The sequence below is a fragment of the Lactobacillus sp. ESL0680 genome, assembly GCF_029392855.1.
In the GTDB taxonomy this organism is placed as follows: domain Bacteria; phylum Bacillota; class Bacilli; order Lactobacillales; family Lactobacillaceae; genus Lactobacillus.
Map to the genome: position 1 here is coordinate 922,438 of NZ_CP113945.1, position 230,686 is coordinate 1,153,123.

General features: G+C 39.5%; 194 protein-coding genes, 2 tRNA genes, 1 pseudogene and 3 other annotated features (2 of these 200 running past the window's edge). Of the genes and pseudogenes, 34 read left to right on the forward strand and 163 right to left on the reverse strand.

The features are described from left to right. The 3 genes in view from OZX58_RS04460 to prmA are tightly spaced (at most 43 nt apart) and all read right to left on the reverse strand, a layout consistent with a single transcriptional unit that may run on beyond the window. Positions 1–33, reverse strand: partial view of a bifunctional (p)ppGpp synthetase/guanosine-3',5'-bis(diphosphate) 3'-pyrophosphohydrolase gene (locus OZX58_RS04460; protein WP_277140442.1) — the 5' portion only. It extends 2,217 nt beyond the left edge of the window; 33 of the gene's 2,250 nt are visible here — the first part of the coding sequence; it begins with the start codon at positions 31–33; its stop codon lies beyond the left edge, outside the window. A gap of 14 nt (positions 34–47) precedes the next feature. Then, positions 48–416 (reverse strand): hypothetical protein, encoded by a 369-nt coding sequence (locus OZX58_RS04465; protein ID WP_277141745.1) that lies wholly within the window; start codon positions 414–416, stop codon positions 48–50. A 43-nt stretch (positions 417–459) separates the two neighbouring features. Then, the gene (gene prmA / locus OZX58_RS04470) at positions 460–1,404 is read right to left on the reverse strand and encodes a 50S ribosomal protein L11 methyltransferase (protein WP_277140443.1); all 945 of its coding nucleotides are present in this window, start codon (positions 1,402–1,404) and stop codon (positions 460–462) included. A 62-nt stretch (positions 1,405–1,466) separates the two neighbouring features. Between prmA and ybaK the strand changes: the two genes are divergently transcribed. Next, on the forward strand, positions 1,467–1,967 hold the full coding sequence (gene ybaK / locus OZX58_RS04475) for a Cys-tRNA(Pro) deacylase (RefSeq protein WP_277129582.1): 501 nt from the start codon (positions 1,467–1,469) through the stop codon (positions 1,965–1,967). A gap of 109 nt (positions 1,968–2,076) precedes the next feature. Beyond that, positions 2,077–3,024 carry a sugar-binding domain-containing protein gene (locus tag OZX58_RS04480; RefSeq protein WP_277140444.1) on the forward strand — a complete coding sequence of 316 codons (948 nt, stop codon included), beginning with the start codon at positions 2,077–2,079 and terminating at the stop codon, positions 3,022–3,024. On the opposite strand, the gene citX is transcribed toward OZX58_RS04480, so the two are convergent. The 17 genes from citX to OZX58_RS04565 all read right to left on the reverse strand — a co-directional run bounded on the left by citX (position 3,017) and on the right by OZX58_RS04565 (position 24,393). After that, positions 3,017–3,556, reverse strand: a complete 540-nt coding sequence (citX, locus tag OZX58_RS04485) for a citrate lyase holo-[acyl-carrier protein] synthase (protein WP_277140445.1) — start codon at positions 3,554–3,556, stop codon at positions 3,017–3,019. The genes OZX58_RS04480 and citX overlap by 8 nt on opposite strands. 87 nt (positions 3,557–3,643) lie before the next feature. Continuing rightward, on the reverse strand, positions 3,644–5,182 hold the full coding sequence (gene citF / locus OZX58_RS04490) for a citrate lyase subunit alpha (protein ID WP_280923776.1): 1,539 nt from the start codon (positions 5,180–5,182) through the stop codon (positions 3,644–3,646). Next, positions 5,172–6,086, reverse strand: coding sequence for an aldolase/citrate lyase family protein (locus tag OZX58_RS04495; RefSeq protein WP_277140447.1), 915 nt, complete (start codon positions 6,084–6,086; stop codon positions 5,172–5,174). Before OZX58_RS04495 ends, citF begins: the two co-directional genes overlap by 11 nt. After that, positions 6,087–6,383, reverse strand: coding sequence for a citrate lyase acyl carrier protein (gene citD / locus OZX58_RS04500; protein WP_277129577.1), 297 nt, complete (start codon positions 6,381–6,383; stop codon positions 6,087–6,089). Then, positions 6,373–7,428 carry a [citrate (pro-3S)-lyase] ligase gene (gene citC / locus OZX58_RS04505; protein WP_277140448.1) on the reverse strand — a complete coding sequence of 352 codons (1,056 nt, stop codon included), beginning with the start codon at positions 7,426–7,428 and terminating at the stop codon, positions 6,373–6,375. The genes citD and citC overlap by 11 nt, the downstream gene beginning before the upstream one ends. Next, entirely contained in the window at positions 7,416–8,213 is a 798-nt protein-coding gene (locus OZX58_RS04510) for an alpha/beta hydrolase (RefSeq protein ID WP_277140449.1), read from the reverse strand. The genes citC and OZX58_RS04510 overlap by 13 nt, the downstream gene beginning before the upstream one ends. Before the next feature lie 12 nt (positions 8,214–8,225). After that, complete coding sequence (locus OZX58_RS04515; protein WP_277129574.1) at positions 8,226–9,692, reverse strand: DASS family sodium-coupled anion symporter; 1,467 nt, start codon at positions 9,690–9,692, stop codon at positions 8,226–8,228. A 19-nt stretch (positions 9,693–9,711) separates the two neighbouring features. Further along, positions 9,712–10,410 (reverse strand): RraA family protein, encoded by a 699-nt coding sequence (locus OZX58_RS04520; RefSeq protein WP_277129573.1) that lies wholly within the window; start codon positions 10,408–10,410, stop codon positions 9,712–9,714. 14 nt (positions 10,411–10,424) lie between these two features. Continuing rightward, complete coding sequence (locus tag OZX58_RS04525; RefSeq protein WP_277129572.1) at positions 10,425–11,354, reverse strand: L-lactate dehydrogenase; 930 nt, start codon at positions 11,352–11,354, stop codon at positions 10,425–10,427. A gap of 200 nt (positions 11,355–11,554) precedes the next feature. Further along, positions 11,555–12,955, reverse strand: a complete 1,401-nt coding sequence (locus OZX58_RS04530; protein ID WP_277140450.1) for a flavocytochrome c — start codon at positions 12,953–12,955, stop codon at positions 11,555–11,557. Positions 12,956–12,971: 16 nt separating this feature from the next. Then, positions 12,972–14,375, reverse strand: a complete 1,404-nt coding sequence (locus tag OZX58_RS04535; RefSeq protein WP_277140451.1) for a class II fumarate hydratase — start codon at positions 14,373–14,375, stop codon at positions 12,972–12,974. Between the two features lie 249 nt (positions 14,376–14,624). After that, a complete protein-coding gene (locus tag OZX58_RS04540; protein ID WP_277140452.1) occupies positions 14,625–15,176 on the reverse strand; it encodes an isochorismatase family cysteine hydrolase in 552 nt (183 codons plus the stop codon). A 111-nt stretch (positions 15,177–15,287) separates the two neighbouring features. Continuing rightward, positions 15,288–17,333, reverse strand: a complete 2,046-nt coding sequence (locus OZX58_RS04545; protein ID WP_277141747.1) for a copper-translocating P-type ATPase — start codon at positions 17,331–17,333, stop codon at positions 15,288–15,290. 136 nt (positions 17,334–17,469) lie between these two features. Beyond that, complete coding sequence (gene brnQ, locus OZX58_RS04550) at positions 17,470–18,846, reverse strand: branched-chain amino acid transport system II carrier protein (protein ID WP_277140453.1); 1,377 nt, start codon at positions 18,844–18,846, stop codon at positions 17,470–17,472. 454 nt (positions 18,847–19,300) lie between these two features. Then, a complete protein-coding gene (gene brnQ / locus OZX58_RS04555) occupies positions 19,301–20,683 on the reverse strand; it encodes a branched-chain amino acid transport system II carrier protein (protein WP_277140454.1) in 1,383 nt (460 codons plus the stop codon). A 113-nt stretch (positions 20,684–20,796) separates the two neighbouring features. Then, positions 20,797–21,045: a binding site (T-box leader), on the reverse strand. Between the two features lie 139 nt (positions 21,046–21,184). Further along, complete coding sequence (locus OZX58_RS04560) at positions 21,185–22,600, reverse strand: DASS family sodium-coupled anion symporter (protein WP_277140455.1); 1,416 nt, start codon at positions 22,598–22,600, stop codon at positions 21,185–21,187. Further along, on the reverse strand, positions 22,600–24,393 hold the full coding sequence (locus OZX58_RS04565; protein WP_277141749.1) for an FAD-binding protein: 1,794 nt from the start codon (positions 24,391–24,393) through the stop codon (positions 22,600–22,602). Before OZX58_RS04565 ends, OZX58_RS04560 begins: the two co-directional genes overlap by 1 nt. 212 nt (positions 24,394–24,605) lie before the next feature. Here OZX58_RS04565 and OZX58_RS04570 point away from each other — a divergent pair, with 212 nt between their 5' ends. After that, complete coding sequence (locus tag OZX58_RS04570) at positions 24,606–25,493, forward strand: LysR family transcriptional regulator (protein WP_277140456.1); 888 nt, start codon at positions 24,606–24,608, stop codon at positions 25,491–25,493. A 33-nt stretch (positions 25,494–25,526) separates the two neighbouring features. Here OZX58_RS04570 and OZX58_RS04575 read toward each other — a convergent pair whose 3' ends face one another. From OZX58_RS04575 to OZX58_RS04610, 8 genes are all read right to left on the reverse strand, one after another. Further along, positions 25,527–26,249: an MIP/aquaporin family protein gene (locus OZX58_RS04575; RefSeq protein WP_277129563.1), complete on the reverse strand. Its 723-nt coding sequence runs from the start codon at positions 26,247–26,249 to the stop codon at positions 25,527–25,529. A 429-nt stretch (positions 26,250–26,678) separates the two neighbouring features. Beyond that, positions 26,679–27,239, reverse strand: coding sequence for a signal peptidase I (gene lepB, locus OZX58_RS04580; RefSeq protein ID WP_277140457.1), 561 nt, complete (start codon positions 27,237–27,239; stop codon positions 26,679–26,681). Between the two features lie 122 nt (positions 27,240–27,361). Then, a complete protein-coding gene (locus tag OZX58_RS04585; protein WP_277140458.1) occupies positions 27,362–28,081 on the reverse strand; it encodes an MIP/aquaporin family protein in 720 nt (239 codons plus the stop codon). Between the two features lie 120 nt (positions 28,082–28,201). Further along, positions 28,202–28,573, reverse strand: a complete 372-nt coding sequence (gene dhaM, locus OZX58_RS04590; RefSeq protein ID WP_277140459.1) for a dihydroxyacetone kinase phosphoryl donor subunit DhaM — start codon at positions 28,571–28,573, stop codon at positions 28,202–28,204. Then, positions 28,570–29,154, reverse strand: coding sequence for a dihydroxyacetone kinase subunit DhaL (dhaL, locus tag OZX58_RS04595; RefSeq protein ID WP_277140460.1), 585 nt, complete (start codon positions 29,152–29,154; stop codon positions 28,570–28,572). The genes dhaM and dhaL overlap by 4 nt, the downstream gene beginning before the upstream one ends. A gap of 12 nt (positions 29,155–29,166) precedes the next feature. Then, entirely contained in the window at positions 29,167–30,165 is a 999-nt protein-coding gene (gene dhaK / locus OZX58_RS04600; protein ID WP_277140461.1) for a dihydroxyacetone kinase subunit DhaK, read from the reverse strand. Between the two features lie 121 nt (positions 30,166–30,286). Then, positions 30,287–30,769, reverse strand: a complete 483-nt coding sequence (locus OZX58_RS04605) for a nitroreductase family protein (protein ID WP_277140462.1) — start codon at positions 30,767–30,769, stop codon at positions 30,287–30,289. A gap of 19 nt (positions 30,770–30,788) precedes the next feature. After that, positions 30,789–31,433, reverse strand: coding sequence for an SLAP domain-containing protein (locus tag OZX58_RS04610; RefSeq protein WP_277140463.1), 645 nt, complete (start codon positions 31,431–31,433; stop codon positions 30,789–30,791). 200 nt (positions 31,434–31,633) lie between these two features. Between OZX58_RS04610 and OZX58_RS04615 the strand changes: the two genes are divergently transcribed. Continuing rightward, positions 31,634–32,488, forward strand: coding sequence for a glycosyltransferase family 8 protein (locus OZX58_RS04615; protein WP_277140464.1), 855 nt, complete (start codon positions 31,634–31,636; stop codon positions 32,486–32,488). 168 nt (positions 32,489–32,656) lie between these two features. Next, positions 32,657–32,938, forward strand: coding sequence for an HU family DNA-binding protein (locus OZX58_RS04620; RefSeq protein ID WP_277129553.1), 282 nt, complete (start codon positions 32,657–32,659; stop codon positions 32,936–32,938). A gap of 54 nt (positions 32,939–32,992) precedes the next feature. Here OZX58_RS04620 and OZX58_RS04625 read toward each other — a convergent pair whose 3' ends face one another. From OZX58_RS04625 to OZX58_RS04650, 6 genes and pseudogenes are all read right to left on the reverse strand, one after another. Beyond that, on the reverse strand, positions 32,993–33,694 hold the full coding sequence (locus tag OZX58_RS04625; RefSeq protein WP_277140465.1) for a methionine ABC transporter permease: 702 nt from the start codon (positions 33,692–33,694) through the stop codon (positions 32,993–32,995). Beyond that, positions 33,687–34,748, reverse strand: coding sequence for a methionine ABC transporter ATP-binding protein (locus OZX58_RS04630; RefSeq protein ID WP_277140466.1), 1,062 nt, complete (start codon positions 34,746–34,748; stop codon positions 33,687–33,689). The genes OZX58_RS04625 and OZX58_RS04630 overlap by 8 nt, the downstream gene beginning before the upstream one ends. Before the next feature lie 16 nt (positions 34,749–34,764). Further along, a complete protein-coding gene (locus OZX58_RS04635) occupies positions 34,765–35,619 on the reverse strand; it encodes a MetQ/NlpA family ABC transporter substrate-binding protein (RefSeq protein ID WP_277140467.1) in 855 nt (284 codons plus the stop codon). 15 nt (positions 35,620–35,634) lie between these two features. Continuing rightward, positions 35,635–36,488 (reverse strand): annotated as a pseudogene (locus OZX58_RS04640) (MetQ/NlpA family ABC transporter substrate-binding protein). 44 nt (positions 36,489–36,532) lie between these two features. Next, positions 36,533–36,772 (reverse strand) — a binding site (T-box leader). Between the two features lie 61 nt (positions 36,773–36,833). Next, positions 36,834–37,025: a hypothetical protein gene (locus OZX58_RS04645; RefSeq protein WP_277140468.1), complete on the reverse strand. Its 192-nt coding sequence runs from the start codon at positions 37,023–37,025 to the stop codon at positions 36,834–36,836. Further along, positions 37,022–37,537 (reverse strand): dihydrofolate reductase, encoded by a 516-nt coding sequence (locus OZX58_RS04650; RefSeq protein ID WP_277140469.1) that lies wholly within the window; start codon positions 37,535–37,537, stop codon positions 37,022–37,024. The genes OZX58_RS04645 and OZX58_RS04650 overlap by 4 nt, the downstream gene beginning before the upstream one ends. 200 nt (positions 37,538–37,737) lie before the next feature. On the opposite strand from OZX58_RS04650, the gene OZX58_RS04655 reads away from it, so the two are divergent. Continuing rightward, positions 37,738–38,049 carry a TipAS antibiotic-recognition domain-containing protein gene (locus tag OZX58_RS04655; protein ID WP_277129546.1) on the forward strand — a complete coding sequence of 104 codons (312 nt, stop codon included), beginning with the start codon at positions 37,738–37,740 and terminating at the stop codon, positions 38,047–38,049. A gap of 55 nt (positions 38,050–38,104) precedes the next feature. Here OZX58_RS04655 and OZX58_RS04660 read toward each other — a convergent pair whose 3' ends face one another. The 3 genes from OZX58_RS04660 to pnuC all read right to left on the reverse strand — a co-directional run bounded on the left by OZX58_RS04660 (position 38,105) and on the right by pnuC (position 41,804). Beyond that, the gene (locus OZX58_RS04660; RefSeq protein ID WP_277140470.1) at positions 38,105–39,019 is read right to left on the reverse strand and encodes a proline-specific peptidase family protein; all 915 of its coding nucleotides are present in this window, start codon (positions 39,017–39,019) and stop codon (positions 38,105–38,107) included. Between the two features lie 24 nt (positions 39,020–39,043). Then, positions 39,044–40,810, reverse strand: a complete 1,767-nt coding sequence (locus OZX58_RS04665; protein ID WP_277140471.1) for an oligopeptide ABC transporter substrate-binding protein — start codon at positions 40,808–40,810, stop codon at positions 39,044–39,046. 280 nt (positions 40,811–41,090) lie between these two features. Beyond that, entirely contained in the window at positions 41,091–41,804 is a 714-nt protein-coding gene (pnuC, locus tag OZX58_RS04670) for a nicotinamide riboside transporter PnuC (RefSeq protein ID WP_277140472.1), read from the reverse strand. A gap of 230 nt (positions 41,805–42,034) precedes the next feature. Here pnuC and OZX58_RS04675 point away from each other — a divergent pair. Continuing rightward, positions 42,035–42,123 (forward strand) — tRNA-Ser (locus OZX58_RS04675). 611 nt (positions 42,124–42,734) lie between these two features. Next, positions 42,735–43,211 carry an SHOCT domain-containing protein gene (locus OZX58_RS04680; protein WP_277140473.1) on the forward strand — a complete coding sequence of 159 codons (477 nt, stop codon included), beginning with the start codon at positions 42,735–42,737 and terminating at the stop codon, positions 43,209–43,211. Positions 43,212–43,342: 131 nt separating this feature from the next. On the opposite strand, the gene OZX58_RS04685 is transcribed toward OZX58_RS04680, so the two are convergent. Both OZX58_RS04685 and OZX58_RS04690 read right to left on the reverse strand, forming a co-directional pair. Further along, complete coding sequence (locus OZX58_RS04685) at positions 43,343–43,675, reverse strand: type II toxin-antitoxin system PemK/MazF family toxin (RefSeq protein WP_277140474.1); 333 nt, start codon at positions 43,673–43,675, stop codon at positions 43,343–43,345. Beyond that, the gene (locus OZX58_RS04690) at positions 43,675–43,935 is read right to left on the reverse strand and encodes an AbrB/MazE/SpoVT family DNA-binding domain-containing protein (RefSeq protein WP_277129540.1); all 261 of its coding nucleotides are present in this window, start codon (positions 43,933–43,935) and stop codon (positions 43,675–43,677) included. The genes OZX58_RS04685 and OZX58_RS04690 overlap by 1 nt, the downstream gene beginning before the upstream one ends. Before the next feature lie 248 nt (positions 43,936–44,183). Here OZX58_RS04690 and OZX58_RS04695 point away from each other — a divergent pair, with 248 nt between their 5' ends. Beyond that, entirely contained in the window at positions 44,184–44,765 is a 582-nt protein-coding gene (locus OZX58_RS04695; protein ID WP_277140475.1) for a phosphatase PAP2 family protein, read from the forward strand. A gap of 38 nt (positions 44,766–44,803) precedes the next feature. On the opposite strand, the gene OZX58_RS04700 is transcribed toward OZX58_RS04695, so the two are convergent. After that, positions 44,804–45,634 (reverse strand): DegV family protein, encoded by an 831-nt coding sequence (locus OZX58_RS04700; protein ID WP_277140476.1) that lies wholly within the window; start codon positions 45,632–45,634, stop codon positions 44,804–44,806. 236 nt (positions 45,635–45,870) lie between these two features. Here OZX58_RS04700 and eno point away from each other — a divergent pair, with 236 nt between their 5' ends. Next, on the forward strand, positions 45,871–47,157 hold the full coding sequence (eno, locus tag OZX58_RS04705; protein WP_277129537.1) for a phosphopyruvate hydratase: 1,287 nt from the start codon (positions 45,871–45,873) through the stop codon (positions 47,155–47,157). Positions 47,158–47,352: 195 nt separating this feature from the next. Continuing rightward, positions 47,353–49,626, forward strand: a complete 2,274-nt coding sequence (locus tag OZX58_RS04710) for an HAD-IC family P-type ATPase (RefSeq protein WP_277140477.1) — start codon at positions 47,353–47,355, stop codon at positions 49,624–49,626. Positions 49,627–49,704: 78 nt separating this feature from the next. On the opposite strand, the gene OZX58_RS04715 is transcribed toward OZX58_RS04710, so the two are convergent. From OZX58_RS04715 to OZX58_RS04845, 27 genes are all read right to left on the reverse strand, one after another. Next, positions 49,705–50,223: a GNAT family N-acetyltransferase gene (locus OZX58_RS04715; RefSeq protein WP_277129955.1), complete on the reverse strand. Its 519-nt coding sequence runs from the start codon at positions 50,221–50,223 to the stop codon at positions 49,705–49,707. Between the two features lie 128 nt (positions 50,224–50,351). Further along, positions 50,352–50,879 (reverse strand): adenine phosphoribosyltransferase, encoded by a 528-nt coding sequence (locus tag OZX58_RS04720; RefSeq protein ID WP_277129535.1) that lies wholly within the window; start codon positions 50,877–50,879, stop codon positions 50,352–50,354. Between the two features lie 101 nt (positions 50,880–50,980). Next, complete coding sequence (gene recJ / locus OZX58_RS04725; RefSeq protein ID WP_277141751.1) at positions 50,981–53,257, reverse strand: single-stranded-DNA-specific exonuclease RecJ; 2,277 nt, start codon at positions 53,255–53,257, stop codon at positions 50,981–50,983. A 23-nt stretch (positions 53,258–53,280) separates the two neighbouring features. Beyond that, positions 53,281–55,119 carry a translation elongation factor 4 gene (lepA, locus tag OZX58_RS04730; protein ID WP_277129534.1) on the reverse strand — a complete coding sequence of 613 codons (1,839 nt, stop codon included), beginning with the start codon at positions 55,117–55,119 and terminating at the stop codon, positions 53,281–53,283. Between the two features lie 127 nt (positions 55,120–55,246). Then, a complete protein-coding gene (gene dnaJ / locus OZX58_RS04735) occupies positions 55,247–56,392 on the reverse strand; it encodes a molecular chaperone DnaJ (protein WP_277129533.1) in 1,146 nt (381 codons plus the stop codon). A gap of 81 nt (positions 56,393–56,473) precedes the next feature. Beyond that, positions 56,474–58,327, reverse strand: a complete 1,854-nt coding sequence (gene dnaK / locus OZX58_RS04740) for a molecular chaperone DnaK (RefSeq protein ID WP_277129532.1) — start codon at positions 58,325–58,327, stop codon at positions 56,474–56,476. A gap of 17 nt (positions 58,328–58,344) precedes the next feature. Continuing rightward, positions 58,345–58,935, reverse strand: a complete 591-nt coding sequence (gene grpE / locus OZX58_RS04745; RefSeq protein ID WP_277140478.1) for a nucleotide exchange factor GrpE — start codon at positions 58,933–58,935, stop codon at positions 58,345–58,347. A 12-nt stretch (positions 58,936–58,947) separates the two neighbouring features. Next, positions 58,948–59,997 (reverse strand): heat-inducible transcriptional repressor HrcA, encoded by a 1,050-nt coding sequence (gene hrcA / locus OZX58_RS04750; protein ID WP_277141753.1) that lies wholly within the window; start codon positions 59,995–59,997, stop codon positions 58,948–58,950. Positions 59,998–60,151: 154 nt separating this feature from the next. Then, on the reverse strand, positions 60,152–61,081 hold the full coding sequence (ribF, locus tag OZX58_RS04755) for a riboflavin biosynthesis protein RibF (protein WP_277140479.1): 930 nt from the start codon (positions 61,079–61,081) through the stop codon (positions 60,152–60,154). A gap of 19 nt (positions 61,082–61,100) precedes the next feature. Beyond that, the gene (truB, locus tag OZX58_RS04760) at positions 61,101–61,994 is read right to left on the reverse strand and encodes a tRNA pseudouridine(55) synthase TruB (RefSeq protein ID WP_277140480.1); all 894 of its coding nucleotides are present in this window, start codon (positions 61,992–61,994) and stop codon (positions 61,101–61,103) included. Between the two features lie 46 nt (positions 61,995–62,040). Further along, the gene (locus OZX58_RS04765; protein ID WP_277129528.1) at positions 62,041–62,403 is read right to left on the reverse strand and encodes a ribosome-binding factor A; all 363 of its coding nucleotides are present in this window, start codon (positions 62,401–62,403) and stop codon (positions 62,041–62,043) included. A 21-nt stretch (positions 62,404–62,424) separates the two neighbouring features. Beyond that, positions 62,425–65,079 carry a translation initiation factor IF-2 gene (gene infB, locus OZX58_RS04770; RefSeq protein ID WP_277140481.1) on the reverse strand — a complete coding sequence of 885 codons (2,655 nt, stop codon included), beginning with the start codon at positions 65,077–65,079 and terminating at the stop codon, positions 62,425–62,427. Between the two features lie 4 nt (positions 65,080–65,083). Then, positions 65,084–65,395: a ribosomal L7Ae/L30e/S12e/Gadd45 family protein gene (locus OZX58_RS04775; protein WP_277129526.1), complete on the reverse strand. Its 312-nt coding sequence runs from the start codon at positions 65,393–65,395 to the stop codon at positions 65,084–65,086. Positions 65,396–65,397: 2 nt separating this feature from the next. Further along, the gene (locus OZX58_RS04780) at positions 65,398–65,694 is read right to left on the reverse strand and encodes a YlxR family protein (protein ID WP_277129525.1); all 297 of its coding nucleotides are present in this window, start codon (positions 65,692–65,694) and stop codon (positions 65,398–65,400) included. An 18-nt stretch (positions 65,695–65,712) separates the two neighbouring features. Beyond that, positions 65,713–66,951: a transcription termination factor NusA gene (gene nusA, locus OZX58_RS04785; protein ID WP_277140482.1), complete on the reverse strand. Its 1,239-nt coding sequence runs from the start codon at positions 66,949–66,951 to the stop codon at positions 65,713–65,715. Between the two features lie 17 nt (positions 66,952–66,968). Further along, entirely contained in the window at positions 66,969–67,442 is a 474-nt protein-coding gene (gene rimP, locus OZX58_RS04790) for a ribosome maturation factor RimP (protein ID WP_277140483.1), read from the reverse strand. 151 nt (positions 67,443–67,593) lie between these two features. Next, positions 67,594–67,989, reverse strand: coding sequence for a hypothetical protein (locus tag OZX58_RS04795; RefSeq protein WP_277140484.1), 396 nt, complete (start codon positions 67,987–67,989; stop codon positions 67,594–67,596). A gap of 68 nt (positions 67,990–68,057) precedes the next feature. Continuing rightward, the gene (locus OZX58_RS04800; RefSeq protein ID WP_277140485.1) at positions 68,058–72,365 is read right to left on the reverse strand and encodes a PolC-type DNA polymerase III; all 4,308 of its coding nucleotides are present in this window, start codon (positions 72,363–72,365) and stop codon (positions 68,058–68,060) included. A 6-nt stretch (positions 72,366–72,371) separates the two neighbouring features. Further along, positions 72,372–74,072, reverse strand: coding sequence for a proline--tRNA ligase (locus OZX58_RS04805; protein ID WP_277140486.1), 1,701 nt, complete (start codon positions 74,070–74,072; stop codon positions 72,372–72,374). A 30-nt stretch (positions 74,073–74,102) separates the two neighbouring features. Beyond that, positions 74,103–75,359, reverse strand: a complete 1,257-nt coding sequence (gene rseP, locus OZX58_RS04810) for an RIP metalloprotease RseP (protein ID WP_277140487.1) — start codon at positions 75,357–75,359, stop codon at positions 74,103–74,105. 10 nt (positions 75,360–75,369) lie between these two features. Further along, complete coding sequence (locus tag OZX58_RS04815; RefSeq protein WP_277140488.1) at positions 75,370–76,167, reverse strand: phosphatidate cytidylyltransferase; 798 nt, start codon at positions 76,165–76,167, stop codon at positions 75,370–75,372. A gap of 9 nt (positions 76,168–76,176) precedes the next feature. Next, entirely contained in the window at positions 76,177–76,908 is a 732-nt protein-coding gene (locus OZX58_RS04820) for an isoprenyl transferase (RefSeq protein ID WP_277140489.1), read from the reverse strand. Positions 76,909–76,916: 8 nt separating this feature from the next. Continuing rightward, on the reverse strand, positions 76,917–77,474 hold the full coding sequence (gene frr / locus OZX58_RS04825) for a ribosome recycling factor (RefSeq protein WP_277129515.1): 558 nt from the start codon (positions 77,472–77,474) through the stop codon (positions 76,917–76,919). Continuing rightward, a complete protein-coding gene (gene pyrH, locus OZX58_RS04830) occupies positions 77,474–78,199 on the reverse strand; it encodes a UMP kinase (RefSeq protein ID WP_277140490.1) in 726 nt (241 codons plus the stop codon). Before pyrH ends, frr begins: the two co-directional genes overlap by 1 nt. Before the next feature lie 131 nt (positions 78,200–78,330). Continuing rightward, on the reverse strand, positions 78,331–79,206 hold the full coding sequence (tsf, locus tag OZX58_RS04835) for a translation elongation factor Ts (RefSeq protein WP_277129513.1): 876 nt from the start codon (positions 79,204–79,206) through the stop codon (positions 78,331–78,333). A 31-nt stretch (positions 79,207–79,237) separates the two neighbouring features. Continuing rightward, complete coding sequence (gene rpsB / locus OZX58_RS04840; RefSeq protein WP_277129512.1) at positions 79,238–80,026, reverse strand: 30S ribosomal protein S2; 789 nt, start codon at positions 80,024–80,026, stop codon at positions 79,238–79,240. A 158-nt stretch (positions 80,027–80,184) separates the two neighbouring features. Then, positions 80,185–81,216: a GIY-YIG nuclease family protein gene (locus tag OZX58_RS04845; protein ID WP_277140491.1), complete on the reverse strand. Its 1,032-nt coding sequence runs from the start codon at positions 81,214–81,216 to the stop codon at positions 80,185–80,187. 62 nt (positions 81,217–81,278) lie between these two features. Between OZX58_RS04845 and OZX58_RS04850 the strand changes: the two genes are divergently transcribed. After that, positions 81,279–81,893, forward strand: coding sequence for a 1-acyl-sn-glycerol-3-phosphate acyltransferase (locus OZX58_RS04850; protein ID WP_277140492.1), 615 nt, complete (start codon positions 81,279–81,281; stop codon positions 81,891–81,893). 83 nt (positions 81,894–81,976) lie between these two features. Further along, positions 81,977–83,155 carry a cyclopropane-fatty-acyl-phospholipid synthase family protein gene (locus OZX58_RS04855; RefSeq protein WP_277140493.1) on the forward strand — a complete coding sequence of 393 codons (1,179 nt, stop codon included), beginning with the start codon at positions 81,977–81,979 and terminating at the stop codon, positions 83,153–83,155. Between the two features lie 50 nt (positions 83,156–83,205). Here OZX58_RS04855 and OZX58_RS04860 read toward each other — a convergent pair whose 3' ends face one another. From OZX58_RS04860 to OZX58_RS04880, 5 genes are all read right to left on the reverse strand, one after another. Next, on the reverse strand, positions 83,206–84,606 hold the full coding sequence (locus OZX58_RS04860; RefSeq protein ID WP_277140494.1) for an FAD-binding oxidoreductase: 1,401 nt from the start codon (positions 84,604–84,606) through the stop codon (positions 83,206–83,208). A 133-nt stretch (positions 84,607–84,739) separates the two neighbouring features. After that, entirely contained in the window at positions 84,740–86,521 is a 1,782-nt protein-coding gene (locus OZX58_RS04865; protein ID WP_277141755.1) for an ABC transporter ATP-binding protein, read from the reverse strand. Position 86,522: 1 nt separating this feature from the next. Then, positions 86,523–88,277, reverse strand: a complete 1,755-nt coding sequence (locus OZX58_RS04870) for an ABC transporter transmembrane domain-containing protein (protein WP_277140495.1) — start codon at positions 88,275–88,277, stop codon at positions 86,523–86,525. Between the two features lie 76 nt (positions 88,278–88,353). After that, positions 88,354–88,572, reverse strand: a complete 219-nt coding sequence (locus OZX58_RS04875) for a YneF family protein (protein WP_277129506.1) — start codon at positions 88,570–88,572, stop codon at positions 88,354–88,356. 70 nt (positions 88,573–88,642) lie between these two features. Next, positions 88,643–88,891 (reverse strand): DUF896 domain-containing protein, encoded by a 249-nt coding sequence (locus tag OZX58_RS04880; RefSeq protein WP_277140496.1) that lies wholly within the window; start codon positions 88,889–88,891, stop codon positions 88,643–88,645. Between the two features lie 144 nt (positions 88,892–89,035). Here OZX58_RS04880 and lexA point away from each other — a divergent pair, with 144 nt between their 5' ends. Next, on the forward strand, positions 89,036–89,659 hold the full coding sequence (lexA, locus tag OZX58_RS04885) for a transcriptional repressor LexA (protein WP_277140497.1): 624 nt from the start codon (positions 89,036–89,038) through the stop codon (positions 89,657–89,659). Between the two features lie 23 nt (positions 89,660–89,682). Here the strand turns inward: lexA and OZX58_RS04890 are convergent, their stop codons facing one another. From OZX58_RS04890 to ylxM, 8 genes are all read right to left on the reverse strand, one after another. Next, entirely contained in the window at positions 89,683–90,333 is a 651-nt protein-coding gene (locus tag OZX58_RS04890; protein ID WP_277140498.1) for a uracil-DNA glycosylase, read from the reverse strand. Positions 90,334–90,517: 184 nt separating this feature from the next. Then, positions 90,518–91,282, reverse strand: a complete 765-nt coding sequence (locus OZX58_RS04895) for a nucleoside phosphorylase (RefSeq protein WP_277140499.1) — start codon at positions 91,280–91,282, stop codon at positions 90,518–90,520. A 104-nt stretch (positions 91,283–91,386) separates the two neighbouring features. Further along, positions 91,387–91,734 carry a 50S ribosomal protein L19 gene (gene rplS / locus OZX58_RS04900; protein ID WP_277133631.1) on the reverse strand — a complete coding sequence of 116 codons (348 nt, stop codon included), beginning with the start codon at positions 91,732–91,734 and terminating at the stop codon, positions 91,387–91,389. Positions 91,735–91,857: 123 nt separating this feature from the next. Further along, complete coding sequence (gene trmD / locus OZX58_RS04905) at positions 91,858–92,574, reverse strand: tRNA (guanosine(37)-N1)-methyltransferase TrmD (protein WP_277129500.1); 717 nt, start codon at positions 92,572–92,574, stop codon at positions 91,858–91,860. Then, complete coding sequence (gene rimM, locus OZX58_RS04910; protein ID WP_277140500.1) at positions 92,564–93,079, reverse strand: ribosome maturation factor RimM; 516 nt, start codon at positions 93,077–93,079, stop codon at positions 92,564–92,566. Before rimM ends, trmD begins: the two co-directional genes overlap by 11 nt. Positions 93,080–93,151: 72 nt before the next feature. After that, positions 93,152–93,424 carry a 30S ribosomal protein S16 gene (gene rpsP, locus OZX58_RS04915; protein WP_277129498.1) on the reverse strand — a complete coding sequence of 91 codons (273 nt, stop codon included), beginning with the start codon at positions 93,422–93,424 and terminating at the stop codon, positions 93,152–93,154. Between the two features lie 83 nt (positions 93,425–93,507). Beyond that, positions 93,508–94,935 carry a signal recognition particle protein gene (ffh, locus tag OZX58_RS04920; protein ID WP_277140501.1) on the reverse strand — a complete coding sequence of 476 codons (1,428 nt, stop codon included), beginning with the start codon at positions 94,933–94,935 and terminating at the stop codon, positions 93,508–93,510. A 4-nt stretch (positions 94,936–94,939) separates the two neighbouring features. Continuing rightward, positions 94,940–95,281: a YlxM family DNA-binding protein gene (gene ylxM, locus OZX58_RS04925; protein WP_277140502.1), complete on the reverse strand. Its 342-nt coding sequence runs from the start codon at positions 95,279–95,281 to the stop codon at positions 94,940–94,942. 201 nt (positions 95,282–95,482) lie between these two features. On the opposite strand from ylxM, the gene OZX58_RS04930 reads away from it, so the two are divergent. Both OZX58_RS04930 and OZX58_RS04935 read left to right on the forward strand, forming a co-directional pair. Beyond that, positions 95,483–96,910 carry an amino acid permease gene (locus tag OZX58_RS04930; protein WP_277140503.1) on the forward strand — a complete coding sequence of 476 codons (1,428 nt, stop codon included), beginning with the start codon at positions 95,483–95,485 and terminating at the stop codon, positions 96,908–96,910. Between the two features lie 135 nt (positions 96,911–97,045). After that, on the forward strand, positions 97,046–98,470 hold the full coding sequence (locus tag OZX58_RS04935; RefSeq protein WP_277140504.1) for an amino acid permease: 1,425 nt from the start codon (positions 97,046–97,048) through the stop codon (positions 98,468–98,470). A 48-nt stretch (positions 98,471–98,518) separates the two neighbouring features. On the opposite strand, the gene OZX58_RS04940 is transcribed toward OZX58_RS04935, so the two are convergent. The 17 genes from OZX58_RS04940 to OZX58_RS05020 form a co-directional block, all read right to left on the reverse strand. Further along, complete coding sequence (locus OZX58_RS04940) at positions 98,519–99,943, reverse strand: C69 family dipeptidase (RefSeq protein ID WP_277140505.1); 1,425 nt, start codon at positions 99,941–99,943, stop codon at positions 98,519–98,521. A 24-nt stretch (positions 99,944–99,967) separates the two neighbouring features. Further along, on the reverse strand, positions 99,968–101,422 hold the full coding sequence (gene ftsY, locus OZX58_RS04945; protein ID WP_277140506.1) for a signal recognition particle-docking protein FtsY: 1,455 nt from the start codon (positions 101,420–101,422) through the stop codon (positions 99,968–99,970). Positions 101,423–101,424: 2 nt separating this feature from the next. Next, entirely contained in the window at positions 101,425–104,988 is a 3,564-nt protein-coding gene (gene smc, locus OZX58_RS04950; RefSeq protein WP_277140507.1) for a chromosome segregation protein SMC, read from the reverse strand. Positions 104,989–104,998: 10 nt separating this feature from the next. Further along, complete coding sequence (rnc, locus tag OZX58_RS04955; protein WP_277129490.1) at positions 104,999–105,685, reverse strand: ribonuclease III; 687 nt, start codon at positions 105,683–105,685, stop codon at positions 104,999–105,001. Positions 105,686–105,848: 163 nt separating this feature from the next. Then, positions 105,849–107,618, reverse strand: a complete 1,770-nt coding sequence (locus tag OZX58_RS04960) for an oligopeptide ABC transporter substrate-binding protein (protein ID WP_277140508.1) — start codon at positions 107,616–107,618, stop codon at positions 105,849–105,851. 176 nt (positions 107,619–107,794) lie between these two features. Next, positions 107,795–109,564, reverse strand: coding sequence for an oligopeptide ABC transporter substrate-binding protein (locus OZX58_RS04965; RefSeq protein WP_277140509.1), 1,770 nt, complete (start codon positions 109,562–109,564; stop codon positions 107,795–107,797). A 179-nt stretch (positions 109,565–109,743) separates the two neighbouring features. After that, a complete protein-coding gene (locus OZX58_RS04970) occupies positions 109,744–111,510 on the reverse strand; it encodes an ABC transporter substrate-binding protein (protein ID WP_277140510.1) in 1,767 nt (588 codons plus the stop codon). 184 nt (positions 111,511–111,694) lie between these two features. Next, entirely contained in the window at positions 111,695–113,467 is a 1,773-nt protein-coding gene (locus OZX58_RS04975; RefSeq protein WP_277140511.1) for an oligopeptide ABC transporter substrate-binding protein, read from the reverse strand. A 197-nt stretch (positions 113,468–113,664) separates the two neighbouring features. Beyond that, a complete protein-coding gene (locus tag OZX58_RS04980; RefSeq protein ID WP_277129486.1) occupies positions 113,665–114,573 on the reverse strand; it encodes an ABC transporter permease in 909 nt (302 codons plus the stop codon). Positions 114,574–114,588: 15 nt separating this feature from the next. Next, entirely contained in the window at positions 114,589–115,548 is a 960-nt protein-coding gene (gene opp4B / locus OZX58_RS04985) for an oligopeptide ABC transporter permease (RefSeq protein WP_277129485.1), read from the reverse strand. A 2-nt stretch (positions 115,549–115,550) separates the two neighbouring features. After that, a complete protein-coding gene (locus OZX58_RS04990; protein WP_277129484.1) occupies positions 115,551–116,516 on the reverse strand; it encodes an ATP-binding cassette domain-containing protein in 966 nt (321 codons plus the stop codon). 3 nt (positions 116,517–116,519) lie between these two features. Further along, entirely contained in the window at positions 116,520–117,539 is a 1,020-nt protein-coding gene (locus tag OZX58_RS04995; RefSeq protein WP_277129483.1) for an ABC transporter ATP-binding protein, read from the reverse strand. Positions 117,540–117,658: 119 nt separating this feature from the next. Then, on the reverse strand, positions 117,659–117,901 hold the full coding sequence (gene acpP / locus OZX58_RS05000) for an acyl carrier protein (protein WP_277129482.1): 243 nt from the start codon (positions 117,899–117,901) through the stop codon (positions 117,659–117,661). Positions 117,902–117,941: 40 nt separating this feature from the next. Further along, positions 117,942–118,940 carry a phosphate acyltransferase PlsX gene (gene plsX, locus OZX58_RS05005; RefSeq protein WP_277140512.1) on the reverse strand — a complete coding sequence of 333 codons (999 nt, stop codon included), beginning with the start codon at positions 118,938–118,940 and terminating at the stop codon, positions 117,942–117,944. Positions 118,941–118,959: 19 nt separating this feature from the next. Continuing rightward, a complete protein-coding gene (recG, locus tag OZX58_RS05010) occupies positions 118,960–120,996 on the reverse strand; it encodes an ATP-dependent DNA helicase RecG (RefSeq protein ID WP_277140513.1) in 2,037 nt (678 codons plus the stop codon). A 3-nt stretch (positions 120,997–120,999) separates the two neighbouring features. Then, the gene (locus OZX58_RS05015) at positions 121,000–122,658 is read right to left on the reverse strand and encodes a DAK2 domain-containing protein (RefSeq protein WP_277140514.1); all 1,659 of its coding nucleotides are present in this window, start codon (positions 122,656–122,658) and stop codon (positions 121,000–121,002) included. A 21-nt stretch (positions 122,659–122,679) separates the two neighbouring features. After that, the gene (locus OZX58_RS05020) at positions 122,680–123,042 is read right to left on the reverse strand and encodes an Asp23/Gls24 family envelope stress response protein (protein WP_277129478.1); all 363 of its coding nucleotides are present in this window, start codon (positions 123,040–123,042) and stop codon (positions 122,680–122,682) included. Between the two features lie 164 nt (positions 123,043–123,206). Here OZX58_RS05020 and rpmB point away from each other — a divergent pair, with 164 nt between their 5' ends. Continuing rightward, the gene (rpmB, locus tag OZX58_RS05025) at positions 123,207–123,392 is read left to right on the forward strand and encodes a 50S ribosomal protein L28 (protein WP_277129477.1); all 186 of its coding nucleotides are present in this window, start codon (positions 123,207–123,209) and stop codon (positions 123,390–123,392) included. 96 nt (positions 123,393–123,488) lie between these two features. On the opposite strand, the gene OZX58_RS05030 is transcribed toward rpmB, so the two are convergent. From OZX58_RS05030 to gmk, 10 genes are all read right to left on the reverse strand, one after another. Beyond that, on the reverse strand, positions 123,489–124,175 hold the full coding sequence (locus OZX58_RS05030) for a thiamine diphosphokinase (RefSeq protein WP_277140515.1): 687 nt from the start codon (positions 124,173–124,175) through the stop codon (positions 123,489–123,491). Further along, complete coding sequence (gene rpe / locus OZX58_RS05035) at positions 124,172–124,822, reverse strand: ribulose-phosphate 3-epimerase (protein WP_277140516.1); 651 nt, start codon at positions 124,820–124,822, stop codon at positions 124,172–124,174. Before rpe ends, OZX58_RS05030 begins: the two co-directional genes overlap by 4 nt. Positions 124,823–124,831: 9 nt before the next feature. Beyond that, positions 124,832–125,725: a ribosome small subunit-dependent GTPase A gene (gene rsgA / locus OZX58_RS05040; RefSeq protein ID WP_277140517.1), complete on the reverse strand. Its 894-nt coding sequence runs from the start codon at positions 125,723–125,725 to the stop codon at positions 124,832–124,834. Beyond that, on the reverse strand, positions 125,726–127,681 hold the full coding sequence (gene pknB, locus OZX58_RS05045; RefSeq protein ID WP_277140518.1) for a Stk1 family PASTA domain-containing Ser/Thr kinase: 1,956 nt from the start codon (positions 127,679–127,681) through the stop codon (positions 125,726–125,728). Next, positions 127,678–128,427, reverse strand: coding sequence for a Stp1/IreP family PP2C-type Ser/Thr phosphatase (locus OZX58_RS05050; protein ID WP_277140519.1), 750 nt, complete (start codon positions 128,425–128,427; stop codon positions 127,678–127,680). The genes pknB and OZX58_RS05050 overlap by 4 nt, the downstream gene beginning before the upstream one ends. A 4-nt stretch (positions 128,428–128,431) precedes the next feature. Further along, a complete protein-coding gene (gene rsmB / locus OZX58_RS05055; RefSeq protein WP_277140520.1) occupies positions 128,432–129,757 on the reverse strand; it encodes a 16S rRNA (cytosine(967)-C(5))-methyltransferase RsmB in 1,326 nt (441 codons plus the stop codon). Then, positions 129,744–130,688 carry a methionyl-tRNA formyltransferase gene (gene fmt, locus OZX58_RS05060; RefSeq protein ID WP_277140521.1) on the reverse strand — a complete coding sequence of 315 codons (945 nt, stop codon included), beginning with the start codon at positions 130,686–130,688 and terminating at the stop codon, positions 129,744–129,746. The genes rsmB and fmt overlap by 14 nt, the downstream gene beginning before the upstream one ends. 12 nt (positions 130,689–130,700) lie before the next feature. Next, complete coding sequence (priA, locus tag OZX58_RS05065; RefSeq protein WP_277140522.1) at positions 130,701–133,097, reverse strand: primosomal protein N'; 2,397 nt, start codon at positions 133,095–133,097, stop codon at positions 130,701–130,703. Positions 133,098–133,160: 63 nt separating this feature from the next. Further along, positions 133,161–133,379, reverse strand: a complete 219-nt coding sequence (gene rpoZ, locus OZX58_RS05070) for a DNA-directed RNA polymerase subunit omega (protein WP_277129468.1) — start codon at positions 133,377–133,379, stop codon at positions 133,161–133,163. Between the two features lie 3 nt (positions 133,380–133,382). Then, complete coding sequence (gmk, locus tag OZX58_RS05075) at positions 133,383–133,997, reverse strand: guanylate kinase (RefSeq protein ID WP_277129467.1); 615 nt, start codon at positions 133,995–133,997, stop codon at positions 133,383–133,385. A 168-nt stretch (positions 133,998–134,165) separates the two neighbouring features. Between gmk and OZX58_RS05080 the strand changes: the two genes are divergently transcribed. Then, the gene (locus tag OZX58_RS05080; RefSeq protein WP_277129466.1) at positions 134,166–134,441 is read left to right on the forward strand and encodes a hypothetical protein; all 276 of its coding nucleotides are present in this window, start codon (positions 134,166–134,168) and stop codon (positions 134,439–134,441) included. A 50-nt stretch (positions 134,442–134,491) separates the two neighbouring features. On the opposite strand, the gene OZX58_RS05085 is transcribed toward OZX58_RS05080, so the two are convergent. From OZX58_RS05085 to OZX58_RS05155, 15 genes are all read right to left on the reverse strand, one after another. Next, a complete protein-coding gene (locus OZX58_RS05085; protein ID WP_277140523.1) occupies positions 134,492–134,929 on the reverse strand; it encodes an ASCH domain-containing protein in 438 nt (145 codons plus the stop codon). Continuing rightward, positions 134,926–135,780 carry a GNAT family N-acetyltransferase gene (locus OZX58_RS05090; RefSeq protein ID WP_277140524.1) on the reverse strand — a complete coding sequence of 285 codons (855 nt, stop codon included), beginning with the start codon at positions 135,778–135,780 and terminating at the stop codon, positions 134,926–134,928. The genes OZX58_RS05085 and OZX58_RS05090 overlap by 4 nt, the downstream gene beginning before the upstream one ends. Next, positions 135,777–137,462 carry a DNA repair protein RecN gene (gene recN, locus OZX58_RS05095; protein WP_277140525.1) on the reverse strand — a complete coding sequence of 562 codons (1,686 nt, stop codon included), beginning with the start codon at positions 137,460–137,462 and terminating at the stop codon, positions 135,777–135,779. Before recN ends, OZX58_RS05090 begins: the two co-directional genes overlap by 4 nt. A 9-nt stretch (positions 137,463–137,471) precedes the next feature. Further along, a complete protein-coding gene (locus OZX58_RS05100; RefSeq protein ID WP_277140526.1) occupies positions 137,472–138,284 on the reverse strand; it encodes a TlyA family RNA methyltransferase in 813 nt (270 codons plus the stop codon). Further along, a complete protein-coding gene (locus tag OZX58_RS05105; protein ID WP_277140527.1) occupies positions 138,285–139,151 on the reverse strand; it encodes a polyprenyl synthetase family protein in 867 nt (288 codons plus the stop codon). Between the two features lies 1 nt (position 139,152). After that, positions 139,153–139,395 (reverse strand): exodeoxyribonuclease VII small subunit, encoded by a 243-nt coding sequence (locus OZX58_RS05110; RefSeq protein ID WP_277129460.1) that lies wholly within the window; start codon positions 139,393–139,395, stop codon positions 139,153–139,155. Continuing rightward, complete coding sequence (gene xseA / locus OZX58_RS05115; RefSeq protein WP_277140528.1) at positions 139,376–140,743, reverse strand: exodeoxyribonuclease VII large subunit; 1,368 nt, start codon at positions 140,741–140,743, stop codon at positions 139,376–139,378. Before xseA ends, OZX58_RS05110 begins: the two co-directional genes overlap by 20 nt. Next, a complete protein-coding gene (locus tag OZX58_RS05120) occupies positions 140,733–141,581 on the reverse strand; it encodes a tetrahydrofolate dehydrogenase/cyclohydrolase catalytic domain-containing protein (protein ID WP_277140529.1) in 849 nt (282 codons plus the stop codon). Before OZX58_RS05120 ends, xseA begins: the two co-directional genes overlap by 11 nt. Before the next feature lie 50 nt (positions 141,582–141,631). Further along, a complete protein-coding gene (gene nusB / locus OZX58_RS05125; RefSeq protein WP_277129457.1) occupies positions 141,632–142,030 on the reverse strand; it encodes a transcription antitermination factor NusB in 399 nt (132 codons plus the stop codon). Continuing rightward, positions 142,008–142,466: an Asp23/Gls24 family envelope stress response protein gene (locus OZX58_RS05130; RefSeq protein WP_277129456.1), complete on the reverse strand. Its 459-nt coding sequence runs from the start codon at positions 142,464–142,466 to the stop codon at positions 142,008–142,010. The genes nusB and OZX58_RS05130 overlap by 23 nt, the downstream gene beginning before the upstream one ends. A gap of 19 nt (positions 142,467–142,485) precedes the next feature. Next, positions 142,486–143,055, reverse strand: a complete 570-nt coding sequence (gene efp, locus OZX58_RS05135) for an elongation factor P (protein WP_277129455.1) — start codon at positions 143,053–143,055, stop codon at positions 142,486–142,488. A gap of 70 nt (positions 143,056–143,125) precedes the next feature. After that, positions 143,126–144,235: a Xaa-Pro peptidase family protein gene (locus OZX58_RS05140; RefSeq protein ID WP_277140530.1), complete on the reverse strand. Its 1,110-nt coding sequence runs from the start codon at positions 144,233–144,235 to the stop codon at positions 143,126–143,128. Positions 144,236–144,385: 150 nt separating this feature from the next. After that, on the reverse strand, positions 144,386–144,679 hold the full coding sequence (gene rpmA, locus OZX58_RS05145; RefSeq protein WP_277129453.1) for a 50S ribosomal protein L27: 294 nt from the start codon (positions 144,677–144,679) through the stop codon (positions 144,386–144,388). A 17-nt stretch (positions 144,680–144,696) separates the two neighbouring features. Further along, positions 144,697–145,008 (reverse strand): 50S ribosomal protein L21, encoded by a 312-nt coding sequence (rplU, locus tag OZX58_RS05150; RefSeq protein WP_277129452.1) that lies wholly within the window; start codon positions 145,006–145,008, stop codon positions 144,697–144,699. Positions 145,009–145,021: 13 nt separating this feature from the next. Further along, positions 145,022–145,099 (reverse strand) — a sequence feature (ribosomal protein L21 leader region). Between the two features lie 98 nt (positions 145,100–145,197). After that, a complete protein-coding gene (locus OZX58_RS05155; protein ID WP_277140531.1) occupies positions 145,198–146,037 on the reverse strand; it encodes a YitT family protein in 840 nt (279 codons plus the stop codon). A gap of 147 nt (positions 146,038–146,184) precedes the next feature. Here OZX58_RS05155 and OZX58_RS05160 point away from each other — a divergent pair, with 147 nt between their 5' ends. Next, complete coding sequence (locus OZX58_RS05160) at positions 146,185–147,006, forward strand: DUF2785 domain-containing protein (RefSeq protein WP_277140532.1); 822 nt, start codon at positions 146,185–146,187, stop codon at positions 147,004–147,006. Between the two features lie 70 nt (positions 147,007–147,076). On the opposite strand, the gene OZX58_RS05165 is transcribed toward OZX58_RS05160, so the two are convergent. From OZX58_RS05165 to OZX58_RS05175, 3 genes are all read right to left on the reverse strand, one after another. Beyond that, the gene (locus OZX58_RS05165) at positions 147,077–148,396 is read right to left on the reverse strand and encodes a DUF2325 domain-containing protein (RefSeq protein WP_277140533.1); all 1,320 of its coding nucleotides are present in this window, start codon (positions 148,394–148,396) and stop codon (positions 147,077–147,079) included. Positions 148,397–148,486: 90 nt separating this feature from the next. Continuing rightward, positions 148,487–150,268, reverse strand: a complete 1,782-nt coding sequence (locus tag OZX58_RS05170) for a DUF2207 domain-containing protein (RefSeq protein ID WP_277140534.1) — start codon at positions 150,266–150,268, stop codon at positions 148,487–148,489. Between the two features lie 101 nt (positions 150,269–150,369). Continuing rightward, positions 150,370–164,292 (reverse strand): SLAP domain-containing protein, encoded by a 13,923-nt coding sequence (locus tag OZX58_RS05175; protein WP_277140535.1) that lies wholly within the window; start codon positions 164,290–164,292, stop codon positions 150,370–150,372. Between the two features lie 498 nt (positions 164,293–164,790). On the opposite strand from OZX58_RS05175, the gene OZX58_RS05180 reads away from it, so the two are divergent. Both OZX58_RS05180 and OZX58_RS05185 read left to right on the forward strand, forming a co-directional pair. After that, positions 164,791–164,864, forward strand: a tRNA-Arg gene (locus OZX58_RS05180). Positions 164,865–165,387: 523 nt separating this feature from the next. Beyond that, the gene (locus OZX58_RS05185) at positions 165,388–166,023 is read left to right on the forward strand and encodes an SAP domain-containing protein (protein ID WP_277140536.1); all 636 of its coding nucleotides are present in this window, start codon (positions 165,388–165,390) and stop codon (positions 166,021–166,023) included. 38 nt (positions 166,024–166,061) lie between these two features. Here the strand turns inward: OZX58_RS05185 and OZX58_RS05190 are convergent, their stop codons facing one another. Then, positions 166,062–167,420: a serine hydrolase domain-containing protein gene (locus OZX58_RS05190; RefSeq protein WP_277140537.1), complete on the reverse strand. Its 1,359-nt coding sequence runs from the start codon at positions 167,418–167,420 to the stop codon at positions 166,062–166,064. A gap of 420 nt (positions 167,421–167,840) precedes the next feature. On the opposite strand from OZX58_RS05190, the gene OZX58_RS05195 reads away from it, so the two are divergent. Next, positions 167,841–168,878 carry a PTS sugar transporter subunit IIC gene (locus OZX58_RS05195; protein ID WP_277140538.1) on the forward strand — a complete coding sequence of 346 codons (1,038 nt, stop codon included), beginning with the start codon at positions 167,841–167,843 and terminating at the stop codon, positions 168,876–168,878. A gap of 44 nt (positions 168,879–168,922) precedes the next feature. Here the strand turns inward: OZX58_RS05195 and OZX58_RS05200 are convergent, their stop codons facing one another. The 5 genes from OZX58_RS05200 to OZX58_RS05220 are packed head-to-tail and all read right to left on the reverse strand — an operon-like array spanning position 168,923 to position 174,078. Further along, a complete protein-coding gene (locus tag OZX58_RS05200) occupies positions 168,923–169,543 on the reverse strand; it encodes a malonate decarboxylase holo-ACP synthase (RefSeq protein WP_277140539.1) in 621 nt (206 codons plus the stop codon). Further along, positions 169,534–171,207, reverse strand: coding sequence for a biotin-independent malonate decarboxylase subunit beta (gene mdcD / locus OZX58_RS05205; RefSeq protein ID WP_277140540.1), 1,674 nt, complete (start codon positions 171,205–171,207; stop codon positions 169,534–169,536). Before mdcD ends, OZX58_RS05200 begins: the two co-directional genes overlap by 10 nt. Further along, positions 171,197–171,496: a malonate decarboxylase subunit delta gene (locus tag OZX58_RS05210; protein ID WP_277140541.1), complete on the reverse strand. Its 300-nt coding sequence runs from the start codon at positions 171,494–171,496 to the stop codon at positions 171,197–171,199. The genes mdcD and OZX58_RS05210 overlap by 11 nt, the downstream gene beginning before the upstream one ends. Positions 171,497–171,520: 24 nt before the next feature. Then, complete coding sequence (mdcA, locus tag OZX58_RS05215) at positions 171,521–173,164, reverse strand: malonate decarboxylase subunit alpha (protein ID WP_277140542.1); 1,644 nt, start codon at positions 173,162–173,164, stop codon at positions 171,521–171,523. Between the two features lie 5 nt (positions 173,165–173,169). Continuing rightward, a complete protein-coding gene (locus OZX58_RS05220; protein ID WP_277140543.1) occupies positions 173,170–174,078 on the reverse strand; it encodes an acyltransferase domain-containing protein in 909 nt (302 codons plus the stop codon). A gap of 261 nt (positions 174,079–174,339) precedes the next feature. On the opposite strand from OZX58_RS05220, the gene OZX58_RS05225 reads away from it, so the two are divergent. Continuing rightward, a complete protein-coding gene (locus OZX58_RS05225; protein WP_277140544.1) occupies positions 174,340–176,106 on the forward strand; it encodes an oligopeptide ABC transporter substrate-binding protein in 1,767 nt (588 codons plus the stop codon). Positions 176,107–176,176: 70 nt separating this feature from the next. On the opposite strand, the gene OZX58_RS05230 is transcribed toward OZX58_RS05225, so the two are convergent. Next, positions 176,177–177,139: a D-2-hydroxyacid dehydrogenase gene (locus OZX58_RS05230; RefSeq protein WP_277140545.1), complete on the reverse strand. Its 963-nt coding sequence runs from the start codon at positions 177,137–177,139 to the stop codon at positions 176,177–176,179. Between the two features lie 907 nt (positions 177,140–178,046). On the opposite strand from OZX58_RS05230, the gene OZX58_RS05235 reads away from it, so the two are divergent. Beyond that, positions 178,047–179,117: a restriction endonuclease subunit S gene (locus tag OZX58_RS05235; RefSeq protein ID WP_277140546.1), complete on the forward strand. Its 1,071-nt coding sequence runs from the start codon at positions 178,047–178,049 to the stop codon at positions 179,115–179,117. Between the two features lie 366 nt (positions 179,118–179,483). Here the strand turns inward: OZX58_RS05235 and OZX58_RS05240 are convergent, their stop codons facing one another. Further along, the gene (locus OZX58_RS05240; RefSeq protein ID WP_277140547.1) at positions 179,484–180,404 is read right to left on the reverse strand and encodes a site-specific integrase; all 921 of its coding nucleotides are present in this window, start codon (positions 180,402–180,404) and stop codon (positions 179,484–179,486) included. Between the two features lie 144 nt (positions 180,405–180,548). Here OZX58_RS05240 and OZX58_RS05245 point away from each other — a divergent pair, with 144 nt between their 5' ends. Both OZX58_RS05245 and OZX58_RS05250 read left to right on the forward strand, forming a co-directional pair. Further along, positions 180,549–180,806, forward strand: coding sequence for a type II toxin-antitoxin system RelB/DinJ family antitoxin (locus OZX58_RS05245; protein ID WP_277140548.1), 258 nt, complete (start codon positions 180,549–180,551; stop codon positions 180,804–180,806). A gap of 3 nt (positions 180,807–180,809) precedes the next feature. Beyond that, the gene (locus OZX58_RS05250) at positions 180,810–181,082 is read left to right on the forward strand and encodes a type II toxin-antitoxin system YafQ family toxin (protein WP_277140549.1); all 273 of its coding nucleotides are present in this window, start codon (positions 180,810–180,812) and stop codon (positions 181,080–181,082) included. Positions 181,083–181,144: 62 nt separating this feature from the next. On the opposite strand, the gene OZX58_RS05255 is transcribed toward OZX58_RS05250, so the two are convergent. Genes OZX58_RS05255 through OZX58_RS05270 form a run of 4 tightly spaced genes read right to left on the reverse strand, consistent with a single transcriptional unit; the run spans position 181,145 to position 187,679 of the window. After that, positions 181,145–182,353: a restriction endonuclease subunit S gene (locus OZX58_RS05255; protein ID WP_277140550.1), complete on the reverse strand. Its 1,209-nt coding sequence runs from the start codon at positions 182,351–182,353 to the stop codon at positions 181,145–181,147. Continuing rightward, entirely contained in the window at positions 182,346–184,001 is a 1,656-nt protein-coding gene (locus OZX58_RS05260; protein ID WP_277140551.1) for a type I restriction-modification system subunit M, read from the reverse strand. The genes OZX58_RS05255 and OZX58_RS05260 overlap by 8 nt, the downstream gene beginning before the upstream one ends. A gap of 11 nt (positions 184,002–184,012) precedes the next feature. Then, complete coding sequence (locus OZX58_RS05265) at positions 184,013–187,096, reverse strand: HsdR family type I site-specific deoxyribonuclease (protein WP_277140552.1); 3,084 nt, start codon at positions 187,094–187,096, stop codon at positions 184,013–184,015. After that, a complete protein-coding gene (locus tag OZX58_RS05270; protein WP_277140553.1) occupies positions 187,086–187,679 on the reverse strand; it encodes a hypothetical protein in 594 nt (197 codons plus the stop codon). Before OZX58_RS05270 ends, OZX58_RS05265 begins: the two co-directional genes overlap by 11 nt. A gap of 154 nt (positions 187,680–187,833) precedes the next feature. Between OZX58_RS05270 and OZX58_RS05275 the strand changes: the two genes are divergently transcribed. Together OZX58_RS05275 and OZX58_RS05280 are read left to right on the forward strand one after the other, a co-directional pair. After that, positions 187,834–188,190, forward strand: a complete 357-nt coding sequence (locus OZX58_RS05275; protein ID WP_277140554.1) for an arsenate reductase family protein — start codon at positions 187,834–187,836, stop codon at positions 188,188–188,190. 85 nt (positions 188,191–188,275) lie between these two features. After that, positions 188,276–190,675, forward strand: a complete 2,400-nt coding sequence (locus tag OZX58_RS05280; protein ID WP_277140555.1) for a Xaa-Pro dipeptidyl-peptidase — start codon at positions 188,276–188,278, stop codon at positions 190,673–190,675. Positions 190,676–190,720: 45 nt separating this feature from the next. Here the strand turns inward: OZX58_RS05280 and treC are convergent, their stop codons facing one another. Next, the gene (treC, locus tag OZX58_RS05285; RefSeq protein ID WP_277140556.1) at positions 190,721–192,388 is read right to left on the reverse strand and encodes an alpha,alpha-phosphotrehalase; all 1,668 of its coding nucleotides are present in this window, start codon (positions 192,386–192,388) and stop codon (positions 190,721–190,723) included. An 11-nt stretch (positions 192,389–192,399) separates the two neighbouring features. Then, positions 192,400–193,125, reverse strand: coding sequence for a trehalose operon repressor (gene treR / locus OZX58_RS05290; RefSeq protein ID WP_277141757.1), 726 nt, complete (start codon positions 193,123–193,125; stop codon positions 192,400–192,402). A gap of 192 nt (positions 193,126–193,317) precedes the next feature. On the opposite strand from treR, the gene OZX58_RS05295 reads away from it, so the two are divergent. After that, a complete protein-coding gene (locus OZX58_RS05295; protein WP_277140557.1) occupies positions 193,318–195,249 on the forward strand; it encodes a PTS glucose transporter subunit IIABC in 1,932 nt (643 codons plus the stop codon). A 79-nt stretch (positions 195,250–195,328) separates the two neighbouring features. Here OZX58_RS05295 and carB read toward each other — a convergent pair whose 3' ends face one another. The 7 genes from carB to OZX58_RS05330 all read right to left on the reverse strand — a co-directional run bounded on the left by carB (position 195,329) and on the right by OZX58_RS05330 (position 204,552). Beyond that, on the reverse strand, positions 195,329–198,511 hold the full coding sequence (gene carB, locus OZX58_RS05300) for a carbamoyl-phosphate synthase large subunit (protein ID WP_277140558.1): 3,183 nt from the start codon (positions 198,509–198,511) through the stop codon (positions 195,329–195,331). Next, complete coding sequence (locus tag OZX58_RS05305) at positions 198,504–199,589, reverse strand: carbamoyl phosphate synthase small subunit (RefSeq protein WP_277140559.1); 1,086 nt, start codon at positions 199,587–199,589, stop codon at positions 198,504–198,506. The genes carB and OZX58_RS05305 overlap by 8 nt, the downstream gene beginning before the upstream one ends. Positions 199,590–199,591: 2 nt before the next feature. Beyond that, on the reverse strand, positions 199,592–200,863 hold the full coding sequence (locus OZX58_RS05310) for a dihydroorotase (RefSeq protein ID WP_277140560.1): 1,272 nt from the start codon (positions 200,861–200,863) through the stop codon (positions 199,592–199,594). Continuing rightward, entirely contained in the window at positions 200,863–201,819 is a 957-nt protein-coding gene (locus tag OZX58_RS05315; RefSeq protein ID WP_277140561.1) for an aspartate carbamoyltransferase catalytic subunit, read from the reverse strand. Before OZX58_RS05315 ends, OZX58_RS05310 begins: the two co-directional genes overlap by 1 nt. A 168-nt stretch (positions 201,820–201,987) precedes the next feature. Next, positions 201,988–202,533, reverse strand: a complete 546-nt coding sequence (gene pyrR, locus OZX58_RS05320; RefSeq protein ID WP_277129419.1) for a bifunctional pyr operon transcriptional regulator/uracil phosphoribosyltransferase PyrR — start codon at positions 202,531–202,533, stop codon at positions 201,988–201,990. A 147-nt stretch (positions 202,534–202,680) separates the two neighbouring features. Beyond that, positions 202,681–203,604: a dihydroorotate dehydrogenase gene (locus tag OZX58_RS05325; protein WP_277140562.1), complete on the reverse strand. Its 924-nt coding sequence runs from the start codon at positions 203,602–203,604 to the stop codon at positions 202,681–202,683. A gap of 90 nt (positions 203,605–203,694) precedes the next feature. Further along, positions 203,695–204,552 (reverse strand): MetQ/NlpA family ABC transporter substrate-binding protein, encoded by an 858-nt coding sequence (locus OZX58_RS05330; RefSeq protein WP_277140563.1) that lies wholly within the window; start codon positions 204,550–204,552, stop codon positions 203,695–203,697. 248 nt (positions 204,553–204,800) lie between these two features. Here OZX58_RS05330 and pyrF point away from each other — a divergent pair, with 248 nt between their 5' ends. Beyond that, complete coding sequence (gene pyrF / locus OZX58_RS05335; protein ID WP_277140564.1) at positions 204,801–205,508, forward strand: orotidine-5'-phosphate decarboxylase; 708 nt, start codon at positions 204,801–204,803, stop codon at positions 205,506–205,508. A 1-nt stretch (position 205,509) separates the two neighbouring features. After that, positions 205,510–206,151 carry an orotate phosphoribosyltransferase gene (gene pyrE, locus OZX58_RS05340; RefSeq protein ID WP_277140565.1) on the forward strand — a complete coding sequence of 214 codons (642 nt, stop codon included), beginning with the start codon at positions 205,510–205,512 and terminating at the stop codon, positions 206,149–206,151. A gap of 58 nt (positions 206,152–206,209) precedes the next feature. On the opposite strand, the gene yjeM is transcribed toward pyrE, so the two are convergent. The 11 genes from yjeM to OZX58_RS05395 all read right to left on the reverse strand — a co-directional run bounded on the left by yjeM (position 206,210) and on the right by OZX58_RS05395 (position 217,214). Next, positions 206,210–207,706: a glutamate/gamma-aminobutyrate family transporter YjeM gene (gene yjeM, locus OZX58_RS05345; RefSeq protein WP_277140566.1), complete on the reverse strand. Its 1,497-nt coding sequence runs from the start codon at positions 207,704–207,706 to the stop codon at positions 206,210–206,212. A 131-nt stretch (positions 207,707–207,837) separates the two neighbouring features. After that, positions 207,838–209,016 (reverse strand): MFS transporter, encoded by a 1,179-nt coding sequence (locus OZX58_RS05350; protein ID WP_277140567.1) that lies wholly within the window; start codon positions 209,014–209,016, stop codon positions 207,838–207,840. Positions 209,017–209,161: 145 nt separating this feature from the next. Then, positions 209,162–210,499, reverse strand: coding sequence for a type I glutamate--ammonia ligase (gene glnA, locus OZX58_RS05355; protein WP_277140568.1), 1,338 nt, complete (start codon positions 210,497–210,499; stop codon positions 209,162–209,164). Between the two features lie 155 nt (positions 210,500–210,654). Next, on the reverse strand, positions 210,655–211,908 hold the full coding sequence (locus OZX58_RS05360; protein ID WP_277140569.1) for a methionine gamma-lyase family protein: 1,254 nt from the start codon (positions 211,906–211,908) through the stop codon (positions 210,655–210,657). Further along, the gene (gene miaA, locus OZX58_RS05365) at positions 211,901–212,821 is read right to left on the reverse strand and encodes a tRNA (adenosine(37)-N6)-dimethylallyltransferase MiaA (protein WP_277140570.1); all 921 of its coding nucleotides are present in this window, start codon (positions 212,819–212,821) and stop codon (positions 211,901–211,903) included. The genes OZX58_RS05360 and miaA overlap by 8 nt, the downstream gene beginning before the upstream one ends. A 70-nt stretch (positions 212,822–212,891) precedes the next feature. Next, positions 212,892–213,296, reverse strand: coding sequence for a rhodanese-like domain-containing protein (locus tag OZX58_RS05370; protein WP_277129409.1), 405 nt, complete (start codon positions 213,294–213,296; stop codon positions 212,892–212,894). A 55-nt stretch (positions 213,297–213,351) separates the two neighbouring features. Beyond that, positions 213,352–213,570 (reverse strand): YqgQ family protein, encoded by a 219-nt coding sequence (locus OZX58_RS05375; RefSeq protein ID WP_277129408.1) that lies wholly within the window; start codon positions 213,568–213,570, stop codon positions 213,352–213,354. Further along, positions 213,570–214,247, reverse strand: coding sequence for a rhomboid family intramembrane serine protease (locus tag OZX58_RS05380; protein ID WP_277140571.1), 678 nt, complete (start codon positions 214,245–214,247; stop codon positions 213,570–213,572). The genes OZX58_RS05375 and OZX58_RS05380 overlap by 1 nt, the downstream gene beginning before the upstream one ends. Positions 214,248–214,262: 15 nt before the next feature. Further along, the gene (locus OZX58_RS05385; protein ID WP_277129406.1) at positions 214,263–214,829 is read right to left on the reverse strand and encodes a 5-formyltetrahydrofolate cyclo-ligase; all 567 of its coding nucleotides are present in this window, start codon (positions 214,827–214,829) and stop codon (positions 214,263–214,265) included. 57 nt (positions 214,830–214,886) lie between these two features. Then, a complete protein-coding gene (gene rpmG / locus OZX58_RS05390) occupies positions 214,887–215,036 on the reverse strand; it encodes a 50S ribosomal protein L33 (RefSeq protein WP_172999151.1) in 150 nt (49 codons plus the stop codon). An 84-nt stretch (positions 215,037–215,120) separates the two neighbouring features. Then, the gene (locus OZX58_RS05395) at positions 215,121–217,214 is read right to left on the reverse strand and encodes a penicillin-binding protein 2 (protein ID WP_277140572.1); all 2,094 of its coding nucleotides are present in this window, start codon (positions 217,212–217,214) and stop codon (positions 215,121–215,123) included. 204 nt (positions 217,215–217,418) lie between these two features. Here OZX58_RS05395 and OZX58_RS05400 point away from each other — a divergent pair, with 204 nt between their 5' ends. Beyond that, the gene (locus OZX58_RS05400) at positions 217,419–218,330 is read left to right on the forward strand and encodes a BadF/BadG/BcrA/BcrD ATPase family protein (protein ID WP_277140573.1); all 912 of its coding nucleotides are present in this window, start codon (positions 217,419–217,421) and stop codon (positions 218,328–218,330) included. 51 nt (positions 218,331–218,381) lie between these two features. Here OZX58_RS05400 and greA read toward each other — a convergent pair whose 3' ends face one another. The 5 genes from greA to OZX58_RS05425 form a co-directional block, all read right to left on the reverse strand. Then, positions 218,382–218,858: a transcription elongation factor GreA gene (gene greA / locus OZX58_RS05405; RefSeq protein WP_277129403.1), complete on the reverse strand. Its 477-nt coding sequence runs from the start codon at positions 218,856–218,858 to the stop codon at positions 218,382–218,384. Between the two features lie 73 nt (positions 218,859–218,931). Beyond that, positions 218,932–221,349: a phenylalanine--tRNA ligase subunit beta gene (gene pheT / locus OZX58_RS05410; protein ID WP_277140574.1), complete on the reverse strand. Its 2,418-nt coding sequence runs from the start codon at positions 221,347–221,349 to the stop codon at positions 218,932–218,934. Then, on the reverse strand, positions 221,349–222,398 hold the full coding sequence (pheS, locus tag OZX58_RS05415) for a phenylalanine--tRNA ligase subunit alpha (protein ID WP_277129401.1): 1,050 nt from the start codon (positions 222,396–222,398) through the stop codon (positions 221,349–221,351). Before pheS ends, pheT begins: the two co-directional genes overlap by 1 nt. 290 nt (positions 222,399–222,688) lie before the next feature. Beyond that, positions 222,689–223,039, reverse strand: coding sequence for a helix-turn-helix domain-containing protein (locus OZX58_RS05420; RefSeq protein ID WP_277129400.1), 351 nt, complete (start codon positions 223,037–223,039; stop codon positions 222,689–222,691). Positions 223,040–223,124: 85 nt separating this feature from the next. Further along, positions 223,125–223,892: an RNA methyltransferase gene (locus OZX58_RS05425; protein WP_277140575.1), complete on the reverse strand. Its 768-nt coding sequence runs from the start codon at positions 223,890–223,892 to the stop codon at positions 223,125–223,127. 93 nt (positions 223,893–223,985) lie between these two features. On the opposite strand from OZX58_RS05425, the gene OZX58_RS05430 reads away from it, so the two are divergent. Next, positions 223,986–224,318, forward strand: coding sequence for an acylphosphatase (locus OZX58_RS05430; RefSeq protein WP_277140576.1), 333 nt, complete (start codon positions 223,986–223,988; stop codon positions 224,316–224,318). A 32-nt stretch (positions 224,319–224,350) separates the two neighbouring features. Next, the gene (gene yidC, locus OZX58_RS05435; protein WP_277140577.1) at positions 224,351–225,316 is read left to right on the forward strand and encodes a membrane protein insertase YidC; all 966 of its coding nucleotides are present in this window, start codon (positions 224,351–224,353) and stop codon (positions 225,314–225,316) included. Positions 225,317–225,604: 288 nt separating this feature from the next. Here the strand turns inward: yidC and OZX58_RS05440 are convergent, their stop codons facing one another. Continuing rightward, a protein-coding gene (locus OZX58_RS05440) for an SLAP domain-containing protein (protein WP_277140578.1) crosses the window boundary here: on the reverse strand, positions 225,605–230,686 show its 3' portion. 1,224 nt of this gene lie beyond the right edge of the window; only the last 5,082 of its 6,306 coding nucleotides appear in the window; its start codon lies beyond the right edge, outside the window — the gene reads right to left on this strand; the stop codon is at positions 225,605–225,607.

Below are 230,686 nucleotides of genomic sequence, written 5' to 3' on the forward strand. Positions count from 1 at the left end.
CTGATCGTGCGTCATTTCAATGTATTTCGACATTTGCATCACCCTTTCTAGTTATAGATCTGTTTATCCATTAAACCAAAAATTTCAAAAATGAAATAAATTATGCCAAACAGCAAATTGTATTTAGCAAATTTAATTATCATTGCCAAACAAAAGAGCACTGGTAATATCAGTAGCCAGTATTTCGGCAATTTAAGGGTAATTATCAATCGGCCAACATGGTAGCTGATAATACTGTTAACAATGATAAATAATAATCCTACCCGCAAAACAATCGGTACACCAAATAGACTACAGCCAAACGGTAAAATCGCCACTAATAGACTCCACCAAATGATTGGCATTGCTTGCAATTGATTTAATTTATGAATTGGGGGGATTGCCAGAATTTTTTGTTTAAATTGTTTGAGTTTAATAATCAATCTATTTTCCTTACTTAATTTATCATTATAGTCTTTTTTATTGTTCTTTGCGTTCAATTATTAGTCCCACCCAACGATCTTGACGCATTGTCAATGTAATCTTAAAGTTATATTGATCTAAAGCTGCCTTGATTTTATCCAATTGCAGATAATCAATTCCTGAAAAAATAACTTGGCCGCCTTCATTTAAGTGGTCATTCAATTGTGGAATTAAATCCAGGAGAATTTCTGCTAAAATATTGGCTACAATAATATCAAATTTACCAGTAATCCCTTGTAACAGGCTAGCTTTTTCTACATTAATATTAGTTAAATTATTTAAGGCAATATTTTCACCAGCAGCTGTAACAGCTTCATCCGAAATATCGGTTGCCAGAACATTTTGAGCACCAAGAAGCGCTGTGGCAATAGCTAAAATACCGGAGCCTGTTCCAACATCAGCCACGCTTTTAGGTGTCGTCATTGCCCGTTCTAAGCCCATCATTGCCAGCTGGGTCGTTTTGTGATTGCCTGTCCCAAAGGCTAAACCTGGATCAAGCTTAATCAACTGTTGATCCTTAAAGGCAGGTTCATAGTCTTCCCACTCAGGTACAATCGCCAAATGCCGTGAAAAATCAATCACATGGTAGAATTTTTGCCAAGCAGTATTCCAATCTTGATCTTCAATATAAGATGTTGTAATTTGCCCCGAGCCAATAGCTAGCCCATAACCTTTTAGTTCAGCAAGCTTGTCATGATATTTTTGGACTAATTCTTTTGCATCTGCTTCTTCATCAAAATAGGCAAAAAATTGCATGTCTTCAGGTAAATCTTTAATTTCATCCAAATTGACAATCGTTGAATCATGTTCCCAACCGGCATGTTCAAAGTCGGTTCGTTTTCTAGTTTCAGTTCCTAGCGCACCCAATATATCCTGACTATAAACGCTAAGTGCGTCTTCTACTTCATGACTGGTTTCAATTTTAATAATTAATAATTTCATTTTAACTTAAACTCCCTTTTTATTTTTATCCGCGCAATGCTATCATAAAAAAGGTGATAATTATGGCAAAGAAAAAAAATAAACTTGAAAAAACATTAGTTGAAAAAATTTTAGAACGGAATAAAATTCCGTACGAACAAACCCAATTTGCAACCCACGAAGATTCTGGTGGTGTTGCACAAATGGATACTTCTATTTTAAACGAGAATGAACATTTGGTCTACAAAACCTTAGTTTGCACGGGTAATAAAACTGGCCCACTTGTTGGCGTTATTCCGGTAACCGAACATTTAAGCATGAAAAAGCTCGCTAAAAATTCTGGTAATAAAAAATGCGAAATGTTGCCGCTTAAAGACCTAGAAAAGACAACCGGCTATGTTCATGGTGCCAATACGCCGATTGGTATCTATTTTAAGCATCATTTTCCGATTTATCTAGATAGCGGCATGAATAATGAAGAAAAAGTTGGTGTTTCCAGCGGTAAAGTTGGCCGCAGTGTTTTCCTAAGTCCCGATGATCTGCAACAAGTCACTAACGGCGTGTTCTGCGATTTATTAGAGTAGTAAATTTAACAAACAAATAAAATATTTTCCGTATAGAGTAAAACAATCAGGCAAAATTCTTCATTTGTAATATAATATAAATTAACAAAAACAGATAAGGAATAAAAACATGACATTATTAACAGATGAACAGCTTGCAAATATTGCACACGATTATTTTTTAAGTAAATTAAATATCGCTGACATTTCCAAAAAGTATGACCTTTCGCGTTACTTGATTACCAAGGCGTTAGAAGAAGCCGAAGAAAAAGGAATTGTCAAAATTAGCATTTATCAAAGTCCCAAACGAGCTGAAAAACTAGAGCGTAAATTGCAGCGACTCTTTAATCTAAAAGAAGTATACATTTTAGAAGACTTAGAAACTAAGAATCAAGATAACGAGATGATTGTTAATTACGCTGCTAAGCAAATTCAAAATTATACTAAATCAGCTCACGTAGTTGGCCTAACTTGGGGAACTTTAATTCGCGATATTATTAATAACTTTCCTGAGACTGAACGTGAGGATTTAACTTTTGTACAACTAGTTGGTCAAGCAGTTAATGCAAGCAAACGCAAAAACCAGCTAGTACAACAGGCAGCTGATAAATTTGGCGCCAACTGTCTAACTTTTCCAGCTCCACTTTACACGATTAATCCTGACTTTGTAAAAGACATTATGAAAGAGCCGTTCTTTGAATATATTAAAACTTTTTATCCAAGAATAGATCTAGTTTTTGCAAGTATTGGGACCGCACAATCGTTAGAATCCGGACAATTTTTCATGGATTATTACGCAGATAAGATATTTAGCCACATTGACCGCAGTAAAGTTGCCGGCATGATTTTTGGGCGACCGTATGACATTGATGGTAACTTCTTTAAGCCGATTGAAACACACATTTGTGGCATTAGTTTTGCAGAAATTATGCAGATTCCTAATCGCTTTGTGATTGTCAAGAATCGTTTTAAAGAAGATGCCCTCCTAGGTGCATTAAGAAGCGGGATAGTTACCCACTTAATTACAACCAGTGGTATTGCAGAACGAGTAATCCGCAAGAATATTGAGTTTAGTTAAACTCTTCCTCATATATTTTACTAATATAATCCTGTAATTCTGCAACCTGATGCCGACGTGAACGGGCACATTCTTTAGCTGGTCGCTCACATAAAAAGCAGTGTCGTCTGGGGCATCCTAACTTTGATCGTGACAAGGCTGCTGGTTGCTCTTTAACTAGCACATCAGCATCAAACAGACGTCCTAATTTGTTTTTATCTTCAAATTCAATTGCGACTTCTTTTACAGACTTAGCAGCATCATTTAATAGGTAAAAATTTTCACAACCGCTTGACCTGTCCCAGCCATTTACCAAGAAATACTTGAGTCCTTGAGCGGTCAAATCTTGCTCTAAAGCTGCACATCCTTTGGCAAATAATTTTTGTAAATAATGATTATTTTTAATTGGCCCCGGGATATTTAGCTTTACATCTAGCAGTGTACCTTGCGGATTTTGACTAAAAATCTCTGCTTGCAATGCTGCACGCTGATCTTTAGCAGCCAATACATCGGGAATACTTTGCGGTTCACCCGTTAAAAAAATTGATTGCATTATTATAAACTCCCTTTTATCATTATTATAACTAAAAAGCGTGGAAACGAGCTATTACTTATTTCCACGCTTTTAATTTATAATTTTTTAGTCTTTAACTTGCTTGATAGTATCAATAATTGAACCATCACGATATTCAACTAAAGCAACTGTTCGATCAGTATATTCAAGTGGCTTTGGTACACCAACTTGCTTTTCAGCCATCTTTTGCAAATCTTTAATATCAAGAATTTGCAAACCAGGAACCTTACTAAACGCAGCGATTAAATCTTGCCGCTTAGGATTAATGGCAATCCCGCGTTCAGTTACTAGTACGTCGATAGAGTCACCTGGTGTAACCACTGTTTCAACAGATGGCACAACTGTTGCGTTACGTCCACGAACAAGTGGCGCGGTAATAATTGTCATTTTGGCATTGGCTGCATCTTGGTGACCACCAATCGCACCTCTAATAACACCATCTGAACCAGTCATTACGTTAACGTTGAAGTCAGTATCAATTTGAAGAGCCGATAAAATTGCAACGTCCAAATTATTAACAACTGCACCCTTATTATGTGGGTCAGCGTACCAAGAAGCATCAATTTCTTGTTGGTCCTTATTTTGAGCCATTGAAGCTGCGGCACCTTTATCAAAGTCCTGAACATCCATGATCTTCTTGACTAATCCTTCTTCAAGAAGATCAGTTGTTGGCTTAGTAATACCACCCAAAGCAAATGAAGCTGTAATACCATCATCAAGCATTGATTGCCGTAAATAACGTGTTACAGCTAATGCGGCACCACCTGAACCAGTTTGGAATGAAAAGCCTTGCTTATAATATGGTGAGTTAGTGATTACTTGGTTAACCATTTGCGCAATCTTTAATTCTTTTGGATCTTTAGTAAAGCGGGTTGCCCCTGAACCAATCTTATCTGGATCACCAATCTTGTCAACTTTAACGACATAATCAACTTGATCCTGTTTAATTGAAGCTGGTGTATTTGGATAATCAACAATGTTGTCAGTCAACAACACAACTTTATCAGCGTATTGCGCATCAATTAAGGCATAGCCAAGTGAACCAAAGACAGCATCACCATCTTGACCATTGGCGTTACCGGCTGGATCTGAAACTGGAACACCTAGGAAAGCAACATCAATTTTAATGTCGCCCTCTTCAATTGCCCGAGCACGATTACCATGTGAACGGAAAATAACTGGATTTTTGAGGCCACCATGAGAAATAAAGTCACCTAGTGATCCACGCATTCCTGAAGAAACAATATTGGTGATAACGCCCTTTTTAATTGCTTCAATTACTTTATCATTCATCACGCCAGTAAGAGAAGATGGTGCCAAAGTTAAATCTTTATAACCCATTTCGATAATCTTATCCATTACTTTATTAAAAGCAAAGTCACCATTTCTGAAGTGGTGGTGGAAAGAAATTGTCATGCCATCTTTAAGATTATTCTTAATAACATCTTCAAGTGAGTCGACAACTTTATCTTCGCCTGCAGTAACCCGAACTTTAGGTGCAACTCTTTGAACTTCTGGATTACCGATAGTAGCTGATTCAAATGGCTTTAAATTCATCTTTGACATTAACTCATCTGGTAATTTACGGTTAACTTTATTCTCCAATGTAATTACCCTCCTCATCAATTAAGTTCGAAGCTTTGGCAGTTTCAATAACGCGGTTTGCCTTGGCAACAACTGGCTTATCAACCATCTTACCGTTCATTGAAATAACACCTGAACCCTTGGCTTTAGCTTCTTTAATCGCATTTTGAACGTTTTTGGCGTTTTCGATTTCTTCTTTAGATGGGTTGAACACTTCGTTAACCATTGGAATTTGCCGTGGGTTAACTAGCGACTTACCATCGTAACCAAGTTCATAGATATATCTTGTCTCGCGATAAAAGCCCTCAGTATCCTTCATATTTGAAAAGACCGTGTCAAAAGCATAAACGTCAGCTGCCCGAGCTGATTGTAAAACCATATTCCGAGCAAATTCAAGTTCGCGGCCATCTGGATAACGGTGAGTATGCATATCAGCAGTATAGTCTTCACCAGAAACAGCAAGTCCCATCATTAATGGTGTTGATGTTGCAATAGTTGGCGTATTTAAAACACCCTTGGCACTTTCAATTGCTGCCATAACACCAATTGAACCTTTTTCAACACCGTATTCCTCTTCAGCCTTTTCCATATCCTTAACTAATTTTTGGATCATTTCAGCTGATTCTGTCTTTGGCAAACGGATAACATCAACGCCGGCTTTAACCATTGCTTTAACGTCTTCGTCGTAAAATGGTGTATCTTGACCATTAATACGCACAACAATTTCAGCACCGCCAAAATCAACGTGCTTAATTGCATTATAAACAAGCATTCTAGCAGCATCTTTTTCAGTTAAAGAAACCGCATCTTCCAAATCAAGCATAATTGAGTCGGCACCGTAAATCCCAGCATCTTTAACCATTGCTGGGTTATTGCCAGGTACAAACATCATCGTCCGACGTAAACGATTTTTTACGTAAGTCATTTATTGCAATACCTCCAATTCTGGTTTATCAGTAGTTTCAGTAGCTCTTTGTGCTGCTGCTAAAGTACGTGCAGCAATAACACAATCAAGCGCACCCTTATCAGTTGCTTTGACCTTGGCATTATTAATGCCAAATTTGTTCAAGGTATCTGTGATTACCTTTTTAATTTGATCGCCGTATGCCTTGATTACTTCTGAATCTAAGTCAATTTGGATACCATCATTGCCTTTAGAAATCATAATTTGGATATCTGAGGATTCTAAAGTTCCTGCGACACCAATTGTTTTAATTTCCATTAATATTCATTCCTTTCTGAATTCTAGTTTGTAAAATTTTTTGATTACTTTTAATAAAGTTCATTGTCGAAAGTGGGACAAGTGACTTAATTGCTTCTAAGTCTCCTGCTTTAATCAGCCGTCTTACTTGAGTCGCCGTGATTACTTGATTATTATTGCTAAACCGTGGCACAACTTTGACGTCAATCTGGGGACTGAGTTCGTTAATTAAACTCTCATTGTAGAAATTAGTTGTATGTGAGAAAGGTTCCGTCCCCAAATACCGCCTGTCGATTGCCAACTTAGGTGAAATAATATTTTTGAAAACACGTGCATCAATTGTAGTCTGAGTCTTAATTAAATCATCCGGTGTTTTTAAGAAGTATGCCGGAAAAGTCGCTTTGGAAACCAAATAGTCACCGCCACTGACAACAAGGACATTTTTTAAATCAGCTGTGCCATCCTTGACTAATTGCATTCGCTCACTAGTTTTAAATAAAGAAGCATCTGTTGCGACAACAAAAACATAGACTAAATCGTTTTCTTGACTAGCCAATTGGACAAGCTGTCGGTGACCCAAAGTGAACGGATTGGAATTCATGACAATCGCTGCTACTTTTTTAGAACTTTGATTTGGAATTTGCGGAATTGCTGCTAAGAAATCATCTACATCTGGCGTACCGTTCTCTAAAAAAGCAGCTTGTCCAGTATGCGCCAATTCCGTAAAGCCAAGATGCTGAAAACTAGTTGAGTATTGGGTCTTAGTAAAGACAAAATTATGAAAAATCTTACGGTTAAACTGGTATTGTTGTAAAGCCGTCACTATCTGATTAAAACGGCTGCCGGGAGTTGCGTCTTGATTACAAACGCCAATGTATTTTAAGACATTGCCAGCAACACTACCCGTTCCCACTAACTGACCTTCGTCATCAACAATACCTAAAGTATGGTCAATGGTATTAACTTCGCGAGCACTAAAATTGCTTAGACCTAGTTTTAGTAATAATTGCTCCCATTTGGTCCGTACTGCTTGATCGCTTAAATAAAGATCTACTATTTGGTCCATTGGGCAGCTTCCTTTAAAAAATCACTAATTTCATGATACATGGCACGTGGCTGTTCAGCTTGAATTAGATGGCCGCAATTGTCGATAATCTTAACCTGAATCTTAGGATTCAAATTTTGCATGGCAAATGCAAAATGATAATCGAAAAACGGTGAATTTTTCCCAGCTAGAACAAGCATTGGTACCGGCATCTCCATTATCACGTCGCGCCAGTCTTGCTCTGCGTGATCGATTAGGCAAAGATAATTATCTTCAGCAAGATAAGGATGCTCTTCAGCTTCTTTTTTAGCATTTGCAAACATTTCATCGTTAATGTGAGCATAAAAAGCATTGCCAAAGTCTACTTTTAAATATTCGGGGTAATTATCCCACGTTAATTCCTTAAAGCCATACTGCCAAGTTTGGTCACGAATCATTTTGGGTGGTTGGTCCAAATCAATGATTGCTCGTAACCTTTCACTACCATATAAAGAAATATATGACCATAGAGTAGCTGCTCCCATTGAATTGCCAATGCCAATTACATCATGTAAATCAAGCTTTTGCAGTAATTCTGCCAAGTCTTGAGCGTGTCGGCTAATTCTCTGTCCCTGATAGGTCCTTTGCGACAGACCTTGATTGCGAGGATCTAAAATAATGAAACGAAAATCATTTTTAAATAACTGCATGACATCAAGCCACATCTGACTCGACCCGCCAATGCCGGGGATAGCAACAATTGCAGGTTTAGCTTCACCTGTATCGTAATAATGCAATTGGATACCATCGTTAGTGGTAAAATCCATTGTTGTTACTCCTTACCACATACCAATGACTTTCATCCATAATGTTCCAATAACACCGAAGATTAGCAGATAAATAATTCCTAACAGGAAGTTCATCTTCCACCATTCACCTTGCTTGACGTAACCTGTCGTAGCTAAAATCGATGCGGGTCCGTTAGCATAGTGAGTTGTTGAAGCATTGATTGCACCAGTGAATGCAAGAAGCATTGCAGCTAACTTAAGTGGCGCACCAGTTGCAACGGCAACTGATAGGAATGGTAAGTAAAGTGCTGTTATATGAGCTGTACCACTGGCAAAGAAGTAGTGAGTATAGAACATCAAGATAACTAAGATTAACAGTACGATTTGCCAACTAACACCGTGCAAACTTGTTTGAATTGTCTTGGAGAACCAATCAATGAAGCCAAAGGAAATCAGTTTACCAGCCATAAAGACTAAGATTGACAGCCAAATCAGGATATTCCAAGCACCAGTTTGCTTTAAGGCGTCGTTCATTGTTAGAACACCAGTTAATAGAAGCAGACCAACAGCTAAGAACGCAACAAAAGTAGAATCTAATTGTGGAATTTTAATAATTCCAGATAAAACCCAAAGAATGATTGCAATCAAGAAGACACCAGCCATGATTTTTTCAGGTTTTGAGACTGGTCCCATTTCTGTTAACCGGTCATCAGCCCATTTTTTAGCATTCGGTGTTTCTTTAATCTCTGGTGGGAAGATTTTATAAATAACAATTGGCACAACGATCGTGGCAACAATTACTGGAACTAATGCAGCGATAAACCAACTAATCCAGCTCATGTTATAACCCTTTTGGGCAGCCATTTGCGAAGCAACCAAGTTTGGTGCCGCACCAGTAATAAACAATGCCGTTGAGATTGTGTTAGCATGAAAGGCCATAAAGTCTAAATATGCACCAATCTTCTTTCGTGAAGGATCGTTTGGTTTTGAGCCGTAACTTTCTGAAATTGATTGGGTAACTGGCCAAACTACACCACCAGTACGGGCACTGTTAGAAGGAATTAAAGCTCCTAAAATCAGTTCCAAACCGGTAATTGCGTAACCAATTCCGATTGACTTTTTACCAAAACGCCGGATCATCCAGTAAGCAATCCGATTACCTAAACCAGTCTTACTAATGCCGTAGGCCATAATGAAAGCCATCGCAATTAGCCATGCAGCTGAATTACTGAATGCACTCAAGATACCCTTGGTAACAACGCCTGTTTTGGGATCAACAACATCGCCAATTGGGGCAAGTCCAACCAAAACAGTTACAATCAGACCAATTAAAGTTGTTCCCCCAATTGGCAGCGGCTTAGTGATACAACCAACAATTGTCGCAACAAAGACGGCAAACATTTCCCAAGCTTGCGGTGTTAACCCGGCTGGTCGCCAAGGCGTAATACACCACAGGACAATTCCAATTATTAAAGGCCAAATAAAGCCTTTATAATTCACTTTCTCTAAAGTTTTCATAATTATCCTTCTTTATTATTCAAAGGCGATATATATCGTCAATAATCTTATAACCCTTTTCAGCAAGCTTAGTATCAACCCAGTCTAAATTGCCAGTACCATCATGATAACTTGCAGCTTTAGCATCGTCTTCTTTGTGAAAAGCCTGAACTTTTGGCAATAGTTCTGCAGCATCTTCTCGGCCTACTCTAACAACCCCATCAGCGTCACCTAAGATAATATCTCCGGGATAAACACTGGTATTACCACATGAAATTGGGACGTTAATTTCCCCAGGACCTTCTCGATAAGGTCCATTAGGTGTTGTACTAACCGCATAAATTGGCAAATCCCAATCTCTTAATGTATCAATGTCGCGCATTGGTCCATCAATGACAACTCCGGCAACATGTCGTTGGTCTCTCAGCCACGTCATCATTACTTCACCAATAATGGCGCGAGTATTGTCGCCTTCATTATCAATCACAACCACATCGCCTGGGTGACAATATTTTAATGCGGCAAATATTGTCAGGTTGTCACCTGGCCGATTATGAACAGTAAAGGCTGGACCGCACATTTCCTTTTTCGGTTTAGACATTAATCTAATCCGCGGTGACATTGCCCCGGTCCTGTTCATACAGTCAGCCACGTTAGATGAAGGTAATTCCGTATATGCTTTAATTACATCTGCATCTGGCAATTCTCTTTTTAAAAAAATTCGCTTGCCATCTTCCATTAAAAACGCCTCTTCTAATCTAAATTGACACCTGACAGAACTTCTTGCATCTTATCAGCTGAATTAAGCATTTTAGCTTGTTCTTCATCTGATAATTTTGTTTCAATAACATGACTAATTCCTGTACCATCAATAGCAGTTGGTGTTCCTAAGTACAGATCATGCTTAATACCATATTCACCATTAATTGGTGCGGACAATGGTAAAACAATTGCGTGATTATCCAAAATTGCGCCAACAATTTGTGCTAACATTACAGCGATACCATAGAAAGTGGCACCCTTATTTTCAATAATGTTGCCACCCTTTTGCCGAACATCACTTTCAATAGCGGCTAAAACGTCATCATTAATTTCATCATAATCACGCAAGGCTTTACCAGCAACTACGGATTCATCGAAGTTCTCAAATGATGTGTCACCATGTTCACCCAGAACCATTGAATTAATACTTGCAACAGGAACATTTAACTTTTTAGCCAATTCAACTTGTAAACGAGCTGAGTCGAGAGAAGTACCTGTTCCAATAACTTTATTCTTAGGAAAACCTGACAACTTTTGAGTTAAAGTAGTCAAAATGTCAACTGGATTTGCAGAAACTACAAAGACACCATTAAAGCCTGAATCAACAACTGGTTGAACGATACTCTTTAAAATATTGACGTTCTTGTTAACTAAATCCAATCTGCTTTCACCAGGTTTACGTGGCACACCAGCAGTAATAACTACAACGTCAGCATCTTTTGCGTCAGAATATTCACCTGGATGAATGTTGCATTCACCAGCAAATGGAATAATGTCTTCAAGATCCATTGAGTCCCCGATTGGGCGTTTCTTCACAACATCAGCAATAATTAATTCATTTACTTTTGTGTGTTGAAGTAAATCGTTAGCAAAAGTTGAGCCAACTGCGCCATCACCAACAAGTAATACTTTTCTGTTCATAGTCAAGTTTCCTTTCAAAAATTTAAAAACATTGTACTTAATTACACAAATTATTATAAATCCGATTAGTATGTTTTTCAATATTTAAAATAAATAATTTTATTTTTAAATATTTTAATTAAGCTAATCTGCTGCATTTTGGACAAAAAAAGAAACCATTTCATTTGAAATAGTTTCTTTGTGATTAATTTTATTAATAATTACTTGTTACTTTTTTGAACAAACTCTGTCATCTGGATACCAGCTTGACGACCAAAAATAACAGTTTCAGCGATTGAGTTACCACCAATTCGGTTGTTCCCGTGTAATCCACCAGAGACCTCACCAGCAGCATACAAGCCCTTAATGATGTTACCATTTGTATCCAAAACTTCAGTTTTTGGCGTAATGTGGATTCCACCCATCGTGTAGTGAATTGCAGGATGAATATGAATTGCATAGTACGGACCGTGGTCAATTGAACGATCCATTCCAGTTGTTCTGCCAAACTCTGCATCATTTTTAGCGGCAACGGAATTATTCCAATTTTTAACGGTTACTTCCAAATTAGCAGCATCAACGCCCATTTCTTGAGCCAAGTCACTAAGTGTATCGCCATGTTTAACTAAACCAACATGATCGTAAAATTCAACTGCAGTAAAGTTATCACGGATACCTTGGTCAAATACTAAGTAAGCGCCGTCCTCATGTAAATTAGTAATTGCATCAGAGACAATCTTTCTAGTATTCAATTCGTTAACAAACCGTTGTCCAGCTTGATTAATTAAGATCGCACCTTCACCGCGAAGACCTTCACCAATTAAGTAAACGTGATCAGTATCAGTTTGAGCTGTTGGGTGAACTTGAATAAAGTCCATTTGCTCTAACTGGGCATCAATTGTACTTGCCAACTTCAACCCGTCACCAGTCGCACCAGGTTGGTTAGTTGTCTTATATTCAGCTAAGTCTGGACGATACTTCTTAATCATTTCTTTAGAAGCACCAAAACCGCCGGAAGCAAGCATAACTGCCTTAGCATTAACAGTTTTAACGCCAGCATCAGTCTCAACTTCAATTCCAGTAACTTGCTTTGCATCGTTTTCAATCAACTTAATTACTTTAGAATTATTGAAAACGGGAATGTTATCCTTTTGAACTTGCTTCAAAGAACCTGTAACAAGGTACCCGCCAACTGGAGCCATTGATGCTGGACGGTGAGCCCGCTTCTTGCTCATTCCACCAGTAATCGTTAAATTGGTTAATTCAATTCCGTGTTCCATTAACCAACTAATAGCAATTGCCGAATGATCGACAAAGTAGCGCAAGAGGTCGCGATCGTTCATTAAACCGCCGCCCTTTAAGGTTTCTTGGTAAAAATCTTCTTTATTATCAATAATGCCGTCATTTAATTGCACTAAACTTTCGGAAGCGTTCATCCCAGATGATGCTCGGTTAGTGTTACCACCTAACGCATCGTTTTTTTCAAAAATTGCGACATTTAAGCCTAATTCATGTGCTTGAATAGCAGCAGTCAGACCAGCACCACCAGCACCAACAATTACTGCATCATAATCGCTTTTGATTTCAGAACTTTGATTTGGGGTAAAAATAAATTTTGCCATATTTCTCCTCTATTAATTATTCTTCAGGTTTTGTCCGGTCAATATTGGTCATTTGCATGTAATCCATCCACTCATCATATTGGGCTTCCGTAACTTTACCGCTCTTTAAAGCTGCTTCTTTTAAGGTAGTGCCTTCTTTATCAGCAGCCTGGGCAATCTTAGCAGCGTCATGGTAACCAATATGTGGTGATAATGCAGTTACAGTCATCAATGAATCTTCCAATAATTCGTCCATTCTTGCAGAATTGACAGTTAGACCAGCAACCATTTTATCAGCAAACCCAGTGATTGTACCAGTTAAAATATCACAAGAATCTAAAAATGCAGCAATCATCACTGTCTTAAAGACATTCATTTCAAAATTACCTTGTGAAGCAGCAAAAGTAATTGTTGTATCATTACCAAAAACTTTAGCAGCAGCCATTGTGACAGCTTCAGCTTGTGTTGGGTTAACTTTACCCGGCATAATTGATGAACCTGGTTCATTAGCAGGGATATTTAATTCATGGTAACCAGCACGAGGACCTGAAGCCAAGAAGCGAATATCTTGAGCAATCTTAAACATATCAGCAGCTAAAGTCTTCAATGCACCGTGAACGACATCAAGACCGGAATGGTGAGCTAAGCCCCAGAATTTATTAGTTTTAACTTCAAAAGTATGACCGTAAACTTCCGACAATTTACCGGCAATCTTTTCAGTCATTCCTGGTGCAGCGTTTAATCCCGTACCAACAGCCGTACCACCGATTGCTAATTCGTACAAAGTTGGCTTTAATTCCTTGATGTAAGCTAAATCGTGCTTCAAAGCTGAAATATAACCGGATACTTCTTGACCAAAAGTAACAGGTGTTGCATCCTGCAAGTGTGTTCGACCAACTTTAACTGTCTTCCAATATTTGTCTTGCTTAATCTTTAATTCATCAATTAAATGTTGAATAGCTGGTTCTAACTTGTCCAAAGCTTCAACTGCCACGATATTCATTGCAGTTGGGTAAGTATCATTGGATGATTGTCCCCGATTGACATCATCATTTGGCAAAATGTCTAAACCTGGATGAAGCTTATTAGCTAAATTAGCAACAACTTCATTAACATTCATATTACTTTGGGTACCTGAACCAGTTTGCAAAACGTGCAATGGAAAATCTTTCCGCAAATCAACATCATCTAGCTTTAAGAGCTGGTCAATGGCATCTACTATTGCGGCACCCTTTTCCTTTGGTTCATCCCCTACTTCAACGTTTGATTGAGCAGCGGCCTTCTTCAATTGCAAAAATGCCCGAATAATAGCTAATGGCATTAACTCACCACTTGGGAAGTTATTGCGGCTGCGTTCGGTTTGTGGACCCCATAATGCATCTTTAGGAATTTTTACTGGACCAATCGTATCACTTTCAATACGGTATTCTTCTTTGCTCATAATAAGTCTCCTTTTGGGACTGACGTCCTAATATTTTTAAAATTATACTTTAGTTTTTTAAATTCCACATTAATAATACATTTTTTGCTTTTATTTTTCAATAATCTCAAAATAAAAGGGTATTTTTTAATTTTTGTAACAAAACTATTCAGAAATTTCCTTTTAATTCATTAATACAAATTGATTCAAAAAAGACCACGTAAAATTTACGTGGTCTTTACTTAATTTAGATCTAATAAGTGCAACTCGCTAAATAATCTCTGCACCCAAGTTGTTTTCCATATTTTCTAGAGCAAAGCGATGATTTTCCGGTGTTGTTCCGGCTACGCCAGCTTGATGAACAACAACTTTATACCCCAAATTGTAAGCATAAATTGCTGTCTGCAGGACACAAATATCTGTGCAGACACCAACTAAATGAAGTGTTTTGACATTGCGCATGCGCAAGTCAAGGTCAAGATTAGTCCCAACAAAAGAGCTATAACGTGTCTTATCCATTTGCCAAACTTTATCAGATTTGTTTTCTTCATACCAAGTCTTTAATTCGCCATAGAAATCGCGGCCGCTTGTACCTTCAATATTATGTGGTGGAAACAGCTTGCTTTCTGGATGAAACGGGTCGTTAAGATGATGGCAGTCTGTTGGTAAAACAACATAATTACCGTCCGTAACAAATTGCTTAGCCAGCTTCATAATTGTTGGCTCGCAATCTTGTCCAGCCTTCCCGCAAGTTAGGGACCCATGATCGTCAACGAAGTCATAAGTATAATCAATAATTAAAAGTGCTTCTTTATTTTCCATATGCTTTCTCCAAGTAACAAAATCTAAACATTAATCACAATTATACTATATTTTTTAATATAAACCGAATTATTTTGATAAAATTAAGCAATTTTTGCCCAAAATTATTAATTATACTTTCAGCGTTTCAGCATTAATTGCAACAATCACAGTTGATAAGGACATTAGAATTGCCCCAAAAGCAGGATCTAACATAATTCCCAGTGGCGCCAAAATACCGGCAGCTAATGGAAGGGCAATAATATTGTAACCCGCACCCCACCATAAATTTTGAACAGTCTTGCGATGAGTATTTTGTGCCAATTCTAAAAAGTCAATGATATCTGATGGCCTACTATTAACCAAAACCACATCTGCAGAATCAACCGCAACATCCGTACCGGCACCAATAGCGACGCCAATATCTGCCCGCGCTAAGCTTGGTGCATCATTAATTCCATCACCCACCATCATTACTTTGTTGCCTTGCTCTTGCAATTTGGCAACAATTTTTTCTTTATCAGCAGGCATTAATTCAGAATGAACCTCACTAATCCCTAATTGCTGGGCAATGCTTTGCGCTGCCTGCTGATTATCACCGGTTAACATCACAGGAGTAATGTTGTGCTGCTTAATTTTGCTAATTAGCGAAGCTGCATCATGCTTAATCTGGTCACCAACAGCCACGTACCCTAATACCTGCTGACCTTGGACCAAGTAGCTAACGGTATAATCGCTAACTGCAACTTGCGGAAAGTCACGAACTTGCTCACGGGCGGCTTTTTCATTAATTAAAAAATATTCCTGGCCAGCAACTGTCGCCATAACTCCCTTACCAGTAAGATTTTTACTATTAGCAATCGGCAAAAGCGGAATTTCGTGAGCATGTGCAAACTGTAAAATGCTTTGGGCAATTGGGTGCGTTGAATCTTGCTCAAGTGAAGCAATCAGCGTCATTACCCGTTTTGATGACAGTTGTTCATCTAAACTATCATACTTGCGAACCTGAAACTTGCCTTCAGTCAACGTACCAGTTTTATCAAGCAGTAAATAATTAATTTTGGGGCTAATATCAATCACATTCCGGTTCCTAATTAGTAAACCGTGCTTAGCTCCAAGAGACATACTTTTAGCACTAACCAACGGAATTGCCAATCCCAGTGCGTGCGGACAAGCAATTACCAAAACCGTCACCATTCGTTCAAGACCGGCAGCAATCCCCTGATTGGCAGTCCAAACTATTAGAGCAATTATGCCAATAATTAATGCAGCGTAAAATAACCAACCTGATACTTGAGCGGCAAGAGTTTGCAATTTTGACTTGTTCATCTGCGCAGATTGAACTAACTGATTAACATTAGCCAAGAAGCCGCTGTTTGCCGAATTAGTTACTTTAATTGTCAATTTTCCTGAGCCATTAATTGCGCCACCGATTACGTGGTCACCTTTTTGGCGTGTGATTAAACGCGCCTCTCCAGTAACCAAGGATTCATTAACGTCGCTTGATCCCGCAACGATAATGCCATCAAGTGGGATACTTTCACCGGACTTTACTACTACCACAGCGCTGCTTTTGACTTGCGCCAAGGGAACATCAATTATTCCCTTGGCATTTTGGACATGAACTCGATCAGGCAGTAATTTAGCCAAGTCATTAACTGAACTGCCAGCCCGCATAACCGAATTCATCTCAATCCAGTGGCCTAATAACATAATTAAAATCAAAGTCGCTAGTTCCCAGAAAAAGTCCATCACGTGATGAGAACTTGAATTGAGATTATTCTGAATAAAGGCATACAGACTATAAATGTAGGCTGTAATAATCCCCAGTGAAATTAGCGTCATCATTTCTGGTTTTTTATCTTTTAATTCATAAAAAGCACCCTTAAGAAACGGCTCGCCACCATAAATAAATAAGGCAGTCGCAAATAACATCACAACCCATTCTGAACCAGGAAAAGAAAACTGAAAGAACAAATGAACGCCCATTGCGGGACTCAAAAATAAAATTGGTAACGCTAAAATTAATGAGAACCAAAATTTTTGTTTCAGATTACCCATGTGCATCATGTGCCCGCCATGCATCATCATATCGCTATTGTGCATTGGCATCTTGTTATCATGCATCATTGGCTGTTTATGCCCCATCTGCATTTTATGATTATCTGTCATGTTCATTTTTGCCAAAATAAATCAGTCCCATCTTTTACAATTAACTTTGTCTAGTCTGCACTTTTAATCTACTGTGGTAAACGATGGATGTCAAAAATTCGATACTAAAAAATCTAGGATTATAATCCTAGATTTTCATTAACTATTTTGCTAATTTTGCTTTACGATAAAAGTGACATGCTAAACCGATAATTAAACCAATTAAGGCGGGAATAATCCAATCCATTCCAATTGCCGCAAATGGCAGAATTTTTAATTGGAATGCGCGAACTTGCAGTGCCCAATGCATTTGACTAATAACCGGCGGGAACGAAGCAATCATATCGAAGATTGCAGGAATAACTGTAAATACAACTACCCAGAAATAAACTATCGGGTCATGGTCAAACCAACTAGCTGTGATTGACAAAATGATTAGAACCATCGCAATTGGATAAATGAACATCAGCATTGGCGTTGACCAAGAAATGATTGTATCCAAGCCGCAGTTAGCAGTTAAAAATGAGGCAAAGGTCATGATGCCAAGCCAGGCATGATAACTAACCTTGCTAAAACTGCGGTGAAAGTCTTGGGCAAATGCGGCAATTAGGCCAACCGCAGTTGTTAAACAAGTTAAGGTAACCAAAGTTGCTAATAAAGCATGCCCAATATTACCTAAGTAATAGGTAACAATTTGGTTAAAGACAGTCCCACCATCCGGTGAAATTTTGTAATGATTGAGCGTGGTTGAGCCAAGCCAAATCAAGATAATATAGATGATACCAATTGCACCAGTAGCTAATACTCCAGCACGAGCAGTAACTTTAGCGTTGCTCTTGGCACTTGTCTTACCTAGTTGGCGAACAGCCGAAACAATCGTATAACCGAAGGCTAGACCTGCTAAGGCATCCATTGTGTTATAGCCTTCCAAAAAGCCATTAAAAAATGGGGCACTTTGATAAGCTGCAGTTACTGGCTGGTGTTTTGCTGCTCCCATTGGCGAGCAAAAGGCCATTAAGAAAATTACAAAAAGCAATATCAAGAAAATTGGATTTAAAATTCGACCAATACTGTCTAAAATTGTTGATTGCTCATACGAAATAATAAATGCCAAAATAAAGAAAATCGCGGAAAATATCAGCAGTCCAGGCTTAGCTAATTTTTGCGGTAAAACTGGCTGTAATCCAACCGAAAAAGAAATACTCGCTGTTCTTGGCGTAGCAAATAATGGCCCTAGCGTTAAGTGAATTAAAACCATAAAGACCAAGGCAAACTTAGGCCCCAGTGGCCGACCAATATCAAAAACTCCTTTGGCATGACTGGCACTAATCGCCAAAACTGCACATAGTGGCAGCAGCACGGCAGTAATTAAAAAGCCAATCGTGGCAATTCCCCAATTAGCACCGGACATTTGCCCCAGATGAATTGGAAAGATTAAGTTTCCTGCTCCAAAAAATAATCCAAATAATAATGAAGCAACGACTAAATATTGTTTCCATGTTAGTGGTTTGGTATTTAAGTCTTGTTCAATTTCTTCCATTTAATTAACCTCCAGTTTTATTTAATGCAATAAGTTCGTTATTATTGCTAGCACACGTATTTTTTCAAAGTTGTCACTTCCTAAAAAACGAATTACAAGGTAACTAAAAAAGCACCCTTGATTATAAAAAATCAAGGGTGCTTTGGCACGGTACCACCTATCTTACTGTTAAATCTAGCTTTACCTAAATTTAGCAGTCACTTCACGTACGGCAATTACTTGCGATACGCTAACACGTTAATGGGTGTTACCAATACTAGCTACTATTACTTCACTAGATAGCTCAAAGTTACTTTCCAGTTGCTATCGTGGTTCATTTTCACCGTCTGAACTCTCTGTGGCACTACTTGCAACTGTACTCTTCTTTTCTTCGCTTGTTAAATATTAATAATATTCTAATCATCGACCCATTTTTTGTCAACTAAAAAACAAAAAAGTTTGATGCAATGAACACTTATGCCTTTGCCCGAGCTGTTCTTTCTTTAATAAAATGACAAGCAAGCCCGATAACTAAACCAATAAGAGCAGGAATTAGCCAATCCATCCCAATTGCCGCAAACGGTAAGTACTTAAGCTGCACGGCATGTAAATTCAAAGCCCACGAACTTTGACTAATTACTGGCGGCAAGGCTGCAACCATGTCTAAAAAGGCTGGAATTAAAGTAAACAATACAACCCAAAAGTAAACAACAGAATCACGGTGAAATAGTGGTGACGTAATTGACAACAGAATTAGTACCATGGCAAACGGATAAAGGAACATCAACATTGGTGTTGACCAAGAAATAATCGTATCAAGGCCAAAATTAGCGGTCAAAAATGATGCTAAAGTCATCAAAAATAGCCAAGTATGATAGCTCACTTTAGAAAAACTACGGTGAAAATCTTGGGCAAATGCGGCAATTAAGCCGACAGCAGTTGTTAAACAAGTAACGGTAATCAATGTTGCTAGTAGTGCATGCCCGAAACCACCAAGGTAATAGGTAACAATTTGATTAAAGGCAACCCCACCATCTGGCGACAACTTGTAATGATTTAATGTTGTGGCCCCAAGCCAAATTAACGCAATGTATATTAAGCCAATCGTACCTGTTGCCAAAACGCCGGCCTTAGCGGTTACTTTGGCATTACTCTTAGCAGTCGTCTTGCCCATTTGCCGAACAGCAGTTACAACGGTTACCCCAAAGGCCAGCCCAGCCAAGGCGTCCATCGTATTATATCCTTGCAAAAAGCCGTTAAAAAATGGTGCCTGCTGGTAGGCAGTAGTAACTTTTTGCGCATTAGCACGACCCATTGGTGAGAAAAAGCCTAGCAAAAAAATTACGAACAATAATAGCAAAAAGAGTGGATTTAAGATTTTACCGATACTAGTTAAAATATTTGATTCCCTGTAAGCAACCAAAAAGGCACAAATAAAAAATAATGCCGAAAAAATAAACAGACCGACCTGTGCCCATGACTTAGGCAGCATTGGCAAAACGCCAACTGTAAACGAAATACTGGCAGTCCGCGGTGTCCCAAAAAGTGGGCCGATAGTCAAGTGAATTAAGACCATAAAGACCAAGGCAAATGCGGAACCAAGCGGCAGACCAATGTCATAGACCCCTTTTGCATGTGTCATACTAATTGCTAAAACTGATAGTAACGGCAGTAAAACCGCAGTTACCAAAAAGCCGAGGGTCGCCTGTCCCCAATTCGCTCCTGCCATTTGGCCCAAGTGAATTGGGAAAATCAAATTACCAGCACCAAAAAATAGCCCAAACAGTAACGAGGCAACAACTAAATACTGCTTCCAAGTTAATGGTTTTTGATTAACATCTTGTTCTAACTCATCCATACTTAACCTCCATTTTAATAAATTGTCTAACTTTTACTCGGATGCTAATTTTAACTTTCATGAGTCCATCACCTGCCCTATTTTTAGCAATAAAAAAGCACCCTTGATCTTACTTCAAGGGTGCTTATTCGGCATGGTACCACCTATCTTACTGTTAAATCCAGCTTTGCCTAAATTCAGCAGTCACTTCACGTACGGCTTTACTGCGATACGCTAACACGTTAATGGGTGTTACCAACTCTAGTTACTTTGTTCACCAGATAGCTCCAAGGGATATTCTGTTTGCATTCGTGGTTCCATTTCAGTAGCCGGAACTCTCTGTGCATTACCTGCAAACATACTTTTCTTTTCATTGCTTTTTAAATATTAAAAATATTTTAATAATTAACTCATTATTTGTCAAGTGGGCGGTAAATTATTTTAATTTAATTCCTTGCCCATAATGCCTGATAATAAAAAGCCTTGTAGCATTTTCAAAGTGCAACAAGGCTTTTTTGTTTTTTACCACATACCAATTACCTTAGTCCAAAGCAATCCGCCGCCAAGCCAGATAACATTAAGGACAACCCCGATAATTGCACTTAATTTCCACCAATCTTTATTAGATACATATCCTGTAGATGAAAGTAAAGCAGCAGGACCAGCAGAATAAGTTGAAGTTGACAAGTATAGTGAGCCATCAAGAGCAAGCATTAAGGCTGCCATCAATGGCGGCACGCCAGCACCGATTGCAACTGACAAGAATCCAGCATACAAAGCAGAAATCTGCGTTGTAATACTTGGGAACAAGTAGTGCAAGTAAAAGTAAACCAAGTAAAGAATTACTAAAACCCAAATCCAGTTCATGCCGTGTAGTGCGTTACCTAAGGTCTTTGAGAACCATGGGAAGAAGCCCAACGTCATTAACTTCTGGGACATTAACATGATAATTGACAGCCAAGTTAAAATGTTCCAAGCAAAACTTTGACCAAGTAAGTCCTTAACATTAATTACTCCCGTAATCAATAATAAGGCTACGGCAATAAAACTAACTTCAGTTGCGTCGATTCCGATTTTGGAACCTACAAGCCATAAGATAACTGCCAAGATAAAGACTGCAGCCATGATTTTTTCTGCAACAGTCGTTTTACCCAATTCTTTTAATTTGGCATTTGCCCAAGCATGAGCATTTGGTGTTTCTTTAACTTCAGGCGGATAAATCTTATATAAAATAAATGGAACAACAAGTAACGAAATAATTCCTGGAACAATTGCGGCAATAAACCATTGCATCCATGAAATCGAAACGTTCTGCGTCTTAGCGATTCCCAATGCCACCATGTTACCAGCTAGGCCAGTAAGAAACATGGTTGAAGTAACAATGTTGACTTCGTATTCATTAAAGACCAAGAATGAACCCATTTTTCTTTGAGTTCCCTTTTTAGGATCTGAACCCATTTCTTTTGATAAATTATCAATGATTGGGTACATGATGCCGTTAACCCGGGCATTATTACTTGGAATACCGATTGCCAACACAGTTTCAACCATTGATAAGGCATATGCTAAACCTAAAGTTCTCTTGCCGAATGTTTTAACAAAGAAATAAGCAATTCTTTTGCCCAAGCCTGACTTAATAAAGCCAGCAGCCATGAACATGCACATTGCAACCATCCAGGCAGTTGAATTACCAAAGCCGGCCGCAACTTCGTCCATTTTAAAGATACCAGTTAAGGTAGCAACAACAATGGCAATAATCGTGACTGCCATCATCGGCAGTGGCTTAGTTACACAGGCAATAATCGTTGCAATAAAGATTGCAAACAAATGCCAAGCAGGAACGCTGATTGCTCCTGGTTTTAATGGCGTTAATAGCCACAAAATGATGCCGACTGCTAAGGGCAGCACCCATTTTTTCCACTGAAATTTGTCTAACATTAGTTCTCTCCTTCACTTTTGGCGTTACTAATTGCTTGCTTAACTGCAGCTTTAAAGGCAGCACTAGTTACACTCGCGCCACTAACTGCATCGACATCAGTAGTCTGCTTAGCCAGCATTTCTTTAGTTAACGCCGGAATTGCACGTCCACCAAGAGATGGCGTTTCTTTTTGCTGTAAAGTTTCAATATTGGTAATTTGATTGTCACTTACAGTTGCACGGACAACAATCGGAACGTCGTTAATTCCGTTTTCACTAATTCCAATCCCTTGATTTGGACCAGCTTCATAGTCACTTGAGGAAGCATGAGCATCAGATTTCAATTCTGGTGCCTTACTTGCATGACTAATAAGGTCAAAGTCGACAATCTTCCGTTTTGGCCATGCGGCATTTTCTCCCGCAATTTTGCCAGAAATTAGTAAATCTGCAATACTGTTAGCACCAATATACTTAGTAGCAAAAATGTCGCCTAATTCCCCCGCTTCATACAGATGTGGAATTACATTATTAGCCATATCAAGTACTTCACAATTTTCATTGCGGCGGGCGCCACCATGAGTATGTAAAATATTATGACGAATCGGAATTGCATAGTATGGACCAGCACCAAAGGCACGCATTGTTTCAATGTTCCGGTTCAAAAGCAGATCGCGTTTAGTTACTTCAGTTACAAAGCCAAAATCTTCAACGGCTTGCAGCAATTTAGGAGCATTAATCTTCTCACCTAATTTTGGAATTGTATCAGCTTTAATTGCATAGGAGATTAGTTCCTTAATTTGGTCGGCCTTATCAGAAGTGTCATTAGCCAATTGCTCATATTGTCTTTGATCCATCACAATGTGCGGGTGATTTTGGTTCGGCAACATAATCCAGTTACCATGATTATATTTATAACCATGACGATCTTCTTCATCTTCACGATAATAACGGGTACCATCATCACCTGCGACAAAAATACTGCCGTTAAACAAACTCTTCCAGTTAATCATGTAGGCAAATTTTTCTCTTGGTTTGCCTTCGTTCAGTGAAAAGCCGTGAGAATCATAGTTGGACATGTGCCATAAACGCGCACCAGCTTCAACAGCCAAATCGATCCCTTTACCTTGGTTATATAAAGTTCCAATTGGTGCCAAAGATCCTTGTCCCAAAAAGTTCTGCACCATATCTTGGTTATTTTCAAAGCCACCACATGATAAAACCACACCATTTTTGGCAGCTACATAACGAACTTGCCCTTGGTGCTTAATTTGAACACCAAGAATTGTTTTCGTTTCTGGATCTTGAATTAGATGTTGTGCCGGACTTGAAAACCAAATATCAATTTTGTCTAGTCGTTCATAAACTTTTTTACGTAATAACTTCCAAAAGCCGCCATTATACATTCCTTGGGTCATTGATTGTGAACGCATCGTATCTGCATGGCGATATTCTGGGTATTCACCTTGAGGTCTTCTGCCTGTGTATTGGGCATCAATTCCAAAATATTCTTTTGAATATTCTTTCATTTGTAAAACGTTGTTAACAAACGCATCTAGATCTTTAGGATCATACTTGAATGGATAATAAGTTTGCTTATAATAATCACGCAAATCATCGAAATTATCACTCCAAGCAAACGCCCCGCCAGCATAACGGGTATTGCCCCCTTCTTGACCTTCTGGAGCAGAATCAATTAATAAGACTTTAGCATTATTGTCAGCCGCAAATCTGGCAGCGCCAGCGCCAGCACCACCAAAGCCAACAACAATAACATCATAAACTGCATCCCATTTAAGTGTTGAATTGTAAATCAAAATAATTACCTGCACTTTCATAAATCTTTACCAAAAATAAATATATCGGTTTCATAAATATAAATCTACTTTATTTTTAGCTAAAATCATTTTTAAAAATAGCCAATAAACGTTGAATTATCAAGTATTTATTGCTATTATTTGGGCGATTTAATATAATATAAAAAGATTCACTTATAAATAATATTTATTAATTTTCAAAAGGAATACAAATGAATGAAAAAGATTTGGTTTATTTTTGCAAATTAGTCGAAATCGGTAATTACACTACTACTGCAGCTTATTTTGAAGTTACACAGCCAACAATCTCAATGGCCATTAAAAGGCTTGCCAAAAAGTTCGACGACCCACTAATTATTCAAAAAAATCGTAAAAGCAAGTTGCTTTTAACTAATGCTGGCGAATTACTTTATCAAAAAGCCAAAATTCTTATCCAAGATATTGCAAGTATTGATTACGATGTTAAACACGCAAGCGACAAAAAAATCCGGCTTGCCTTTTCTGGTGAAGCCGGAAGTTCTTATATCCCCGATGTTATTCAAAAGTTTTTTCAGGCTGGACTTACCCACCTACTTGATACCCATATTGAACGATCAGCCGATGCTTTTTCCGATCTGACCAATGGCAAAGTAGATGTTGCGATTTATTCATGGATGGTTAAAATCAACGATCCAGATTACTTTATTCATAATTTACACAAAACAGAATTAGTAATCATTACCAGCTTAGATGATTCTTTAAAAGACGTTCATGAGATCAGTGCCGCACAATTACGTAATAAGCGTTTCATTGCCCGTGAACGTGGTTTCTTAACCAGAGAATGTCTTGAACAGGAAGCAAAATTGGGAAATTTCACGCCTAATATAATTTATACAGCAACAACGATGAAGTTAATGATTGACCTTGTCAAACGTAATGTTGGGATTGCCTTGGCAATGGAAAGCAGCATTAAAGATGTTCCTGGAATCCATATTGTTCGCCTGCAGCCGGGACAAAAATTATGGGCCTATATGCAGATTGCAATGCGCAAAAGTTTTGTTCCAAACAAGTATCAACGTGAAGGAATTGAGATTTTGCGACATTTTAAACCAGAAAAATAAGCTATTCAGATTTGAATAGCTTATTTTTTTATTTTATCTAAGACCAACGAATAATAAGGCAGCTAAAATTCCACCAACAAATGGTCCAACAATTGGAACCCAGCTGTATGCCCAATCTGACTTACCTTTATTGGCAATTGGCAGTACTTGGTGAGCAAGCCGCGGGCCAAAATCACGAGCCGGATTAAGTGCGATTCCTGTAGGACCACCAAGTGAAAAGGCAATTGCGGTAATTAGAGTACCTGCAAGAACAGGATTAAGTGCTGGATTCACGCCGCTCTTGCTAAATGCGAGCAGGCCATATACTAAAACAAATGTTGCTAGCATTTCAGCAAAAAAGTTCCAAAAGTAATTTCTAATGGCAGGTGCTGTAGCAAAACTAGTTAAAATAGCTTCTTGATCTGTAGTTTCCTTCCAATGTGGATAAAACATTAGCCAAACCAAAATGGCACCAACAAACGCACCGGCAACTTCTGCAAGTATATATGGCAAAACATATGACCACGAGAAACTACCCGAAACTGCCATAGCAACTGCGACTGCTGGATTGAAGTAGCCGGGAGTTAGCCATTTGACAAAATATACGGAGAAGGTAATTGCCATTCCCCAACCAAAGGCGATACCAACCCAATTAGCACCCTTAGCCTTTGACTTCGACAGTCCCATATCAGCACAGACACCGTCTCCTAATAAAATCATCATTGCCGTTCCAACAAACTCGCCAAGCAATTGCATACCCAAACTATTATGTAACATCTTAACTCCCAATCTTTCTAAAATTAGTAATTGAATTATTAACCTCATATTTATAAATATTGAACATTGTGGAAGCGCTTGAGTAAAATATATAATATTTTTTCACAATTGTAAATAGGTTTTTAACAAATATTTTTGTGAGCAAAAATGTTGTTATCACAACAAAATTATGATTTTTATTTTTTGACTTTGTGAAATAGTTTGTGAAAATTGTTTTATTAATCAGCAGACAATAAAATATGTAAGTATCGTTAATTTATTGACCAGCATAATGACATAATTATCGGGCTTATTAAGGTTTTAATGACTAACTTTATAAGTGAAAAATTATTTTGAAAGATACATATTTGCTTAAATATGTGATTTTTTTGCTTTAACAAAAAAATTCCCCAATAACCAAATATTGGGGAATTATTAAATTATTTACTTTTAAAATGTTTGGATTTTATTAAGCGGCCAATAACGTAAGACTACCTTACCAATTATTGCTTTTCTTGTTATCGGACCAAAAAAGCGCGAATCTTTCGAAATATCACGGTGGTCACCCATTACCCAATAATGACCTTTAGGAACCTGATACGTAAAATTCGTTGTATATGTTTGGCCAATTGCATTATCAGCTTTTTTATAGTCATTTTCTAGATAGGGTTCTGGCAATAATTTGCCGTTGACGTACAATTTGTCATTTTCAGACACGATTTTATCACCCGGCATACCGATTACCCGCTTAACATAAACTGAACCTGGGGTGTCCTGTGCAGCTTTAGGCGCATACAGAACAACTATATCGTTTCGCTTAAAAGAGCTATGACGTGATGAAATCAACCGCTCATTATTTTCAAAGTTGGGTTGCATTGATGCTCCAGATACCCGATCATTCGAAATTACAAAAGTCAGCAGCAGATAACATATTCCTAGGACAACTACCATCATGACAATCAGTTCACGAAAGAAACTGCCCCAACCTTCATCATTATTTTCTTTTTTCATTAAAATCTCTCCTTATATTTTGTTATTATATACCAAAAATTGTAAGCAAAAAATCCTTTAGACAATTTTGCCTAAAGGATTTTTAAAAGTATCAGTACTTGTGGTTAGTTAACAAGTATTAATTATTTAATTACTAAAAATAATAATGCGGCCAAGATACCACCAACAAATGGTGCAACAACTGGAACCCAAGCATATGCCCAGTCAGACTTGCCCTTATTAGCAATTGGGAACAATTGGTGAACCAATCTTGGTCCCAAATCACGAGCTGGATTAAGAGCGGCACCAGTTGAACCACCTAATGAAAGGCCAATAGCGCCTAATAATAAGCCGGCAACTAGTGGATTTAGACCTGGAGCAAATTGGCTCTTACTGAAGGCTAATAAGCCAAAGACAAGCATAAATGTGCCAATCATTTCCGCAAAGAAATTCCAGAGATACTTTCTAATGGCTGGTTCAGTTGCAAAAGTGCCCAAAATAACATCTTGGTCTTCAGTTGCCGCAAAATGAGGGTAGTATGTCAACCAAACAAGAATACCACCAACAAAGCCTCCGGCAACTTGAGCAACAAAGTATGGCAAAACAGAACTCCAAGGTAAGTTACCAACAATTGCCATTCCCAAGGTAACAGCAGGATTCAAATGTCCCGGACTAAGCCAGCTTACACAGTAAATCCCAAAAGCTAAGGCAAAGCCCCAGCCAAGAGTAATTGCCAGCCAGCCGGCACCACTACCTTTTGACTTTTTCAAATTAACAACGGCACAGATGCCATCACCAAACAAAACAAGGATAGCGGTTCCTAAGAACTCGCCAAGCATTTGCATTGTTAAACTATCATGCATTCTTTTTCTCCCTCACTTAAAAAGCATCAATACATTAATTTTACCTTAATCAATGATAACTTAACTTGTGAAGATGAAAAACTTTTTTGCTTAAAATCAGGTAATTAGAAATTAAATTCCCTAGTCTTTTACAACCAGTGGTTTAAGTTGAGCTTCAACTTCTGTGCGTGTGACACCAGCCTGGACAAGTGATGCAGCAGTGTATGCTCCCTCAATGAAGGCAGTATTGTATAAATGAACTGGCTTATCGGTCATTTCAAGCGCCATTTCCAAATTCATCTTGGCACTGCCAAGGTCATAAAACGCCAAAATTTCGTCAGCTGAATTATCCGCAAAGGCTTGCATAATCTTATCCATACTGGTACCAATATCGCCATCATTGGTGCCGGCAGCGACAGTAATTGAGACATCAGCTGCCACTTGGTCCAATAATTTTTTTAAGCCGCTTGCAATTTCTGGGACATGCGACACTAAAGTAATTCCTAAACTCATAATAACCCCTTTGTTTCTAGCATTGCTTCAAACAAGTAGCCGCTGGATTGGGAGCCGGGATCAACGTGTCCTTTTGAACGTTCGCCTAAATATGAAGCCCGACCTCTTTTAGCAACCATCTCTTTAGTAGCCTCAACAGCTGCCGCTATCTTATCTTGCGTCAAATTACCGGCCTTGACATCGGGAATTAATGCCTGCCAAACATCAACCATGGTTTTATCACCTGGCTTTGCGCCGCCACGCTTTTCAATTCCAGCAAGAGCTGCATCTAGTAATTCACCCAAGTCCATTGTGGTATTACTTTTCTTAGCCATTTCCAAAAAGGCAGTACCATAAAGCGGCCCTGAAGCACCGCCAACAGTTGAAATCAGCGTCATTGCAATTGTTTTAAAGGCTGCAGTCACATTAGCCGGCTTTTCAGTCAACTTTTGACTGACCGCTGTCATCCCCCGATTCATATTAAAGCCGTGGTCGCCATCGCCGATCGGCGTGTCCAAATCACTTAAAAGTTGCTGATTTACGGCAATTTTAGCCGCAAAATTATTCATCCATTCTGTTAAAGTATCAACTGTTAATGTCATGTTTAACCCTTTCTATTTCCAAGCAATTGTTGCAACTGGCATCTTTAATGCATCAAGCCACTTGTCATCCTGTAATTCAAACATGGTAAGTGATATTCCCGCCATGTCAAGTGATGTCATGTAATTGCCGATTTTGATAAATGCCGGCTTAATCTTAAATTGCTCAAGTTTATTTAATAAATCATTACTAAAAATATACTGTTCCATCAGCGGCGTTGCTCCCATCCCATTAACAAGTACAGCATATTTTTTACTACCATCAAGATGCATCTCGCTATCAAGCTTATTAACTAATTCTTCAACCAAATCCTTGGCAGGCTTAATCTTTTCACGACGATAACCGGGCTCTGAGTGGACACCAACGCCAAACTCAATCTCGTCATCTTTAAGGACAAAGCCAGGCTTGCCAGTTTCTGGATTAGTAGCTGCGGACAGGGCAACGGCAATTGTTTTAATATTTGGCAGAACCTGCTTGGCTAATTCGGCAATCTCATCAAGACTGGCACCATTTTGTGCAGCTGCTCCAAGTACCTTATGCATAAACAATGTCCCAGCTACTCCACGCCGACCTTGTGTAAAAGTGCTATTTTCTACAGCGATATCATCATCAACAACGATTGACTTAACCTTAATATCATCCATTTCTGCCAAATCTTTCGCCATATCAAAGTTCATGATGTCACCCGAATAATTTTTAATTATTAAGAAAACTCCTTGCCCTTGATCGACGGCCTTAATAGCCGCATAAATTTGATCTGGTGTCGGTGAAGTAAAGACCTGTCCGCATACAGATGCACTCAACATCCCTTTACCGACAAAGCCAGCATGAGTTGGCTCATGTCCAGAACCACCACCGGAAACAAGCCCGACTTTGCCCTTCATTGATTCCTTGTCTGAGCGCATAACAGCTTCAGCATCAGGAACTTGTTCAATAAATTGGGGATAAGACCGGACCATACCGGCAACCATTTCTGGTACTACATTAGCAGGATCATTGATAATTTTTTTCATTTTGGATCTTCTTTCGGTTTGCAATCTAAAATCTTATTACAATCTGATTATATCAGCAAGCGCTTCCATAAGCTAATATATTATTAACAAAAAAAGCGAAGATTACTCTTCGCTTTTAAAACTATTTTCGAATTACCTGATAGCGGTTTGACCGATCTTCATGTGGCGCTTCTGAAGCATGACCGACAGCAACAATTACTGAAGTCACATATTCAGGAGTTATGCCTAATTCTGCTTGCAAATCTGGTGCAGTATTTAGCTTGCCGGCAGCCATCATTAAGTAAACGGAACCTAAATTAAGATTGGTAGCCTCGACCATGATGTTTTCAGCAGCAGCTGAAGCATCCCGTTCACCGTAACGACTATCTTTTTGAACATTAATTACAAATAACAATGGCGCACCATAGCAGGCATTATCAGTTATCTGTTCAATCTTTTTCAGTAAATCCTCATCTTCTACTACCGTCATTTGCATAACTGCTGTTTCATGCATTCCACACGGTGCTGCTTGGAACGCCTTAATTAGTTGCTCAATCGCTGTTTGCGACACTTTTTCATCGGTGTATTTGCGAACAGCAACGCGCTTTAAAATTGGATCTGACATTTTGGGACTTCTTTCTCAACTATTGATTCACGGCTTGACCACTCTTATGATTCAAGTCTGACCACTTAATGTAGTAAGTCTTTAAGCTTTCTACAAATGTAATGCCAACAAACTTGGTCTTATGAATTTTCTTGGTTTTAACAACTAACACAACTTTGCCTTTGGCAATTGTTCCACCCAAGTTCTTGCCCTTACTGTTATAGGCATAAGCTTTACGCTTTAATTTATAAGATGCAGCTGGTGAAGTTTTTACATTCTTGGCATCAATGTATTGCTTCTTATTATCAAATTGCAATAAGCTCTTGCCTTTAGTTGAGATAAAACCTGTAACGTAAATAAACATATTCTTCTTTAGCTTGGTTTTACCTTTTTTAACTTTGTTGCCCTTAGCATCATAAATAGTCGAATTTTTCTTCAGCTTAACATACTTATTAATGTAACCTAAGGCAGCTGTATTACTAGTTGAATTACTAGATGCCGGTTGGTCCTTTGCTGGTTGATTATCAGCAGTCGTTGTTCCTGTCGTATTTTGTTGCTGATTAGTATTAGCAGGTTGACTAGTAGCCGGCGTTTCTTCAGTTGCCGCATTTACTGGTGCTGCGATCGTTAATCCGAGTGACAAAGAAGCAGTACCAATTAGGCCTAATAATAAATTTTTCTTCATATTTACACCTCATAATGTAATCATTTTATTTCTTATGATTTATTTTACTACATTAACTTTGTAATTACTCCTTATAAAAGTAAATGTAATACTTTGTAATTTCTTTTTCAGCTGCTAAATAAGAAAGTTTAGCTTTAAAATCAAAATAACTTATAATAAATATAATGTAAATCATAACCGCTATTTTTAGAAAGATGAATATGGAAAATATAAACGATCAGCCAATAGAAATCTTAGTTACTATCGACCAAAACTACATCAAACCGCTTGAAGTCATGATATATTCACTCAAACTTAATAATCTTGAGCAACAGATGCGCATTTGGATCATCTACGATAACATTAGTACCTCTGCCTTAACTGCCTTGCAAAACTTCGGGCAAAAAATTGGTATCCAAGTTGAAGCTTTGGCAATGAATGCGGACTTTACCTTCCCTGAATCTTTGCTTAACCTGCATGACTACCCACAGGAAATGTATTTTCGGTTATTATCCGGCAAAATCCTACCGTCTAAATTGCACCGTATTATTTATCTTGATCCTGATATTCTAGTAATCAATTCAATTAGGCCACTATGGGACTTAGATTTACAGGGTAAAATGTTCGCCGCAGCCGTCCATGAGGGGCTAACTGATATCATGAGCTCGATTAACAACATTCGCTTAGGAACCACGACCGCCTATTTTAATTCCGGTATTATGCTAATGGACTTGGACCAAATGCGGCAAAAAGTTAAGCTTGATGATCTTACTGATGCCATTAATGAGCACCATGATACTTTAATTTTGCCCGATCAAGATATTCTAAATTACTTATATGGTGAAGATATTCTTCAAATTCCGGAAACACAATGGAATTATGACGCTCGTGCATACTCTGTCTATCTAACCCGAAGTGCGGGCGAATATAACCTTGAATGGGTAATGCAAAATACCTCAATTCTGCATTTCTGCGGTAAGCCAAAACCATGGCAAAAAGAAAACCATTCTCGCTTCAAAGCACTCTACTTAAATTATCAGCAAATGACTAACAATTTAACAAAAGCAAAAAAATAATTTGCACAATCGCAATTTTTCTATTGAAGGTCTGCTTAACTGTGCTAAAATAATTAAAGTTGCTGGATATCAAGCGACACAACGCATTACGTGAATTACGTGCCGATTGTTTACAATCGATTTTGTGTTGTCTATTTTATAATTTTTATAGAAAAGAGAAGATACATTATGGCTTCAATTAACAAATCTGAACTTACTAAAGAAGTTGCAGCAAAGACTGGCCTTAAGCAAAAGGAAGCTGAAGAAGTTATTGACGCTTTCATCGGCTCAATCAAGGACAACTTGACTAAGGGTGAAAAGGTTCAAATCATTGGCTTCGGTTCATTTGAAGTTCGTCAACGTGCAGAAAGAAAAGGTAGAAACCCACAAACTGGTAAGACCTTAACTATTCCTGCTACTCAAGTACCTGCATTCAAGCCTGGTAAGGCATTAAAGGATGCAGTTAAATAATCTTTTAACTTAAAACATAAAAGACCAGCAAGCAATCTGCTTGCTGGTCTTTTTTTAACGACTTTGGTGATTTAATTTCTTCGCAAAGAAATCACCGACAATTTGGACAATAAAAATCAAAATAATTACAAGAACTGTTGCGACCAGGGTTACATCATTATCAAACCTGTTATAGCCATATGAGATAGCTGTATTCCCTAGTCCACCGGCACCAATGGCCCCAGCCATTGCAGTTAAGCCAATCAAACTAATAATTGTCACAGTGGACACGCGAACTAATTCAGAACGAGCTTCATTTAAGTAAACACTAAAAATAATGTCCCAGATAGTTGCTCCTAGGCTCTGTGCGGCTTCAATCTTACCCTGTGCCACACTCTCTAAGGCAACCTGTACTTGCCGAGCATAAAATGGAAAGACACCCAGGGTTAGCGGTACTAAGGCAGCCTTCATTCCGATTTGAGTACCTACAATCTTTTGCGTAACTGGTGCAATAAAGGCAAGCAAAATGATGAAGGGAATTGCCCGGAAAATTGAGACTACTTTATCACAAATATTAAACCAGAATTTGTTCGGGCGAATGCCACCATCCTTGGTCAAAACAAGAATCACACCAAAAATAATTCCTAAAATTCCACCAAAGATTGCTGACCAAAAGGTCATAAAGAGCGTTTGCACGATACTGGTACCCCAGCCGGCATCCCCACTCCAGCCAAGTTGAACCACATTTGGAAATACACTACTAAACCAACTACTCATACAAATTCCCCTTTTCATCAAATCTAGTTAATGACACTTGTTGCTTTTGCAAAAAGGCAACCGTTTCTTTTTGTTTTTCACTGTCGCCCTTGACCAAGACCAACAAGGTCCCAATTGGCTCATCATCAAGCAGTTCCACATTGCCATACAGCATGCTGACCTCAACGTCAAGTTCACGATACAGGTCAATGACAATCGACTTGGTCACATTGGCTACACTGTACACTAGTTGATAAATAGCTTCATCTTCATTCAAATGGTCTAAATTCAGCGTATCTAGAGTATTAATGACTTCAAGTGAGCCACCAACAAAGCTCTTAGTCAAAGAATTTTGCGGATTTAAGACAACATCACGCAAATTGCCCTTTTCAACAATCTTGCCTTGTTCCATCACGGCCACTTTGTCACAGATTTTTTTAACTGCATCCATTTCGTGCGTGATTAAAACAATTGTCAAATTCAATTCTGCCTTCAATTTTTTCAATAAAGCCAGAATTTGTTGCGTATTCTGTGGGTCTAAAGCACTAGTTGCTTCGTCCGAAATCAGAATATCTGGTTCGTTGGCAAGGGCGCGAGCAATTGCTACTCGCTGCTGCTGTCCCCCAGATAATTGAACCGGATAAAAGTTAGCCTTATCTTTTAGATCAACCAAGTCTAATAGGTGCAATGATTTTTCTTCAATTTCTTTGTCTTTTAAACCAGAATGCTTCAAGGCAAAGGAGACATTCTCAAGAACGGTTACTTCATTTAATAGGTTGAAACTCTGAAAAATCATGCCGATATTTCTACGTGCTAGTTGCAGCTGCTTATTGGAAATGACTTGCTTGCCATCCTTAATAAAGTCGATACCGTTGACTTGAATGTCACCAGCAGTTGGCTTTTGCAGCAAGTTAATTGTTCTAACCAAGGTAGACTTGCCGGCACCAGAGAAACCGACAACGCCATAAATGTCCCCTTTTTCAACTTCTAAATTGACATCTTGCACTGCATGAACGACTTTACCTTTTTTATCTGGAAAATCCACATTAACGTGCTTTAAATCGATAATACTCATTAACAATCACCCTTTACTAAAACTTGATATCCCAAGCTGGTAGTTCCATTTTACCAAAATACTTCTTAAATAATTTTTTGGTTTCAACCGTTTGATATGCCTTCACAACAGCTTGATAATCTTGATTATCTTTTTGATCTTTTCGAGCACAAATGATATTTACCCATTTTAGTGAATCTTTGTTAAGCGGCTCAACAAAGATTGTTTGCTTCTCACCAAGACCTGCTGGTATCGCAAAAGTATTATTAACAATTGCGGCATCAACACTATTAACTACCCGACCACATTGGTCATCACTAGCTTCCTTGATTTTTAAATTATGCGGGTTCTTGACAATATCTGCAACTGTTAGTAACGCCTTATTTTTACGTAATTTAATTAGACCCGCATTTTTGAGGACGATTAATGAACGTGATTCATTTGTGGCATCATTTGGTACCGCAATCGTCGCACCATCTGGCAATTGACTCAGCTTATGATACTTTTTAGAGTAAATTCTGATTGGCGAAATTTGTGTCCGGCCAATAGCAACAATATCACCATGATTTGCCTTATTCCATTCCTTTAAGAAAGCATAGTGTTGGAAGGAGTTAAGATCAATATCGCCGTTTTTTAGTGCCTTATTAGGTTGATTATAATCGGTAAAGTTCTTAAGCTTAATCGAAACGCCATACTTCTTTTTAGCTAAGGCAGCCGTATGATTCCAAATGTCCTGATCGGATTTGTTAATACTTACGACCCCGACAGTTACAACGTGATTTTGCGATTTGGGCTTGTTTAGACCAGGTCCAAAACCAAACCAAGCAGCAATAATGATAACTACGGCAATAATTAACCAAATAATAATATTCTTGCGTTTTTTATGACTCATGATAAATGTTCCTTTCTATTTTAAAGTAATATCCCAAGCAGCAATTTCCATATCGCCATAATACTTTTTATATAAATTCTTAGTTTCTTGCGTTTGGTAAGCCTTCACAACATCTTGATAATCCTTGTTGTTAGTCTGACCTTTTTAGCACAAATAATGTCAATCCATTGCTGTGAATCCTTATTAACCGGTTCAACAAAGATTGTCTGCTTCTTGCCTAAACCTGCTGGTCCAGAAAAGTCATTGTTGACGACTGCGGCATCTACTGAATTAATCACGCGGCCACATTGTTCAGCACTGATTTCTTTTATTTTTAAGTTACGGTGGTTTTGAATAATATCAGAAACCGTAACTAAGCTTTTGTCTTTGCGTAAACCGATTAAGCCAGCATTTTTCAAGACGAATAATGCTCTAGATTCATTAGTTGGGTCGTTGGGTACTGCAATCGTTGCGCCGTTAGGTAATTGACTAAGCTTGTGGTACTTCTTTGAGTACAACCTAATTGGAGCAATGTAAGTTTTACCAATTGGTACGACACCGCCATGATTGGCCTTGTTCCAACTTGCCAAGAATGAATAATGTTGAAAGGCATTCAAATCAATATCACCATTTTTCAAGGCTTTGTTCGGTTGATTATAATCAGTGAAATTTTTGATTTGCACGGTAATGCCGTATTTTTTCTTGGCAGTTTGTTTAACGTGCTGCCAAATATCCTGTTCTGGCTTGCTTTCACCAACTACCCCAACAGTAACCGTATGTGATTTTGAACCATGATTCAAACCTGAACCAAAGCCAAACCACGCAGCAATCAGCACAATGACAACAATCAATATGCCAATAATTAGCTTGCGCTGTTTTTTCTTACTCATTAATCCTTACCTCCAAAATTGCAATAAAAAAAGCACTCATCACAATCAAGGACGAGTGCTCGTGTTACCACCTTTAAATTTATCTATTACTCACGTAATAAATCTCACTAGCTATCAAACAATAGCTTGCAAAGATAACGGATGCAACTCCGCCATTAGCTAAATATCACTAACAGTCATCATTTCAAGCCCATGTTCGCTACTACTTAACTGCTGGCTCTCACCACACTGCCAACTCTCTTTATTGTTAAGAAAATAGTTACTCTGCTTTTCAAGATGTATTAATTATTTAATTGTTTATTAATTTATCATTCAAGCTGAGTGCTGTCAACCCTAGAATAAAATTTATTTATTGTTAGTTTTTTTGAAAGCTTTAATTTGGGTCATGTGGTAGCGACCAACGCCGTAAGTCACAATTGCCATCCCGATAACCTGCCACCAAAAGTTATGATTTGTTGCTTCTGCTTGAACAATACTGCCCACTAGAATAACCACACAAATTAGAAGAATTACGCCGGACCAGATAATTTGTTTCATTTTTGAACTTCCTTTCGCAAATAAGTTAAAAAAGCATAAGGATATTTATCTTGGTAATTAGGTGCATGACTTACTTTCTTAACTAAATTGAATTGCTGATAATCAAGGGGTGTCATTACCGTATCACCAGCAAAAGTGGCATCAATCACGGTTCTTTCAAGACAGTCAACGCGATCTTTCAATGCCGAAAAAACCGAGTTGCCACCAATTACACTGATTTGCTCCTGCTGGTGAGCAGTCAGCCAATTATTTAATGCAGTAAGTGAGTCTAACATCACAACTTGCTTATTTTCAGCATATTTGGCAATTAATTGTTCATCTTTAGTCAAAACAACGTGCAATCGCTGCGGCAATAACCTTGGTAAACTCGTAAAAGTATTGCGCCCCATAACTATTGGATGGCCAATGGTTAGTTCCTTAAAATGTTTCATGTCACCAGGCAGCTGCCATGGCAAATGTCCGTTTAGACCAATTTGACCCTTTTGATCTTCTGCCCATACAAAAGTAATCATCAATTCACCTCTAACTTTATTATACGGCTCCATTAGCTTTAATTGTTCCGTAATGCCTTAACTTGACCAATTTTATAATTGTTTAAACTTCATCCTGGGCAATTAAGCAGCCTAAATTAGAAGTTGAAAATTAATTCGACCATTCTAACATGCAATATGCTATAGTTAATAAGATAAAATTAGATTGAGGAGTATCAGTAATGACCAAAAAAGACGATCAAAAAACGGTTGAAAATTTTAACAAAATGAAAGTAACTGAAGCTAACCTTGTGCGTGATTTACAAGCTGTCGTTAAAGATCCTGCTAAAGAAGCAGAATTAAGCGATGACATTTTTGCTAATCACAAGTCATGGCTGCAAATAATTATGCCTAATTATTCGCCTGAAATGCACTTAGCATTAGTTGACAACTACGAAAAAGAAAGTCGTTACAAGTCATACTACGATGATAAGGCTGGCAAAGGTGCGACTGCAATTTTAGTCAAAGTTGTTAAAGAGCATTTAGCAAAATAAAAGGTGAAGTTCTTCAATTATTGAAGAATTTCACCTTTTTTAGTATTTCAAAAAGTTACTCACCTTTAAATGTGCCCGCCTCAACTTGCTTAATAAAGTCGGCAACGTGCTTATAGTAAACATCAGGATTATCTACCATTTGGTGATGGCCAGCATCCGGTGTTGTTACTAAACGAGAATTCGGGATTTCTTTTTGCATAATTTTGGCTGTTTCTAGTGGCATCGTATCTTCTTCACCAAAAGTCAGCAAGGTTGGCATCGTTATCTGTTTTAGATATTTTCTAAAATGCCAATCCTTTAACTTACCAGTAACCACAAATTCATTATCACCTTGAAAAGCATGATAGACAGGTAACCCGCCAATTCTTTTAATATGATACAACTTGCAAGGCTGCCGCCGATCAAGAAAGTTAATATTTAAGATTTGGATATCTTCACGATAGCGTGGATTAGCAAAATTATGGTTATCCTCACATTCACGCATAAAGTCAATTTCTGTTTGCGGAAAAATTTCTTGTCTACGGCGATTAATTGATTCAATGTAATCATCAATTTCATCTACCATTGAAGAAATAATCGTCCCCTTAAGGTGAGAACCATATTTTACAGAATATTCCTGTGCAAGCAGTCCTCCCCAGCTTTGACCAATTAGATAAAAATTGTCTAATCCCAGTTTATCTCGAACCTCATCAACCTCATCAAGGAAATACTCATAAGTTAGATACTTTTCAGCAATTTTGGGGTCAGAATAATCTGGCTGATCTGAATAAAGCGACCCTAATTGGTCGTACATCGTTACTTGAACATGCAGACCTTGCTTTGCTAGTTGATCGGCAGCATCCTCCCAATATTCATGATTACCACCAGGTCCGCCATGTAACGCAAGTAAATGAATATCGCCCTCTCCTTGCGTACTAGTCCATAAATGATAGCCATTATCCAATGTAATAATTTTTGATCCAGTTTTCATGCTTTTTCCTCATATATTTAATAGTTATTTGCTATATCCTACCTTGTACCATAAAGGTTGGGAGTTATTTGTGTGTGACGGTTTGAGTGAATAGCCAGTTAATGCATCATTAACGGCAGTAATTTGATAAGAATTATCGATTGGGATAACGTAAGCTTCATCATTCATGTATTCTTGCCACTCATGGAATTTTTGTACCCGATATTTATGGTTAAATGCCTTTGAAGAATTGAGTTCTGCCATCAATTGATTATTTTTAGCTGTCACAAATCGAGACATATTAAACGGTGCGGTTTCACTGTAATAAGTTTGCGGCGATGGTTCTGATGGCATCGACCAGCCACCAATAAACATATCAATTCCCGGATCATCGTGTTCTAGCTTATCATAAAACGAGTTGTGCTCAATTAAGCGTCCTGATGCTAGTTGAACATTTAGTCCGATTTTATGCCATTGCTGAATATAATTTCGAATAATAGGTTCTTGAGTTGAGTCACCACTCATTGCAGCAATATTAATCGTTAATGGCTTACCATTAGGCTGAATACGCCACTTTCCCTTCTTTTTATAGCCAGCTTTATCTAAAATACTATTGGCCTTTTTTAGATTGTAGGAATAGCTCTTAGCATTTTTATCGAAATAATCGCCGAATTGTGCTGGGATTAAGGTAGGAACTCTAAAAGTTAAGCCATAACTATAACGTTTATCAACTGCATCAACGTTCATTGCATAACCAATCGCTTGACGCAATGACTTGTTATTCATTTTTGCCTTAGGATTTTCAATGTTCTTACTTGTCTTATTGTCCCATTTCCCTACTTTAAAGGCTAAATAGTGATAACTCAAAGGAATTTGGGCAACGAAATTGACTTTTTTAGTATCTTTAACTTGGTTCCATTGAGTGTTAATAACCTGCATTACGTCAAACTTGTGACTTTTAATTGCTTGTGAAGCGGAATTAGGTGAAACCACTGAGATAACAATTTTATTTAATTTTGGTGTGCCACGCCAGTAATACTTATTAGGCGTCCAAGTAACAGATTGACCACGGACAATCTTATCAATTTTAAAGGCACCAAAAAATAGTGGGTTCTGTCTGATTTTATCTGAAGATTTTAACTTAGAAAAAGGTACATCCTTTAAATAGTGATATGGTTCTACCGCATCCCACAAATAGCGATTTCCTGTATTGAACATACTAGGATTGACCTCTTTGAAGTGCATAATAATAGTTCTACCATTATCACCATCAGGCATTTCAATTCCCGAAATAGTCTTAGCCTTCCCATCATGATAGGCTTTTAGCCCATTAAGAATTTCAAATTGACTGCTGTATCTTGGGCAATTGGTATCCTTATTAGCTAAAATTTCATAAGCATATTCATAGTCTTTGGCAACAACTTGCTTACCATCAGACCATTTGACACCCTTTTTAATCGTTATCGTAGCTGTTTTCTTTTTTACATTTAGCTTAAGAGTAGCCGGTCCCTTGTCAGTAACTTTATAATGGTCGTCGCTATCAAACAATGTTTCCAGACCTGGAGCCGCAACTTGAGAGTCAATGTCATCAGAAGACAATTCTTGTGAAAATATTCCAGAAAAAGGAGTGTCTGTTTCAAGGCCAATCTTCACAGTGCCGCCCTGTTTGCTGGCTTTTTGCGGAGTTGACATAGGAAAATTAGATGCCGTCTTAGTTTCATCCTTGGCGGTATTGTTCTTACCACATCCAGCTAAGACAAGACCAGAAAGACTGATAATTCCCAAAGATTTAAATAAATTTGGTTTGTTCATTGTGATATATCCCTCATTTCTACATTTAATTTTTATATTTAAATAATATATCACAATATTTTAATAAAAACATCATATTTTTTAGAAGGAATACTTAATTTATCGACTAATATACCCTGATATTTCAGAATAATTGAGAGATAAATAATGATAAAATGATTAAATATTTTTATTTATCAAGTATGTGGCATTGAGATGAAGATTTTAGCCGAATTAGACAAAAAAATACACGACCCCAAACAAAATGTTGAAGTCGTGTATAAAGATATAAATATTATGATTAATGGAACCAGTGCGTATTTCTATCAGTAAACGCAAGTAAGTCGTTACTCATGTATAAAATATACGTAATAAATAGCGTCAGATTGGCATCACCTTGAAAGGCAGTTACACCCCACAAAATAATTGACATAATTCCTTGAACCGTCCAAAAGTAGTACTGCTCACGAAAACGCAAGGTACACAATAATGATCCTGTTACTCCAATTGAGCCGGCAAAAGCATCAATCCATGGTCGTGGACTGATGAAAATTTTCGTATCCATAAAATATAAGGCAGCAGTAACAACGGCAAAGAAAATCAGTGTTAACAGCCATTTAGATGCGTTTAATCCGTGAATATGCTTTTCAGCGTCTTTGGCCCATGCAGGCAATAGCAAAACCGGCAAATCCAGCAGGACAATATATGAAGCCTGCAGGACAACATCGGCATAATTGCGGGCGTTAATTGCTACAACAATGTAGATTAACGCTGATAACAGTCCTAAGATACCATTTAACGGTTTGGCATTGGTAATTGCCAATGTACAGGTAAAACCCATGATTGCCGCAACCATTGTGACCAGTGAAATGGTATTTATCGGCGAACTAACTGTCGTACCAATAATCACACCAATTCCCAGCATTAATAGCATATACGTTTTAAAGCTCCAACCACGCATTTGCTCGACATACCATTTTGGTCTGAAGACATCAGTATTTGGCTGTATTTTCATTACTTCTACTCCTCACATAAATACGATATTTATTAAAAACACATGTTATCTATCATAACATGTGTTTTCAGTAAAATAAAATTTTTCAAATGATAAAAACACTTGCAAAATGATACGGTAGATTTTCAAGAATGCTACAAGGAGAGTACAGGATTTAGCCCCCCAAAAACAAAAAATTGCAAAATTAATTTGGAAAAATACGACTAATAAGGTATAATATCCTTTGTTGCGGAGAGTTGGCAGAGTGGTAATGCACCGGACTCGAAATCCGGCGAACCAAGTTTTCCTTGGCGCGCAGGTTCAAATCCTGTACTCTCCTTAAATATGAGCCGACAAATACTGATATAACAGTGCACGCTAAACTATAAAAAAGACAGTTTCTTTTTATAAGACTGCTTTTTTTTATTCAATTTCATTTATTACTCCTACCATCAAAACTATAGATATTTTAATTAATATTAACTGTTCATAGTATTCCCGAATTTTCATTGCTTTATTTTCTATCACTAACTATAATTATTCTTGAATACTTTTAATAGTAATTTCAAAAGCTACTATACCTAATTTTATTTTGAGGTAAAATTCTAGGCTTGTAACTTTTTCTGTACATCGGGTCTGACATTATTTGTGAATCCTTTTTACGAAGAAAATTCCCAACTATCTAATTGGCTACTTCTAGCTTCTCATTAAACAAAACTCCAAAATTTAAGTAAAATAAAAAAACTTTCAAGACTCGGTGTGAAAGATGAATCTTGAAAGCTAATGTAACAATACGCTTAATATGATAGCGATTACCATATACAATTCTATCATACTTTTAGGAGGTTTAAAACATGGGTAAAAAAGATAACAGCGGTAATAGAAGCAGCATCAAAAGCATACTATAGAGCTAAAGTAAAATAACGCATATTATATTTTAGAGGAGAAAAAATGGAAGTTGATATTAAAATACCTGAACACGTAATTGTAACAGCGGATGATGAAGGTGTAACCATAAATCGCAAAGGATTAAGAAATATGGCCAACAGAGGCAACCTTGGTGAAACTAAAATTCCATATTGGGCTATTGCATCGGTTAACTATCGTAAATCCACTGTTTTTGGTGGTAAATTTGAGCTTAATACGATAAGTGGTCCACAAAAAAATGGTGGCCTAGGTATGGGATTTTCAGCTTACGGTAATAACACTGCCATTGTATTCAGAAATGGCAAAAACGAAGAAATGGCTGCTCTTAAAGATTTTGTAGAAAAGAAAATGAAAGAAGCCCACGAAGCACAACATTCTTCAACAGTAGTTCAGCAAACAAGCGATGCTGATGAACTTGCAAAATTCAAAAAATTATTTGATGACGGTACTATTACTCAAGAAGAATTTGATGCAAAAAAGAAGCAATTACTAGGTTTATAATGCATATCGCACAATAATATATATTGACAATGCTAACAGTGAAAAATTATTTAACACTTATTTAAGATAATTTACATTAGACTTAAAAGATCACCTATAAGAGTATCAAACTCTACAGGTGATCTTTTTTGCTAAATTGCTTGTTCTTTAATAAATTTGCTCAATCCAATAATATCAATTGAGCTTAGTTTACCAATTGGGCGTCGGCTAAAGACTGCTTCTCTAGTAATTTCGTAATTCTTATGAATATCGACATAAGATTGCTTTTTAAGTCCTGCTTCTCGCCACAACTTAATAGGATAATATAATTTTTTAATTTTATTTGACTTGTTTTTGTACTGGCTAGTAATTTTAAACACTATTACATATTTTTGCTTAACAACTAATACCAACGCTGGGCGCACTTTACTGCCAATATGCTCATCAAAAGGCACATTAGCAATGTATAACTCCATTGGCTGCATTAGCCATTAACCATCCAATCATGAAAATCAGGTGATTTTTTCGCATCGTAGTGTCCATTTTTATCTATATCAACTTTTTCGGTAGGAATGTCTTTAATTAAATCAGCCCACTCTAATGCTGTTGGCATTTTTTTAATAATCAATTCATCATTATTAACACTAATTGACAATTCATCGCCATCTTGTAAACCCAGTTTACGCCTTATTGCAACTGGAATAACTATTTGTCCTTTACTCGATAATTTAGAAGTTTGTTCCATAATAATTTTACTCCGCTCTTATATCTTACGTCTTACATTTTACTTAATTATTATACAAAATGCAATTTACTCGAATATTACAAAATTAGTTTTTACCGCTAAAATATTTTCTCCCATTATTACAAAATAGTTACAAGAAGCCTTGATTTCTTAAGTTTTGCTCAAGACCAGTTTTAAACGGTACATACCGGTCTAAAAATACTGTTAAAATAACTTTAAGTAAGTATTTCTAGGTAGTGATTTTATATATGCAAACAAGTATTTGGCTGGCGGCGTTGTCCGCTTTTATTCTGCTAATTCTCATTGTTAATATCCGCAATTCACGTCGCTTTAATCTCTTTGACCATTGGCTGCACCATAAGTTAGTCAGAAATCATGATGGCTTCAGCTGGCAAATAATTGCTTTTATCAATGACCCCAAGTTAATGGTTGTCTGGGATATTCTACTTGCCAGTTTCCTCATTAATGAAGAAAGAAACATCACTGCTCTCTGGGTAATTGCTACATTGGGCTTTACCGATATTGCTGGCATCTTATTAAAGCGGTGGGTGCACCGCAAACGACCAATTGAGCATTCTGATCTAGAAGACGGCTACAGCTTTCCCAGCGGTCATGTTTTGGGAGCAACCTGTATGGTACTAATTATCTTGCAGGTTTTTGGCAATGAACTCACTAACTGGCTGGTAATTGCTCTGGGCGCAATCTGGTTAATGGTTGTTATCTCACGCTTAAGTCTTAGGGCACATTATCCCTCTGATGTCATTGGTGCAACTAGTCTAGCGATATTTTGTTTTACAATTTCTCAGCAAATATTATTTGCTATCATTTAAAAAGACAAGTTTCAAATTGAAACTTGTCTTTTTTTGCTTTATAAATCTTCAAAACCAATCATTAATCCGCCCTCTTCGGCGTAAAAGGTACATAAACCCTTCATTGAGCGAATAATTACTTGAGCCTGTGGGTACAGCTCAATAATTTTTTCTTTGAGTGTTTTAGCATCCTTTTCATTCTTGCAGTGGTCAATAATAACTTGCCCACCCTGATATTTCATATCAGTCATCCGCTTAATAACTTCTTTCAGGGCCCGCTTCATTCCCCGAACCTTTGCCAGCGGCTCTAATTTACCCTCATCACTGGCAGTACCAACGAGGTCAATCTTTAACATATGTGCCACTTTGGCAACAGCAGGACTAACCCGACCATTAAGAGATAAGTTATGCAATGATTGCAAAATGAATAACAAGTGGGTATGCGTTTTATAATCGTGGATTTTTTGTTCTAAATCAACAAACCGTGATTTACCCTTAACCATTTTCTTAATTTCATTTAAAATAACCGACATTTCTGGACCAGCAGAACGCGAATCGATAACAATTACATGACTGTCAGGATGTTTCTTTTCATACATTTCTTTTGCCTGAAATGCCGAAGAATAACTACCACTAAGACCGCTAGTAATTGTCATTAAAATTGCGCGCTTGCTGCCCTCTAATGCTTCAAGCCACTCATTAATGCTTGGACAAGATGTCTTACCTGCCTCTGTGTTCTTTGCCATCTCAGTAATTAGCTGGTCGACATCAAGCTGCTCGTTGTCAACAAAATCTTGACCAGCAATTGTCATCGTTAACGGCACCACCCGAAGCGTTTGATCGGCATTTTCGTTAGCGCTAGAATCGATTATTAATTTTACTTCTTCCATTTATTGATACATCCTTAATTAAATACAAAATCATTTATGAATTAAATTGTATAGCTAAATAATAAAGCAAAACTGTCAAAAAAGCGATTAAAAATTTTTAATCTTAGAAATCGCTTTCAAATGTTTACAGAATCACAAACTTAGGCTAAAATTTGTCATGTAGATATGGAGCCCTTGCTCCAGTTAATGTATGTACAGAAAAGTTGTACAACATTTATTATTTAGGAGGTTTTTAGATGTTAAAATCAGTCATTGAAAATGTTCATGCACTGGAAATCTATGATTCACGTGGTAACCCAACTGTTGAGGCTTTTGTTACCCTTTCAAACGGTATCGTAGGAAAGGCTGAAGTTCCATCAGGTGCTTCAACTGGTGAAAACGAAGCCGTTGAATTGCGTGACGGTGGTAAGCGTGTTGGCGGTAAAGGTGTTTCTAAGGCTGTCAACAATGTTAACACTAAAATTGCTAAAGCCTTAAAGGGCTTAGATCCTCACGACCAAGCAAACATTGATCGCGTTATGATCGAATTAGACGGTACTCCAAACAAGGCTAAGCTTGGTGCTAATGCTATCTTAGGTGTCTCAATGGCTACTGCCGCTGCTGCTGCCAAAGATAGTCACCAACCACTTTACAGATACCTTGGTGGAACTGATCTTGAAATGCCACAAACTTTCCATAACGTTATTAACGGTGGTGAACACGCTGATAACGGTATCGATGTTCAAGAATTCATGATTACCCCAGTTAAGAAGACTTCATTCCGTGATGGTTTTGAAAAGATTGTTAACACTTACCACACTTTGAAGAAAGTTCTTGAAGATATGGGTTACGAAACCGGCCTTGGCGACGAAGGTGGTTTTGCTCCTAACATGAAGAGTTCAGAAGAAGCTTTGAAGGCTTTACACGAAGCAATCATTAAGGCTGGCTACAAACCAGGCGAAGATATTGCCATTGCTTGTGACTGTGCTGCTTCATACTTCTACAACAAAGAAGATAACAAGTACCACTTTGAAGGTAAAGTTCTTGACGACCAAGAATTGTCAGATTACTACGACAAGTTGCTTGGTGAATTCCCAGAATTAATCTCAATCGAAGACCCATACGACGAAAACGACGTTGACGGTATGATTAAGTTTACTGAAACTCACAAGGACAGAATTCAAATCGTTTTGGATGACTTTATTTGTACTAATCCTAAGCTTTTAACTAAGGCTATCAAGGAAGGTGCTGGTAATGCTTCATTAATTAAGTTGAACCAAATCGGTACTGTAACTGAAACTTTGGAAACTATTCGTCTTTCACGTAAGAATGGCTACAACACCATGATTTCTCACCGTTCAGGTGAAACTGGTGACACCTTCATCGCTGACTTTGCCGTTGCTGTTAACGGTGGTCAATTGAAGACTGGTGCTCCAGCTCGTTCAGAACGTGTTGAAAAGTACAACCGTTTGCTTGAAATCGAAGAAGAACTCGGTGACGGCGAACGTCTTGCTTTCTTCCCAGACAATGTCGACGAAGACTAATTAAAATTAATAAATAAAAATAAAACCCCGAAATTGCTATAATTCGGGGTTTTATTTTTATTTTAAAACGACTTTTTTTGCTAAATAATTATTCATATATCAAGTAAGTATGCTTTTATTTCCTAGCAAACTAGTAAAAAAGGCTCAACTGTGCTACTTTAGATAAGGTATAAATTAATCAAAGGAAGGCAAATTATGTCTGAAAAAATTACCGGCTTAAGTCAAGCCGAAGCAGATAAACTTCTTAAAGAAAAAGGTCTAAATGAAGTACCTGAACCAAAATTCAACTTTTTCAAAGAATTTTTATCTAAATTATGGAATCTGTCTGCTTGGATTCTGGAAGCAGCCCTGCTCTTAGAATGCATTCTAGGTAAATGGATCCAATCATTATTTGTACTGCTAATGTTACTATTTGCAGCATGGAACGGTGCTACGCAAAAGAAGCGTTCACGCCGCGTGTTAAACAATATTTCCCACAAGTTAACACCCACTGTTTCCGTTCAGCGCGATAACCAATGGCAAAATATTGATTCCAAATATCTTGTCCCTGGCGACCTGATTAATTTGCAGCCAGGTGATGTGTTAGCAGCCGACGTCAAATTAGTTGATGGCCAACTTGCAACCGATGAAAGTTCAATCACCGGTGAAGCAAAGACCGTTCATAAAAATATTGATGACACTGCCTTTGCTGGGACTACCGTTGTCGAAGGATCTGGATTAGCAGTTGTAACCGCAACTGGTTCAAACTCTCGTTCAGGCAAAACTATTAATTTAATTAATAATTCTGCAGCTCCTGGACACTTGCAACAACTATTAACCAAAATTATTTATTATCTTTGCTTACTCGATGGTCTCCTAACGCTAATTATTATTATCGCTTCCTTCTTCAAGGGCGGCGATCTTAACAATCTGGTTAACATGCTGCCATTCTTAGCAATGATGTTCATTGCTTCAATTCCAGTGGCCATGCCATCAACCTTTGCCCTATCTAATTCATTCGAAGCAACTAGATTGAGCAAGGAAGGCGTTCTGACTGCTGACTTAACTGGTATTCAGGATGCCGCGAACTTGAACCTAATTTTACTAGATAAGACAGGCACAATTACCGAGAATAAGACGGCGGTTGCCCAATGGACTAATTTCAGTGAGCTTGATAACAAGCTAGTACTTGAATTGGCTACAGCCGCAACTGACCAGCGTAATAAAAAAATTATTGATGCCGCGATTGATGAATATGCCGTTGAACAAGGCGTAACAATTAAAGCAAGTGATGATTTTACCCCCTTCACTTCTGATACCGGTTATTCAATGGCTAACATTGATGGCTACAACGTTAAATTAGGTTCATTTAAGCAGCTTTCATTAATTGACAAAAGTGCCAATGACAAAGTAAAAGAAATTGATTTTGGTGCTGGCCGTTCCTGTGCCCTACTAATTAATGATGAATTAGCCGGTGTCTTCATTCTGCAGGACAAGGTTCGTTCAGATTCCAAAGCTGCCTTAGCTGAATTAAAAAAGCGTGGCGTGCGCCCAATTATGTTAACTGGTGACAACCAAAAGACAGCTTTGGCCGTTGCTAAGCAAGTTGATTTAACTGGCGACGTGATTTCAATTCATAATTTTGACGAAAATACTGACATTAATCAGTTAGCTGGGATTGCGGATGTCCTACCAGAAGACAAGCTGCGCATGGTTAAATTCTTCCAAAAGAAGGGTTACATCGTGGGTATGACCGGTGATGGTGTTAATGATTCACCTGCTCTGAAACAAGCTGAAGTCGGTATCGCTGTATCTAATGCAGCCGATGTCGCTAAGCGTTCTGGTAAAATGGTATTGTTGACCGATGGCTTGAGCTCGATTGTCAAAATTTTGGATGCTGGACACCGCGTTTACCAAAGAATGACCACGTGGTCATTAACCAAATTAGCAAGAACGGCAGAATTAACAATGCTGCTGACATTTGGCTACCTGTTCTTCAACTACATTCCAATGGCCCTGAATGCCATGGTTATTTATACAATTATGAATAACATGGTAACAATGATGATTGGGACCGACCGGACACATATTACGTATAAACCTGAGAATTGGAATATTGCTAAATTAGCTAAAATTGCCTTCTCACTCGCCTTTGGCTGGACAGTAATCGGCGTTATTGCAGTCGGCTACCTGAATACCCATGGCTTCAGTCATGGTATAGTTTCAACCATGGTTTACGTTTACTTAGTTCTGAGCGCAATGTTTATCTTACTGATTACCAGAACCAAGCGGTTCTTCTGGCAAGACTATCCATCTAAGGCTGTTGGCTTAACCCAAATTGCGGACGTGATTCTAACAATTATCCTGGCACTATTTGGAATTGCAATGACCAAGATTAGTTGGACTAACTTATTGATTACATTTGCCATTGCCTTAGTAGCAGCTATTGTAGTTGACCTAGTCTATCAACCAATTATGAAAAACAAATAATTAATCTAAATAGAACTTTTGTAACTGAAAGTTCTATTTTTTTGCAAAAAAATACTCCTAAATCTAGGAGTATTGTCTTTAACGCGTTAATTCATAAACGTATGAGGTCTCATCAGCACGGTAAACACCATACAAAGTTCCAACCTGCTTAAAGCCCATTTTGTTAATTAAGTGCTGCATTGCTTGATTGTCTTCATGTGTATCAATTCTAATTGAATCAACTTCAGGATGACTATCTCTAATATTTTCAATTACAGCCCGCAGAAGTTTGGTAGCATAACCATGGCCAGCATGCTTAGAACGAATTGCAACCCGGTGAATAACGACATAATTATCTGTTTGCATTAACCATTCACCATTTAAGTTGTCGTACGCATGATCGGGCCCAGTAACAATCGAAATTGCTCCAACTGTTTCTTCATCATCAGAAACAGCCAAGTATGCCCAACCATTCTCAATGTCTTCCTTAATCTGGTCAGGTGATGGATATTCACCCTGCCACTGATTGACACCACTTTCTGCTAATTGATTAGCACCATCTTTCAAAATCATCATAATTTGGTCAAAATCAGCCATTGTTGCTCTTCTTAATTGCAAGTTCTTCACTTCTCCTTTTAAAAAAACATACGATCTATTATACCGACACCATTTAAGTATGTAAAAAAATTTGTTTTTATAACGCTAATAAAAAAACAGTTTTCTTTTTTAAAGAAAACTGTTTTGAATTAAGCACCGTGATATTGAACAAGTGAATAAATATCAAGTCCCGGTAACTTTTCCTTACCCTTTAAATCAGGTAATTCAATGTAAAATGCGGCACCAACTAAGATACCACCTAAATTTTCAATTAATTGCTTGCAAGCACGCAATGTTCCAGCAGTTGCAAGTAGATCATCACAGATAACTACTCGTTGTCCTGGCTTAATTGCATCCTTGTGCATTTCCAAGACGTTAGAGCCATATTCCAAATCGTATGAGGCCCGTTCTACTTCTCTTGGCAACTTATGCGGCTTTCTTGCGGGAACAAAGCCTAAGCCTAATTCAGTGGCAACAGGGCATCCCACAATAAATCCCCGAGCTTCAGGGCCGACAATCACATCTGCCTTTCTGCTCTTAGCATATTCTGCAAGCTTATGAGTAGCTGTCTGGAATAATTCACCATCCTGCAAAATCGGAGTAATATCCCGAAAGACAATTCCCTCATTTGGAAAATCATTAACACTTGCAATTCGTTCTTCAAAAATGTTTGCCATAAGAAGAAAAACCTCCAAAACTTCATTTGCTTTCTTAAAGCACAATTTAACTTACATATTCTAACAGATTTAACCATAAAAAGCACTAAAAAAACTTGCTGTTAGTGCTTTTTCAGCTGCTGATTAACATACATTAATAATTTATTAGTCGGCATTTGTCTTAATTCACTAGCAAAAGTAATTTGTGAAGTCACCGCGGTAAAGTACTTAGATGCAGACAATGGCTTTTTGGTAGGATTAGGTACCCCAACAATCTGATTATCTTGCAGCTGAACAAAGTTAAGTTCAAAGAAAACCCGTAAAATAAACAACAAACTATTATAATCCAATCCTAAAAATGGTGCTACCTGACGATAATCTGCCGGCGACAAATCCGGATGGGCATAAACATACTTCAAAACGCGAGCAAAATTATCCTTGGCAGGAATACTCTCAACTGGCAGCTGATCCAACAAAAAGCGCAAGTATAACTGCTGATAATCACTATTTAAGGCCAAATTCAGTTCTGCTTGGTTATGCGGCACATCAATTAAAGCTGCAACCTCACCATCGCCATGATAGTCACTTACCAAAGTAATTTTATCAGGATTTATTCCGAGACTATTGGCAGCAACCGGCTGATTTTTAGCATCAAACAACAAGTAACGGTCAGCAAAGCCCATTACGTACTTTTCTTGCCGTAAATCAACTACAGGAGCTGAGACAGCTAACTGAGGTGCCTTAAAGATAATACCATCAATAATTCCCTGCAATTTTGTTTGCTTGCGGTACGTATTAAGCCCCAACTGAATAAAAATCTGGTCAACAAACGGCAGCAGATTACGTGTAATGTATTCTTTGTTAAAGCCAACAACATCTAACTTACCGCCATCTTTTACTGCTTGAAAACGAATATGGGTCTTGTCTTTGCCCATAAAATCAAAATTATTAATTCTTGCATGAGTAATACTAAAAGTTGGCTTAACATTGTCTGTACCAAAGGGACCAGCAATGTTAATCTCAGCTACCGTGTCAGTTGTCAACTTAGCTAACGGCAATTCAAAGTCATACTGGTTTACTGCCAAATTAGGCGCGCCCTTAAAACTAGCTTCAAAAGCATCCCGCAGTGCATCAACTTTGTCAGCAGTCGTCGATAACCCACAAGCAAAATCATGCCCGCCAAATTGCGTTAACAGTTCCTCTTTTAGCGGCGATAATGCGTCAAATAAGTTAAATCCTGAAATAGACCGACCTGACCCTTTAACAATACCAGCTTCATTTTTAGTTAAAACAATTGTCGGTTTATGGAATTTTTCAACAACTTTATTAGCTACTAAACCAAGCACACCCTCGTGAAATTCAGGATCATAAATTACTAGAGTATTCTTCGTTTGCCAGCCATTAATCTTAATTTGTTCAATGCATGATTGATAAACTGCTGTCGTTAGTTCCTTGCGCCTATCATTTAGTTCTTCAACTTGATCGGCCAACTGTCTTGCTTGTTCTTCATCATCAGAAAGTAGTAATTCAACGGCTAAACTAGCATTAGCAAGTCGGCCAACAGCATTTAATCTTGGAGCAATATTGAAACCAACGTCAGTTTCATCAATTGAACCTAACTTTAAGCCAGCATTTTTAATTAAAGCTCGCAAACCCGGACGCTGCGTTTGGTTAAGTGCTGCTAAACCGCGTTTGACAATAATATGCCCTTCACCCGAAACCTTAACCATGTCGCCAATCGTGCCAATCATGGTAAGATCTAACAAGTCAGACATTGGTTCTTGCATTAATTCGCGACAAATTGTGTAAGCAACACCAGCACCACAATAGTCATCGAACGGATATTCTTGCCCCGGATAATTACAGTGCACGATTGCATAAGCATCTGGGACTTCTTCTTGAAAAGTGTGGTGATCCGTAATAATTGTATCAACGCCGTGTTCTTGAGCGTAAGCAACTTCCTTAACGCCAGTTACCCCATTATCTACCGTAATAATCAGCTGCGTACCGTCGGCAACAATCTTTTGGTAAGCCTCAAGATTAGGGCCATAACCATCACGAAAACGATCAGGAATAAAGTAATGTACATCAGCACCCAAGATTGCTAATGTTTCCATCATAATCGTTGTCGCCGTGATGCCATCGGCATCGTAATCGCCGTAAATTGTTATCTTTTCACCCTGCTCAACTGCTTCAGTAATCCGGTCAACAGTCTTATCCATGTCATGCATTAAATTAGGGTCAGCCAGATCTTCTTCAGTAGCATTAAACCAAAAAGCTAATTGCTCATCAGTATTAATTCCACGTAAAGAAAACAACTTAGCCGTAATTGGGCTAAGTTGATATTTTTCAATTAACTCAGAAGGCAACTCCTCAGCGGAACGTTGTTTCCACTCAATCATTAAGTTTTCTCCTCAATATTTTACTTTGAATTTAAATCGTCATCGTTCATCTTCAAAACAGCCATAAATGCGTCTTGTGGCACTTCAACGCGGCCAACAGCCTTCATTCGTTTTTTACCACGCTTTTGCTTTTCGAGCAGTTTAGCACGACGATCTGGGTCACCCGTATGAATTTTCCAAGTAACATCTTTACGATATGGCTTGACAGTCGCCCGCGAAATAATTTTTGCACCAATCGCACCTTGAATATCAACTTCGAAGTTTTGCCGCGGAATTAATTTCTTGAGCATTGAGGTCATTTGCCGTGCCCGCTTTTGCGCTTCATCACGGTGAGCAATGAAACTCAGCGCATCAATTGCCTGCTTATTAAGTAAAATATCGATTTTAACTAAGTCAGTTGCACGATAGCCGGTAATTTCATAATCAAGTGAGGCATAACCCTTGGTTGAGGACTTTAAATCATCAAAAAAATCGTAAATGATTTCCGCAAGCGGCATGTTGTAAATTACGTTTACGCGATACTTATCCAAATAATCCATCGTCACAAACTCACCGCGCTTACGCTGGCATAACTCCATCACTGGTCCAACGAAGTCATTAGGAACCATTACTTCAGCCTTAACATAAGGTTCTTGAACTTCCCGATATTCACCAGCAGATGGCAAATCAGATGGGTTATCAATTACCTTAGTTGAGCCGTCATTCATAATTGCATGGTAGTCAACTGATGGTGCTGTCATTATTAAGTCAAGATCAAATTCTTGTTCTAACCGTTCCTGAACGACATCCATGTGCAGTAATCCTAAAAAGCCACAGCGAAAGCCAAATCCCAGTGCTGTTGAAGTTTCTGGTTCAAATTCCAAAGCAGCATCATTTAACTGTAATTTTTGCAAGGCTTCTTTTAAGTCGTCATATTTGGCATTATCAACGGGATACATCCCTGAATAAACCATTGGTGGAATTTGCCGATAACCCGGTAACGGTTCTGCAGTTGGCTGTTCTGCCGAAGTAATGGTATCCCCAACTCGCGTTTCTCGAACCGATTTAATATTAGCCGTTAAGTAACCAACATCCCCAGCAATTAAAATATCTTTCTTAACCGGCTGCGGACTAGTAACCCCAACTTCGGTTACTTCGTACTTTTTGCCAGTGTTCATGATTTCAATTTGATCGCCCGGCTTGACTGTCCCTTCCTCAACGCGAACAGACAGTACAACACCGCGATAATCGTCATACTTTGAATCAAAAATCAAAGCCTTTAACGGTGCTGTTAAGTCGCCAGCTGGTGCCGGGATTTCCTTAACCACCTTTTCAAGCATGTCAGCTATCCCCTGACCTGTTTTACCGGAAACTTCAGCAGCATCTGAAGCATCAAGGCCAAGCATTTCGCCAATTTCTTCCTTAGCTTGTTCTGGATCAGCTGATGGCAAATCAATCTTATTGATTACTGGAAGGATTTCTAAATCATTGTCGATTGCCAAATAAGTATTGGCTAAAGTCTGGGCCTGAACTCCTTGTGAAGCATCAACAACTAACAATGCCCCTTCACAGGCCGCAAGTGACCGTGACACTTCATACGAAAAGTCAACGTGTCCCGGGGTATCAATTAGGTGGAAAATATAGTCTTCACCATCTTGTGCGTGATATTTAACTTCTACTGAGTTCATCTTGATGGTAATCCCACGTTGCCGCTCTAAAGGCATGTCATCAAGCATTTGGTTTTTTAGTTGTCGCTCTGAAACCGTATCGGTCAGTTCCAAAATACGGTCAGCAATTGTTGACTTACCATGATCGATATGGGCAACAATTGAAAAGTTGCGAATGTGTTTTTGATAATCTTGTAATTTTTTTATGTCCATAAATTATTTGCACCCTTTAATTCTATCTCTACTATTATAGCAAATTCGTAAGGGCAGTTGAAATTAATTAGGGGCTCCACTAATTTTTAAAAGAAAAAGAATCCTAAAATATAGGATTCTTAACTAATTACTTCAATTTTTCTTTTAAGCGTTCAAAAAAGCCTTTCTCTTGTGGGGTAATTGAACCACCACCAGCCTTGACAAAGTCAACCAATGCTTCTTTTTGCTTGTCGTTAATTGACTCTGGAATTTGCACTTGAACGGTTGTTATTTGGTCACCATTGCCATTACCGCGCAAATATGGGACACCTTCGCCGCGCAACGTAAATTTCTTATTCGGTTGCGTACCAGCAGGAATCTTCAGCTTACTCTTACCGTGAACCGTCTTAATATCAATCTCATCTCCCAAAGTTGCTTGCGCAAACGAAATTGGTACTGTGGTATAAATTGTATTGCCACTACGTTCAAAGTCTTTGGATGGCTTAATCCGGTAACTAATGTACAAGTCACCGTAAGGTCCACCGTTTTTACCGGCTTCACCTTGACCGTCATAACGTAACTGTTGGCCATTATCAATACCAGCAGGAATATTAACTTCAATAGTATTTTTACCATCGACAGTTCCGTTACCATGACAGGTTTGACATGGGTGTTCAATAATGACACCCTTACCATGACACTTATCACAGACTGTCTGACGACGAATCATTCCGAGCATCGACTTTTGGGTCACAGTCATATAACCAGAACCATGACACTTATCACAGGTAATTGGGTGCGTGCCCTTTTCAGCACCAGTTCCTTGACAAGTAGAACAAGTTTCACTGCGAGTATAAGAAACTTGCGTCTTTTTACCCGTAATTGCATCCATAAAATCAATTGTTAATGTGTAGTCTAGGTCTTGACCACGCTTTGGAGCAGTCGGATTGGCTTGAGCCTGGCTACTACCGCCGCCACCGCCAAAGAAATCATTGAAAATATCGCCAAAATCACCAAAACCGCTAAAGTCGCCGTAACCTTGACCAGCACCGCCGCCAAAGCCGCCTTGGCCATTAACACCGGCAGAACCAAATTGGTCATACTGAGCCCGTTTTTGCTTATCATGCAAAACCTCATAGGCCTCGTTGACTTCTTTATACTTTTCTTCAGCTCCAGCTTCATGATTTAAGTCTGGGTGATACTTCTTAGCTAATTTACGGTAAGCAGAGTTAATTTCTTTATCACTGGCATTACGATCAACGCCTAGCACATTATAATAGTCTTCTTGTGCCATCTATTAAAAGCTCCTCACTTTCCAAAAGAAAAGAACTACTTTTGTGGCAGTTCTTTTCTAATTTATTCAATTATAAACCCTTTACTTGTCTGGGTCTACTTTGTGGAATTCGCCGTCAGTTGCAGAACCATCACTAGCATTGCCGTCTTGTGAACCTGGGTTCTGTGGACCAGCTTGGCCAGCTGCGTCAGCGCCACCATTAGCTTGGTACAATTTAACAGCTAAATCTTGAGCAACCTTAGTTAATTCATCCTTCTTGGACTTCATTTCATCTAAGTTATTGTCTTGTTGCGCCTTCTTCAAAGCATCAAGGGCATCTTGAACCTTCTTGGTGTCGTCTTCGGAAATCTTGTCGTTATCCTTAACTTCCTTTAAGGTCTTTTCAGTTGAGAAGATCAATTGGTCAACTTCATTACGTAAGTCAACTTCTTCCTTCTTCTTCTTGTCCTCTTCGGCATGTTCTTCGGCTTCTTTTTGCATCTTCTTGATTTCTTCATCAGAAAGACCGGATGAACTCTTGATGGTAATCTTTTGTTCCTTACCAGTACCCATATCCTTAGCAGAAACATTAACAATACCGTTCTTGTCAATATCAAATGTAACTTGAATTTGTGGGACACCACGAGGTGCAGCAGGAATATCAGTTAATTCAAAACGACCTAAAGTCTTGTCGTCTTGAGCCATTGGGCGTTCACCTTGCAAAACATGAACGTCAACGGCTGGTTGATTATCTGCGGCAGTTGAAAAGATTTGACTCTTAGAAGTTGGGATAGTTGTGTTCTTTTCAATTAACTTAGTGAAGACACCACCCATGGTTTCAATACCAAGAGATAATGGCGTAACATCAAGCAAGACAACGTCCTTAACATCACCAGAGATAACCCCACCTTGAATGGCAGCACCTAAGGCAACGGCTTCATCAGGGTTGATTGAGTGGTCAGGTTCCTTGCCAGCCCACTTCTTAACAGCTTCTTGAACAGCAGGAATTCTTGTTGAACCACCGTTTAAGATAACTTTATCAATGTCGCTAACTGTTAAATCAGCATCCTTTAAGGCATTGTCAAAAGCAACCTTAGTACGGTCAACCAAGTCACTGGTTAATTCGTCAAACTTAGCACGAGTTAAGTCAGTTTCAAGGTGCAAAGGTCCAGCTTCACCAGCAGAAATGAACGGTAAGGAAATGTGAGTTGATGATACACCAGACAAGTCTTTCTTAGCCTTTTCAGCAGCATCCTTTAACCGTTGTAAAGCCATCTTGTCTTTAGATAAGTCAACACCATTTTCATCCTTGAAGTTTTGGATGAGCCAATCCATGATCTTGTTATCAAAGTCGTCACCACCAAGGTGAGTATCACCGTTAGTTGACAATACCTGGAAGACACCGTCACCTAATTGCAATACGGAAACGTCGAAAGTACCACCACCAAGGTCGTAAACTAAGACTTTTTCATCTTCAGCATCTTTATCAAGACCGTAAGCAAGTGAAGAAGCAGTAGGTTCGTTGATAATCCGCTTAATGTCTAAACCAGCAATCTTACCAGCATCTTTAGTAGCTTGACGTTGTGCGTCGTTGAAGTATGCAGGAACAGTAACAACAGCGTCAGTAACCTTTTCGCCTAAGTAATCTTCAGAGAATTTCTTAATGTATTGCAAAATCATTGCTGAAATTTCTTGAGGAGTGTAGGACTTGTCACCAATCTTAACTTTGTAATCTGCTTCACCCATGTGACGCTTAATTGAAATGACAGTATTTGGGTTAGTGATTGCTTGCCGCTTGGCAACTTCACCAACTTGAATTTCACCATCTTTAAAAGCAACTACTGATGGTGTAGTCCGGTTACCTTCTGGGTTAGTAATAATTTTTGGTTCTTTTCCTTCAAGAACGGCAACTGCTGAGTTAGTCGTTCCGAGGTCGATTCCGATAACTTTTGACATTGATTAACATCCTTTCACTATTGTGCAACAACAACCATTGCTGGTCTTAATGTACGGTCTTTATATTGATATCCTTTTTGTAAAACTTGGACAACGTGGTCCTTTTGATCATCGCTGCTGGCTGCAACTGTTTGTACAGCTTGATGCAGTGTCGGATCAAATTTAACACCTTCAGCCTCAATTTCACTAATCCCGTGATCTTTCATGGCCTTAACTAAAGAATCAAGTGTCATTTGCACACCCTTCTTTAGTTGCTTCGATGCTTCATCATCAACTTCAGTAGCCAAAGCCCGCTCTAAATTATCCATTGCTGGCAAAACGTCCTTAGCTAAAGATTGTGATTCGTACTTAATTAATTGAGCCCGTTCTTTATTATAACGGCCTTGCATATTCTGCATTTCTGCCTGACTACGCAAATACTTATCTTCAAAATCTTTACTATCAGCTTGCGCCTTAGTTAATTCTTCTTGAAGCTTTTGCTCAGGTGTTTTTTCTTGTTTGTTAGCTTCAGTAGTCTGCTCTTTTGTTTCATTTTCTGATTCTGAATTTTCAGCAGTTACTTTTGTTTGATCTAAATCTTTTTCACTAGGAAAATCTTTTTTACTCACAGCTAACCTCCTTTATTTAAATCGGCCGTAGTATTCAAGCAACTTTTTCGCAAGCTCATTTCTAAAATATTCAAGCAAGCCGATTACTTGTGAATACGGCATATTAGTTGGGCCCAGCAAGGCAATAATGCCTTTGCCATGCGAACCAACACTATATTCTGCAGTTAACAGACTGTAATCCTTTAATAACTCGTTTGGTAATTCTGAACCTAAGCTAACTCTAACAGGAAAACGTCCTGAATTGGAAGTTGGCTTATAGGCTTCAAGATTTGCAAGCAAATCATCGTGGTCAACCAGTTCATATAATGAACGGATATCTGAAACATCATTAGTCGAAGAATTATTCAACAAATTGATCTGACCATCAACATATAATTGTTCGCTGGCAGCATCGTTAATGACATCTTCAACTAACTCAATCAGCTCACTAGCATGCTTACTGTTGGCATTTTCACCCAAGGCTTTACTAAGCATCTCCGGTGTAATTTCAGCTAAGCTCTTACCAACCAGTTCATCATTAATCATGCGAACAGCTTTTTCAATTTCATCACCATGAATATTGCGTGGCAAGTGATAAACTTGATTCTGCACGCTGCCATCACTGGTAACCAAAATTGCCATTACTTGCCGACCAACCAGTGGCACAATGCGAAAACCCGTTACAGTCACATCGCGGCTTTCTGGCCCTTCCGCAAAAGCTGTATAGTTGGTTAAATCGGATAAGATTCTAGCTGCTTCCTGAACGATTTCGTTTACTTGATGAAATGGACGGTCAAGCTGATTAATAATCTTAGTGTAAACAGATTCGGGAATCTGCAGCGGCTCAACCAGGTTATCGAGATAATAGCGATAGCCTTCAGTAGAAGGAACTCGTCCACTAGAGGAATGAGTTTTTTCAATCAGCCCTCGATCTTCCAAAACAGCCATTTCGTTCCTGATTGTTGCACTCGATACTTTAATCGGCAACTGACTCATCACCGTCTTTGAACCTACCGGATCATGAGTCTGTGTAAAATCGTTAATGATTGTTTTTAAAATAAGTTCTTGACGCTCGGTCAACATAAATATCGCCCTCACTTTTAGCACTCTCATATCTTTTGTGCTAACAATTATTATGATACTAGCATTTAGCAGAATGTCAAGCCGAGTGCTAAAAATATTTACATTTTCCAGCAATTAAAAATTTCCACCTACTTTTTAAGGTAGGTGGAAGTCTTTATTTATCAGCAAAGTAAGCCTTTATCTCTGCTTCATCATGCGCCATTTGTTTTTTTAATTCTGCAAGATTCGCAAACTTGATTTCGCCTCGCGTATACTTGTACCATTTGATAACCATCTTTTCCCCGTATGCTTCTTGATCGAAGCCAAACAGGTTAGATTCAATAAAAATACGTTTACCTTCATTAATAGTAACGTTGTAGCCAACACTGGTCATAGAATCATACCATTTGCCGCCAATGTTTGTTTTAGTCGCATAAACGCCCACTTTAGGTAAAACCTTGTTCTCAGTCCAAACCAAATTAGCAGTTGGATAGCCCAGCTTGTGACCATTACGTAAGCCGTGGCCAACAATTCCAGACATCACATACGGCGAACCTAAAAGCTGTGCCGCCAGCTTCATATCACCGCTACTAATTGCTCGTCTAATTTCCGTTGAACCAATTTTTTGACCATCATAAGTTTGCTTTGGCACATCAATAATCTTGAATCTACCCTTAGCAAATTTAGGAAAATTCTTCATATTAGCAATATCTTTGGGACCATAAGTGTAATCAAAGCCAGCAACAACAGTATCCGCTTTGAGCCGAACAATAATTTGATCGACAAATTCCTGTGCTGATAATTTACTAAAACCGGTATTAAAATGCATCACAAGTAGGTAATCTACACCTAATTGTTCCATTTTATAAGCCTTTTCATCTAGACTATCAATATAAACAACTTGCGACTTTTGATAAACTTCTTTTGGATGACGATCAAATGTCATTACGACAAGCGGCAATTGCTTCTCACGTGCAGTCGTACGGGCTAATTCAATCAAATGCTGGTGCCCGCGATGAACACCATCAAAAAAGCCTAACGCTAACACAATTTTACTTGGAATTAAATTTTCTTTAACTGGATAAGTTAAATGGATAATTTGCACAATAAGACCTTCATTTCACCTATTCATTTTGCAAGAGCATCAAGTCGGGACGGTACTTTTCTGCATCCTTTTGATAAATTGCCTTAACCTTATTATTGTATCGTAATGCAACCTGATTTGCATCAGTTTCTAAAGCAATCGCGGCGCCATTTTTCACTTTTAGCCACTGATCCGTAGTCAAATCAACTTGCGGATAATTTTTGAAAAAGGCATCAATCGGCTGAATTAGTTGCTCAGCTTTCTCCGGATCGGCAACAATCTCATCCAAGCTAACTGCCTGATTAATGTCAAATCCTGAACTTGCTGTTCGGCGCAGATTACTCATTACAGCTGGAACACCCAGCTTTTGCCCCAAATCATTAACTAATGAACGTACGTAAGTCCCCTTACTGCATTCAATTGCAAAGCTGAATTCTTCTTGGCCTTTTTCCGGATCAAAACTTGGTTGCCCCGTTAAATTATAAGCTAGAACGTCAACTTGTCTTTTAGGTCGTTCAACTTCAATTCCCGCACGTGCATATTCATACAAGTGCTTACCGTTAACACGTACTGCCGAGTAAATCGGTGGTACCTGCTCAATTCGACCAATGAATGATTGCATCCCTTGCTTAATCACATCTGCTGAAATTGGTTCAGTTACATTTTTAGTTGCTAGAGTTTTACCACTAATATCACAGCTATCAGTAGCATAGCCCAAAATGCCAGTACCCTCATACTTTTTGTTTTGCGTATGCATTAATTCAATCAGCTTAGTTGCTTGACCAATCGCAATTGGCAGTACTCCCGTAACATCGGGATCAAGTGTTCCAGCATGTCCAATTTTTTTGATGTGCAAGGCTTTACGCAAATGATACACGACATCAGCGCTCGTCATTCCTTTAGCCTTATCAATTACTAAAATTCCGTTTAACATTTTTTAAACCTGTCTTCATTAAAAAAGCGCCACAAAGGCGCCCTTTTTAATTATTACGATCTGCTTCTTGCTTTTTTAAATCAGCAATTAACTTATCGATTTTACTACCATATTTAACAGAGTTGTCGCGCTTAAAAATCAATTCAGGAACTTTGTAAACCGTCAAAATTTGCCCGAGCAAGTGACGCATCATTCCCTTAGCCTTTTCTAAGCCGGCAGCAGCTTCTTCTTCTTTCTTAGGATTATCAGAGAGAATACTGTAATAAATAGTTGCATATGATAAATCATTAGTACATTCAACCGCAGTAATTGTAACATCATTGACACGCGGATCACGAATGTTTTTCCGCAAAATTTTGGTTAATTCACGGAGGATTTCTCCTTCAACACGACCAATTCTGTGCTTCATACTTTCCTCCCAGTAAAATTACTAATTAGGCTTAACCTCTTGTTGCTCGATTGCTTCAAGCTGATCACCAATCTTAATATCATTGTAGCCTTCAATTGTCAAACCACAATCAAATCCTTGCTTAACGATCTTGGTATCATCCTTAAAGCGCTTAAGTGATGCAACCTTACCTGAGTAAATTACAACACCGTCACGAATTAAGTTAACACTAGAGTCGCGAGTAACATAACCAGAATCAACAAACGAACCGGCAATTGTACCAACCTTAGAAACTTTCCAAGTTTCACGAACAGTCAAGTTACCAACAACCTTATCTTCATAAGTTGGTTCCAGCATACCTTGCATAGCGGCCTTCACGTCATCAATTGCCTTGTAAATAATGCTGTAAAGACGAATATCAACACCATCAGCTTCAGCTTGTGACTTAGCAGTTGCAGTTGGACGAACATTGAACCCAATGATGAAACCGTTAGAAGCACCAGCCAAGGTAACGTCTGATTCGTTTACGGCACCAACACCTGAGTGAATAATGTTAACCCGAACACCTTCAACTTCAATCTTTTCAAGAGATTGTTGCAGAGCTTCTGCAGAACCTTGAACATCAGCCTTTAAGACAATGTCAACTTCCTTCATATTTTCTCTCTTCATTGTATCAAAGAGGTTATCTAAAGTAATATGTTGGACATTTTCACGTGATTGTTGCAATGCTTGTTGAGCTCTTTGTTCACCGACGCTACGAGCCGTCTTTTCATCATCAAAGACAACTAACTTGTCAGCAGATTCAGGCACATCATTCAACCCAGTAATTTCAACTGGCATTGAAGGTGTTGCCTTTTCAATTTGTCGACCACGATCGTTAGTCATTACCCGAACACGGCCAAAGCGGTTACCGACAACGATTGGATCACCTGTATGCAAGGTACCTTGTTGGATCAGTAAATCGGCAACTGGACCGCGACCACGAGAAAGACGAGCTTCAACAACCGTACCAATTGCTTGTTGCTTAGGATCAGCCTTTAATTCCATCATGTCAGCTTGCAGCAAAATCATTTGCAATAATTCATCAACATTGTCGCCAGTCTTGGCAGAAATGTTAACGAAGATTGTGTCGCCACCATAGTCTTCTGGAATCAAGTTGTATTTCATCAACTGTTCAGTAACGTGTTGTGGGTTGGCTCCTGGTGCATCCATCTTGTTAATTGCAACAATGATTGGCACCTTAGCGCTCTTAGCGTGATCGATCGCCTCAATTGTCTGCGGCATAACACCATCGTCAGCAGCAACAACCAAGACAACAATATCAGTTATTTCAGCACCACGTTCACGCATGTTTGAAAAGGCAGCGTGTCCTGGAGTATCCAAGAAGGTAATCAAATGGTCATCAACATGAACTTGGTATGCACCAATCTTCTGGGTAATACCACCAGCTTCATGAGCTGAAACATGAGTATGACGCAAACGGTCAAGTAAGGTGGTTTTACCATGGTCAACGTGTCCCATGATGGTAACAACTGGTGGACGCTTAATTTGGTTCTTTGATTCTTTAGAAGCATCCATCCGCTTGCTGTAAAGAGTATCAATATCTGAAATATCTTCGTGAACCTTTTCTTCTGCATTAATCCCGTATTCAGCAGCGACTAATTCAATCGCATCTTTATCAAGAGATTGGTTTTGGTTGGTCATTACACCAAGCATAAATAATTTCTTAACGATTTCTGCTGGTTCACGGTGCAAAATTTTACCTAAATCTTGCGCATTCATCCCAACTTCGTATACCAAAGTTTCTGGTAATGGACGTTCTTTTCTCTGAGTAGGCTGCTTTTTAGGTGTTTGCTCTACTTGACGACGCTTATTCTTACGCTTACGTCTTTCTTGACGGTCAGAATGGTTATTATTGCCGCCAAAGGTTTGGTTTTTGCCCTTACGGCCAGGTTTACCAGAATTACGTGAAGTATAACCATTACCGCGACGCTTTTCTTCTTTAACTGGTTCAGGACCGGCATTATTAGCAGCTACTGGATGTTCTTGTTTAGCAGCTGGTTCATTATTCTTCTTCATTCGCGCTGGCGAAGGCTTAATAATCTTTGGACCAATCACTTTTGTCTCAGTTGCCTTTTCCTTAGCAGCTGGTTTAACTTCAGCTGCCTTATCACTAGCTTCAGTGGTTGCCTTAGAATTTTGCAAATGCTCATGATAAGCCTTGCGTGCCTGATCGGCTTGCTCGTTTAAACTGCTTTGTTCAACACGTTGCTTTTGCTTCAATTGCTTAAGCAAGTCTTGTGCTGCTGGCTTTGCAGAGTGAGCACTTGAATTATTTGAGCGGCGATCCTGATTACGGTCTTGTGAATGACGATTACGATCATCGCGATTGTTTGAACGGCGGTTGCCTTTGCGGTGATTATTAGTCTTATTACTAGTTTCGCCATCCTGTTTTTTCTCATTTTTACGAATGGAATTAACAGAAACTTTGATTTTACTGCTCTTTTTAGCAGTCTTCTCTTGCTTTTTAGCGGGAGCGGAGCTATGGAAACTACCCTTTAATTGACTTACTTGTGAATCTTCTAGTGATGACATATGATTTGTAACATCAAAGCCGAGGTCCTTTGCTTTTTTAACCACAACTTTATTATCGATGTCTAATTCTTTTGCAATTTCGTAAATTCTTTTTTTAGCCATCCAATCACACTCCTTCATTAATCTTTTGTACTAATGCCTTGCAAAAACCCGCATCGGTTAAACCCAATACTTTACGTTCTTTACCAATTGTATGTGAAATCTCATCGCTGCTAAATTCAGTAATAACTTGAACGTCATTCTGCTCAGCTGCTCTAGTGATCTTCTCACTTGTATCGGCATGACTATCATTAGCCAAAATAACTACCTTTATTTGCTTTGCTTTCAGGCCAACTAGCACAATTTCAAGCCCAGAAACTAATTTTCCAGCTCTTTGTGCCAGACCCAGCAAATTTAATGCTTTTTGTCTATTTTGCAAATCTATTTATCACCAAACAATTCTTTTCTTGCCTTTTGATGATCTACATAGGAATAAAGCTCTTCATAAAACGAATCTGGTATTTTAGCCCCTAGACTTCGCTCTAAGACGCCTTTATCTTGTGCAAATTTAATTTTACTTGGATCTAATGATACATAGGCACCACGACCTGGCTTTTTACCGCTAGGATCAACTGCGACGTTCTTGTCCTTGTCAATCACAATCCGTACCAGCTCTTTTTTCGGCTGCATCGTATCAGTTAATAGATCTTTCCGCATTGGAATTTTTCTTTTTTTCAAAAGAACTCACCCCTAGACTTATTCTTCGTCTGGTTCTTCTTCAGACTCAGTAATATCTGCTTGCTCTTGTGCAGTATCAGCTTCTAAATTATCATCAGTAGCTTCGACTTCTTCTGCAACAGCTTCAGTTTCAAGATTTTCATCAGTTGCATTGTCAGCTTCAACTTCTGCAGCTGCCTCATTGTCTTCGTTGGCAGCCTTACTGCTTTCATCAACGAATTCAACTTCAGACTCTGGTCTAATATCAATCTTGTAACCAGTTAAGCGCGCAGCTAAACGAACGTTCTGACCTTTTTTACCAATTGCTAGTGATAATTGATAATCAGGAACAATTACAAGTGCACTCTTCTCATCTTCATTATCGCCAAATTGAACAGCAATTACCTCAGCTGGATTTAATGCGTTGGCAATAAAGTCTGACGGATCTTCTTCGTACTTAACAACGTCGATGTTTTCACCGTCAAGTTCATTAACCACGTTTTGAACCCGGGCACCGCGTTGACCAACACAAGTACCAACAGGATCAATATTAGGATCGTTTGACTTCACTGCAATCTTAGTCCGATCACCAGCTTCACGTGCAATTGAAACAATTTCAACGGTACCGTCAAAAATCTCAGGTACTTCTTGCTCAAATAGACGCTTGACCATATTGGGAGCAGTCCGTGAAACCGTAATTTGTGCACCCTTAGAATCAGAACCAACATGGGTTACTAAGACACGAATTTGGTCTTGAGGATTGTAAGTCTCGTTAGGCATTTGGTCATTATGCGGCATAACGGCTTCAACATTACCAATTTTAACATAAACGAAGCGATTATCACGTCTTTCGACTGTACCAGTAATCAGTTCATCCTCATATTGTGAATATTCATCAATAATATGATTCCGTTCTGCTTCACGTAAATGCTGCATAATAACTTGTTTAGCTGTTTGCGCAGCAATTCGGCCAAAGTCTTTTGGTGCAACTTCAAAACGAATTTCATCGCCAACTTCATAAGCCTTATTGATGTTCAAAGCATCTTTTAAACTATATTCAAGTCGTTCATCATGAACCTCATCAACAACAGTTTTAACTGCTAATAACTTGAAGTTACCCTTGCGTTCATCAAATTCAACTTCAACATTTTGTGCTTGATTATAGTTCTTTTTATAAGCAGCAACAAGAGCTGCCTTAATTGCTTCGACAATAACGTCTTGCTTGATACCTTTTGTCTTCTCTAAAGTAGCAAACGCCTCTAGCATTTCTTTAGACATAAGTTTAATCAGCCTTTCTAAAATTCAATTGCAAAACGGATATTTGCAATCAACTTGCGGGGAATAGTTAATCGTTTCCGTCTCGTCTTAATCTTTATTTCTAACTCGATTTCATCATCAGTAAATGATTTGAGCGTTCCTTCATAATTCTTTTCACCATCAACCTTCTGATAAAGACCAACGTGAATATAATTATCAAGTGCTTTTTGCCAATCCTTTTTCGTCTTAATTGGTCGCTCAACACCGGGTGAAGATATTTCTAAAACGTAAGGTTCTGGGAATGGATCAGGCGTAATCTCATCAAGTTTAGCTGAAACTAGTTCACTAAGCCCAACAATTTCATCCATATCAATTCCGTTTTCACGGTCAACATATATTCTTAAATAATTTTGGCCTTTTTCTTTTACGTATTCAATGTCCACCAACTCATCGCTGCGCTGCGCAATTATCGGTTCAATTTCTGTAAGAACAAGATCTGTAACTTTCGCCAAATATTTTCCTCCGTAATAAAAAGAGTGAGCAAAAAAACCTGCTCACTCGAATTAATTATCCGAACTTCTTATTTACTATATCATATTTTGGCAGTAATCACAATTAATAGAATAAATTATTGCCAATAAACGCCTATTTGATAGGTTAAATTTAATTCTTGATTAATCTACTCATTGCTACTTCGACATCTGCGTACGGCAGATAATTATCGCGGAACTTCTTGGCCTCGCTCATCATTTGCAAGTGCTGGTCGGTAATGTCTTTTTCGGCCTTTTCAGTCTTAATATTCAATTGATTAGCCAAATAGCACAGCATCGGTGCACAGTGAACGTGGTTATAAGCATATTTAAAATCTTTTTCAGGTCCATCTTTCTGCTCTATTTTGGTCAAATAATCCAGCCAATGCTGCTTTTGATTAGGAAAAGCAATCTGATTAGCAATCTTTTTGGTTGTAAAAAATGACCGCTTAGTCGTTAAAGCTTGAGTATTGTTGTTTGAATTAGCAAAATTATCGATAATCTGCTTTGCTTCTTTGATTGATAACATTTTCTTCAACCTCCTTAAAGTTACTCTTAACGCAAAAAGGCGCTTAGCAAAAGCTACGCACCTTTTAATTAAAATAATGATAACTGATTTTGGTCGGGCATTCCTTCCAAAACCCCATTATCTTCCAAATAATCCATAATTGTTTGCGAAACTTTGCCTCGTTTAGACAAATCTTCTTTCGACAAGAATTTTTGTTCCGTTCTAGCGGCAACAATCTGCTTAGCCGCATTGTTACCCAGTCCTGGTACGGCATTGAACGGTGCCAAAATTGTATGTTGATCGAGAATTTTAAAATTAGTTGCTTCTGATTGATTGATGTCAACCATCTTAATCTTAATTCCCCGCTCCAAACATTCATTGGCAATTTCCAATACTGTCAATAGACTCTTGTCTTTAGCAGAAGCATCGTTACCCTTATTCTGAATATCAGCCATTGCTTTTTTGACCGTGTTTTTGCCATGGCTCATGGCAACTAAGTCAAATAAATCTGCACGCACGGAAAAGTAAGCCGTGTAATAAATTTCAGGATAATACACTTTAAACCAGGCAATTCTGAGCGCCATCAAGATATAAGCTGTCGCATGTGCCTTCGGGAACATGTACTTGATTTTAAGACATGACGGGATATACCAATCGGGAATCTTGTCATTTTTCTTCAAAACTGCCATATCCTCATCGCTAATTCCGCGACCATGACGCACCGATTCCATTGTTGAAAACGCAACTTCCGGCTTAACACCCCAGTGGATCAAGTCCATCATGATGTTGTCCCGACAACCAATTACATTTTTCAACTTGCAGGTTCCATCGTTAATTAGTTCTTCAGCGTTACCCAGCCATACATCCGTCCCATGTGACAGACCAGAAATCTGTAACAATTCAGAGAATGTCGTCGGCTTTGTTTCTTCAAGCATCCCCCGAACAAATCTGGTACCAAATTCCGGAACACCCAGTGTTCCTGTTTCCGATTGGATTTGTTCCGGCTTCACGCCCAAAATCTTAGGACTAGAAAACAGCGACATCACACCAGGATCATCTGGCGGAATGGTCAAAGGATCAATTCCCGACAAATCTTGCAGCATTCTGATCATTGTTGGGTCATCATGACCCAAAATATCAAATTTTAAAATGTTATCGTGAATTGAGTGAAAATCAAAGTGGGTGGTCAGCCAGGCTGCATGCACATCATCAGCTGGATATTGAACCGGCGTAAAATCATAAATGTCCATATCATCAGGAACAACAACAATTCCCGCGGGGTGCTGTCCAGTAGTCCGTTTAACCCCACTGACCCCTGCTGCCAATCGGTCAAGCTCAGCACTACGTAAGTTAAGCTCTTTTTCCTCATCATAGTGCTTGGCATAACCATAAGCGGTCTTGTCTGCCACCGTCGCGATTGTTCCCGCACGATAAGAATTATCCGGTCCAAACATAACCCGAATAAAGTTATGCGCTACTGGCTGATAGTCACCCGAGAAGTTTAAATCGATATCAGGAACCTTGTCACCATGGAAACCTAAGAAAGTCGCAAACGGAATATCTTGACCATCTTTGACTAGTTCTGTACCACATTCAGGACACTTATCATCAGGCAAGTCATAACCTGAACCATATTCACCATTTTCAAAGAACTTGGAATACTTACATTGCGGACACCGATAATGCGGCGCCAGTGGATTAACTTCCGTAATTCCAGACATTGTTGCAACTAAACTTGAACCAACAGAACCCCGCGAACCAACCAAGTAACCGTCCTTATTCGACTTAGCAACCAAGCGCTGTGAAATCAAATAAATAACTGCATAACCATTAGAAATAATCGAATTTAATTCCATTTCTAACCGGTCTTGAACAATTTTAGGCAGTGGCTTGCCGTAAAGTTCATAAGCCTTATCGTAAGTCAGCCGTTTCATTTCTTCATCGGCATTATCAATGTGCGGTGGGAACAAACCATCCTTGATTGGTGCGATTTCTTCAGTTGATTCCGCAATCTTATTCGGATTAGTAATCACAATCTCTTTAGCAGCATCTTCACCTAGAAAACTAAAGGCATCTAACATTTCCTGCGTACTATAAAAATGCAGGTCAGGCTGCGGTTTATTCCGATCCGGATTACTTCTTTGAGCAGAAATCAAAATCGTGCGGTAAATAGCATCATGTTCTTCAACATAGTGGGCATCCCCCGTAGCCACAACCGGCTTATTCAATTCCTTACCCAGCTTATAGATATTAGTTAAAATTTCTTCTAGTTCAGCTTCATCGCTAATCAAATGGTCCACAATCATCTGCGCGTAATTTGCCGGTGGTTGAACCTCAAGATAATCATAAAACTTGGCCTTTTTACGTGCCTCATCATAACCTTTTTGCATCATCGCCACAAAAACGTCACCCTGCAGACAACCAGAACCATACAGTAAGCCCTCATGATATTGGGCGAGGTCAGATTTTGGTGTTCGTGGTATCCGGTAAAAGTCTTTGGTGCTGGCGATTGAAACCAGCCGGTACATATTTTTAAGTCCCGCCTGATTTTTAGCTAAAATTGTCATGTGTGACGGCCGCGCCCGCTTAAAGACTTGACCGCGTGCGGCATAATCATTCATCTTACCTAGGTCATCTTCATCAAACTTAGCCTTAAAGGCATCAAGCAGTTTAAACATCAAATAACCTGTTGCTTCGGCATCTTGATTAGCGCGGTGGTGATGTTCCAGTACAACATTGTACTTCTTAGCCAGCGAATCTAATGTATGTCTTGTCTGTTCTGGGTGCAATAAGCGCGATACTTCCAATGTATCAACAACTGGTTGGGTAATTTCCTCAAGGCCAGTTCTTCTTAACGCCGCATTAACAAAACCAACATCGAACTGAACATTGTGGCCACATAATGGCCGGTCACCATAAAAATCTTGAAATTGTTTGATAACAACTGCTTCATCATCAGCCGCACTAACCATATCATCAGTAATCGAAGTCAAATTAATCGTTTGCTCACTTAATGGGTGGTGCGGATTAATGAACTTATCGAACCGGTCAATGACTTCACCGTCTTTCATCTTGACGGCACCAATTTCAATAATTGTGTCATAAACCGATGATAAACCAGTCGTTTCCACGTCAAAAATGACAAATTCTCGGTTTTCATACGTCATTGGCGCTGGATTTAGTACCAATAAAGCATGGTCATCAATCATGTTGGCTTCAACGCCATAAACAATTTTAATCCCGTTTTTCTTACCAACGTTATAAGCTTCAGGGAAGGACTGCACATCGGCATGGTCAGTGATTGCGATTGCTTTTTGACCAAATTTTTTGGCAGCTAAAATAAAGTCGGTTGCCGTATTCGTAGCATCAAGCTGGCTCATATTAGTATGAAGATGCAATTCAACCCGCTTTTCATCACCCTGATACTTTTCGGTTCTGCCGACATGTTCGACAACTTCAAAGCTAGAAATATTGAACACAACATCATGCTGCCACTGATCGTCAGCAGCTGACCCCTGCATCTTAGCCCAAGTGCCGGGCTTCAAGTCCGCAACACTTTTAATTTGCTCTTTATCAGAGACAAACTTCTTAAAAGAAATCGAATCGGTATAATCTGTAATTTCACCAGTAAAAATAATTGCGCCAGATTTTAATTCCCGACTTTCGGTATTAAAAATATTACCTTCGATAACGACATTTCTAGTGCCGTCAACGACATCCTTAATTTGCGTGATTGGCAGGCTTTCATCCAGCTTGCGGTTGCCGTAGCGCGTCTTCTTTGTCGGATAAGTTTGCGGTTTTGGCTTTTCTTTAGGTGGTGCCGCATTATACGCTTCTTGCATACTTTGTTCATGCTGCTCCTGCAATTGCTGCAGACTAGCCAAATTGCTCTGCGTGTTTTGCTCATCCAGCTGTGTTACAAATTTTAGGTTAAAGAAACCAAAGTCGCGCATTTCTTCAGCTAACTGATCCAAGAATTTTTGCTCAATTAAACCATCAACCACTAGATTGTCAACGGGAATAATCCAACGCCCATCTTCTTTTTTGGGCTCGTGACTAGAGATAAATTCACGCGCAACCGGCTGTAAAATTTGTGAATTTTGAACCGCATAACGCCAATAATCAGTCAAATAATCGTCAGACCCATCTTGGGTACGGACAAAAAGACGCGTTTTGACAAATGAAGCAAAACTTGCATTAATTGCCTTGTTCAAAGCCGCATAGGTTTCAAATTTTAACGGCGTATTAAAAAGAACATGGATATCCCACTTATGTTCCTTAGCGTATACATCCACGTTCTCAATTTCACCTTTTTGAAGTAAATCATTATCTGCAAATTGCTCAGGAAAATGAATCTGCTCTAAAAGGTGTAAAAAAAGTTTGTTTTTATCAGTCACGAAAAATTATCCTAACTCTTTATTTACAAAACTATCTAATTCAGTAACTGCAATTTCACTAGACTTCTCATCGGTTGGGCGCTTAACTTCGACAATGCCCTCGCTAGCCTTTTTACCAATTATAATTCGAATTGGTGCACCAACCAAGTCAGCATCAGCAAACTTAACACCCGCACGTTCATTACGATCATCATACAATACATCATAATTAGCGCTGTATTTTTGCTCTAATTCTTCAGCTAGTTTAGTTTGTGCTTCATCCTTCATCTTCATTTGGACAATGTGCAAACTAAATGGCGCAATTTCTTTAGGCCAAGCAATACCGTGTTCTGTCGCATGTTGTTCTACAGCAGCTGACAACATTCTAGTAACACCGATACCGTATGACCCCATGATTACTGGCTGCGTCTTACCGTTCTGATCTAAGAAGTCAGCACCCATGGTCTCAGTATAATAAGTACCTAACTTGAAAATATGACCAACTTCAATAGAAGTTGTAAATTTCAATGGTAAATGATCGACTGGATCAGGTTCACCTTCGTTAGCTACGCGAATGTCACCAAATTGATCGACCTTAAAGTCACGGTCAAGGTTGACATTCTTTAATTGGTAACCAGTCTTATTAGCACCAACAACTACGTTGTAAAGGTTCTTTACTGTGTCATCAGCAACAATCTTATCAGCCCAATCAGCCTTAACTGGACCAACGCCGCCCTTGTTAGCACCAGTAATTGCTAGTAATTCTTCATCAGTTGCTGTTCTTAATGAATCAGCATCAAGTAAGTGCGTCAACTTGACTTCATTTACTTGCTTATCACCACGAATCAAAACTAGTACGTGTTCTTTTTCGTTAACAATGTAGAGAACACTCTTAACAATTCTGGTTGCAGGCACGTTCATAAAATCAACTAAATCAGCAATTGTTTCTTGATCTGGTGTAGCAACCTCAGACATTTCTTGCAATTCTTCTTGCTCTTGCTTAAAGGTATCGTCACTAACTGCCATTTCAAGGTTAGCTGAATAAGTACCAGTTTCATTAGTTGCAATAGTATCCTCACCAATTGCAGCAGGAGCTTGGAATTCAGTTGAGTTCTTACCACCCATTGTACCGGAATCGGCAATTACTGGGTTTACTTGAACGCCGCAGCGACGATAGATTGCTTCAAAAGCCCGCTTCTCATCATCGAATTGTTCATCAAGTTGTTCGCGAGTTGCCGCAAAGCTATATGCATCAAGCATGATAAATTCGCGTCCCCGCAATAAACCAAAGCGTGGACGATTTTCATCACGGTACTTAGTTTGAATTTGGTACAGTGCAATCGGCATCTGCTTGTAGCTCTTAATGTTTTTAGCGACAATCTCGGTGAAAGTTTCTTCGTGAGTTGGCCCCAATAAACTTTCACGACCATGACGATCCTTTAAGCGGAACATTTCTGGACCATACTTTTGTAACCGGCCTGATTCTTCCCAAAGTGAAGCTGGCAGAAAATGTGGCATGGACATTTCTGGCACATTAATTTTTGCCATTTCTTCTTCCATAATATTCTCAGCCTTACGTAAAACGCGATAGCCTAGTGGCAAATAAGCATAAACACCAGCTGTAACTTGGCGAATATAGCCACCGCGCAACATTAATTGGTGACTTTTAGCCACAGCATCAGAAGGTGCCTCTTTCAATGTTGGCATAAATAATTTAGATTGACGCATTAATTTTCTCCCAAGAAAAATAAAAATTTTCTATTTAATAAAGTAACGATAAATATCATTACCAGTAACCGCAATAATTAGAACTAACAATAAGCCAAAGCCGATTAGTTCAACAATTGCTTCGTGATCTTCAGAAATTGGCTTTCTGCGGATAATTTCAATAATATTGAGCAAGAACTTACCACCATCAAGACCAGGAATTGGAATTAGATTGACAATTCCTAAGTTGATTGAAATCATTGCCAAGAAGGCAAGAATGTAAGAAAAGCCCATTTTAGAAACTTGTGAAGTTTCCGAATAAATACCAACTGGACCAGATAACTTGTTTAAACTGAAGTGTCTAAATAAGCCACCGACAGCATTAAAAATCATGCCTGTGGTAGATACAGCAGTATCCCAGCCACGCTTCAATTTTGCACTTGCATGCTCATCACTGCGTGCCAAAATCCCAATTTGATAGCTTGTTTGTCCTTGCGACTTAACAGCCTTTGGGCGCACCTTAACGACTTTCTTTTGGCCGTTTTCAATCAGAGTAATTGCAATTGTTTTTCCCTTACTTTGATCGACTTGTGCTGCAAGGTCGTTAAAAGAAGACGTTTGGTGACCATTGATTGCGACAAACTTGTCTCCAGGCTTAATCTTAGCAACTTGTGCCGATGACCCCGGATTAACCTGCCCAATCGTTGTCGTTGCAGGACCAGGAACTGTAAATGTCCAGATTAAAAAAACTACAAAGCCCAAAATAATATTCATTAATGGACCAGCTATGTTAGTCGCAAGCTTTTGCCAGACATTTGCCTGTTGAAATTGAGTATCCCGTGGGGCAATTACTAATTCAGTCTTAGATTGATCGATGATTGTAGCATTATGATTAACCTGATAAGTAACCAGCTTTTCTTCATCACCATTTTCATATCCAGTAATGACCAATTCATCGACTAAGTCAGACTTAGTGACTTGAACGGGAATACCTTCAATTGGAATATCGGATTCTGAAGCATCAATTTTTACCACTTCATTTTGTTCGTTCAATTGTAAGATAACCGTCATCCCTGGATCTAATTTGGCCTCATCATCTTTACTTGCCAAACGTACATATCCGCCTAACGGCAGCCAACGAATTGTATAAGTAGTTGGATTACGCCACACTTGAAAAAGCTTCGGTCCCATTCCAATGGAAAATTCCCGCACCAAAATACCGCATTTTTTAGCGACAATAAAGTGACCAAATTCATGAACAAAAACAAGAATGCCAAATACAACTAAAAAGATTAGTATGCCCTTCAATAGAATTCTCCTAGTGCATAATACCTAACAAAGCAGCAACTACTGGTAATACAAATAGCATACTGTCGAACCGGTCCAAGATACCACCGTGGCCCGGCAAAATTTTACCAGAATCTTTTACGCCGTAATAACGTTTATAAGCAGATTCTACCAAGTCTCCCATTTGTCCTACAATTGAAAGGAAGAAGGCAATGATAATCATTTGTACTTGTGGGTAACCTACTTTAACACAGTAGACGTAAATTGCCGCACAAATAACCGCACAAATAGTTCCGCCGATTGAACCTTCCCAGGTCTTATTCGGACTAATTACTGGCCATAACTTATGCTTACCAGCCTTGCGGCCAATCATGTACGCACCAGTATCGGTCAACCAAACCACAACAAAGACATAGCACAAAAGGGCTAACCCGTTGTTACTGTTTCTAATGGCTGCCATATAGTGAAAACCTGTCCCAATGTACAGTGATGCCAATGTATAGACACCAACGTCATCAAAGGTCGTTTTATTTTTTGATAAAACTGTCCATGTCAGCATTAACATAATAACGGCAAAGTACATACCGTACTTTGACCAATGCCATGGCATTCCCTTAATGAAACTATCCGGCACAGCCCAAATAATGGTTGCTAATAATGCCAGCAAAAAATTAACTGACACCAGAATTTGTTTTTTCATTAAGAAAACTTCACTGATACCCACTGCCGCAAAAGCCACAGTCAGCCAGTCCATCCAAAGACCACCAGCGATAACAATCGGAATAAATAAAATTAAAGCAATAACTGCTGTAATAACACGTTGTTTCATATAAACTACCTAACTATCTGATTCATCAACTTTACCAAATCGGCGGTTGCGATTTTGAAACTCACTTACAAATTTTTGTAAGTCTTCTTCATTAAAGTCCGGCCAATTTTTAGGACTGAAGGCTAACTCTGAATAGGCTAACTGCCAAAGTAAAAAATTAGAAATCCGCTGTTCTCCTGAAGTTCTAATAAGCAAGTCTGGGTCACGAAAAGCACCAAACTTAGCTGTCATCAAGCGCTGTGAGATCATTTCTTCGTCAATTTGCTCGCTAGAAATCGCGCCGCTTTCAATCATGCCGCCTAATTCCTTAACCGCCGAAGTAATTTCGCTGCGTGAGCCATAATTAAAGGCAAAGTTCAAAATTAAGCCGGTGTTATCAGCAGTTTCGGCCATTGCTCGTTGAACAACCTTATAAGTCTTGGGCGGTAATTGATCCAAGTAACCCATAATGTTCACCTTAACATTATTCGCCATTAACGTTGGCATAAACTTGTCAAAAAAGCGAACGGGTAAGTTCATCAAATAAGCAACTTCTTCTTTAGGACGAGCCCAATTTTCAGTAGAAAATGCGTAAAGCGTCAAAACCTTAATGCCTAATTTATCGGCAGCAAGTGTAATCCGCTCAACATTATTCATTCCCTCATGATGACCAGCAACTCGCGGCTTACCTTGTTTGCGAGCCCAGCGGCCATTACCATCCATGATAATCGCAAGGTGATTTAATTGATTCTTTTCTGCCATTCTGCTTACTAACCTTCAGTAATTTCAGTCCGCTTTTTGTCAGCTACTTCATCAATTTTCTTAGTTGCATTGTCCGTAGCCTTTTGCACTTGTTTTTCTAAATTACGTTGTTCATCTTCAGTAATTTCGTCATCTTTTTGTTGCTTCTTCAAGCTATTCATCGCATCGCGGCGAACGTTTCTGACAGCAATTTTTGCTTCTTCGGCTAACTTATTAACTTCCTTGGCGATTTCTTGACGTCTCTCACCAGTTAATTGCGGAATAACCAATCTGATTACCTTACCATCGTTAGCAGGTGTTAATCCTAAGTTTGAAGCAAGCAAGGCATGTTCAATATCGTCTAAACTGCTTTGGTCATATGGTGTAATCAATAATACACGTGGCTCTGGAATAGTCACACTGGACATTTGCGTAAGTGGCGTTGGCGCACCATAATAGTCAACCTTAACACTTTCTAAAATTGCGGCATTCGCAACCCCAGCCCTAATTGAGCCAAGATTCTTTTGAAAAACCGTAATTGACTTGTCCATATTTTCTTGGGCTTTTTTAATTGTTTCGTTATTCATTATTTACCACCTTCAATAATAGTCCCAATTGGTTCACCCATGACTGCCTTCTTAATATTTCCTTCAGTATTAACGTTAAACACAATAAGCGGTATGTTTGTATCCATTGATAGAGAGCTTGCTGTCCGATCCATTACCTTTAAATCTTTGGCAATTAAATCAAGCTGCGTTAGTTCTTGATACTTCTTAGCATTAGGATCAAGCTTAGGGTCAGCTGAATAAACTCCGTCAACACCATTCTTGGCCATCAAAATGACATCGGCATTAATTTCAGCAGCACGCAATGCGGCTGTTGTATCGGTTGAAAAGTATGGATTACCTGTTCCACCACCCATAATTACAACGCGGCCCTTTTCTAAATGACGAATTGCCTTTCTTCTAATGTACGGCTCAGCAATTTGCCGCATTTCAATCGAGGTCTGTAATCTAGTTGGCACGCCAACATGTTCTAAACCATCTTGAAGAGCTAACCCATTCATGATGGTTGCAAGCATTCCCATGTAATCAGCTTGTGAGCGTTCCATTCCTAGCTTTTCACCAGTTTCACCGCGCCACATGTTGCCGCCGCCGCAGACAATACCAATATCAACGCCTAAATCGTGAACCGACTTAATTTCCTGGGCTAAATGACTAATAACTGTGGGATCAATTCCTGATCCCTTATCACCAGCAAGAGCTTCACCGGAAATTTTTAAAATAACACGCTTATATTTAACTTTAGTCATAGTGACCTCCTCATCATCTAAATATTTTACCATATTAAGCATTAAATTGTCTGACGACAAAATAAAAGACAACAATTTTATCCAGAAAAAAAGAGAAGGCATTTACCCTCTCTTTTTAATTAACAAATAAATTACTTCATTTGTTCTTGTACTTCAGCAGCAAAGTCTTCTTGCTTCTTTTCGATACCTTCGCCAACTTCGTAACGGGTAAAGCTAACAACTTCGCCGCCTTCTGACTTAGCATATTCAGCAACAGTCTTGTCAGAATCTTTAACGTAAGGTTGGTCAACTAAACAAATTTCACTTAAGTACTTGTTTACACGACCTTCAACGATCTTAGGAATAATGTTGGCAGGCTTGCCTTCATTTTCAGTTTCCTTAGTAAAGACATCTTTTTGACGGTCAAAGTCAGCCTTTGGTACAGAATCTTTGTTCAAGTATTCTGGGTTGATTGCAGCAACGTGCATTGCAATGTTCTTAGCTGCTTCTTCATTTGCACCCTTTAAGGTAGCAAGAGCAACAATTGAACCACCATTGTGCTTGTAAGCACCGAATACTTCGTCATCGTTCTTAGTTACTAAGTCGAATCTTCTTAAAGTAATCTTTTCACCGATAACTGCAGTCAAGTTGGTGATTTCTTCACCAATTGTTGAGTCACCCATTGGTGCCTTTAATGCTTCTTCAACATTAGCTGGCTTAGCAGCAAGGATTGCTTTAGTCACATCATCAACTAACTTAATGAACTTGTCATTTGAAGAAACAAAGTCAGTTTCTGAATTGATTTCAACTAAAGCAGCAGTGTTGCCACTAAATGCATATTCAGCTAAACCTTCAGCAGCAATTCTGCCTGACTTTTTAGCAGCTTTAGCAACACCGTTTTCTCTTAAAATATCGATTGCCTTTTCAACGTCTCCATCAGCCTTTACTAAAGCCTTCTTGGAGTCCATCATACCAGCACCGGTACGATCACGTAATTCTTTAACTTGCTTAGCAGTAATATTTGCCATTGATGTGTCCTCCTAGTTTAGAAACAGTAACTTATTCTTTGTCTGAATCTTCTTCAGTAGTTTCTGCTTCTTCAACGTTTTCATCGTCAGCAGCACCGTTAGCCATTTCAACTTCAACGCTCTCGTCGTCATCGTCTTGACCTTGCTTACCTTCGATAACTGCGTCAGCCATCGCACCTGAAATAAGGCGGATAGCACGGATAGCGTCATCGTTTGAAGGGATAACAACGTCAACTGGAGTTGGGTCAGTATTAGTGTCAACCATTGCGACAACAGGAATACCTAAAATGTTAGCTTCGTGAACAGCAATCTTTTCCTTCTTAGGATCAACTACGAACAAAACATCTGGGATTCTAGGCATATCTTCGATACCACCTAAGAATCTTTCAAGCTTGTCCATTTCCTTAGTCAAAAGTGAAGCTTCCTTCTTTGGCAGTACTTCAAAAGTACCGTCTTCTGACATCTTCTTTAAGTCCTTTAATCTTTGTACTCGGCTTTGGATAGTCTTCCAGTTAGTCAAAGTACCACCTAACCAACGTTGGTTAACGAAGTATTGACCAGCACGAGTTGCTTCTTCAGCGATTGAATCTTGAGCTTGCTTCTTGGTTCCTACAAAAAGAACTACGCCACCTTGTTGAGCAACAGCTCTAACAAAAGCATAAGCATCATCCAACATCTTGATTGTCTTTTGCAAGTCAATGATGTAGATACCATTTCTTTGAGTAAAAATGTAAGGAGCCATCTTTGGATCCCATCTTCTAGTTTGGTGACCGAAGTGGACACCAGCTTCAAGTAATTGTTTCATTGAAACTACTGACATAATAAATTCCTCCTATGGTTTTTGTCCTCTCAAGCGGTCATTTCAATATCTCGCCAAGTGTATGGCACCAAAATATTGATCGCTCTTGATGTGTTTTACCTGCATGCTCTATTCAGCACACCATAATAGAATACTAGATTTAGCTGTAAGATGCAAGACTAAAAATCTACTCCATGCTCATGCAGAAATTTTTCTTTCCACTGTCTTGGATGATGTTTGAACCAATATTCGCGTTTAAGGGCTAAATTTTTATCAGTGAACTTCTCATGATAAATCATTTTAACGGGGCGTCTTGCCTTAGTATATTTCGCACCCTTGCCTGAATTATGGGCTGCCAGCCGTTTTTGTAAATTATCAGTAAAACCACCATAAAAACTGCCGTCGCTGCATAATAAAACATAAAAGAAATAATCTTTACTCTTTTGTCTTTGTGCGCGATCCTCAGGCGTTTCACGAATAATACGCTGAATTGACGGCAAATAATTGCCTGCCCTGTCGTGAACTTCAATTGCGTCTTTTAAAACCAAACCATCACTAGCTGTATGCTTAACTGCCTCAATGATAATCAGATTGCTGTCATCGCCGCGATGCGAAACAAAAGGTTGAACGACCTTAATACTTAAATCGTGCTTCATACAAAAGTAGGCAATTTCGTTTAACCGCTCAGGCCGATGCACCATAAACAGCTTGCCCTTCATTTTTAATAAGCCACTGGCAACGGCAATTATTTCTTCAAGATTAATTAGAATTTCGTGACGCGCAATTGCCTTTTTCGGATCTGGATTAACATCATGACCTTCTGGCACCTTGAAATATGGCGGATTAACAACCACTACATCATAAGAATCTTTACGTAAAAAGGCAGCCGCATCCTTAACATTTTTTTGAAAAACAGTTATTCGGTTTTCCATTTGATTAAGCTCAACAGAACGCCGTGCTTGTGAAGCTGCCTCCGGCTGAATTTCTACCGCATCATATTTTGCCCGATTAAAATATGCCATATAAATGCTAGCCGCACAATTGCCCGCACACAGGTCAGCAACTTTTGAGCGATCTCGGATTGCTTCTTTAGCTAGTGATGCCAAAAGCAAAGTATCAAGTGAAAAACTAAATGCTGTTTTATCCTGAATAATCTTCAAGTCATCACTATACATATAATCAATTCGTTCATTATTGGCCAATTTCACCATAAAATTTTGTCCTCTCCCTGAGCTTTGTTATAATATTTTACAACAACTGGAGGAGTTTAATCATGTTTTATCATTTTATTCGCGCCGTTGCGCGATTTGTTATCTGGATTCTTAACGGTCATTTACATGTTTATCACAAAGAAAACATCCCCGAAGGCAACTATATCCTAGCTGCTCCACACCGAACTTGGTGGGAACCAATTTTATTCGCCTTAGCTGCCAGTCCGAAGGAATTCATGTTCATGGCCAAAATCGAATTATTTAAAAATCCAATTTTACGATTCATTTTAACCCATGCGCATGCTTTTGCCGTTGACCGCAAACATCCCGGCCCTTCAGCATTAAAAATTCCAATTAAGGGTTTAAAAAAAGGCGATTACTCATTAATTATTTTCCCATCGGGAACAAGGCATTCAGCTGAACTTAAAGGCGGAACCTTGGCAATTGCCAAATTATCGGGAACGCCAATTGTTCCTGTTGTCTATCAAGGACCCCTTACTTTCAAGGGACTGTTGAAACGCCAGCCGCTTGACGTTTGCTTTGGTAAGCCAATTCAAGTTGATCGTAAAACCAAATTAACTCACGAAAACGAAGCTGCCTTTGATGAACAATTAAAAAATGCTTGGGATCAAATCGATCACGAACACAATCCTAATTTTCATTACGTTGCCAAATAAAAAAGATTGAATTCATTACGAGTTCAATCTTTTTTTGTTAGTGCTAAAATTAATAATATTTAAATGAACGGAGGAATTTTAAGTTGTTAGAAAAAACTTTTTACAAAATTATGCTCAGCAAGTCATTTCCTTTTCCAATTAAGGTGACCTACTGGGACGGTAAAAGTGAAACCTACGGTAATGGCAATCCTGATATTGAAATTATTTTTAATGAAAAAATTCCAATGTCAGCAATCTCACGTAATGCTTCCCTAGCTCTAGGCGAAGCATACATGGATAAAAAAATCGAAGTTAAAGGCAGCCTGCAAAAATTAATTTGCGGTGCCTACGAAAGTTCAGAGAGCTTTTTACGGTCAAACAAGTTTCGCAAATTCTTGCCTGAACAAAATCATAATGAGGAACAAAGTGAAAAAGATGTCCAAAGTCATTATGATATTGGCAACGACTTCTATCAATTATGGCTTGATCCGACATTGACATATTCTTGTGCGTACTTTACCAGTGACAATCATGATAATCTTGAGCAAGCGCAAATTGCCAAGATCCATCATATCTTAAACAAACTGCATCCCGAAAAAGGCAAAACACTATTAGATATTGGCTGCGGCTGGGGAACGTTAATGCTCACTGCTGCTAAGGAATACGGCTTAAAGGTAACTGGCGTTACACTTAGCGAAGAGCAATACAAATTAGTACAAAAGAAAATCTATGACGAAAATTTGCAAGACGTCGCTGAAGTTAAACTTGAAGATTACCGTGAACTTGGTGACCAACAATGGGATTACATTACTTCTGTCGGCATGTTTGAACACGTGGGCAAAGAAAACTTAGCCCAATATTTCAATGATGTTGCCAAATACCTGAAAAAAGACGGTGTTGCCTTAATCCATGGCATTACTCGTCAACAAGGTGGTGCAACTAACGCTTGGCTTAATAAGCACATTTTCCCAGGTGGTTATGTTCCCGGTCTAAATGAAAATATTTCGCACATTATTGCCAGCGGTATGCAGGTTGACGATGTCGAAATGCTTCGGCGCCATTATCAGCGCACAATAGAAATTTGGGACAGTAACTTTAATGCGCACCGTGAACAAATTCAAAAACTAATGGGCGAGCGTTTTACCCGCATGTGGGACTTATACTTACAAGCCTGTGCTGCCTCATTTGAATCCGGTAATATTGACGTCATTCAATATTTGATTACTAAGGGTCCATCTGGTAAAAACCTGCCATTAACCCGTGACTACATGTTAAATAAATAGACTAAACAAAAAAACTAGCAGCTCGATTAGACTGCTAGTTTTTTGTTTAATTACATTTTGAAAATTTTACCTGGATTCAAAACATCATTTGGATCGAACAAGGTCTTAACTTTCCGTAATAATTCGGTATAGTCATGACCATAAAAGTCTTCAAAGTTATCAGCACGGGCATAACCAATTCCGTGTTCACCAGACATATTACCATCAAGAGCTTTAGCCGTCTTGTACAGTTCGTCAATTACCTTTTTGCTCGTCTCAGCGTATTCCACGTCATTCATTTCATCTGAGCAAAGGTAAATGTGCAAATTACCGTCGCCTGCATGACCAAAGTTAGGAATTCTGATATGCAATTCGTTTTCTAATTCTTCAATTCTATCCAGAACATCCGGAATATGATTAATTGGTACACAAATGTCAATTTCATCCATTTTCGGCGTTGATTTTTGAATAGCTAAAAGCAAAGCTTCACGACATTCCCAAATCTTCTTGGCCTCATCAGAATCAGCACTCAAAACAACTGCTTCTTCGGCCTTAAAGTCCTTAACTGTAGTCAAAGTCTGCTCTAATTCAGCCTTTAATTCTTCATCTGTAAAGGCATCAAGCCCAAGAATAATAAAACCGTCGCCATCTTTAATTGGGAATTGGTCACCAGCATATTCTTCCCACAAGTTGATTACTTTACGACCCATAAATTCAACTGTTGTTGGTACAACACCGGATTTTAAAATTGCAGGTACTGACTTAATGGCATCATTTAAGGTTGGATAAGGAATAATTGCATTGATTGACTTACGAGGTTTTGGATAAAGCCGCAAAGTTACTTCGGTAATTACACCTAATGTTCCTTCTGCCCCAATAATCAAGTCTTTAAGTGAATATCCAGAAGCTGATTTAACTGCCTTAGAACCAAACTTATACAGCTTGCCGTCAGTTAAAACAACCTTTAATTCACGGATATGTTCTCTAGTAACACCATATTTAATCGCCTTCAAACCGCCGGCATTAGTTGAAACATTACCACCAATTGTTGCCCAGTGCATTGCTGGAGCTGGCATATATGTAAATGGCTTATCTGCCAAGTAGTCTTCAATATCCTTTAGTCTAATTCCTGCTTGAACAGTCATTGTCAAACTTTCAGGATCATAATCGAGCACATGATTCATTTTAACCATATCAAGCGAAATACCAGCATCAACGTTCAAGTTGGCACCCATTAAACCAGTCGAATTACCACGAGGTACTACCGGAATATTGTTATCACTAGCGTACTTAACAATATTTTTAACTTCATCATTATTTACTGGTTGAATTACCAATTCTGGCATTGCTCTAACAGTCTTGAACTGGTCGTGATCCCAATGCTCAGTTGGCTTAGTAATAAACCTCTCTGGCTCAGAAACAAATTTACTTAAATTTTCACGATCAGTTTGATCGATTACATGATATTCCATTGCAATTTCCTTTCTTATTGTAAAATTACAGATGTGATAAAAATCAACATAGACTAAATTTACGCCACTGTGTAATCGCTGTCAACTTTTATAATAAAAAAAGCGAAGACTTACGGTTAAGTCCTCGCTCATATTATTTTTGATTTTGCAAAGTATACAAATTGTAATAATAGCCTTTTTGGGCCAATAATTCTTGATGGGTGCCGCGTTCAATAATTCTTCCCTGATTTAGAACAATAATCTGATCGGCATCAACGATCGTTGATAAGCGGTGAGCAATTGCAAGGGTCGTCCGGCCTTGGCGTAAGCGATGAAGTCCCGCCTGAATTAACGTTTCCGTTTCGGTATCGACATTTGCTGTTGCTTCATCCAACACCAAAATTTTCGGATCCGTTACAAGCGTTCGAGCAAACGAAATCAGCTGTCGCTGTCCCTGACTAAATTCGCTGCCGCCTTCATCAACTGCCGCATGATATTTGCCCGGCAATTTTTCAATAAAGTCAGCAGCCTGCACTGTCTCTGCAGCCCGTTTAATCTGCTGGTCCGTAATTTGCTCATTATACAGGCGAATATTAGAACTAATATCGCCATAAAACATAAATGGATCCTGTAAGACCAGTCCTAATTTCTTTCGCAATTCTGCCTTAGGGTATTTTTTAATATCAACGCCATCAATCAGCACTTCTCCCTGATAAAATTCATAAAACCGCATCATTACGTTAATAATCGAGCTTTTACCCGATCCCGTATGACCGACAATTCCCAGAGTTTCGCCTGGATTAACGGTAAAAGAAATATCATGCAGAATTTCGTTTTTCCCATCATAGGAAAAACTAACATGCTTAAATTCAATCTTGCCCTGCGTGATTGTCAATCCCGGCTGCTCATCCTGCTTAGGCTCATAATTAGTATCATCTAAAATACGAAAAATTCTTTTACCCGCAACAATCCCATCCTGAAAGAAGGTCATCTGATCCATCATATTTGAAATTGGATTAAAGAACTGCGAAATATACTGTGAAAAAGCATAGACGACCCCAGCAGGTACAAAAGTTTTTTGCAGTGGGAAACCAAAATACATTAAGGTTAACGCTAGAGCCAGCGAATAAAGCAGACTGGTCAACGGTGACAGCAGTAAGGAATTCAGATTAATCATGCTGAAACGCGTTTTCATTAGCGCCGCATTTTCATGCTCAAAATTACCGGTCATGCGCTTTTCTTGTTTAAACTGCTGAATTAACGAGACCCCCTCAATTGATTCGTTCAAGTTGGTATTAATTCGGCTTAACCGCTCGCGATAATTACGGTAAAGTTTAGAACTGCGCTTGGAATATTGCCAAATAACCAGTAGGGAAATTGGTAAGAAGGCTAACATGATGAGCCCCGCAAAGGCATTAGTGGTAAACATTGCCACCAATGCCGAAACAATTGAAAACAATGACAAGACAACACTTGATAGAACCGTTAAGAAATTGCTCAACGTCATGGTATCATTGGTCACCCGCGAAACAATTGAACCAGCTGGTGTTTGGTCAAAATAACGCATCCCCAACGTATGCAGTTTTTTATATAATTCGGCGCGCAAGCCCTCGAGAGACTTTTCTGATCCCAACGCAAAAAAGTATTCATACGTAAACTGCAAAATACCCTTGATAACTGATCCGCCAGCATATAACAAGCCGGCAAAAATAATCACTTGCGTTGTAACATTGGCCTTAGCCAAATAATTATCAAGGAAAAATTGCAAACCATACGGCAGCAGGATATTGATAATACTGACAAGCAAGGCGCCGATTCCAGCAATAATCATTTCATTTTTAAAGCGCAGTACAAAGCGAACAAGCCGCTTAAAAATATCAAACTGCTCTTTAACCGGAATCTCTTTGGACCAAACTGATTCATTCTGTTCATCCATCTTACTCACCTACCTTTTCTTCTAATTCCTGCCGCCGCCACATTTCCGCATACCAGCCATCTGCAGCTAGCAACTGTTCGTGTCTGCCGCGCTCGACAATTGCGCCATCTTTTAAGACTAAAATCAAATCGGCATTCATGACCGACGTCAACCGGTGAGTTGCAATCATTGTTGTCTTACCAGCACGTTCCTTGCGCAATGATTGTAAAATTGCCATTTCGGTTCGCGCATCAACTGCCGACAGAGCATCATCCAAGACCAAAATCTGGCTTTGCTTCAGTAATGCCCGCGCAATTGACATCCGTTGCTTTTGCCCTCCAGAAAGCGAAACCCCGTTTTCGCCAACCAGTGTCTTGTAGCCAGCCGGCATTTGCAAAATATCCTCATGTAGATCACTCTTTTTGGCAGCACTAACAATTGCATCCTCAGACGCATCAGCCTGTGAAAAGGCAATATTCTTTTGAATTGTCGTTGAAAACAAGTAATTATTTTGCGGTACATAAGATATTTGGCGCAAAAGGACATTGAGCGGAATTGTCCTGATATCATAGCCATTTAACGTTATCTGCCCATCATACTTATCAAATTCGCGCAAAAGCAATTGAATAATCGTTGTTTTTCCTGAGCCGACCTTACCAACAAGACCTAAGGTCTGGCCTTTTTTAAGGGTAAAATCAATTTGGTGCAGAACTAGCAGTTGTGGTTCATCAGGATAAGCAAACGAATTAATCTGATAATTCAAATCACCTGCTAAATCGTCAGCTGTTAGGCTTTCATTAGCATGCTGATCGGTAATTTGCGGCTGCTCATCCAGCAATTTTTCAACCCGGTCATAACTGGCACTACCCCGCTCCAAAATATTGAATAGGTAGCCAATGGCAAACATCGGCCAAACCATGTTGCCAATGTAGGCAATAAAGGAAACTAACTGCCCGATTGTTAGAACCTTGTTAACAACCAGCAAGCCGCCATAAATAATCGTAATCGTATATGTTAGCCCAATAATAATTGTGCCTAGCGGATCAAACAAAGCATCCCACTTGAAGACTTTTTTATTAATCTTGATCGTATCATCAACCATCTGGTCAAATGCGGCGGTATCTTCGTCTCCTTGACCAAAAGTTTTGATAACTTTCATTCCCGAAACGGACTCCTGCGTCTTATTGTTTAACCGCGAAAAAGCCGCCTGCGACTCATCAAAGGCATCATGCAGATGATTACCCAATTGCCATGCACCCCAGGCTAAAAATGGCAGGGGCAATAACGCCACAATTGTCAGCCGCCAGTCAACAAAAATAATCATCGCTATCATGGTTGACACGCCCATAATTAACGAATCGACCAAAGTCAAAACGCCAGCCCCAGCAACATCTTGGATTGCAGAAACGTCATTTGTTGCGTGCGCCATCAAGTCACCAGTTCTGTGCCGCTGGTAAAATGTCTGGTCCATCACCATAAAATGTTTAAACAATTTTGAACGTAATTGCCGTTCAAGTTCAGCTGCACCACCCCAAATTTGTTTACGCCAAAAATAGCGAAAACCATATAGCAGTAAGGCAGCCGCGATAATCGCTAAAACTAATCCGCCATACTGCAGCCAACTAATATGACCTTGGTCAAGCTGATCCGCCATCAAACCTAAAATCCGCGGCGGTACTAAATTTACGATTGAAGTCAGTGCTAAAAAGGTTACACCAATTAAATAGCGCTTCTTTTCCTTTTTAAAAAACCAACCTAATTTTAAAAAAATTCCCATCTTTATTCCTATCTGACTTGCACCAAACTAAAAAAAAGACGGGGAACAATCCCCGTCTTTTTAGTCAATCTTAAGATTAATTATTTTGATGCTTCATCATGTTCATCACTTGGTTAACCTTCTTTGCAGAAGGCTTTTGTCCCATTTGTGACATCATCGCAACAATCATATCTTCACTGATTGGTGGATTTTCCTTAAAATATTTTTTCATGTATGATCTTGCACCGTAAAAGCCGCCAATTAAGCCGACTAATAGCGCAACAATAATTAAAACAATTGCTAATGCCAAATTCATAAAAACTAACTCCTCAAAATATCCAATAGTTATATCTTACCTAAACTTGCATAAAATTTAAAGGTTAAAATTAATCTTTTCTTAAACCTTTGCGTCTTTGTGCCTCTTTAGCCTTTTCAGATGTGACTTCCTTACCGTCTTTATCGATAATTACCATATCTTCAACGTTTTGCTTAAAACTAGCCCGGAAATTCTTTAAAAATTCTTGGTGCAGCTTCTTGCGTTCCTCTTCCTCTTGCTCGGTCAGATTACTCGCCTTTTTCTTACGGTATAATTCATTAATTCGGTCAATTGTTTGCTTTTCTTTATCTTGATTCATTTTTGACACCTCTTATTAAAAAAGTCTACCTTATTTGTCCCCAGAAAAAAAGTTTTAGTTCTTAGAACGTTTGTTTGTATTTAGCAAAAATCTTTGGTAAACTTACTTTATAGAAATTTTATCTTATAGTAATGGGGAGAAATTATGCCTGTTAATCATGATTCTAAACAATTAGAAATATTACGCTATATCTATGAAACCGTGGCGGACCGTGGTTTTCCCCCAACTGTTCGTGAAATTTGTGCCGCAGTTAATCTTTCTTCTACGTCAACTGTTCACGGACACCTGGCTCGTTTAGAGAGAAAAGGACTGCTAATTAAAGATGCAACTAAACCGCGTGCTTTAGAAATCACAGCAGAAGGTAAACGAGCATTAGGTATTAAACCCAACGAAATTCCAGTTGTTGGCGTTGTTACTGCCGGTCAGCCAATTTTAGCGGTTGAAGACGTTGAAGATTACTTCCCCTTGCCGCCAGATTTAGCCAACGATGCTGGTGACCTATTCATGCTAAAAGTTCACGGCGAAAGCATGATCAATGCTGGTATTTTAGATGGTGATAATGTCATCGTCCGCAAGCAAAGTTCCGCAATTAATGGTGAAATCGTGGTTGCAATGACTGAAGAAAACGAAGCAACCGTCAAACGATTTTATAAAGAAAAAGACCATTACCGCCTACAGCCGGAGAATGATACGATGGCGCCAATTATCCTTGACCAAGTGCAAATCTTGGGTAAGGTAGTTGGTCTTTATCGGAATAACATCAACTAATTAAAAAGACTAGAATTTAAATTCTAGTCTTTTTCTATGTCTAAATATGGCTTCAAAGCAAGCCAATCTTCTTTAATAGTTTCCGTTAACTTGCGATTATAAAAAACCGCTGCCGGATGATATTCCATAATCAAAGTATATTTTTCTTTCGACCATTCATAACCATCTTCAGCAACATTTAATTGCAAAATTGGTGTCTGCTTAATCACCTGACCATGTTCACGTGAAATACTGTGCCCCGGTCCCAGCAAACGTTCAATTGCAGTCCCGCCAACCGTGACAATAATTTTAGGCTGGACATGGGCCACCTCATAATCAAAGAATGGTGCATGAGCTAAAACTTCTTTTTTAGTCGGTTTTCGGTTTGGGTGCTTAATAACGTCCTTGTTTTCTTTTTTACTAAAAACTGTTTTGGTTGCATAAGGGCGGCTGCGAACCACGCTGGTGATATAAACATCATCGCGAGTCAAGCCAATTAATGCCAATGATTTCATTAATTCCTTACCTGAACTACCATGAAACGGGACATGCGAGACAATTTCATCTCGACCGGGAGCCTCACCGACAATCATTAGCGCTGGATCTTGTGGTCCTGCACCTTCATTTAGCCCCTCTAATTTCATTCCATGTGCTCTTTTTTGCACTTTTTTAATCAGCCATTCTGGATACTTCATCACGTATTATCGCTTTCATTTCAAGACATTTGCGAGTTTCCACATCTACTCGTCAATTTAACTTCACAAACTTTTTGGCTTTAAACATCAATAATCATTGATATTTAAGCATTTATATTTTTATTTGTGAAATTTATCCTAGTTTCACATTAGTTTCACACTGCAAATTTTCACAAGCATTATGCTAGATTTTTGCTAAAATTTGTGCAGCTAATTGTAAAGCTAGTTCATGTGCATCCCTGCCCCAGCTGCGGTCTTCATGCTTTTCCAAATCACTTAAAGAGTCCGCCGTAAACAAGATTTGCGCAAAATCTACCTGGCGAAAGTTTGCGCACGTAGCTAAGGCTGCACATTCCATTTCAACGCAAGAAGCACCCAACTCTTTAAATTGCTTAACTTTAGCTGGCGTCTCTCGGAAAAAGCCATCGGTTGTCCAAGTGGTAACTTCTTTCACCTTAAAATTATTCTGCTGCATTAATTCTTCAACTCGTCTTAAGTAAGGACCTTCTAAACTAATAAAATTACCTGCGGGCGCGTAATGAAATGAAGTTCCTTCATCACGAATTGCCTTAATTGGCACCAAAAAATAATTTTCCGGCAAATCAACCAGTACGCCGGAAGAACCAATGGCTATGACCTGCCTCACACCATAACCGATTAACCAATCAAGCAATTCGACAGCTGCCGCTGCACCGATTTTCGCCTGACAGAAAGTGATTTTTTCATTGCCTAAATTAACCTCATAAATCGGCGTCTCGCCTTCAAAACAATCATAATGTCCCAGCTTGCGATACGGATATTGAGACAAAAAGTTAGCAATTGCCTCAGAAGTAATAAAGGCAAATAATAATTTTTTGGGAAAATGATAATCAAGCTCAGCCCGCTCATGATCGGGATCCAGCACAGCGCTAGGATTTGGATCAAATTGCGTTAAAAACGGTTTACTCATTTTATCACCCTCCAATTATAGAAACATATTTTTATAGTACCACAAGTAACAAAAAAAGAACCATCTTTTTAAAAGATGGTTCTTTTTTAATGGTAAAGCGTGAATTAACGACGCTTTTCTGCGATTCTTGCAGACTTACCATGACGTTCACGTAAGTAGTAAAGCTTAGCACGACGTACACGACCGTGACGTAATACATCAACCTTAGCAACACGTGGGTCGTTAACTGGGAAAGTACGTTCAACACCAACACCAGAAGCAATCTTACGAACAGTGTAAGTTGCAGCAATGCCAGCACCCTTTCTCTTGATTACGACACCTTCGAACATCTGAATACGTTCGTGAGTACCTTCAACAACGCGAACATGAACACGAACAGTGTCACCAGCGCGGAAGTCAGGAATATCATCACGTAATTGTTCTTTAGTCAATTCTTGAATTAATGGATCCATAATTTTTTCTCCTCTTGCGGCATTCATTAACGCTACCTGCGCCAGCGGAACACCCATAACTCTTAGTGCAGCTAAATGCCAACACCTTTAATATCTTAGCAAATTCGCCGTATTAACGCAAGCTTAATCCTCTTTTTTAAATTCAGCAAGCCAGTCACGTTCTTGAGCACTCAAATCATAATTTTCGAGCATATCTGGCCGAGCTAAATAAGTTGCTCTAAGTGCTTCCTTGTGCCGCCATTCGGCAATTTTTTGGTGGTTGCCTGAGGTCAATACTTCCGGCACCTTCAAGCCTTCAAAGTCGACCGGTCTCGTATACTGCGGATATTCAAGTAATCCGTGAGAGAAACTTTCTTCAACTGGGGAAGCTGCATTACCCAAAATCCCCGGAAGCAGCCGCACTGTCGCATCAATCATGCTCATGGTTGGCAATTCGCCGCCGGTTAAGACATAATCACCAATTGAAACAGTTTCATCAGCCAAATCATAAATCCGTTGGTCAAAGCCCTCATAATGACCACAAATAAAAGTTAGATTTTCTTCATTAGACCAGCGTTGAGCCGTTTGCTGGTTGAAGGTTTGGCCCTGCGGTGCTGTAATAATCACTTTACCCTTATTAGTCAGTGAATCCAATGCCTTCTTAATCGGCATAATTTGTAAGACCATTCCCGCACCGCCGCCATACGGTGTATCATCAACGTGATGGTGCACATCACTGGTAAAATCGCGAAAATTAACTAGATTAAGTGCCCATTTACCGTCTTCTAATCCGCGCCCCAGCATTGAAGTCTGCAGTGGGGTAAACATATCTGGAAAAAGCGTTAACACGTTAATCTTCATCGCGCAGACCCTCCATTAATTCAACATAAACCTCTTTGCCAGCAATATCGACCTTTTTAACCACATCATCAATATAAGGAATTAGGTATTCCTTGCCTGATTCTTCGGTTACCTGCCAGACATCGTTAGCACCAGGAGACATAATATCGGTGATTTTCCCCAAAATTTCGCCAGTTTGATTATCTAAAACTGTGCAGCCGAGAATATCACGATAATAGTAAACCCCATCGGGCAAGTCGTGTTGGGCGTCTTCACTTACAACCAAGGTTTTGCCCTTTAATTTTTCAGCTTGATCGATATCGGTAACTTCCGCAAACTGAACCAGCCACGACTGCTTAAATGGCCGCCCGCTTGTGACTGTTAAGACACGGTCTTGATCGTCTTTGAGAGTTAATTTACTGCCAGCAGAAAAGCGTTCCTCGGGAAAGTCAGTTATCAAGTTAACCTTAACCTCACCCTTCAGTCCGTGTGTTGTCACAATCTGCGCTACATCATAATATTGCATTTGCCCTCCTAAATCTAAGTAAGAAAAAAGTTTGAAGCTTCTAACTTCAAACTTTCTACCTTTGCAAATTAATTATTTGCTTTGCTTTGATTCGTGCAACTTCTTCATTAAGCCAGCACCTGAAAGAAGTGATCTAACAGTGTCTGAAGGTTGTGCACCCTTCTTAAGCCATTCAAAGATTTTGTCTTCATCAAGCTTTAATTGCTTTGGTTCTGCAACTGGGTTGTAAAAACCTACTTCTTCGATGAAACGACCATCGCGTGGCATTCTTGAGTCTGCAACAACGATTCTGTAGAAAGGCTTTCTTTTAGCACCCATACGGCGCATACGAATTTTTACTGACATAAATTAATATCCTCCTAAAACTTAACGATTAATAATATAGCATTTTTTTAAGCAGGTGTAAAGTGTTTTTACTTAACAGGTAGTTATGAGTGATAACGCTTGATCTTCATGCGCTTTTTCTTGTTCTTCTTGAACTTCTTACCCATACGCCGCATTGCCATTTTCGCCATTGGTGAGTCCATGCCTGGCAAATTGCTCATGCCCTTAAAATTACCTTTGGTAATCTTACTCATCATATCGCGAGCCTGTTTAAACTGCTTAATCATGCGGTTAACTTCAACAACCGGCCGACCAGATCCAGTTGCAATTCTTCTGCGCCGGCTGGGATTGAGCAATTCAGGGTCTTCACGTTCTTCAGGTGTCATTGACGACACAATTGCCTTAACGTGCAAAATTTGCTTTTTATCAATATTAATATTTTTCAGTTGCGGATTATTGGCAAGACCAGGAATCATTTTCATAACTTGATCGAGTGGCCCCATCTTTTCAACTTGGTCAAGTTGATCGACAAAGTCGTTGAAGTCGAAGGTGTTCTCCTTCATCTTTTCAGCGACCTGTTCAGCCTTTTTGGCGTCGTAATCTTCTTGCGCTTTCTCAATCAAGGTCAGCATGTCGCCCATGCCCAAGATTCGTGAAGCCATCCGGTCTGGGTGGAACTGCTCAAGGTCAGTTAACTTTTCACCTTGACCAGTGAAGATAATCGGCTTACCTGTAACTGCTCTAATCGACAGTGCCGCACCACCACGGGTATCACCATCAAGCTTAGTTAAGATAATCCCAGTAATATCTAAACGGCTATCAAAGCCCTTGGCGACATCAGTTGCCGCTTGACCGGTCATTGCATCAACGACCAACAGGATATTATCAGGCTGAGAAATTGCCTTAACCTGCTCAAGTTCTTCCATTAATGGTTCGTCAATTTCCAAACGACCGGCCGTATCGATAATTACGTAGTCATTCTTATTGGTTTCAGCTTGTTTTAATCCATTTTTGACGATTTGAGCAACGTCTGACTGGTCTTTTTCACTATAAACGGGAACCTTTAATTCGGCACCAATTTGTTCAAGCTGGTCAATTGCGGCCGGACGATAAATATCGCCGGCAATTAACAGCGGCCGAGCTTTTTCTTTTTGCATCAGCCGATTAGCCAGCTTACCAACAGTGGTCGTCTTACCAGTACCTTGCAGACCGACCATCATAATAATGGTTGGAATATGCTTGGACTTATTCAGACCAACAGCACTCTCACCCATCATCTTAGTTAATTCATCATTAACAATTTTAATGACTTGTTGGCCCGGATTTAAACTTTCCTGGACTTCCTTACCTAAGGCCTCTTCCTTGATTTTCTTGATAAAATCTTTAACGACCTTAAAGTTAACGTCGGCTTCAAGCAGTGCCAACCGAATTTCACGGCTGGCATTATTAATGTCTTCTTCAGAAATTTTGCCCTTGCCAGTTAAATTCCGCAACGCTTTTTGAATTCGTTCACTTAAATTTTCAAAAGCCATTGAGTCATTCTCCCCTCATTTTTCCTAATAATTGCTTAATTTTAATTAATGCTTCTTCATGCTGATTCTGAGCGACCTCATCAGCGATTGCCGAGAGCTTTTGCTCTATTTCATTATAGTCTTTTTGCATGTGCAATTTTGCTTCATAATTGGTTAAAAGTTTTCGGCAGCGGCGCAGATTATCATAGACTGCCTGCCGTGACACGTTGTGGTTAGCGGCAATTTCACCCAAAGATAGATCATTATAATAATAATCCTCAAAATAGCTTTGCTGGCCCTTAGTTAAGAGCTGACCATAATATGCGTATAAATCACCCAATAATTCATTTTTAACGAGTTCGTCCATTACTTTCACCTTGAACCAGTATAGCAAAAAAGCGCCAGTTTGACGATTGCCAGCAGCAACTCTTCGCAAATTTTATTATTTTTTGATAAAAAAGCATTTACGATTATCTGGCAGTTTTTTTATGATAATTAAACTTGCACACTTAGAAGCATTTGTGTAAGCTTCTTTATATTGATTTAAGAATTCTAAGGAGAATAAAAAGTGAATTTATGGAAAAAAATTAACCGTAAGGAAGACCCACGGGTCTATGAACAAAAAGATGGCCAGCTAGTTCGCTCGCTTACTGTGAAAGACTTTCTGGCACTGGGTGTTGGAACCATCGTTTCCACCTCCATCTTTACTTTACCTGGGGAAGTGGCAGCGCTGCATACAGGACCAGCTGTTGCCATTTCTTGCGTCTTAGCAGCCATTGTTGCCGGCATTGTTTCTTTTGCTTATGCGGAAATGGCGGCTGCCATGCCTTTCGCCGGCTCTGCATATTCTTGGATTAATGTTGTCTTTGGCGAAGTGTGGGGCTGGATTGCCGGTTGGGCACTTTTAGCGGAATATTTTATCGCTATGTCATTTATCGGTTCGGGGATTTCGGCCAATTTTCGTGCCCTTATCGCACCCTTAGGCTTAAAATTGCCGGCTGCTTTATCTAATCCCTTTGGTGTTCATGGCGGCGTTGTCGACCTCATTTCAATTGTGTCGATCTTCTTAGTTTCCCTATTAATTAGTCACGGGGTATCCGAAGCATCTCGAGTTGAGAATGCCCTTGTTGCCTTGAAGGTCTTTGCCATTCTGCTCTTCGTTATCGTTGGTATGACCGCCATTAAAAAGGCTAACTTCATGCCATTCATTCCGCGTTACCGGGCAACTGCCAATGGTCCTTTTGGCGGCTGGCAGGGAATTTACGCTGGTGTATCCATGATTTTCGTATCATATTTGGGCTTTGACGCAATCGCCGCTAATTCAGCCGAAGCTAAAAATCCGGAAAAGACCATGCCCCGCGGAATTGTCGGTTCATTATTAATTGCCGTTGTCTTATTTGTCGCTGTTAGCCTCGTTCTAATTGGCGTCGTCCCTTACCAAAAGTATCTTGGTTCAGCCGAACCAGTTGGTCTTGCTCTGCGGTCAATCGGCCACGGAACAATTGCCACAATCGTGCAGACAATTGCCGTTTTTGGCATGTTTACCGCACTAATTGGTCTTTGCATGTCAAGCTCAAGATTAGTCTACTCCTTTGGCCGCGACGGTATGCTGCCAAAGAAGTTGGGTAAATTAAATAATGATAAAAGACCTAACAACGCTCTCTGGACAATTACCATCATAGCAATTTTAATTAGTGCCTTCTTACCATTTTCATTCCTAACACAGCTAGTCTCAGCGGGAACACTGATTGCTTTCATGTTTGTTTCCCTAGGTATTTATCGCCTAAGACCACGTGAAGGCGTTGATATTTCTAAACCCGCATTTAAAATGCCCTGGTATCCTGTACTGCCGTTCTTAGGATTTTTGGGATCACTAATTGTCTTTATGGGACTTGATACACAGGCTAAAATTTACGCAATTATCTGGTTTATCATTGGGCTAATTATTTATTTTGCTTATGGACTAAAGCATTCAACAATGAACCAAAAAAATTAACTTTTAACAAACGCAGCTAAATAACTTAGCTGCGTTTGTTTTGTTAAATTTGACGATTAAAATATTTTGCATTAGTATTAATTATTATTTAATTTTATTATCAAAAAATAATATTATCCTATGGAGGTAATTTAGTTGAAGCTTTGGCAAACTATGAATCGTAAGGAAGACCCTAATATTTATCAAGAAAAAGATGGTCATTTGGTACGAACCTTAAAAGTTCGCGACTTCTTGGCTCTTGGTGTTGGAACAATTGTTTCCACCTCAATCTTCACGCTGCCAGGAGAAGTTGCGGCACTACATACGGGACCAGCGGTTGCTATCTCTTGTGTTATTGCCTCAATTGTTGCCGGACTAGTAGCTTTTGCTTATGCCGAAATGGCTGCAGCAATGCCGTTTGCCGGGTCAGTCTATTCATGGATTAATGTCGTCTTTGGCGAATTTTGGGGCTGGATTTCTGGCTGGGCACTTTTGGCCGAATATTTAATTGGTATGGCCTTTGTTAGTTCAGGCTTATCAGCTAACTTGCGGGCACTGATTGCCCCATTAGGCTGGAAGCTGCCGGCAGCCTTAGCCAACCCACTAGGTGTTAATGGCGGTGTAGTTGACCTGGTAGCTCTGATTGCCATCATGCTTGCCGCAATTTTAGTCAGTTTTGGGGTATCCAAGGCATCCCGTGTTGAAAACGTCTTAGTTGTTGTTAAAGTTCTGGCAATCGTACTCTTTGTTGTTGTCGGTTTAACAGCAATTAAGGCTGCCAATTTCGTGCCGTTCATCCCGCATTATCGTCCTACCGCACACGGACCATTCGGCGGCTGGCAGGGAATTTATGCCGGTGTCTCAATGATTTATATTTCTTTCTTGGGCTTTGACACAATCGCCTCTAATTCTGCCGAAGCAATTAACCCGCAAAAAACTATGCCTCGCGGAATTATTGGTTCCTTATTAATTGCCGTTGTCTTGTTTGTCGCTGTGAGCTTGGTACTTGTCGGCATGGTTCCCTACCACCAATACCTTAACTCTGCCGAACCTGTCGGCTATGCTTTGCGCCAAACCGGTCATGGCGGTGTTGCAATCATTGTTCAATCCGTCGCAGTTTTGGGTATGTTTACCGCCTTAATTGGTTTATGTATGGCAAGTTCACGACTAGTCTATTCTTTTGGTCGTGACGGCATGTTGCCAAAGAAACTGGGCAAGCTTAATCAGGACCGCCGCCCAGCAACGGCATTATGGACAGTAGCGATTATTTCCATTATTATTTCTGCTTTCATTCCCTTCGCCTTTTTAACTCAATTAGTATCTGCGGGAACGTTAATTGCCTTTATGTTTGTGTCAATTGGTATTTATCGCTTACGACCACGCGAAGGTCACGACATTGCCGATCCAGCATTTAAAATGCCGCTTTATCCGGTTTTGCCATTTCTCGCATTCTTAGGCTCATTTGCGGTCTTCTTAGGTTTGGATAATCAAGCAAAGGAGTACATGCTAGTTTGGACAATAGTTGGTATCATTATCTATTACCTCTATGGCATGCACCATTCCGCAATGAACAAACAATAGCTTCAAATTAAAAAGCCTTAACCATCACGGTTAAGGCTTTTTAATTTACTATAAATTCTCATCCATATTAAAGGTCAACTTCGACATGTTAATTGAATCAATCATCATCTGACCCCACAATTTTTCTGATTGTTTGCGGGTATAAGCAACTGTTTCTTGGTTTGCCTTAGTCAAATAATCTGTCAATTCACTGCCGCTCTTAGCTTCAGCACCAGCAATAACATCTTCAACGCGACGACGGAAGTATTGGTTCAAATCCTTCAAGTAGTCGGTATCCAATTGTACAAATTGCGGATAATGACTTTCAACGATTGCAGCCAATGACTTGTAATACCACCAAGCATCACTCATGTTGTAGTCTATTGAGGTATTGCTGTATGAAGGATCTGTATCGTTCATATTTGCAAAGAACGGAACAAACGGTGTAAAGGTTGGACCACCAATACATAACCACATGATTGCAGCCTTATCGTGGTCAACGTCATTTCTAATTTGCAAAATATGCGAATTTTGTGTTCTGTTCAAGCCAATTGGACGGAAACGGTGCTTTTCTTCTTCAGTACCCTTGCCAAATGGATCGTAAGGTGTGTCTTGGTAATGACTGCCTAATACAAATTCGATATCTTCACGCGTAATCTTCTTGGCTGCACGACGAATGAATGGCAAGTCGCCATCAGTTGGGTCTTGTTCAATTTCGGGATTGAAGTACTTTTGGCCATACCAAACACGATTAGTATTGTAATGGCGGTCTTGTTCTGTGTAAGTACCAAAGATGTGCCGGAAGTTCCAACCCTCATGATCGGTGTTTAAGTGATGCGCGGTCACAAATTCTTGGATACCTTCGCTCCACATAAAGTTAGCTGGATCATTAAAATCGACTTGTTCAATCGAAACCCGGTTAGCTGCAATTGCATAAGCATCATCTGGTATTCTCTGAGCGACCCAGTGGTGACCAGTAACGATTTCCATATACCAAACTTCGTCTTGGTCACTGAACAGAACTGAGTTACCAGCAGGTGAACCATACTTAGCAATCAGTTTGCCTAAATATTCAACCCCATGCTTGGCTGAATGAATATATGGCAAAACAACGGATTGCATACAATCTTCGTCTAAACCATCTTTAACCAGTGGATCAAAAGCCAAGGCACGTTCATTACCATAGGTTGACTCCGTACAAGACATGGCAACATTTTCTTGATTAATACCACTCTCGTCATAATAGCCGCGGTGTTGGTAGTCAACGTTAGGAACAGCTGGTACAGCTTGCGCATCCTCAGGCAAGTCCATGGTAAATTTATTCAACCAAGATTTAATCTTACGTCCTTTTTTACCATGAGCAGCAGGATGAATAATAAACTTTTGCGGCGTAATTGGCCGGAAAGTATCATCGTTGCGGGCAATCATTGTTGAACCGTCAATTGAAGCATTTTTACCAACCAAAATGGTTGTACATGCACTATATTCTTTCATAATTTTCTCCTTTTGTTTTGATTATTATACCAAATCATGGAAAAGACCAACAGCATAATTTGCTGCATCAAAGTCAGCAAGATCTTCAGGCTTCTCGCCTAAACCAACTAGTTTTACCGGCAGCTTCATTTCGTTGCGAATTGCTAAGACTACGCCACCTTTTGAAGAACCATCCAATTTGGTCAAAACCAAGCCTGTCAGTTTAGTCGTTTTGTCAAAGTCCTTTGCCTGCAGCAAGGCATTTTGCCCCGTTGAACCGTCTAAAACCAAGAGAGTTTCTGTTGGTTCATCTGGAGCTTGCTTTTTAATAATACGCTCAATTTTTTCAAGTTCGCTCATCAAGTTTTTCTTATTTTGCAGACGGCCGGCAGTATCAACCAATAAGTAGTCCGCATGTTCCTTGATTGCTCTTGCTGTCGCATCATAAACAACCGATGCTGGGTCTGCTTGCTCTTGTCCTGTTACTACGGGAACATCAACGCGCTTGCCCCATTCAACCAACTGCTCAACAGCACCGGCTCTAAAAGTATCAGCTGCTGCCATTAAGACTGACTTACCTTGGTCCTTAAAGCGTTTCGCAAGTTTACCAATCGTGGTTGTCTTACCAGCACCATTGACCCCGACAAAAAGATAAATGTTAGGTTGCCCGTCCTGATGTGAACGCAACTTCTCGTTTTCGGCATCCCCATTCTTATCGTAAAGGTCGACCAGCTTTTCCACGATTAATTTCTTTAAATCATCGTGAGACTTAGCCTTTTGGAGTTTGGCTTCATCTTTTAATTCAGTCGTCAATTCTTCGGCTGTTTCAAAGCCAACATCTGATTCAATCAACAATTCTTCCAAATCATCAAAGAAATCTTCATCAACCGATCTAAATTTCGCGAAAAATTGGTTCAATCTTGCACCAAAGCCCTTGTTGGTCTTAGCAAGTCCCTTTTCGTATAATTCAGTCTGATCTTGTTCTTCTTGAGTTTCAGCTTCTGGTTCTGCTTGAGATTCAGACTTTGTTTGAGCTGACTCTGCTTCTTCACTTGCAGACATACTTGCCACAGTTGATTCACTTGGTGCAGCAGACATTGTTTGGCTTACAAAAGTTGATTCTGATGCAGACTCTTTTTCAGAAATGCTTTCACTTTCTGACATAGATTCTTGCTGTGATTCAGATTCACTTGCAGAAGTACTTGCGCTCTCTGAAATGGATACAGACTGTGACTCTACTTCACTTTCGGATGTACTTTCAGTAGCCGAACTAGATTCGGATTGTGATTCAGTTTCTTCTTCAGAAGTACTTTCACTCGCTAGTGAAGCTGGTGCTACTGGTTTCTCAGTTTCACTTTCGACAATATCAGTGTCCGCGTTAGATCCTAGTTCAGAGTTAGCAGTTTCATCCTGCTTTTCTGGTTCAGTCTTCGGCTCTACCTCTGCTTCTTTTTCCTTATTACCAAACAGTGATTTCTTAATTTTATCAAATAAGCCCACTCTTAGTTCACCTCATTCTTTAATTGCTTTAACGATACTGAAAAGACTTGCGAAACGCCAGACTCCTGCATAACTACACCATATAGTTGGTCAGCTCGTTCCATTGTTCCGCGACGGTGCGTTATCACAATAAATTGTGTATGCATGTCGTATTTTTCTAAAAATTGCGCAAACCGCGTCACATTTGCATCATCAAGTGCGGCTTCCACTTCGTCTAAAACGCAAAACGGGACCGGCTTAACTTTCAACATCGCAAATAATAGTGTGATTGCAGTCAATGCCCGTTCACCACCAGACAATAGACTTAAACGCTGCAGCTTTTTGCCAGGCGGCTGAGCAATGATTTCAACACCCGTTGTCAACAAGTCATCGGGATCGGTCAAGACCAGTTTGGCATTCCCGCCGCCGAACACAACTGGGAACAGCTCCTTAAAGCTCTTGGCAACCGCCGTAAAAGTTTTACTAAAGCGACTGCCGACTTCTTGGTCCAATTCAGTCATTGACTGCCGCAAGTCATCACGCGCTTTTAACAAATCATTTTGCTGATTATTCAAAAAGTCATACCGCGCCTTAACTTCTTCGTATTCTTCAATTGACTTTAAGTTAACGGGACCAATATCTTCAAGTGACATCCGGTGCAATTTAACTTCTTTTTGCAGCTGCTTACGAGTAACCTCATCATTTTTACCTTCAGCCTGAGCCAAGGCAGCCTCGTAGGTCAGCGAGTAATCCTTGTTCAAAGTTTCAAGCCGCTGGTCAATCTTACTGGCAAATTGGGCAATGTTAACTGACAGTCCCTCTTGCTCAGTTGCCGCATCCTTACGCAAATCATAATTGCGGCTGGCAACTTGGTCTAACTGGTTAATTTGCGCATCAAATTGCCCTAATTGTGAACTCAAAACATTAAGCTGCTCTTGCAGTTCAGACTTTTGCTTAACTCCAGCCTGACTTTCCTGATGAAGCTGCTGCTTCTTCTGGTGGTCAAGCTGACCGTTATGCTCTAAGGTCGCCAACTTAGCTGTCAAAGTCTTAATTTGCTTTTGCTGGTCGGCTAATTTGGCCTGATTTGCCTGCTGCTGACTAGCAAGATTTTCTAATTTATTAGTATAAACCGCAATTTGGGGATCAAGTTCAGCTAACTTGTCCTGAACCTTTTGGTTTAAAGTTGTAAAGTTCTTAATTCGTTCCTGAATTTGACTAATTTTAGCTTTTTGGCCAGCAATTTCAGTAACAAAATGTTCTTTTTGCTGGTCAGCCTTCCTAATCTTCTCGGTTAATGACGCGATTTGCTTGTCGCGCTCTTCTCTGCGCGATTCAAATAGCTGATTGGCAGCTTTTAGCCGGTTAACTTCCTTTTCCTGATTTTGATAAGAAAGCACAGCCTCGCCCAAATCACGACTAACTTCCTGCAATTTTTGCTTAACATCAGCTAAGTCTTGAGCAACTTCTTCATCTTGCTTAACCAACTCAGTTAAATCTGCCTGGTCAGTAGTCAAAGTTGTCTTTAACTCTTCAAGCTTTTGTTTGAGTTGCGTTAATTCAGCAGTTGTTTGCAGTGGCGAATTGTTCTTTTGGTTGCGCACACCACCAGTCATTGAACCGCCCGGCGAAATAATATCACCGTCTAAAGTGACGATGCGATAGCGACCTATGCGCTGCGAAATTTGTAAGGCATTGTCAATCGTATCAACAATCACCGTGCTGCCAAGAAGGTAATTAATTGCCGGACTAATATCTTGCTTACTGGAACTCTCTATCAAATCACTAGCAATGCCTTGATAACCTGTAAAAGCCTGCAAACTGCGCACAGTTGAAGTCGGAATCGAATACTGCTTTAGTCCGTCAAGCGGTAAAAATGTGGCCCGACCAGCATGGCGCTGCTTTAACTGATTAATCGCATCCCGTGCATCTGACCTAGTCACAGCAACTAAGTCTTGCACGCCGCCGCCAAGTGCTGTTGCCATTGCAGCTTCAAGCTCTGCCGGAAATGTAATCAATTCACCAATTGCACCAATAATTCCTGGATAATCAGCAATATTATTCAAAACATTCCGAACGCCATAATAGTAACCTTCATGACGCTTGCGAATATTTTCCAGAGCTTCATACCTTGCACTGACTTGATTTAGCTGGCGTGTAGTTTCACTGACAACTTGACGTAAATTAGATAATTTTTCTTGAACGTCAGCCTGTTTAGCTGTTAATTCCGCAGCCTGCTTCTGCTTTTTTGCTCGTTTATCTTTAAGTGATTGACCCTCTGCTTTCAGCCTGCTCAACTCAGTCGTTGCCTTAGTTAATTCGGCCGTTACATCATTATTTTGATAACTGCTGTCGTCACGGGTTCTCTTTAATTCAGAATTAAGATAAACAATTTCATTATTATTGGAAGTTTGATCCTGTAATAACTGAATATAATCTGAACGTAAATCATCCAATTTTTGATTAAGATCCGCGGGATTTTCATTTAATTCCGCCGTTAACTCAGCCCGCTTTTTTTGTAAGAGCTGCTGCTGATTAATTAAAGCTGTCTGTTGCCCAGCTAGCTTCTCATCATCAGTCTGGCCTTGAGTAACCTGCTCATGTAAACTATTTAGTTCAGACTGATATTCCTTCTTGGTCGCTTCACTATATTGCTTACTCTGTTCCGCAACTTGCAAATTGGCATTCAAATCCGATAACTTCTTCGTTAATGCCAAGAGATCGGCTTGCACTTGCTCGCGCTGATCGCTAAGCTGCTTATACTCATTTCGCTTAGTTGTGACCGCACTCTGTGATTCTTTTACTTCACAATCAAGCTTAGAAAGCAGGACTTGATTCTCATCCGCCTTTTTTTGTACCTGTGCTTTTTGCTGGTCCAAATCGGCAATTTCAAAGGCTAGGAGAGTTTTTAATTTTTGGTCAAGACCCTGCTTTTGAAATTGGTACTCCTTGGCTAGCGAACTCTGCTCATGTAATGGCTCAATTCGCTGCTCTAATTCCTTAACCAAATCATTAATTCTGACCAAATTATCGGTTGTTTGTTCAAGCTGTTGACTGGCAGCTTCCTTTTGCTTCTTAAAATGAAGCACGCCCGCAGCTTCTTCAAAGAGAACTCGACGCGCCTCTGGCCGTGAATTTAGGATTTGATCGACACGCCCCTGAGAAATAATCGCCAAACTATCTTGCGAAATCCCAGAATCCAAAAAAAGTGCGCGAACATCGCGCTGTCTAACTGAATGCTTGTTAATGAGGTACTCATTATCACCAGAAAGCAAAATTCGCCTTGTGACTGTCACCTGATCGTCATCAAAGTTGAGCTGGCGATCTTGATTATCAAAAACCAGCGTCACTTCAGCGTGATTGGCACCCTTACGAAACTCACTTCCGGCAAAAATGACGTCCTTCATGTTCGAGCCACGCAGCGACTTAGCCCGTGACTCACCCATCACCCAACGAATAGCCTCAGTAATGTTACTTTTACCACTACCGTTCGGACCGACAATACCGGTGATTCCCGCACCAAATTGAATCTTTGTCTTTTCGGCGAAAGATTTAAAACCGTCAATTATTAGTTCTGTTAATGGCACAAGCTACCCCCTAGCGCTTCTTAGCCAAGGCAACCTTTGCTGCATCTTGCTCTGCAGACTTTTTGTTGTGACCTGTACCTTGGGAGACATCTTGACCGTTAACGCGCAATTGAACCGTAAAGCGCGACGGAAGCTGCTCTTCCTTAATTACTTGATATTCGATTTTAACAGGACCATCTTGCTGTAAAAACTCCTGCAAGTCAGTCTTATAATCACGTGATGCATCAAACTTACCAGCATCAATCAGCGGATAAACAGTTAAATGGAGAAAATATTCAACTGCATTCATGCCTTGATCAAGGAAAAGCGCACCATTGAAGGCTTCAAACACGTCTTCAAGCAATGTCTTGCGCGAACGTGCACCAGCTTTTTCTTCACCATGACCTAAATTAATTTCTGCAGGAAAGCCAAATTTTTTGGCAAATTCCGCAAAGCCCTCAGTATCAACGATATTAGACCGCATTCGCGTTAATTCACCCTCATTTAATTCGGTAAAATGGCGGTATAAGTAATCAGAAATCGCTAGTTCCAATACCGCATCTCCCAAAAATTCCAGCTTTTCATAATCGCGCACACCATCCTGTGGATGCTCATTGGCATACGAAGAATGAGTGAATGCTTCTTCCAATAATTTAGGATTATTAAATTTAATTTTGTATTTGTCATTTAATTGATTAACAAATTTCGTGCTTACCATCTTTTCAGCCCCTTTATCCTTTGATTATACCAGTTTTTGCCCGATAAAATGAAAAAGAAAGCAATTACAACAATAAGTTATCCTTAAAAATCACAAAAAGCACGCGACTGATACGTCCACGTGCCTTTAGCGATATTATATTAATTTTTAATTATTACGTTTACTATTTAGCAAATGCAACCCGACCCCATAGTTGGTGGCCATTATTCATTAATGATGGCTTCAATGAGTAACCAGTAAGCTTGTTGTTAACAGCATCAATCTGGTACGAATTGTCCATTGGAATTACATAAGCTTGATCGAACATGTATTGTTGCCATTCATGGAACTTCTGTACCCGATACTTGTGGTTGAAGGCTTTTTGTGAGTCCATTTCTTCCAGCAATTTGTTGTTTTCTGGAGTAACAAATCTTGTGTAGTTGGACATTGTTCCTTCACTGTACAATTGCGTTTGTGACGGTTCACTAGATAAAGTCCAGCCAGCATCAAACATGTCAATTCCTGCCGCATCATGTTGAACCTTATCGTAGAACGAGTTCATTTCGGTTAAACGACCGCCAACCATCTTAACATTCAGGCCAATCTTATGCCATTGTTGAATATAGTTCTGAGTAATTGACTCTTTAATCGAACCAAGCTGCGCATTAGTTTTAGCCAAGTAGTTAATAGTTAATGGCTTGCCGTTTGGTTGAACACGCCACTTGCCCTTCTTCTTGTAGCCAGCCTTATCCAAAATCTCATTGGCCTTCTTCAAGTTATATGAATAGCCTTTAACATCCTTATCGAAGTAATCGCCAAATTGTGCGGGAATTAAAGTTGGTACTTGGAAGCTCAAACCTTGAGTATAACGCTTATCAACAGCATTGATGTTCATGGCATAACCAATCGCCTGACGCAATGGCTTAGTCATCTTAGGATTCTTTTCCATTACGTTCTTTGATTGCTTACCATCCCACTTACCGACTTTAAAGCCAAGGTAGTAGTAAGATAGCGGCACTGTAGCGACAAAGTTCACACCCTTGGAGTTCTTAACCTGATTCCACTGTGCGTTTACAACTCGAGTTACGTCGAACTTTTGACTCTTAATTGATTGCGAAGCTGAGTTAGGCGAAACAACTTGGTAAATAATCTTGTCTAGTTTTGGTTTACCGCGCCAGTAGTACTTGTTTGGAACCCAGCTGACTGATTGACCACGGACAATCTTTTGAACTTTATATGGACCAAAGTATAACGGCTTCTTTCTAATTTGGTCAGATGATTGCAGCTTCTTAAATGGAACATCCTTTAAGTAGTGGTATGGTGCAGCCATTTCCCAAATATAACCGTTACCTGCATTAGTCATACCTGGCTTCAATTCAGTACAGTGCAATACGGCTACACGACCATTTTCGCCATCTGGCATTTCAATTCCTGAAATAGTCTTGGCCTTACCTTCGTGGTATTCTTTCATACCTTTAATAACATTAAATTGACTAGAATATCTTTGTGATTGAGTGTCCTTGTTAGCGATAATTTCATAAGCATATTCAACATCTTTAGCTGTTACTTGCTTACCATCAGACCACTTAACGCCCTTTTTAACCGTAATTGTTGCCGTGTTAGCTTTACGATCAAGTTTCAAAGTAGCTGGACCCTTATCATTGATCTTATAGTGATCGTCAGTATCAAATAATGATTCTTGACCAGGACTGGCAATATCACTATCAATTTGACTCATTGCGAGTTCTTCATTAAAAATTCCTGTAAAAGGTGTGTCTGTTTCTTCTGCAACTTTAATCGTACCACCCTGTTTAGCAGTTTTAACTGGTGCCTGTTCTGGGAATTTACTTGCAGTCTTAGTATTGTCGTCATTATTACTCTTACCACAAGCTACCAATGTTAAGGCAGCTGCTGTCACTACTCCGATTGAGCCTAAAATTTTGTTTGTTTTCATAATAAGCTACCCTTCCTTATTATTTAATTATTTTCTCGAAACAAGTTAATAGTTAAATATTACCATGAAAAATTAAAAAATCAATATAATTATTAATATTAATTTAATAAAAAGCAAAATTATTTTCGCAAACAAAAAATCCTAAGAACTTAATCTTAGGATTTAGAGATTTATAATTACTTGGTGAAGGCAACTTTATACCATAATGGATAACCATTATTATCTTGTGATGGCTTCAATGAGTAACCAGTTATTTTATCATTAATTGCGTTAACTGAGTAATAGTTATATGTTGGCACAACATATGCTTCATCATTCATATATTTCTGCCATTCATGGAACTTCTGTACTCGATACTTGTGGTTAAAGGCCTTTTGTGAGTCCATTTCTTCTAATAATTTGTTGTTTTCTGGCGTAACAAATCTTGAGTAGTTAGACATTGTACCTTCACTGTACAACTGTTGTTGTGAAGGTTCAGAAGACATTGTCCAGCCGGCCATAAACATATCTACACCTGGATCGTCATGTTGAACCTTGTCATAGAAGGAATTAAATTCAGTTAGTCGGCCGCCAACCATTTTAACGTTTAAACCAATCTTATTCCATTGTTGGATATAATTTTGCATAATTGGCTCTTGGGTAGCCTTACCTGACATTGCCAAGAAATGAATAGTTAGCGGCTTACCATTAGGTTGAACACGCCACTTACCCTTCTTCTTGTAGCCAGCCTTATCCAAAATTTCATTGGCCTTCTTAATATTATAAGTATATCCCTTAACATCCTTATCGAAGTAATCGCCAAATTGTGCTGGAATTAAAGTTGGCACTTGGAAACTCAAGCCGTGGGTATAATGCTTGTAAACTGAATCAGTATTCATTGCATATGCTATCGCTTGACGCAAAGATTTATTATTCATCTTAGCATTAGGATTCATAACATTTTTAGCCTTCTTGGCATCCCATTTACCAACCTTAAATGCTAAATAGTAATATGCTAGAGGAATTTTGGCAACAAAGTTAACATTCTTAGTATTCTTGACATCATTCCATTGATCGTTAACAACTTCTGCAATATCAAATTTGTGGCTCTTGATTGATTGCGTAACTGAAGTTGGTGCAACAACTTGGTAAATAATCTTGTCTAGTTTTGGTTTACCGCGCCAGTAATACTTGTTAGGTACCCAACTAACTGATTGGCCTCTAACTAGTTTGCCCAGCTTAAATGGTCCAAAGAATAATGGGTGTTTACGAATTTGATCAGAAGATTGTAATTTCTTAAATGGCACATTTTTCAAATAATGATATGGAACGGCATTTTCCCAAATATAACCATTACCACTGTTAGTCATACCTGGCTTCAATTCAGTACAATGTAATACAGCTACACGACCAGTTTCACCATCTGGCATTTCAATTCCTGAAATAGTCTTAGCCTTGCCCTCATGATATTCTTTCATACCTTTAATAATATTAAATTGACTAGAATATCTTTGTGATTGAGTATCCTTATTGGCAATAATTTCATAAGCATATTCAATGTCTTTAGCAGTTACCTGCTTACCATCAGACCACTTAACACCCTTCTTAACTGTAATTGTTACGGTGTTAGCTTTACGATCTAACTTTAATGTTGCTGCTCCTGAATCATTAATTTTATAATGATCATCAGTACCAAACAGCGATTCAGCACCTGGACTCATAATATCAGTATCAATTTGACTCATTGATAGTTCTGGGCTAAAGACGCCAGTAAATGGGGTATCTGTTGATTCAGCAATCTTTAAAGTTCCGCCTTGTTTAGCCGTTTTAACAGGAGTTGCTGCCGGGAACTTACTTGCAGTCTTGGCATTTTCGTTACTGTCATTGTTGCTCTTACCACAAGCTACTAATGTTAAAGCAGCTGCCGTAACAACTCCAATGGAGCCTAATATTTTGTTTTTTTTCATAAACACACACCTTCTAATTGTAATATCTCTCTTTCGAAACAAGCTAATAATTAAATCTTAGCATGATTTATTAAAAAATCAACGGCTTTATGAATACATAATTAAATATACTTTTAGGCATTTAACAAAAACTAACAAAAAATCCTAAGAATTTACTCTTAGGATTTATAAATTTATAATTATTTAGTATAGGCAACGTTATACCATAATGGGTACCCATTATTGTCTTGTGATGGCTTCAACGAGTAACCTGTTACTTTATCGTTTACAGCATACAAATTATAATTGTTATCCATCGGAACAACATAAGCTTGGTCATTCATGTACTTTTGCCATTCATGGAACTTCTGTACCCGATATTTATGATTAAAGGCCTTTTCTGAATCAATTTCTTTCAGTAATTTACTATTCTTAGCAGTTACAAATCTACTGTAATTAAATGGTGCTCTTTCATTATAAAGATCATTTGGTGATGCTTCAGTTGATAATCCCCAAATGCCATCATACATATCTATTCCAGCTGCATCATTTTGTAACTTATCATAGAATGAATTACCCTCAGTTAAACGTCCACCAACAAGTTTAACGTTCAAGCCAACCTTATGCCATTGTTGAACATAATTTTGAATAATTGGTTCCTGAATTGAAGATCCTTGCATTGCCAAAAAATGAATAGTTAATGGCTTACCATTAGGTTGAACACGCCACTTACCTTTCTTCTTGTAACCTGCTTGATCCAAGATTTGATTAGCCTTCTTTAAACTATATGGATAGCCCTTGGCACTTTTATCAAAGTAATCACCAAATTGAGCTGGGATTAGAGTTGGAACACGGAAATACAAACCATGAGTATAATGCTTGTCAACTTGATCAATATTCATTGCATATCCAATAGCTTTACGCAAAGGCTTGGTCATTTTAGGATTCTTAGACATGACATTCCTACCTGTCTTAGCATCCCACTTACCAACTTTAAAGCCCATATAACTATAAGACAATGGAACATTAGCAATAAAGTTGACATCCTTGGTATTTTTCACATCTGACCATTGTGAAGCTCTAACTTGAATAACATCAAACTTATGACTTTTCAGTGCTTGAGAAGCTGCATCAGGAGAAATAATCGAAATCACAATTTTATCAAGTTTAGGTGTACCACGCCAGTAATACTTATTAGGAGTATATGTAACAGATTGTCCTCGGACAATTTTACTCATCTTATAAGGTCCGAAGAACAATGGATTCTTTCTAATTTTATCACTTGATTCAAGCTTATTAAATGGTACGTCCTTTAAGTAATGATATGGTTCTGCCTGTTCCCAGAAGTAACCGTTTCCTGCATTATACATTCCAGGTTTCATTTGCTTAAAGTGAAGCACAACTTTACGACCATTTTCACCATCTGGCATTTCAATTCCTGAAATAGTCTTAGCTTTACCATCGTGATATTCTTCTAAACCAACAATATCAGTTAAACTGGCTGTATATCTTTGACTCTTAGTCTTTTTATTAGCAATAATTTCATAAGGATATTCAATATCTTTAGCAATAACTTGCTTACCATCAGACCATTTAACACCCTTTTTAACTTCAATTGTGACAGTTTTCGCTTTTTTGTCTAATTTAAATGTAGCAGGACCTTTATCATTAATTTTGTAAGTATCATTAGTGTCAAATAATGATTCTAATCCGGGTGCCATCATGTCCGAGTCTGTTTGGACTGTATATAATTCAGGAGCAAATACACCTGTGAATGGTGAAGCTGATAGTTCACCTTTCTTTAAAATACCTCCCTGTTTGGCAGTCTTAACTGGCGTTGCTTCAGGAAACTTACTAGCAGTTTTAGCTTCATTGGAATTATCATTACTACTCTTACCACAAGCCACTAATGTTAAAGCAGCTGCTGTAATAACTCCAATGGAGCCTAATATTTTGTTTTTCTTCATAAACATACACCTTCTAATTGTAATATCTCTCTTTTGAAACTAACTAATAATTAAATCTTAGCATGATTTATTAAAAAATCAATGTATTTATGAATATACAATTAAATATACTTTTGATTATTTAACAAAAGCTAACAAAAAATCCTAAGATTTTACTCTTAGGATTCTTGAAAATTATGTTTAATTATTTAACAAAGCCAACTTGGCCCCATAATTGGTGGCCGTTGCTATTTTGCGAAGGTCTTAGTGAATAACCCGTAATCTTATCATTGATTGCATAAATCGTGTACGAATTATCTGTAGGAATAGTATATGCCTGGTCATTCATGTACTCTTGCCATTCATGGAATTTTTGAACACGGTACTTATGATTGAATGACTTGGTTGAGTCAATTTCAGACAATAACTTAGTATTTTCTGGTGTTACAAACCGTGAATAGTTCATCGGTGATGTTTCACCATACAAATTATTAGGTGATGGCTCACTGGCTAACCCCCAGCCAGCTTCAAACATGTCGACACTTGGATCATCATGTTGCAGCTTATCTTCAAAGGAGTTGAACTCAGTTGGCCGGCCGCCAAGTAATTTAACATTCAGACCAATCTTATGCCATTGTTGAATGTAATTCTGCTGAATTGGTTCTTTAGTAGAATCACCTTGTCTAGTCATGTAATTAATAACTAAAGGCTTACCATTAGGTTGTGTGCGCCACTTGCCCTTCTTCTTATATCCAGCCTTATCTAAGATTTCATTAGCCTTCTTTAAGTTGTAAGAATAGCTTTTGGCATTTTTATCAAAGTAATCGCCAAATTGTGCGGGAATTAAGGTTGGCACGCGGAAACTTAAGCCTTCAGTATAACGCTTGTCAACGGCATCAACATTCATCGCGTAACCAATTGCTTGGCGCAAGGCCTTATTATTCATCTTGGACTTCGGATCCATCACGTTCTTGTCTTTTTTGGCATCCCACTTACCAACCTTAAAGCCAAGATAATTATATTGAATTGGAATTTGAGCAACAAAATTTACGTCCTTGGTATCTTTAACCTGATCCCATTGAGTATTAATTGCATTAACGACATCAAACTTGTGGTCCTTAATTGATTGTGAGGTCGAATTAGAAGAAAGAACTGAAATTACAATTTTATCCAGCTTTGGTGTGCCGCGCCAGTAATACTTGTTAGGTACCCAAGTTGCTGATTCGCCGCGAACCAACTTAGCCAGCTTAAACGGACCAAAGTACATTGGGTGCTTTCTAATCTTATCTGAAGATTGCAGTTTAGCAAACGGCACATCCTTGAGATAATGATATGGTGCGGCAGTTTCCCAGAAGTAGCCATTACCACTGTTGTACATTCCTGGCTTCATTTGCTTAAAGTGCAGCACAATTTGGCGACCATTCTCACCATCTGGCATTTCAATACCTGAAATAGTCTTGGCTTGACCATTATGGTATTCCTTCATGCCCTCAATATTCTCTAATTGGCTACTGTAACGTTGTGATGCGGTCTTCTTGTTAGCTAAAATTTCATAAGAATATTCCAAATCCTTAGCAGTTACCTGCTTGCCATCAGACCACTTAACACCATTTTTAACCGTAATTGTCGCTATTTTATCCTGAACATCCAGCTTCAAGGTTGCAGCACCTTTATCATTAATCTTAAAATTATCGTCTGTATCAAACAGGGCTTCTTCACCAGGTTCAGCGACCTGCGCGTCGGTTTGAACAGTATACAATTCATCCGAAAAAATGCCGGTAAAAGGAGTATCACTTCTAACAGCAACTTTTAAAGTACCGCCTTGTTTAGCGGTTTTCTTAGGTACTGACTCAGAAAACTTGCTGGCAGTATTTGCACCTTGATTGCTACTGCCATTACTACCTTTACCACAAGCTACTAAGGTTAATGCAGCTGCGGTAACAACTCCAATTGAACCAAGTATTTTGGACTTTTTCATAAAATAATTACTCCTAACCATTCTATTCTCTATCTACGTGTAATTGGAATAAGTTAATACATAGATTTTAGCATATCTGAATAGTATTCCAAATTATTTTATCGTGCTTTAATTTTAGCCTTATAATTACTTCATATACTTTTTAATTTGGATCACAAAAAAAGCTCTACTGTTAAAGTAAAGCTTTTTTGATTAAACTAATTTTCTCGTTGACGAGCATCCCCAGCACGCTGCAATGCACGACCAACATAGTTAATACTTAATGAGATCATTAATAACAATATTGTCGCTGGCAGCCATAACCATGGACGGTTAACAACGTTAACTGGGTCGTTAGCAAATCCAATCAATGTACCAAGTGATGGTGTCGTTGTTGGCAATCCATAACCAATGAAGGATAATGTTGTTTCAACACCGATGTTTCCGGCAATTGTCAATACCACGTCAATAATAATCATTGATGTAATATTTGGCAAAACTTCTCTAAACATGATCTTCAAGTCAGAAGAACCTGAAGTCTTCGAAGCTAGGACGTAATCACGTTCACGTTGTGACAAGATAAAGGCACGGAAGTAACGTGCTGTCGCTGGCCATGCAAACATTGAAATAATCCAAACCAAGCTAACTGCATTGTAGTTAGGAATAACTGTTACAAGAACAATCATGATTGGCCATTTAGGCAAAACTTGAATGAAGTCAACAATTCTCATGATGATTGAATCAATGTAGCCACCGTAATAGCCGGATACAAGTCCAACTAACAAACCAACAATTTCAACAACTGCGGTAACAGCGACCCCAATCATAATTGAGTTACGGCCACCCATCATCAGCAGCTTCAAAATGTCACGACCACCGTCATCAGTACCAAAGATGTGACCATTTTGACCCCAACCATAGTAGGCGTCAACAATGTTAATCTCTGTGACTTGTGACTTATGTAAGAACAACGACCCACCAAAGGTGAACAGTAAAATTAAAATGATAATAATTGCAGCAGTAAAGGCAACCTTATCATGTCTAATCTCACGCATTGCAATCTTAAATCCAGATGCAGGAGTTGGGCGTGTTTGGTCTTTTTGTGTTTTTTCTTTATTTTTAGCCATTGTACTCGCTCCTCCCTACTTAACCCGAATTCTTGGGTCAACAATACTCATAATAATATCTGAGAGCAAGTTGCCTAATAAAGTTAAAATACCAAAAATTAAAATCAAGGCAGTCAATGTCGTGTAATCACGTTGAGAAATTGAATCAAGGAAGAGTTTACCCATTCCTGGATAACTAAAGACAGATTCAACAATCATTGATCCACTGAGCAGACCAGTAATTACTGTCCCAAAGTTAGAAGCGATTGGCAATAAGGAGTTACGCAAAATATGCTTGTTAAAGACAACATTTTCAGGAACACCCTTACTGTGTGCTGTCCGAACATAATCTTCAACCTTATTATCGACAATTCCTGTCCGCAAGTATTGAACAATACTGGTAGTCGTTACAACCGCCGTCAAAATTGCCGGTAGCAGCATGTGGTAGAATTGGCTGCCAATTGTTCCCCAGAAGCCTGAAGCATTAGCGGCAACTGACCCTGAAATTGGGAACCAGCCTAACGTGAAGCCAAACAGCCAAATAGCCAAAATGTAAAAAACAAATGGCGGTACTGCATAGGTAACGTAGTTAAAGATTTCAACTGCTTGGTCTTGCCATTCATCTTGGTGACGACCAGCAGTAATTCCCATTGGAATTGAAATTGCATAGGTAATAATAGTTGATAATAATGACAACCAGAAGGTATTAACTGCACGGTCAGCAATTAATGAAACAACCGGCACGTGCTGAATATAACTCGTTCCTAAGTCTCCCCGGAATAAGTTGCCAACCCAGCGACCATATTGCACTGGAATTGGATCATTCAAGCCCGCTGCCTGCTTTAAGGCTGCTAATTGCTTAGGGTCCGTATTGGGGTTAATTTGACCACTGAATGGGTCACCAGGCATCATTTTAGCCAAAACAAAGACTAAAAAGCTCAAGATAATAATTTGCGGAATCATAACCAAAAAACGTCTCAGAATTGTTTTCCACATTTTTAGTCACTCTCCTTTTCTTGATTTACTTGCTCTGGCGGCAGGGCAACAAAGTGCTTGCCAGAAACGTGTTGTAATGGATAAACACGCCCGTCTTTGTCATACCAAGCACTTTGGTCATTTTGGAATTCCTGCTCAACCCGATTACGTTCCTGCTTGTGTTCTTCACGGTGTTCAACATCAACCTTAGGAATTGCAGAAAGCAGACGTTTAGTATAGATATGGATTGGATTATTATAGATATCTTCACGGGTACCAATCTCAACTAAACGGCCACGGTGCATGATTGCCAAGTTCTCAGACATGTGCTTAACAACACCCAAATCGTGAGAAATAAACAGGTAAGCAATATTATATTGTTGCTGAATATGCTTCATAAAGTTTAAAACCTGAGCTTGAACCGACAAATCCAAAGCACTGGTAGGTTCATCCGCTACAATCAACCTTGGATTTGTCGCTACGGCACGGGCAACCCCGATTCTCTGTCTTTGACCACCGGAAAATTCATGCGGATACTTGTAAATGGCATCGCTCGGCATTCCAACAATATCCAGCAATTCCTGTACTCGATCACGTTCTTGATCCGTTGTTAAGTTCTCAAAGTTACGGATTGGTTCTGCAATAATATCTTCAATTCGTTTACGGGGGTTCAAACTAGACATTGAATCCTGGAAAATCATTTGAACATCTTTATTGTAGTTCAAACGGCGTCTATTCTTAGCTTTAGTAACGTCAACGCCTTTATAAATAATTTGGCCGCTAGTGACAGGTTCAACCCCGACAATTGCCTTACCGGTAGTTGATTTACCAGAACCAGATTCACCAATTAGACCGTAAGTTTCACCTTCATTAATCGTGATACTAATGTCATCAACGGCGCGCACATAATCAGTAACCCTATTCCAAAAGCCACTCCGAATAGGATAGTGAACCTTTAGGTTTTTTATTTGAATAATTTCTTTAGCCATAAATTACTCCCCACTTACTGCAGCATCTTGATCTTGGAAGTGGAAGTTCTTCCAGCATGTACATCTGACCCAGTGTCCAGATTCAACTTCGTGCATCACTGGATTTTCTTCATGATCGCTTTCAGGAATCCATGGGATTCTCGGTGCAAACCGATCACCAGTCCGCCGCATATTTTGCAATGACGGAACTGTTCCTTGGATAACATGCAAATCTTCACTCTCATCATCTGATTGTGGCATTGAGTTCAATAGCGAACGTGTATATGGATGCAATGGATTATTAAAAATTGTCTTTACATCAGCCTTTTCAACAACTTGTCCGCCATACATAACAGCAACTTCATCAGCTGTTTCTGCAACAACACCTAAGTCGTGCGTAATCAAAATAATGCCGGAATGTGATTGCTTTTGAATATCTTCCAAAAGATCCAAAATTTGGGCCTGAATTGTTACGTCAAGAGCAGTTGTCGGCTCATCGGCAATAATGATTTCGGGCTTACATGCAACAGCCATCGCAATTACGACCCGCTGACGCAGACCACCTGATAATTCATGTGGGTACATTGAATACATTTCTTCAGGCTTAGGCATACCAACCTGATTAAACAATTCAATAACGCGTGCATGACGTTCCTTTTCATTCATATCGGTATGGTAATACAGAGTTTCAGCCACCTGGTCGCCAACCCGCATTAACGGATTAAGACTTGCCAATGGATCTTGGAAAATCATTCCAATCTTGTTACCACGAATCTTATTAAACAGCGCTTCATTTAGCCCAACTAGGTTCAATTCATTATAGAGAATATCCCCAGTTACTTTTGTATTTTTATGGTCGTACAAACCAATAATACTTGCGGCAATTGTACTCTTACCACAACCAGATTCACCTACGACTGATAAAATTTCGTCACGCTTCAGAGTAATATTTATATCATCAGCAGCATCATAAAATTTCCCATGCAGACGGTATGCCGTATGCAAATGCTGGATATCTAGCAAGAGATCACTTTGTTTTTCCAAAGGTCATTTCCCCTCTCAATTTTTGTAAAATTTATTAGAGATATTTAATAAATTTATTTAATTTCTAATTATATACATCAAGCAGGCTTCATGCAAATATCAAAATCACTTTTTAGAAATTAATTTTGGTGTGCAGCTACATAACTAACGGCGTCGCCAACTGTTTTAATTTGTTCAGCGTCTTCATCAGAAATTTCGGCGCCAAATTCATCTTCCAATTGCAAAATAAATTCTACCAAATCAATCGAATCAGCGTCTAAGTCACTAGTAAAGTTAGTGTCCTTGGTGATTTTATCTTTATCAACCTCAAAATTTTCGGCCAACATGTCTTTAATCTTTGAAAAAATTTGCTCTTCTGTCATTCTTTTATCTCCTTGTTATTCTTAATTATACCTTAATTAATTATTCAGCAGCGGAAAATTCTGCTTTAAATTCATCAATAATTTTTTCGGACAAGATTTTATCAATCTGTTTAAGAGTGAAATAAATTGCTCGTTGATCCGAACGGCCGTGAGTTTTAACTACTGGTGCATTTACGCCAAGTAAAACAGCACCACCGTATTTAGCTGTATCAAATTTGGAAATTAAGCCCTTCAATGCATTCTTAATTAATAACGCACCAACTTTTGCTTTAAGCCCATTATTTAACAAGCTGTCTTTAAGCAGATGAATTAAAACGCTGGAAGTACCTTCAATGTTCTTCAAAACGGCATTTCCAGTAAAACCATCAGTAGCTACAACATCGGCATTACCTTCAAGCAACTCATTACCTTCAATATTACCAACAAAGTTCAGATCGCTGTCGAGCAAGAGTTGGTATGCGGCTTGGTGGACATCATCACCCTTGTCGCTTTCAGCACCATTATTTAACAAGGCAACCCGCGGATTAGCAATGCCGCGAACCTTTTCTGCATAATAAACAGCCATGCGTGCCCAAGCCAAAATGTATTCGGGCTTACTCTTAGCATTAGCACCAACATCAATCATGTTGAAGCCATCATCAGAATTTTTAACTGGTAGAGTCGGCATCAGGCCTGGACGCGCAATCCCTTTAATCCGGCCAATAATAAAAATCCCGCAGGATAATAATGCCCCAGTATTACCTAAAGATAGCAATGCATCAGCTTTGCCCTCCTTAACGTAACGAGCAGCCACTACCAAAGAGGAATCCTTCTTGCTGCGGATTGCCTTTACTGGTTCGTCTTCATCGTTGATAACTTCAGTTGTCGCAACTACTTCAACTCTGTCCTTATCAGAACCAACTAATTTATTAATCTGCTTGGCATTACCAAACAAAATAAACTTTGTTTCGGTTAACTCTGCCTTTGCTTGTAAAACGGCCTTCACGATTGCCTTAGGGGCATTCTCGCCGCCCATCGCATCTATTGCAATTGTTCTCATTTATCTACCACAATCTTTTCTATGTTCGTTCTTGCTGCAGCTGCTTATAATCCAGAACTTCTTTTAAAGTCTGATGATCGGCAGCTGTCAATTCCGGATCCTGTTCAATCAGGGATTTTGCCACATTTTGGGCAACTACCAGCGTCTCATAATTATTAACAACATTGCCAACTTGAAATTCGGGCAACCCCGATTGAGCCTTACCAAACAGGTCTCCTTCGCCCCGCATTTTCAGATCTTCTTCAGCTAATTTAAAACCATCAGTTGTTGAGGAAATAATCTGCATTCGGGCCTTGCCAGCGTCAGTTTTCGGATCAGCCATAAAGACACAATAACTTTGCGTCTTACCCCGACCAATTCGACCGCGCAATTGGTGCAATTGACTAATGCCAAAACGATCAGCATTATAAATTATCATCATATTGGCGTTAGCCACGTCAACCCCAACTTCGATTACACTCGTTGCAACCAAAATATTAATCTTACCAGCCGCAAATTCCGTCATAATCTCGTCTTTTTTAGCACCTGGCATTTGCCCGTGCAGCAACACAACTTTTTGCTTAGGAAAATCATGGCTAAGCTTGGCATATAATTGCTCGGCATTTTTTAAGTCAACGGCTTCAGACTCAGTAATTAGCGGTGTTACCGCGTAAATCTGAAAGCCTTGCTCAAGCTGCTGGTGCATCAACTGGTAAACTTCGTCCATCTGACTGCTGGTCTTCCAAGTCGAAATAATCTGTTTACGACCAGCAGGCAGGTGCCGAATTTCCGATACTGTTGTTTCGCCATAAACAGTTAAGGCGAGCGTTCGCGGAATTGGCGTTGCCGTCATTGCTAAAACATCTGGACTTGCTCCCTTATTAATCAGCGCTTGCCGTTGACCGACGCCAAAGCGATGCTGCTCATCAATAATTACTAAGCCCAATTTTTTAAAAATCACCTTAGATTGAATTAAAGCATGTGTTCCAATCACTACATTAATTGTGCCATCAGTTAATTCTCGATAAATTTCTCGGCGTTCCAGCGTCTTAGTTGTTCCCGTCAACAAGGCGACGCGAACCCCTAATGGTCCAAGCAATTCATCAATTTTTTTAAAATGTTGTGTTGCCAAAATTTCGGTCGGCACCATCAAGGCCGCTTGAAAGCCGGCTGTAACCGCCGCAAAAATCGCATAAACCGCAATCACGGTTTTACCAGAACCAACATCCCCCTGCAGCAACCTTTGCATCTGCTTAGCTGAATGTAAATCCGCAAAGATTTCGTTAACTACCTGCTTTTGATCGTCTGAAAGTTCAAAAGGCAATAATTCTGTCAATTTGGCAACTTCTGTCAGGTCATATTTTTTAGCAATTCCCTGATGTTTGGCATTGCCGTGAGCAAGCTGGGCTAATTCAATTTGAAAAATGAAAAATTCCCGAAAAATTGCACTTCTTTTGGCTAATTCTGCCTCGCGGCCATTCTTAGGGTGGTGCATTTTGGCAATGATTACCTGGTCAGATAACAGGCGGTATTTTTGCCTAACCTCGTCAGGTACCACATCCTCAACCAGTGGCAAATAATCAGTAATTGCTAAATTAATCAGTTCAACTAATTTTTTCTGACGCAGATTCCGGTTAACTGGGTAAATTGGCGCCATGCCGCTGTCATTCTCCTTAGCAGCAACAAACTTGAAGCCCGATAGACTTTGCCGTGCTACAGTATACTTACCGTAAACCGCAACTTCCTTGCCAACTTCAATTTTATCCTTTAACCATGGCTGATTAAAAAAATTGACCATGACAATATCATGGTCAATCCGCATTTTAAAACTAAGCCGGCTCTTTTTATAACCAAAACGGCTAACAAAAGCTTCTGTAGCTACAATGCCTTTTAACATTACCTTCTGGCCATCCATGATCTGGTCAAGAGGCATTGTTTGAAGTTCATCATAACGAAACGGAAAATAGAATAGCAGGTCATAGATACTATAGATGCCCAAACTGCCCAAGGCAGCAGCTGTCTTAGTGCCTACCCCTTTCAAATCTGTTACCGGAGCAAACAATGCTTTTGTGTTCATCTTTTATTCAACAGAAATCAAGAAATTATAAACTGGCTGACCACCATCATGAACTTCAAATTCCAGATCATCATGCTTAGCTTCTAAATTAGCTACAACTTCATCAGCCTGCTTCTTGTTAGAATCGCGGCCAAACATGATTGTAATAATTTCAGAATCTTCATCGAGCATCTTCTCAACCATGTTGACTGTTGCAGTTACTAGGTCTGGATGGTCTACTTCAATATCGCCGTCAATAATTCCAAGATAGTCATTGGCATGAACTTCAACATCGTTGATTGTTGTATCACGGTTAGCCTGCGTAACTTCACCAGAAACAACAGCTTCAAGGTCTTCGGTCATACTGTCGACGTTTTCTTCAACTGACAGGTCTGGATCAAAGGAAAGCATTGCCGTTAACCCTTGTGAAATGGTCTTGGTTGGCACAATGCCAACAGGAATTTCACTGACTTCAGCGGCCTGCTTGGCAGCCATCACGATATTGCCGTTGTTTGGCAGAACGATTGCCTTTTGCGCACCGGACTTTTTAATCGCGTCAATAATATCTTGCGTTGATGGGTTCATTGTTTGACCACCAGAGATAATTCGGTTGACGCCTTCGCTTTCGAATAACTTGCGCACCCCATTACCAGAAGCAACAGCAATTACCGCAAAGTCAACACTTTCTTGTTGTTCATCACTATCATTGACAATTGTTTCGTGCTGAATTCGCATGTTATCAATCTTGATTTTGCCTAATTGACCAAACTGACTGCCGTATGCAAAAACTTCACCAGGGTGTTCAGTATGAACGTGCACCTTAGCAACTTCATCATCAGAAACAGCCAACAGTGAATCACCAATTTCAGACAAATGATTTCTAAATTCTTCAAGATTAAACGGCTTTTTATTAGGAATATCAGCAGTCAAATCAACCATGATTTCAGTACAATAGCCATTCTCAATATCTTGCGTTGATAATTGCGTCTGCACTGATTGGTGGTGCATTGCATTAATCATTTCATCCATTTCGCCTTCATCTGGTTGGTAGCGATCAGCGAAGTTTTCGCCTAAGATACCTTCCAAAAAGCCTTCATAGATAAAGAGCAGGCCTTGACCACCGGAGTCAACAACACCAACTTGCTTTAAGACAGGCAACAGATCTGGTGTGGTCTTCAAAGACTTCTTTGCACCATCAACAATTGCTTCCATGACTTCTTCAACGTCATCCGTCTCATTAGCCTTATTTGCCCCTTCTTGAGCGGCTACACGTGCAACCGTCAAGATGGTTCCTTCAACAGGCTTCATGACAGCCTTATAAGCTGTTGCAACACCGTTAGAAAACGCATTGGCTAATTCCTGAGCGTTTAAAGTCTTCATGCCTTGAGTTGCCTTATAGATTCCTCTAAAGAGCTGTGAAGAAATAACGCCGCTGTTGCCGCGAGCTCCCATGAGCATTCCTTTGGCTAAACTTTCAGTTAGATCGCCCACACTCGTACTGGGATTTTCGGCAACGGCCTTTGCACCACTTTCAATAGTTAAATTCATGTTAGTACCAGTATCGCCATCGGGAACTGGGAACACATTAAGTGAGTTGACAAACTCAGCATTGCGACCCATCCGGTGAGTAGCTACCCGCACCATATCTCTAAATTTGTTACTATCTATTTCCTTTAAAACCAATATTCTAAACCTCCGACTGAGTTACTCGTCAAGTACCTTAACACTTTGAACGATCACGTTAACAGCTCTTGTATCAATTCCAAGTTGATTCTTCAAACTGAATTTAACGCTGTCTTGTACATTACGACTAACTTCAGAAATCTTCAAGCCGTAACCGACAATAATATAAACATCAACCGTAATTTCATTATCTTCTGACTTAACAACAACGCCGCGTTTATAATTCGCACGGTTCAAAATGACATCAACGCCATCACGAATTGCGTTTTTGGACGCCATTCCGACAACACCATAATTAGACGTAGCTGCGCTACCAACGACAGTTGCGATTACTCCGTTTGAAATATCAATCAATCCGTTTTTTGTTTTGATTTTAACAGCCATGTTTATCCTCCGTCTCATTGCTTCTTTTATATGAGTCTATTTTATCATAGTAAACCAAGATGAAGGCAAAATCCATTCATAAAAAATACTTTTCCGGTTGCATTACGTTAAAAGTTATGCTATCTTAAGTAAGTATGAAAACACAAATAAAGGAGGTTTAGCAAATGGCAAAAGATTATATTACAGGTAAAAAGACCACTTTTGGTAACACACGTTCTCACTCATTGAATTCAGCTCGTCGTGCTTGGAAGCCAAACCTTCAAAAAGTTCGTATTCTTGTTGATGGTAAACCAAAGCGTGTATGGGTTTCAACTAAGACTTTGAAGTCTGGTAAAGTGACTCGTGTCTAATATGCTTAAGAGACTGCTAGATTAACTTCCAGCGGTTTTTTATTTATCCTAAATTAAAAAGCCAATTCTTAGTATTACTAGGAATTGGCTTTTTTGTTAAATATTTTGATAACGGTCAATGTCTTTGGCCTGGATAACAGCAACTGTCCCCTTGGTAAAAGATAAATTAAATGAATCTGCCTGTGGTAAAAATTCATTGGAACCAAACGATACAGGATAAGAATTATTATAATCGGCCAAGTTGTATTTGGCATTAGCAATCTTGAGTTGCGCCACTGCTGTTAATGGTGCAACGCCAAAATAGGTATAGCCCTTTTGCCGCGGGACTACATGCCTGCCAGGATTATAAAAGTTAATCAGATTTTGTCGGTCTAAAATTTGGACTTGCTCTGCAAACTGGTTAACTGCTGGATTCAGCAGCATTAACAAATTTACGAGAAAATGATCGATTCGCCCGCCAGTCGCACCTAAGAGGGTTAACTCCTCAACCTGATAATCATTGAAGACATCTCTAATCATTAATTCTGTATCGGTAAAATCTTTTTCAGGTACCGAATAGCGCACATCCGGCACATCACAGGCAATCTTAGTTAATTCCTGTCTTTTTAAGGAATCAAAATCACCAACTGCTAAATCAGGTGTGAAACCCAACTGTTCAAGCAGAATACTGCCGCGATCAACACCGATTAACAGATCCCCTTGTTCTTGAGCTGCTGACAAAATCTGTTCAATCCCCTGCGGCCATTCTGCTTCTGGACCGCCCAGTAACGCAACCGCCCTCATCGTAAAGCCTCCGTCAATTCCGCAACTTGTTTAGCAATCTGGCCATTGCCAAACAAATACGAACCAGCAACAAAAATACTTGCTCCAGCAGCTTGAGCAACTTTTGCTGTTTCAGCATTAATACCACCATCAACTTCAATTGGCAGCTGTCCTTGCAATAATTCGTTGGTCTCTTTAATTTTAGCGGCCATTTCAGGTATAAATTTTTGACCGCCAAAGCCAGGGTAAACCGTCATTAATAAGACTTGGGCAAGCTTGGGCGCAAACTTAGACAAAACGGCAGCTGGTGTATCAGGACTAAGGACTAGTCCAGCCTTAACATGGTGGTCATTCAAATAAGCAAGCCACTTAGTTAATTCTGCTTCAGGCATGGCTTCATAATGAAGCTCAACTATATCAGCTCCAGCTTCAACAAAGGCCGGAACAAACACTTCCGGATTATCACTCATCAGGTGAACTTCTGCAGTAATATCAGGAAATTCGCGCTTAAAGTCGCTCACCAATTGTGGTCCAAAAGACAAATTCGGCACAAAATGACCATCCATGATATCAATATGAAAGCGACTAATTCCCGCAGCAACCGCTGCTGCTATTTCACTTTTTAGGTTTAAATTGTCGGCATTTAAAATCGAGGGGGCAATTAACATTCTTTCTCCTTATTTCAAATATTCGGGCATGCGGCCATTGGCAATCTCATTGCGCATTAACAAATAATCATCATAACGGCTCTGGCGAATCTTGCCTTTTTGGACAAGCTCTTTAACCGCACAATGAGGCTCTTTAAGGTGTTGACAACCACGAAACTTACAATTGACGCTAGCCTTTTTAAATTCGCTAAAATAATTGCAGAGTTCATTCAGCTTTATCGGTGTGAAATCAATCGCAGAAAAGCCTGGCGTATCAGCTAAAAAGCCCTCACCTAGACTAAACAATTGCACCGTTCTTGTCGTGTGCTTACCACGGTTTAAACTGGTTGAAATTGCGGCAGTTTCTTGCTTTAAATCCTTTTTTAGATGATTAATCAAGGTTGACTTACCAGCACCTGACTGCCCTGCCAGTGTCCAAATCTGGTCTTGGGTGATTGCCTTAGGCAACTCAGCAGCTAACTTAGCCCAATCATCATAAACCGGATAACCAATTGTTGCATAATAATCAAGCTCATGGCGAATTTCTTGTAGTTTATCGGCAGCAATAATATCGCTTTTAGACAAGTAAATGTTGACTGCGACCTTTTGCCACGAAAAGAACGTCAAATACCGGTCGAGCAGCTGCAGAGAAAAGTCCGGCTCAACGGCAGACATAACTAGCAGAACGTGACTTACATTTGCCAAAGATGGACGCCCAATCAAATTTTGCCGCGGCATAATTGCAACTAAATAACTGGTACCTTGCTCATCAATCTGAACTTGAACATGATCGCCAACCGTTGGTTTTTCCTTATTTTTACGAAAAACACCACGTGCTCTTGTACGCACAATTCCGGATTCTGTCTGCACGTCATAAAAGCCAGCAATCAGACCCACAACAATTCCTTCGACTTGCTTAGTCATTTATTTCACCTTTTCATTTAATACGGTTTGACCATCACGCACGACCCGCAAGCTCCCAGTACCGTCTTTTAGCGAAAACGGAATTGAAAAGTTAGTATTGCGCTTAATATACAAGTCGCGATAAATATCACTCAGAGAATGATTATCATCAGAAACGTAAATTTGAACGTGATTGCCGTGACTGCCAGTGGTATTTTCAGAATCATAGTTAACGGTAAACGTCTTAATCGTTGACGAATCTTTTTCTTCCTTTGGGCCCTCTGACAGGCTCACTGTAACCGTGCTATTACGCAATACTTGCGTACCCGCAGCCGGACTCATCGAAATAATTCTACCCTTTTTAACTTTATCAGAATACGTTGAGGTCACTTGCAAAGTCAAACCATATTTATGAGCATATTCCTGCGCTTCTTTTAGCGTATAATTCTTCAAATTTCCCAGCTTAATCGAATCACGTTTAATGCCGTCATCGCGGCCCTTAGATACCACCAAGGTCACTGTTGTCTGGCTTGGCTTAACTTCGACATCAGCAGCAATGCTTTGACTGATTACGTGATCGGGCGGCACATTAGGCGAATACTGACTGTCTTTGATAACGTCAAAGCCCAGTTTTTGCAGTTTAAAAACTGCAGTATCATAGTCTTCACCTGTTACATCAGGCACGCGCACCATGCCGGCACCATCGGAAACATAGAGGTCGACTGCACGACCCTTTTTGCTTTGCGACCCAGCAGGCGGTGATGTCTCAATTATTCGGCCCCGATTAATACTGTCAGAACTTTTATGTTTAACATGACCGACCTTTAAGCCGACTTTTTCCAGTTGGACGCGTGCGCTTTTTTCGGTTAAATTAGTCACATCTGGAATGCGAACATCTTCATGACTATTAAGAGCCAAAAACAATAAGCCAACAACTACTACTGCAGCTACGGCAATAAACAGCCACCACCACTTATTTTGACGTAAATTAGCTAGTAGATCGCCTTTTTTAGTTGGCTGCTTCTCCGGCTCTTGATCTGTAGCTTGAGTTTGTGTAGCCCCTAATTTTCGACTTGGCTTAAAATTAGGCAACACGATAGTTTCGTCGTTGTTCAGACCATGATTGGGGACAAAAATCTTTTCATCTTCACGGCTGGGATCAAGACTAGTATCCAAGTCTGCCTTCATCTCTTTGGCAGTGCTGTAGCGATCGCGTGGATCCTTAGCAGTTGCCTTCAAGACCACATTTTCTAATGCTTGGGGAACCTTAGGGTCTTTGGCTTTAATTGATGGAATTGGTTCTTGAGCATGCTTTAAGGCAATGGCAACAGCTGTATCACCGTTAAAGGGCACTGTACCAGTAATCAATTCATAAAGGATAATCCCTAGCGAATAGATGTCCGACTGCTTGGTTACTAGGCCTCCGCGCGTTTGCTCTGGGGACATATAATGAACTGAACCGATTGCAGAATTGGTCTGGGTAATAGAATTTTGATTCAAGGCAACCGCAATACCAAAATCGGCAATCTTAATATTGCCGCGCTTATCCATCAGAATATTCTGCGGCTTTAGATCGCGGTGAATAACATTGTGCTTGTGAGCCAGGGTCATGGCACTCAATATTTGGTCCATAATCCGAATTACATCATGCAAATCAAGCGGGGAATTTTGCCGGATGTACTCTTTTAAATCCGGCCCCGAGACATATTCCATTACCATGTAAGGCAGGCCATGATCGGTACCCACATCAAGCACCATGACGATATTCGGGTGACTTAACTCACTTGTAGCTAATGCCTCACGCTGAAATCGCGCCAGAGTTTGCGGCTCACGCTGCAGGTCCATTCGCAAAATTTTAACTGCAACTTTTCGCTGCAAAATAATATCTTCAGCTAAGTAAACATTAGCCATTCCGCCTTCGCCCAGCGTGTCAATAATTCGATAGCGGTCGCCTAACAAATACCCTTTATCAATCACTGCTTGTCACCGTCCTCATTAACGACAAGACAGACTGTAATATTGTCGCCGCCGCCTAAACGGTTAGCTTCATTGATTAACTTACGGCACCGCTCCTTTAAGGACAGTTCTTTAGTCGCCAAAATCTGTTGGATCTGGGGGTCACTTAAGGAATTGGTTAACCCATCTGTACACAGCAAAATCACGTCATTATCATGCAGTTCTATTTGCTTAAATTCCGGCTCAATCGTGCTGGAAACACCAAGTGCTTGAGTGATGATATTTTTTTGAGGGTGGTGCTTTGCCTGCTGCTTAGTAATTTGCCCCATTTTGACAAGTTCATTAACCAGCGAATGATCTTCAACTAATTGGCTAAATTCCCCCGCAGTATAACTATAGGCACGCGAATCACCCAAATGAGCAATCAGCGCTTCTTCAACAAAAACAACTGCCAAAACAATTGTCGTCCCCATCCCATTGAGATCGGGAAAACGATCAGCGGTTTTTAAGATTGTTTCGTTTTCAGAATTAAGCTGTACATCAAGCCATTTACGAGCACTTTCGCAGTCCGTAAAATCAGTTGTGCTAAAGCTGTGACCCAAATGGCTAACGGCCATCGTGGAAGCAACATCTCCCCCTTGGTGACCGCCCATGCCGTCGCAGACGATTGCCATAGTTGCGCCACTTTTATTTTGAAAAACTCGTACAAAATCTTGATTGCTTTTTCGTATTCGACCAATACTTGAAGCGTATGCTGTTTTAATCAAAACTCTAACCTCGCATTACAAATTTAGCAATGAAAAAGCCGTCACTGCCGTAACTATCAGGTAAAATCTTAAGCATCCCTTCAGGTGCGTCAATTTCGCCCGCCTTAAATGCCTGCAATTCAAATTCAGGATGCTGCTTTAAAAATTCCTTGACGACTGCTTCATCTTCTTCAACAGCAATTGTACAAGTGGAATAAACTAATTCGCCACCTGCTTGCACCAGACCACTTAAATGATCTAGTAGTGCCAGCTGCACCTTTTGCAAGTTAGTCAAATCACCCAAACTTTTAGTATAACGAATTTCGGGCTTACGCCGCAAAAGACCTAGGCCTGAACATGGCGCATCAACCAAAATCTTGGCAAATTGTCCGTGTTCAAAAACCTGGTCAGCCTTGCGTGCATCCATTGCCTTGGTAATAACCTGATCTTTGACATTCATCCGGTCGGCATTTTGCTTAACCAACCGCAACTTGTTTTCATGAATATCGAGTGCCGTCACATGACCGGTCGTTAAATGCTCTGCAATCTGAACGGTTTTGCCCCCAGGAGCACTACAGGCATCTAAGACTTCCTCTTCTCCTGTAAAATTGAAAGCACTTACCGCTAAACTAGCAGCTTCATCTTGAATTGTCAATTTACCATCTTTAAATAATGAAGTGTCACTAACACCGCCGCGAGCTAAAACCAACTCATCAGTTGCAATAGCTGATTTTTCTGGCTCAAAGCCTAATTCTGTCAATTTCTTAACTACTTCTTCAAAATCAGCTGCGCGCGCCACACGCACGGTATTTTTGGCTGGTAAATTGATGCTGGTCAAAATACTGCTTGTACGTTCAATTCCCCAGTTAGTAATTAAATATTGAACCAGCCATTCAGGGACACTTTCCTTCACACTTAGATATTGAACTGTATCCTGCTCATCTGGCAATACTGGACCGCGGCGAATTAAGGCATGCAAAATACCATTAACGATTTTAAAGCCAGTTGAATGAGGCTTACCGAATTGCTTAGCCAAGAGATTTGCCTCATTAACTGCAGCCCGATTAGGTACCTTATCCAAAAATAAAATTTGGTAAGCTGACATCAATAATAATGGCAGCAGATAATCTTCTTTAAGCTTAGTTTTAACTAAGTCATGCAGCTGGTATTCTAGGTAAATCTTATACTGAATTGTCCCATAAACTAACCGAGTACAAAAATTACGGTCAGCCTGACTAAGTTGCGAGTGCTGCAGACTATTATTCAAGCTGATGTTTGAGTATGAGCCATCGCGCAAAACGCGAATTAGGGTTTCTAGCGCAACTGCTCGCGCACTTTTAGTCGTCGACAATTTTTTCTCCTACCGTATACTTACTGCCTTGACCGTTTAAAAAGTTGTTAACGGTCATTTTCTTTTTGCCTGCTGGTTGGACTTCAATTAAGTTAAGCACAGTGCCTTCCGCAAAGCTAATCGCAAACCGGCCGTCCTTAGCAACTAACTTACCAGCTGCTAGATCTGTTGTTTCTTGACTAACCTCTGCCTGCCAGACCTTTAGACGTTGGCCGGCAACTGACAGATAAGCTCCGGGATCGGAATTAAGTCCGCGAATTAAATTGTTCGCCTGCGTTGCTGTCTGCGTTAATTTAATTTGCTCCTGCTGCTTTTGAATATTAGGTGAAAAGACAACCTTGCTGGCATCCTGCGGCGTCTTTTGGTCTGGATTGGCAATGATTTGCGGCAAAGTTGCCAGCAATAAGTCACGACCTAATAATGATAACTTCGCAAACACGCTGCCAGTGGTGTCTTCTGGTTCAATTTTCAGTGCCTTTTGCGCATAAATATCGCCAGCATCCATTTGCTTAACCATTTCCATAATGGTAATTCCAGTTTCAGAATCACCATTGATTAGTGAATATTGAATTGGCGCACCGCCGCGGTATTTTGGCAATAAGGAGCCGTGGACATTAACCGCTGCAATTTTAACTGATTCTAAAAATTTGCTCGGCAAAAATTGCCCATAGGCAGCCGTAATAATTAGGTCAGCATGCAAAGCAATTAATTCCGCTACTTCTGGTGACCCCGACAATTTCACTGGTTGAAAGATAGGCAGGTTAAGTTCCTCTGCAGCCACCTTAACTGGCGTTGGGGTAATCTTTTGCTTGCGGCCTACCTTCTTGTCAGGCTGCGTAACAACTGCCTGAATATCATAATTGTTGTCTACCAATGCCCGTAAAATCGGCACTGCAAAATCGGGCGTCCCCATAAAAATAACTGATGTCATTGCGATTCTCCTTTACATAATTCGCTCAGGCTCGTTGTCGATATACACATTTAAGCCGTACTTTTTTACTTCCTGTGCTGAGTCCTGAATTTGGTGTAATAAATTATTTAAGTTAGCTTCTTTTTTATATTTTACCAGTATTTGATAATAATATTGGTTTTTTAGGCGAGAAATTGCACTCGGGGTTGGACCCAAGACAATTGTTGCCGGATGCAAATTAGCCTGCAGCCGGCGTTTAATCTTAAATGCCTCTCGAGCCGCATTCTGTTCTTTTTTGGCTGCGACCGAAATTAAAACAGTGTAAAAATACGGCGGATAGTTGCCGGCATGCCGCATTTGCATTTCGTAGGCATAAAAGCGTTCATAATCCTGCGTTTGTGCCAGCGCAATTGCATAGTGATCTGGATTAAAGGTCTGAATCATCACTTCACCCTTTTTTTCAGCCCGGCCGGCCCGGCCAGCAACCTGCGTTAACAATTCAAATGTGCGCTCAGAAGCATTATAATCCGGCAGCCAAAGCCCAGTATCGGCATTGACCACCCCAACTAGTGTAACATTAGGAAAGTCTAACCCCTTGGCAATCATTTGGGTACCCAGCAGGATATCTGCCTTATGCTCGCCAAATGAATCCAAAATCCGTTTAAATGCCCCCTTGCGCCGCGTTGTATCAACGTCCATCCGCAAAATTCTTGCTCCTGGCAATAATTCATTCAATTCTTCCTGCACCTTTTGCGTGCCTGTGCCCAAAAAACGAATCTTGGTACTCTGACAGTTAGGACACTTTGTCGGGATTTGTATTGTATAACCACAATAATGACACTGCATTTGCCCAGTATCCTTGTGCATTGTCAGCGACAAGTCACAGTTAGGACATTTCATGACATAACCGCATTCGCGGCACAGCATAAAATTGGCAAAGCCGCGCCGGTTAAGCATTAAAATAACTTGTTCCTTCTTAGCCAGCCTAGCCTTAATTGCATCAACTAATTCCACGGTCAGATCTAATTGCCCACCAGCAAAGTCAGCCTGCTTCAAGTCAATTAACTTAACTTCAGGCAAGTTTTTTTGATTAGCTCTCTTAGTCAATTTTAATAATTGATAAACGCCCTTTTGTGCACGCGCACGACTATCAAGTGACGGCGTGGCACTCCCCAGTACCAACGGACAAGAATTGTACTTACCGCGCCAAATAGCAACATCACGGGCATGGTAGCGGGGATTATCCTCCTGCTTGTAAGAAGATTCATGCTCTTCGTCAATGACGATTAAGCCAATATTAGTTAGGGGCGCAAACACGGCACTGCGGGCACCAACAACCACGCGAACCTCACTGCGGCGAATTCGCCGCCACTCATCATACAGTTCGCCTTCAGACAAACCGCTGTGCAATACCGCAACTTGTTCGCCAAAGCGTTCTTTAACCTGCGTCACCATCTGCGGCGTTAACGAGATTTCTGGCACCAACATTAGCGCATTTTTACCACTAGCTAACGTCTGACTGATTGCATGCAAATAAACCTCAGTCTTGCCGCTGCCAGTGATACCCTCAAGTAAAAAAGTCTGCGGCTTAGCCGTTTGGATGGCCGGCACAATCTGGTCTAGTGCTGCTTGTTGCTCATCATTCAAGTTGATTTTATGATGCTTACTCCCCGTAGTAACATCGGCTAATGGATCACGATAAACTTCTACAGGCTCCTTTTTAAGCCAGCCTTTTTTGACAGCACTAGTCAATGTTGCCGTATTAACTCGTGCCGCCTGCTCTAGCTGCTGCTGCAACATCGGAAAGGCAGAATAATTCTCAATTATTGTCATCAATAGCTGCTTTTGCTTAATTGCATTTTGCCGTAATGATTCGTAAAGATCAGTGTAGTCTTTTTTAGATAACGGCAACGCATATTGGTTCTGCGTTTTAACCTTAGCCCGATTTTCTACCACATATTCAATCTTAGCGTCATCACTGCGCAATAATTTACCAATAGCGGCAATTTCTTTTGGGGCGGTAATTTTGGTTAAATCTATCGGTTCGCCTTGAAAAAAGGGCATTGCCTTGGCTTTAGCAGTTACTGGTACTAAAATTTTGCGATAATTTGCGCGCATCACTCGGGGCAACATCGCTTTTAAAATCGTAATGCGATACGAAAAAATCCGGTCCGCCAGTGCCTTGGATAATGATACTAATTCTGGGGTCAAAGGAGGCATTTCATCGACAACTAGCAAAAGGTCCTTTAATTTTCCTTGAAACTGGCTATTCTTAGTCAAGCCAACCACAAAGCCCTGCAATTTACGTGGACCAAACGGCACAAAAACTCGCGAACCAACTTCAACATCACCAACGTCATCTGGAATATGGTATTCAAAAATCCGGTCTGTTTGCTTGGCTGCAATATCTACAATTACTTGCGCAATCATTTAATCACCTTGAAAAAAATGACCTCCATCACTTGCGGATGAAGGTCATAAAATTTAACCAACTTATTGATTAACCTCGCGATGTTCGGGATCAACGGTAACTTTACCGGCTTCGATTTCTTCCAGCGCCTTACCGACAGCCTTTTGCGACTTGTAGCTCTTCAATGCTTCAGGATCGCCAGCCTCTAATTCGTGTGCTCTCTTTGCTGCCAGCACTGATAACGAATAACGTGAATCAACACGTGCTAATAATTTGTCAATTGATGGATATGTAACTCTCATAAATTAGTCCTCCCTGACCATTTTCCGGTAAGTATCAATTACCCGTTTAACGCTAACATGCTCGGCATCAACAATTGCCTTGATATGATGAACAGCATTTGCCACTTGATCGTTGACAACTGCATAATCATAATCCTGCATTACCAAGATTTCCTGTCTGGCTTGCTTAATGCGCCCCATAATAACGTCTTCTGATTCTGTACCGCGATTTTCCAAACGTTCATGCAAAGTGTGCAGATCCGGTGGTGTTAAGAAAATAAAGACACCATCCGGCATTTTTTCACGCACTTTTCGTGCCCCATTAACGTCAATCTCTAACAAAACATCTTTTCCCTGCTCCAGCATTTCTTCAACCGGTGCAAGAGGTGTCCCATAATAATGGTTCACATATCTATTATATTCTAGAAGTTCGCCATGGTTAATAGCTTGCTTAAAACGTTCTTCTGAAACAAAAAAATAATCTTTGCCATTAACTTCGCCCGGCCGCGGCTTGCGCGTTGTCATTGACACCGAATATTCAAACGGAAAAACTTTATTCTCAACTATTGCACTTTTAACGGTTCCTTTACCAACTCCAGAAGGACCCGAAAGGACAAGTAACAAACCTTTATCTGCCATGCCATACTCCCCTATAAAAAGCTATTAAGTCTATTTAAAACTAAATGTAACAGTTTTTCAAGTTAATAAGTTTTTCACGCAAATTTAGACCAAACACTTGTTTTCTTAAACAGATGTTCGTATAATGTGATTATCAAACTAATGTTCGCCAGTTTTGAGGGGTACTTTATGAAAAACTCACTTAAAAAAATTTACCACTATCTATTTACTTATGACGATGACAGATTGAGCATTTATAGCCAAGCATATCGCCATATTTTAACATCATTAAATTTCGCGCTACTTCACCGCGATTTCGTTATGCTGACTTACCCAAATGACACCAGCGAAATCGGCCAGATTGTCAAACGCCTTTCTACTGGGCGCTTTGTTTTACGTTCTAGTGACCAGAAGGTATTAAAAATAATTGACGTCAGTAATATTTTTCGGGTAGATTTAGCCTAAATTAAAGTACAAAAAAGCTCAAGGATAATTAATTCTTGAGCTTTTATTTATTAAACTTTTGCAAACACTTCGCAGACAACTGGCGTTTCTTCATTAAAAGTCCAATGATTTTGCTTGCATTCCTTAGTAAAGAAATCAACATGAGCCTTACACCAATATGCATAGGTTCGGTCACCTTCACCCTCATGATAAACATGCTCTTGCGATACCTGCTTAAAGGGCATTATTTCGCAGACCTTATTTTGAATAACACAAACTGGCTCTCCAGATCCATTCAGAATAATACAGTATTTCCCGACTTGTGCCAAACTGTCGTCTGGATCATAAAGGCTAGTTGTCGCCGTTTTTATTCCCCGATTAACTAAATCCGCTAGCTCGTCAGCCATTTGTTCGGTATCGCCAAAGGCAAAGGCCTCATCCAATTCGCTGGGGTCAATTTTATTTTTTATACAAAATTCATACCAATATTGTTCTACTTGTTCATTCATTTTTTCACCAAATAATCTACTTCGCTCGTGATTTTGAACCCCGCATTCTGATAGACATGAATTGCCGCTAAATTACTACAATCAACTTCGATCGAAAAATCCCGGCTGCCCTGCTTGTGCAAAATTGCCATCATTTGCTTAATAAAGAAAGTCGCAAAGCCGCGGCCACGAAAACTTTCTGCAATAAATAAGCCAAAGAAATAATCGGTTTGGCCACAATCAACGCCGCAATAACCGACAATCTTGTCTTGATAGAGCAAAACAAAGCTTAAGCCAGTTGGATCTTGCAACCCCTGAACCAAATAATTCATTGTTGTCGTCAGCGGTTCTTCAAAAGATTCACTATAACTTTTAGCAACTTCGGCAACATCATCTTCTGTCATTTGCCGCACAGTTAGTACTTGATGGGGCAGAACATCAATTGCCTTACTTGTCTTCATAAAATATTCAGAATCAGTAATCGTTAAAGCAGTATTCTTTAAAAAATCTGGATTCTGCTGTAAAAAGATTTTTTCAGAGACAAAACTATATTGAGAATAGCCATACTTTTGGGAAATTCTAACCGCATGGTTAAACATTTCAGTAGCAATACCCTGCCTGCGCAGAGCAGGAGCAACAATGACGCTCAACTCGACTTCACTGCCTGGTTCCTCATCAGCATACAGCATGGTTAAGCCAACTAGCTTCTGGTCACGATATGCAAGCACAAAGGCCGGCATTTGTGAAAAATAATTATATCTATTGCTCAAATAAGGTTCTTTAGCTGTGTGGTCAAACTGCTGACTTGCAGCAATTAACTCGTGTGCTCTTTTAAGTTCACTATTAGTTAGGGCTATCTTTTCAACAATCATTGTTTCTTTTTAAAACTCTTCATTAAATCTTCAGCGTTTTGCTTAGCTGCTTCTGTAACATCACTACCGGCCATCATTTCCGCAATCGCAGTGATTGTTTCCTCTTGGGTTAATGGACCAATTTGCGTGTAAGTAGCACCATCCTTAACTTGTTTAGCCACCAAGTACTTCTGGTCACCAGCAGCGGCCACTTGCGGCGAGTGCGTAATCGCAATTACCTGCTTATTCTCGCCAATTGAATGCATTTTGGCACCAATCGCTGCCGATACTCGACCAGAAACACCGGTATCAATTTCATCAAAAATCATTGTCCCAACTGGTTCTACCCTGCTAAAAATTGCTTTTAATGCCAAAATCAGCCGTGACTGCTCACCACCAGAAACAATTTTAACCAGTGGCATCAAATCTTCGCCCGGATTCGGCGCGATCAAGAAGACAATCTCATCGGTACCTTTGCTGGTAAAAGTTGTCGTGCTCGAAAAATCAATGGCAAAGCGTGCCTTCGCCATATACAGGTCAGCTAATTCCTGCTTGATTTTTTCTTCAAGACTGCGGGCAACCTGTTCACGGGTATCGTGCAGACCACGAGCTTCTTGAGTTAGCTTATCCTCAACTTCTGCAACCTGCTTTTGCAGTTCTTCTTCGTCAAGACCGCCGGTTTCATATTGCCCCAATTCTTTTTGCACTTTATTATAAAAAGCAAAAACATCATCAAGATCAGGCCCATATTTCTTCTTAAGGGAGTTCAAAGTATCTAAACGGTTGGAGACATACTGGTAGCGTTCCTCATCAAAGTCCATCTCATCCAAGACATTCGACAATTCGCCGCGGGCATCGCTCAAAGCATACACACCATCATCAATTGTCTTGGCAATATCCTTAAACTTAGAGCCATATTCACTTAATTCATTAGCCGCGTTTTGCGCATCACCAATAAGCGTTTCAATGCCGTGTTCATCGTCATCATATAATTGCATCAAATAATTGGCTGTATCCACAATTTTTTGATAATTATTCAGCTCATTAAATTCTTCTTCAAGCTGTTCATCTTCATGCGGATCGGTCAAATTAGCCGCAGCTAATTCATCATTTTGAAATTTCAAAATATCTTGTTTCTGCGCCAATTCTTGAGCATCTTTACGCAAATGATTGAGGCGCGAAGTTAAAGTCTGCCACGTGGCAAAATCTTTCTGATAAGCTGCTAAAGCTGTCTTAAAACTTGCGGGTGCGTAATTGTCAACTAAGTCAATCTGGCGATCCTGATCCATTAATATCTGCTGGTCATTCTGACCATGAATATCAACTAGGTAATTGCCTAGTTCGCGCAAAACATTAATCGTTGTCAACTGGCCATTAATACGGACAACATTACGGCCTTTAACAGCCAACTCACGACTAATAATCAATTGGCCATCAGAATCTGGCAGGCCATACTTTTCACACAACTTAGTGATTTCATTAGTGCCCTGGTTAACCTCAAATAAGCCCGTCACAACGGCTTTTTTTTCACCACTGCGGACCATTTCCTTTTGGCCGCGGCCACCCATCAGCAGCGATACAGCATCAATAATAATTGATTTACCGGCACCAGTTTCACCAATCAGCACCGTCATATTTTCTTGAAAGCGAACCTTCAACGCCTTAATAATGGCGAAGTTCTTAATATCCAGCTCAACTAACATTATTTACTCCTAAAGCTCATGAACCGCGCGTTCTACAACCTCTTCTGGTGTACCTGACCATAATCTTTGGCCACCACTTTGTTCCTCTTTTTGTAAATGAATTAAAAATTCAATGTTGCCCTTACCGCCCTTAATTGGCGAATAATCAACATCAAGAACGTTGAAGCCAATCTTCAGCGCTTGTTCAATCGTATGCTCAATAACAGCGCAATGAACCGCATGGTCATGCACGATGCCATGTTTACCCACATTTTCAGGACCAGCTTCAAATTGAGGCTTAATTAGACAGACTGCATCACAACCATCTTTTAAGATGTCAAACATTGGCGGCATAATTAAATCCAACGAAATAAAGGAAACATCGGTCATCGCGAAGTCAGGCAATCCTTGGGTAAAATCTTCCGGCTTACTGTAACGAAAATTTTGCTTTTCCATGACGACAACACGATCATCATCCCGCAACTGCCACGCTAATTGGTTATAACCTACATCAAGTGCATACACCATTTGGGCACCATTTTGCAGTGCCACATCAGTAAAGCCACCAGTTGACGCACCAATATCCAAACAAATTTTATCTGTTAAATCAATCTGAAAAGACTTCAGGGCTTTTTCTAATTTAAAGCCGCCGCGTGAGACATACTTTTTGCCATCATCCTTAATGTAAAACTGTTCATCTTCGGGAAAGCTGGTCCCACTCTTATCAATTCGTTGGTGATTATGGTCGGACACTAGTCCCGCCATAATTGCTCGTTGCGCCTGCGTTCTTGAATGAAAAAGGCCCTGCTCTGCCAATAAAATATCTGCTCTTTTTTTCGTCATTTACAGCACCTTTTGGTATAAATCAAGAAAGCCGGCTAAAACATCACCATTCAGTCCGGTTAAGCTAGCTTGTGCATGCTCAATTAAACTAACTAATTCTTGCCGGCTTTGCTTAATTCCTAATAAGGTCAAAGTGTTGTTTTTGCCCTCTTCTTGATCCTTATGTGTTGCCTTACCGGCTTCCTCGCTGGTCTCAACAACATCAACTAAGTCATCATAAATTTGGTATGAACGGCCAAAATCATGCGCAAAGGTTAATAGCTGCTCTTTCTTATCCAAATCTGCTTTGGCATATGCGGCAGCCATTTCAACGCAAGCCAAAATAAGACAGCCTGTCTTTAGCCATTCCATTCGGTTAATGAAGTGCTCATCATCAGCAACACTAGCATTATTAGTTGAATCAATGTCCAGGTATTGTCCGCCAACCATACCGTTAGGGCCAACTGCCTGTGTAATAATCTTAACTAATTCAGCAGAATGGCTGCCTGATGCAATCCATTCAATTCCCATTGGCAATAATGCATCTCCAGCCAAAATCGCTTCGGCCTCGCCCCACTTTTTATGGCTCGTCAACTTGCCGCGGCGATAATCATCATTGTCCATTGCTGGCAAATCATCATGAATTAATGAATAAGTATGAATTAATTCAATCCCGCAGGCAATACGAATTTCTTGTTCACTAATTTCCTTATTCAAAGCGTCTAACGTTGCTAAAAAAAGCAGCGGCCGTAATCTTTTACCGCCAGCCATTACTGAATAAGTCATAATTTGGCTAATCTTTTGGTCGTCAACTTCGCTTGCCAAATGTTCAGTTAAATACTCATCAACAACTGGCGTCCATTTAGTTCTAAATTCTTTAAAAGTCATATTATTCCTCTGGTGCTGCTGCGTTATTCGGATCCAACTTATGTTCTGTTCCGTCACTATCAATTAACTTGGCAACTGTTTCTTCAGCCGCCGTCAATTTTTGGTTCAAATCACGGCTCAACTTAACTCCTGCTTGGAACTCCTTTAGAGCATCTTCTAGTGGGACATTGCCGTTTTCTAAATTTGCCACGATTTTTTGTAATTCCGTTAATTGCTCTTCAAAATTATTTTTCTTGGTTGCCATTATTTATTCTCCTGACTGACTTTACAATTGCCTTCGCATTACCATCTTTAAAGTGTAATTTGATTTCATCTTTTGCTTTAAGCTGTGTAACCGAACTAACAGTCTCTTCTTGAGCGTTAGTGGCATACACAAAGCCGCGATCTAATGTTTTTAAGGGACTATAATCATTTAATTGCTGGCCAATTTGCCCTAATTGGTGACGCTTTTCACGCAGCATACTCGTCATGTTAGCCTGCAATTTTTGATAATAAAAATCTTCCTGCTGCAGCATCTGCTTAATTCGACCAGTCGGTATTACTGCCGTCAACTTTTGGGTAGTAAGCTGGTATTTCTGCCGTGCCCATTCTAGTTGGTGCAGCATATTATTGTTTAAACGCTGCTTCAAAATGTCCAATGTTTGCGCTTGTTCATCATAAAGCCGAGTTGGCTCACGCATGATAACCGAATTATTGATGCGATTTAGGGCATCACGGCGAACCCGAATCACATTTTGCATGCTTGATAACAAACTACTTTGTAGCTGGTGAATATTTGCTAGTTCATCAGCTAGATTGGGGGTCGCGTATTCTGCAGCAGCCGTTGGCGTTGCTGCACGACTATCAGCCACTAAGTCACACAAGGTTGTGTCAGTCTCATGCCCAACTGAAGAAATCACCGGCATTGACATGGCATAAACTTGGCGAACAACTGCTTCTTCATTGAAGGGCCATAAATCTTCAAGTGAACCACCACCACGACCAATAATCAGCACATCATATTTGTCACCATACGATTCAATTTGCTTCATTGCCGCAACAAGAGAAGCTGCTGCTCGATCACCCTGAACTTGTGCCGGAAACAAATCAACTTCCGCGTGCGGAAAGCGCCGGTTGGCAGTTACTAAAATATCATGGATAACCGCACCCGATGCACTCGTAATTACAGCAATATGATCCGGAAAGTGCGGCAGGGCCCGTTTATGGTCTTGAGCAAACAAGCCTTCCTGAGCCAGCTTGGCTTGCAATTGCTGCAATTGCTCATACAGTGCCCCTAACCCAGCAGGCTCCATTGATTCAGCGTAAAATTGGTAGGAGCCTTGTGGCCCATAGACGCTAACATAACCGGTCACAAAGACCTTCATGCCTTCTTCTGGGCGAAATTTAACCTTATCAAAATATGACCGAAACATGACCACATTGATTTTAGATTTTTCATCTTTTAATGAAAAATATTGGTGCGAATTACGCCGAAAACGAAAATTTGATAGTTCACCTTGCAGAAAAACTTTATGTAAGTACGGGTCATTCTTAAATTTTTGCGTAATATAATAATTCAAATCCGTAACAGTAAGATATTGATTATCTGTCATGATTTCTCCTTGTTAATTTAACCACCTGTTCCATCAGTGATTCAACTGTTAGCGGACCAATGCCACCTGGAACTGGTGTAATATAACTGGCCTTAGGCGCAACTGTCTTAAAGTCAACGTCGCCGACAGTGTGGCCATTGACCTGGTTAATGCCAACATCAACGACAACAGCACCTGGTTTAATCATCTCAGAAGTCACTAGGTTAGCCTGGCCGGCTGCCGATACCAAAATATCTGCTCTCTTAGTATATTCGGAAAGGTTCTTAGTCTTCAAGTGCAAAATGGAAACTGTTGCATCTTGTTCCAGCATCAGGGCAGCTAAAGGCTTACCAACAATGCTGCTGCGGCCAATAATGACAACATTCTTACCCCGCAAATTAATTTGATAATGTTTTAATAATGCTAAAATGCCGTGGGCAGTTGCCGGCTCAACGAAATGATCGCCGCGCCATAACCGTCCTACATTACTTGGGGTTAAACAATCAACGTCTTTTTCAGGATTAATATGTTCCAGTGCCTCGTTTAAATCAATCTGCTCAGGGACTGGCAATTGGATCATAATACCGTTAATTCTTGAATCTTCATTTAGCTGGTCAATTAAGGCTAACAAGTCAGCCTGGCTTTCATTAGCCGGCAATTGGTAAATTCTTTGCGCAATTCCAATTTCTTGCGCACGCTTTTTCTTAGTTCGCAAATAAATCTTACTGCTTGGATCATCACCAATATTAATTACGCAAAATAATGGCTTAATTCCCTGCTCCTTTAAGTCGGCAACCTCTTCTTGCAGCTTACCGGCCAGTAAATCAGCTAATCCTTTACCATCCAGAATTTGCCCCATTAATAATTTCCTTTTCTATCAAAATAGCCGGCCTCACAGCCGACTATCAGTTATTTTTCAACAAAATTTGCCAAAACGCCATTAATAAATGGTTTAGTCTTAGGATCAGCAAATTCATCACATAAATTTAAAGCTTCATTTACTGCTGCCTTAGGCTCAATTTCATCACTATACTTGATTTCGTATAAGGCAACTTCCAGAATAGCAAGGGTAATTTGGTTAACCCGGTTAATCCGCCAGTTCTTCTTTAAGTGACTGGCAAGTTCACCTTTCAGCTCATCACGCTTAGTAATTATCCCCTCAATTAGAGTTTTCGAATAAGCAGAAAGTTCCTTCAAATCAAGCGCTGTAACAGCTTTAGCTTCAACATCTGCCGGCAGCATCTTGGCATCTTGATTAGCCAAATAAACCGCCTGCATCGCAACTCTACGACTCTCGTGTTGATTCATTTTTACTCTTTTCATCAATGTCGGAAAACAGTTCTGAAGTTTCACTGTCATCCTGGTATTCGTCCTCTGGGAAAACTAACCCGGTTACGTGAACGTTAATTTCTGTAAAGTCTAAGTCAGTCATTTGCTTAACTTGCTGCTGCAAAGTCGTTTGCAAAGCCATCGCAACTTTGGGCACATAACTACCTGCTTCAACGTTAATATAAACGTCAGCAATTAGGTTATTGTCCTCATCAAGACCAACTGATACGCCCTTACTGCGATCCTCACGTCCTAAAACCCGGTTAATCCCAGATCTGACACTGCCACGCATTCCGGCAACACCGTCAACTTTTTCGGCAGCAATGCCCATGATAACTTCAAGAACACTAGGATCAATTTCGATTTCTTCACCGTTATTTTTATCGTCTAAGACAATTTTTGAACTATCTGCCATTTTGTTTACCTCGAAAAAACTACTTATTTGCGCGAGATACGTATGTACCATCGGCTGTATTAATAGTTAAAACATCGCCTTCGTTAATGAAGAACGGTACGTTAACTACTAATCCAGTTTCCATAGTTGCTGGCTTACCACCACCGGAAGAAGTGTCACCCTTGATGTTAGGCTCTGTTTTAGCAACTGCCAAATCAACAGTGTTAGGAAGTTGAATTCCCAAAGTCTTACCATCGTGCATAATAACACTAACATCCATGTTTTCCTTCAGATAATTAGCTTCATCTGTAACTTGTTCGTTAGCAATAGCTAATTGGTCGTAAGTCGTGGTATCCATGAAAACATAACTTGAACCATCATTGTACAAGTATTGCATACTCTTGGTTTCAATTTCTGCAGTTTCTACCTTAGCAGTTGAACGGAAAGTGTTTTCTTGAACTGCACCTGTAGTCAAGCTCTTAAGCTTTGAACGAACAAAAGCACTACCCTTACCTGGCTTTACGTGTTGGAATTCAACAATGCGCCATAAGTCATTATTAAATTGAATGGTTAGGCCGTTCTTAAATTCGTTAACTGAAATCATTGTCATATTGAGTACCTCATCTCCATAATATATCTTACCAATTTGCGCATAATTTTACTATTAATAATATTTAAATTTACAAAGAAATTAATTCGTCTTTAGGCAATGTAGATAAGGTTTCTGGTATTTGATCGTGGACCAAGATATCATCTTCAATCCTGACGCCGCCTTTATTTGGCAAATAAATTCCGGGTTCGACAGTATGAACCATGTTGTTAATCAGCTTTTGCTTGCCAAATGGCAAGGCTGGCTGACACAATTCATGAATTTCTAAGCCAATGCCGTGGCCAATCCCATGACCAAAGTATTCACCATAACCCTGCTGCGTAATATAATCACGAGCTGCCTTGTCAACATCGCGGCCGTAATTGCCGGCAATGGCGGCCGCAATTCCACGTCTTTGTGCTTCATGCACAATATCGTAGATTTTGTGCATTTCACGGTCAACCTTACCTACTGACACAGTCCGCGTAATGTCTGCAGCATAGCCATGATAAAAGGCACCAAAGTCAACAACAACCATGTCGCCGTCTTCAATCATCTTGTCGCTGGCAACACCGTGTGCCCAAGCTGAACGCACACCAGAAGCGATGATAGTATCAAAACTTGGGCCATCACCGCCATTAACCTTAAACAAATAATCAAGTTTGGCACCAATGTTACGCTCAATTGCGCCGGGTTGAATTAACGGCAAGATCCCATTAAAACTATCCATTGAGATATTGATTGCCTGCCGCAAAGCCGCAAGTTCTAAGTCATCTTTAACATTGCGGACACGTTCAACTAATTCCTCACAAATGACAAATTCAATTTCTGGATTCAATTTTTGCAAGTTGGCAAATTCAACCGCTGAAACGAATTCGCCTTCAACTAAGACCTTTTTTAGATTAGCTTGCTTTAACTGCTTGCTAATTTCATCATCTTGACTGCCGCGCTTCATAATTACGGTTAATTCACCGGGAGCCTGCGACTTAATTTGACCAGCAAATCTTGAGTCCGACAATAAAATCCGGTCCCCTTCAGCTGTCAAAATCAGCTGTGCTTCTTCACCAGTAAAGTTGGTCAAGTAGCGATAGTTAGCTTGATTAAAGATTAATAAGCCGTCGGCGTCCTGCTCCTTAATCAGCTTGGCAACTTCTGCAATTCGTCTATTTAAAAGTGTTAATAATTGGTTTTGTTCGTCCATTGCTTGCCTCTTTTACGAAAAATACTTGCTTCTATTTTACCGCTAAAGATTCATGTTTGACTATCTATTTAAATATTAAATTATATAAAATTAAAAACGCATAAAAAAGACGAGAAGCACGTGCTTTTCGTCTTTTTCTTAAGAACTAAATTACTTAGCTTCTTCTTCGACTGGGATAACAGAAACTTGCTTTCTGTACTTGTCCAACCGTTCAAACTTGACAACACCGTTTACTAATGCAAATAAAGTGTCGTCGCCACCCTTACCAACATTTTGGCCTGGGTGAATGTGCGTACCACGTTGACGGTAAATAATAGTACCTGCGTGGATAGTTTGACCATCAGCAGCCTTAGCGCCTAAACGACGACCAGCTGAGTCACGACCGTTAGCAGTAGAACCTCCACCCTTGTGGTGGGCAAATAATTTAAGACCTAAAATATTCATATCATTTCACCTCTGAATTAAGCTTCAATTTTTTCAACTGTAACCTTAGTATAAGGTTGACGGTGACCATATTTTGAATGTGAGTGCTTCTTAGGCTTGTACTTGAAAGTTACAACTTTCTTTTCCTTGCCTTGCTTTTCAACTTTAGCAGTTACTTTAGCACCCTTAACTAATGGACTGCCGATTTTAACATCTTTGCCATCAGAAACAAGAACAACTTCATCAAAGGTAACTTCTTTGCCTTCTTCTACATCAAGCTTTTCTACAAAAATAGCGTCGCCTTCAGCAACTTTGTATTGCTTACCACCGGTTTTAATAATTGCGTACATTACTGCACCTCCAAAAAATACTTAGACTCGCCAATCGGGGTGCTTTTTTATAAAAGGCTTCTTACCCCGAAATGTGCGGTTGCAGATGTGGAGGTCTCCACAAATACAACTACTTTATGATACTCCCCTTAGGACAAGTTGGCAATAAAAAATTCTTGATTAGAGCTCTTACTTTAAGAAATTACTATCTTATATTTGCCACTTACCGCCGTGCACTTTGGCAATATTTTCGGTAATAATAAATGCTTCGCCGTCAATTGCGCGTACTTTGGCTACCAGCTGACCATATTCGTTAGGGTCGACAACAATTACTAATTGCTGCTTATCCTCGGCACTATAACCGCCGACAACATTATAAACAGTCAGGCCATCATAATCCTGTTGCAGCATTTGCTTAATCTGGGCGAGGTGATTATTACTCATAATTCGCACCTGATACTTTTTATCCAGACCCGTTTCAGTGTAACGCATCGTTATCGTCGTAATAATTTGTGAAAATGCCGCTAATAGAACCGCCTCAATGCCGTCAACGAAGATATTTAAAATAATAATTATCATATCAAGTGCCAGCAGTGTTATCGCTGGGTCAAGATAAAAATATTTTTTAAAAATTAACGGTGGAATCGTAGTCCCGCCAGCCGAAGCGTCAATTCGATACAGCATTGCCACACCAACACCCATTAAAATACCGCCATAAATAACAGCTAGCATATTATTACTGGTCAACTTAAAGCTGGGCGTTATTGCCATTAGAACTGGCAATAGTAAACTACCCAAAGCCACCTTTTTTAACGTTTCTTTACCTAAGAAGACTGTCGCCAAAATCAGCAGCAATGAGTTAACAACCAGAACCATTATTGAACGGTTAATCCCCCAAACGGCATCAACCAGTATCGCAATTCCCGTCGAGCCACCAGCCGCAATATTAATTGGTGCGTAAAAGAAGTTAATTGCAATCGTAATTATTTCTAATCCACCTAGGAAAAATACCCAGTACTGCCAGGTGTGTGTTTGTTTCTTAATTGTCATCTCATCTTCCTTCCAAAATAAAATCGTTGTTTCCTATTATAATAAGAAATAACGATTAGCTTCAAGAAATAAAGTGTTAATTTATTACAAAAATTAATATAAGATATGAGTAATTGAATTTTTTTACAATAGACTTGGGAAATTATAATGCAAACTGAACTAGAATACATGGTTAATTCAACTAAAGACAAACTTACTTTTTCTACTTTACAAATCGACTTTATGCTTAACAACATTGGCAACACTGATCCACATCTACGTGATGATATAATTTATACTTTATTTGCTCGCGGTTTTATAGAAAATAGTTTTACCAATCAGCAGCAAAAATTAATCGCTCAAAAATTCATTCAAGCCAACAATCTTTTTCAAGACATTAACCAACCTCAAGGAGATGCAATTTTTTTACGTTCTTTTAGTGCCCTCTTAGGTAACCTAATTCTAACTAAAGATACTCAGGAAAAGTTTCTAACTTCCAAACAACAAAATTTGCTTTTTAATTGGAGTATCCAATACCTAACTCAAGAAAAAGACTATCGCGGCTTTGTTCAAGGTAAAGGTTGGGCACATGCAATTGCACACGGTAGTGATTTCTTAGCTGCTACATTGTCACACCCTAATTTCAAGCCGCAAAACTTACAAGAAATTTTGCAGATTATTCCAAATATCCTAGCTAGTCTCACTCAGCCTTTAGTTGACGACGAAGAAGAACGCCTCGCTAATGCTTTTGCTCAAGGTATAAAAAACAACAAAATTGCTTTAATAAATTTTGTTAACCTAATTAAATCAGTAAGTGAAGAGTTAAAATCGAACTTAAACTCGCAAGAACAAATCAATTACTGGCGACTAAGTTCTTGGATAAAAATGTTGCATACATGGCTTTTCCTCATTCCTGAACAACCAATTATCCAGCAAACACTCATTCAAGAAATTAAGAAGTATTATCACAAAATGGGTTATAAACTATAACTTGTTAATTTTTATAGTTCACTTTAATAACAAAAAATCCTAGAGCTATTGCTCTAGGATTTAACACTAATTATTCTTCTGTCTCATATTTAATGGTTTGATTGCCCTCGTATGCAGGCAAACCCTTTGCAGCGCGGTACAATGCCCGCTCAAATGCTTGATAACCTTTGCTTGAACTGACTGCAAATTTAACATTATACTTGCTGGCAAATTCTCGAATATTCCACGTACTATCATGGGCGGCAAACGCGGTCACCAGAATCACAATATCTAAATCCTTAATTTGGTTTTCCATCATTTTTTTCTTGCCCTGAAAAGCATCTATTGGTATTGGAATTCCGTGATAACGATTAACAATACTTTCCAGCATTGCCTCATTCTGATTATCGCCAATAGCAATTCCCACACGCTGATAATGTAAGTCCAGCGCTAATTTGGTAATCGCAGTCTCATCTTGAACCGCCTTAACCTTTTTCTTTTTAACAGCAGGCTTAGATTTTGGTTGGTCAACTTGATAGACCCACCGCAATTGAATGGCATCGGCTGGATTCTTCTTCAAACGCACATCCCCGTCATACCAAGCTAAGTCCACAATTGAGCCGTCAACTAACCGAACATTGCTTTCTTGATATTGACTTGAATCAACTGGCAATAGCACTGACTTCCCCCGAATGCGCAATTTTTGTCCCTTGATATTGCGGCTAACCGATAAGTGCCCTGTTCGACCCTGGACAACGGCATATTTAAAGGTGGAAATTTTATCTACTTCTGTTGTTGGCAGCTTTTTAAAACCGACAACACGCAAAATCGTTGCTTCATAATTCGAATTACTGTCCTCAGGCACCGCTTCAACAATATCGCCGCTCTTTAAATTGAGCGAGTGAATTTGCGATTCCTTTAGGGTATAGACACGCTGATTATTATCATTAATCAAATCGCAGCCGCTAAGTAATCTAATTACCGTATACCGCTTGCCCTTACGATAATCACGCTTGGGCTTTTCCTTAGGTTGCATTGCCTGCTCAAAAATTTTCTTATTAATGACATCCTTCGTCGTGTTCGAAGCTTGGATTGCCTTTTCCAATTGACCTAAATTCTCACCATACTTACTGCCAACTTGAGGTGTAAAAGTCAACTGGTGAATTGCCGACAATGCCATATTCTTAGCTGCTGGATCACCTGGCGTAGCAATTAAGTCGGCTAACCCAGTCAAAAGCAGCTTAACTTGTTTAGTATCAACTTGTGGCTCACGCATAGGCTCAGGAGCAGCGGTATCGTCGGCTGCCATGCCCAATATCATCTTAATTGCAGCTAGACCATTACGCAGACTTTTGTCATCGCCAGCGGTATTATTTAAAATTCTTTTTAAATTATTACGGTAATCAAACATCTTTTTTCTCAACTTTTCTAATCTGATTGTTCTAGTATATACCAAATCAAAAAGCCCTAGCAGTTGCCAGAGCTTGCTAATTTATCTTATTTAAAAGGCACCGCCGCCTGAGCCGCCACCAAAGCCACCTGATGAACCACTAGAAAAGCCGCCAGACGAACCTGCACTTGATGATCCCATAGAAATTCCATGAGTAAAGCTTGAATTAAAATTTGTCACGAAACTATTATGACCACTACTGTAAAGCCAAAGATAAGTATTAAAACTGTTAGTAGCCAGTTCTTCTTGACTGAACTCAATTTGCAGTTCTTTTGCTACCTTAGCAGCCAAATCAAAAGCTACTGCATAAGGCATAATATCTGCCCATAAAATAATATCACCAACATTGCGCATTTTAAAATTACCAATATCAGACAACATTTTCTTAAAGCCACGGACTTTTTCTGTTTGCTCAGCACCTAAAGACGTATAAATTCCTATTTGTTCGTTAACCCGAAAGTAGGCAGCAATTCCTAATAAAATAACAATTACTTCACATGCAATTAATTGTAAAGTGAATTGCTGATAAACTATATTAGCAATCAATTCCAAAACAAAGCTAATAAATATCAGGGCAAGAATTACATAGCTAATCGCATCACGCTTTTTACGCAAATTACGATCAATATAGCCTTGAGTTTCAACTTTTTGGTACTCATCCTTGACCCAATCATCAAACTTAGAACCTAACTTCTTACTATGATATTTTTGCAAATCCTTAGTTGTAACTGACTGACCATCACCAACTTGAGTAAACAAAAACTGCAGTAATTCATTATCAGCTAAAATTTCATTGTTAAGAACGGTTATCCGATAATATGTCTTTCGGTGAACTTGATAATCCTTAATTGCCAGCTTTTTCTGACCCACAAGTTGCATTAAGTAAGCCGTAAACGCACGACTATCAGGCTTATGAGCGCTATCTAGAATTTGAGCAATAACCGGTGAAACTGTTGGAATTTCATAATTATGAGTTAAAGCCGGCATTTTTTTCGGGGTAACACCTTGTTTTTTAACACTAAAGCCCTTAATAATTGCAGCTAAGCCACTAATTAAACCTAACACAATCAATATCCAGTTAATTATCCGACCTCGCAGTCTCTTTTGATTTGCTTCATTAGCTAATTTAGCTTCTTGCCTTAATACTGCTTGACGATGCTGATGCTTAACAATATTTTCATTAGCCGCTGTTACTGACACCGGAAAAATCGTATGCACTTCAATCCCCGTCTTGCCATTCAGATTATCAGCAGTCATGATAATTTTACCCTGATTTGGTAAAACACGAATTGCGCCATTAAGCGATCCATGTGCCCATGCCTTTAATTGCTTTACCGGTCCTGGAAAAATCACGCTGGCCGTAACATGGTCTAAGTCAGTATCCCAATTATTGCCAATTATCATAAAATTAAGCTCAGCAGTATCTTGATAATTAGTAATTGCGTTGGTAATGCGATAATCATACGTTACTGTCAATTGATTATCTTCAGAAACAGGGTGATAAACTTTGAAGCGATCGCCTTCAGCAGTCTGCTTAACTGAATAATTTGTAGCAGCTTGCGGCTCTTCATTATTGTCCTGCACAGCAATATGAAGGTCTTTAATTTCTTGATGCTTAGCTAAATTTTGCTGGTAATACACGCCATGAACATCATCATTAAAGTCATAGGTGATCTGCCGCTTCATTATAAGTGAACCATCGGGTTTGACCCATGCTGTTGCCACAACCTTGGTTATGTCATAGGCTTCTTCAGCCTTAACTTGTTGGTTTAGCGTCACTCCCAGAATAACTAACTCAACCAGCAGCAATAATTTAAATAATTTGTGCTTCATCAGCTTCTCCTATATAGTTATATATCCTTTAATTATAAATGAAAAAACCACGCAAAAAAAGCATTCCAATCAAACTCGATTAGAATGCTTTTTCAAATTAATTACTTAATATTACTTTTCTTAATTTCTCTATTTTGACCAATTAGATAGAACTTTTTACCGTGAATCGAAATTTGATTACCGTAAATTGTTATCTTGTGGTTCTTCTTCATAACCTTCTTTTCAACTCGTTGACCATACTGATTATATGTATATGCCGCACGTTTCAATCTGACTTTTTTACCAATAATATTACCTGAGGCAATATAGTAGTCATCAGCGACTGCAAAATATTGCCGGCCAGCAATTATCTTAGTACCAAAAGTATTAACGATTGAGCCAGCCTTCAAGATTACACCATTAGCTCGTTGACCTTGGGCATTGTAAAGATAGGCATCATGCATCATCTTCTTGGCAGTGGCACCTGCAGGAAGCGTTACTGCAGATGAACTAGCAGCTGCTTGATGTCCGCCAGTCAAGTTAGCAGCTCTGACATATTGATCCTTGCCAATAATGTAATATGACTTACCATGAATTGAAACGCTGCTGCCGTATGTACGAATCATCCGACCCGCTCTAAGCACACGCTTATTCGTCCGCATACCATACTTATCGTAAACATAAGCATTATGCTTAACTTGTCTTTGCGTACTAATGACATTGCCCACTGCTAGGTAATATTTACCCTTTTGAACAATATAATATTTGCGACCGTTGATTGTGGTAATTCCGTAAGTTGCAACTACTGAATCTGCCCGTAAAATCGCCTTGCTTGCCTGTTTGCCTTCAGCATTATAAAGGTAAGCATTGTGTTTTAAAGTTACATTAGTTGCTTTGTCTTTAGCAGGTGTCGGGGCTGGCGTAGCACTTGCAAATGGATAAGCGGCAGCCACTTGAGCAACATGTTCAGGACTAGTAATTTGTGCTAATTCATTTAAAGCATTGTCTTTGGCCGTGTCAACACCAGGCCTATCAGTTGCATGATCGATTGTACCCTGATTGCCATTAGCAGCATTAACTAATTTATCAACTTCATCTCGCAAATGTTGTTTAGCTTCTTCACTGCAGTCCAAATGATTAATCTTATCCTTGGCCTTATCTGCAGCTCCTTGAACCGTTAACTTGGCAATTTCTTTTTCGCCGGCTAATTCATGTTCTTTAGCAGCTTCTTTATCACCAGTTTGCAAATCATGCTTAATTTGCTTAGCTGTATCATCACGAATCTGTTGAACCTTGTGTTGATCGGCACCGCCGGCAACAGCCGTATCATGAGCCTGGTCAATCTGGACCACCTTATCATTATCAATAATGTTATTAATTGTATCTTTATCAGAATGAACACCGTTAATCTTATCAATCGCATCATTGCGGGCATCACTAACCCCAGTTGAATGATGAGCCTGGTCAATTGTACCATTGTCAACTTCGTTAGCTTCATTAAGCAGACTTTGCGCAGCCTCTAATAAGGCGTTCTTCTTATCTTTAGCAGTTTGTGAATTATCATCCGGCCACATTTGCTCAATCTTCTTAGCTGCTGTATCGTATGCACTTTGAACTGCACCCTTACCAATCAGGCGTTCGCCAGCTAGTTCTGACTTGTTAAGTTCATCATCAGACTCACCCTGGAGGTTATTGAGTGCTGCTTGATAACTTCTATCCAGGGCTGAAGAGTCAGCATTAGCACCAAGCTTTTGTTTAGCGGCGTCGTAGGCTGCCTTTAATTTATCCGCAGCCTTTTGCTTAGCGGCAGCAACCTTACCTGCATGATAGGCATCCTTAATCGCATTTTGCTTGCCAGTAACATTATCACGGTTGGTATCACTGCTTGAAATAGCATCAAGTGCTGCTGAGTTACCACCTAGTTCTTCTTTAACGGTATTCTTCTCGGCCTCAACGATATTTCCTAAACCTGAATTTTCAGTATCTGAGTACTTGCCATTAGTTACCTGATTAATCGCATTCAATGCATCTTGCTCTGCCTTGTCAATTGCAGCTGCTTCCTTACTGCCCTTGGCAACGCCTAAATCTTTGCGCGCTTTGTCGGCAGCTGCAGAAACATTATCACGAGCCGTTTGCTTATCTTTTCGTTCTTTTTGGACAGCTGAATTACCATTAACAATTGGTGCCAATGAATTTTCATCATTGTTCTTACTTTCATCTTTGAACTTGTTAATCGCATTCAAGGCATTGTTTTTAGCAGTGTCAACATCAGCAGCTGTATTAGCCTTATCAATAGTACCCTGACTTGCATTGGTACCGTTAGCTTTGTCAACTTCATGTTGGATAGCGTCCTTAATTGCCTGCTTTTCAGCGTCAGTATAAGGTGTGCCATCTTTGTGATTGGTTAACTTGTCAACTGCAGCAGCGGCATCCTTGCCAGCCTGGATAACATCTTGCTTAGCCTTGTCTTTGGCATCTGCTACAAGATTTGAGTCAGTATTTAGAGCAGTCTGGTCAGCATCAGAGTTACCTGAACCATTTGCGGCAATAGTATTCAAGGCATTATTTAAAGCACCACTGACAATAGCATTATCGTTAGACTTAGATGCCTCTAATTCTGACAAGTTGCTTGGATTGGCACTAGCAGCATCAATTGTTCCTGGCTTTGCGACAGTTCCATTTGTGGCAGCAGCGTTCTGATCAATTAAATTGTTCAAAGCAGCCTGCTCATCAGAAGTGTAAGCTGAACCATCCTTGTGCTTCAAATTCTTAATACTGTTCTTAGCAGCATTAGCCGCATCCTTGATGGCACCCTTGGCGATATCCTGCTCAGCTTTTTTAGCAGCTTCTTTAATTGCCGCAACACTATCACCAGTGATTGGTGCATGATGATTGAATGCATTGTCAAGGTTAGTAGTATCAGCACCATTAGGTAGGTTATTTTTAGCCGCATTATAGACAGTTTGCAAATCTTTTTCGGCTTGGTCCTTAGCAGCTTGCAATTCACGATCATGTTGAACAGTTGCATCATCATTCAAAGCTGCTTGGTTCTTGCCAGTTCCGTCAGTCACCGTATCAAGAATATCTTGCATTGCATCCTGGCGAGCCTTATCAACATCATCAGTTGTATCAATTGAGCCGTGCTTGCCGTTAGCCTTGTCAACTGCAGCTTGAACAGCATTAGTTAAAGCTGCCTGTTCATCAGCAGTATATGGCTTGTTAGTATCTGAATGCTTAATATTGTGAATTAACTTGCCTGCCGCTGTTTGGGCATCTTCAACTACACCCTTAGAAATTTCCTTTTCTCCAGCTGCTTCTGCATTATGAATCGTATCAGCACTTGTATTAGTATCCAAATCATCGATTGCTTTTTGAGCAGCATCATTAGCAGCGTCAACTTTAGAAGTATCGGCATCTTTGCCAAACTTGTCATGCAATTCTTGTACAGCCTTATCATGACTTGTTTGTAGTTTGGCCTTAGCACGTTCTTTTTGTACCACTGGATCATTGGCTAATGCAGTATTATCCGCAGTACTATTACCGGCACTATCACCAGCAATTGTTGCTAATTGATCGTTTAAAGTACCACTAACTGTACCATCACCAGTTGCAGCTTCAGCTTCATCCTTGCTAATACCGCCTCGATCAGCTCTTGCTTGGTCAAGTGCATGATTAGCAGCGGCGGCATCTTGATCAATTTGATTCTTCAACGCCTCTTTTTCAGCAGCGGTATAGCTAGTGCCGTCTTGATGTTTCAAGCCATCAATTTGCTTCTTCGCAGCCGTTGCTGCTGCTTGAATCGCACCTTTGGCAACATCTTGTTGTGCCTTTTGTGCATTCTTCTTCACTTCATCGGCATTGGTTCCAAGAATCACTTTGTTCTTATTATAGGCGGCATCAAGAGCACTAGTATCAGCACCTACAGGAAGCTTTGCCTTGGCAGCTTCATAAACAGCTGCCAAATCCTTTTGAGCTTGCTCTTTAACACGGTCAAGACTAACTGCTGGATCATTAGCTAAAATATCTTCAATTTTATCTTGATTTATATAATCATCCTTAAGCTGATCAATTGCATGATCACGTGCAGTTGATGCCGTATCTGGTGCAACAGTTGCATTCTCAATTGCATCTTTACCAGCTGCTTGATCCTTAGCTACTTGATGTTTTAAAGCCTGCTTTTCATCATCAGTATAACTAGAACCATCTTGATGTTTTAAGTTGTCAATTTGGCCATTAGCATAGCTAGCAGCATTATCTACAGCACCCTGATCCACATTCTTGATAGCTGCAGTTTGATCTTGGAGAGCATCATATGATAACCCTGGTAATTTGGCTAATTCATGCTCGTGTGCCTTATCAAGAGCACCACCTGGCTGATAAGCATTGCCTAGCTTTTGCTTAGCTGCATTATAGGCGTCATCAATTGCTTTTTTAGCTTTTTGACGAGCATCAGCTAAGGCTCCAGCATTTGCCGTACCAGCGGCGTTAACAATTTTATCAATATCATTTTGCTTGGCGGTATCAATCTTATCTTGATTACCTGGCTGGTCACTGGCAGTTGGAACAACGCCATTGATATCAGCAATAGTCTTATCTGCATTTTGCTTAACTTGATCTTTATAAGCTTGCTTCTGCTTATCTGTCAAATTAGTCTTGTCAATTGCCTCATTGGCTGCTGCTTCTGCATCTTCAACGCCCTTGATTGCCTTGAGCTTGTTCAAAGCTGTTAAGCCGTTATCATAGGCGTTAGTTGCATCGGCAATTGAAGTCTTGTGACCATCCCGTGATTTATCAAGCTGAGCAATACTGTTATTGACAGTATCAATTAAATCCTTGTACTTGTTCTTCTGCTTATCAGACAAGCTACCTTCAAAATCATGCCACTTATCACTCAAATCCTGATGAGCATTGTCTGCCTCATTATCAAACCAAGGATAATGAGCTCCATCTGGATTCTCACCCAAAACGCGATTAATCAATGTTTGATAATCATGATTAATTTGCTTAACTGCTTCATTATAGGCACTGGCCGACAAGTCTTGACCATTCTCATCTTTAGTAGTGCTATTTAAGCGGCTGACCATTTCATCATATAGGTCTTGCAATTTCTTATGAGCTGCAGCTTTTTGTTCACTAGTTAATTGTGAACGATCAATAGTCTCATCAGCGTCAGCTTTTTCACTTGCTAATTGCTTTTGTGCTGTATCCTTGTCTTGACCCTTCTTAGAATCACTAACAAGCTTGTCAATTTTTTGTTTAGCAGCAGCAGTAATTGCTTCCGGTGAGTTAGCAGCTGCTGGATCTGAAGGAGCCTTACTGATATCTTGTTCAGCATCATGAACAATATTATCAATTGCGGCTTGATCTACTGCTGGATTCTTGTCTTTAGCAGCTTCACCATAATCATCAAGGTCATTAATCGCATGTTGCTTACGACTATTCAATTTTGCTTCATTTAAAAGCCGGTCAATTTCAGCTTCACCATAATCAGCTATCTCACCATTCGTTGGTTTACCTTGTTCAGCATTCGCAATGTCATTAAGAGCATTATCACGATCTGCCGCACTTGGATTTTGCGGTAAGTTAGTGTTGGTAATCTTATCAGCAGCCTTCTTACGAGCAGCTTCAATCTTATCCTGATAGTTTTGTTTTTGAGCTGCAGATAATCCTGGTAAATCATTAATTGCTGCAGCTTGATCCTTGGCATGTTGATTTAATTTAGCAATTTCCTTGCTCTTTTCATTGGCTAAATCATATTTCCAAAGTGCTTTGTCAATATTGTTTTCAGCATTATGTTCAACTGTATCAAGGTTATCCGTCTCACCTGCCCCAAAAATATCTTCTTTACCTTGGTGAAAGGCTGCTTCAACTTCCTGCAAGGCATCTGCCAAGTCGCTATCACTTAAGTTAGGGTATTTATCATGAGTTAAACCATTCTCAACATCTTTAGCATGTTCAGTAAGTTTATTAACAGCATCATTCTTCGAATTCCACCGGTTAGTAAGCTGGTCCAACTTCTTCTTACCACTGGCCAATGCATCATTCATATTGTTAATGGCATTAGTTGCATCTTGGCGGTGAGAATTAATTGCATTGTTTGTACTATTTAAAATGTTAGCTACTTCATCTTTAAGATGCTTAATTTGCTCAGGAGTCATCCCCGGATGATCTTTTATATATTGGGCAATTTTGTCATTAGCATCATTAGCGGCAGCGGCAATCGCATCAAGGTCAGCCTTTTGGGCTTCGTCTTTATTAATATTGCTACTATCATTATCTAATGCCAGCTTACCAATATCTTCTGCTGCTTGAACGTCATCTTGATTTGTAGCGTTATCGATTTTGTCATTAGCGGCAGTTAAATCATGATTAATAGCTGCAAGTAAGTCATCAGCTTGGGTAGAACTTAATTTACCAGCAGTTCGATCATTATTGATCTGCTTATTAAGCTTATCAGCAATTGCTTTCAGGCGATTTTTAGCATCAGTTTTTGCTTCTTGCAAGGCATCATCTTTGGCGCTATTAATAATATTGTCAAAATTATTCTTAGTATTATCAACAATCGCATCAATGGCCGTTTGATCCTTAGAATTATCAACTTGGTACTTGCCACCATTAAATTCTTCAGAAGCAGCATTATTAATCTTATCAATCGCTTCTTGCTTCTGCTTATCTGTCAAGTTGGCATCATGATTAACCTTATTAATCGCGTCTTGACGGGCTTGCTCAATTTGCTTATTAGCACCATTTTTATGATCTTGTAATTTGGCAGCCTGCAATGCCTCATTAATCTTATTGATACCGGCATCACGATCTGTATGAATCTTATCAACATTATCGTCACCGTTAACATTATCAACGTAATCATCATGAGCATCTTTAGCTTGTTGTTCATACTTAGCTTTTTCAGTACTGCTTAAGTTAGGCAATTTTTCGATTTCATTAATTGCGCCATCAGTCGTACTATTACCATTCAAAGCATGATCTAAATCTTCAATCGCTTCTTGCTTAGCATTATTGATTTCTTCTTGGTGGTCTGAATCGGCAGTATTCTTAATTCCATCGATCAACTTGTGATACTTAGCAACGCTAGCTGCAACTGCTTCTGGTGTCTGGTCATCATCAATTTCATCACAACCATTAGCTACTAACTTATCTACTTGGTCACGATACTTACCTTCTGCTGGCAATTGGTTCTTAATTTGCTCACCATAATCATGAAGTGCTTGCTTCCCCTTCTCCTTAGTTGAAGCTAAAAAGGCTGACTTCTTGGCTTCAATCACAGCAAGGTTGGTTTGATTGGTTGCTTGGTTAATCTCATCTGGGGTTTTAGCAGCATTAACATCATTATGTCCTTGGGTTCTAGCTGACTCAATATCTTTATGAGCTTGGTCAAAGGCTGGCTTAGCTGCTGCTTGCTCCGCCTCATTCAAGCTATTCCATTCGTCATTAAGAGCAGTGTTGGCTGCATCACTGATTTCGTCAATCTTATCGTTGGCCTGCTGCTTTAAGCCATCAAGATAATCCTTATTTGCAGCAGCTTCAGCAGCGGCAATTGCATCTAAGCCGGTTTTCTTTTTATTATTAGCATCAGCAAGACTAGTTGCACCATTGATTTTTTCTTTAGCATCATTAGCAGCTTGATTAATAGCTTGATGAGCGGCCTGCTTCTGCTGGTCACTTAAGTCAGACTTATCAACGCGATCATTAGCAGCTTGGGCAGCATTAGCAATATCCTGTTTGTCATTAGTCTTAACTTGGTCTAAACCTTGTGCTTGATTAAGGATATCATCCATTGCATCAACGCCAGCTTGAGCATCCTTACCAACCTGAGCTGTCGTTGCTGGATTAGGATTTTTAATATGATTAAGAGCTGAATTATAAGCATTATTAACGTCTTGCTTCAGTGCATCTAAACTGGCCTGGTCAAGATTTTGTAGACCATCCAAAGCTTGATCGACACGGGATTTTTCAGCATCAAGCTTTTGCTTAGCGGCATTCTGGGCATCTTGCAAATCAGCATTGTTGGCAATAGTTGCGAGGTTATTTTGTCCAACTTGCGAAGCTGTATTAGCATCAGCCGGTGTCTTAGTACTATTAACGGCATCGTGAGCAGCATCTAAGGCATTATCAACATCCTGCTTAAGTTTATTCTTCTCATCAATACCGAGATTTGGTAGTCCATCAATATGATTCTTAATATCAGCTGCCAGAGCATCTAAATCATTATTTGCCTTATCATGAGCATTAGCTAAAGCTGTATTGTCAATTCCGTTGACAACGTTATCCATCTTGTTAATTGCTGTATCCTGAGCCAATGAAATGTCACTAGAATCCTCAGCATTGTTAATATCTTCAACACCGTCATTGTAAAAGCCATCGATTTTATCCTTCATGGCCTTTTGCTGCTGCGGTGTTATCTTGCCGTCTTTAGCAGCTTGGTCAACCACGTTTTTATCATGGTCACGCTGCTTACCTAAAGCATTAAGTGCTGCAGACTTATCTGCTTCAAGACTAGCCTTTCCTGCATCATTACCTATTGTCACTGCACCATTTTGCTCAGCATTAGTAATGTCCGTATTATTAGTGGCAGTATTGATTGCGTTCTTAGCAGCTTCATAATCCTTATCAATCTGATTAAGAATAGCATTTTTCTTTTCCTGACTAACTTGGTCGTCAGAATACTTATTAACGCGATCATGAGCCTGCTGCTTAGCAGCAGCTAAATCTTGCAATGCCTGCTGCCGAGCTGCTTCAAGCTCTTTACCATGACCAGCATCAATTGAACTAGCGTTATTTAGAAGATTATCTAGATTTTTTTCAGCCGTATTTTTATTAGTATCAACATCAGTATCTTTGCCGTTTAAAATACTGTCTGCACCTTGTTTAGCAGTATCAGTAGCTTGGTCAATCAAATCTTGACGTTCCCGATCACTTAAATGTGGGTACTTCTGATGATCGTTAATGTCCTTAATTACCTGATCCCGTTTTTGATTAACTTCATTTACTGCCTGCTGCTTCTTATCATGATTAGTTGCGGTCAACAAGAAGTGATTAAGATCGGCCAATCCGTCTTGCAGTGCGTTCTTAACACCATCTTTATCATTAGCTGCAGCCACGTGATCTTGTGAACCATTGCCCGCACCATTATGAAGCAGGTCTTTTGCTTCTTGCTTGGCAGCAGCTAGGTCATCACCAGTTAATGTTGGTAACTTATCAAGCGCATCTTCAACTGCTTGTTCTTTGTCAGCGAGCTGCTTATCAGCGTTTTTCTTAGCAGCAGCCAAAATATTGTTCTTAGCTGTCTGTTCAGCACTAGCAATATCGTTATCGGTAGATACGCCTGAATCAGGGTTAATCTGATCGATAGCATCTTCACCAGCTGCTGTCGCCGCGGCAATATCATCGTCAGAAGTAATACCCAAATCATGCTTAACGTCTTCTGCATATCCATCAAGATCTGCCTTACCAGCAGCTGCTTTTATCTTATTAATTGCACTCTGCTTGCGATGATTAATCTCATCAGGCTTGTCAGCAACATTTGGTGCATAAATTGATGATTTATCATCACTATCAGCTTGCCCATTTAATGCAGCATTCTTAGCAGCATCAATTGCTTGATTGTACTTATCCTTTTGCTTCTGAGTAGAGTGTGACTTGTTAACACTATCATGCGCTGCTGCAGCCGCATTTTCAATTTCTTCTTTAGCACTACTATATTTAATAACGCTGTCAATTGCAGTTTTGCCCTTGTTAAGAGCATCCGTAATTGGCGTTTTTCCTGCTTCATCCTTAGGAGCCTTGAAGATATCTTTAGCAGCATCAATTAAAGCGTGATCGACTTTAGATTTATTCTGTTGATTATTATTAGCAGCATCTGCAGCGTATTTTTCTAATTCTTTCAATGCAGCAAGTCGATGGTTAACATCATCAAGCAGGTCTTGCGCTTTTTGGTGGGCAGCATCAGTTGCAGCACCATCTTTACCCTTGTCAATTGCCCCAGCATCTTCTGGATCACCAGCAGTTACTTGATCTTGACCTTTAGCAATTGCTGCTGCTTCGGCCAATTCATTGGCTAAATCATTAAAACCATTGGCAATATCAGGATTGCCATTTGCGCCATGATTATTTAACAGATTTTGAAGATCGGCAAGTTCTTTATTTAAATCATCGTGCTGTTGGTTAATATTATTTTGCAGACCTTGCTTATAAGTTTTCACAACATTGTCGATATTGGACATTCCAACTTTATCATCAGGAACGTTAGCGCGATTGGCGTCAGTTGCTTCAGCAGGATGAGCAGGATCAGTAACACTGTCTTGCAAGTTGCTGTCATTAGTTTCATTTTGAATAACAGCTTCTTGCTTGGCAGATGCCGCATTAATTTCATCTGCTAATTTTGGATATTTCTTAATAACACTATCACGATAGTTACGCAAAGCAGACGTTGCTCTCGCCTTCCGGTAGGTCGTATCAATTTGCTTATAAGCAGCTAAAATTGCCGAGCTGTTACTAAATTCAGTCCCATCACCCTTATAGACCAAACCATTAAAGCTAGTGGCATTGTCAATTGCACCTTGATAAGTTGCTTTTTGTGAATCCGACAAGTTTAACTTGGCAAAATCTACATCTGCAGAAGAATGGTAATTCTTCAGGGCAGCTTGAACTGCTTGTTGATAATCACCTAAAATTGCCTTCTTGGCAGTTGTCTCTGCCGCATTAACTGCAGCCTGATCGGTCGCATCATCAATTGCCGCAATTGAAGTTTGAGTAGCTGCAGAAGGGATTGCATCAGCTGCTGCTTGAGCATTGTGCAAGTCATTCTTAGCAGCGGCTAAATATTGCTGCACATCGCTATATGCCTGGGACTTACCAGCAGTAAGGTTAATCTTATCCAGAGCTGCTTGTTTACGGTGATTAATCTCACTAATATCATTGTTAGGATTATAAATTGAGGCTGAATCAGCACCAGTAGCTGGTGTTTTTAAAGCATCCCCTTGTGCCTGATTAATTGCGTCTTTATAATCTTGATATTTTTGTTGGTGCGCTGGCGTTTGGTCTGGATCAGCTTTAGCAGCCGCATCAACCTTAGCAATTGCCTCTTGCGCTGACTGGTTAATTGCCTCTTGCGCAGCACTTTGAGCATCTTGAATTGTAAGGATATCTAAATCAAGAACGGTCGGAACATCTTGCGGACCATAACTAATGAAGTTAGCATTTGGCGTTAACTTGATAACGTCGCCTTTTTCCAAACCAGCAGTAAACTTAGCTGGTAAGGTAAAGCTGAAACTACCGTCGGGATTAACTTTAGCTGCGAAAGTCATCTTCTTAGGTAAATCAGGATCACTATCTCTTGATGGATAAGTTACATTGATCTTGTCAGTTGTAAAGCCGTTATGTATATTCGCAAGATCAGTATTACCGTAAGGATCATCGCTAAGTTTTGAATCAGCCCAAATTCCCTTACTCTTAGACTGAGCGTTATTTAAAATTTCCGCAGTAATATAAACATAAGTACCACCAGGTAAAATCCCTTGGAACATGCCATCACTTGCCGGGCCATCTTTTGCTTCATTGTAATTAACGACTTGACCACTAACTGTTCTTGAACCATCATCAAGTTCTGGTTTAGATACATGAGCATTGGTAATGTTTAAAAAACCGTCAGGATTGGCAGGACCAAAGGCAATGTTGTTATATCCCATGCTAGTTGGATCCAGAAAGGCTGCTTCAATAATCTCAGCAAAAATTTCGTCAAAAGTCTCATCTTTAAAACTGTCTAATTTGTCACCAAGGCCGGGAATCTTACCCAGCATTGCGCTCAATCGCGGATCCTTCTTTAAAGCATCAATAATGCCGCCGGTTAATTTTTTCTTACCATTAAGTAATTCAAGCTGGTCAACCAAAATTTGGTTCATTCCAAACTCATCATAATGATGAACTACTAACTTATGAAACGGCGGTAATGACAGGCTCATGCCGCCAAGATTCAAGTTCTGGCGCACATTTTGAATAGTGATCTTATTGCTGCCAATAATCGCCGTATCGCTACTGGTATTCATGTGCGCGTCCAAAATCAGTGAAGATGGATTGTTAACTGTCAGTCCCGCTGCAGAAGAATCAATTAACGTGATTTTACCAGTACCACCTGTTGCGGCACCCTTATTATCTGTACCACTGGGATCAGTAAGCTTAATATTAAAGGCACCGTTTTCTAAATCAGCTGTACCCCCAATTGAAACCAAAGTTCCCGAGTAATTTTGCATATTGGTACCAGTAATATTCAATGCAGCATGCGGATTAATTACTAAATTACCACGGTCATTGACCAGATTACCATTGGAACTAATATCGCCATTCGTATTAATATTGACGGTACCATCAACGGTAATAGTTCCCCCATTAACACTAAGATCAATTGCGGTAGCACGGTGACGATCAAGGGTACCGTTAAATGAAGTAAATGAGCCGTTTTCATCAGCACCAACATTAATTGTCAAAACGGCATTTTGATTAACAAGAATGTTGCCGTAACCATTACGGAAAACAATCCCGCTGGCTTTACCTGTATCTTCGGCATTTTCGTCCCATCTACCCAGATTTTTACGCGGATTTAGGGTGACATGTGCCCCTTCTTTAATGATGACCTGACTAATCATACTAATTGGATTACCATTAGCGTCTAAGTAATAGTTGTCGACAGCATTGGCATTGTAAGCACTGTTACTCATTTGAATAACATTACCATCACTAGTTGACAGAACCGCATTGGCATTGGCCTCAAAAGTAATCTTTTCACCATTTTCACTTAATTGGAATGCCTGCTGACCATTGAGACCTTCCGTTTTCCAATCAGCCGTATCGGTATTATCCAAGGGATTTTTATATGAAGCAACCACATCAGCCATAAAGTTATTCTGAATATGAACATCTGTATACTGTCCAGAATATAGCACCTGACTACCAGTATATTGAACATTGTCAAAAGTAACCCTTGATGGACTATTAGTCTGATACATTGTATTCATGACACTCAGATAAGTCTGTGAATACAGCCGCAAGTTTTGGTAGGTAATATCCATTGCACCTTGCCTGCTATTGTCACTATCTTCAGGGTCATACATTCTAAAATCAATAATGTAGCCACCAGCAGGAATCTTATTACCACCAGATCTAATAATAATTTTACGTGCCGGCATCGTAATCCGATTTTCGCCAGTCATTCCAGGAACACCGGGAGCCTGAAGATTATTCATGACCTCAATGTCATGAATATTTTTATTAGTTAATGCGGCTTTAAAGTCAGTCCAATTGGCAACATAAACGGTGGAATCAGTGGTATTTGAAAATTTCTTACCATCTGTTGGCGGTTGAGATTCTGTGTTAAAGGTCAACTTGTCTTGCTGACCAGTAATCTTATTCTTATCATCTGTTGCACCCGCAGCAGTATTGCCACTAACTGCCTGACTAGGCTTAATTGGACTATCTGAAGTAATATTATCCGTTGAACTTGGCTTGGAATCGCCAGTAGCTGCTGCTGGCTTTTCATTAGTTGTACCAGTTTCATTAGCAGCTGGCTGATTCGCCGGTTTATCTGCAGCAGGTGCTTGTCCTGCAGTGTTATTAGCTGGATCAACTGACGTATCACCGGCTGGTTTAGTGTCAGGCTTAGAAGCATTATTATCGGCTGGTGCAGAATCACTATCATCGCGCAAGAATTTACTTAATTTATCATAAGTATCAAGTTTGGCTGCATCTTTAGTCGCTGGCTTAGCCTTAGATTGAGCTGGCGTCTGCTCTGAGGCAGTATTTTGCTTAGCATCTTGAGCCGCGTCACTTGCTTGAGAATTTTGCTCAACTTCCTTAGTCTGTGCACTAGGATCAACTGTATCAGCTTGAACGTTTTGTCCACCCATAGTGAAGAAAGTAAAGCCTAGCAGGACTGAAGTTGCCCCAACACTTAATTTACGAATTGAAAAACGGTCATGCTTGGCTTGCATGTCCATTTTGTTAATTCTTTCAGAGAAATTGTTTTTTCCTAACATTCTACCCCTCTTTATAAAAAGCATATAAAATTTAATAATTACATTAACAAAAAATTATTTTATAACGAGAATTAAGCGTTGTACACTTTATTTATCTGATATTCAAAGAGGGTATTATTGTTTAAAGAATGTAAAGCATTTGTAATAAATAAGTCTGCCCTTGTCTTTAGGCGATTAAAGCAGTTAATACGTGATAATTTTGCATCAATGCCACCAATTAATTAATAATATATAATCATAATTAAAATTTTATATTTAAATTCTTTCATAGCTGAAAATATACATATTTATGATTGTATAGCTTAGATAATTGCCAAAACTGCAATACCAAAATCAAATCAATATAACTTGAAAATTAGGCAGATTTTCGAACTAATTATTAGCATTAATTCACAGATCGCTACTGAAGACAAAAATAATTAAAAATTTTTGTTGCAATTAGGAATTTTTTACTCTATAATAGTTAATGTTCTGTTGAGGAACAAACAAACATACAATGGTCTGGTAGCTCAGCTGGATAGAGCAACGGTCTTCTAAACCGTGGGTCGTGGGTTCGAATCTCACCCGGATCATTAAATAGAATATTCTAGGAAGCCTTAATAAGCATAAATACTTATTAAGGCTTTTTCTTGCTAAGTAGCATTTAGAAAACTTGAGAAATAAAAAAGTTGGCTAACATTTTGGCTAACTCAAAAAAGATCACTCTAATCATTAAATAGAAAAAGCAGTTAAGATTACGATGCAAGAATCTTAACTGCTTTTTTGTTTTTAAAATTATCTACGTGCCATTGGCTAAAAAGTGTATACTACAATTACCATCTAGATTAGGAGGACAACATTATGGAAATTACCACTAGCCCAGCAAATCTGCTATTGAATTTGCTATTACTAATCATAACTTTAGCTCTCAGCCTGTATTTTTTATACCCTCTCTATGACTTTTTCAAAAAGCGGCGGCAACATCAGCCTCCTAAGTACAAAACATTAAGAATTTGGCTTAGCAGCTTGATCGGTGTCCTGTTTCTGCTGTATTCAATTAATGAAATCGATGTAGTATTTACCTTATTTCAATACCTTCACAACTAGAAATTTGCCATGAAACAACTAACCCTGAATAAATTTAAGCAAAAATATTTTTATAAAACTGAACTTCAAGACTTATGCAGACAATATGGACTGCCAACTTCTGGAACCAAAGCTGAACTTAATTCCTATCTAGAAGCTTTTTTATCTGGGACACCCAAAGAGCAGATTAAGCCAGCTAGAAAAAAGCAACAGCTGCGGCAATTAACGGCGAGTGAAATTACTTTGACAACGCCAATTGTTGACTCAAGCTTTGCCTTTAATGATGCCAGTAGGCAATTTTTTGCCCAATACTTTCATGTTGAACATTTTTCCTTCAAAAAAGAAATGGCGATTATTAAGCGTGCAGCCGAGGCTCGCCGCGACACAAACATGACCGTTGCCGACTTAATTACCCAATATCAAGAATTAACTTCAGCTAAACAGCACCAGCAGATTATTAACCGCACTGCTGAAGAACAAACTTATCAATGGAATAACTTCGTCCATGACTTTTGCCAAGACCCAGTTAGCCAACAGTTCAACAATAAGCTAAAAGTTGCGGCTATCTTATGGCACCACGTCAAAAATTCAGCTAACCCCAAAAGATTTACGTCTGACTTAGTTAAGACTTATGCCGCAGAGATTAACCAATTCAAGAAAAACTAAATAGGAACCTCCTACATCAGGAGGTTCCTATTTATTTACTATTTTTTAAAGATTGTTGGCTTACCCAGTGCTGGTTCAGTCATTATTTCCAACCCATTCTCGGTAAACTTAAGCGGCAATAAAGTGTCATAAATTTTAATTTCGACAAACATCTCGCCCTTGTCATTAGCAATAATTGGGAATGGCCACGGGCCAATTGCTGCCATCAATTTGCCATCTTGCTCACTAATCGTGACAATGCCGTAACCAGGATTACGGTAATCGCCTAATAGCTCCTGCTTAGCCTCAACAGGTTGCGGATTATCGCCTTCTGCTTCACTAAACTTACCTTGTTTAGTTGCCAATCTTTGCGCCATAAAGTCTGAAGAAGCCTTAATCCAGTCATGTTGTTCAAGACCGGCAAAGGTATCAATCATTTGGTATGCCAGAGCAAAAATTGCATCGGTAGAATCCAAGTTCATCGTGGAAACAAAGGCCAAATCAAGCTCTGGAACAAAACCTAAGAATGAACAATAGCCAACATATGAACCACTATGGAACAGATACTTGTAACCGTGGTAGTCTTCCATCATCATGCCCAAGCCATAATTAGAGAAGTGTGCGCCACCATAAGAACGATCAACCGGCATAATTGATTGCGGCTCATAACGCTGCATGGTAACACCTTTGCCAGACTGTGCAGTCTTCAACTGGAATTTGCCCCATTCGAGCAAATCAGAAATACTTGCAAGCATACTGCTGGCACCGCCAACCTTACCCGGCGCAATAAACGGTACCTCACGCAAGTTGCCGTGATCTAGCAAATAAGGTTTGGCAATCCGACTGCGCTCACATTCATGGTGATTAATAAACGTATTCTCTAAATGCAGCGGCTTTAATAAGTTCTCACGAATATATGAGCCATAGTCCTTGTTAATTACCTGCTCCATTACATAGGTTGCCACCGCAAAAATCAAATTGCTGTACTGCATCTCAACACGTAATTCATGGTTAGGCTCTAAGTGGCCAACGGCTTCAGCCTTTTGTGCTAATGTCAGATCCTGCTTATTCCAATTAGTAAACCGCATCCAGTCATGAGCTGGCAGACCACTTTGGTGGCTCAAGGCATCTCGCCATGTCAAATGCTCAGCCACATACGGATCAACCATATTAAATCCAGGCCAATACTTCTTAAGTGGCTCATCTAAATCAATCTTGCCTTCATCAGCCAGCTTACAAATCGCTGTTGCCAAAAAGGTCTTAGAAATTGAAGCAAGAGGATATAACGTATCTTGCTCAGCATCGCCATAGACGTGGCTGTAAGTTTCCCCTTTGTAATAAATTCCCAGACCCAAACTCGGCAAGCGGAAGTTTTGGCGAACTTTTTCAGCATAATTATCGATTTCTTGGGTTTTCATTAACTAATTCCTCCTTATATTATGTTCAAATTATAGCATTTATTATCTAATTTAAATTAAAATTTTCATAAAAATTTTCTTTTTGACAACTATTGCATTTTAGCTAGTAAGCTCACACTATTATCAACAAATTTAACTTTTTTGTCATTTCTCTTGCCTTTTTATCAATACTTTAGTATGATACTCATTAAATATTTATGAGAGGTAGCCAATGATGACGACAAGTAAACAATTAAATCAACTACAAGTTAAATATTATTTTCGGTACTTTAGCAATTTGATCTGAGTGCCGTATTTGCCATTACATTAGGACACGCAGGTCTAGTACATCTGACAACTGCGCGGCCTTAAGTACTTTCTTCTTAAAAAAGCTCACACAGTTGTCGTCCTGTGTGAGTTTTTTTATTTAGGAGAATATCAATGAAAACTGTTAAAGAAATTGTTTTAAATACTCTAAACGGCTTATCCACTGGAATTGTCGTCGCGTTAATTCCCGGCGCCTTGGTCAACCAGCTAGTTAAGGCACTGGTTCCCACTTGGCCGGGGCTGAGCTTTATTCTGGCGCTAACTGCATTTGCGGCGGGACTTTTGCCAGCAATCAGCGCCGTGTGTGTAGGCATGACGGGCAAATTAACCCCGATTCAAACATCTTCTCTAGCCCTAGCTGCAACTGCTGGTGCCGGTAATTTTATAATGAAAAACGGCAAAATCGCCGTCAATGGCAGCGGGGACGTCATTAACACTGCTATTACCATTATGATTGGTTACGCCTTAGTTTTATTTTTAGGTAAAAAACTCAAGGCTTACACAATTCTATTAGTTCCGCTGCTGGTGTTGATAATTGCCGGCGGTATTGGCAGCTTAACTAAAATTCCCGTTGGCCAATTAACCACCTTAATTGGTATTGGCATTGAACACTTAACTAACCTGCAGCCAATCCTAATGGGCATCATTATGGGGATTATCTTTGCCTTACTGATTGTCTCACCAATCTCTTCAGTAGGGATTGCTACAGCTATCAGCCTTGCTGGCATTGCTTCCGGGTCAGCTAACCTGGGCATTACAGCAGCCAGCTTCAGTCTCGCAATCTTTGGTTGGCAAGCTAATTCTGTTGGTACTTCAATTGCTCACTTCCTTGGCTCACCTAAAATGCAAATGGCGAACCTAATGACTAAGCCTAAGCTGCTGGTACCCGTACTAATTAATGCCGGAATTGCCGGTGGTCTTGGAGCAATTTTTAAAATCGGCGGTACACCAATGAGTGCTGGCTTCGGTTTTTCTGGTTTAATTGGGCCACTTGCAGCAATGGCTTCTCGTCCAGCAAATGCAGCTAATATCATCTTGATAACCATCCTTTTCGTAATCGTACCTGTTGGTTTGGGATTGTTAATGAATTACATCTTCAACCACCAATTACATTACTTCACTAGCAAAGACTTCGAATTAGATTTCAGTTAATTTTAAAACCCCGTTTCAATTTATGAAGCGGGGTTTATTATTTTTTATTCTTGCCACGGGTCGGTCACTAATTTTGGACCCGTCATTGTTTTTAATAAAATTGTATCTGCTCGCTGCTGGGCAAATTCTTCTAGAGAAAAGCCATTTTGGCCGTTAACAACCTGAATATCAGTATGAACTTCTGGACAAACTGCCTGCAGTCGGCCAATTAGATTACGTGCTTCACTACGGGACATTCTAGGCAAATCCGGCAAAATAATATCAATATCCGAAGCCGCATTAACAACCGGTATTCCTGTGACCAGCTCAAATTGCAAACTGCCGCTGATGCCCCAATGATAGCCATTGAGCAGTGGCATAATTTTCCGCAATTTTATAAATGCCGCAAGCTCTGCCCGCTCTTTTGCCAAGCTGGGTAAGTACATTAGTGCTTGCTGCGGACTAATTAACTTTTGCCACTGACCTGATGGTAAAAAGGCCGCAAAGCGTTGACTTTTACTAAAACCACGAATTCCCACTGGGATTTGTGCACCTTGCTCACCACGCCGTACAACCACATAAGGTGCCCGAGCAAGCATTTTTTGTGCCCAAAGCGGTAATTCTTGCGGCACTAGTGCGTCAAGATTGGCTATCTTAATTAAAGTATGCGGCGGAATTAGTCCCATTCTTCAGCCAGCAATTTTCTAACTTGATTGGTAGCTTTGCGACCGCCAGCCACGCCATTCACGGCAATCTCGTTAGTATAACGAAAAGACAGGTCGATTGGCGCATCTTCCAAACTGGCAAAAGCATCATCTAAAGCTGCTTTAACCGTTGCAACAGCTTGCTTATCATGGTCATAACCCTTAACTTGCGGAATTAAGTGGTACAAGGCACCTAACTTTTGATAATTTTCAATATCATAGGCCATGGCTGGCACATGTTTAGTCGCTGCTTCAACTTCGGCAATTGTCCGCTGGGTAATCCGCGCGCTGGAAGCCTTACTCATGGCCTGAACTGTTATTGCCAGATCATCTAATGCTACTAAACGATTGGACTGCAGACCATGTGCTAAAAAGCCGCCGGAAACTGCATCCCCAACAATCAATGCCACTATTTTGTGACCACCTTGTCGTGCTCTTGCGTATGCACTGGCACTAGCTGCTAGTGCCAGATGAATGCCGATTAATTCTTCTTTATAACCATAGGCCTGACTAGGCACATCAACCACCAACACAATTGGTGTCTTCTCAGCTTTTTCCTTATCCTGTTCAATCAAGTCATTAACCACACTAGCAACCGTGAATCCTTCTTCAAGACCCACTTCACCGCGGCGAACCCGCGGAAAACGATTCTGCTCATCCGGCACAATCGCAATGTATTCACGATTATCCTTCTGAGCGTGTAAGACAGTAGCCACCTGACTTGAAGCATTTTTTATGCCGGTCAATAACTCGAACCAATTGCGACCACGGGACTTAGTTTGAGCTTCAATACCGGCAATTGCGGTTGCCAATTGGTGCGGCTTAACTGCAACTTCTTGATATAGCTCATTGTAAGTGGCAATAGTTAATGGCTGCTGTAAGTCCAATTGATCGAGTAATGATAGATAAAAATCACTACGTTGATCACGGTGAGTATCCTTCTTCTTGCAGATTACTTCATTAATTGCTTGCTTAATTGAAGTAACATCATCCGCAACAACCTCATCAATAATGCCGGTTTTTTGCCGCTGCTTGGTACCCAAAGTGTCCCAAATCAGATTCTTATCAGAGGCATCCCACTCACGCACGCCAGCTTCTTGTTCAATCACCTCAGGACCATTTAAGCCGATTCTTGCCTTGTCCGTGCCGATTAGGTAGGACAATAACGCACTGGTAATTGACATCCCGCCAAAAGAACCAACACGTCCCGGTACTAGCCCAATTACTGGGATATATTTCTTCAAGGCAATTACCATGTTTTGAATTTCAGAAATTGCCAGTAGCCCATAATTCGCTTCCTGCAGCCGGACACCGCCCGTATCCAAAATTAAAATGGGGTAGATTGTTTTACCTGTTTGATTGTCAGTTAGTGCGTGCTCTAATGCCGCCACAATCTTTGCACCAGAGACCTCACCAATGCCGCCACCCTGAAATGAACCTTCAATTGAAATAATCACCACTTGTTGATTATTCATGGTTCCTCGCATAATTACGACACCGTCATCCGATTCGGGCACGATATTTTGCGGCTCTAAATGTGGTGAAATCATGCTGTCAAATGGCCCAACTAATTCACGTCCAGTACCTTGATCGAGCAATGCCTCTGCTCTTTGGCGGGCATGTAATTCCACAAAACTATTGTTCATCTTTTAATGCCTCCATTGCCTGCGTCAAACGTAAATTTACAACACCGGGAGTTGCGCCGTAATCATTAATCTCAAAATTTGCTAGTAGCGGATAACGTGCAAAAAAGCGTTCCAAAACGTTTTGCCAGACTTTTTTGAAGCCGTCACTGCCAGTAATAATTTTAAGGTCTGCTTGTTTTTCTGCAGTAGGACGCATAATTATTTCCAAATCGCCAGAAGCAACAACACCAACATGAACAGGGTGCGTGATTGGCTGACTAGCGGCAAAAGTAAAATGTAACTTTTCCATAATTTTAATTCTCCTCTACTAAACTTAACTCCAACTGCGGAACTTAGCTGGCGGCGTATACAAGCCCTTAGACCACTGAACAAGGTCTTCCATATTTTGCGCTGCTAGAAGTGAACGCGTTGCCTGATTTCTTTTCACGCCTAAGTCCTCTGGAAAGGCAACAATGCCGCGCTGACGTAAATCTTCAACTACTGCCGGATTTGAGCGCAAGCCAACTGGCGTGACACCCGCGATTGCCTCAATTGCAGCCTGACGTTCAGCCATACTGTCGGTTTTGTAAAGATAGGCAATGCCTTCCTCAGTAACAATATGGGTTGTATCTTCAGAATAAATCATTATTGGTACGTTCTTCAGCTTAGCTTCCTTTTGAACCTCAACCGCATCTAATTGATTAACAAACACCGGCTTCTTATTGGCACCAAAGGTCTCCACCATTTGAACTACTAACTTTTGTCCCTTGCCTAACGGATCATCATCAGGACGCAAACTTTGCCAAGCTGGTGTAGAATGACGCCGGCCTGTTGGGTTCGAGCCCATATTAGGAGCACCACCAAAGCCAGATAACCGTCCATGAGTTACCGTCGATGAATTACCATATTGATCAATTTGTAGGGTTGAACCAACGAACATATCAAGGGCATATTGTCCCGCCATTTGACCATAAGCCCGGTTCGAACGCATTGTACCATCAGCGCCAACAAAGAAAACATCAGGACGAGCCGCGATGTATTTTTCCATGCCCACTTCGCCGCCAAATGAATGAATTGACTCAATCCAACCTGATTCAATTGCTGGAATCAGTGTCGGAGTTGGGTTGACCTCCCAGTTAGGTACAATTTTTCCTTTTAGGCCTAATTGCTCACCATAAGTTGGCAACAGCAACTCAATTGCTGCGGTATTAAAGCCAACGCCGTGGTTAACTGACTGTACGTTATGCTTCTCATAGATCCCACGAATTGCCATCATTGCCATCAAAATTTGCAGCTCGGTAATGTTTTGCGGATCACGCGTGAACAGTGGCTCCAATTGATACGGCTCATCAGCCGGAATAATCACGTCAACCCAATCTCCCGGAATATCAACTCGGGGAACTCGATCAACAATTTCATTCGCCTGAACAATCACAATCCCATCATGAAACGCGGCAGCTTCAACAATTACCGGTGTTTCTTCAGTATTGTAACCAGTATACAGGTTCCCCGACCGATCCACTTGGTCGGCTGCAACTAAGACAACATTGGGGATCAAGTCAATGTATAATCTTGCATACAATTCTAAATATGTATGAATGTCGCCAACCTGCAAAGTGCCGTCAGCAATCATCTGCGACACACGTGTACTCTGCGGACCTGCATAGGAAAAGTCAATTTTGCTGGCAATCCCATCTTCAAAAATATCCAAGTGCTCAGGTCGCGAAATACTGCTCATAATCATGTGCAAATGATTAACTTTTTCGGGATCAACACTAGCCAAAGTTTTTGATAAAAAACTGGCCTGCTTTTGGTTGTCGCCTTCCAAAACAACCTTATCACCAAAATTAATCAGTGTTTCCAAAACTGCCGTTGCATCTTCAGTTTTGGCAAACTTACCATTCAATAACCTGCTCGCATTAGTCAATTTTTGAAGTTTAGCCGCACGGTGTGTGGCCCAATTTCGTTTTTCACTCATTTTTACTACCTCTTGTTCCATTTGTTTAATAAGTAAATTGCATCTTCAATGCCTGTCTGATTAAGGTTAATTTGTTTTATATCGCCAAATTTTTGCCGCAAAATCGTCTTAAACGGCGTTCCTGGGGCAAAGTTGATAATTGCTTCTGGTTGATAGTCGCCGGCAACATTCATCATTTCTTCAAAATAAACCGGATAAACCAAATTATTAATTAAATCTTCACCAACAAACTTTGCCTGCCGAACACTGCGACCCGAATAATTAGTCAAATAGCGGCACTGCGGCTTACTAATCGTAATCTGATTAATTTCCTGCTGCAATTGTCCTACCACCTTCTTCATTAGCGGTGAATGTGATGGAACCGGCACCTGCAAGCGTTGAGCGATCGCCGCGCCATTTTGTTTAGCTAACTGCAATACTTGGTCAATTGCTGTCAATTTTCCTGATACACAAGTCTGATTAGCGGCATTTTGATTTGATAGAAAAACTGGCTCTTTGCGAGTATTTACTTCCTCGACTAATGGTGCCAGCTGGTCTCTAGTCAAGCCAACTACTACACCCATGCCAAACCCCCTTGGATAAGCAGTCTGCATTAAACCAGCACGGTGTTTAACAACACGAAACAAATCATCCTGCTTGATCGCGCCAGCCGCATAAGCCGCCGCAAAGGCTCCCAAACTATGACCTGCCACTAAGTCTGGCCTAATTCCAGCTGCCTTCAGTTGATTAATCTGATCGACTTGCACCAAGGCAATACTGACCTGCAATTGAACTGAATACTGGTAGCCCTCGATTGTGTCCAATAACTTTAAATTTAATAATTGCTCAACATGTTCTTTTAATTCTGGCGTAACACCAGCCAGCATCCCAGCAAATTGATTACCTTGTCCCGGAAATAGCCATAATGCGCGCAAACAATCATCTTCTTTCAATTACGACATTAATTTTAAACTTTATTATCTCCCGAAAAAAGGCTTTATTGTCTACTTAAATTTAAAAACATTAATATTTTAATACATCTTAATTGATAATCATCTTCAGATTATAGGTATACTTAACTATTTTAAATTATTAACAATCCATAAATATTAAAAATATTTCGCAATTATTAATTTAATATGCTAAAATTTATAACAAATTTATTAAATAAAAATTAAATATTAAGGAGCAAAATTATGCGCAAAACCAAAATATTGAGTTCCCTGGGAATTGTAACTGCAGCCGCACTTGCTTTGACTGCTTGTGGTAAAAGCAACGACACTGCAAATGAAAGCAAATCCGTTAGCAAATTGCCGGAATCAACACCAGTGAAGACTGCCAAACAAGGCGGCACCTTGAAGTTGGCATTGGAAACTGACACCCCGTTTTCTGGTATCTTTTCTAACGAATTATCAACCAGTGACATCGATTCTGCTGTTGCTAGTCCTGGAGCTGAGACCCTCTTTGACACTGATAATCATTACAAAATCACCGACAAGGGTCCCGCTACTTTAAAACTTAACCGAAAAGATAATACAGTAACTATTACTGTCAAAAAAGGTGTCAAATGGTCTGATGGTAAGCAAGTAACAGCGAAGGATTTGGAATACCCTTATGAGATTATTGCCAACAAGGATTCTAAATCTGAGCGCTATAACAAAAATTTAGAAAACATTAAGGGCTTAAAGGAATATCATAATGGCAAAGCCCGCAGTATTTCCGGAATCGAAATGCCTGACGGCGATAACGGCCGGACAATTGTCATTCACTTTTACGAATTAAAACCTGGCATGTATAACAGTGGCAACCGCTACTTTTGGGAGTCTGCTGAACCATACCATTACTTAAAGAACATCCCGTTTAGCAAACTGGTATCTTCTGACCAAATTAGAAAAAAACCACTCTTTTTCGGTCCGTTTAAGGCTGCTAAAGTTACCCGTGGCCAATCAGTTACCTGGACGCCTAACAAGTATTACTGGCGCGGAAAACCGAAATTAAATAAAATCATCCTGCAGGTTGTGGCTCCTAATTCCGCCACACAAGCAATTAAAAGCCACAAGTTCGATGTAGCTGATATTGTGCCAACTCAATGGATGCAAGTTAAAGACACCAAAAACGTTAACTTTGTAGCGCAAATTCCCTTGGCTTATCACTACATCGGCTTCAAAGTCGGTAAATGGAATGCCAAAGAGAATAAGAATGTCATGAACAAAAATTCTAAGATGAACAATAAGGCATTACGTGAAGCTATTGGTTACGCAATGAACGTTGACCAAGTAGACAAGCACTACACTCATGGCATTAAGTTTCGGGTACCAACCTTAATTCCAGCCCAATATGGTGATTATTCAGACAAAACCAATCCTGGCTTTAATTATGATTTGAAAAAGGCCAATAATATTTTAGATAAGGCTGGTTTCAAAAAGAAGGGCAAGTGGCGTGTCCAGCCAAATGGTAAGCCATTGACAATTACTTTTGCCGCAATGAGTGGTGATACCAACCAAGAGCCAATTGTTCAAAATTACTTGCAGCAATGGCACAAGATTGGCTTAAACGTTAAGTTAGCTGGCGGTCGTCTAACTGAATTTAATTCATTCTATGACAAGATTCAAAACGATGACCCATCAATTGACATGTATATGGCTGGTTGGGGCCTGCCAAGTGAGCCATCACCACAATCGTATTATAGTGAAACTTCAATTTTGAATTACATGCGTTACGTAACACCTGAAAACAATAAACTATTACGCGAAATCGATTCCCCGAAGGCATTTAACCACAAATATCGGGTACAAAAGTTCCACGAATGGCAAAAATACATGACTGATGAGGCATGGGCTATTCCAATCGATAACGCTTATACAATCACTGCCGTTAACTCCGATATTACGGGCTATTCAAAAGAACCGGCACAATCAAATAATAACCACCCCTTATGGTACAAGGTAGGATATGTTAAATAATTAGAATTTCTTCTTAATTTTGCACTAAAAAAGAGCAACTCTTCAAATTGAAAAGTTGCTCTTTTGTTTTTTATTCAATAACGTTTAATTGTTCACCATTCAGATAAGCTCGTAAATTATCAAAAACAATCTGCAATAAACGATCGCGTGTTTCATGAGGAGCCCATGCAATATGCGGTGTAATGTAACAATTCTTGGCTGTCAGTAATGGACTATCTGCAGCTATTGGCTCTGTTTGCGCAACATCAACACCGGCAGTAGCAACCTTGCCGTCATTTAAAGCAGCAGCAAGATCAGCTTCATTAATTAAGCCACCGCGCGCCGTATTAATAATGACAACGCCGGACTTCATTTGCTTAATTGAGTCAGCACAAATCATATTGGTTGTTTCAGGAGTTTGCGGCACGTGCAGCGAAATAATATCAGCCTCTTTGTATAACTCATCAAGACTTACTTGCTTAACCCAATCACCAGGAACTTCTTTAGGACGATGATTGTAGAAAATCACGTTCATGTTAAAAGCATGCGCAATTTCAGCAACGCGCTTAGCAATCGCACCAAAACCGATTAAGCCAATGGTCTTGCCTTGCAACTCAAACAACGGCTTAGCCCAAAATGTAAAGTCAGTATTGCTCGTCCATTTACCTTCATGAACTAGCTTGTTATGTAAACCAACTTGATTATAAATTTCTAATAGCAAGGCAAAGGTAAATTGCGCTACGGCATCTGAACCATAGGTTGGAACGTTAGTAACAGTAACACCAGCTGTCCTAGCTGCGTCAACGTCAATCACATTATAACCTGTAGCTGTTACGCCAATATACTTTAAGTTTGGCGCTGCATTAATCACCTGTTCATCAAGCGGTGTTTTATTAGTTAAGACAATCTCAGCATCACCAATCCTGCGTAAAATTTCCGCATTATCATTAACTGGTGTCCGATCATATAATTTGTATTCGCCAAATTCCTTTAATGGTGTCCAATCTAAGTCACCTGGGTTCAAGGCATAACTATCCAAATTTACAATTTTCACGCTGTTTCCTCGTTTCTATCATCAAAGAATTTTAATCAGTCTTATTATAGCAATTAATTGGATTAATTATCGCTCTATTGCTTATTTTTAACGCATCACTTAGATAACTAAAATATTGCGATAAACCCGTCTTTAAATTTGTTATTACAGTAAATTATTTTAAAACAAGAAAACTATCAGCGTATTCCTTTATACCTATTTTTTAGATATAATATTTATTACAGAACAGCTAAAGCTGGTGGCTATTTCTTTCAAAAGAGGTGGTGCTTATGGTGTATCTACACCTGATGCAAAATCCTAATGAAAGGAGGTTAGCCCGATACTTTTATGGGTATTGCACTTTTTATCTTGCGTTTGGCAATTATCTTTACAATATTAAGTTACTTATTGCATTCTTTAACGAATGCAACAAATTCCTTAACCACTTGGATTATTGCTTTAGCAAGATTGTTTCTTGTAATCAAACTATTTTTTACGAGAAACAAAAAGTAATCACTTTAGCTTGGCAGAGCTGATGATTACTAGATAATTACTATTTGCCACCACTTTAGCTAGTGGCTTCTGTGAGGAGTTCTATTCCCATTAGAACTCCTTTTCTTTTGTCATTATAGCACATGAATTTTGAGAATAAAAATTATACTCTTACTTTGTAGTATCTATTTTTTTCGTTTAAGCTATGACTGAACACTTAAGTCACGACACAATTATTATGCTATCGCCTATTTTTAATGTATTACTAAGATAGTTAGAATACTGCCAATAATTATTTAGATAATTTAGTATTAGTTAGTTTCTATCACATGATACATTTACTTGGGAACAGAATGAACTTATTGACCTACTGATTAGAAATAATAAAAAGAATAAAGATTTAAAAATTAATAATGTAGAATCCATATCTAATAAAGTGGGATTCATTAAACAAACTGAACAGTTTGGAGATTATTCAGTTGCAAGCACAGACTTATCAAATTATTTTGTCATAAGTGAGTATACATTTGCTTACAATCCATCACGTATTAATGTGGGATCTATTGCCTATAAATCACAAGGAAAACAAAATTCTATTGTTTCTCCTTTATATATTTCTTTTAAAACTACAGAAAAACTTGAGGATACTTATTTATGGTATTGGTTTAAAACTCAGAATTTTGAAAAGCAAAGAGAAGTTTTTTCGGAAGGAGGCGTAAGAGATACTCTTTCCTTTAATCAATTAAGTGAAATGCAAATATATATCCCACAACTGTTAGAGCAACAAAATATAGGTATCTTACTTACTAATATTCAAAAATTTATTACACTCCAAGAACGTAAGCTAGAACTGTATAAACAACTTAAGAAATATTTGCTTCAAAAGATGTTTGCTAATGAACAGGAAAAAACTCCACAAATTAGATTTAAAGGATTTGATGAGGACTGGAAAAGCGAAAAATTAGGTAACTTGGTAAAATTTTATTCTGGATTAACTTATTCTCCCTCCGATGTAATGAACTCAGGAACTCTTGTGTTACGCTCTTCCAATATTAAAAATAGTGATATTGTTGATGCTGATAATGTTTATGTCAATAGTAATATAATTAATTCTGAAAAAGTTAAAAATAAAGATATTATAGTTGTTGTTAGAAATGGTTCTAAAAATTTAATTGGAAAACATGCTCAAGTAAAACATTCAATTAAAAATACTGTAATAGGGGCATTTATGACAGGTATTCGAAGTGAAAATCCATATTTTATTAGTTCTATTTTAGATACACAAAAATTTCATATTGAGATTAACAAGAATTTAGGGGCAACAATTAATCAAATAACTTTAAGTGAACTTAAAAATATGGAGTTTACAATTCCAAATGCTAATTTAGAACGTAAGGAAATTGGTATGCTAATTAACAATATTAGTAACCTACCTATAACTCAAAAAAGCAAGATAGATAAAGCGCAACAACTTAAACAATATTTGCTTCAAAATTTATTTTGTTAAATCATAATATAATATATATGAAAAAAGGACATATCTTTCAGTTGATTTTGAAAAAGTATGTCCTTTTTATTTGATTCGAAGAAAATTGTCGTCTATTTTTAATAACTTTGAACTAAAAAATATATAATATTTTTTATTGGCAATGCTAGTGACATGCTATAAATTTAGGATAACTTGCTCATAAATTATTCCAATCTATATCATCTACGTTAGTAAAGCCTGTCTTATCTGTTTGTCGTTCACGAATGTTTTTCAGTACACCGGCATTTTTAAGATATAAAGTTTCATTAACGGAATTACAATGATATGACTTTTTTCGCACTTGAAATTATCTTTTGTGAACTTTCATTTTTTAAACTTCATTAACTATTTCAACGTTGAAATATACTTAATAATTTTATCGTTATCTTGATTATCTAGTTCGCGAATCACATGCAGATATGTTTCTTGAGTTGTTGTAATACTAGAATGGCCCAGTCTTCTAGCAACTGAAGCAATTGAAACACCAGCATAAAGCAGCACACTAGCATGAGTATGTCTTAAACCATGAACGCTAATTATTGGAATATTAGCACGATTGCATAAGACTTCCAAGCGATTATTAATTGTAGAATTAAATATTCGTTGCTGATCCTGAATAAATATTGGCTTGCTAACATCCATTTTCTTAGTCAAACGTTTAAATTCTGTGTTTAATTTACGATCAATTGGAATTTTGCGAATTGATGAATCATTTTTAGTCGGGATAAAATTGCTAATTTTTGATTTATAATCCCAAGTCTTATTAACATTAAGAGTTCGAGCTTCAAAATCAAAATCTTTAGCAGTTAATCCTAACGCTTCACTAAATCTTAAACCCGTTTTAGCAACAAGCAAAATAAAATAGTCCCAAGAAATTCTTGGACCTATTTCCAATTCTCGCATTAGTTTAATTAACTCTTTTTGACTAAGATATTTCTTCTTGTGATTACGACTTATTGTTCCTTTAATAACAACTTTACGGGTTGGATCGCGCTTAATTAACTCATCATCAAGAGCATCAACTAACGAAGATTTAAGATGACGATTAAAATCAATTACCGTTTGATGTTCATGATTTTGTGCATATTCATTAATGAGTTTTTGATATAATTTACGGTCTAATTGATCTAAAGTAACATGCGGTGCTAATTTCTTCAACGTTCTAAGAGTAATTTGATACTTTGCAAAGGTAACGGGTCTAACTGCACCATTTTTATATAATTCTATCCATTCTTCAAAATATTCCCAAAATAACTGCTTCTTCATAAAATAATACCTCCAAAATAATTTTGCCCATAGGGCTTAATTAGCTTAAACCATTTGGATAAAGATTAAAAAAGCAATGCAATTGTAGTTATAAATTATTGCTAATTGCATATAAAAATAATAAAATTAATTTGAGGTGATATTATGAATAAAACTTTACAGGCCCGAATGGATGGTAAACTTATGGATGAAGCAGAAGGTATCTTAAAAGATTTAGGACTTAATCGTTCAACTGCCTTGAAAATTTTTTATCAACAAATTGTCTGGAATAATGGTTTACCTTTTGCAGTAAAAAAACCTGAAATCCTAAATGAAGAAACGTTGGATGCTATGCATGAAGATTTGTCTAAGACCAAGACTTACGATAATTCGGATGAATTATGGCATGACTTGGGTATTTAAAATATGTTAAATATTAAGGTTACAGCTAAGTTTAGAAAAGACGTCAAGCGGTGTAATAGGCAAGGGCTACCAATGACGCAACTTAAGTTAGTTATTCATGAACTTGAACAAAATCACGTCCTGTCCTCTAATTATAAAAATCATGCTTTAGATGGAACTTACTCTAATTATCTTGAATGCCATATAAAGCCAGATTGGTTGTTAATCTATCAAATTACTCAAATAACTTTGGCTCTTATTAGAACAGGTAGTCATGCAGAATTATTTAAAAAATAGAATTTTATACAAAAAAGCCATATTCTTGATCTAGTTGAAGAATATGGCTTTTTGTATGTATATTAACAGAATAAGTTCTGAAGAAGGTATTGTTTAAGCTTTGAATAATTTTCTTGAATTTGATAATTCCATTTTAAATAATTATCAATTTTTATGATAAGTTTTCCAATTTTAAATTGCTCTGAAACATTTTTAGGAATTACAAGCTTACTATTAAAGAAATCTACTGGAGAAATATTTAGTAATCCGTGATTTCTAGCACCCTCAGTAGCTATTTGGTATATTTCTTTATGCCATTTGTTTGAGTCAAAATAGCATACAAGATAGTCAGAGTCTACTGTTCTTGTTTTAAAAGCTATATATAATGTTGATAAAGCTCCATAATTATATTTATCAAGTCTTTTAATTGCTCCAAAGGGAAAATCAGTCGAGTAACTTTTATTATACGCAAATTCACCTTTTTTAAGTAAAATATAGTTTCTTAAATTTTTACTTGCAACTTCTTTATTAAAGAATAAAGTTTGTTTGATTAAACCATATTTTGCCGAAATTGTTAGCGGAGTATTTGAAGTTAATTCGTTATTTTTACGTTTAATTCTATCAGTTAATTGAGATAATTTATCTTTTTCCCAGTCCTCATCAAATCCTTTAAATCTAATTTGTGGGACTTTTTCCTGTTCATTGGCAAACATCTTTTGAAGCAAATATTTCTTAAGTTGTTTATACAGTTCTAGCTTACGTTCTTGGAGGGTGAGTATAGAATTTACTTTATTAAAAAAATTACCGATTTTGGATTGCTCAGCAATATTTGGAACTCTTATCGTAATTTGATAAAAAGCTGTTGTATCTAAGTTTCGTCGCACCACACTTGCCCCTTGAGTAGAAGCATTTTTATATTTTTCAAGCATTTTTGAAGTTTTTAGCTGGGGAATTATGAATTGCGGATTTACTTTTTTAAAATTTAAAGTTTTATAGCTTGGAGAAACTAAACCTGTTCCAATATAGTTAACATTGATATTTCCTAACCATAAATTTTGTGGGGAAAAAACTAAGTTACCATTTTTGACGATCTTGTATCCTATATTTGATTCGCTAGATACTCGACCATTCCTTATTTCCATGCCAGAGTTTGTGCTGGAAAGAACAGGATATTCATTTTCAATTTTTGAGCGAATACTAAACTCTTTTAATATTTCTTTGAATTTTTGTTGTTCCCAAGCGTTAGTGAAGCCTTTGAATCTAATCCGCGGTACATTAGTATCTTTACTCATTCTTGAACAACTCCTTCAGCAATTCTATTTCTTGATTTGATTGTTCATCAGAGCCTACTAAGTCATTCAAATCTTCCAATATAGAGCTATTTAGTTCCTTAATCTTTTTATCAGTTTCTTGAATTTCAGCCACGACTTTTTTAATGTCAACTGGCGGTTCTTCTTCAAATGTATCTACATAACGTGGAATATTAAGGTTATATTCGTTTTCCTTAATTTCGTCTAAGCTAGCGTCATGAGCATACTTATCAACATCTTCACGCTTAAGATAAGTAGAAACAATCTTATCAATATCCGTTTCACGCAGTAAGTTTTGATTTTTACCCTTTTCAAAATCCTTGCTGGCATCAATAAAAAAAACATCTTTGCGCTCACGCTTCTTCTTTAATACCAAAATAACCGTTGGAATACCAGTCGAATAGAATAACCCCGCTGGTAGTCCAATTACGGCATCAAGACGATTCTTATCAATCAAGGCCTGACGAATTTTTCCTTCTTTGGCAGCTCTAAACAAAACACCATGAGGCAAGACAATCGCCATTGTACCGCTATCTTTCAAGTGATATAAACCATGTAAAACAAAGGCATAGTCTGCCTTACTCTTAGGCGGCAATGCACCATATTCTCCGAATCGCGGATCCTTTAATTTTCGGTCGTCATTATCCCACTTTTGCGAATATGGTGGATTCATAACAACTGCATCAAAAGTTTGTGGGCCTTCACTACCATCAGTATTTTTACGTTTAGGCCAATCTTCTTCCAAAGTATCAGCGTTAGATAAGGTCATATTCTGATATGGCACATGGTGCATCATTAAGTTCATTCGTGCCAAGTTGTAAGTTGTCGTATTTAATTCTTGTCCATAAAAGCGAACCGGAACTTTTTTTGCAAGTTGCTTACTTAATTCACCTTGAACCGTTAATAGCAGCGAGCCTGATCCCATTGCAGCATCATAGACACTAAACGGCTCACCATTATCTGTTGCAGATGCAGTTGCCAATCTTGCTAAAACTTGTGAGACTTGGTGCGGTGTATAAAATTCCCCTGCTTTTTTACCAGAATTGCCAGCAAACTTAGCAATTAAATATTCATAGACATCCCCTAGAATATCATGGCCAGATTCATCGTTATATTCAAACTGATCAACCAAATTAACAATCTTCATTAATGACTTAGCACGTTGATTAGTATTATTTCCTAAACGACTGTTACCTAAGTTAATATCTGCAAAAACCCCGCTAAAATCTTGTTCGGCATTAGTATTAATCTTAGTATTATCGTTGAACCGGTTAAACATCTCTTGAAAGTCTTCTGGCTTCAATGTATTATTATTAACTTTGTCAGTAATCGACTGCCAAGTATATTCTGGCTCAATTGCATAACCTAAGTCTTCAGCAATTGCTGTCAGAAAGTCTTGTAGTTCATCTCCTACTGCTTGTTCTAGATAGTCTTTATTTAATTCTTCAAAAGTATTTCCAGTCAATAAATCACTTTTACGTAAATGATCTAATTGATTTTCTGACAAATAACGATAAAACATGAAACCCAGAATATAATTACGATATTCATCAGCTGCCATATTTCCTCGCAATTCATTGGCCATAGCCCATAATTTATTTGTAATTTCTTGAGCACGATTTTCACTCATTTGTTTCTCTCCTACTTATTTAACTGATCTGCAAATTTTTTAAATGATTGACGCAATTTAGTATGATATTTAATTTTACTAAGTTCTCTAACCATTGTATCTTCTGCGTCATTTTGGTAATTCTGTTGGCCTTCCTGCACTATCTTGGATAGATCACCTTCAACATCTAAGTCATCTTGACCAACAACATGTTTTTCTAATAACTCGTTGATTCTTTGTGAATCAGTAATATCAACTAAACCCCATTTTTTCTTAAAGTCTAGAATTTCTGTTCGATGGTTCTTCTCAGTATGATCTTTAATTAACTGTTTTACTTCTTCTGATAAAACCGGATACTTCTGAATATCTACTTTATGAGCCATTAAATCATTAGCTACAGTTTGAACATCTTTAGCGTATTTTTCATCTTCTAATTGGGCAATGAAGTTTTCAATTTGCAGTTTGGTTTTAGCCGCTTCAGTCATTTGTTCATCATTAACTTGATTTGCCAATTGTGCAATCAATTCATCGAGATAGTCATAGTCAACGTCAATGTCTTTGATATGTTCCATTTCCAAAGTTAAGTCACTAACGTCCAAATGTCGACTTTTAGCTACACATTCTTTTATTTGACTAGTAAATGCACCTGTAAGTTTTGCTTCATCATCTTCAGACATTCCGAGCTCTTGCAATAATTTTTCTGGATGTTCCTCATCATATTTCTCATCCTGCTTAATTCTAGCCATTGAATGACTGTAATCATTCAGAGTGTTATACATTTGCTTTTGTTTAACTTCACTATGAGGAATATCATCAAAGTTATTAGTTAATGTGGCTAATTCATCCACTGTCTTCTTTAGCGCTTCAACTTCTTCATCGTATGACTTTGCTAAAATTGAGGTTGCTGCAACTTCAGGTAATTCTTCTTGCACAAAAGCAGATTGCCTGTCAGCATATGTTGCTAAAGCTTGCTTCATTAGCTTTTCTGCGTTCTTGGGCCAGCGATAATTAACAATGCGACCAAAGGGCTTTTTCTGCATATCATGAACCCTATTGGTTCTTGAATAAGCTTGAATCAGAGCAGACCCTTTCAGTGTTCGGTCAACATAAAGAGTATTTAATTCAGGGGCATCAAAACCCGTTAATAATTGATCAACTACGATTACTAAATCTAGATAATTTCGGTCATCAGCACTGCGATTTAGCCTAGACATCAGGTCTTGTTCATAATCGTCTACCTGATCATCTGTAAAGTTGGTATTGAACAGTGAATTGTAATTATCCATTGCCCTTCTTAAATTAGTATTATTAACTAATTGGGTATCATCATTACTTGTACTTTGACTAAAAGTTACGGCAACCTTTAGTGGCTTAGCCATAGTTGCCATCTGTTTATTAAATTCATCAAGATACATCATTGCCATTTCTGATGAAGAACCTTGACCAACATGAGTAGTCAGTAACGCGTTATATTGACCTTTATTGGAACGCTTGTCCCACTTTTCAAGAATATCCTCGACCACTTTTTCAACATGCTTGGGATTACGATCATAGACGCTTGGCTCCACCATCTCATCCATATCATCGGGTGTTAAATTATTAATTCGTTCTTCAATTTGAGCTTGAGAAAATTTAGGATATCTAAATTTAAAGTATCTTGGTAAATATTGGTTCTTCATCACTTCTTCTGATAAAGTCGTTTCAAAATCAACTTTAAAGCCTAAAACGTTTTTATCAGAAATTGCATCCTTGATGGTGTAAATATGAAGCGGGTCTCCGAATACTTCTTGGGTAGTTGGACCTTTTTTAGCATCAAAATTTGGCGTTCCAGTATAGCCAACAAATGCTGATTTTGGAAATGCTGCCTTAATCTTTTGCATCATGTCACCAGCAGTAGAACGATGAGCTTCATCCATGATAAAGACAATATTTTTATCAGAACCATAAACTTCTTTATGACTGGCAAGACTAGATAATTTCTGAATCGAAGTCACGATAATATTATTACTTTTAGACCGCAATTGTCGACCCAAATCATAATGATTTTTAGTTTTAGAAATTGATCCACCAGCAGCAGTATCTGCTGTTGGATCATAGGCTAAATACTGTTCAAAAGTTTGCTTAGTTAATGCTTTTCGATCAACCGCAAAAACAACTTTATCAACATTAGGTAATCTGGCAGCTAACCAAGCAGCTTTAAAGGAACTAATAGTTTTACCAGAACCTGTTGTATGCCAAATGTAGCCAACCTCTTTAGGGTCAAAACCAAAGGAATGATGCCGTAATTTTTCTAAAATTCGTTTGGTTGCATATACCTGATATGGACGCATTACTTTAACATTTTCATGATTTTTTGTACCATCTAAAATCATAAAGTTAGTTGCCATTTCATGAGCCATCGGGATTGAAAGCATTTGTCTAGCAAACTCACGCCATTCATATACTGGATGGTTGTCTTTTTCTCTTTGCCACCGAAAAGCAAAGTCTGTATTAAACTTATCCAAAGTGGTATTAGCCATATAACGAGCATCATGCGGCGTTAATGCAACTAAAATCTGTACTGTTGAAAAAATATCACTATACTGATTTTCTGAAATATATTGTTGCATCTGATTTAGTGCTTCTTTAGCATCGTGTGCATCAGCTTTTTCTTCAATCTGAATAATCGGCAGACCATTAATTAACAAGGTAGTATCAAATCTTCGTCTTTTGCGACCTACTATTACAGGGTCACGCCAAATCTGATTAACAACTTGATAAACGGTATTACCAGCACCAATATGACTTTGATCAAAAACGGTAAGGAAAACATGGTTACCATTATCCAAATCTACTTCAACTTGGGAAATTCCATTAACTCCGTATAAAAATTGCCCTGCTTCATAAGGTGTAGATAAATTCTTGATTTGCACCTTAACTTGGTTAAATTCATTAGTAGTTAATGGCTGATCTAATTTATCTTGATTATTTTGTTCTAAAATTTGCTTAAAGTTCACCCATAACTGTTCAGTCGTTTTTATTTTTGACATATAGGTCCATTGCTTGTCACCACCAATTTTAGTTAAATAATCAATTAGTTCATCTTCAAATTTTAATTCGCTGTTTTCAATTGCCATTTTTCGCCTCTGTTTTAATACCAATGATATTGTCTAAAATTTGATACACAATCCTATCTCTATTTAAAATATTTTTATACAATTGATTAGACTGTTTTAACTGGTCCACATATAACTTTCCAATTGATTTTTGATTTTCAACGCTCAGTTCCGGAACAATAATTTCTTTAAGAATTTTTGTTGTATATTTAAAAACAATGCTACCCTGCAAATATTTTTTTATTTGTCGATCAAAACATTTACTTTCGTTTAATAGAAAAAGAATGTATTCAATTGATACAGAAGTTCTAGGAATTAATTTAACAAAATTCTGTGTTAAAATGTATTTGTCGTGTTTCTGAGTTATAATGGCTGCTTTTCCACTTTGTAGGTTAAAAATCAAGTCACCTTGCTTAACCAGAACCACATCAGATATAGTTTTTATTTGCTTTGTTTTGCTATTATTTGTTAGAGACTGAAAAGTATCTTCTAAATAACAATTTCTATCATAAACAAAGTAAGATTTTGTATTACTTTTATTATTGACTTCTAGTCTAGATTGTAATGAACCACTTTTAAATTCGAAAAGGTCCTTTAATTTCAAATTTTGTTCTCCTTTCTTTTGGTAATTTAGCTAAATTACATAAATAATTATAATACATTTTCCACTAAAATCAAGTGTAATTTTTTAAAATTACTTTATTATCATCACTTATTGTTATAATTGATGATAATTACTATAAAAAGAAGGTACAAAAATGATTAAATTTTATGGCTATAAACGTTGTTCAACCTCGCGCAGTGCTGAAAAGTGGCTCCACGAACATGATGTTGACGTCGACTTTCAAGACTTGGTAGAGCAGCCACCTAAAAAAGAAGATCTAGTTAAGTGGATGACTGCTCATGAAGACCGCGGCTTGCGTTACTTCTTCAACACCCACGGCATGGACTACCGCAAATTGCACTTGAAGGACCAATTGCCAGACATGACTATTGACGAAGCAGCCGAGATGATGTCCAAGAACGGCAAGTTAATCAAGCGTCCGTTAGTTGTTGACGGCGACAAATTAACCTGCGGCTTCAATGAAGATGTTTACAAAGATACTTGGCTATAGAAGCGAGCTCAATGCTCGTTTTTATTTTGTCTATTTTCTATGCCTGCAATAACCTTTATAATAGGAAATAAAAAAGGAGCACAGTATGAAATATAATCAATATGCCTATGTTGAAACTGATTTTCAAACACAGGTACAAGAACTACTTACTATCAAATTTTTACCAGAAAATTACCAAGAACTGACTTTTAGCGAGTTGCTAGCTGAATTAGTTGAGAACACACTTGCAGAAGTTAATCCTACCGCGGATTTTGCTAGACAAGCCAAGTTAGGTGAGTTTGCCGTTTCTGATAACCAAACCCTAGCAGACTTTTTAGCGACTAATCCAGAAACCATTACACCAGAACAATTTTACAATGTCTCCCTGCAGCTGTTGGGTTACCATGTCCACTATGATTATCAATTGTCTGACCCACTGGGCTTTATAACTAAACAAGCCCTGCCAGCTGTTTCTAGCATTAATAATCGGGACGAACTAATTCATGCCTTTTACCGCTTATTAAATACCCGGGCCAAAAATGGTCAGCTCTTAATTGACGTCATGGCTGGCAAAGGTTACTTCCACGAAAAACTTCTTGGTATCCCCTACAGTAAATTCATCTTATTTAACGGCAAAAGCTTACCCGTATTTGATACCAGCAACGTAATTCGCGAGGTTGTCTATGTAGAAAGTGACCTTGATACTGATGGCGATGGTCAATCTGACTTATTGCAAACGACTATTTTTCGCCCAGTTGAAAGCGAAATGATGAAAGTTCCAGCGCTCTATACAGCTAGTCCATATTTTGGCGGTGTCATTGACAATGTTAAACGTAATCACAGTGTCGATGAGAACTTGAGTGATGCCACTGAATGGACTAATCCACAATATGAACCTGCTGCACGCGTGAAAGCTAAGCAGCCTAGTTCTGAAAATCATGCAGCAATCGAAGAAGCTGTCGGCAAATCCTCTTACCCACTAAACGAATACATGCTCGCACGCGGCTTCGCCAGTGTTTTTGCTGGCGGCATTGGCACACGTGGTTCTGATGGTTTACGGATCACTGGTTCTCCTGAAGAAACAGAAAGTGCCAAAGAAATTATCGAGTGGCTGCACGGCGATCGAGTTGCCTATACTGACCGTAACCGCACTCATCAAATTAAGGCTTCATGGTGTAATGGTAATATCGGTATGACTGGTCGCTCTTACCTCGGTACCTTGCAAATCGCTGTCGCCACAACTGGCGTTAAAGGCCTGAAGACCGTGGTGTCTGAAGCCGCAATCTCCTCTTGGTATGATTATTACCGCGAGCATGGTCTGGTCATTGCCCCTGAAGACTGCCAAGGTGAAGACATGGACTTGCTTGCCGAGACTTGTCAGTCTAACTTATGGGACGCAGGTTCCTATTTGAAGATCAAGCCTAAATATGACGCCATGCAAGAGCAGCTTTTAACTAAAGAAGACCGCAAAACTGGACAATATTCAGACTTTTGGGAAGCACGCAATTACCGCCACCATACGGATAACATTAAATGCTCATGGATCAGTGTTCACGGTCTGAACGACTGGAATGTTAAGCCTAAGAACGTCTATAAAATTTGGCAAAAAGTAAAACATCTCTCTTTGCCGGTTAAGCCGCACCTATTCCTGCATCAAGGACCACATTACAACATGAATAATTTGGTTTCAATTGACTTTACCGACCTCATGAACCTCTGGTTTGTTCATGAATTGCTCGAAGTTGACAATGGTGCCGAACAGCAATGGCCAACTGTCATGATCCAAGACAACCTAGAAGCTGATACTTGGCATCAAGAAGCTGACTGGAGTAACGAACTAGGTCAAGAAGTAATCTATTATCCAACTGATGATAATGAATTACAAAAGGACGGCAATGGCAAACAGCAATTATCATTTGTCGATGTGGGCGGACAAAAATTTAAGCAAGCCCATATTTCCGAAAGTGAGTGGCAATACCAATTTATTTGTGGTCAAAAGCCGTGGGCTTCATCAAGTCTGCGCTTTACAACTGATGAGTTTATTCATCCCGTAACGATTGTCGGTCGCCCTGAAGTTACTGTCCATGTTTCTTCTAACATTAACAAAAGCCAGCTTTCAGTCGCTTTAGTTGAATTAGGTGATCGTCAGCGCCTAACTGCCACACCTAAATTCATCATGCCTGGTGGTCAAGAACTTGGCTATCATTTTGGTACCGACACTTTGCAAGAATTTATGCCTGACAAGCTAACTCATGCCAAACTAATTACTAAGGCACACATGAACTTGCAAAATTATGCCGACATGAAGAAGCCAACTGCCATTGAACCGGACCAATTTTATGACCTAACCTTTAAACTGCAGCCGACTTATTATCGCCTCCCTGTTGGCAGCCGGCTTTGCTTAATCATCTATTCGACTGACCAAGGCATGACTAAGCGCCCACTTGAAGAAGTAACTTATACAGTTGATTTGGCAAAAACCGCAATTAAATTTAGTCAAAAATAATTAAAAAATCCGTTAGAACTTCATTGTTCTGACGGATTTTTAAGTTTAAGCAAGGATTTTGATTGCTAGTGCTTCATATGGTCTTAAACGCAAAAATTGCTCAGTTTTACCATTATCTTTTTGATAATTACCAATTAAAACTTGGTAAGTTTGATGACGATACTCCTCAGGCAGCTGCACGACATATTCGGTACCATAAAAATTATTAAAAACTAGTATTCTATCCGCGTTATCATCGAGATAGCGCTCATAAGCAAGAATGTGCTGGTCGGATTTCAAGAACATTTTAATATGACCATCCGAAATTAGGTCTTCGTGTTTACGCAACTTAATTAATTTTTGATAATAATTGAAGATCTCGCCTTCTGATAATTCCTTTTTGACATTAATCTGGGACTGATTTCTCGGCATTAGCCACGGCTTAACTTTACTAAAACCAGCATATTCTTGGTCGTTCCAGTGCATTGGCGTGCGTGAATTGTCGCGTGATTTAGCACGAATAATTGCCAAAGCCGCTTCATCCGACATGCCCTGATTTTTTAAATTATTGAAGGCATTCTTACTTTCAATATCAACATAATTGGTAATTGAAGAATAATCAGGATCAATCATCCCAATTTCTTCGCCCATGTAAATATACGGCGTGCCGCGCATCAGATGAATGGCGGTCGCTAACATTTCTGCTGATTTTACACGGTACTTCCCGGGATCGCCAAACCGATTCAGAGCCATTGGTTGGTCATGATTATTCCAAAATAACGCATTCCAACCGCCACCCTGGTCCATTTTTTCCTGCCATTGAGTTAATAAACTCTTTAATTTCATAAAATCAAACGGCATCTTGGTCCATTTTTCACCATTTTGGTAGTCAACCTTTAGATGATGAAAGTTAAAGACCATTGATAATTCATGTTCACTAGGCTTGGAATACTTAATTGAATTTTGGATGGTTGTTGAAGACATTTCCCCAACCGTAATGCTATCAGGATCCTGACCAAAGCTCGCCGCATTCATTTCCTTCAAATACTTATGAACTATCGGCGTGTCAGTGTAGAGCTGCTTTTCTTCAATTGGATCAGTAGAATCTATCAAATCAGCTGCCTTGCCAGTGACATTAATAACATCAAATCTAAACCCCTGTACACCTTTAGCACGCCAAAAGTTGATTACCTTGTAAACTTCCTGTCGCACTTCAGGGTTGTGCCAATCAAGGTCAGCTTGGCTGGGATCATAGAGGTGCAGGTAATAATAATCAGTGTCGCCAAACTTGGCCCATGCAGGACCGCCGAACTTACTCTGCCAATTGGTTGGCAGGCTGCCATCCTTTTTTGCCTTACGTAAATAGAAAAATTTACGATACTTTTCATCACCAGCCAGCGCCTTTTGAAACCACTCGTTACTAGTTGAACAGTGATTAAATACCATATCTAACATTACGCCGACATTAATTTCTTTCAGTTTAGCAACAAGCTCATCAAAATCCGCCATTGTGCCAAACAGCGGATCGATTTGATAATAATTGGCAATATCATAACCATTATCATGCTGCGGTGAAACAAAAAAAGGATTAAACCAAATCATATCAACGTTTAATTGTTTAATATAAGGAATTTTTTGAATGATTCCGCGAATATCACCAATGCCATCACCATTAGAATCATAGAAAGACTTAGGATAAATCTGATATATGACTTTCTTATCTAAATTAACCATTTAACTTCTCCTTAGAATTTTATTCTTTGTCTTCGCGCAAAGTCAACAAATTTAAATTTACTTGGATCATGATAAGACAAGGTTAACTGAAATAGGGTCGCATCACTTAAATAATTATGACTGGCAACTAATACCGCTGTTTTATCCTTCAGGTTTAACTTTTTTTGTAAATTTTCATCAATCTTTTCAACGGTAATTTCCTTAGTCGCATATGAAACTTCCAGTCCCATTTCATTCTCAAGGTAATTGTAAATTGAAGTTTGTGCCGCACTCAGCGGCAACTCATTAATTAGCGGGGTAAACAAAAAATCACAATCAAGAATTTCTGGTTTACCATTAATCTTACGCAGGCGCTCAACGTAAAAGCCCTTCTGCTGCTTTTCATTCGGGAATTTTTTCTTAAAAAGCTCGGGTAACGACGACATTTTCGCCAAAGTTAAAACTTCAGTTTGCGCATCCATGCCCAGAGATTGGCTTAATTCCGCAAAACTTGAAATGCCAGAAATCGGAAAGGAATACTGCTCTAAATTCAAAACCAACGATCCCTTGCCGCGAATCTTCTGAATTAGGCCTAACGAATTTAATTCTTCCAAGGCCTTACGCACCGTCTCACGTGAGGTTCCGTATAACTTGGTCAACTCGCTTTCACTTGGTAAAAAAGAATTAACCTTAAATTGCTGGTGTTTGACCTTAGCTGCAATGTCTTGGGCGATAATTTCTGATTTTGATTGCATGATATTTTTCCTTTCACTAAATCAGATTAATTATATGCGCTTCTGTATGTACAAGTAAATAATTATCGTTAACTTTGCCTAAAATATTTGTAAGCGTTCTATTGCATCTTGTCTAGACAAGTATGATAATAATCATAAATCATTTATTAATAAATGCAAATGCATTAGTCAGTTAGTCAGAAAGAAGGAATAAGAATGGCGAAAAACAAAGAAACCATTCTTTTGGCTCCCGCAAACGGAAAAGTTATTGCATTAAGCAAGATTAACGATCCGGTCTTCAGTAAAGGAACTATGGGACAAGGATTTGGCATAATGCCAACCAATGGAGAAGTGGTTGCACCCGTTGCTGGTGAAATTGTCACGATTGCCAAAACGAAACACGCAATTGGTATCAAAACCAGTACAGGTCTGGAAGTACTAATTCACATGGGAATTGATACCGTTGAACTCAACGGCGAACCATTTACAATTAATGTTCAAAATGGTGATACTGTTAAGGCAGGCCAAGTAATTGCTAACATGGATCTTGATGCCATTAAAACAGCAAAGTTAGACCCAACAATCATTACAGTCATTACCAACACAAATGATAAACTTGCTGGCTTAGACATCACTGAAGGTGAAATTTCTGCTGGAACCCAAGTAGCAACAGCGTACCTTAAAAATGCCCCAACAACTGCATCGCAGCAAAAATTATCCTATGATGAATTAGCTGCTTTTATCATTAAAAATGTTGGCGGTCCCCAAAATATCAATAATGTTATTCATTGCATTACAAGATTACGGTTCTATCTTAAAGATGAAGCACAAGCAAACGATGATATCCTTAAAAATCAACGCGGTATTCTTGATGTTATGCACGCTTCTGGACAATATCAAGTTGTTATTGGCGATGGCGTTGCCAACTTGTATGACGCATTAATCAAGCAATTACCGGAATTAGACGATAGTGCTACTACCACTAATTCGCAAAACGATAGTAAGAATCCTTTTTCACGGGCAATTAACAATTTAATTGGCTTTATTACTGGTTCAATGAGTCCTGTGATTGGGGTAATTGCTGCTTCAGGTATTATCAAGGGGATTCTTGCTTTATTGACGCTGCCGCAGCTCGGCTCAATACTTAATGTTAACAGCGTTCCTTACATTACCATCAGTGCAATGGCTGACTCGGCCTTCTACTTCCTGCCAATTTGGGTTGGTTTTAGTGCCGCCAAACGTTTAGGTAGTGATCCAATCATTGCTGCCGTAATCGGTGGGGTTATTACCATGCCGCAGTTAATCACTTGGGGCAAAGCAGGAAAAGTCATGTTTCGCTTCGCTGGGTTAAACTTTCAGTTTTTGAATTATACCTACTCAATCTTCCCAATGATTTTGGCAGCTTGGCTAGCTTACAAGTTAGAAAAATGGCTTAAAAAAGTTTTGCCAACTTACCTGCAAATGATTTTTGTGCCATTAATAAGTGTCCTAATTGTTTCTACTATTACCTTAGTAATTACTGGACCAATTATTCAGGGTATCGCCAACGGGATCGCTGTCTTCATTAACTGGTTAGTTTCCGTATCCGGCTGGCTTGGCGGTTTTATTATCGGTGGCTTCTATCAAGTGCTTGTTATCTTCGGCTTTCACTGGGGTGTTGTGCCATTGGTTGCACAACAGATTGCAAGTACCGGTCAAAGTGCCATCAACGCAATTATTTGTTCAACAATGATTGCCCAAGGTGCTGCAGTCTTAGCAGTCGCAATTAAATCTAAGAAGGCTGACATCAAAGAATTAGGCTTTGCCGCAATGATTAGTGCTTTCTGCGGTGTTACTGAACCTGCGATCTATGGCGTTAATCTTAGATACAAAAAGGTCTTCATTTCTGGTTCAATTGGCGCCGCATTCGGCGGTTTAATTACGGGCTTAATGCACGGAACCATGTTTGGCTTCACGGGTGGCCTAATTGGGTTTTCAAGTTTCTTCAATCCGAAAAATCCGGGCGATCTAAGCAGCTTCTACACATTCTTGATTGCCAGTGCTGTTTCAATCGTTGTTGCCTTCATTATTACTTGGTTCTGGGGCTATGACGATAAGATGGTAATGGGCAAGAAAGTTGCTAAAGCAAAGCGCCCAGGTACAATTTAAAAATAATCTGATATTAAAAAGCAGATCAAGTTTTTCAAAAAGAAATTCTTGACCTGCTTTTTTTGTAAGAAGTTATCTTTTACTTCAAACTAGTTGTTAAAAATGACCGATTGGCTAGCGCCGTTAATAGTGCGCGTGCTGTATCTAAGCTCGTAATTAGCGGTACATTCTGTTGAATTGCGGTCTGTCTGATAATAAAACCATCAGAATTCTTCGTTAGATCATGCCCCATTGTATTGATTACCAGATCAATCTTACCGCTGCGCAATTCTGTTAACAAATTACTGTCTGCCTGCTGATGAATTTTGCTAAGCAAGGTCACATGTAGATTATGCTTTTGCAAAAACGCCGCAGTTCCACTGGTTGCAAATATCCGATAGCCAATCTGGGCGAATTTTTGCGCTAAGGGTAAAATCGCCTCTTTATCACGATCCTCAATGGTTAACAATACATTACCACTATCAGGAATCTGCATCCCCGCACCGGCAAAAGCCTTATAGAGAGCCTTTGCAAAACTCACATCACTACCCATTACCTCACCTGTTGACTTCATTTCTGGTCCCAAATAACTATCAACATCAGCTAGTTTACTGAATGAAAAAACAGGTGCTTTTACACTAACCAATTTTGGTTCTGGTGCCAAGCCGTCGGCATAGCCTTGACTGCGTAGACTTTGCCCCATAATCACTCGCGTTGCAACCTGGGCCATTTCAATACCGGTAACTTTACTTAAAAACGGTACTGTTCGACTAGCACGGGGATTAACTTCAATAATGTAAATTTCATTGTCCCGTTCAATTAGCTGCAAGTTCATAATTCCGCGGCAATTTAGTTTTAATGCCAATTCCTTGGTAAGTTTGGCAATTTTTTGCTTAACTTCAGTTGAAAAAGTTTGCGCCGGATAAACAGCCATTGAATCACCTGAATGCACACCGGCATGTTCAATATGTTCCATAATTCCGGGAATCAGCACCTGCTCGCCATCACAAATAGCATCAACGTCGCACTCCCGACCATCTAAATAATCATCTACTAAAATTGGGTGACTGCTGGCAATATCTACATGGTCGTGTAAATAATCTTCTAATTCATCTTGACTGTACACAATTGCCATTGCTTTACCGCCAAGAACATAACTTGGGCGCACCAAAACTGGATACCCTAGTTTAGCCGCTGCCTGAATAACGCCTGCGTGGCTTGTCGCCGTAATTCCCTGCGGCTGCTTTAAATGCAACTCTTTAACTGCCTGATCGAATAATTCGCGATCTTCGGCACAATTTAAATCTTCGACACTTGTTCCTAGTACTTTAATGCCGTGTTCTTCCAGTCCTGCAGCCAGGTTAATTGACGTCTGTCCGCCAAACTGAATGATAATCCCTTCTGGCTGTTCCAAGTCACAAACATTAAGCACATCTTCCAGTGTCAAAGGTTCAAAGTATAATTTATCAGAAATTGAAAAGTCAGTCGAAACCGTTTCTGGGTTAGAATTAATAACAATTGCTTCATAACCCATCTTCTGCAATGCCTTAACGGAATGCACGGTTGCATAATCAAACTCAACCCCCTGACCAATTCTAATTGGACCAGAGCCAATCACCAAGACTGATTTTTTATGATCACGTTGACTCTCATTTTCTAGGTCATAAGTTGAATAAAAGTATGGCGTTTGCGAAGCAAATTCTGCCGCACAGGTATCAACCATTTTGTAAACAGGAACAATGCCATGCTGTTTACGCACCTGCCTTACTTGTTCAGGTGTGTGATGCCATAATTTACCAATTGTCTGGTCGCTAAAGCCGTACTTCTTGGCTGTCTTAAGTACAGTAATATCGTCTGGATGTGCCGTAATGGTCTTCTCCATATCAACGATGTGGCGCACAACATCCAAAAAATAAAAATTGATTTTGGTCAATTCATGGATATCCGTCATCGAATAGCCCCGGCGAAAGGCTTCGGCAAGATAAAAGAGGCGATCGTCTTGTGCCTTAACCAGCTTTTGTTCCAAATCCTCATCACTTGCCTTATGAGCATCTGCAGAATAAAAGTCTTTTTGATCAATTTCTAGCGACCTGACAGCTTTTTGAAAGGCTTCCTCAGCTGTGCGCCCAATCGCCATCACCTCACCTGTTGCCTTCATCTGGGTACTGAGTTCGCGGTTAGCTTTAGGAAACTTATCGAACGGCCAGCGGGGAATTTTGCAAACAACATAATCCAGTGACGGCTCAAACTCTGCAAAAGTTGTCCCCGTTACCGGATTTTTGATTTCATCCAACGTCAGACCAACCGCAATTTTCGCAGCCATCTTGGCAATCGGATAACCCGTTGCCTTCGAAGCTAGAGCCGATGAACGTGACACTCTTGGATTAACTTCAATCACATCATAATTAAAGCTCTTTGGATCAAGTGCTAGCTGCACGTTGCAGCCACCCTCAATCTTCAATGCTCGAATCAAGCGCAACGAACAATCGCGCAATAGTTGATATTCCTTGTCTGACAGTGTCTGTGATGGTGAAAAGACAATCGAATCACCAGTATGAATACCAACAGGATCAAAATTTTCCATGCAGCAAACAATCATTGTGTTATCAGCATGATCGCGCATGACTTCAAATTCAATCTCTTTGTAGCCAGCGATCGACTTTTCTACTAAACATTCAGTAACCGGCGATAATTCCAAGCCGTTCTTGGCAATACGTGCAAGTTCATCATGGTCGTTGCAAATTCCGCCACCAGTGCCACCCATGGTAAAAGCCGGACGAACAATGATTGGGTAGCCAATTTCATCCCCAAATGCCAATGCCTCAGCGACAGTTTTGACACTTTTGGATGGTGGAACCGGCTCGCCCAACTGCTGACATAATTGTTTAAACTCTTCGCGATCTTCTGCCTGCTCGATTGACGCAAGCTTAGTTCCTAAAAGTTCAATCCCTAATTCCTGTAAGATGCCGCTTTCAGCTAAAGATAAAGCCATGTTCAGGCCGACTTGACCGCCTAGTGTCGGCAAAATTGCATCGGGATATTCTTGACGAATAATTCGCGAAATTGCATCAACTGTCAACGGTTCAAGATAAACCTTGTCGGCAATTTCAGTATCCGTCATAATCGTTGCTGGATTGGAATTAACCAGCACGACTTCGTAGCCCTCTTCGCGCAAAGCTAGACACGCCTGCGTTCCCGAATAGTCAAATTCTGCTGCTTGGCCAATAATTATCGGTCCCGAGCCGATGACCATAATTTTATGAATATCTGTTCTTTTAGGCATGTTGCTTAGCTTCCTTTCTTTGATCGATCATTTGCATAAAGTAATCAAAAATCCCTTGCTGATCGTGTGGTCCAGGAGTTGCATCTGGATGAAACTGCACCGAAAATGCCGGATACTTCTTATGGCGCAGACCTTCAATTGTACCGTCATTAACTTCAACGTGAGTTACCATTAAGTCAGTTGCCGCAATTGATTCTGCCTTAACCGCGTAGCCATGATTCTGCGAACTAAAGCCAATATTACCGGTCGCAATTTCGCGAACTGGGTGATTAAGTCCTCGATGACCAAATTTCATTTTGAACGTCTCGGCACCATTCGCCAAAGCAAAAACTTGATGCCCCATACAGATCCCCATTAATGGCAAATACTGCTCAACTTCTCGCACCATCGTCGCAGCACGCGACATTTCCTCAGGATTACCGGGACCGTTAGAAAGTAATACCCCGTCTGGATGCAAACTTAGAATGCGTTCAGCTGTGGTATTGTACGGCACGACAATACAGTTACAATCACGCTGCACTAATTCGCGCAGAATACTATTTTTGATACCAAAATCAACCACCACAATATTGCGCTTGGAACCAGGTACTGGATACGAGCGGGTTGTCGACACCCGGCTAACTGCTCCCTTAGTTAAATTTTCTTTTTGTAGGGCTTGAGCAATTTGGGCTGCATCAGCCGCAGAATTAGCAATCTGACCGCGCATTGTACCATGCAGCCGCAATTTTTTAACTAAAGCACGCGTATCAATTCCTTGAATACCGGGAATATTTAATTTTTTAAGAAAGTCTGGCAAGGTTGTCTGCATGCGCCAGTTATCAGGATGATGCGCCACTTGATGACAAATCACGCCCTTAATTCCCGGTTCAAGCGATTCATAATCTGCTAGTGTAATGCCATAATTACCAATCAGAGGGTTAGTGAACACTAAAATCTGATCGGCATAAGATTGATCCGTAATCGCTTCCTGATAACCGGTCATCCCCGTTGTGAAGACCACTTCACCTTTTGCTTCACATGCAGCACCGAAGCCTTCGCCCTGATAGATACTGCCGTCTTCCAAAATCAGATACTTCATTATTACTCCTTTACTTGATAAACTACGCGTCCAGAAACCATTGTCATTATCGTTGGTCCATAAACTATGTCTTCGGTAAACGGTGTATTACAACTTTTTGAAAGGTAGTCCTGCTGGTGTAATTTTTTCTTAGCCTGCAAGTCAAAAATGGCAATATCTGCCGGTTCACCAATTGCAATCCTCCCCGCATGTTGCAAGTTAAAAACCGTCGCCGGCTTAATTGTTAACCAAGCGAGTAATTGCGTTATACTGCAGCACCCTGTCTTGACTAGCTGCGTATAAAGCTCACTAAAGGCTGTCTCACTACCAGTAATGCCAAAAGCTGCTCTGCTAAAGCCACCTGCCTTATCCTGCTGGGTATGTGGTGCATGATCCGTAGCAATCATATCAATTGTCCCATCAAGCAGTCCGGCAATTAATGCCTGTTGGTCTTCTTTTGACCTTAACGGCGGGTTCATCTTAAAATTACTGTCGTTTTGTGTAATATCATTTTCTGTTAACAACAGATGATGCGGTGCTGCTTCACAGGTAACGTATACACCACGCTTTTTGGCAATTCTGATTAAGTCAACACTGGTCTTAGTTGAAACATGGCAAACATGATAATGCACACCAGTCTTAGCAGCCAGTAACAGGTCGCGCGCAATTTGCGTGGTTTCTGCTAGTTCTGTAATGGGTCGCAAGTCAAATTCTGCTGCCTTTGGACCACTATTAATTACCCCAAGATTAAAAAGCGTGTCATCTTGAGCATGTTCGGCAATGATTAGATGATTGTCTTTTGCCTGCTGCATTGCATTGTACATTGTTTGTGCATTCTGTACGCCCTTGCCGTCATTACTTAGAGCAATTGCGCCAGCTTTTTTTAAACTAGCATAGTCAGGGAGAGTATCGCCAACTTCATCAACTGTAATTGGCCCGTATTGTAAAACATGGACGACACCATTCTGCTTATTATTAGTTACCATCTTTTGCAGTAATTCAGCAGTATTGGGAACCGGCACCACATTTGGCATTGCCGCGGTAGTTGTAAAACCGCCATGAGCTGCAGCCAGCGTCCCCGAATGAACATTTTCCTTTGCTGTTTGGCCAGGATCACGATAATGAACATGCATGTCGATCAAACCCGGACTGACCAGCTTATCTTGCGCGTCAATGACTTTCTCAGCCGTCAAATCTTGACCAATAGCATTAATGCAGCCATTTTTAATTAAAATATCGCACTGGGTAAGTCGGTTGTCCAAACAGACTTGACCATTTTTAATGACTGTAGCCATTATTCTAGCCCTCCCAACTGGCGACCGCGCAGTACCGCCTCAATCATTGCCATGCGCATAAAGACCCCATTTTGCATCTGACGAACAAACATACTCTTGGGTGCTTCAACTAATTTGCCAGCTAGTTCAACATCACGATTAATCGGACCTGGATGCATGATAATTGCATCCTTTTTTAGTGCATGATAGCGGCGCTCATTAATCCCAAATTGCTCGTGATATTGCATTGGGTCAAACTTACTTTCATTCAGGTCACCTGCATGACGCTCATGCTGAACGCGCAGTAACATCATCACATCAACTTGACCAATCAGATCGTCAAGCGGGGCAAACTGCCCATATTGGTCAAACTGCTTGTCATACCAATATTCTGGTCCAGAAAAGTAAACTTGCGCACCAAGCTGAGTTAATAACTCCATATTACTTTTGGCGACCCGAGAATTGGTAATGTCACCAACGATCGCTACTTTCAAATTCTCAAAATGACCAAAGTGCTCATGAATTGTCATCATGTCAAGCAGACATTGCGATGGGTGCTGACCACTGCCATCACCGGCATTAATGACGCCAATGCTTAAGTGCTGCTCAGGCGCTAAAGAAATTAACTCATTGTAATATTCATTTTGCGGATGGCGAATAACTTCAAGGTTAACCCCCAAGGCCGCCATAGTTAGCGAGGTATCATATAAGGTCTCACCTTTTTTAACTGAACTATGAGCCGGATCAAAGGGAATAACTGTTAAGCCTAATTTGCGCTCCGCAATTTCAAAGCTGGTATGGGTTCTGCTTGAATTTTCAAAAAACATGTTAGTCACATAAACTGGCCTAGCCAATTTGGGTATAGCCCCTCCACGCTTAAAGTACTCTGCACGGTCAATCAAGGCGCGTACTTCATCTGCCTGCAAGCCGGCGACACTAACAAAATGCGGTAAACTAACAAGATTATAATTTTTCATGGTCGAAACCCTTTCTTTAAGATACAAAAAACCTGAAGCATTTAGATTGCTCCAGGTTAATCAAAAGGGATTTTGGGCCTATTTTAAGATACTCCAAAAGAACTCAAACCCTTCTGACCCTCTCTGGAGTCAATTAAATGGTTGAATGATTAAATTAACTAAATTATGTTATTCTTCCGGTAACGGCTTTAATTTTACGCTATCCTGCCCGTCAACTTCCTCAACACTAACAGCAACTTGTTCTGTTGAAGACGTCGGGATATTTTTTCCAACAAAATCTGCCCGAATTGGCAATTCGCGGTGACCGCGGTCAACCAGAACCGCAACAGCGATTGAACTTGGTCGACCAATGTCCATCAGGGCGTCCATTGCTGCCCTAATTGTCCGCCCCGTATAAATAACGTCATCAACAAGGACAACATGTTGATCGGCAATCTCAACTCCAACTTTATTGGAATTGACAACCGGATCCTGTTTAAGAGTTGCGTCATGACGGTCATCACGGTAGAGGGTAATATCCAGTTGCCCTAGGGGAACATCGACACCCTCCAACTTTTGAATGCGGTCATGAATCCGTTTAGCCAAATACACACCACGCGTCTTAATGCCAACAAGCACCAAGTTCTCGGTTCCCTTATTACGTTCAATAATTTCATAAGTAATTCTTGTTAGTGCCCGCTTCATTGCGAGCGCATCCCAAATTTCTTTTGCCATCTTGTTCTCCTCTCATATCCCCAAAATAAAAGCACCTAGTCGATGAGACCAGGCGCTAACTTGATTGCCTTGCTAGCCTCTCTGGACTAATTAAAGGAATATTAAGTTAAATATACGGACAATTATTATAATTGTCAAATTAAATTTTTAATTAAATTGAACTTGACCGACAAGATCATTGATATCGCTAACACCTAACTTATTTAGCAGTGCCGGTAATTTTTGAATAATATGCGGGCAGGCTAAATCATCGTGAAAATGCGCACTGCCAACGGCCACGGCACTGGCCCCTGCCAGCATAAATTCAACTACGTCTTCAGCACTTGCAATGCCGCCCATCCCAATAATCGGCAGCTTAGTTGCCTGATAAACCTGGTGAACTTGATATAGCGCAAGCGGCTTAATACCACTGCCCGAAAGACCGCCAACATTATTACCTAAAAATGGCTTGCGCGTTTCAAGGTTTATCCGCAAACCCATCACTGTATTAATTAGCGACAAACCATCAGCACCACCAGATTCTGCAGCGCGGGCAATCTCAGTAATTGAGGTAACATTGGGTGTTAACTTGACATAAATTGGCACCTCAACTACTTGTTTAATGGCAGTTATCAGCTGCTCGACCAATTCCGGATGAACGCCAAAGGTCATGCCGCCGCGAGCCACATTAGGACAGGAAAAATTAAGTTCTAATGCATCTACCAAACCAGATGCGGACAATTCTTTTGCTACCTGCACATAGTCAGACTTACTGCCGCCGCCAACACTAGCAATAATTGGCAAGTTGGGATATTTTTGACGCACAGCTGGGATTTTTTCACTGACAACCTTGTTAACTCCGGGATTAGTTAATCCTACCGAATTTAGCACACCAGATTCTAACACTGCAATTTGCGGCTGCGGATTACCCAGCCGTGCTTGCGGTGTTGTTGTTTTCAGTACCAACGCTCCTAACTCATTTAGGTCAAACTTGTTAGCAGCGGGAACATCGCCGAAGCCAAAAGTTCCACTTGCTGGCATCACCGGATTTTTCAGGTGCAGACCGGGTAATTTTACACTAAGATTAGTCATCTTTACCTCCAAAAATGTATGCTCACAGACATTACAATTATTTTCGCAGTTTATTTTACACGTTTTTAATTATTTGCCAAGATTTAATTTTTATTTCAACTCGACGTCCCACACAGCCTGCTGCATTGAACCATAAAACTTGCGATAAAGTTTCTTGGTTTCTGCAGTTTGGTAACATTTTACAACGTTCTTGTAGTCCGGATCGTTCTTTTTGACTGCCGTAGTACAGATATTATTAATTGCTCCCGCGGACTCCTTATTGATTGGCTCAACATAAATCGTCTCTTTAGGGCCAAGACCTGCTGGCACGGCAAAATCATTATTAACAATTACGGCATCAACCGAATTAATAATTCGCGCGCATTGCTCGTCACTAACCTCTTTAATCTTGATATGCCACGGATTACTTGTAATATCCGCGATCGTCTTCAACTTTTTACCCGTAGTCAACCGGATTAACTTAGCATTTTTTAAAACATGGAGTGCTCGGGATTCCGTTGCGGCATCATTAGGGATCGCGATCGTGGCACCTTGCGGCAACTGACTTAACTTGTGATACTTCTTGGAATATAGCCGAATTGGCGCAATATAAGTTTTACCAATTGAAACGATATTGGCATGGTTAGCCTTTGACCAAGTATGCATAAATGTTGTTGTCTGAATTGCATTTAGATCAATCTCACCATCACGCAAAGCCTTATTCGGTTGATTGTAATCCGTAAATACCTTGGTCTTAACAATAATGCCATAATCCCGCTTGGCCTTTTGCGCAACATGCTGCCAAATTACATGTTCAGAATTACTTTCACCGACAACGCCAATCGTTACCACCCGCTGCTTGGACGTATTATTAGAAATTCCTGGGCCGAAGCTAAACCAGCCGGCAACCAGCAAAACTAAGGCAATAATTGTCCAAGTAATAATATGTTTCTTTCGCTTCTTACTCATTTTTTATTCCTTTTCTTAATAAAAAATTCACTTAAATTTATAATAATTATACCAAAATAAACTACTAGCATTAACATTTATTAAAATTACCGGCAAAAATTAGTTGTCTTTTGGATAAGATGATGCTAAACTGACTAGCGATGAACTTTAAACGGTACAGAGAGACCGCAAGTTAAACATGACTAAATTACCCAAAAAGTCTATTTTGACGCGCTCTGTGCCAAAATAGACTTTTTTGGAGGTTTGCAATGGAAAAAGCAGTTTTCGTCGCCCTAGATTATGCTAACGAGCAGGAAGTTGCACAACTTTTGCCAAAACTTGGCATACCGCAAGAAACTTACTTAAAAATTGGCATGGAACTTTTTTATCATTCTGGAAGTGCCTTAGTTAAACAGCTAAGCGAACAGGGATACCACATTTTCTTAGACTTAAAATTGCACGACATCCCTAACACTGTCTATAATGCTGCCAAACAATTAGCCGCGCTAAACGTCTTTTGCATTACTATCCACGCATTAGGCGGCAGCGAAATGATTAAGGCTGCTAAAGACGGCTTAATTGCTGGCACACCAGCTGGTCAAAGTGTGCCTAAACTCCTAGCAGTGACAGAATTAACCTCAATTTCTGATGCAATTTTGCAAGATGAGCAAAATTGTCAACTGCCAATGACCGAGCAAGTCGTTAGTCTTGCCCAAACAGCACAAAAAGCCGGCGCCGATGGCGTTATTTGCTCGCCACTAGAAGTTGAAAATCTTCGGTCACGAATTGGTCCTGACTTTCTCTACGTTACGCCAGGAATTAGACCTGCTCAAACTAGCAATGGTGACCAAAAGCGTGTCGCTACACCAAAACAGGCCAAAGAATATGGTGCTAGTGCAATTGTTGTTGGCCGCCCAATTACCCAAGCGGCTGATCCACAAATCGCCTATCAAGCAATTAAGAAGGAGTTTAACTAACATGCATCAAGAACAAATTATTGCCAAATTAATCGCCGAAAAAATCATTACGGTGTCGCCTAACAAGCCATTCACTTATGCCAGCGGCATGCTTTCACCCATTTATACGGATTTACGCCTGACAGTTTCTTATCCTGACTTGCGCGATTGGATTGCTAGTGATTTAGCTGCCTTAATTAAAGCTAAATTTCCAGATGCCACGATTATTGGTGGTGTTGCAACTGCTGGTATTCCTCATGCTGCATTGGTCGCAGCTAAACTCGGCCTGCCAATGATTTATGTCCGGCCAAAGCCTAAAGATCATGGCAAGGGCCGCCAAATTGAAGGTCGTTTTACCGATCAAGACAAAATTGTTTTGATTGACGATTTAATTACCACCGGCGGTTCCGTCTTAAATGCAGTTAAGGCAACCCAGAATGAGGGCGGTAATGTCATTGGTGTCAGTTCAATTTTTACGTATTATTTACCAGACGCCAAGCAAAATTTTGCGGCAGCCAATGTTGCCTTCAATCCCCTGCTTTCTTATCCGGAATTGCTGGCAAAAGAAAAAGAGCTGCATTATATCACGGAAGCTGAATATAATGCACTTAAGACTTGGCATGAAGACCCTTGGCAATGGGGCAAAAAGTTTAACCAGGAATAATAGCCAAAAACTAAAAAATCACCTGTTACTATGAAGTGCAACAGGTGATTTTTTATAATTAAGCTAATTTTGCGTCATGGTGTTCACGGTAAGTGTAATAGACATAAGCAATGACACCAAAGGCAACTGGTCCAATTGCCGTCCAGAACGACGTCATGTAGTCCCCAGATAACATTGGTTCAACGCAAGTAAAGATAATTCCCATGGCAACAACCAGCCAGACAATAATCGTTACTGCCCACACCTTGCCTTTACCTTTGATAAAGACAAACGGCCGGTCGATATCCTTCTTCATCTTGAAGAACGGGAATACCCCAATTAAGAACAAGTACGGCACGGTTGAAGAAACGTTCATCATATCCATTAAAATCGTATAAAATTGTCCTGCAGCATTACCACCAAAGGATATAAACAGGATAATGACACTAATAAGTGCTGCCTGTGCCCACATTGCTCGTTCAGGCATATTGTGCTTATTCAATTTCACTAATTTTTTAGGTAATAACCGCGCATCACAGCCCTCAATAAAGGACTTGATTGGTGAATAAACCATTAAGAAGGCTGCAGAAATTCCAGACAAAACGTCAGCTAAGCCAGCAAGGCGAGAAAAGATTGTTCCTAATGCCAAGGTCGTAGATTGCGACAAACCCATACTATGGCCCATCACAATTCCCAAATTGTTGACTAAGACATATTCCATATTGGCAATGTTGACATTCTTTGCGCCCAGAATCGCAGTCCAATTAGTTGAAATACCACACATTAAAATATTAATCACATAAAGACCAGTCATCAAAGCCATTGCTCCCATCATGGCCTTGGGGAAAGTCTTCTCAGGCTTGTCAACTGAATCAATGACCCCAGCCGAAGTTTCAAGACCACCATAAGCAAATAACGCATAAACAATAAATGATAATACCGCTACCGGTGTCTGAAAGGCCGGATTAGGCGACTTGGTAAAGTTCATTGCTGTAACTGGTTCAGCAAAATGCCCATGACTAAAGGCAAATACGACTAGTGACGCCAGCATGAAGCCCAGAGCAATAATAATTGCAAAAGCCCCGCCGACTTTATCAACGGCCGTAATTTTATCAATCCCTTTGGCAGCAAAAAATGTGACGATTACCATGAAGGCAACTTCAAGAACACCTAAGAGTTGTGTTGATGACAAGAAGCCCAAATGCCAGGTTTGCGTCATGTCTTTACCCGAAATTAAGGTTGACAGCGCCACAAGGAAAAATTGCGTGGAAGAAACCAGCCATACAACCCAAGCAGCCAACCAAATAAAGGTCCCCACAAACGCGACCTTTTCATTAGCCGATTCTTCAAGCCAAGAAAAAATACCACCCTTAACGCCCTTAAAAGATGCGCCATACTCCGCAAAGATTAATGCAGACGGCAGAAAGAACAAGATTGCCGCAATCACATACCAAATGATACTTGCATAGCCCATTTGGTAATACGCGGTCAGTGAATTACTGAATCCAAAGATGGACGAGAAGATCATTAAAATTAACGTGCCGAGGGTGATTTTGTTCGGCTGTTTTTTATCCATAAATAGTAGCTCCTTTTCAAAATAGACCTTACTATTATGAACCTTTTGGAGTATTTATTCAAAAGCTCTTATCTTTGTGTAATTTTACTTTAATAAAAAAGGCAAGGCATTAACAACCCTGTCTTTATAAATTAATGATGACTAATCGCACTATTCAATCGTTTGCGATAACACAGATAAACAATAATCATTAATGGGATTAGCAGCAGTTGGACTGGATAGAAGTACTTAATCGGCAGCAAATCATTCACAAAGCCCATAATAATTGGTCCAAAGGACATTCCAATATCAAGCCCCAAGTAAAAGGTGCTGCTGGCCAAGCCCTGCTCATTGATTGGCGCAAGCAGTAATGCCGTCGACTGCAAGACCGAATAGATGACGCCATAACCAATTGACATTCCACAAGCAGCGAGTCCCATCTCCCAGTTGCTTTTCATGACGGCCAATAATACCAAATAAATAGCCGTAGCGATGGTGCTGAGCCAAAACCACACACCAAAGCGAACTGTGTCGAATAAATTCTTGAGGCCAATTCTAATTACCAATAAAGCAACGGCATAAATTAGGAAGTATGACCCAACCGCGATATTCAGGTGACGTTCTTCCGCATAAGTTACTAAGTCTGCCTGAGTCGCAAAATACGGAAAGGCAAACAAGGTCGTGAGTAAAGCAATTGGTAAATCTTTGACTTCAATAATCTTGAAGTGCTTGGATGCATTGACTTCAATTGCCCTTTTCTTAGGCTTAGCATGGTTGCCAACAAAGTTAATCGTAATAATCATCAAAAAAGAAGATACCGCGGAAGCAATAATCGCTAAGCGATAGCCTGTTTTTTGATAAACATTAATCGCCAAAGCTGGTGCTACAGCCATTGCTAAAGCATTCATTAAGCCATAAAAGCCCATGGCCTCACCAACATGCTCACGTGGTACTAAAAATGCCAGCCAAGTTGTCATGCAGACTGTATCTAACACGTACCCTGCACCATTAATTAGCCTAAACAGCAGCAGCCAACCACTTTTAGGAGCAAAGACATAGCCAGTTACACCAATAAAAATCAAAACACCGCCAATTAGTGATAAACGATACTTAGAAAACTTATCCGTCAAGTTACCAGCAATTGGCCGTAAAAACATCGCGGCAATACTCATAATTCCCACGATAATTCCCGCAAATGCACTGCTGGCACCAAGACTCTTGGCGTAACCATTAATTAGCGGATTGACAAACATCGTACTAAACATAAAGAAGAACGATGCTGCCATTACCAATATTACATCTTTAGTATAAATTGATTTATGCTGTGCCACTTTTAACCTCACAAAATTCATTAACACTATAATTCTACCACTTAATAAAAGTTTAATTAATGGTTCGATTGTTTATTTTATAATTAGCAAAAAAGAACTGCCTGAAAATAATCAAGCAGTTCTTTTGAATAAATCAATCTTTTAATTAATAACCCATGTACTTATTTCTTTCCCAGTCGGAAACAGTTTGGGTATATTGTGCCCATTCTAATTCCTTTGAAGAAATAAAACTGGATGATAGGTGGTCACCCAAAGCATCTTGGATTAACTTGTCGGCCTTGAATGCCTTTAAGGCACTGTGCAAAGTTGCTGGCAATGGTTTAATTCCCAATTCTTCACGTTTTTCTTCACTCATTTCGAATAAGTTAGAAGTAATTGGATCCATTGGCATTTCTTGCTTCTTAATGCCGTCAAGTCCAGCAGTTAAACATGCTGCAAGTAGCAAGTATGGGTTGGCAGTTGGGTCAGCAGAACGCATTTCCAAACGAGTGTTAATCTCTTCAGCTGATGGAATCCGGATCATTGGTGAACGGTTCTTTGAAGCCCATGAAATATAAACTGGTGCTTCAAAGCCTGGAATCAACCGCTTGTATGAGTTAACAGTTGGGTTTCCAATTGCTGTAATTGCCCGCGCGTGTGTCAAAATTCCGTTTAAGAAGTAAAGCGCAGTATTTGAAAGGTGGTACTCATTATTCTTGTCATAAAAGGCATTCTTGCCATCTTTGAACAAGGACATATTAGTGTGCATCCCGTTACCAGCTTGACCTTGAAGCGGCTTAGCCATAAACGTTGCAAACAAGTTATGTTTTCTGGCAACTTCACGAACAACCATCTTAAAGGTTTGAACACGATCAGCAGTTGTTAACGCATCATCGAACTTAAAGTCAATTTCTTGTTGACCGTCACCAACTTCATGGTGAGCAGCTTCAACTTCAAAACCAATGCTCTCAAGTGTTTCAACAATTTCCCGACGGCAACTTGCACTTTCATCATTTGAAGTCATATCAAAGTATGAAGCGTGGTCTGGCACTTGAGTAGTCCAATCACCATTCTCATCTAACTTCAACAAGTGAAATTCTGCTTCAAAACCAATGTCAAAAGCAGAAAAGCCCATTGTCTTCATCTCTTCAACAACCCGCTTCAAGTTGTTGCGTGGGTCACCAGCAAATGGCTTACCATCAGTTGTATGAACTGAACAAATCAGCCGACCAATCTTGCCGCCTTGACTGTCAGTCCATGGCAATACTGCCCAGGTTGAGAAATCTGGATACAAAACCATGTCGCTTTCTTCCAAACGAACGAAACCGTCGATTGAAGAACCATCAAAACGAATGTCATTACTCAAAACTTTTTCAAGTTGGCTATTTGGCACCTCAACGGCCTTTGAAGTACCGTTAATGTCTGTAAATGCCAATCGTAAAAAGCGAACGTCATTATCAGCAACGCTCTGTCTAATATCATCTGCTGTAATTGTTTTTGCCATTTTTTTCACCTAATAAAAAATCATACAGTAATTGGTCTGGTCCTAACAAAACTTCCTCGTTCTGCATCAAACCTGTTTTATACAATACCAAACCCTAGTCCAAAAGTCAAAGTGGTCTAGTATGTTTTTTCAACCTTTACCGTTTTTTAATTAATTCAGGAATTACTTGCAAAAAATAATTCATTTACTGCATTCGTGATGGCAATCTTCACATGAGCGTAAGTCAGTCCACCTTGCATGTAAATTGCGTAAGGCGGGCGAATTGGACCATCACCAGAAAATTCAATACTTGCTCCTTCGACAAAGGAACCGTCAGCCATGATAACCTTGTCTTCATAACCCGTATCATTGCTTGGGATTGGGTCAACGAAGGAATTAACCGGTGAGTTCTCCTGCAGAACTTTGGCAAAACGAATCATCTTGTCCTGATCATTAAAAATCACGGTTTGAATCAAATCAGTCCGGTCTTCATTCCACTTAGGCGTTACTTCTTCACCCATGCGTTCCAGAAGTGCTGCCGAATAAATGGCACCCTTAATTGCATTACCCGTTGTATTCGGGGCAATAAACAAGCCTTGGAAGTAATCAAGGTTATTATTCAAGCTGGCACCTTCTTCGCGGCCAATGCCCCCAGCAGTCAAACGTGCAGCAGTATTTTCAATCAATTCATGCTTGCCGACAACATAACCACCAATTTTAGCTAAACCACCGCCGGCATTTTTAATCAATGAACCAGCCATCAAGTCAGCACCATATTCAGTTGGTTCGTGCTTTTCGGAAAATTCACCATAGCAATTGTCAATCATGATGATGCTCTTAGGGCTAACTTCACGAATCATCGCAATCATCGGCTTGATCTTGGCAACGGTGAAACTCTGGCGAGTATTATAGCCGCGTGAACGTTGAATAACGACCATCTTAGGTTGATGCTCACTTAGCAATTTACGCGCTGCATCATAATCAACTTCACCGTCTTTTAGGTCAACATGCGAGAATTTGACACCGTATGATTGCAAACTGCCGCGGCCATCACCAGCCACGCCGATTACCTGCTGCAGAGTGTCATACGGCATTCCTGTTAAGTAAGTTAATTCATCTCCTGGCAGCAAGTTCCCAGCCATTGCCGTGGCAATCGTATGCGTACCGGATACAAATTGTGAGCGGACAAGAGCATCTTCGGTATGAAAAATCTGCGCATAAATCCGATCTAACTTATCACGTCCAGTATCGTCTGAACCATAACCAGTGCTTCCTTGTAAGTCAGCTTCTGCAACTGCCTTATCCTTAAATGCCTGCAAAACCTTGTTCTGATTATACAAAATATTGTCATCAATCTTAGCAAGCTGTGGTGCGATTTGCGCATCAATTTCTTTAACGATTTGTTGTAATTCTTCTGGCCAATTATTCATGGAGCCATTCCTCAACTTTCTCTTCTATTTCTGTAATACAATTTTGATCTTTTAACGGGTCAAACCAGTGACAAAGTAATTGATGCCTAAAATATGTCAATTGTCGTTTGGCGTACCGCCTTGAACTGGTCTTTAGCTGGTCCACACAATCTGCCAGGCTTTTTTCGCCCTTTAAATACGGGAAAAATTCTTTATAGCCTATTGCCTGCAAGATTTGATATTCCCGGTCACGATTTTGGTAAACAAATTCAGCTTCCTGAAGCATCCCCTGAGCCATCATTTGGTCAACTCGCAAGTTAATTCGCCGGTAAATTTCCTGCCGTTCAGAATTTAAGCCAATAATTAAATAATCATAGCGCGGCTTAATTTCTGTTTGCTGCTGGGAAAATTTCTGCCCTGTTCGCTCAATTACGGTCAATGCCCGCAAACTGCGCCGAGAATTGGCCACGGGGATTTTACTGGCAGCAGCAGGATCACGCTTATTTAATTCCTGCCACAAGGCTTCTGGCCCCTGCTCGTCCAAAAATTCTTGCCACTTGGCAGCAATTGCCGTTTCGTGCTCATCCTTTTCACCCAGCTGCATCTGATTAAGCAGGGCATTAACATAAAAGCCCGTCCCACCAACTAGTATTGGCAGTTTACCAGCAGCCACAATTGTCTTAATTGCTGATTGAGCCTCTTCAGTAAAATCCTTAACCGAATATGGCTCAAATACCGATTGGGTATCAACCAAATAATGCTTAACCTGAGCTTGTTCCTCTGGTGTTGCTTTTGCCGTGCCGATTGCTACTTCTTGGTACACCTGCATTGAATCACCAGAAACAATTTCACCATTTAACTTTTGTGCTAATTTGATAGCCAAACTGGTCTTGCCAATCGCTGTCGGCCCTACAATTGCTAGTACTTTTTGCATCTCGAATATCCTTTTTCCTAATAAAAGCAAAGAACATGTTTGCGCGAGTGCCCGAAACATGTTCTTCTAATTAATATTTAGATGTTTTTGTGCGACCATTCCACTCATCAAAACCATTTTTCAACCATTTAATTGAAGAAAACTTCTTCTTTTGCAAAAATCTGGCAGCTCGCAAAGTTACGGTTAATGAGTCAGAGTATAAATAAACCGGCAAATCGGCTCTAAGTTCGCTATATTGGTATTTAAGGGTGGTATAAGGCAAGTTACGTGCACCATCAATATGTTTTCTCTTAAATGGGGCTTTTTCACGTAAATCAACGATTTGGGCCTTTCTCATTCCCTTGTTAAATTCCTCATTGGTTAAGTCGCCGCTGCCGAGACGCTTAGTCTGGAACTTATTCCATAGCCAAACTGCAACAAAAGCAAGAATGACAACTACTAAGACAACATCCAAAATAATTAAAAAAGTTGACATTGATTTAACTCTTTTCTAAATAAACTTATAAGAACAATTTTACTACTAAATTATCCTAGCTTCTATGCTTTTCTTTCTCTTTGCGTTCTTCATGCTCATGTTCACGCCGCAAAATCATCTTCGCAATTAGGTAATCATGCTTGTCAATTAAGCGTGAACGATTAATATTGTCAAGTTCAAGCGCCATCAGCTCAATGTCCCAAATGCGTTTGCCAACATGCACAAGGACACCATATTTTTCAAGGAGCTGCTGAACATCATATAAGTTCTTCATTAGAATCTAATGACCATACCCATTCTAACAGCAGCAACTACATAAACTATGAGGACACAAGCAGCAACTACCCGCCACTTTTCAGAATATTTCTGCAAAGCACGATCACCTAAAATAATTGCTAGAAGTAAACCAGTGACAAAACCACCGATATGACCTTGAATATCAATATTGGTATCAAACAAATCAAGTCCAATATTAATCACTGCAAGCCAGAATGCCTGTTTACCCAAATAAACAAGTACTGGATTATCTCGATTACGCAAACCGATTGCCGTCATGGCACCCATCAGCCCAAAAAGTGCGGTCGAAGCACCAGCACTGATTGCTTGGTCGCTCCCCATTGCTAGACTTAACAAGTTGCCACCAATTCCAGACAACAAATAAACAATTAAAAAGCGCCAATGTCCCAAAATTTGTTCCATGTAGATGCCCAGATAATAAATCATTACAGCATTAGAAACAATATGCATAATTCCCATATGCAAGAATTGAGCGGTAAACAGGCGCCACCATTGACCGCCTGCCACTACAGCATAATTACTCATCGCGCCCATTTTGATTAAAACGCCAGAATTTTGTGAACCACCTAGGGCAGTTTCCATTAAAAAGACCACAAACAAAACAATTAAAATGGTCCATGTCATGTAACTATCTTTAAAACTTTGTTTTTGCATTATAGCCTCGCTAACTTACAAAACTGCATTGGGAGTAATAATCGTTTGCATTGGTACATCCGTTTGTTCAACGTCCCATGTAGTCTTATTAAAAATCATCTGTGAATTTACTAGAGCAACCGTCTTAGTTTGCTGATGTTTAGCTAAAAAGCGATCATAATATCCGCCGCCAAAGCCAAGCCGCTGATGTGTATCCTTTGCAAAAGCAAGTCCTGGCACAATAATTAAGTCCAAGTCATTATTAACTTTCGCATTCGGATCATCAACTTCCACAACACCAAACTTAGAAGTCGTCAACTTAGTCATATAACTATAATACAGAAAATCTTGTGAACGTTCTGGATTGTTATAGGCCTTAGCTAAATAGACATCCTTACCTTGATCCCATAATAAAGCAATTAACCGTGAAGTATCAACCTCATAAGCAAGCGAAGAAGTTACGCCAACTGTTTGACTATTTTGGAGTTCATCCCAAGCCATTATTTTGTCTAACAGCTGCTGGTCCTCCAGTTCTTTTTGTTCAGTTTTTGCAAAATCTTGTAATCGACTGATTTGTTTTTGCCGTAAATCTTTTTTATTCATCGATTTCTTTCACTACAAAAAATAGCAGGAACAAAATGCCCCTGCCATATTGGTTTATTACTTAGTTTCACGATGAAGAGTTGCGTGTCTTTCAACAGGGCAATACTTCTTCAAACTTAAACGTTCCGGATGCTTACGCTTGTTTTTCTTAGATAAGTAACTTCTGTCGCCACATTCGGTGCATTCCAAAATGATGTTATCTGCCATTTCTTTCACCACCTACAATTTATTATTCTGACTGAATTATGATAGCATTTTTTAGAAAGTTTTACCAGAGTTATCCTCAAATTTCTAATTTTTATGCAATTTAAAGTAATCTTGGACCATTGCCTTGGCCATTTGCAAGGTATATGAACCTTCCAAATCTGGATCTAATCCTGGGAAAACAACCGCAACTGCTAACTTAGGACTATTCGACGGTGCATAACCAACAAAGGTCGCATTAATCAACTCTGGCGGATTCTTCTGGTTTGGATGATTAGGATCATAGTAGAATGTTTGGGCGGTTCCGGATTTACCCGAAATTGACGGCTTAACATCCTTTAACTTATGAGCCGTTCCCCACGAATTAGTCCCGTGAACAACGCGCCAGAACCCCTGATGGATAACATCTAACTCGTCACTAGTCCACGGAATCCGTAATTGCACATTAGGCTTCTTGTTATAGTCAATGTAGACTTTCTTACCATTAGTAGCCGTATGACCTACTGACTGCACAACATATGGCTGCAAACGATAACCGCCATTGGCAATCGTGGACACATATTGCGCTAATTGAATTGGCGTATAAGCATCATAGTTACCATAAGCCAGGTCAAGGACCGACCCAGACAGAATTTGTCCTTGGGCATTAAACGATTTACCCTGAATCCCAGCCGATTCACCTGGCAAGTCAACGCCTGTCTTTTGTCCTAAGCCAAACATATTAAAGTTACGCCGCAGCGTGTCAAAAGCCGTATCAGGCATACTGATAAATTGTTTAGGCACATATTTAGCATGAACCCAATTCATTGCTAGGTGCATCATATAAATGTTACTTGATACTTCAAGAGCTGTCGGTGCATCCAAAGCACCAAATGTCCCAACTGGATAGACAGACTTCTTAATTGGCGAACCTGGCAAATAAATCGGCGTATCAGGCAAAGTATTGTTAGTTGGGGTAATTACCTTATTAATCAGACCGCCGCCGACCATTGCCCCCTTAACAACTGACCCCATAACATAAGTTTGGTTAATGACACCTAGGGCGTTATCAACAGTCTTATTCTTGTTCGGGTCGCGGTTAATCCCAGCAACGGCCAATAGAGCTCCAGTCTGCGGGTTCATTGCCACGGCATAAGCCCCATTGGAATAATGGGCTGCTCCTGAAGCAATAGCTGAAGCATAGGTCTGCTTGAGTGCGTTTTGAACTTCCTTTTGGTACTTAGCATCAAGCGTTAGAACCAAACTGGCACCAGCCTGACCAGAATAAACCGACTTAGTCTGTTCAATATTACCATCAGACTTGGTCCAGACCTTGCTGGTGGACTTCGTTCCCTTTAAAAGCGGTTCATATTCCTCTTCTAAGTATGATGTCCCCACGCGGTCATTACGCGAATAACCATTAGTCAGGTAATATTGCAAATTATCACTTGGCAAGCCGGCTTTTTCAGTTGAAACTGAACCGATGATACTTTGAATAGACGAGCCATTAGGATAGGACCGCTGCCAATCAGTCCCAATACCAACTCCAGGCAAGCTAGATAGGTGTTCACCCACCTCGGCAATTTCCTTATCAGTTAGGCCCTGATTTTTAATATAAATTGTTGATAGGGTATATGCACCCGATATTTTGTTATAAATTAAAGCTGCTGTCTTCTCACGGGTTGTCAGCTTGATGTGCTCCTTACGCACTTGATCGTTGATTGCATTATTAATGAGTTCTTCGTCTTCGGTATTGCGCACCGACTTAGGTACCTTAGCTGTTTCCTTAGTGCTGTTAGCCTTATTACCAAGATAATAATCAATTACCTGCTGCTCAGTTGGCTTTTCATCATTAAGTCTAATGTAATAACTTAAAGCATTGGCAATTGAATATACTTGGTCGGACGTAGTTGAAGCACTTTTGGTATAAGTAATGGCATTCTGCGCCTTATTACCAACCAAAACGCGGCCTTTACTATCGTACATAACGCCGCGCGGCACCTGACTTGATACCACAGCAGAATTAGACTTCTGCACTTCGGCCTTAAAGCGTGAGCCATAACCTAGCTGCAAATATGCTAGCTGGCCAATCAGCGTCGCAAACAGAACAAAAATAATCCCTAAAATAATTTTCATTCTGAGCGGTGTTGATGATTGACTTTTTGCATTAGCAGCTCCGCGATGTTTTTTAGAATATTTCACTTAATTCAAACCTCTCTAAACTAGAGTTATTTTAACAAAAAGCAGACGCCAATTCTATCACTTGACCATAGCTTTGGCAAAATTTTAAAAGATTACGTCAGGAATTTTCACTCGGCAATTTAGTTACCGCTAACATAATTTCATAATTCGCTTCTGTCTTGTTAGCGTTTGTAATAAAATTAGAATTAAAAAAGGAGAGATTTTATGACACTTACATACCAAATTGGCGTTGATGCCGGCGGAACACATACCACAGCAATTGCTTACGACATGCAGGGGCAAGAGCTTGAACGAGCTGAAGCTGGCGCTGGACAAGTTAATACTGACTATGACAACGCAATTATTAATATCAGCGATGCTATTAACCATCTGCTTAATCAAATTGATGGCGACTGCCAGCGAATTTTGTGTGGTATCGCGGGTTTATCCGTTATCGGCAATGCACCGCAAGTTGCTGCCGCAATTTCTAGTAAAGTTGGCAATCTGCCAACGCGGGCGATTACCGACTCACTCCTTGCTCTATACAATGGTCTTGAGGGTGCCGATGGCGGTTTAGTAATTGCAGGAACCGGTTCTGTTTTCAATGGCTTACAAAACGGTCATATCATTACTACTGGCGGTTACGGCTCATTATTAGGTGATGAAGGGTCTGGTTATGCAATTGCCCTCTCTGCCTTAAAAGCAGCTTTACTCAGTTGGGATAAGCGCGAAGATAATGCCTTAATTACAATGTTTAACCGGATATTTGCAGTTGATAATATCGTTGATGGTACCGCCAAGTTTTACCAAATGACTAATCCCGAAGTTGCTTCAATGGCGGTCGAAGTTGCTAAACTTGCCGACCAAGGTGACGTGAACGCGACAGCAATTATTAAGGAGCAGGCCGAATTACTTGCCCGCGATATTATTATCGGCATGGATCGTTATGACAACCCTAAGCCAATGAAGGTGGCATTGACCGGTTCTGTTCTTGCCAATAACTCAATGCTGCGGGGCTTTTTAGAAGCTAAAGTTCATGCCAAATATCCGCAAGCAGAATTTTCAATTTCTAATGGTGAAAATGCCCGCGGAGTTGTCTTTGACAAGAGCAAGGATTACCGTCACTTTACAAATTAAGTAAGCGATAACAAAAAAAGCAGTTCTAATGAACTGCTTTTTTAATTTTAACTATTCTTCTACCTTGTTGATGACAACTTCAAACTTGCCGCCTGGGGTTGAAATAGTTACGGTTTCGCCCTTCTTCTTACCTAAGATAGCTTGGGCAATTGGTGAATCGTTAGAAATTTTACCGCTTAGTGGGTCAGATTCGTCACTACCAACAATTGTGTAGGTTTCTGGATCATCCTCACCGACTTCAGTATAAGTAACCGTCTTACCAACAGCTACTTCGTCAGGATTGCTGGCATCAGCATCAACAACATGCGCATACTTCAGCATTTCTTCAACGACACTGATCCGATCTTCAAGGTGACTCTGCTCATCCTTAGCAGCATCATACTCGGAGTTCTCGGACAAGTCACCGTATGAGCGGGCAACCTTAATTCGTTCGATTACTTCTGGACGTTTAACAACTTTTAAATTTTTAAGTTCTGCTTCAAGTTTTTCTTTTCCTTCAGCAGTCATTGGATATGATTTTTCAGGCATAAAATATACTCCTTAAAGTTAAATTTTCTTTGCAATGGTCTATGATATTAATTTCCCAGCACAAAGTCAACCTCTAACGAATTTTAGCGCTAAGTTTATCTTCCAAATCTGCCATAATCGCATTCATTGCCTTAGTGACAACTTCATCAGTCAAAGTATCTTTTTCATTCAAGAAGGTCAGGTTGTAAGCCAAACTCTTCTTGTCATCGTCAATATGTGTCCCTTGGTAAACATCAATTACGCGTAGATTGCGCAGGTACTTACCGCCATTTGCTTTAATGACGTCTTCAATTTCTTGGTTAGTAACGTCTTCTTTAACCAAGATTGACAAGTCACGTTCAATTGCAGGGAATTTCGGTGCTGGCGTTGAAACAGTCTTCGGTGCAATAATCATTGGAATAATTTCATCGAGATTTAATTCATAACCGTAAATTTCTGCACCGTTGAGAGCCTTATCAGCCATCGTAACAGTGTGAGCAATCATGCCAATCAAACCAACATACTTGCCCTTGATGTAAATTCCAGCGGTTCTAGTTGGGTGCAAGCCAGCAACAATTTCTGCCTTATATTCAACTTCATTTAAGTCGATTCCAATTGCTAATAACAAATTAGTTAATTGACCCTTAACATGGTAGAAATCAATCTTTTCGTCTTCATGTTGCCAGTTGGCAAAGTAAGTATTACCAGAGTAAAGTGCAGCTAAATGTTCGTGCTCATTGTAAGTGCCACCTTCATGGTCATAAACACGGCCTTGCTCATAAAGGGCTAATTGATCTTGCTTACGTGCCATATTGTAGCTGGCAGCATCAACTAATCCCGTTAACAAGTTTTGTCTTAATGTTGAGCGGCTTGAGTTAAGTGGCATTTGAACTGCAACAACTTCTTTAGGATCTTTGGTAAAAGCCAATGCCTTATCTGGTGAAGTTAATGAGTAAGAGATTGCTTCAAGCAAGCCTTGACCTTGAGCAACCTTTTTAATTCTTCTTAGGACTGTTTCTTCCTTAGAATAGCCACCGTGAGTTTCTGCTAGAACAGGTTGGGTTGATTCAATATTGTCATAACCATATAGCCGGCCCACTTCTTCAACTAGATCTGCAGGAATGGCAATATCCCAACGTCTTGCTGGGACATTAACAGTTAGATCATCACCATTAAGTTCAGCCTTAAAGTTTAACTGGTCAAAAATGTGCAGCATTTCATCGCCAGAAATGGTCGTACCTAAGGCTTTATTAATGTATGAAGCAGTAGTTTTAATTACAACTTGCTCACGCGACTCATCAGCAGCCTTAATTACACCCTCGGCAACTGTCCCCTGCGCATTATTTCTGAGAAGCAATGCTGCCATGTCAAGTGCACGCATCGTAGCATCCCAGTTAACACCCTTTTCGTAGCGACTTGAAGCTTCAGTTCTGTTCGCATGACGCAAGGCAGCTTTTCTAATTAAAGTCGGGTCAAAGATAGCAGATTCCAAGATAACATCGGTGGTATCATCTTCAATTTCTGAATTAAGACCACCCATTACCCCAGCCATCATGACAACACGGTCACCGTCGGTAATGACAATGTCATTAGGATCAAGATCAACGTCTTTGTTGTTCAATAAAACTAATTTTTCACCCTTATTGGCTTGACGTACAACCAACTTGCCACTCTCAAAGGCGCGAGCATCATAAGTGTGCATTGGTTGGCCTGTCAGCAGCATAATATAGTTAGTTACATCAACTACATTGTTAATTGGACGAATTCCGGCATTCCATAACCGTTTTTGCATCCACAAAGGACTGTCAGCAATTTTAACACCAGTTACTTTACGCAAGTAGAACTTAGGAGCTAACTTGGGATCAACTTGGGCATCAAAGTCACTTGTCCAATCGGAACCATCAGCCTTCAAAGTTACATCTTCAACCTTAACAGGCTCGTCGACAATAGCACCAACTTCGTATGCGGAGCCTTCCATTGACAAGGTATCAGCACGGTTAGGGGTAATGTCAAAGTCAAAGATGTAATCGTCCATTCCTAATGGTTCATAAGCATCTTGCCCCGGTTTAATATCTGCATCTTCAGGGAAGACATAAATCCCATCAGTGTATTTTTCAGGAACTAAATTGTCGGCAAAGCCGATTTCTTGTAAACCACAAATCATGCCGTTAGATTCATAACCGCGCATCTTGCCCTTTTTGATCTTAACGTTGTCGGCAATTCTTGCGCCTGGCAAAGCAACAACAACATTCTCACCAGCAGCAACATTTGGCGCGCCACAGACGATTTGGTGAGGCTCATCTTCACCAACATCAACGTGAGTGATGTTAAGGTGAGTACCCTCAATTGGCGTGCAGTCAATAATATGACCGATTACTAATTTTTTCAAACCTTCTTGTGGGTGTTTAACTTCAGCAACTTCAACACCTGTCCGGGTGATTTTTTCGCCTAATTGTTTGGGATCTTGATCTAATTTTAGAAAATCTTGTAGCCAATTGTATGAAACTAGCATTATCTTTCCTCCTTACGGAATTGCTCTAAGAAACGGACATCATTTGTATAAAAATCGCGAATATCATCAATACCATATTTCAAAATCGCGAACCGATCTAAGCCGACACCAAAGGCAAAACCACCATAGACATTTGAGTCAACGCCGGCATTTTCTAAAACATTAGGGTGAACCATTCCGGCACCTAAGACTTCAATCCAGCCAGTGTACTTACAAATTGCACACCCCTTACCATTGCAATTGAAGCAGGAAACATCCATTTCAACTGATGGCTCCGTAAATGGGAAGTAACTTGGACGCAGACGAGTTTCGCGGTCTTCACCGAAGATGTGCTTAGTGAGCAATTCCAGAGTACCCTTTAAGTCGCCCATTGTGACATTCTTATCGATAACTAACCCTTCCATCTGCATGAATTGGTGAGAGTGCGTCGCATCATCATCATCACGACGGTAAACCTTACCAGGTCCAACCATCTTTAATGGTCCTTGAGAAAAGTCATGCTTTTCCAAAACCCGAGCTTGGTCACCGGAAGTCTGTGAACGCAGCAAATCTTCAGGATCAACATAGAAGGTAGCCTGCATATCACGAGCTGGGTGGTCCTTAGGTAAGTTCATCATTTCAAAACAATAGTGGTCAGTTTCAATTTCTGGTCCCTGAACCACTTGGTAACCCATTCCAATAAAGTATTTTTCAAGATCATCCAAGATAATGTTAATTGGGTGCTCAGAACCAATATGATTTTCCCGACCTGGCAAAGTCACATCAATCTTTTCTTTTTCAAGACGTTCCTCAACAAGTGCTTCAACAATCTCGGTCTTAGCATCATCCAATTTATCATTGAACAAATCACGAAGTTTGTTCACCCGTTGACCAATTTCTCGTCTATGTTCAGGGGCAACATCCTTCATTGAGTGCAAAATTTCAGTTAATTCACCTTTACGGCCAACTAATTTTACCCGAACATCATTTAACTTTTCTTCACTTTCTGCCTTGTCGATTTCAGCGAGGCCTTTATCACGAAGTTCTTTCAGTCGATCAAATAAGTCCATAATTTTTCCTTTCAAATAAAAAAAGCCCCGTCCCGAAAAAGGGACGAAGCTACGCGGTACCACCCTAGTTTGGACTCCATAAAGTCCACACTCAAGTCTTCGATAACGGTGAATACCGGAATTGATTAGATCCTACTGGCAAGATGAAATTCGCAGTTCCATTTAGACCTTTCTTTCAGCTCAATAAAAAAGTCTCTCTGATTAAACAATTGCTGTTACTAGTCTTGCTCATTAGTAATTAATTACTAGGATAATTCTTTTGCCCACAAGTTGCAAGTGAAAATTTGCTTTTAAACCCAGTTATCGGCCCATTCATGAATTTGGTCAAAAACCGGCTGTAATTCAGCACCTTTTTTAGTTAAGCCATAAGAAATAATTTTAGTTTTAGCATCAACTGAACGTTTAACAATTTTTTCTTTTTCTAATTCTTTTAATCGTTCAACTAAAACTCGGTCAGAACAAGCAGAAACGCAATTAGCTAAGTCTTTGAAACGCATGAAATTGGTCTCACACAAGGAACTAATAATCAAGCCATTCCACTTCTTGCCGATGATCTGGAATGCATTAACAAAGTGAGGGCAAGTTTCATAAGTTAATGCCCGACACCCGTTAGTTTGTTGATAGTTTCCTTTTTGACTCATGGCAGTTCCTCCGTTATTGATATCTGTTTCTGACAACTATTATAATTAATTTACTTACTAAAAACAAGTATTCAATCCTTCAGTACTAGGCAAAATGATAGATCATAATTCCTGCTGCCACTGCCGCGTTTAACGATTCAGCCTGACCCTTAATTGGAATGTACAACTTTTCATCGCTGGCTTGCGCTACTGGCAAACTAACGCCATGCGCCTCATTGCCAATAACTAGCCCTAATTGCGCTACTGGGACAAAATCAGGCAATTGTTTGGCTGTTCTATCGAGCATACTGGCATAAACGGGAATACCACTACCCTTTAGAGAAGCAATTGTCGTAGGTAAGTCCGCCACAATTAAATTAATGTGGAATTGACTTCCCTGCATTGCTCGTTGCGTTTTAGGATTGTACAAGTCAACGCTGTTTGGCGACAAAACTACCCCATCAAACCCCGCAGCATCAGCTGTTCTAATAATTGTCCCGACATTGCCTGGGTCAGCTAATTGGTCAAGCAAAACCCACTTACCATAATTAAAGGGATAGTCTTTCGGCTGGGCAATCTTCAAAACCATAAAAATATCTTGGGAATTTTTGGTACTTGATAAATGACGGACAATTGCCGAATTAATCAAAATAATATTGCGGCCGGACAAATCGACTTCATTTTCAGTAGCCGCAGTATCTAGCGCCTCTTGCGTCCCCAATAAGTAAACGTACTTGCGGTTTGCTTTAATTGCTTCTTCAACTAGATGAAAACCTTCAATTAAATATAAGCCCGTCTCCTCACGATATTTTTTCTGCTTTAATTTGGCTAAATCCTTAATTAACTTATTATTTACCGAACTAATCTGTTCCATGTTAAAACCTCTTCCTCTTACTTCTATTCTAATGTAAACTATTAAATTTAAAAATGGTAAAATCAAGTATGTAACTTATAGAAAGGATTAATTATGGGCTTTTTTAATCGAAATAACCACTCTCATCGACAAACTTTCGCTAATTCAAATACGGAAACCTGGGAAATTACCGTTTCTGGTATTGTCCAAGGCGTTGGTTTCCGCTGGAGCGTTCAAGTTTTGGCCGACAAAATGCAGCTCACGGGTTCTGTTCACAATAATTCGGACCAAACTGTAACCATTATGTTACAAGCTGACCTTAATCAAGTTAACCAATTTTGCCAAGAATTGCCTCACAATATTTCGCAATTCGCCAAAATAACCAATCTGAGAAAAGAAAAACGGGTAAATGTGGGCAAAATGCATGGTTTTCATGTATTATATTAGATATTGACTAAATTAATAATGTGGTGAATTGAATGAAAAAATATCGTAAATATCTTGGTTTAGCTGCCTTAACTTTGGCAATCATGTTAATTGTGACGGGGTGTGCCCAGCGCGGCACCGCGCTCAATACGCCGCCGTCAAGCGGCATTTACGGCTGGATTTACAGCTTTATCGGCAGGCCTTTGCAGAATATCATGTTGCGCTGCTACACCCTGATTGGCGGGGCAAATGGTGCTGGTTGGGCCATCATCTTAATGACGTTAGTGGTTCGGATGATTTTATTGCCATTAATGTTAAACCAGCAAAAGAAATCGACAACACAACAAGAAAAGATGGCCCGTTTGCAGCCGCAAATGCAGTTAATCCAAGACGCAATGAAAAAGAAGGATTTAACTCAAGACCAGCAGATGACCTTGGCCAACTGGCAGCGGCAATTGTATTCGCAAAATAACCTGTCGCTAACAGGCGGTATGGGTTGTCTGCCACTAATTATCCAGTTCCCAATCATGATTGGGATTTACCAAGCCGTGATGTATTCCAAAACCTTGGCTAATTCAACATTCTTCACGATTTCGCTTAGTGAAAAATCAATGTTGATGGCGATTATTGGTACAGTATTTGCCCTGATCCAAGGTTACATTTCACTGATTGGTATTCCTAAGGAACAGAAAAAGCAAATGCAGTCAATGATGCTGCTGAACCCAATCATGACCCTGTTTATTTCAATGTCTGTTTCTGGTTCAGTCGCATTATATTGGGCTGCAGGTAACTTCTTTACCATTATTCAACAGGTAATCGTGACATTCATCATTATGCCGCGCGTTAAGAAAAATGTTGACGAAGAACTCAAACGTGAACCATTCAAAGAAATTGTTACACCAGCTAAAATTGCTGAATTGTTAAGCCAAAATTCTGCTGGACCAGCAGTTAACAAGCAGGTCAAAGAAATGCACGAAAATTTGCGCAACCGCAATAAAGGCAAGCAAAATCATAAGTAACAAAATATTGTATATAAAAATGAACGTTAGAATAAAATCTAACGTTCATTTTTTGTTTGGACTATCGCTTTAATTCTTTATGGCCGTTAAATCACCATTTAAGCCGCTTTAATACTGCTTGAAGTCAATTGTAGCCTGCCATAATAAAAATTGTCTGTAGCTTAATATAGACGCATTGTGCCAAGTCACCTAACTTACTAAGATTTTTATACAAAAAAGACTAACCCAGATTAGATAATCTGCATTAGTCTTTTTAAAATTAAGGCTTTTCAACCTCTGTTTGACTTATTACTTTTTGAAATTAGCAGCCAAGATGTACTTGCCATAACGACAATGGTAATACTTGCGACCGTTAATCACTTTGGTACCATAGATCTTCATCTTTTGGCCTTTTCTTACTTTTTCATTACCTACACGGTGGCCCTTTTCATTGTAAACATAAGCATTGTGTTTCAAATGCAGTTCTTTACCCTTGAAGTTGCCAGCAGCAATGAACTTACCATGTAAAATATTGTAGAATTTGCGGCCTTGGACATAAATTGTATCAAATGCCTTAAGTTCTTTACCCTTCTTTAAGACAGTCTTACCAACTCGCTTACCCTTTTGGTTATAAATATAAGCATTGTGGCGAAGTTTACTTTCAAAACCAACGAAGTTTTGAGCAGAAACATAATGACCATCACCAATGTAGTAGAAGTACCGACCATTGATAAGTTGTTGCTCGCCATAAGTCTTAACCTGTGACTTTCTAGCCAAAATCAGGTTACCGACACGTTGTCCCGACTTATCATAAATATATGCATTATGATGAAGTTCTTTAATTACAGCGTTATCAGCTGCTGCTGACGTTGAAGTAGATGACGACATTGCTGGAACATAGTTACCACCATTGCCTGCCCACTCACTATTGAGTGAATTACTCTGACTGAGCGAAACACTTAGGCTTTGACTAGCACTGTCTGATACCGACTTACTGCTGCTCTGACTTAGTGAAGCACTGGTACTAATCGATTGACTTGTTACAAGTGAATCACTCTCACTTTGACTAGCTGACATGCTTACACTGGCTGAACTGCTGCTTGCAATAATCGAGTCACTAGTACTAATTGATGTACTTGCCGCAAGTGAGTCACTCTCACTTTGGCTAGTTGACATGCTTACACTAGCCGAGCTGCTGCTTGCACTGATCGAAGCGCTAGTACTAATCGATTGACTTGCTACAAGTGAATCACTTTCACTCCGACTAGTTGACAGACTTTCTTTAGTTAAACTATCGCTTTGACTAATTGAAATACTAAAGCTTTCACTAGCGCTGCTTACGATTGAATCACTAGCACTAATTGATCTACTGTAGCTTTCGCTAATACTATCAGCTACAGACTTACTGCCACTTTGAGTTACAGAAGTGCTCAAACTTGCTTCATAAGAACTATTATTAACAGAATTGCTGTAGCTTTCGCTCGTACTATCTGCCTTTGACTTGCTCTGGCTCTCACTCGTTGATCTGCTCATGCTTGCAAGATAGTCACTGGTACTAATTGATACACTGAAGCTCTCACTTGTGCTATCTGCCTTAGATTTACTTTGACTTTCGCTGGTTGATCTGCTCATACTTGCAAGATAATCACTAGTACTAATTGATACACTGAAGCTTTCACTTACACTGTCTGCCTTAGATTTACTTTGACTCTCACTGGTTGATCTACTCATACTTGCAAGATAATCACTGGTGTTAGTAGAACTGCTGAAACTATCACTTTGGCTAGCTACTTGTGAGTTGCTTACACTATTGCTCAAACTTGCTGAAGCATTGCTATTACTTAATGAAATACTAAAGCTTTCGCTCGCACTAACAGCAACTGATTGACTATCTCTTACACTTGCTGAAGTACTCATGCTTGCCATATATGAACTATTGTTGACAGAGTTACTATAACTTTCGCTGATACTATCTGCCTTAGATTTACTTTGGCTTTCACTAGCTGAGCGACTAGTACTTGCAAGGTAATCACTATTGCTTACTGAGGTACTGAAGCTTTCACTTTGACTAGCTGCCTGTGAGTTACTGATACTATTACTCAAGCTTGCTGAAACATTATTATTACTCAATGAAATACTGTAACTTTCACTGGCACTAATAGCGACTGATTGGCTACCTCTCATACTTGCTGAAGCACTTAAACTTGCCGAGTATGAACTATTATTGACAGAGTTACTATAACTTTCACTCATACTGTCTGCCTTTGACTTACTCTGACTTTCACTTGTTGATTTACTCATACTTGCTTCATAATCACTTTGACTAATTGAAGTACTGAAACTCTCAATCAAGCTAGTTGCTTTTGAATTACTGATACTGTTACTCAAACTGGCTGCAGCGTCACTATTACTTAATGACATACTATGACTTTCACTAGCACTACTTGCAACTGATTGACTATCTCTTACACTTGCTGAAACACTTAAGCTTGCCGAGTATGAACTGTTATTCACAGAACCACTATAGCTGTCACTAACGCTATCAGCATTTGACTTACTTTGGCTTTCGCTAGTTGAACGACTGGTACTTGCAAGGTAATCACTATTACTAATTGAAGTACTGAAACTCTCACTTTGACTAGCTGCTTGTGAGTTGCTGATGCTGTTACTCAAACTTGTTGACGCAAACGAACTTTGCATACTCTTTGAAGCACTCTCACTTTCACTTGTTGCAGCCGAATTACTATTACTCAAGGATGTACTGTAACTTTGACTATCTTTTTGATTATTTGAAGTACTTTGACTAGCAACACTGTTACTGTCGCTAATTGAAGTGCTGTAACTTTCGCTGGTGCTGTCAGCTGCTGACTTGCTGTCCTTTTGACTCTTTGAAGTACTTTGGCTGGCAACACTATTACTGTCGCTAATTGAAGTACTGAAGCTTTCGCTAGCACTACTAATCTTTGAGTTGCTATCACTCAATTTCTTACTTTGACTTTCACTTACACTATCAGCCGTTGACTTGCTTTGACTCTCACTTGTTGAACGACTAATACTTGCAACGTAATCACTTGTACTAATTGACATACTATAACTATTACTAATACTTTCTGCTTTAGATTTACTTTGACTTTCGCTTGTTGAACGACTAGTACTTGCAACATAGTCACTGGCACTAACTGAAGTACTATAGCTTGCACTAGCACTTGCTACTGTCGAATCACTATTGCTTACTGAGATGCTATAACTCTTGCTTGCGCTAGATGCTGCCGAATTGCTATCGCTAATTGAAGTACTGAAGCTTTCGCTTTGACTAGCAGCTGTTGACTTGCTGTCCTTTTGACTCTTTGAAGTACTTTGACTAGCTAAGCTGTTACTATCGCTGATTGAAGTACTAAAGCTTTCGCTTTGACTATCAGCTGTTGACTTACTGTCCTTTTGACTCTTCGAAGTGCTTTGACTAGCTAAGCTGTTACTATCGCTGATTGAAGTACTAAAGCTTTCGCTTTGACTATCAGCTGTTGACTTACTGTCCTTTTGACTCTTCGAAGTGCTTTGACTAGCTAAGCTGTTACTGTCGCTAATTGAAGTACTAAAGCTTTCGCTGGCACTATTAATCTTTGAGTTACTTTGACTTAGTGAATGACTAGCACTTTGGCTTTCTGAAGCATTTGAGTTACCTGAAGCATTAATTGCTGAAGTAAATGAATCCTGCAGACTCTTCGAAATACTGTTGCTTTGGCTGACTGCTGCCGAGTTACTTTGACTCAGTGAAGTGCTGTAGCTTTGACTTTGACTATCAGCCAATGACTTGCTAGTACTTTGGCTCTTTGAAGTACTCTGACTAGCTGAATAGTTACTATCACTAATTGAAGTGCTGAAGCTATCACTTTGACTATCAGCTGTTGACTTACTGTCCTTTTGGCTCTTCGAAGTGCTTTGACTAGCTAAGCTGTTACTGTCGCTAATTGAAGTACTGAAGCTTTCGCTAGCACTGTTAATCTTTGAGTTGCTTTGACTCAATGAGTAACTAGTACTTTGACTTTCTGAGGCATTCGAGTTACCTGAAGCGTTAATTGCTGAAGTAAATGAATCCTGCAGACTCTTCGAAATACTATTGCTTTGGCTAACCGCTGCTGAATTACTTTGACTTAATGAAGTGCTGTAACTCATACTTTGGCTGTCGGCCAATGATTTACTAGTGCTTTGACTCTTTGAAGTACTTTGACTGGCAACACTATTACTATCGCTGATGGAAGTACTAAAGCTTTCGCTGGCACTTGCAACTTTAGAATTGCTTTGACTCAATGATTTACTATTACTCAAGCTTTCCTCGGCATTCGAATTACCTGAGGCGTTAATAGCTGAGGCAAATGAATCCTGTAAACTCTTGGAGATACTATTGCTTTGACTAACGGCTGTCGAGTTACTCTTACTCAATGAAGCACTATAGCTTTCGCTCGCACTACTTGCAACTGAGTTACTGTCACTAAGCGATTTACTATAGCTTTGGCTTTGACTGTCGGCAATGACCTTACTGTTGCTGTCACTGATTGAACCACTAGTATTGGCACTGTTAACCATCGATTGGCTTTCGCTCTGACTCATTTGGGAGTTGTCGATTAACAAGCTTTCAATTTCGGAGTGCGTTGCGGCATCTGATAAACTACCAGCTTCTGACAAGGAGTTTTGCATGCTGGCGGACAATTGTTGCCCCCGTGAAGTTAATGACGCATGCAGCCGACTAGTTTCTGAAGTCATGCTTTCATTCATACTGGTGCTGTTCTGACTTGCCGATAAACTAGCCGAATTAATGTAGCTGCCAGCTGAAGCAGAAGCTGAATTATAATCAGCTATGTTCTTACTTAAGGCAAGTGAAGCTGCATTTGATGCTTGGGAGCTGGCTGCCAGTCTTTCGGAATTTGACTTAGAAATTACCGCGATCTTACTCTGCGATTCAGCCAAGCTGGCACTAATTGAAGCAGCACTTGCAGCTGAAGCACTTGCGGCGTATTTCGAATTCTTGTTCGAAACAACAGCGTGCATTGAAGAGTTACTGTTGCTCAACTCCAGATAACGTGAAACTGTTGAAGCATAGTTCTTACTTGTTACTTCGGAAGCACTTAAACTGGCATTAATACTATTAGAAATACTCTCTGAAGCTGCCAGCGAAACATTACTCAAACTAGTCAATTGCGAATCCTTAAGCGAATTACTAATACTAATTGACTGACTCAGTTTGAAGACTTCGGCCTTCATACTAGTAATTGCTGAGGTTGCGGCTGAGTTTGAGAAGCTCATGTCAGTCGATTTTCTCAGTGATGTATGGATTGAGAATGAATATGACTGTGAAGCAACCGTCGAAACATTCTGACTATCCTCTAGACTCAA

Bases quoted from the DNA above. Each gene is read 5' to 3' on its own strand.
- OZX58_RS05385 (WP_277129406.1), bottom strand. From the start codon at position 214,829: ATGAATAAAAAAGATTTACGGCAAAAACAAATCAGTCGATTACAAGAT.
- brnQ (WP_277140453.1), bottom strand. From the start codon at position 18,846: ATGGAAGAAATTGAACAAGACTTAAATACCAAACCACTAACATGGAAA.
- trmD (WP_277129500.1), bottom strand. From the start codon at position 92,574: ATGAAGATTAACGTGTTAACGCTTTTTCCAGATATGTTTACCCCACTG.
- OZX58_RS05255 (WP_277140550.1), bottom strand. From the start codon at position 182,353: ATGAGTAAAGATACTAATGTACCGCGGATTAGATTCAAAGGCTTCACT.
- rplU (WP_277129452.1), bottom strand. From the start codon at position 145,008: ATGTACGCAATTATTAAAACCGGTGGTAAGCAATACAAAGTTGCTGAA.
- rimM (WP_277140500.1), bottom strand. From the start codon at position 93,079: ATGCAATATTATGATGTAGCGCAGATTGTGACAACACACGGACTGAAG.
- OZX58_RS05420 (WP_277129400.1), bottom strand. From the start codon at position 223,039: ATGAGTCAAAAAGGAAACTATCAACAAACTAACGGGTGTCGGGCATTA.
- OZX58_RS04585 (WP_277140458.1), bottom strand. From the start codon at position 28,081: ATGCATGATAGTTTAACAATGCAAATGCTTGGCGAGTTCTTAGGAACC.
- OZX58_RS05330 (WP_277140563.1), bottom strand. From the start codon at position 204,552: ATGAGTAAGAAGCGAAAGAAACATATTATTACTTGGACAATTATTGCC.
- recN (WP_277140525.1), bottom strand. From the start codon at position 137,462: ATGTTAGTTGAGCTGGATATTAAGAACTTCGCCATTATTAAGGCGTTG.
- OZX58_RS04545 (WP_277141747.1), bottom strand. From the start codon at position 17,333: ATGAACATGACAGATAATCATAAAATGCAGATGGGGCATAAACAGCCA.
- OZX58_RS04630 (WP_277140466.1), bottom strand. From the start codon at position 34,748: ATGAGTATTATCGATTTAAAGCACGTTAATGTGGATTTTCCAGATAAA.
- OZX58_RS05380 (WP_277140571.1), bottom strand. From the start codon at position 214,247: ATGCAAAAACAAAGTTTTAAAGATAGTTACATGACATGGACCATTTTA.
- citC (WP_277140448.1), bottom strand. From the start codon at position 7,428: ATGGACCAAATAGTAGATCTTTATTTAAGCGATCAAGCAGTACGGACC.
- glnA (WP_277140568.1), bottom strand. From the start codon at position 210,499: ATGGCAAAAACAATTACAGCAGATGATATTAGACAGAGCGTTGCTGAT.
- pyrR (WP_277129419.1), bottom strand. From the start codon at position 202,533: ATGGCAAAAGAAATTTGGGATGCGCTCGCAATGAAGCGGGCACTAACA.
- mdcA (WP_277140542.1), bottom strand. From the start codon at position 173,164: ATGAGTGAAAAACGAAATTGGGCCACACACCGTGCGGCTAAACTTCAA.
- OZX58_RS04620 (WP_277129553.1), top strand. From the start codon at position 32,657: ATGGCTTCAATTAACAAATCTGAACTTACTAAAGAAGTTGCAGCAAAG.
- OZX58_RS04575 (WP_277129563.1), bottom strand. From the start codon at position 26,249: ATGTTACATAATAGTTTGGGTATGCAATTGCTTGGCGAGTTTGTTGGA.
- OZX58_RS04650 (WP_277140469.1), bottom strand. From the start codon at position 37,537: ATGATTACTTTTGTATGGGCAGAAGATCAAAAGGGTCAAATTGGTCTA.
- lexA (WP_277140497.1), top strand. From the start codon at position 89,036: ATGCCTGTTAATCATGATTCTAAACAATTAGAAATATTACGCTATATC.
- OZX58_RS04685 (WP_277140474.1), bottom strand. From the start codon at position 43,675: ATGCAGCCAATGGAGTTATACATTGCTAATGTGCCTTTTGATGAGCAT.
- OZX58_RS05030 (WP_277140515.1), bottom strand. From the start codon at position 124,175: ATGAGGGCGGTTGCGTTACTGGGCGGTCCAGAAGCAGAATGGCCGCAG.
- OZX58_RS05295 (WP_277140557.1), top strand. From the start codon at position 193,318: ATGGCGAAAAACAAAGAAACCATTCTTTTGGCTCCCGCAAACGGAAAA.
- OZX58_RS04850 (WP_277140492.1), top strand. From the start codon at position 81,279: ATGTTTTATCATTTTATTCGCGCCGTTGCGCGATTTGTTATCTGGATT.
- pyrF (WP_277140564.1), top strand. From the start codon at position 204,801: ATGGAAAAAGCAGTTTTCGTCGCCCTAGATTATGCTAACGAGCAGGAA.
- OZX58_RS05225 (WP_277140544.1), top strand. From the start codon at position 174,340: ATGCGCAAAACCAAAATATTGAGTTCCCTGGGAATTGTAACTGCAGCC.
- miaA (WP_277140570.1), bottom strand. From the start codon at position 212,821: ATGCAAAAAGTACTAGCAATTGTAGGGCCGACAGCGATTGGCAAGACC.
- pheS (WP_277129401.1), bottom strand. From the start codon at position 222,398: ATGGACTTATTTGATCGACTGAAAGAACTTCGTGATAAAGGCCTCGCT.
- OZX58_RS04880 (WP_277140496.1), bottom strand. From the start codon at position 88,891: ATGAATCAAGATAAAGAAAAGCAAACAATTGACCGAATTAATGAATTA.
- OZX58_RS04860 (WP_277140494.1), bottom strand. From the start codon at position 84,606: ATGGAATATCATGTAATCGATCAAACTGATCGTGAAAATTTAAGTAAA.
- OZX58_RS05120 (WP_277140529.1), bottom strand. From the start codon at position 141,581: ATGGGGCAAATTCTGGATGGTAAAGGATTAGCTGATTTACTGGCCGGT.
- OZX58_RS04610 (WP_277140463.1), bottom strand. From the start codon at position 31,433: ATGAAGAAAAATTTATTATTAGGCCTAATTGGTACTGCTTCTTTGTCA.
- OZX58_RS05020 (WP_277129478.1), bottom strand. From the start codon at position 123,042: ATGGCTGTTAAAATCAAAACAAAAAACGGATTGATTGATATTTCAAAC.
- OZX58_RS05190 (WP_277140537.1), bottom strand. From the start codon at position 167,420: ATGAAAACCCAAGAAATCGATAATTATGCTGAAAAAGTTCGCCAAAAC.
- OZX58_RS04895 (WP_277140499.1), bottom strand. From the start codon at position 91,282: ATGAGTAAACCGTTTTTAACGCAATTTGATCCAAATCCTAGCGCTGTG.
- OZX58_RS04805 (WP_277140486.1), bottom strand. From the start codon at position 74,072: ATGCGTCAATCTAAATTATTTATGCCAACATTGAAAGAGGCACCTTCT.
- efp (WP_277129455.1), bottom strand. From the start codon at position 143,055: ATGACAATGATTTCAGTTAACGAATTTAAGAACGGCCTAACCATTCAA.
- OZX58_RS05165 (WP_277140533.1), bottom strand. From the start codon at position 148,396: ATGTTTGATTACCGTAATAATTTAAAAAGAATTTTAAATAATACCGCT.
- rpsP (WP_277129498.1), bottom strand. From the start codon at position 93,424: ATGTCAGTAAAAATTCGTATGCGCCGTATGGGTGCTAAAAGAAAGCCT.
- recG (WP_277140513.1), bottom strand. From the start codon at position 120,996: ATGAACACAAAAGCATTGTTTGCTCCGGTAACAGATTTGAAAGGGGTA.
- OZX58_RS05200 (WP_277140539.1), bottom strand. From the start codon at position 169,543: ATGGGACTAATTCCGCCGCATACTTTAATTAAGATAGCCAATCTTGAC.
- OZX58_RS04795 (WP_277140484.1), bottom strand. From the start codon at position 67,989: ATGTTATCAATCAAAGAAGCAAAGCAGATTATCGATAATTTTGCTAAT.
- eno (WP_277129537.1), top strand. From the start codon at position 45,871: ATGTTAAAATCAGTCATTGAAAATGTTCATGCACTGGAAATCTATGAT.
- OZX58_RS04890 (WP_277140498.1), bottom strand. From the start codon at position 90,333: ATGAAGTATCCAGAATGGCTGATTAAAAAAGTGCAAAAAAGAGCACAT.
- OZX58_RS04815 (WP_277140488.1), bottom strand. From the start codon at position 76,167: ATGAAACAACGTGTTATTACAGCAGTTATTGCTTTAATTTTATTTATT.
- OZX58_RS05245 (WP_277140548.1), top strand. From the start codon at position 180,549: ATGAATAAAACTTTACAGGCCCGAATGGATGGTAAACTTATGGATGAA.
- OZX58_RS05140 (WP_277140530.1), bottom strand. From the start codon at position 144,235: ATGGACGAACAAAACCAATTATTAACACTTTTAAATAGACGAATTGCA.
- rsgA (WP_277140517.1), bottom strand. From the start codon at position 125,725: ATGACTAAGCAAGTCGAAGGAATTGTTGTGGGTCTGATTGCTGGCTTT.
- OZX58_RS05280 (WP_277140555.1), top strand. From the start codon at position 188,276: ATGAAATATAATCAATATGCCTATGTTGAAACTGATTTTCAAACACAG.
- nusA (WP_277140482.1), bottom strand. From the start codon at position 66,951: ATGTCTAAAGAAATGCTAGAGGCGTTTGCTACTTTAGAGAAGACAAAA.
- OZX58_RS04615 (WP_277140464.1), top strand. From the start codon at position 31,634: ATGGAAAATATAAACGATCAGCCAATAGAAATCTTAGTTACTATCGAC.
- OZX58_RS05425 (WP_277140575.1), bottom strand. From the start codon at position 223,892: ATGGAACAGATTAGTTCGGTAAATAATAAGTTAATTAAGGATTTAGCC.
- OZX58_RS05240 (WP_277140547.1), bottom strand. From the start codon at position 180,404: ATGAAGAAGCAGTTATTTTGGGAATATTTTGAAGAATGGATAGAATTA.
- acpP (WP_277129482.1), bottom strand. From the start codon at position 117,901: ATGACAGAAGAGCAAATTTTTTCAAAGATTAAAGACATGTTGGCCGAA.
- rpoZ (WP_277129468.1), bottom strand. From the start codon at position 133,379: ATGAGAGTTACATATCCATCAATTGACAAATTATTAGCACGTGTTGAT.
- OZX58_RS04680 (WP_277140473.1), top strand. From the start codon at position 42,735: ATGGAAGTTGATATTAAAATACCTGAACACGTAATTGTAACAGCGGAT.
- OZX58_RS04645 (WP_277140468.1), bottom strand. From the start codon at position 37,025: ATGAAACAAATTATCTGGTCCGGCGTAATTCTTCTAATTTGTGTGGTT.
- dhaL (WP_277140460.1), bottom strand. From the start codon at position 29,154: ATGACATTAACAGTTGATACTTTAACAGAATGGATGAATAATTTTGCG.
- pheT (WP_277140574.1), bottom strand. From the start codon at position 221,349: ATGCTAGTTTCATACAATTGGCTACAAGATTTTCTAAAATTAGATCAA.
- frr (WP_277129515.1), bottom strand. From the start codon at position 77,474: ATGAATAACGAAACAATTAAAAAAGCCCAAGAAAATATGGACAAGTCA.
- pyrE (WP_277140565.1), top strand. From the start codon at position 205,510: ATGCATCAAGAACAAATTATTGCCAAATTAATCGCCGAAAAAATCATT.
- citX (WP_277140445.1), bottom strand. From the start codon at position 3,556: ATGCAATCAATTTTTTTAACGGGTGAACCGCAAAGTATTCCCGATGTA.
- OZX58_RS05175 (WP_277140535.1), bottom strand. From the start codon at position 164,292: ATGTTAGGAAAAAACAATTTCTCTGAAAGAATTAACAAAATGGACATG.
- fmt (WP_277140521.1), bottom strand. From the start codon at position 130,688: ATGACATCAGTTATTTTTATGGGGACGCCCGATTTTGCAGTGCCGATT.
- OZX58_RS04690 (WP_277129540.1), bottom strand. From the start codon at position 43,935: ATGGAACAAACTTCTAAATTATCGAGTAAAGGACAAATAGTTATTCCA.
- OZX58_RS04765 (WP_277129528.1), bottom strand. From the start codon at position 62,403: ATGAAGCACAGAATTGGTCGTGTTGAAGGAGAAATCCTCCGTGAATTA.
- dnaJ (WP_277129533.1), bottom strand. From the start codon at position 56,392: ATGGCACAAGAAGACTATTATAATGTGCTAGGCGTTGATCGTAATGCC.
- OZX58_RS04535 (WP_277140451.1), bottom strand. From the start codon at position 14,375: ATGAGCAAAGAAGAATACCGTATTGAAAGTGATACGATTGGTCCAGTA.
- dnaK (WP_277129532.1), bottom strand. From the start codon at position 58,327: ATGTCAAAAGTTATCGGAATCGACCTCGGAACGACTAACTCAGCAGTT.
- OZX58_RS04635 (WP_277140467.1), bottom strand. From the start codon at position 35,619: ATGAGTCATAAAAAACGCAAGAATATTATTATTTGGTTAATTATTGCC.
- OZX58_RS05110 (WP_277129460.1), bottom strand. From the start codon at position 139,395: ATGGCAACCAAGAAAAATAATTTTGAAGAGCAATTAACGGAATTACAA.
- OZX58_RS05160 (WP_277140532.1), top strand. From the start codon at position 146,185: ATGCAAACTGAACTAGAATACATGGTTAATTCAACTAAAGACAAACTT.
- OZX58_RS04625 (WP_277140465.1), bottom strand. From the start codon at position 33,694: ATGAGTAGTTGGTTTAGTAGTGTATTTCCAAATGTGGTTCAACTTGGC.
- OZX58_RS04665 (WP_277140471.1), bottom strand. From the start codon at position 40,810: ATGAACAAACCAAATTTATTTAAATCTTTGGGAATTATCAGTCTTTCT.
- OZX58_RS04560 (WP_277140455.1), bottom strand. From the start codon at position 22,600: ATGTTAGACAAATTTCAGTGGAAAAAATGGGTGCTGCCCTTAGCAGTC.
- OZX58_RS04875 (WP_277129506.1), bottom strand. From the start codon at position 88,572: ATGAATTTGGCATTAGCAATTGTTTTAATTATTGTTGCGCTATTAGTC.
- OZX58_RS04540 (WP_277140452.1), bottom strand. From the start codon at position 15,176: ATGGAAAATAAAGAAGCACTTTTAATTATTGATTATACTTATGACTTC.
- OZX58_RS04720 (WP_277129535.1), bottom strand. From the start codon at position 50,879: ATGGCAAACATTTTTGAAGAACGAATTGCAAGTGTTAATGATTTTCCA.
- OZX58_RS05170 (WP_277140534.1), bottom strand. From the start codon at position 150,268: ATGAAGCACAAATTATTTAAATTATTGCTGCTGGTTGAGTTAGTTATT.
- OZX58_RS04975 (WP_277140511.1), bottom strand. From the start codon at position 113,467: ATGAAAAAGTCCAAAATACTTGGTTCAATTGGAGTTGTTACCGCAGCT.
- OZX58_RS05275 (WP_277140554.1), top strand. From the start codon at position 187,834: ATGATTAAATTTTATGGCTATAAACGTTGTTCAACCTCGCGCAGTGCT.
- OZX58_RS05155 (WP_277140531.1), bottom strand. From the start codon at position 146,037: ATGACAATTAAGAAACAAACACACACCTGGCAGTACTGGGTATTTTTC.
- OZX58_RS04695 (WP_277140475.1), top strand. From the start codon at position 44,184: ATGCAAACAAGTATTTGGCTGGCGGCGTTGTCCGCTTTTATTCTGCTA.
- OZX58_RS04990 (WP_277129484.1), bottom strand. From the start codon at position 116,516: ATGGCTAAAGAAATTATTCAAATAAAAAACCTAAAGGTTCACTATCCT.
- rpmA (WP_277129453.1), bottom strand. From the start codon at position 144,679: ATGAATATTTTAGGTCTTAAATTATTTGCCCACCACAAGGGTGGAGGT.
- ylxM (WP_277140502.1), bottom strand. From the start codon at position 95,281: ATGGACGAACTCGTTAAAAATGAATTATTGGGTGATTTATACGCATAT.
- citD (WP_277129577.1), bottom strand. From the start codon at position 6,383: ATGGAAATTAAAACAATTGGTGTCGCAGGAACTTTAGAATCCTCAGAT.
- OZX58_RS04480 (WP_277140444.1), top strand. From the start codon at position 2,077: ATGACATTATTAACAGATGAACAGCTTGCAAATATTGCACACGATTAT.
- xseA (WP_277140528.1), bottom strand. From the start codon at position 140,743: ATGACAGATAATCAATATCTTACTGTTACGGATTTGAATTATTATATT.
- OZX58_RS05305 (WP_277140559.1), bottom strand. From the start codon at position 199,589: ATGAAGTATCTGATTTTGGAAGACGGCAGTATCTATCAGGGCGAAGGC.
- OZX58_RS05315 (WP_277140561.1), bottom strand. From the start codon at position 201,819: ATGAAAAATTATAATCTTGTTAGTTTACCGCATTTTGTTAGTGTCGCC.
- truB (WP_277140480.1), bottom strand. From the start codon at position 61,994: ATGTTAAACGGAATTTTAGTAATTGATAAGGCTAAAGGAATGACGAGC.
- OZX58_RS04710 (WP_277140477.1), top strand. From the start codon at position 47,353: ATGTCTGAAAAAATTACCGGCTTAAGTCAAGCCGAAGCAGATAAACTT.
- OZX58_RS05185 (WP_277140536.1), top strand. From the start codon at position 165,388: ATGAAACAACTAACCCTGAATAAATTTAAGCAAAAATATTTTTATAAA.
- plsX (WP_277140512.1), bottom strand. From the start codon at position 118,940: ATGAGAACAATTGCAATAGATGCGATGGGCGGCGAGAATGCCCCTAAG.
- OZX58_RS05130 (WP_277129456.1), bottom strand. From the start codon at position 142,466: ATGGCAGATAGTTCAAAAATTGTCTTAGACGATAAAAATAACGGTGAA.
- OZX58_RS04530 (WP_277140450.1), bottom strand. From the start codon at position 12,955: ATGGCAAAATTTATTTTTACCCCAAATCAAAGTTCTGAAATCAAAAGC.
- brnQ (WP_277140454.1), bottom strand. From the start codon at position 20,683: ATGGATGAGTTAGAACAAGATGTTAATCAAAAACCATTAACTTGGAAG.
- OZX58_RS04870 (WP_277140495.1), bottom strand. From the start codon at position 88,277: ATGGGAATTTTTTTAAAATTAGGTTGGTTTTTTAAAAAGGAAAAGAAG.
- OZX58_RS05105 (WP_277140527.1), bottom strand. From the start codon at position 139,151: ATGACTTTTAAAGAATTTAGAACTAAATGGACGCCAGTTGTTGATGAG.
- OZX58_RS04515 (WP_277129574.1), bottom strand. From the start codon at position 9,692: ATGAAAACTTTAGAGAAAGTGAATTATAAAGGCTTTATTTGGCCTTTA.
- OZX58_RS05210 (WP_277140541.1), bottom strand. From the start codon at position 171,496: ATGGAAAAGTTACATTTTACTTTTGCCGCTAGTCAGCCAATCACGCAC.
- rpmG (WP_172999151.1), bottom strand. From the start codon at position 215,036: ATGGCAGATAACATCATTTTGGAATGCACCGAATGTGGCGACAGAAGT.
- treC (WP_277140556.1), bottom strand. From the start codon at position 192,388: ATGGTTAATTTAGATAAGAAAGTCATATATCAGATTTATCCTAAGTCT.
- OZX58_RS04655 (WP_277129546.1), top strand. From the start codon at position 37,738: ATGACCAAAAAAGACGATCAAAAAACGGTTGAAAATTTTAACAAAATG.
- priA (WP_277140522.1), bottom strand. From the start codon at position 133,097: ATGATTGCGCAAGTAATTGTAGATATTGCAGCCAAGCAAACAGACCGG.
- OZX58_RS04520 (WP_277129573.1), bottom strand. From the start codon at position 10,410: ATGGAAGATGGCAAGCGAATTTTTTTAAAAAGAGAATTGCCAGATGCA.
- rpe (WP_277140516.1), bottom strand. From the start codon at position 124,822: ATGTTAATTGCCCCCTCGATTTTAAATGCCGACAATTTAAACCTAAAA.
- OZX58_RS05260 (WP_277140551.1), bottom strand. From the start codon at position 184,001: ATGAGTGAAAATCGTGCTCAAGAAATTACAAATAAATTATGGGCTATG.
- hrcA (WP_277141753.1), bottom strand. From the start codon at position 59,997: ATGTTGACCGAGCGTCAAGAACTTATTTTAAAAACAATCATTAACGAT.
- OZX58_RS05100 (WP_277140526.1), bottom strand. From the start codon at position 138,284: ATGACGAAAAAAAGAGCAGATATTTTATTGGCAGAGCAGGGCCTTTTT.
- OZX58_RS04820 (WP_277140489.1), bottom strand. From the start codon at position 76,908: ATGGCAGAAAAGAATCAATTAAATCACCTTGCGATTATCATGGATGGT.
- ffh (WP_277140501.1), bottom strand. From the start codon at position 94,935: ATGGCTTTTGAAAATTTAAGTGAACGAATTCAAAAAGCGTTGCGGAAT.
- lepA (WP_277129534.1), bottom strand. From the start codon at position 55,119: ATGGACATAAAAAAATTACAAGATTATCAAAAACACATTCGCAACTTT.
- OZX58_RS05265 (WP_277140552.1), bottom strand. From the start codon at position 187,096: ATGGCAATTGAAAACAGCGAATTAAAATTTGAAGATGAACTAATTGAT.
- rnc (WP_277129490.1), bottom strand. From the start codon at position 105,685: ATGGTAAGCACGAAATTTGTTAATCAATTAAATGACAAATACAAAATT.
- OZX58_RS05375 (WP_277129408.1), bottom strand. From the start codon at position 213,570: ATGAAGAACTTATATGATGTTCAGCAGCTCCTTGAAAAATATGGTGTC.
- OZX58_RS05430 (WP_277140576.1), top strand. From the start codon at position 223,986: ATGGGCTTTTTTAATCGAAATAACCACTCTCATCGACAAACTTTCGCT.
- rpsB (WP_277129512.1), bottom strand. From the start codon at position 80,026: ATGTCAGTAGTTTCAATGAAACAATTACTTGAAGCTGGTGTCCACTTC.
- dhaK (WP_277140461.1), bottom strand. From the start codon at position 30,165: ATGAAAAAAATTATCAATGATCCTGCTAATGTAGTACCAGAAATGGTT.
- OZX58_RS05090 (WP_277140524.1), bottom strand. From the start codon at position 135,780: ATGATTGTTGAAAAGATAGCCCTAACTAATAGTGAACTTAAAAGAGCA.
- OZX58_RS05360 (WP_277140569.1), bottom strand. From the start codon at position 211,908: ATGAATAATTGGCCAGAAGAATTACAACAAATCGTTAAAGAAATTGAT.
- gmk (WP_277129467.1), bottom strand. From the start codon at position 133,997: ATGGCAGATAAAGGTTTGTTACTTGTCCTTTCGGGTCCTTCTGGAGTT.
- nusB (WP_277129457.1), bottom strand. From the start codon at position 142,030: ATGAATCAACACGAGAGTCGTAGAGTTGCGATGCAGGCGGTTTATTTG.
- infB (WP_277140481.1), bottom strand. From the start codon at position 65,079: ATGGCTAAAAAAAGAATTTACGAAATTGCAAAAGAATTAGACATCGAT.
- OZX58_RS05080 (WP_277129466.1), top strand. From the start codon at position 134,166: ATGAAAAACTCACTTAAAAAAATTTACCACTATCTATTTACTTATGAC.
- rplS (WP_277133631.1), bottom strand. From the start codon at position 91,734: ATGGATCCATTAATTCAAGAATTGACTAAAGAACAATTACGTGATGAT.
- yjeM (WP_277140566.1), bottom strand. From the start codon at position 207,706: ATGGATAAAAAACAGCCGAACAAAATCACCCTCGGCACGTTAATTTTA.
- OZX58_RS04970 (WP_277140510.1), bottom strand. From the start codon at position 111,510: ATGAAGAAAAACAAAATATTAGGCTCCATTGGAGTTATTACAGCAGCT.
- OZX58_RS05310 (WP_277140560.1), bottom strand. From the start codon at position 200,863: ATGGCTACAGTCATTAAAAATGGTCAAGTCTGTTTGGACAACCGACTT.
- OZX58_RS04605 (WP_277140462.1), bottom strand. From the start codon at position 30,769: ATGTCAGATCCAATTTTAAAGCGCGTTGCTGTTCGCAAATACACCGAT.
- rpmB (WP_277129477.1), top strand. From the start codon at position 123,207: ATGGCAAAAGATTATATTACAGGTAAAAAGACCACTTTTGGTAACACA.
- prmA (WP_277140443.1), bottom strand. From the start codon at position 1,404: ATGAAATTATTAATTATTAAAATTGAAACCAGTCATGAAGTAGAAGAC.
- yidC (WP_277140577.1), top strand. From the start codon at position 224,351: ATGAAAAAATATCGTAAATATCTTGGTTTAGCTGCCTTAACTTTGGCA.
- ybaK (WP_277129582.1), top strand. From the start codon at position 1,467: ATGGCAAAGAAAAAAAATAAACTTGAAAAAACATTAGTTGAAAAAATT.
- lepB (WP_277140457.1), bottom strand. From the start codon at position 27,239: ATGAAAAAAGAAAATAATGATGAAGGTTGGGGCAGTTTCTTTCGTGAA.
- pyrH (WP_277140490.1), bottom strand. From the start codon at position 78,199: ATGACTAAAGTTAAATATAAGCGTGTTATTTTAAAAATTTCCGGTGAA.
- carB (WP_277140558.1), bottom strand. From the start codon at position 198,511: ATGCCTAAAAGAACAGATATTCATAAAATTATGGTCATCGGCTCGGGA.
- OZX58_RS04965 (WP_277140509.1), bottom strand. From the start codon at position 109,564: ATGAAAAAAAACAAAATATTAGGCTCCATTGGAGTTGTTACGGCAGCT.
- OZX58_RS05325 (WP_277140562.1), bottom strand. From the start codon at position 203,604: ATGACTAATCTTAGTGTAAAATTACCCGGTCTGCACCTGAAAAATCCG.
- OZX58_RS05250 (WP_277140549.1), top strand. From the start codon at position 180,810: ATGTTAAATATTAAGGTTACAGCTAAGTTTAGAAAAGACGTCAAGCGG.
- OZX58_RS05195 (WP_277140538.1), top strand. From the start codon at position 167,841: ATGAAAACTGTTAAAGAAATTGTTTTAAATACTCTAAACGGCTTATCC.
- tsf (WP_277129513.1), bottom strand. From the start codon at position 79,206: ATGGCAAATATTACTGCTAAGCAAGTTAAAGAATTACGTGATCGTACC.
- OZX58_RS04960 (WP_277140508.1), bottom strand. From the start codon at position 107,618: ATGAAAACAAACAAAATTTTAGGCTCAATCGGAGTAGTGACAGCAGCT.
- OZX58_RS04510 (WP_277140449.1), bottom strand. From the start codon at position 8,213: ATGGATTTTACCACTAACGATGGTATCCAATTGCATTATTACGATACA.
- OZX58_RS05400 (WP_277140573.1), top strand. From the start codon at position 217,419: ATGACACTTACATACCAAATTGGCGTTGATGCCGGCGGAACACATACC.
- OZX58_RS04525 (WP_277129572.1), bottom strand. From the start codon at position 11,354: ATGAACAGAAAAGTATTACTTGTTGGTGATGGCGCAGTTGGCTCAACT.
- OZX58_RS04845 (WP_277140491.1), bottom strand. From the start codon at position 81,216: ATGGTGAAATTGGCCAATAATGAACGAATTGATTATATGTATAGTGAT.
- OZX58_RS04865 (WP_277141755.1), bottom strand. From the start codon at position 86,521: ATGGATGAACAGAATGAATCAGTTTGGTCCAAAGAGATTCCGGTTAAA.
- mdcD (WP_277140540.1), bottom strand. From the start codon at position 171,207: ATGAACAATAGTTTTGTGGAATTACATGCCCGCCAAAGAGCAGAGGCA.
- OZX58_RS05370 (WP_277129409.1), bottom strand. From the start codon at position 213,296: ATGTCAACTTTTTTAATTATTTTGGATGTTGTCTTAGTAGTTGTCATT.
- OZX58_RS04980 (WP_277129486.1), bottom strand. From the start codon at position 114,573: ATGGCTAAAAATAAAGAAAAAACACAAAAAGACCAAACACGCCCAACT.
- OZX58_RS04660 (WP_277140470.1), bottom strand. From the start codon at position 39,019: ATGAAAACTGGATCAAAAATTATTACATTGGATAATGGCTATCATTTA.
- OZX58_RS04940 (WP_277140505.1), bottom strand. From the start codon at position 99,943: ATGAAAGAATATAGTGCATGTACAACCATTTTGGTTGGTAAAAATGCT.
- OZX58_RS04700 (WP_277140476.1), bottom strand. From the start codon at position 45,634: ATGGAAGAAGTAAAATTAATAATCGATTCTAGCGCTAACGAAAATGCC.
- opp4B (WP_277129485.1), bottom strand. From the start codon at position 115,548: ATGTGGAAAACAATTCTGAGACGTTTTTTGGTTATGATTCCGCAAATT.
- OZX58_RS04495 (WP_277140447.1), bottom strand. From the start codon at position 6,086: ATGACTTACGTAAAAAATCGTTTACGTCGGACGATGATGTTTGTACCT.
- pnuC (WP_277140472.1), bottom strand. From the start codon at position 41,804: ATGAAAATACAGCCAAATACTGATGTCTTCAGACCAAAATGGTATGTC.
- OZX58_RS04570 (WP_277140456.1), top strand. From the start codon at position 24,606: ATGAATGAAAAAGATTTGGTTTATTTTTGCAAATTAGTCGAAATCGGT.
- greA (WP_277129403.1), bottom strand. From the start codon at position 218,858: ATGCCTGAAAAATCATATCCAATGACTGCTGAAGGAAAAGAAAAACTT.
- OZX58_RS05085 (WP_277140523.1), bottom strand. From the start codon at position 134,929: ATGAATGAACAAGTAGAACAATATTGGTATGAATTTTGTATAAAAAAT.
- dhaM (WP_277140459.1), bottom strand. From the start codon at position 28,573: ATGAGTTTAGGAATTACTTTAGTGTCGCATGTCCCAGAAATTGCAAGC.